The organism is Streptomyces sp. NPDC053426, assembly GCF_055585405.1.
Window position 1 is genome coordinate 115343 of record NZ_JBVJKE010000008.1, and the last position, 229993, is coordinate 345335.

General features: G+C 71.8%; 198 protein-coding genes and 7 pseudogenes (2 of these 205 cut by a window edge). 100 read left to right on the forward strand and 105 right to left on the reverse strand.

Going from position 1 to position 229993, the window contains the following annotated elements:
* The 3 genes in view from ACZ62B_RS18150 to ACZ62B_RS18160 are tightly spaced (at most 11 nt apart) and all read left to right on the forward strand, a layout consistent with a single transcriptional unit that may run on beyond the window.
* Nucleotides 1-1693: the 3' portion of an ankyrin repeat domain-containing protein gene (locus ACZ62B_RS18150; protein ID WP_469691072.1), read on the forward strand. The gene continues 134 nt to the left of window position 1, outside the view; only the last 1693 of its 1827 coding nucleotides appear in the window; the start codon falls outside the window, past its left edge; its stop codon occupies nt 1691-1693.
* Nucleotides 1690-2895, forward strand: coding sequence for an AAA family ATPase (locus ACZ62B_RS18155; RefSeq protein ID WP_344566987.1), 1206 nt, complete (start codon nt 1690-1692; stop codon nt 2893-2895). Before ACZ62B_RS18150 ends, ACZ62B_RS18155 begins: the two co-directional genes overlap by 4 nt.
* 11 nt (nt 2896-2906) lie before the next feature.
* Complete coding sequence (locus ACZ62B_RS18160; RefSeq protein ID WP_469691074.1) at nt 2907-4091, forward strand: vWA domain-containing protein; 1185 nt, start codon at nt 2907-2909, stop codon at nt 4089-4091.
* A gap of 8 nt (nt 4092-4099) precedes the next feature.
* Here ACZ62B_RS18160 and ACZ62B_RS18165 read toward each other — a convergent pair whose 3' ends face one another.
* From ACZ62B_RS18165 to ACZ62B_RS18175, 3 genes are all read right to left on the reverse strand, one after another.
* Nucleotides 4100-4678 (reverse strand): hypothetical protein, encoded by a 579-nt coding sequence (locus ACZ62B_RS18165; RefSeq protein ID WP_344566983.1) that lies wholly within the window; start codon nt 4676-4678, stop codon nt 4100-4102.
* 87 nt (nt 4679-4765) lie between these two features.
* Nucleotides 4766-5401, reverse strand: coding sequence for a ribonuclease H family protein (locus tag ACZ62B_RS18170; RefSeq protein ID WP_344566981.1), 636 nt, complete (start codon nt 5399-5401; stop codon nt 4766-4768).
* A 158-nt stretch (nt 5402-5559) separates the two neighbouring features.
* Nucleotides 5560-6183 (reverse strand): hypothetical protein, encoded by a 624-nt coding sequence (locus ACZ62B_RS18175; RefSeq protein WP_344566979.1) that lies wholly within the window; start codon nt 6181-6183, stop codon nt 5560-5562.
* A 220-nt stretch (nt 6184-6403) separates the two neighbouring features.
* Here ACZ62B_RS18175 and ACZ62B_RS18180 point away from each other — a divergent pair, with 220 nt between their 5' ends.
* From ACZ62B_RS18180 to ACZ62B_RS18200, 5 genes are all read left to right on the forward strand, one after another.
* Nucleotides 6404-8545 carry a hypothetical protein gene (locus ACZ62B_RS18180; protein ID WP_468723152.1) on the forward strand — a complete coding sequence of 714 codons (2142 nt, stop codon included), beginning with the start codon at nt 6404-6406 and terminating at the stop codon, nt 8543-8545.
* Nucleotides 8546-8562: 17 nt separating this feature from the next.
* Nucleotides 8563-10182, forward strand: coding sequence for a class I SAM-dependent DNA methyltransferase (locus ACZ62B_RS18185; RefSeq protein WP_468723154.1), 1620 nt, complete (start codon nt 8563-8565; stop codon nt 10180-10182).
* Complete coding sequence (locus tag ACZ62B_RS18190) at nt 10179-11384, forward strand: restriction endonuclease subunit S (RefSeq protein WP_344566973.1); 1206 nt, start codon at nt 10179-10181, stop codon at nt 11382-11384. The genes ACZ62B_RS18185 and ACZ62B_RS18190 overlap by 4 nt, the downstream gene beginning before the upstream one ends.
* Entirely contained in the window at nt 11381-14656 is a 3276-nt protein-coding gene (locus ACZ62B_RS18195) for a type I restriction endonuclease subunit R (protein WP_344566971.1), read from the forward strand. The genes ACZ62B_RS18190 and ACZ62B_RS18195 overlap by 4 nt, the downstream gene beginning before the upstream one ends.
* Before the next feature lie 75 nt (nt 14657-14731).
* The gene (locus ACZ62B_RS18200; RefSeq protein WP_468886712.1) at nt 14732-15571 is read left to right on the forward strand and encodes a hypothetical protein; all 840 of its coding nucleotides are present in this window, start codon (nt 14732-14734) and stop codon (nt 15569-15571) included.
* Nucleotides 15572-15668: 97 nt separating this feature from the next.
* On the opposite strand, the gene ACZ62B_RS18205 is transcribed toward ACZ62B_RS18200, so the two are convergent.
* Nucleotides 15669-16643 carry an RICIN domain-containing protein gene (locus ACZ62B_RS18205; RefSeq protein ID WP_469691078.1) on the reverse strand — a complete coding sequence of 325 codons (975 nt, stop codon included), beginning with the start codon at nt 16641-16643 and terminating at the stop codon, nt 15669-15671.
* Between the two features lie 248 nt (nt 16644-16891).
* Here ACZ62B_RS18205 and ACZ62B_RS18210 point away from each other — a divergent pair, with 248 nt between their 5' ends.
* Nucleotides 16892-17482 carry a L,D-transpeptidase family protein gene (locus ACZ62B_RS18210; RefSeq protein ID WP_469691080.1) on the forward strand — a complete coding sequence of 197 codons (591 nt, stop codon included), beginning with the start codon at nt 16892-16894 and terminating at the stop codon, nt 17480-17482.
* Between the two features lie 44 nt (nt 17483-17526).
* On the opposite strand, the gene ACZ62B_RS18215 is transcribed toward ACZ62B_RS18210, so the two are convergent.
* Nucleotides 17527-18330, reverse strand: a complete 804-nt coding sequence (locus ACZ62B_RS18215; RefSeq protein ID WP_344566957.1) for a VOC family protein — start codon at nt 18328-18330, stop codon at nt 17527-17529.
* A 182-nt stretch (nt 18331-18512) separates the two neighbouring features.
* Here ACZ62B_RS18215 and ACZ62B_RS18220 point away from each other — a divergent pair, with 182 nt between their 5' ends.
* Nucleotides 18513-19364, forward strand: a complete 852-nt coding sequence (locus ACZ62B_RS18220) for a sulfurtransferase (protein WP_344566955.1) — start codon at nt 18513-18515, stop codon at nt 19362-19364.
* A 230-nt stretch (nt 19365-19594) separates the two neighbouring features.
* On the opposite strand, the gene sepH is transcribed toward ACZ62B_RS18220, so the two are convergent.
* The 3 genes from sepH to ACZ62B_RS18235 all read right to left on the reverse strand — a co-directional run bounded on the left by sepH (nt 19595) and on the right by ACZ62B_RS18235 (nt 23479).
* Nucleotides 19595-20644: a septation protein SepH gene (sepH, locus tag ACZ62B_RS18225; RefSeq protein ID WP_344556664.1), complete on the reverse strand. Its 1050-nt coding sequence runs from the start codon at nt 20642-20644 to the stop codon at nt 19595-19597.
* Between the two features lie 314 nt (nt 20645-20958).
* Complete coding sequence (locus ACZ62B_RS18230) at nt 20959-22278, reverse strand: D-arabinono-1,4-lactone oxidase (RefSeq protein ID WP_468721688.1); 1320 nt, start codon at nt 22276-22278, stop codon at nt 20959-20961.
* Entirely contained in the window at nt 22238-23479 is a 1242-nt protein-coding gene (locus tag ACZ62B_RS18235; protein WP_344556668.1) for an MFS transporter, read from the reverse strand. The genes ACZ62B_RS18230 and ACZ62B_RS18235 overlap by 41 nt, the downstream gene beginning before the upstream one ends.
* Before the next feature lie 149 nt (nt 23480-23628).
* Here ACZ62B_RS18235 and ACZ62B_RS18240 point away from each other — a divergent pair, with 149 nt between their 5' ends.
* Together ACZ62B_RS18240 and ACZ62B_RS18245 are read left to right on the forward strand one after the other, a co-directional pair.
* Nucleotides 23629-24756 carry a ferrochelatase gene (locus tag ACZ62B_RS18240; RefSeq protein WP_344556670.1) on the forward strand — a complete coding sequence of 376 codons (1128 nt, stop codon included), beginning with the start codon at nt 23629-23631 and terminating at the stop codon, nt 24754-24756.
* Between the two features lie 8 nt (nt 24757-24764).
* Nucleotides 24765-25580 carry an inositol monophosphatase family protein gene (locus ACZ62B_RS18245; protein WP_073930690.1) on the forward strand — a complete coding sequence of 272 codons (816 nt, stop codon included), beginning with the start codon at nt 24765-24767 and terminating at the stop codon, nt 25578-25580.
* Between the two features lie 106 nt (nt 25581-25686).
* Here ACZ62B_RS18245 and ACZ62B_RS18250 read toward each other — a convergent pair whose 3' ends face one another.
* Nucleotides 25687-25860, reverse strand: coding sequence for a hypothetical protein (locus ACZ62B_RS18250; RefSeq protein WP_344556676.1), 174 nt, complete (start codon nt 25858-25860; stop codon nt 25687-25689).
* 446 nt (nt 25861-26306) lie between these two features.
* Here ACZ62B_RS18250 and ACZ62B_RS18255 point away from each other — a divergent pair, with 446 nt between their 5' ends.
* The 4 genes from ACZ62B_RS18255 to ACZ62B_RS18270 all read left to right on the forward strand — a co-directional run bounded on the left by ACZ62B_RS18255 (nt 26307) and on the right by ACZ62B_RS18270 (nt 29860).
* Nucleotides 26307-26960: a response regulator transcription factor gene (locus ACZ62B_RS18255; RefSeq protein ID WP_003993508.1), complete on the forward strand. Its 654-nt coding sequence runs from the start codon at nt 26307-26309 to the stop codon at nt 26958-26960.
* A gap of 6 nt (nt 26961-26966) precedes the next feature.
* A complete protein-coding gene (locus tag ACZ62B_RS18260) occupies nt 26967-28211 on the forward strand; it encodes a sensor histidine kinase (RefSeq protein ID WP_344556678.1) in 1245 nt (414 codons plus the stop codon).
* A 394-nt stretch (nt 28212-28605) separates the two neighbouring features.
* On the forward strand, nt 28606-28902 hold the full coding sequence (locus ACZ62B_RS18265) for a DUF4193 domain-containing protein (RefSeq protein WP_003993510.1): 297 nt from the start codon (nt 28606-28608) through the stop codon (nt 28900-28902).
* 13 nt (nt 28903-28915) lie between these two features.
* Nucleotides 28916-29860 (forward strand): hypothetical protein, encoded by a 945-nt coding sequence (locus ACZ62B_RS18270; protein WP_344556680.1) that lies wholly within the window; start codon nt 28916-28918, stop codon nt 29858-29860.
* Nucleotides 29861-30162: 302 nt separating this feature from the next.
* On the opposite strand, the gene ACZ62B_RS18275 is transcribed toward ACZ62B_RS18270, so the two are convergent.
* Nucleotides 30163-30621, reverse strand: coding sequence for a DUF3093 domain-containing protein (locus ACZ62B_RS18275; protein WP_344556682.1), 459 nt, complete (start codon nt 30619-30621; stop codon nt 30163-30165).
* Between the two features lie 58 nt (nt 30622-30679).
* Between ACZ62B_RS18275 and ACZ62B_RS18280 the strand changes: the two genes are divergently transcribed.
* From ACZ62B_RS18280 to ACZ62B_RS18315, 8 genes are all read left to right on the forward strand, one after another.
* The gene (locus ACZ62B_RS18280; RefSeq protein ID WP_344556693.1) at nt 30680-31264 is read left to right on the forward strand and encodes a PaaI family thioesterase; all 585 of its coding nucleotides are present in this window, start codon (nt 30680-30682) and stop codon (nt 31262-31264) included.
* Nucleotides 31261-31806 (forward strand): dUTP diphosphatase, encoded by a 546-nt coding sequence (gene dut, locus ACZ62B_RS18285; protein ID WP_344556695.1) that lies wholly within the window; start codon nt 31261-31263, stop codon nt 31804-31806. The genes ACZ62B_RS18280 and dut overlap by 4 nt, the downstream gene beginning before the upstream one ends.
* A 1-nt stretch (nt 31807) precedes the next feature.
* Complete coding sequence (locus ACZ62B_RS18290; protein WP_344556697.1) at nt 31808-32563, forward strand: DUF3710 domain-containing protein; 756 nt, start codon at nt 31808-31810, stop codon at nt 32561-32563.
* 554 nt (nt 32564-33117) lie between these two features.
* The gene (locus tag ACZ62B_RS18295; protein WP_344556704.1) at nt 33118-33810 is read left to right on the forward strand and encodes an ABC transporter ATP-binding protein; all 693 of its coding nucleotides are present in this window, start codon (nt 33118-33120) and stop codon (nt 33808-33810) included.
* Nucleotides 33811-33864: 54 nt separating this feature from the next.
* Nucleotides 33865-36408, forward strand: a complete 2544-nt coding sequence (locus ACZ62B_RS18300; protein WP_469691086.1) for a sensor histidine kinase — start codon at nt 33865-33867, stop codon at nt 36406-36408.
* Nucleotides 36405-37085 carry a response regulator gene (locus ACZ62B_RS18305; protein ID WP_344556707.1) on the forward strand — a complete coding sequence of 227 codons (681 nt, stop codon included), beginning with the start codon at nt 36405-36407 and terminating at the stop codon, nt 37083-37085. Before ACZ62B_RS18300 ends, ACZ62B_RS18305 begins: the two co-directional genes overlap by 4 nt.
* 90 nt (nt 37086-37175) lie before the next feature.
* Nucleotides 37176-37574: an OB-fold nucleic acid binding domain-containing protein gene (locus ACZ62B_RS18310; RefSeq protein WP_073930701.1), complete on the forward strand. Its 399-nt coding sequence runs from the start codon at nt 37176-37178 to the stop codon at nt 37572-37574.
* Between the two features lie 3 nt (nt 37575-37577).
* On the forward strand, nt 37578-38342 hold the full coding sequence (locus ACZ62B_RS18315) for a DUF3159 domain-containing protein (RefSeq protein WP_344556710.1): 765 nt from the start codon (nt 37578-37580) through the stop codon (nt 38340-38342).
* Nucleotides 38343-38389: 47 nt separating this feature from the next.
* On the opposite strand, the gene ACZ62B_RS18320 is transcribed toward ACZ62B_RS18315, so the two are convergent.
* Nucleotides 38390-39058 (reverse strand): potassium channel family protein, encoded by a 669-nt coding sequence (locus tag ACZ62B_RS18320; protein WP_344556712.1) that lies wholly within the window; start codon nt 39056-39058, stop codon nt 38390-38392.
* Entirely contained in the window at nt 39058-39729 is a 672-nt protein-coding gene (locus ACZ62B_RS18325; RefSeq protein WP_073930703.1) for a potassium channel family protein, read from the reverse strand. The genes ACZ62B_RS18320 and ACZ62B_RS18325 overlap by 1 nt, the downstream gene beginning before the upstream one ends.
* A 230-nt stretch (nt 39730-39959) precedes the next feature.
* On the opposite strand from ACZ62B_RS18325, the gene ACZ62B_RS18330 reads away from it, so the two are divergent.
* The 3 genes from ACZ62B_RS18330 (at nt 39960) to ACZ62B_RS18340 (ending at nt 44597) form a co-directional block, all read left to right on the forward strand.
* Nucleotides 39960-40886, forward strand: coding sequence for an adenosine kinase (locus tag ACZ62B_RS18330; protein WP_469691091.1), 927 nt, complete (start codon nt 39960-39962; stop codon nt 40884-40886).
* 270 nt (nt 40887-41156) lie between these two features.
* Complete coding sequence (locus ACZ62B_RS18335) at nt 41157-43202, forward strand: APC family permease (protein WP_469691093.1); 2046 nt, start codon at nt 41157-41159, stop codon at nt 43200-43202.
* 66 nt (nt 43203-43268) lie between these two features.
* A complete protein-coding gene (locus ACZ62B_RS18340) occupies nt 43269-44597 on the forward strand; it encodes a class I SAM-dependent RNA methyltransferase (RefSeq protein WP_469691095.1) in 1329 nt (442 codons plus the stop codon).
* Nucleotides 44598-45271: 674 nt separating this feature from the next.
* Here ACZ62B_RS18340 and ACZ62B_RS18345 read toward each other — a convergent pair.
* A complete protein-coding gene (locus ACZ62B_RS18345) occupies nt 45272-45424 on the reverse strand; it encodes a hypothetical protein (protein WP_468880852.1) in 153 nt (50 codons plus the stop codon).
* Nucleotides 45425-45593: 169 nt separating this feature from the next.
* Between ACZ62B_RS18345 and ACZ62B_RS18350 the strand changes: the two genes are divergently transcribed.
* From ACZ62B_RS18350 to ACZ62B_RS18360, 3 genes and pseudogenes are all read left to right on the forward strand, one after another.
* On the forward strand, nt 45594-46037 hold the full coding sequence (locus tag ACZ62B_RS18350) for an Rrf2 family transcriptional regulator (RefSeq protein ID WP_115744660.1): 444 nt from the start codon (nt 45594-45596) through the stop codon (nt 46035-46037).
* A 182-nt stretch (nt 46038-46219) separates the two neighbouring features.
* Nucleotides 46220-47461, forward strand: a complete 1242-nt coding sequence (locus tag ACZ62B_RS18355; protein ID WP_468886690.1) for an amidohydrolase family protein — start codon at nt 46220-46222, stop codon at nt 47459-47461.
* Nucleotides 47462-47529: 68 nt separating this feature from the next.
* Nucleotides 47530-47806: pseudogene (locus ACZ62B_RS18360) on the forward strand (transposase); the annotation flags it as partial.
* A gap of 70 nt (nt 47807-47876) precedes the next feature.
* On the opposite strand, the gene ACZ62B_RS18365 reads toward ACZ62B_RS18360, so the two are convergent.
* The 3 genes from ACZ62B_RS18365 to ACZ62B_RS18375 form a co-directional block, all read right to left on the reverse strand.
* Nucleotides 47877-48371 (reverse strand): hypothetical protein, encoded by a 495-nt coding sequence (locus ACZ62B_RS18365; protein ID WP_469691098.1) that lies wholly within the window; start codon nt 48369-48371, stop codon nt 47877-47879.
* Nucleotides 48372-48558: 187 nt separating this feature from the next.
* Nucleotides 48559-50394 (reverse strand): sensor histidine kinase, encoded by a 1836-nt coding sequence (locus ACZ62B_RS18370; protein ID WP_469691100.1) that lies wholly within the window; start codon nt 50392-50394, stop codon nt 48559-48561.
* The gene (locus ACZ62B_RS18375; protein ID WP_468886686.1) at nt 50387-51139 is read right to left on the reverse strand and encodes a response regulator transcription factor; all 753 of its coding nucleotides are present in this window, start codon (nt 51137-51139) and stop codon (nt 50387-50389) included. The genes ACZ62B_RS18370 and ACZ62B_RS18375 overlap by 8 nt, the downstream gene beginning before the upstream one ends.
* A 112-nt stretch (nt 51140-51251) precedes the next feature.
* On the opposite strand from ACZ62B_RS18375, the gene ACZ62B_RS18380 reads away from it, so the two are divergent.
* The 4 genes from ACZ62B_RS18380 to ACZ62B_RS18395 all read left to right on the forward strand — a co-directional run bounded on the left by ACZ62B_RS18380 (nt 51252) and on the right by ACZ62B_RS18395 (nt 55132).
* Nucleotides 51252-51959: a hypothetical protein gene (locus ACZ62B_RS18380; RefSeq protein WP_468880837.1), complete on the forward strand. Its 708-nt coding sequence runs from the start codon at nt 51252-51254 to the stop codon at nt 51957-51959.
* A 70-nt stretch (nt 51960-52029) separates the two neighbouring features.
* Complete coding sequence (locus ACZ62B_RS18385) at nt 52030-53118, forward strand: efflux RND transporter periplasmic adaptor subunit (protein ID WP_468880834.1); 1089 nt, start codon at nt 52030-52032, stop codon at nt 53116-53118.
* Entirely contained in the window at nt 53115-53840 is a 726-nt protein-coding gene (locus tag ACZ62B_RS18390; protein WP_469691102.1) for an ABC transporter ATP-binding protein, read from the forward strand. The genes ACZ62B_RS18385 and ACZ62B_RS18390 overlap by 4 nt, the downstream gene beginning before the upstream one ends.
* Nucleotides 53841-54007: 167 nt before the next feature.
* Nucleotides 54008-55132: an ABC transporter permease gene (locus ACZ62B_RS18395; RefSeq protein WP_469691104.1), complete on the forward strand. Its 1125-nt coding sequence runs from the start codon at nt 54008-54010 to the stop codon at nt 55130-55132.
* 520 nt (nt 55133-55652) lie between these two features.
* Here ACZ62B_RS18395 and ACZ62B_RS18400 read toward each other — a convergent pair.
* The 3 genes and pseudogenes from ACZ62B_RS18400 to ACZ62B_RS18410 form a co-directional block, all read right to left on the reverse strand.
* Nucleotides 55653-55772: pseudogene (locus tag ACZ62B_RS18400) on the reverse strand (IS630 family transposase); the annotation flags it as partial.
* A gap of 58 nt (nt 55773-55830) precedes the next feature.
* Nucleotides 55831-56241: pseudogene (locus ACZ62B_RS18405) on the reverse strand (helix-turn-helix domain-containing protein); the annotation flags it as partial.
* A gap of 550 nt (nt 56242-56791) precedes the next feature.
* Nucleotides 56792-57316 carry a hypothetical protein gene (locus ACZ62B_RS18410; RefSeq protein WP_469691107.1) on the reverse strand — a complete coding sequence of 175 codons (525 nt, stop codon included), beginning with the start codon at nt 57314-57316 and terminating at the stop codon, nt 56792-56794.
* A 247-nt stretch (nt 57317-57563) separates the two neighbouring features.
* Between ACZ62B_RS18410 and ACZ62B_RS18415 the strand changes: the two genes are divergently transcribed.
* The 4 genes from ACZ62B_RS18415 (at nt 57564) to ACZ62B_RS18430 (ending at nt 60516) form a co-directional block, all read left to right on the forward strand.
* Complete coding sequence (locus tag ACZ62B_RS18415) at nt 57564-57929, forward strand: hypothetical protein (protein WP_469691109.1); 366 nt, start codon at nt 57564-57566, stop codon at nt 57927-57929.
* Nucleotides 57815-58258, forward strand: a complete 444-nt coding sequence (locus ACZ62B_RS18420) for an alpha-hydroxy-acid oxidizing protein (protein ID WP_469691111.1) — start codon at nt 57815-57817, stop codon at nt 58256-58258. Before ACZ62B_RS18415 ends, ACZ62B_RS18420 begins: the two co-directional genes overlap by 115 nt.
* Nucleotides 58259-59253: 995 nt before the next feature.
* Nucleotides 59254-59490: a hypothetical protein gene (locus tag ACZ62B_RS18425; protein ID WP_469691114.1), complete on the forward strand. Its 237-nt coding sequence runs from the start codon at nt 59254-59256 to the stop codon at nt 59488-59490.
* A 270-nt stretch (nt 59491-59760) separates the two neighbouring features.
* On the forward strand, nt 59761-60516 hold the full coding sequence (locus ACZ62B_RS18430; protein ID WP_344569276.1) for a response regulator transcription factor: 756 nt from the start codon (nt 59761-59763) through the stop codon (nt 60514-60516).
* On the opposite strand, the gene ACZ62B_RS18435 is transcribed toward ACZ62B_RS18430, so the two are convergent.
* Both ACZ62B_RS18435 and ACZ62B_RS18440 read right to left on the reverse strand, forming a co-directional pair.
* The gene (locus ACZ62B_RS18435) at nt 60464-61198 is read right to left on the reverse strand and encodes a response regulator transcription factor (RefSeq protein WP_344569278.1); all 735 of its coding nucleotides are present in this window, start codon (nt 61196-61198) and stop codon (nt 60464-60466) included. The genes ACZ62B_RS18430 and ACZ62B_RS18435 overlap by 53 nt on opposite strands.
* Nucleotides 61199-61218: 20 nt before the next feature.
* The gene (locus ACZ62B_RS18440; protein WP_468721618.1) at nt 61219-62430 is read right to left on the reverse strand and encodes a sensor histidine kinase; all 1212 of its coding nucleotides are present in this window, start codon (nt 62428-62430) and stop codon (nt 61219-61221) included.
* 166 nt (nt 62431-62596) lie between these two features.
* Here ACZ62B_RS18440 and ACZ62B_RS18445 point away from each other — a divergent pair, with 166 nt between their 5' ends.
* The 9 genes from ACZ62B_RS18445 (at nt 62597) to ACZ62B_RS18485 (ending at nt 69947) form a co-directional block, all read left to right on the forward strand.
* Complete coding sequence (locus ACZ62B_RS18445; RefSeq protein ID WP_382051644.1) at nt 62597-63544, forward strand: ATP-binding cassette domain-containing protein; 948 nt, start codon at nt 62597-62599, stop codon at nt 63542-63544.
* Nucleotides 63541-64314: an ABC transporter permease gene (locus ACZ62B_RS18450; RefSeq protein ID WP_468721614.1), complete on the forward strand. Its 774-nt coding sequence runs from the start codon at nt 63541-63543 to the stop codon at nt 64312-64314. Before ACZ62B_RS18445 ends, ACZ62B_RS18450 begins: the two co-directional genes overlap by 4 nt.
* A gap of 177 nt (nt 64315-64491) precedes the next feature.
* On the forward strand, nt 64492-64620 hold the full coding sequence (locus ACZ62B_RS18455; protein ID WP_344569286.1) for a lasso RiPP family leader peptide-containing protein: 129 nt from the start codon (nt 64492-64494) through the stop codon (nt 64618-64620).
* Between the two features lie 83 nt (nt 64621-64703).
* Entirely contained in the window at nt 64704-66536 is a 1833-nt protein-coding gene (locus ACZ62B_RS18460) for an asparagine synthase-related protein (protein WP_468721610.1), read from the forward strand.
* Nucleotides 66533-66793, forward strand: coding sequence for a lasso peptide biosynthesis PqqD family chaperone (locus ACZ62B_RS18465; protein WP_344569290.1), 261 nt, complete (start codon nt 66533-66535; stop codon nt 66791-66793). Before ACZ62B_RS18460 ends, ACZ62B_RS18465 begins: the two co-directional genes overlap by 4 nt.
* Nucleotides 66790-67221 (forward strand): lasso peptide biosynthesis B2 protein, encoded by a 432-nt coding sequence (locus ACZ62B_RS18470; protein ID WP_344569292.1) that lies wholly within the window; start codon nt 66790-66792, stop codon nt 67219-67221. The genes ACZ62B_RS18465 and ACZ62B_RS18470 overlap by 4 nt, the downstream gene beginning before the upstream one ends.
* Complete coding sequence (locus tag ACZ62B_RS18475) at nt 67218-68195, forward strand: ABC transporter ATP-binding protein (RefSeq protein ID WP_468721606.1); 978 nt, start codon at nt 67218-67220, stop codon at nt 68193-68195. The genes ACZ62B_RS18470 and ACZ62B_RS18475 overlap by 4 nt, the downstream gene beginning before the upstream one ends.
* 7 nt (nt 68196-68202) lie before the next feature.
* Nucleotides 68203-69096: an ABC transporter permease gene (locus tag ACZ62B_RS18480; RefSeq protein ID WP_344569296.1), complete on the forward strand. Its 894-nt coding sequence runs from the start codon at nt 68203-68205 to the stop codon at nt 69094-69096.
* Nucleotides 69097-69158: 62 nt separating this feature from the next.
* On the forward strand, nt 69159-69947 hold the full coding sequence (locus ACZ62B_RS18485) for an AfsR/SARP family transcriptional regulator (RefSeq protein WP_344569298.1): 789 nt from the start codon (nt 69159-69161) through the stop codon (nt 69945-69947).
* Here the strand turns inward: ACZ62B_RS18485 and ACZ62B_RS18490 are convergent.
* The 10 genes and pseudogenes from ACZ62B_RS18490 to ACZ62B_RS18535 form a co-directional block, all read right to left on the reverse strand.
* The gene (locus ACZ62B_RS18490; protein WP_344569299.1) at nt 69874-71283 is read right to left on the reverse strand and encodes an alkaline phosphatase family protein; all 1410 of its coding nucleotides are present in this window, start codon (nt 71281-71283) and stop codon (nt 69874-69876) included. The genes ACZ62B_RS18485 and ACZ62B_RS18490 overlap by 74 nt on opposite strands.
* 14 nt (nt 71284-71297) lie before the next feature.
* Nucleotides 71298-72458, reverse strand: a complete 1161-nt coding sequence (eboE, locus tag ACZ62B_RS18495; protein ID WP_468721602.1) for a metabolite traffic protein EboE — start codon at nt 72456-72458, stop codon at nt 71298-71300.
* Nucleotides 72455-73321 carry a TatD family hydrolase gene (locus tag ACZ62B_RS18500; protein ID WP_468721600.1) on the reverse strand — a complete coding sequence of 289 codons (867 nt, stop codon included), beginning with the start codon at nt 73319-73321 and terminating at the stop codon, nt 72455-72457. Before ACZ62B_RS18500 ends, eboE begins: the two co-directional genes overlap by 4 nt.
* Before the next feature lie 11 nt (nt 73322-73332).
* Nucleotides 73333-73911, reverse strand: a complete 579-nt coding sequence (locus ACZ62B_RS18505) for an EboA domain-containing protein (protein ID WP_468721700.1) — start codon at nt 73909-73911, stop codon at nt 73333-73335.
* 75 nt (nt 73912-73986) lie between these two features.
* Nucleotides 73987-74850: pseudogene (locus ACZ62B_RS18510) on the reverse strand (sugar phosphate isomerase/epimerase family protein); the annotation flags it as partial.
* Between the two features lie 5 nt (nt 74851-74855).
* Nucleotides 74856-75710: an SCO3242 family prenyltransferase gene (locus tag ACZ62B_RS18515; protein WP_468721598.1), complete on the reverse strand. Its 855-nt coding sequence runs from the start codon at nt 75708-75710 to the stop codon at nt 74856-74858.
* Nucleotides 75707-76876, reverse strand: coding sequence for an inositol-3-phosphate synthase (locus ACZ62B_RS18520; RefSeq protein ID WP_468721596.1), 1170 nt, complete (start codon nt 76874-76876; stop codon nt 75707-75709). Before ACZ62B_RS18520 ends, ACZ62B_RS18515 begins: the two co-directional genes overlap by 4 nt.
* A gap of 40 nt (nt 76877-76916) precedes the next feature.
* Nucleotides 76917-77501, reverse strand: a complete 585-nt coding sequence (locus tag ACZ62B_RS18525; protein WP_468721594.1) for a hypothetical protein — start codon at nt 77499-77501, stop codon at nt 76917-76919.
* Between the two features lie 277 nt (nt 77502-77778).
* Nucleotides 77779-79023 carry an FAD-dependent monooxygenase gene (locus tag ACZ62B_RS18530; RefSeq protein ID WP_469691127.1) on the reverse strand — a complete coding sequence of 415 codons (1245 nt, stop codon included), beginning with the start codon at nt 79021-79023 and terminating at the stop codon, nt 77779-77781.
* Nucleotides 79024-79335: 312 nt separating this feature from the next.
* Nucleotides 79336-79791: a MarR family winged helix-turn-helix transcriptional regulator gene (locus ACZ62B_RS18535; RefSeq protein ID WP_344569313.1), complete on the reverse strand. Its 456-nt coding sequence runs from the start codon at nt 79789-79791 to the stop codon at nt 79336-79338.
* Nucleotides 79792-79895: 104 nt separating this feature from the next.
* Between ACZ62B_RS18535 and ACZ62B_RS18540 the strand changes: the two genes are divergently transcribed.
* Nucleotides 79896-80975, forward strand: a complete 1080-nt coding sequence (locus tag ACZ62B_RS18540; RefSeq protein ID WP_468721591.1) for an aldo/keto reductase — start codon at nt 79896-79898, stop codon at nt 80973-80975.
* A 160-nt stretch (nt 80976-81135) separates the two neighbouring features.
* Complete coding sequence (locus ACZ62B_RS18545; protein ID WP_344569319.1) at nt 81136-82257, forward strand: Gfo/Idh/MocA family protein; 1122 nt, start codon at nt 81136-81138, stop codon at nt 82255-82257.
* Nucleotides 82258-82354: 97 nt separating this feature from the next.
* Here the strand turns inward: ACZ62B_RS18545 and ACZ62B_RS18550 are convergent, their stop codons facing one another.
* Both ACZ62B_RS18550 and ACZ62B_RS18555 read right to left on the reverse strand, forming a co-directional pair.
* Nucleotides 82355-84118: a lysyl oxidase family protein gene (locus ACZ62B_RS18550; protein ID WP_468721588.1), complete on the reverse strand. Its 1764-nt coding sequence runs from the start codon at nt 84116-84118 to the stop codon at nt 82355-82357.
* Between the two features lie 357 nt (nt 84119-84475).
* Nucleotides 84476-85909, reverse strand: a complete 1434-nt coding sequence (locus tag ACZ62B_RS18555) for an endo-1,4-beta-xylanase (protein WP_469691131.1) — start codon at nt 85907-85909, stop codon at nt 84476-84478.
* A 726-nt stretch (nt 85910-86635) separates the two neighbouring features.
* On the opposite strand from ACZ62B_RS18555, the gene ACZ62B_RS18560 reads away from it, so the two are divergent.
* Nucleotides 86636-88063 (forward strand): non-reducing end alpha-L-arabinofuranosidase family hydrolase, encoded by a 1428-nt coding sequence (locus ACZ62B_RS18560; protein WP_344569325.1) that lies wholly within the window; start codon nt 86636-86638, stop codon nt 88061-88063.
* Between the two features lie 10 nt (nt 88064-88073).
* On the opposite strand, the gene ACZ62B_RS18565 is transcribed toward ACZ62B_RS18560, so the two are convergent.
* Together ACZ62B_RS18565 and ACZ62B_RS18570 are read right to left on the reverse strand one after the other, a co-directional pair.
* Nucleotides 88074-88331: a hypothetical protein gene (locus ACZ62B_RS18565; RefSeq protein WP_468880790.1), complete on the reverse strand. Its 258-nt coding sequence runs from the start codon at nt 88329-88331 to the stop codon at nt 88074-88076.
* Nucleotides 88332-88641: 310 nt separating this feature from the next.
* Nucleotides 88642-91635: an AfsR/SARP family transcriptional regulator gene (locus tag ACZ62B_RS18570; RefSeq protein ID WP_344569329.1), complete on the reverse strand. Its 2994-nt coding sequence runs from the start codon at nt 91633-91635 to the stop codon at nt 88642-88644.
* Between the two features lie 174 nt (nt 91636-91809).
* On the opposite strand from ACZ62B_RS18570, the gene ACZ62B_RS18575 reads away from it, so the two are divergent.
* The 4 genes from ACZ62B_RS18575 (at nt 91810) to ACZ62B_RS18590 (ending at nt 96840) form a co-directional block, all read left to right on the forward strand.
* Nucleotides 91810-92292: a hypothetical protein gene (locus ACZ62B_RS18575; protein WP_344569331.1), complete on the forward strand. Its 483-nt coding sequence runs from the start codon at nt 91810-91812 to the stop codon at nt 92290-92292.
* A gap of 102 nt (nt 92293-92394) precedes the next feature.
* Nucleotides 92395-92781 carry a hypothetical protein gene (locus ACZ62B_RS18580; protein ID WP_469691134.1) on the forward strand — a complete coding sequence of 129 codons (387 nt, stop codon included), beginning with the start codon at nt 92395-92397 and terminating at the stop codon, nt 92779-92781.
* A 397-nt stretch (nt 92782-93178) separates the two neighbouring features.
* Nucleotides 93179-95026 (forward strand): PhoX family protein, encoded by a 1848-nt coding sequence (locus tag ACZ62B_RS18585; RefSeq protein WP_469691136.1) that lies wholly within the window; start codon nt 93179-93181, stop codon nt 95024-95026.
* 38 nt (nt 95027-95064) lie between these two features.
* The gene (locus ACZ62B_RS18590; protein ID WP_469691138.1) at nt 95065-96840 is read left to right on the forward strand and encodes a peptidoglycan recognition protein family protein; all 1776 of its coding nucleotides are present in this window, start codon (nt 95065-95067) and stop codon (nt 96838-96840) included.
* 48 nt (nt 96841-96888) lie between these two features.
* Here ACZ62B_RS18590 and ACZ62B_RS18595 read toward each other — a convergent pair whose 3' ends face one another.
* On the reverse strand, nt 96889-97077 hold the full coding sequence (locus tag ACZ62B_RS18595; protein WP_468886666.1) for a DUF397 domain-containing protein: 189 nt from the start codon (nt 97075-97077) through the stop codon (nt 96889-96891).
* On the reverse strand, nt 97074-97928 hold the full coding sequence (locus ACZ62B_RS18600) for a helix-turn-helix domain-containing protein (protein WP_468886665.1): 855 nt from the start codon (nt 97926-97928) through the stop codon (nt 97074-97076). The genes ACZ62B_RS18595 and ACZ62B_RS18600 overlap by 4 nt, the downstream gene beginning before the upstream one ends.
* 341 nt (nt 97929-98269) lie before the next feature.
* On the opposite strand from ACZ62B_RS18600, the gene ACZ62B_RS18605 reads away from it, so the two are divergent.
* The 3 genes from ACZ62B_RS18605 to ACZ62B_RS18615 all read left to right on the forward strand — a co-directional run bounded on the left by ACZ62B_RS18605 (nt 98270) and on the right by ACZ62B_RS18615 (nt 102081).
* Nucleotides 98270-99823 carry a Re/Si-specific NAD(P)(+) transhydrogenase subunit alpha gene (locus ACZ62B_RS18605; RefSeq protein ID WP_344566336.1) on the forward strand — a complete coding sequence of 518 codons (1554 nt, stop codon included), beginning with the start codon at nt 98270-98272 and terminating at the stop codon, nt 99821-99823.
* Between the two features lie 7 nt (nt 99824-99830).
* Nucleotides 99831-101222: a Re/Si-specific NAD(P)(+) transhydrogenase subunit beta gene (pntB, locus tag ACZ62B_RS18610; protein ID WP_344566334.1), complete on the forward strand. Its 1392-nt coding sequence runs from the start codon at nt 99831-99833 to the stop codon at nt 101220-101222.
* Nucleotides 101223-101406: 184 nt separating this feature from the next.
* Complete coding sequence (locus ACZ62B_RS18615) at nt 101407-102081, forward strand: phosphatase PAP2 family protein (protein ID WP_344566332.1); 675 nt, start codon at nt 101407-101409, stop codon at nt 102079-102081.
* Between the two features lie 2 nt (nt 102082-102083).
* Here ACZ62B_RS18615 and ACZ62B_RS18620 read toward each other — a convergent pair whose 3' ends face one another.
* The 22 genes from ACZ62B_RS18620 to ACZ62B_RS18725 form a co-directional block, all read right to left on the reverse strand.
* Nucleotides 102084-103409 (reverse strand): glutamate-1-semialdehyde 2,1-aminomutase, encoded by a 1326-nt coding sequence (locus ACZ62B_RS18620; RefSeq protein WP_469691142.1) that lies wholly within the window; start codon nt 103407-103409, stop codon nt 102084-102086.
* Nucleotides 103410-103416: 7 nt separating this feature from the next.
* The gene (locus ACZ62B_RS18625) at nt 103417-103968 is read right to left on the reverse strand and encodes a dTDP-4-dehydrorhamnose 3,5-epimerase family protein (RefSeq protein WP_468880771.1); all 552 of its coding nucleotides are present in this window, start codon (nt 103966-103968) and stop codon (nt 103417-103419) included.
* The gene (locus tag ACZ62B_RS18630; RefSeq protein WP_344566326.1) at nt 103965-105182 is read right to left on the reverse strand and encodes a polysaccharide pyruvyl transferase family protein; all 1218 of its coding nucleotides are present in this window, start codon (nt 105180-105182) and stop codon (nt 103965-103967) included. Before ACZ62B_RS18630 ends, ACZ62B_RS18625 begins: the two co-directional genes overlap by 4 nt.
* A complete protein-coding gene (locus ACZ62B_RS18635; RefSeq protein WP_344566324.1) occupies nt 105179-106126 on the reverse strand; it encodes a glycosyltransferase family 2 protein in 948 nt (315 codons plus the stop codon). The genes ACZ62B_RS18630 and ACZ62B_RS18635 overlap by 4 nt, the downstream gene beginning before the upstream one ends.
* A gap of 187 nt (nt 106127-106313) precedes the next feature.
* A complete protein-coding gene (locus ACZ62B_RS18640; protein ID WP_468886664.1) occupies nt 106314-107582 on the reverse strand; it encodes a hypothetical protein in 1269 nt (422 codons plus the stop codon).
* Between the two features lie 5 nt (nt 107583-107587).
* The gene (locus ACZ62B_RS18645) at nt 107588-108871 is read right to left on the reverse strand and encodes a DUF4910 domain-containing protein (protein WP_344566320.1); all 1284 of its coding nucleotides are present in this window, start codon (nt 108869-108871) and stop codon (nt 107588-107590) included.
* Nucleotides 108859-109884: an NAD-dependent epimerase/dehydratase family protein gene (locus ACZ62B_RS18650; protein ID WP_344566318.1), complete on the reverse strand. Its 1026-nt coding sequence runs from the start codon at nt 109882-109884 to the stop codon at nt 108859-108861. Before ACZ62B_RS18650 ends, ACZ62B_RS18645 begins: the two co-directional genes overlap by 13 nt.
* A 3-nt stretch (nt 109885-109887) precedes the next feature.
* On the reverse strand, nt 109888-110535 hold the full coding sequence (locus ACZ62B_RS18655; protein ID WP_344566316.1) for a PIG-L deacetylase family protein: 648 nt from the start codon (nt 110533-110535) through the stop codon (nt 109888-109890).
* Nucleotides 110532-111326, reverse strand: coding sequence for a glycosyltransferase family protein (locus ACZ62B_RS18660; protein ID WP_344566314.1), 795 nt, complete (start codon nt 111324-111326; stop codon nt 110532-110534). The genes ACZ62B_RS18655 and ACZ62B_RS18660 overlap by 4 nt, the downstream gene beginning before the upstream one ends.
* Nucleotides 111323-112573: a class I SAM-dependent methyltransferase gene (locus ACZ62B_RS18665; RefSeq protein WP_344566312.1), complete on the reverse strand. Its 1251-nt coding sequence runs from the start codon at nt 112571-112573 to the stop codon at nt 111323-111325. The genes ACZ62B_RS18660 and ACZ62B_RS18665 overlap by 4 nt, the downstream gene beginning before the upstream one ends.
* Nucleotides 112570-113811, reverse strand: a complete 1242-nt coding sequence (locus ACZ62B_RS18670; RefSeq protein ID WP_469691148.1) for a glycosyltransferase — start codon at nt 113809-113811, stop codon at nt 112570-112572. Before ACZ62B_RS18670 ends, ACZ62B_RS18665 begins: the two co-directional genes overlap by 4 nt.
* Nucleotides 113812-113813: 2 nt before the next feature.
* Nucleotides 113814-115046, reverse strand: coding sequence for an O-antigen ligase domain-containing protein (locus ACZ62B_RS18675; protein WP_469691150.1), 1233 nt, complete (start codon nt 115044-115046; stop codon nt 113814-113816).
* Nucleotide 115047: 1 nt separating this feature from the next.
* Nucleotides 115048-116574: a right-handed parallel beta-helix repeat-containing protein gene (locus tag ACZ62B_RS18680; RefSeq protein ID WP_468886661.1), complete on the reverse strand. Its 1527-nt coding sequence runs from the start codon at nt 116572-116574 to the stop codon at nt 115048-115050.
* Nucleotides 116575-116577: 3 nt separating this feature from the next.
* Complete coding sequence (locus tag ACZ62B_RS18685) at nt 116578-118689, reverse strand: alginate lyase family protein (RefSeq protein ID WP_469691152.1); 2112 nt, start codon at nt 118687-118689, stop codon at nt 116578-116580.
* A complete protein-coding gene (locus ACZ62B_RS18690; RefSeq protein ID WP_469691154.1) occupies nt 118686-120857 on the reverse strand; it encodes a bi-domain-containing oxidoreductase in 2172 nt (723 codons plus the stop codon). Before ACZ62B_RS18690 ends, ACZ62B_RS18685 begins: the two co-directional genes overlap by 4 nt.
* An 18-nt stretch (nt 120858-120875) precedes the next feature.
* On the reverse strand, nt 120876-122810 hold the full coding sequence (gene asnB / locus ACZ62B_RS18695) for an asparagine synthase (glutamine-hydrolyzing) (RefSeq protein WP_468880753.1): 1935 nt from the start codon (nt 122808-122810) through the stop codon (nt 120876-120878).
* A gap of 3 nt (nt 122811-122813) precedes the next feature.
* Nucleotides 122814-124346, reverse strand: a complete 1533-nt coding sequence (locus ACZ62B_RS18700) for a Wzz/FepE/Etk N-terminal domain-containing protein (RefSeq protein ID WP_469691156.1) — start codon at nt 124344-124346, stop codon at nt 122814-122816.
* On the reverse strand, nt 124343-125710 hold the full coding sequence (locus ACZ62B_RS18705; protein WP_469691157.1) for a polysaccharide biosynthesis protein: 1368 nt from the start codon (nt 125708-125710) through the stop codon (nt 124343-124345). The genes ACZ62B_RS18700 and ACZ62B_RS18705 overlap by 4 nt, the downstream gene beginning before the upstream one ends.
* The gene (locus tag ACZ62B_RS18710; RefSeq protein ID WP_344566293.1) at nt 125707-126987 is read right to left on the reverse strand and encodes a glycosyltransferase family 4 protein; all 1281 of its coding nucleotides are present in this window, start codon (nt 126985-126987) and stop codon (nt 125707-125709) included. The genes ACZ62B_RS18705 and ACZ62B_RS18710 overlap by 4 nt, the downstream gene beginning before the upstream one ends.
* The gene (locus ACZ62B_RS18715) at nt 126977-128293 is read right to left on the reverse strand and encodes a nucleotide sugar dehydrogenase (protein WP_468886656.1); all 1317 of its coding nucleotides are present in this window, start codon (nt 128291-128293) and stop codon (nt 126977-126979) included. The genes ACZ62B_RS18710 and ACZ62B_RS18715 overlap by 11 nt, the downstream gene beginning before the upstream one ends.
* 79 nt (nt 128294-128372) lie before the next feature.
* A complete protein-coding gene (locus ACZ62B_RS18720) occupies nt 128373-129851 on the reverse strand; it encodes a sugar transferase (protein ID WP_344566283.1) in 1479 nt (492 codons plus the stop codon).
* Between the two features lie 455 nt (nt 129852-130306).
* Nucleotides 130307-130723 (reverse strand): hypothetical protein, encoded by a 417-nt coding sequence (locus ACZ62B_RS18725; protein WP_468880743.1) that lies wholly within the window; start codon nt 130721-130723, stop codon nt 130307-130309.
* A 472-nt stretch (nt 130724-131195) separates the two neighbouring features.
* On the opposite strand from ACZ62B_RS18725, the gene ACZ62B_RS18730 reads away from it, so the two are divergent.
* On the forward strand, nt 131196-132587 hold the full coding sequence (locus ACZ62B_RS18730; RefSeq protein ID WP_469691161.1) for a Cys-Gln thioester bond-forming surface protein: 1392 nt from the start codon (nt 131196-131198) through the stop codon (nt 132585-132587).
* Nucleotides 132588-132751: 164 nt separating this feature from the next.
* Here ACZ62B_RS18730 and ACZ62B_RS18735 read toward each other — a convergent pair whose 3' ends face one another.
* Nucleotides 132752-134029, reverse strand: a complete 1278-nt coding sequence (locus ACZ62B_RS18735; protein ID WP_469691163.1) for a DUF4241 domain-containing protein — start codon at nt 134027-134029, stop codon at nt 132752-132754.
* 134 nt (nt 134030-134163) lie between these two features.
* Here ACZ62B_RS18735 and ACZ62B_RS18740 point away from each other — a divergent pair, with 134 nt between their 5' ends.
* The 3 genes from ACZ62B_RS18740 (at nt 134164) to ACZ62B_RS18750 (ending at nt 137395) form a co-directional block, all read left to right on the forward strand.
* Nucleotides 134164-134739 (forward strand): hypothetical protein, encoded by a 576-nt coding sequence (locus ACZ62B_RS18740; protein WP_469691165.1) that lies wholly within the window; start codon nt 134164-134166, stop codon nt 134737-134739.
* 231 nt (nt 134740-134970) lie between these two features.
* Nucleotides 134971-135210, forward strand: coding sequence for a hypothetical protein (locus ACZ62B_RS18745; RefSeq protein ID WP_344566271.1), 240 nt, complete (start codon nt 134971-134973; stop codon nt 135208-135210).
* A 433-nt stretch (nt 135211-135643) separates the two neighbouring features.
* On the forward strand, nt 135644-137395 hold the full coding sequence (locus ACZ62B_RS18750; RefSeq protein ID WP_344566269.1) for a hypothetical protein: 1752 nt from the start codon (nt 135644-135646) through the stop codon (nt 137393-137395).
* Between the two features lie 17 nt (nt 137396-137412).
* Here ACZ62B_RS18750 and ACZ62B_RS18755 read toward each other — a convergent pair whose 3' ends face one another.
* Nucleotides 137413-137508 (reverse strand): DUF397 domain-containing protein, encoded by a 96-nt coding sequence (locus tag ACZ62B_RS18755; RefSeq protein WP_382051799.1) that lies wholly within the window; start codon nt 137506-137508, stop codon nt 137413-137415.
* Here ACZ62B_RS18755 and ACZ62B_RS18760 point away from each other — a divergent pair.
* The 10 genes from ACZ62B_RS18760 to ACZ62B_RS18805 all read left to right on the forward strand — a co-directional run bounded on the left by ACZ62B_RS18760 (nt 137489) and on the right by ACZ62B_RS18805 (nt 147168).
* Complete coding sequence (locus tag ACZ62B_RS18760; RefSeq protein ID WP_344566264.1) at nt 137489-138223, forward strand: ABC-three component system protein; 735 nt, start codon at nt 137489-137491, stop codon at nt 138221-138223. The two genes, ACZ62B_RS18755 and ACZ62B_RS18760, sit on opposite strands and share 20 nt — an antisense overlap.
* Entirely contained in the window at nt 138136-138522 is a 387-nt protein-coding gene (locus tag ACZ62B_RS18765; protein ID WP_344566260.1) for a hypothetical protein, read from the forward strand. The genes ACZ62B_RS18760 and ACZ62B_RS18765 overlap by 88 nt, the downstream gene beginning before the upstream one ends.
* 140 nt (nt 138523-138662) lie before the next feature.
* The gene (locus ACZ62B_RS18770) at nt 138663-139829 is read left to right on the forward strand and encodes a DUF262 domain-containing protein (protein ID WP_344566256.1); all 1167 of its coding nucleotides are present in this window, start codon (nt 138663-138665) and stop codon (nt 139827-139829) included.
* A complete protein-coding gene (locus ACZ62B_RS18775) occupies nt 139826-140944 on the forward strand; it encodes a DUF3696 domain-containing protein (RefSeq protein ID WP_344566254.1) in 1119 nt (372 codons plus the stop codon). The genes ACZ62B_RS18770 and ACZ62B_RS18775 overlap by 4 nt, the downstream gene beginning before the upstream one ends.
* A gap of 16 nt (nt 140945-140960) precedes the next feature.
* Nucleotides 140961-141887: a hypothetical protein gene (locus tag ACZ62B_RS18780; protein WP_469691172.1), complete on the forward strand. Its 927-nt coding sequence runs from the start codon at nt 140961-140963 to the stop codon at nt 141885-141887.
* A gap of 460 nt (nt 141888-142347) precedes the next feature.
* Nucleotides 142348-143010, forward strand: coding sequence for an urease subunit gamma (locus tag ACZ62B_RS18785; protein ID WP_468721529.1), 663 nt, complete (start codon nt 142348-142350; stop codon nt 143008-143010).
* Entirely contained in the window at nt 142994-144841 is a 1848-nt protein-coding gene (locus tag ACZ62B_RS18790; RefSeq protein ID WP_469691175.1) for an urease subunit alpha, read from the forward strand. The genes ACZ62B_RS18785 and ACZ62B_RS18790 overlap by 17 nt, the downstream gene beginning before the upstream one ends.
* A gap of 38 nt (nt 144842-144879) precedes the next feature.
* A complete protein-coding gene (locus tag ACZ62B_RS18795; RefSeq protein WP_469691178.1) occupies nt 144880-145554 on the forward strand; it encodes an urease accessory protein UreF in 675 nt (224 codons plus the stop codon).
* A gap of 31 nt (nt 145555-145585) precedes the next feature.
* Complete coding sequence (ureG, locus tag ACZ62B_RS18800) at nt 145586-146281, forward strand: urease accessory protein UreG (RefSeq protein ID WP_469691180.1); 696 nt, start codon at nt 145586-145588, stop codon at nt 146279-146281.
* The gene (locus ACZ62B_RS18805; protein WP_469691183.1) at nt 146278-147168 is read left to right on the forward strand and encodes an urease accessory protein UreD; all 891 of its coding nucleotides are present in this window, start codon (nt 146278-146280) and stop codon (nt 147166-147168) included. The genes ureG and ACZ62B_RS18805 overlap by 4 nt, the downstream gene beginning before the upstream one ends.
* On the opposite strand, the gene ACZ62B_RS18810 is transcribed toward ACZ62B_RS18805, so the two are convergent.
* Both ACZ62B_RS18810 and ACZ62B_RS18815 read right to left on the reverse strand, forming a co-directional pair.
* Nucleotides 147157-147348, reverse strand: coding sequence for a DUF397 domain-containing protein (locus ACZ62B_RS18810; protein WP_344566244.1), 192 nt, complete (start codon nt 147346-147348; stop codon nt 147157-147159). The two genes, ACZ62B_RS18805 and ACZ62B_RS18810, sit on opposite strands and share 12 nt — an antisense overlap.
* Nucleotides 147345-148196, reverse strand: coding sequence for a helix-turn-helix domain-containing protein (locus ACZ62B_RS18815; RefSeq protein ID WP_344566242.1), 852 nt, complete (start codon nt 148194-148196; stop codon nt 147345-147347). Before ACZ62B_RS18815 ends, ACZ62B_RS18810 begins: the two co-directional genes overlap by 4 nt.
* Nucleotides 148197-148379: 183 nt before the next feature.
* Here ACZ62B_RS18815 and ACZ62B_RS18820 point away from each other — a divergent pair, with 183 nt between their 5' ends.
* Nucleotides 148380-148832 carry an ATP-binding protein gene (locus ACZ62B_RS18820; RefSeq protein ID WP_469691189.1) on the forward strand — a complete coding sequence of 151 codons (453 nt, stop codon included), beginning with the start codon at nt 148380-148382 and terminating at the stop codon, nt 148830-148832.
* A gap of 231 nt (nt 148833-149063) precedes the next feature.
* On the opposite strand, the gene ACZ62B_RS18825 is transcribed toward ACZ62B_RS18820, so the two are convergent.
* The 4 genes from ACZ62B_RS18825 to ACZ62B_RS18840 all read right to left on the reverse strand — a co-directional run bounded on the left by ACZ62B_RS18825 (nt 149064) and on the right by ACZ62B_RS18840 (nt 153345).
* A complete protein-coding gene (locus ACZ62B_RS18825; RefSeq protein WP_344566238.1) occupies nt 149064-149648 on the reverse strand; it encodes a hypothetical protein in 585 nt (194 codons plus the stop codon).
* A gap of 63 nt (nt 149649-149711) precedes the next feature.
* Nucleotides 149712-150377, reverse strand: a complete 666-nt coding sequence (locus ACZ62B_RS18830) for a hypothetical protein (protein WP_344566236.1) — start codon at nt 150375-150377, stop codon at nt 149712-149714.
* Nucleotides 150374-150751, reverse strand: coding sequence for a hypothetical protein (locus ACZ62B_RS18835; RefSeq protein WP_344566234.1), 378 nt, complete (start codon nt 150749-150751; stop codon nt 150374-150376). The genes ACZ62B_RS18830 and ACZ62B_RS18835 overlap by 4 nt, the downstream gene beginning before the upstream one ends.
* Nucleotides 150748-153345, reverse strand: coding sequence for a tetratricopeptide repeat protein (locus tag ACZ62B_RS18840; protein ID WP_468886642.1), 2598 nt, complete (start codon nt 153343-153345; stop codon nt 150748-150750). The genes ACZ62B_RS18835 and ACZ62B_RS18840 overlap by 4 nt, the downstream gene beginning before the upstream one ends.
* Nucleotides 153346-153552: 207 nt before the next feature.
* Here ACZ62B_RS18840 and ACZ62B_RS18845 point away from each other — a divergent pair, with 207 nt between their 5' ends.
* Nucleotides 153553-155631, forward strand: coding sequence for a HEAT repeat domain-containing protein (locus ACZ62B_RS18845; protein ID WP_469691194.1), 2079 nt, complete (start codon nt 153553-153555; stop codon nt 155629-155631).
* An 88-nt stretch (nt 155632-155719) separates the two neighbouring features.
* Nucleotides 155720-155920, forward strand: a pseudogene (locus ACZ62B_RS18850) (urease accessory protein UreD); the annotation flags it as partial.
* Between the two features lie 119 nt (nt 155921-156039).
* Here the strand turns inward: ACZ62B_RS18850 and ACZ62B_RS18855 are convergent.
* From ACZ62B_RS18855 to ACZ62B_RS18870, 4 genes are all read right to left on the reverse strand, one after another.
* A complete protein-coding gene (locus tag ACZ62B_RS18855) occupies nt 156040-156699 on the reverse strand; it encodes a DUF5701 family protein (protein WP_344565612.1) in 660 nt (219 codons plus the stop codon).
* A 95-nt stretch (nt 156700-156794) separates the two neighbouring features.
* Entirely contained in the window at nt 156795-157685 is an 891-nt protein-coding gene (locus ACZ62B_RS18860; RefSeq protein ID WP_344565610.1) for a Vgb family protein, read from the reverse strand.
* Nucleotides 157682-158335, reverse strand: a complete 654-nt coding sequence (locus ACZ62B_RS18865; protein ID WP_344565608.1) for a CatB-related O-acetyltransferase — start codon at nt 158333-158335, stop codon at nt 157682-157684. Before ACZ62B_RS18865 ends, ACZ62B_RS18860 begins: the two co-directional genes overlap by 4 nt.
* Nucleotides 158332-158718, reverse strand: coding sequence for a nuclear transport factor 2 family protein (locus tag ACZ62B_RS18870; protein WP_344565606.1), 387 nt, complete (start codon nt 158716-158718; stop codon nt 158332-158334). Before ACZ62B_RS18870 ends, ACZ62B_RS18865 begins: the two co-directional genes overlap by 4 nt.
* A gap of 123 nt (nt 158719-158841) precedes the next feature.
* Here ACZ62B_RS18870 and ACZ62B_RS18875 point away from each other — a divergent pair, with 123 nt between their 5' ends.
* Nucleotides 158842-161583, forward strand: a complete 2742-nt coding sequence (locus ACZ62B_RS18875; RefSeq protein ID WP_469691198.1) for an AAA family ATPase — start codon at nt 158842-158844, stop codon at nt 161581-161583.
* Nucleotides 161584-161655: 72 nt separating this feature from the next.
* Here ACZ62B_RS18875 and ACZ62B_RS18880 read toward each other — a convergent pair whose 3' ends face one another.
* The 11 genes and pseudogenes from ACZ62B_RS18880 to ACZ62B_RS18930 all read right to left on the reverse strand — a co-directional run bounded on the left by ACZ62B_RS18880 (nt 161656) and on the right by ACZ62B_RS18930 (nt 173622).
* A complete protein-coding gene (locus ACZ62B_RS18880; protein ID WP_469691200.1) occupies nt 161656-161853 on the reverse strand; it encodes an SbtR family transcriptional regulator in 198 nt (65 codons plus the stop codon).
* Nucleotides 161850-163634: an ABC transporter ATP-binding protein gene (locus ACZ62B_RS18885; RefSeq protein ID WP_468886796.1), complete on the reverse strand. Its 1785-nt coding sequence runs from the start codon at nt 163632-163634 to the stop codon at nt 161850-161852. The genes ACZ62B_RS18880 and ACZ62B_RS18885 overlap by 4 nt, the downstream gene beginning before the upstream one ends.
* 62 nt (nt 163635-163696) lie before the next feature.
* Nucleotides 163697-164515 carry an ABC transporter permease gene (locus ACZ62B_RS18890; protein WP_469691202.1) on the reverse strand — a complete coding sequence of 273 codons (819 nt, stop codon included), beginning with the start codon at nt 164513-164515 and terminating at the stop codon, nt 163697-163699.
* Entirely contained in the window at nt 164512-165465 is a 954-nt protein-coding gene (locus tag ACZ62B_RS18895) for an ABC transporter permease (protein ID WP_469691203.1), read from the reverse strand. Before ACZ62B_RS18895 ends, ACZ62B_RS18890 begins: the two co-directional genes overlap by 4 nt.
* Entirely contained in the window at nt 165462-167045 is a 1584-nt protein-coding gene (locus tag ACZ62B_RS18900) for an ABC transporter substrate-binding protein (protein WP_469691206.1), read from the reverse strand. The genes ACZ62B_RS18895 and ACZ62B_RS18900 overlap by 4 nt, the downstream gene beginning before the upstream one ends.
* 10 nt (nt 167046-167055) lie before the next feature.
* Nucleotides 167056-167850 (reverse strand): class I SAM-dependent methyltransferase, encoded by a 795-nt coding sequence (locus ACZ62B_RS18905; RefSeq protein WP_344565594.1) that lies wholly within the window; start codon nt 167848-167850, stop codon nt 167056-167058.
* Nucleotides 167847-169130 carry an MFS transporter gene (locus ACZ62B_RS18910; RefSeq protein ID WP_468721505.1) on the reverse strand — a complete coding sequence of 428 codons (1284 nt, stop codon included), beginning with the start codon at nt 169128-169130 and terminating at the stop codon, nt 167847-167849. The genes ACZ62B_RS18905 and ACZ62B_RS18910 overlap by 4 nt, the downstream gene beginning before the upstream one ends.
* A 283-nt stretch (nt 169131-169413) precedes the next feature.
* Nucleotides 169414-170445: pseudogene (locus tag ACZ62B_RS18915) on the reverse strand (dipeptide epimerase); the annotation flags it as partial.
* Entirely contained in the window at nt 170442-171521 is a 1080-nt protein-coding gene (locus tag ACZ62B_RS18920; protein ID WP_344565590.1) for a PLP-dependent cysteine synthase family protein, read from the reverse strand. The gene ACZ62B_RS18920 and the pseudogene ACZ62B_RS18915, both read right to left, overlap by 4 nt.
* Entirely contained in the window at nt 171518-172369 is an 852-nt protein-coding gene (locus ACZ62B_RS18925; RefSeq protein ID WP_469691209.1) for a hypothetical protein, read from the reverse strand. Before ACZ62B_RS18925 ends, ACZ62B_RS18920 begins: the two co-directional genes overlap by 4 nt.
* Nucleotides 172366-173622: an ATP-grasp domain-containing protein gene (locus ACZ62B_RS18930; RefSeq protein ID WP_469691211.1), complete on the reverse strand. Its 1257-nt coding sequence runs from the start codon at nt 173620-173622 to the stop codon at nt 172366-172368. The genes ACZ62B_RS18925 and ACZ62B_RS18930 overlap by 4 nt, the downstream gene beginning before the upstream one ends.
* 126 nt (nt 173623-173748) lie before the next feature.
* On the opposite strand from ACZ62B_RS18930, the gene ACZ62B_RS18935 reads away from it, so the two are divergent.
* Complete coding sequence (locus ACZ62B_RS18935) at nt 173749-174294, forward strand: GNAT family N-acetyltransferase (protein ID WP_344565584.1); 546 nt, start codon at nt 173749-173751, stop codon at nt 174292-174294.
* Nucleotides 174295-174357: 63 nt separating this feature from the next.
* On the opposite strand, the gene ACZ62B_RS18940 is transcribed toward ACZ62B_RS18935, so the two are convergent.
* From ACZ62B_RS18940 to ACZ62B_RS18950, 3 genes are all read right to left on the reverse strand, one after another.
* Nucleotides 174358-175221, reverse strand: coding sequence for a carbohydrate ABC transporter permease (locus ACZ62B_RS18940; RefSeq protein ID WP_344565582.1), 864 nt, complete (start codon nt 175219-175221; stop codon nt 174358-174360).
* Nucleotides 175218-176192, reverse strand: a complete 975-nt coding sequence (locus ACZ62B_RS18945; RefSeq protein ID WP_344565580.1) for a carbohydrate ABC transporter permease — start codon at nt 176190-176192, stop codon at nt 175218-175220. Before ACZ62B_RS18945 ends, ACZ62B_RS18940 begins: the two co-directional genes overlap by 4 nt.
* 93 nt (nt 176193-176285) lie before the next feature.
* Complete coding sequence (locus ACZ62B_RS18950) at nt 176286-177611, reverse strand: ABC transporter substrate-binding protein (RefSeq protein WP_468880709.1); 1326 nt, start codon at nt 177609-177611, stop codon at nt 176286-176288.
* A gap of 263 nt (nt 177612-177874) precedes the next feature.
* On the opposite strand from ACZ62B_RS18950, the gene ACZ62B_RS18955 reads away from it, so the two are divergent.
* Together ACZ62B_RS18955 and ACZ62B_RS18960 are read left to right on the forward strand one after the other, a co-directional pair.
* Entirely contained in the window at nt 177875-180313 is a 2439-nt protein-coding gene (locus ACZ62B_RS18955) for a glycoside hydrolase family 2 protein (protein WP_344565576.1), read from the forward strand.
* On the forward strand, nt 180310-181338 hold the full coding sequence (locus ACZ62B_RS18960) for a LacI family DNA-binding transcriptional regulator (RefSeq protein WP_344565574.1): 1029 nt from the start codon (nt 180310-180312) through the stop codon (nt 181336-181338). The genes ACZ62B_RS18955 and ACZ62B_RS18960 overlap by 4 nt, the downstream gene beginning before the upstream one ends.
* 442 nt (nt 181339-181780) lie before the next feature.
* Here the strand turns inward: ACZ62B_RS18960 and ACZ62B_RS18965 are convergent, their stop codons facing one another.
* Together ACZ62B_RS18965 and manA are read right to left on the reverse strand one after the other, a co-directional pair.
* A complete protein-coding gene (locus ACZ62B_RS18965) occupies nt 181781-182779 on the reverse strand; it encodes an ROK family protein (RefSeq protein WP_469691265.1) in 999 nt (332 codons plus the stop codon).
* A gap of 123 nt (nt 182780-182902) precedes the next feature.
* Nucleotides 182903-184105 (reverse strand): mannose-6-phosphate isomerase, class I, encoded by a 1203-nt coding sequence (manA, locus tag ACZ62B_RS18970; protein ID WP_468880704.1) that lies wholly within the window; start codon nt 184103-184105, stop codon nt 182903-182905.
* 392 nt (nt 184106-184497) lie between these two features.
* Between manA and ACZ62B_RS18975 the strand changes: the two genes are divergently transcribed.
* Nucleotides 184498-185790, forward strand: coding sequence for a cellulase family glycosylhydrolase (locus ACZ62B_RS18975; RefSeq protein ID WP_468880701.1), 1293 nt, complete (start codon nt 184498-184500; stop codon nt 185788-185790).
* 29 nt (nt 185791-185819) lie between these two features.
* On the opposite strand, the gene ACZ62B_RS18980 is transcribed toward ACZ62B_RS18975, so the two are convergent.
* Nucleotides 185820-187259, reverse strand: coding sequence for an MFS transporter (locus ACZ62B_RS18980; RefSeq protein WP_468721494.1), 1440 nt, complete (start codon nt 187257-187259; stop codon nt 185820-185822).
* 129 nt (nt 187260-187388) lie between these two features.
* Here ACZ62B_RS18980 and ACZ62B_RS18985 point away from each other — a divergent pair, with 129 nt between their 5' ends.
* Nucleotides 187389-188066, forward strand: coding sequence for a MerR family transcriptional regulator (locus ACZ62B_RS18985; protein WP_344565564.1), 678 nt, complete (start codon nt 187389-187391; stop codon nt 188064-188066).
* A gap of 227 nt (nt 188067-188293) precedes the next feature.
* On the opposite strand, the gene ACZ62B_RS18990 is transcribed toward ACZ62B_RS18985, so the two are convergent.
* Genes ACZ62B_RS18990 through ACZ62B_RS19000 form a run of 3 tightly spaced genes read right to left on the reverse strand, consistent with a single transcriptional unit; the run spans nt 188294 to nt 191662 of the window.
* Complete coding sequence (locus ACZ62B_RS18990) at nt 188294-189097, reverse strand: DeoR/GlpR family DNA-binding transcription regulator (RefSeq protein ID WP_468880689.1); 804 nt, start codon at nt 189095-189097, stop codon at nt 188294-188296.
* A gap of 25 nt (nt 189098-189122) precedes the next feature.
* Entirely contained in the window at nt 189123-190127 is a 1005-nt protein-coding gene (pdxA, locus tag ACZ62B_RS18995; RefSeq protein ID WP_344565560.1) for a 4-hydroxythreonine-4-phosphate dehydrogenase PdxA, read from the reverse strand.
* Nucleotides 190124-191662: a four-carbon acid sugar kinase family protein gene (locus tag ACZ62B_RS19000; protein ID WP_468880686.1), complete on the reverse strand. Its 1539-nt coding sequence runs from the start codon at nt 191660-191662 to the stop codon at nt 190124-190126. Before ACZ62B_RS19000 ends, pdxA begins: the two co-directional genes overlap by 4 nt.
* A gap of 154 nt (nt 191663-191816) precedes the next feature.
* Here ACZ62B_RS19000 and ACZ62B_RS19005 point away from each other — a divergent pair, with 154 nt between their 5' ends.
* From ACZ62B_RS19005 to ACZ62B_RS19020, 4 genes are all read left to right on the forward strand, one after another.
* Nucleotides 191817-192854, forward strand: a complete 1038-nt coding sequence (locus ACZ62B_RS19005; RefSeq protein WP_344565554.1) for an aldo/keto reductase — start codon at nt 191817-191819, stop codon at nt 192852-192854.
* Nucleotides 192855-192889: 35 nt separating this feature from the next.
* Complete coding sequence (locus ACZ62B_RS19010) at nt 192890-193669, forward strand: HpcH/HpaI aldolase family protein (RefSeq protein ID WP_073930784.1); 780 nt, start codon at nt 192890-192892, stop codon at nt 193667-193669.
* Complete coding sequence (locus ACZ62B_RS19015; protein WP_468880682.1) at nt 193666-194625, forward strand: phosphoglycerate dehydrogenase; 960 nt, start codon at nt 193666-193668, stop codon at nt 194623-194625. The genes ACZ62B_RS19010 and ACZ62B_RS19015 overlap by 4 nt, the downstream gene beginning before the upstream one ends.
* A 98-nt stretch (nt 194626-194723) precedes the next feature.
* Nucleotides 194724-196142: an Nramp family divalent metal transporter gene (locus ACZ62B_RS19020; protein WP_344565548.1), complete on the forward strand. Its 1419-nt coding sequence runs from the start codon at nt 194724-194726 to the stop codon at nt 196140-196142.
* A 115-nt stretch (nt 196143-196257) separates the two neighbouring features.
* Here ACZ62B_RS19020 and ACZ62B_RS19025 read toward each other — a convergent pair whose 3' ends face one another.
* Entirely contained in the window at nt 196258-196881 is a 624-nt protein-coding gene (locus ACZ62B_RS19025) for a DUF6461 domain-containing protein (RefSeq protein WP_344565546.1), read from the reverse strand.
* Nucleotides 196882-197061: 180 nt separating this feature from the next.
* Here ACZ62B_RS19025 and ACZ62B_RS19030 point away from each other — a divergent pair, with 180 nt between their 5' ends.
* The 6 genes from ACZ62B_RS19030 (at nt 197062) to ACZ62B_RS19055 (ending at nt 202279) form a co-directional block, all read left to right on the forward strand.
* Nucleotides 197062-197778 carry a response regulator transcription factor gene (locus ACZ62B_RS19030; protein WP_344565544.1) on the forward strand — a complete coding sequence of 239 codons (717 nt, stop codon included), beginning with the start codon at nt 197062-197064 and terminating at the stop codon, nt 197776-197778.
* Nucleotides 197775-199256, forward strand: coding sequence for a sensor histidine kinase (locus ACZ62B_RS19035; protein ID WP_468880677.1), 1482 nt, complete (start codon nt 197775-197777; stop codon nt 199254-199256). Before ACZ62B_RS19030 ends, ACZ62B_RS19035 begins: the two co-directional genes overlap by 4 nt.
* Before the next feature lie 101 nt (nt 199257-199357).
* Nucleotides 199358-200503 (forward strand): ROK family protein, encoded by a 1146-nt coding sequence (locus ACZ62B_RS19040; protein WP_468886627.1) that lies wholly within the window; start codon nt 199358-199360, stop codon nt 200501-200503.
* Between the two features lie 95 nt (nt 200504-200598).
* Nucleotides 200599-201015: a cysteine/serine endopeptidase inhibitor gene (locus tag ACZ62B_RS19045; RefSeq protein ID WP_468721483.1), complete on the forward strand. Its 417-nt coding sequence runs from the start codon at nt 200599-200601 to the stop codon at nt 201013-201015.
* Between the two features lie 16 nt (nt 201016-201031).
* A complete protein-coding gene (locus ACZ62B_RS19050) occupies nt 201032-201766 on the forward strand; it encodes a chitinase (protein WP_344565536.1) in 735 nt (244 codons plus the stop codon).
* Between the two features lie 12 nt (nt 201767-201778).
* Entirely contained in the window at nt 201779-202279 is a 501-nt protein-coding gene (locus tag ACZ62B_RS19055; RefSeq protein ID WP_344565534.1) for a CAP domain-containing protein, read from the forward strand.
* 83 nt (nt 202280-202362) lie between these two features.
* On the opposite strand, the gene ACZ62B_RS19060 is transcribed toward ACZ62B_RS19055, so the two are convergent.
* The 8 genes and pseudogenes from ACZ62B_RS19060 to ACZ62B_RS19095 all read right to left on the reverse strand — a co-directional run bounded on the left by ACZ62B_RS19060 (nt 202363) and on the right by ACZ62B_RS19095 (nt 211508).
* On the reverse strand, nt 202363-203538 hold the full coding sequence (locus tag ACZ62B_RS19060) for a beta-1,3-glucanase family protein (RefSeq protein WP_469691221.1): 1176 nt from the start codon (nt 203536-203538) through the stop codon (nt 202363-202365).
* 132 nt (nt 203539-203670) lie between these two features.
* The gene (locus tag ACZ62B_RS19065; RefSeq protein WP_344565531.1) at nt 203671-204897 is read right to left on the reverse strand and encodes an MFS transporter; all 1227 of its coding nucleotides are present in this window, start codon (nt 204895-204897) and stop codon (nt 203671-203673) included.
* A gap of 5 nt (nt 204898-204902) precedes the next feature.
* Nucleotides 204903-205442 carry a GNAT family N-acetyltransferase gene (locus ACZ62B_RS19070; RefSeq protein ID WP_469691267.1) on the reverse strand — a complete coding sequence of 180 codons (540 nt, stop codon included), beginning with the start codon at nt 205440-205442 and terminating at the stop codon, nt 204903-204905.
* Nucleotides 205437-206609: pseudogene (locus tag ACZ62B_RS19075) on the reverse strand (type III PLP-dependent enzyme); the annotation flags it as partial. The pseudogene ACZ62B_RS19075 and the gene ACZ62B_RS19070, both read right to left, overlap by 6 nt.
* Nucleotides 206606-207904: a DUF6271 family protein gene (locus ACZ62B_RS19080; protein WP_469691269.1), complete on the reverse strand. Its 1299-nt coding sequence runs from the start codon at nt 207902-207904 to the stop codon at nt 206606-206608. The gene ACZ62B_RS19080 and the pseudogene ACZ62B_RS19075, both read right to left, overlap by 4 nt.
* A gap of 14 nt (nt 207905-207918) precedes the next feature.
* Nucleotides 207919-208944, reverse strand: coding sequence for a phytanoyl-CoA dioxygenase family protein (locus tag ACZ62B_RS19085; RefSeq protein WP_469691223.1), 1026 nt, complete (start codon nt 208942-208944; stop codon nt 207919-207921).
* A 105-nt stretch (nt 208945-209049) separates the two neighbouring features.
* A complete protein-coding gene (locus ACZ62B_RS19090; protein ID WP_344565528.1) occupies nt 209050-210573 on the reverse strand; it encodes a glycoside hydrolase family 3 protein in 1524 nt (507 codons plus the stop codon).
* A 170-nt stretch (nt 210574-210743) separates the two neighbouring features.
* Complete coding sequence (locus ACZ62B_RS19095; protein ID WP_344565526.1) at nt 210744-211508, reverse strand: GntR family transcriptional regulator; 765 nt, start codon at nt 211506-211508, stop codon at nt 210744-210746.
* A 371-nt stretch (nt 211509-211879) separates the two neighbouring features.
* Here ACZ62B_RS19095 and ACZ62B_RS19100 point away from each other — a divergent pair, with 371 nt between their 5' ends.
* The 4 genes from ACZ62B_RS19100 to ACZ62B_RS19115 all read left to right on the forward strand — a co-directional run bounded on the left by ACZ62B_RS19100 (nt 211880) and on the right by ACZ62B_RS19115 (nt 216559).
* Complete coding sequence (locus ACZ62B_RS19100) at nt 211880-213157, forward strand: extracellular solute-binding protein (protein ID WP_344565525.1); 1278 nt, start codon at nt 211880-211882, stop codon at nt 213155-213157.
* A gap of 88 nt (nt 213158-213245) precedes the next feature.
* A complete protein-coding gene (locus ACZ62B_RS19105; protein WP_344565523.1) occupies nt 213246-214232 on the forward strand; it encodes a carbohydrate ABC transporter permease in 987 nt (328 codons plus the stop codon).
* On the forward strand, nt 214229-215059 hold the full coding sequence (locus tag ACZ62B_RS19110) for a carbohydrate ABC transporter permease (protein WP_344565521.1): 831 nt from the start codon (nt 214229-214231) through the stop codon (nt 215057-215059). Before ACZ62B_RS19105 ends, ACZ62B_RS19110 begins: the two co-directional genes overlap by 4 nt.
* Nucleotides 215060-215068: 9 nt before the next feature.
* Entirely contained in the window at nt 215069-216559 is a 1491-nt protein-coding gene (locus tag ACZ62B_RS19115; protein ID WP_469691229.1) for a glycoside hydrolase family 3 protein, read from the forward strand.
* A gap of 43 nt (nt 216560-216602) precedes the next feature.
* Here the strand turns inward: ACZ62B_RS19115 and ACZ62B_RS19120 are convergent, their stop codons facing one another.
* Nucleotides 216603-217181, reverse strand: coding sequence for a YdeI/OmpD-associated family protein (locus ACZ62B_RS19120; protein WP_344565517.1), 579 nt, complete (start codon nt 217179-217181; stop codon nt 216603-216605).
* A gap of 158 nt (nt 217182-217339) precedes the next feature.
* Nucleotides 217340-220456: an FAD-binding and (Fe-S)-binding domain-containing protein gene (locus ACZ62B_RS19125; protein WP_469691231.1), complete on the reverse strand. Its 3117-nt coding sequence runs from the start codon at nt 220454-220456 to the stop codon at nt 217340-217342.
* Nucleotides 220457-220636: 180 nt separating this feature from the next.
* On the opposite strand from ACZ62B_RS19125, the gene ACZ62B_RS19130 reads away from it, so the two are divergent.
* The 5 genes from ACZ62B_RS19130 (at nt 220637) to ACZ62B_RS19150 (ending at nt 224737) form a co-directional block, all read left to right on the forward strand.
* Nucleotides 220637-221032, forward strand: a complete 396-nt coding sequence (locus tag ACZ62B_RS19130; protein ID WP_469691233.1) for a cell division protein SepF — start codon at nt 220637-220639, stop codon at nt 221030-221032.
* Nucleotides 221033-221389: 357 nt separating this feature from the next.
* The gene (locus tag ACZ62B_RS19135; RefSeq protein ID WP_469691235.1) at nt 221390-222661 is read left to right on the forward strand and encodes an ATP-binding protein; all 1272 of its coding nucleotides are present in this window, start codon (nt 221390-221392) and stop codon (nt 222659-222661) included.
* Nucleotides 222654-223001, forward strand: a complete 348-nt coding sequence (locus ACZ62B_RS19140) for a nucleotide pyrophosphohydrolase (protein WP_344565509.1) — start codon at nt 222654-222656, stop codon at nt 222999-223001. Before ACZ62B_RS19135 ends, ACZ62B_RS19140 begins: the two co-directional genes overlap by 8 nt.
* A gap of 149 nt (nt 223002-223150) precedes the next feature.
* Nucleotides 223151-223621, forward strand: coding sequence for a DUF6099 family protein (locus ACZ62B_RS19145; RefSeq protein ID WP_344565507.1), 471 nt, complete (start codon nt 223151-223153; stop codon nt 223619-223621).
* 192 nt (nt 223622-223813) lie between these two features.
* Complete coding sequence (locus ACZ62B_RS19150; RefSeq protein ID WP_344565505.1) at nt 223814-224737, forward strand: LLM class F420-dependent oxidoreductase; 924 nt, start codon at nt 223814-223816, stop codon at nt 224735-224737.
* A 390-nt stretch (nt 224738-225127) separates the two neighbouring features.
* Here the strand turns inward: ACZ62B_RS19150 and ACZ62B_RS19155 are convergent, their stop codons facing one another.
* The 3 genes from ACZ62B_RS19155 to ACZ62B_RS19165 are packed head-to-tail and all read right to left on the reverse strand — an operon-like array spanning nt 225128 to nt 228724.
* On the reverse strand, nt 225128-225997 hold the full coding sequence (locus tag ACZ62B_RS19155; protein ID WP_469691239.1) for a geranyl diphosphate 2-C-methyltransferase: 870 nt from the start codon (nt 225995-225997) through the stop codon (nt 225128-225130).
* Between the two features lie 16 nt (nt 225998-226013).
* On the reverse strand, nt 226014-227252 hold the full coding sequence (locus ACZ62B_RS19160; protein WP_468879488.1) for a family 2 encapsulin nanocompartment cargo protein terpene cyclase: 1239 nt from the start codon (nt 227250-227252) through the stop codon (nt 226014-226016).
* A 44-nt stretch (nt 227253-227296) separates the two neighbouring features.
* Nucleotides 227297-228724, reverse strand: coding sequence for a family 2B encapsulin nanocompartment shell protein (locus tag ACZ62B_RS19165; RefSeq protein WP_468879453.1), 1428 nt, complete (start codon nt 228722-228724; stop codon nt 227297-227299).
* Between the two features lie 314 nt (nt 228725-229038).
* On the opposite strand from ACZ62B_RS19165, the gene ACZ62B_RS19170 reads away from it, so the two are divergent.
* A protein-coding gene (locus ACZ62B_RS19170) for a 3' terminal RNA ribose 2'-O-methyltransferase Hen1 (protein WP_469691240.1) crosses the window boundary here: on the forward strand, nt 229039-229993 show its 5' portion. Its footprint extends 509 nt past the window's final position; 955 of the gene's 1464 nt are visible here — the first part of the coding sequence; the start codon lies at nt 229039-229041; its stop codon lies beyond the right edge, outside the window.

Here is a 229993-nt window from a genome sequence, read left to right on the forward strand (position 1 = left end):
CGCGTGCGCGGCGGCCGGCGTGGACGTCGACATCGACCTGCCGGAGGTCGCCGAGCACTGCGGCGACGACGTCGCCGCGGCGCTGGAGGACGACCTGCGCCACCTGGTCCCGGACCTGGTGCGCTGGCACCTGCCCCGGGTGCTGGGCGGCTGGACCACCCTCGACACCGACCGGACCGTGGTCCTCGCCCGCTACCGGCCGGTGCGGGCGGGCGAAGGCCCCCGCACCACGCCGTACCTGCACCTCACCACACCCGCGATGCTGGAGGGCCCGCAGCGGATCACCCTGCGGTTCCGGACGATCACGGACGAGAAGACCGCCGGCGTCTTCGGACGCCCGACCGAGGACTGGCGGTACGCCCGGCACCTGTGGGACGCGCGCCGCACCGCCGGACTGCGCGAGCGGGGCGGCGGCGGTACCGAGCGGCCCGCCTTCTTCCACCCCGACGGCCGGCCGCGCCGTACGGACGAACTGCCCACGGCCGACCCCGGCCCCGCCGACGCGGCGGCCCGGGCCGAGTGGGTCACCCTGCTGCACCAGAAGGGCGAGATCGAGGCGGCCTTCGCCGCCGCCGGGACCGAGCTCGACCTGACACCCCCGACCGGCCCCGGCTGGTACCGGGCCGATCCGGCGGTGCTCATCGGCAGGATCGCGTTCGACCACACCCGCCTGGAGCGGGAGGTCCGCCGGCTGACGGACGAGGGTGTCGGGGACCGCTTCCTCGTCGCCGGCGACTGGCGCACCTGCGTCCTGCTGGAGCCGACGGCCACCGGTCTCGGGGCGAGGGCCGTCGGCCGCGAGGAGGCCAAGGGCGTGCCCTTCCTGGCCGAAGCGCTCTGGCGCAGGCTCCCCGACCTCGACCTGCTGCGCGTCGGCGGGGTCGAACCGGAACATCTGCATCCGCTGGTCCGTGAGGCGCTGTTCCCCGACCTCCGGGTCGCCGACGGGCCCGGCGGCCCGCCGGGCCCCACCGATCCCGCCCCCGTCCGGGTGCGATGCCGGGGCGAATGGCACGAGGTGGGCTTCCGTCCGGGCGGTCCGCTCCGCATGCCGCACAGCGACGAGGAGCAGCAGCGCGAGCGGGCCCTGCGCGCGTTCGGCGGCGCCGTCGCCGGATGCTTCGCCGTCGAGCAGACCTGGGCGTCGGGCAGCGGCCGGCTGCCGAAGGCACTGCGCGCCCAGCGGCAGGACCTGTTCCTGCGCGCCCAGCACGGCGACACCCACGGTGTGCTCCACCTCCTGGACGCCGGTGTGGACCCCCGGGTCCGCGACGCCTCCGGACGCTCACTGCTCCACGTACTGCACCTCCTCGACCACGAACCGCTCCTGCCCCGGCTGCTCGCGGCGGGACTCGACCTGGAGGCCCGGGACCAGCGGGACCGTACTCCGCTGTTCGTGGCGGTCAACGACGGCGGTTCCAGGGCCCTGGTGGAGGCACTCCTCGCCGCCGGCGCCCGGATCGACGTGGAAGACCGGATGGAGCTGTCGCTGGCCCAGGTCATCCGCCGCTACAAGCGGTCCGACCTGGCCTTCCTCCGGAAGCGCGTCCGGGAGGAGCACCCGGGCCTCGGGGCCGACTGGTGGGACGAGTACATGGACCGCAACGAGGAGGAAGCGGACGATCACGAGCCTGTCGAGCCCGAGCCCGAGCCCGACGAGCCCGTCGAGTACAGCAAGGAACCGCCGTTTTGAGCACCGACCCCGCCCCCCGCACCGGACCGGCCCCGCTGGCCGCCGCGGACGACCTCGTCGCCAGGCTGCGCACGCACCGCACCGAACCCGCCGCCAACCCCCAACTGGAGGCACTGGCCCTGGCCGTGACGGCCAACCAGCCCGTCCTCCTGTGGGGCGAACCCGGCATCGGCAAGTCCGCCGGTCTGGAGCAGCTCGCCGCCGGACTCGGCCTCCCGCTGGAGACGGTCATCGCCAGCGTGCACGAGCCGTCGGACTTCGCGGGGCTGCCGATCGTCGGGGACGACCCGGCCACCACCGGCGTGCCGATGGCCCCGCCCGACTGGGCGGTCCGGCTCACCCGCGCCGGACAGGGCCTGCTCTTCTTCGACGAACTGTCCTCCGCGCCCCCGGCCGTGCAGGCGGCGCTGCTGCGGGTCGTCCTCGAACGCCGGGTCGGCAGCCTCGTCCTGCCCGACGCGGTGCGCATCGTCGCCGCCGCCAACCCGCCCTCCAGCGCCGCCGACGGCTGGCACCTCAGCCCGCCGCTCGCCAACCGCTTCGTCCACCTCGACTGGACCCACGACCCGGCCACGGTCGCGCGCGGCATGGCCGGCACCTGGCCGGAGGTGGCCGTCCCCGCGGTCGATCCGGCCAAGGCGCCCGGTGCCGTCGCGCGGGCCCGCGGCGCCGTCTCCGGTTTCCTCACGGCCCGCCCGGGACTGGTCCACCACATCCCCGCCGACGCCGAGAGCCGGGGCCGCTCCTGGCCGTCCCCGCGCACCTGGGAGATGGCGCTGCGGCTGCTCGCCACGGGATACGCGACCGGCGCCGGCCGCGAGGCCACGGCCGCCGCGCTCACCGGCGCCGTCGGGGACGGCGCGGGCATCGAACTGCTGTCGTACCTGGAGCACCTCGACCTGCCCGACCCCGAGCGGGTCCTCGCCGACCCCGACGCGTTCGCCCTGCCCGAGCGCGGCGACCGCCAACTCGCCTTCCTCATCGCGGTCGTCGCCGCCATCCAGAGCGACCTCACCCGGCCCCGCTGGGAGGCCGGCTGGACGGTCCTGGCCAAGGCCGTGGACGCGGGCGTACCGGACGTGGCCGCCCGTGCCGCCACCGACCTCGCGTCGATGCGCCGGCTCGACTGGCCCGTACCCCCCGGCATCGACGGGTTCCTGGACCTGTTGCAGATGTCCGGGGCCCTGCCCGGCGGCCGCTGAGGCACGCGGGCATGACGGACCCCCGCGGCCGCCTGGACACGACCAAACTGCTCGCCGCCCGCTACCGCGCGGCGAGCGACCGCCCCTACCTGGCGTCGGCCCTGTACGCCCTCACCGTCGTGCCGAGCCCCGACGTGCCGACGATGGGCGTGGACCGCCACTGGCGCTGCTACGTGTCACCCGCCTTCGTCGACGCGACCCCCGTGGAGGAACTCGCGGGCGTCTGGATCCACGAGGCGGCGCACCTGCTGCGCGACCACCACGGCCGCGCCGGCCGGCTCCCCGCCGCCGACCAGCGCGACCGGTACCGCGTCAACGTCGCCCAGGACTGCGAGATCAACGACGACCTCCTCACCGACGGCCTGCGCCTGCCCGCCGGACGCGTCGAGCCCCGTCTCTTCGGCCTGCCCGGCGGACAGCTGTTCGAGGTGTATCTGCCGCAACTGCCCGAGCACGTACGGGAACACGACTGCGGATCGGGCGCCCACGGCCGCCCCGTGCCCTGGGAACTCCCCGGATCCGCAGGCCCCGCCGCGCTCGGTGACGTCGAGGCCCAGGCGCTGCGCCGGCACACCGCCCAGGCGATGCGCGCCCACCAGCGTTCCCGGGGCACCCTGCCCGAAGGCTGGCAGCGCTGGGCCGAGGAACTCCTGGAACCCACGGTGGACTGGCGGCAGGCGCTGTCCGGCGCGGTGCGGGAAGCCGCCGCGTGGGCCGGCGGGGCCATCGACTACACCTACCGCCGCCCGTCGCGCCGCACCCCGGCGCTGCGCGGCGTCGTCCTGCCCAGCCTGCGCCGCCCGCTGCCCCGGGTGGCCGTCGTCGTCGACACCTCGGGCTCGATGGGCGACGCGGAACTCGCGGCCGCCCTGGGCGAGGTCACGGGCGTCCTGCGCGAGGTCGGCGTGCGCGGCAACCGCGTCACCGTCCTCGCCTGCGACGCCGACGTGCACGCCGTGTCCCGGGTGACGGCCACCGAACAGATCACCCTCGGCGGCGGGGGCGGCACGGACATGCGCGTCGGCATCGAAGCGGCCCTCGCGGCCCGCGACCGCCCGACCATCGTCATCGTCCTCACCGACGGCTTCACACCGTGGCCCGCCGAAACCCCGTCCTGCCGCCTGATCGCGGCCCTGATCGGCGACGGTGCGCCGCAGCCCCCGGGCTGGGTGGAGACGGTACGGGTCACTGCCTGACGGCGTGGTCAGTCGCCGAGGGTGAACGCGAGGCCGCCCGAACGCAGTTCGTCCTCGGTCTGGGTGAGGCCGCCGCGGTGGGAGACCTCGACCGTGTAGAACTTCGAGCCCGGTGTGATGTCGTCGACCGTGAAGGGGAACTCGCAGCCCAGCTCCGTCTTCCGGCCGAGGCCCAGACCGCCCTTGGCGACGAGGGTCCCGGCGGCGTCGGTGACGCTGACCTGGGCGCCGAAGTCGATGTCGGAGTAGCCGTCCGTTCCGGTACACGGGTCGCCGGAGGCGAGGCCCGCGCCGATCCCGGTGACGGTGAGCGTCCCGTCGGTGCTGAACGACCCTTCCGAGCCGTCGGCCAGCGACACCCCCGCCCAGCACGCCCCCACCACGGCGGCCCCGAGGCCGGCGCCGATCGCGAGGGCGGCGCCGCGCGACAGCCGCGACCAGCGGGAGGCGGACGCGGCCGGCGGGTGGTCGGGCGGGGCGGGGAGCGGCTCGGCGGACGCGGGGGCCGGCTCCTCGGCCGTTCCCCGGCTCGTTCCGGGGGCCGTGGCCGGGGGTGGGGTGTGCGGCTGCTGCTCGGGGGAGGACATCGCGGAACTTCCTTTCGGCACGAGGGCGCGGAGGCGTGAGGGGACGGAGGCGTGGCGGGAGGAGGGCGTGGCGAGCGGATACGGGGCTCAGCCCCGGCCGCGCCGGTACTCGGCCAGCGCCCCGCTCGCCCAGAGCGGCACCAGCCGGGGTATCTCGGCCGCCGAAACCCTGCCGTGCAGGGAGCGCAGGCCGAGCTTGGCCAGGGAGTCGGCGGCCTCGTTGAGCGGGTTGCCGACGTGGGCCTTCTCGTGGACGAAGGTCAGGCCGGGCGTGTACTCGGCGTACATCTGCAGCTTGACGAGGCTGGGCCGGCGGCCCTGCGAACGCAGCCGGGTCTCGTACCCGTCCGGCATCCGGCAGCCGCCGCCTCGCCACTCGTGCAGGAGCTCCAGGGCGTCGAGGCTGTCGACGCGCACCTCGACGGGCCGTCCGGGGTGCGCGGCGAAGATCCGCCGCAGTCCCCAGTACACGGCCCGGAGTTCGGTGACGACGACACGGACGCGGGGTGCGGTGAGGTACCGCGGGTAGGCGTGGGCGCGCAGCCCGGTCTCGCCGGTGGTGGCGAGGTAGCCGGTGCCGACCTTGTCGCCGGTGACGGAGGCGTCCGTGGCGAGGACGATCGGCGTCCGGGAGACGGCCTTGACCACGCCGTCGAAGTGCACTTGCGGACGGCCCTTGAGGGTGGGGCGGGGTGCGTGGGCGAGCGGGGAACGGCGGCCCATCGACGGACCCTCCTGTTCACGTCGGGCGGGTGGCGGGTGGCGGGTGGCGGGTGGCGGGTGGCGGAAGGGGGAAGGGCGGGGCGGGCGGTCCGGTCCCGGCCGCCCGCCCCGTGTCCGCCGCGTCCCCCCACGAGCGCGGCGGCGTGTGCGGCGGCCGGTCAGCCGACCTTGGTCCACTCCTGGCAGCCGTTGGTCTCGAAGTACTCGCCCTTCTTGACCGTCACCCGGCCCTGCCCCTGGAGGTTCGCGTTGGCGATGATCGCGCCGAACTCCCCGGAGGCGTCCTTGGTGCGCGCCCAGTAGCAGTTCTCGATGATGCTGCCCTTGTCGGGCCCGGCGGTCTTGTAGGTGCCGGCCTTCATGTCCTCGCCGACGAGGTACTGGCCGTCGCCCTCGACCGTGGTGGCCGCTCCGGGCTTCTCGGCCGGCTTCGGCGTGACCGTGACCTCTTCGGTGACCGTGACGGCCGGCTCCGGTTCGCCGGCCTCGGCGGGCGCGGTCTCGGTGACGGTGACGGCCGGGGCGGGAGCGGCGGAGTCGTCCTTGCCGCCGGACTCCCCGCCGCCGACGCCCGCGCCGATCACGAGGGCGACGAGCGCGGTCGCGCCGTGGGTGAGCCAGGTCTTGCGGCGCGACGGCTTCGGCCCGGCGGGCACGCCCGCCGGGGGCTGCCCGGCACCGGCCGGCGGAGCGGGCATCGGCGGTACGGCGCCCCAGCTCGGCGCGTTCCCGGAACCGGAGGGGCCAGGGGTGCCGGGCGGTGTCGAGGGCGGGTGGCTCATCGCGGTGGTCCTCCGGTCGGCGTCGTGGCACGTGGTGGTCACAAGGTGCCCGTCGTTCCGGAGGAGCAGGGAGGAGATCACTGATAACCCGTATTATCAGCGGGGTTTCTTCCTGTCTTTCGGTCCAGCTGTAGATTGCCGACGCCTGCCCCGTCGAGAGGGGTGGGCGGCGAGGCGGGGGAACCGGCCTCGGTGACCCAGGGGGAGGGGGACACGTCCGATGACGACGCGCACGGCCGCGAAGACGCCCTCCGCCATCCTGTCCGAAACCCCGGCCTGGCGGATCACGTACGCCGAGATCGCCGCCCTCGCCCAGGTCAAGCGCCCGGTCCCCACCACCTGGGCCCGCCGCCACCCCGACTTCCCCGCGCCCGTCGCCCACGAGGACGGACGTCCGCTCTTCGACGCCCGTGCCGTCGTCGACTGGCTCGCCTCCACCGGCCGGGGCAACACCGACGCCCGCCGGCTCCGCGCGGAGCTCGCCCTGCACACCCTGGCCGCCTGGCGCACCCCGGCCCTGCCCGCGCCCGTCCTGATCGGCGCGCTGACCTCCCTGGTCTGCCTGCACCAGCAGCTCGACGCCCGCGTCGCGGACGGCCACTCCTGGAGCGCCCTCCTGGAACGGGCCGCCGACCTCGACCCCGACGACCGCTTCCTCCTCTCCGAGCTGCGGGCCCTGCCCGACCCGGAGCACACCGGCCCGGCCCTCGCCGTGCTCGCCGACGAGCTGATCGACGCCGCCTACAACCCCACCGAGGCCTTCGACTGGATCCTCCAGGCCCGCCACCGCCTCGGCTCCCACGATCCGGCAGCCGACGGGCCCACTCCGGCCGTGGTCCGCGCCCTCGCCGCGCTCTCCGGGGTCGACACCCTCGACGAGGGTTCGGTGATCGCCGTCCCGCACGCCTGCTCCGGCGACCTCCCGGCCGCCCTCCACGACCGTGCCGCCGAGGACTCCGGCCACGTCTACCTCGCCGCCGACCCCGACCCGGCCCGGGTGCGCCTGGTCCGCCGCCGGATGCTGGTCCGCGGGGTGTACGAGTTCCGGCTCGACGTCGTCGAGGGCGAGGAACTGACCGCCGACGAGTGGGGCGACCCGAACCTCCTCGTCTGCGCCCTGCCCTACGAGGCCGCCGAGACCCGCGAGGCGAAGGCGGTCCTGGAGCAGGTCGCCGCCCTCACCGACTACCTCGACACCGGAGCCACCGCCGTCGTCCTCGGTCCCGCGGACGTCCTCACCGGCCCGCTCGCCCGGCACGGCGACGCCGACCGCCTGCGCCGTTCCTTTCTGAAGCCCGGTTTGCTCAAGGCGGCGATCAGCCTTCCCGACGGCGCGTACGCCTACCGCCCCGGCTACCGCACGGCGGTCTGGGTCCTCGCCCGCGTCCCCGAGGAGCAGCGCACGGGTCTCGTCCTCCTCGCGGACTACTCCGCCCGGCCGCTGACCGATCCCGTCCTGGACACGCTCGCCGAGGACGTCTCCATCTGGCGTGCCTCGGGATGGACCTCCGACCGGCGCCACGAGCCACGTCATGCCGCGATCGTCCACGGCACCGACCTCGACGGCCGCCCCGGCACCGCGTTCGCTCCGCGGCACCGGACGCTCGCGTCCCGCCATACGCGGACGGTGGTGGAACGCCCGGCGGTCATCGCGGACCTGGAACGTCGGCTGAGTGAGCTCCACGAGCGTTCACGTACCGGCGAACTCCGGCTGAACGCCCGGGCGGAACCGCGCCCCGAGAACCAGCCGGCACGCCGTACCTCCGTCGGCCGCCTCCTGCGCGCCCGCCGCCTGCGCCGCCGCCCCGGCCACCGCTTCGACCCCGAACACCTCACCCCCGCGGGCCACTACACGGTCCTCACCCCCGAGGAGATCCTCGGCACCGCCCGCATCGGCGGCCGGCGCATCGACCGGGGCATCCTCCTCACGGCCTACGAGCACGCCCAGTTCACCGAACCCGGGGACCTTGTGGTCACCGCTCACCCGCGGTTCGGCGTGTACGTCGACACGGAGGGCATCTCGCTGGTCGCGGCGCCCGCTCGCATCCTGCGCGTCCACCCCGACGCCGACCCGCCTGTACGCCCCCGGGTGCTGGCGGCGCTGCTGCGCGCGGCGGCGGGGGAACACGCCCGCACCAGTGGTGCCGTGCGCGCGTCCCGCAGCATCGAGGACCTGGTGATCCCCGACCTGAGCAGTGCCGAGGCCGACCTGTACGAGGCCGTCCTCGCCGAGACGGAGAGACATGCGGCCCTGCTGCGCGAGCAGACGGCCGCGCTCGACGACCTGACCCGCCTGATGGCGGCAGGCATGGCCGACGGCACGCTCACCATCCAGCATCTCCCGCACACCGACGTCCACTGAAGGAGACGGTCCACCCGATGCCTCCCCGCACGAAGAAGCCCGCCGATCAGGCGGAGCTGTTCAGCGCCTCCACCGCCAAGGAGATCCAGGACATCCTCTGGAAGGCGGCCGACAAGCTCCGCGGCTCCATCGACGCCGCCCAGTACAAGGAGTTCGTCCTCGGCCTGATCTTCCTGAAGTACGTCTCGGACGCCTTCGACGAGCGCCGTACCGAGCTGGCCAAGGAGCTCATGGAGGAGGGCATCGCCGAGGACCGCCTCGACGACTTCCTGGAAGACCGCGACGAGTACACCGGCGCGCACGTCTTCTGGGTCCCGGAGACCGCCCGCTGGTCCTGGATCGCCACCCACGCCAAGGCCCAGGGCGTGGGCAAGCTCCTCGACGAGGCGATGGACGCCATCATGCGGGAGAACGCCCCCCTCACCGGCGTCCTCCCCAAGATCTTCAACCAGGACCGCGTCGACCAGAAGCGCCTGGGCGAACTCGTCGATCTCATCAGTGACGCACGGTTCGGCGGCAGCGGGGGGCGGCCGGCGCAGGATCTGCTGGGCGAGGTGTACGAGTACTTCCTGGGCAACTTCGCGCGGGCGGAGGGCAAACGGGGCGGGGAGTTCTACACGCCCAGCTCGGTCGTCCGGCTCATCGTGGAGATCCTGGAGCCGTACGAGGGGCGTGTGTACGACCCGGCGTGCGGGTCGGGCGGCATGTTCGTACAGGCCGCCAAGTTCATCGAGGCGCATCGGGGGCGCGGTCACAAGGCCGACATCTCCGTCTACGGCCAGGAGCTCAACGAGCGCACCTGGCGCCTGGCCAAGATGAACCTCGCCATCCACGGCATCGACGGCAACCTCGCCTCCCGCTGGGGCGACACCTTCGCCGACGACAAGCACCCGGATCTCAAGGCCGACTTCGTGATGGCCAACCCGCCTTTCAACATCAAGGACTGGGCGAGGGACGAGACCGATCCGCGCTGGAAGTACGGGGTCCCTCCGAAGAACAACGCCAACTACGCCTGGCTTCAGCACATGATTTCCAAGCTGGGGGAGAAGGGCACGGCCGGCATCGTATTGGCCAACGGGTCGATGAGCTCTCAGTCCAGCGGGGAGGGCGAGATCAGACAGGCCCTGATCGAGGCCGACCTGGTGGCGTGCATGGTGGCGCTGCCGCCCCAGCTGTTCCGCACCACCCCCATTCCGGCCTGCCTGTGGTTCCTGTCCAAGGACAAGTCCCCGCAGGGCGCGAAGCGCCTGGAGGACCGGCGGGGGAACATCCTCTTCATCGACGCGCGAGACACGGGCGAGATGGTCGACAAGACCGAGCGCATCCTGACGGACGCCGACCTCGCGAAGATCGCCGGCACCTACCACGCCTGGCGGGGCACGGCCTCGGCACGTGCGGAAGGTCTCACGTACGCGGATGAGCCGGGCTTCTGCTTCTCGGCCGACCTCGGGACGGTCCGTGAACAGGGCTACGCGCTGACACCGGGGCGGTACGTGGGGGCCGTCGAGACGGCGGAAGAGGACGCCGACGCGGTGGCGGAGCGAATCGCCGCACTGACGGACGAGCTGTACGAACTCTTCGGGAAGTCCGCGGAGCTGGAGAGAAGAGTTCGTGACGCAATGGGGGAAATCGCATGACGGTGTGGAAGAGCGCGACCATCGGTCAGGTGTCACTCGTGGTCACCAAGGGGACGACTCCCACCAGCGTCGGTCGCGGTTTCAAGCTGTCGGGAATTCCCTTCGTCAAGGTCGAGTCGATCAAGGGCAATGGTTTCATCGACCCGCGCAAGACGGCGTACATCGATGAGGAGACCCACGGTCAACTGAGTCGTTCCGCCCTCCAGGTCGACGACATCCTGTTCACCATCGCAGGCACCATCGGGCGGGTGGCGCAGGTGACCTCGCCCCTCGTGCCCGGTAACACGAACCAGGCCGTGGCGGTCATCAGGCCCGACCGCCGGGTGGTGGAACCGCGTTTCGCTCTCTACTGCCTTCGCGATGAGCGGCGGATCCAGCGGGCGCACTCGCGGGTCGTGCAGTCCGTTCAGGCCAACTTGAGCCTGAGTGAACTGAGATCGGTCGAGATCCCGTTGCCGCCGCTCCACGAGCAGAAGGCGATCTGCTCCGTTCTCGGCGCGCTGGACGACAAGATCGCCGTCAATGAGGGCATCGCCACCACGGCGGACGCTTTGAGTCGTGCTTTTCATCAGAGGGCGCTGATCGATTCGGTCGAAAAGCGTGTACGCATCGGAAAGATCGCCCAGATCGTGGTGGGTGGGACGCCCAGCAGGTCGAAGCCCGAGTACTGGACCGGTGGGACCGTCAACTGGATCAATTCCGGAAAGGCCAACGAGTTCCGTGTCATCGAGCCCAGCGAGACGATCACCGAAGAAGCCCTGGCCGCAAGCTCTGTGAAGATGATGCCGCCCGGAGCGACTCTGATCGGTATCACAGGTGCCACGATGGGAAAGATCTCCCGACTCGAGATCCCTGCCGGCGGAAGTCAGAACGTTGCCGGTGTCTGGTCCGACGACACCGCGCTCAATGACTGGCTGTTCCATGAAATCAGGGCGCGCGTCGCCGATTTGACGAAGCACGCCTCGGGCGGGGCCCAGCAGCACATCAACAAGCGCATCATCATGGAACTCGAGTGCGCCGTGCCCCGTCCCGAACGCCTCGCCGAATGGTCGGCCAGGACATCGCCGCTCGTGAAGCTGACTGCGGAGAGACTGGTGGAGAACCGTGTTCTCGGCACGCTCCGCGACACCCTCCTCCCTCAGCTCGTGTCCGGCCGCCTCCGGGTCAAGGACGCCGAGAAGATCGTCGAGGACGCCACGTGACGACGCACCACGACGCGAACGAGCCCTGCGACAGAACCCACCGCCGTCCCACCGAGGCCGACTGGGAGATCCTCGCCCTCGACGAACTGGCCGAGCTGGCCTGGCAGCCGGCCTCCGGCAACGCGTTCGCGCCCGGTTCCGATCACCGGAAGTCCTGGGACGACCTGATCCTCTACCCGGACCTCCGAGAGGCGATCGAGCGCCTGAACCCGAACCTGCCCCCGGACGCCGTCCGCGAGGCCGTGGCGACCGCCGCCACCCCCGGCTCCCAGGACACCTACGAGGAGAACCGGGCCGCCCACCGCCACCTCACCACCGGCATACGCTCGGTCACCTACACCGACTCCTTCGGCGCCGAGCACAACCCCACCATCCGCCTCCTCGACCTGGCCGACCCGGACGCGAATACCTACCGCGCCCTCAACCAGGTCACGGTGATCGACGGCGACAGGAACCGCCGCTTCGACGTCATCCTGTACGTCAACGGCCTGCCCCTCGCCGCCATCGAGCTGAAGCGCGCCGGCGACGAGGACGCGACGCTCCAGACGGCCCACGCCCAGGTGGCCCGGTACGTCCAGGAGTTCCCGACCGCCTTCCGCCACAACACCGTCGTCCTGCTCTCCGACGGCATCACCGCCAAGTACGGCACCCCGTTCACCCCGTACGAGCACTTCGCCCCGTGGAACACGGACGAGTTCGGCGCCCGCGTCGACCCGCTGACCGCCGACGGCTTCTCGGAGTCGGGGCAGAACCTGGCGCTGCACGGCCTGTTCACCCGGTCCCGCTTCCTCGAACTGATCCAGTCCTTCATCAACTTCGTCCCGTCGAAGCGGATGAAGCGCATCGCGAAGCCGCACCAGTACCACGCGGTCACCCGCGCCGCCGACGCCGTCCGCACGGCCTCGGCGAGCGACGGCAAGGCCGGCGTCGTCTGGCACACCCAGGGGTCCGGCAAGTCGGAGGAGATGGTCCTCACCACGGCCCTGGTGATGCGGGACCCGGCCCTGCTGAACCCCACCGTCGTGGTCGTCACCGACCGCACGGACCTCGACGACCAGCTCTGCTCGACGTTCCAGGAGAGCGAGATCCTCCCGGAGTCACCGAAGCAGGTCGTCACCCGCGCCGAACTCCGGGAGGAGCTCGCGGCGAAGAGGACGGGAGGGATCCTCTTCACCACGCTCCAGAAGTTCGGCAAGACCAAGGAGGAGCGGGAGGCGGGCACCGACCACCCGATGCTCTCCGACCGCCGGAACGTCGTCGTGATCGTCGACGAGGCGCACCGCAGCCACTACGACGACCTCAAGGGCTTCGCCCGCCACCTGCGCGACGCGCTCCCGCACGCCACGCTGCTCGCCTTCACCGGCACGCCGATCTCGGAGGCCGACCGCGACACCCGCGAGGTGTTCGGCGACTACATCGACGTCTACGACCTCAAGCGGGCCGCCGACGACGGCGCGACCGTGAAGGTCTACCACGAGAGTCGCGTGATCCAGCTCGTCCTGGACCGCGACGTCGACCCGACCACCATCGACGCGGAGGCCGACCGGATCACCGAGGGCCTCGACGACACCGAGCGCCGTCTCGTCGAGAAGGCCGTGGCGACGATGAACGCCATGTACGGCGCGCCGGCCCGCATACGCGACCTCGCGGCCGACCTGGTGGAGCACTGGGAGGCCCGCCGGGAGCGGATGGAGCCGTTCGTCGGCGCCTCCGGGTCGGGCGGGGCGCCCGGCAAGGCGATGGTGGTGTGCGCGACCCGCGAGATCTGCGTACGCGTCTACGACGCGCTGCGCGAGCTGCGGGAAGAGTGGCACAGCGACGAGTTCGACAAGGGCGTCATGAAGATCGTCTTCTCCTCGAACTCCCGCAAGGACTCGGACGGACTGCTCGCCCACGCGCTGACCGACAGCCGCCGCAAGGCCGTCATCAACCGGGCCAAGGACCCCGACGACGAGCTGGAACTGCTCATCGTCAACAACATGCTGCTGACCGGCTTCGACGCTCCGCCGATCCACACCATGTACCTGGACCGGCCGCTCAAGGGCGCCAACCTGATGCAGGCCCTGGCCCGCGTCAACCGCCGTTTCCGCGGCAAGGAGGACGGCCTCCTCGTCGGCTACGCCCCGCTGACGGAGAACCTCCAGCGGGCCATCGCCGAGTACACCGAGGCCGACCGGCGCGACCGCACCCTCGGCCAGGACGTCGAGCGCGCGCTGGACGAACTGCGCAACGAGTACGACATCCTCACCGGCATCCTCCGCGGCTTCGAGTGGGAACCCCTGCTCGACCGCCCCGGCCCCCGTGCCTTCGTCGACGCGGCCCTGAAGACCGCGAACCACCTGCGCGACCCCCGCACCAAGGGCAACGACCCCGACCTGCTCGACGACCCGCGCCAGACCCCGGGCCGCCGCTTCCGCGACCACGCCTACCGGCTGGAGCGCTTCTGGGCGCTGGCGGGCAGCTCGAAGGAGGTGGGGGACCGGTTCGCGGACACGCCGGCCTGGAAGCGGCACATCCAGTTCTTCGTCGAGGTCCGCGCCTACATGGCCAAGCTGGACGCCATGGAGCGCGAGGCACGCGGCCTCCCCGTGGCCCGCGACGTCGAGCTGTACCTCTCCCAGCTGACGTCGTCCGTCGTGGAGACGGGCGGAGTGACGGACCTGTTCGCCGAGGCCGGCCTGGAGACCGCCGACCTCACCCACCTCACCGACGCACTCGTCGCCCAGCTCCAGCAGAGCGACACCCCGCACCTGGCGGCCGAGGCGCTGCGACGGCTCGTCGAGCGGAAGATGCGCGAGGTCACCCGGCACAACATCGTCCGGCAGACGACGTTCTCCGAGCGCCTCCAGGACCTGATGGTGCGCTACATGCGCCAGCAGTACACCAGCGCCGAACTCATCGCCAAGCTGGTCGAGATGGCCAAGGACGTCATGGCCGACGCCAACCGGGGCGAGAAGTTCGACCCGCCCCTGAACTGGCGGGAGCTCGCCTTCTACGACGCCGTCGCCGACCACGGCACGGCCCGCTCCCTGATGGGCGACGAGGTCCTGGCGGGCATCGCCCGCGAACTGGTCGCCGAGGTCCGCCGCCGGCTCAAGCCCGACTGGATCGCCCGCGAGTCCGTCCGCGCCCGCCTGCGCAGCACCATCAAGCGCCTCCTGGCCCGCAACAACTACCCGCCGGACCAGCAGAAGGAGGCCATCGACCTGGTCCTCCGCCAGATGGAGCACTTCGCCAACGAGTGGTCCACCAACGGAGAGACCGACAGCTGAGCTGTCCTCACCGACTCACCGAAACTCTGGAGACATACGGGGAGGTAGTTCCTCCCGGAAGGTCAGGTTTATTTCATGGCGGGTAAAGAGATGGAAGACCCGGGGTCGCATTTCTCCACAGTGCTGGTCGCTGCGGCGAAACTTCCGGGCGTGCGTATCGACAGGGAGACGTACCTTCGGAAGGCGCTGTCCCGCCACTGCTCCGAAGAACAGATCAAAGAAGCGATCGATGAGACGCCGGCGGCGGCGGGTATCCCCCTCGACATTCTGGAGAAGGCTGCCAACGACTCCATCAAGTACGAGACCGCCAAGGTCAGCGCGGCTTCCGCGGCTGCCGGACTGCCTGGCCTGATTTTCCTTCCCGCCACGGTTCCCGCCGACTTGGCGCAGTACATGGGCCACATGCTGCGCATCGCGCAGAAGCTCGCCTACCTCTACAGCTGGCCCGACCTGTTCTCCGGAGACGGCGACGACATGGACGACGCGACCGAGGGAGTGCTCACACTCTTCGTCGGCGTGATGTTCGGCGCCCATTCGGCGAACACCGCTGTCGGGAAGGTCGCGGAGGCGATGTCGAAGCAGGTCGCCAAGAAGCTTCCCCAGAAGGCACTCACGAAGGGCTTCGTCTATCCCCTCGTGAAGAAGGTCGCGGGTCACCTGGGTAAGGAGATGACGAAGCAGACCTTCGCAAGGGCCGTCTCCAAGGCAGTTCCCGTCGTCGGCGCCGTCGTTTCCGGCGGGCTCACGTTCGCGACCTTCCGCCCCATGGCGAAGAAGTTGAAGAACCACCTCTCCGGACTGGACATGACGAAACCCGCCCTGCGGGTCGAGGACGTCGAGGTCGTGCGAGACCACGAGCCCTCCGCCACGGACTACGTCGAACAGTCCGACGGGGACGACGCCGCATCCGGGTAGAGAGCCCTCGGCTGACGCATCCGGGTTCCTCGTGAGCCCGGATGCGTCAGCTGCGGCCCGGCCTCAGACGCGCCGTCCGGGGGCAACCGGGTCCTCGTCACTCCCGCGCGATCAGGAACACCTGGTCGTCACCGTCGTGTTCCGCGCAGCGCTCCGCCATCACCGCCGCGCCCGCCTCCTTTGCACCCCCGCGGACGCCCACGCACAGCCCGTCGTCCCGCGCCGAGCGCAGCCGCCACCGGTCGGCACCGTCCGCCCGTTCGAGGCGGAACCACTGGGAGTCGCCGCCCGCCCGGCAGTCCTCCCAGGGTTCGAGCGTGTTCCGGAACGCGCCGTCGCCCAGGACGGTGAGGCAGCCGGTGCCGTGCTCCGGGTGGCGGAACTGGATCTGGTAGCGGCCGTCATCCGCCCGCTGGAGGTACACGCGCGGAGGAACGGCCTCCGTGCAGGGCCGCTGCACCGCGAGGAGTTTGGACTCGCCGTTCACGCGGACGTCCCCGTCGGTCAGGCACAACTCGGGTGCGCGCGCCGGGCGGATGCGCGAGTAGCTCGAAGTCGTGGGGGTGGCGGTCGACTTCGTGTTCTCGTTCCCTTCGTCCTGCGGCAGCAGCACCACCGCGCCGACGGCGAGCAGGACGACCGTGCCGAGTGAGGCCAGCGCGGCGGTCATGGCGGTCCTGCCGCGGCGGGGGTCCGACGGCTCCGGTGGCCCGGCCGGGGGCTCCGGCTCCTGATCCGCCGGTCCGTCCAGGGGTTTCGACTCCTGATCCGTACCGTCGGTCACAGGGTCCTCCCCGGCCGCGAGCCGCTCCCTGGCCGTGAGCCACTCCGGTACGTCCTCCCCGGCACCGCACGCCCGGACCAGCGCCGCGACCACCTCCGCGCGTGGCAGCGCGTCCCGCCGCAGGGCGTCCGCCAGGGTGCTGCGGGCCAGTACCTCGCCGCGTTCCGCGGCCCGCTGCTCCAGTTGACGGAAGGTCAGACCGCTGTGCTCCTTGAGCTTCCGCAGCAGGGAGACGTACTCGCGCGCCGTCCGCGCCTCTGCGGGGTCCACGCCCCCCGAGACCATCATGCGGTCATTCTCGCCACACCCGCCACAGCGGGCAACCGGTGTCCGGCGGTTGTCGGACAGCCCGGCCGCACCGTCCGCGCACGCCGTTGACCAGGCCGGACAGGCTCCGTCTGTCCCGGACACCGCAAACCGTTGCCGGACAAGATCCTTCCGTCAAGACTCCGGTGCTGCCGCCGCGTTCCGGACCCACGGGGGTGGACCGGACGCGGCGCGGTCACCGCCCCCCCACTGCAGAAGGAGCCGTCCCCATGCCCACGCGCGGTCTGCGCACCCGTATCGCCCCGCTCGCCGTCGTCACCGCTCTCGTCGGCGGCCTGGTCGCCACCACGACCGCGGCCGCCCCGGACGCCCGTGCGGCGGGCGGCGGTTACTACCTGTACTTCAAGAAGAACACGTCCGACCCGATCAACTCCAAGCTCTACCTGATGAAGAGCGTGGCCGGCGCCAAGGACGAGGTCGTCGCCAAGTACCGCGCCGGCTCCGGCAACGGCAGCCAGAACGAGTGCGCCACCAACAAGGGATGGCTCCCCGGGACCAACACGAAGAACGGCAAGTACAAGATCGAGTTCCACCGTACGAACTTCGACGGCATCATCAACGGCCACGTCATCAAGCTGTCCGACAAGAAGTGCGCCAAGGGCACCAAGCGCACCGAGCTGTTCGTGCACAGCGAGATGAAGCCGAACGGCAAGCAGGGCACCATCGAGTCCGAGCGCTGGGACGGCACGCGCGACTACTACTCCAACGGCTGCGTCAAGCTGAAGCCGTCCGACATCAAGGACCTCTTCGCCAAGGCCGGGCGCTACGGCTGGCCGAAGACGCTGTACGTCGTCAAGTAGGCCGCGCGGGAGCCCCCCACCGGTGGCAGGCGGGAGTCCGCGCGTCAGCGCGGGCTCTCCACCACCGCGAACCGTGCCCCCTCCGGGTCCGTCACCGTGGCGACGCGGCCGTGGGGGCCGTCGTGGGGCGGGGTGAGGAGCCGGCCGCCCAGGCGGAGGACCCGCTCCACCGCGTCGTCGGCGCCGGCGACGGTGAAGTACGTCGTCCAGTGCGGGCCCCGGTCCCGGAGAGGGGCCCTGCCCACGCCGCGGACGCCGGCCACCGGGCGGCCGTTCAGGCGCAGGGTGACATGGTCGGGGTCGGCGGGGAGCGCCGGCTCCTCGTCGTAGCCGAACACGGTCTCGTAGAACTTGGCGGTACGGGCCGACTCGAAGGTCGTCAGTTCGTTCCAGGCGGGGGTGCCGGGCACCCCGGAGACGGCGGTGCCCGGGCTCGCGGCCGCCTGCCAGACGCCGAAGACGGCACCGCCGGGGTCGGAGCCGATCGCCAGCCGGCCGGCGTCGGCGGCGTCCAGCGGGCCCACCCCGACGGTGCCGCCGCACGACCGCACCACGTCCGCCGTCAGGTCCACGTCGTCCGAGGCGAAGTACGGCGTCCAGGCGACCGGCAGCTCACGGTCCGGCGGCAGCACCCCCATGCCGGCCACCTCACGGCCGTCGAGCAGGGCCCGCACATACGGGCCGAGCTGCTGGGGGCCGGGGTGGAACTCCCAGCCGAACAGCGCCCCGTAGAACTCCTCGGTCGCCTCCAGGCCGTGCACCGTCAGGCTCACCCAGCAGGGTGTGCCGGGTGTGTGCCGAGCGGGCGCCCCGCCGTTCGGGCGGGCGTTCCCCCGTGCGTCGGTCATCGTCACTCTCTTCTCGGCCGCGTGTGCCGGCCGTTGTCCTCTCGGGTCCCGGCGGATCGTTCCCGCGCCGCTGTCGACACAGTACGTGCCCGATCCGGTACGCCTCGTGACCGGTCCTGTCCGGCCGAGCAGAGTAGCCGGACGCGGGCGGCTCGGCCACCCCGTGCGCGAGGATGGTGGCCATGAACGCCATCATCTCCGCATCCGACCTCGCGGGCGCGCTCGCGGGCGCCAACCCGCCGGTGCTGCTCGACGTCCGCTGGCAGCTCAGCTTGGCCACGGCGGCCGGTGAGCCGCCGTTCGACGGACGGGCCGCGTACGGGGCCGGGCACATCCCCGGCGCCGTCTTCGTCGACCTGGACCGGGAACTGGCTTCCGCTCCGGGCGGGCACGGCCGCCATCCGCTGCCGGACCTCGCGGTGTTCGGCGCCGCGATGCGGCGGGCGGGCGTGTCGTCCGGGACGCCGGTGGTCGTGTACGACGGGGGCCTGGGCTGGGGCGCCGCCCGCGCGTGGTGGCTGCTGCGCTGGACGGGTCACCCGGACGTGCGAGTCCTCGACGGCGGGTTGCCCTCCTGGGAGGGGCCGTTGGAGACGTCGGTGCCGCAGCCGGCCGAGGGGGACTTCGTGCCGGTGCCGGGGGCGGACGGGCTGCTCGACGCCGACGGCGCGGCGGCGCTGGCGCGTTCGGGGGTGCTGCTGGACGCCCGCGCGGGGGAGCGGTACCGCGGTGAGGTGGAGCCGATCGACCGGGTGGGCGGGCACATTCCCGGCGCGGTCTCGGCGCCCACGACGGAGAACGTCGGCGCCGACGGCCGTTTCCTGCCCGCCGGGGAACTGGGCGCCCGCTTCGAGGAACTGGGCGTGTCCCAGGGGGCACCGGTCGGCGTGTACTGCGGCTCGGGTGTCTCCGGCGCGCACGAGGTGCTGGCGCTGGCGGTCGCGGGCATCCCGGCGGCGCTGTACGTCGGTTCCTGGTCGGAGTGGTCGTCCGACCCGGAGCGGCCGGTCGCGGTGGGTCCGGACCCGCAGTAGAGCGGTAGAGCAATGGACCGGAGTCGGAGTCCGGAGTCCGGACGACGCGGGTCTTCGGCCCCGGGCTGTGAGGGGGGCGGGCTGTGATGGGGGCGGGTCTCCCGGCGGAACGACCCGCCGACGGCGGGTCGTTCCGCCGGGAGACCCGCCCCCATCGGCGTCTTGCCGCTGGGGGCGGCCAACGGTGTCCGTGCCGTCAACCGGCCGCGGACACGGACCGCCCGAACGAGCTACTCCTGCTTCTTCCGCCGCGTCCCGAACACGATCTCGTCCCAGCTCGGCACCGCCGCGCGGCGCCCCGGACGGACGCCGTCCGCCTCGGCCTGACGGTCGGTCGAGCCGATGAGCCGGTCCCGGTGGCTGCTGACGGAACGCGGCATGAGGACGTCCGCGTACGCGGCCCCGGCCGAGGCCGCGGGGGCCGGCGGCTCCTCCGCCTCGGGCTCGGGGTCCGGCTCCTCGACAGGGGTCTCGGGCGCGCGCTCCGGCACGACCAGGTCGCCCCGGAAGCTCGGGACCGCCTCCAGCAGGCTGGTCAGCGAGTCCCGTTCGCCCGAGGCCGTGGCCGTCAGGGACTCCTCGTCGGGCTCGGACGCCTGCGCGGGCAGGCTCGGGCGCTCGCGGTCGCCGGGACGGTCGAGCGGGCGGTCCCGCGGCAGCCGGGCGATGCGCGGCACGAAGGGGAAGCTGGGCTCGGGCGCGGCGAGGTCGTCGGACTCGCCGATCAGCGAGCGCGCCTCGTCGTCGACGGCCTGGACGAGCCGCCGGGGCGGGTCGTACGTCCAGCTCGCCGAGTGCGGCTCGCCCGCGACCCGGTAGACCAGCAGCACCTCCCAGGTGCCGTCGTCGCGGCGCCAGGAGTCCCACTGGACGGTGTCCTTCTCGGCGCCGCGCAGCAGCAGCCGCTCCTGTACCGCCTCGCCCAGCGGGGGACCGGAGTTCTCACCGGGGCGGCGGACGGGGGTCTTGCGGGCGCGCTCGGCCATGAACGCGCGCTCGGCGAGGACGGGGCCCTCGAAGCGGCGTACGCGGTCCACGGGGATGCCGGCCATCTGCGCGACCTCTTCCGCGGTCGCGCCCGCTCTTATGCGCGCCTGGATGTCGCGGGGGCGGAGATGGCTCTCCACCTCGATCTCGATCTGGCCGAGGCGGGGACGGTCGCCGCGCACGGCGGCCCGGAGCCGTTCGTCGATCGGAAGGGTGTACTCCGTGCTGTCCGCAGCCTTCAGCACCAGCCGTGTGCCGTCATTCGAGACGGCCACGACACGCAGTTCGGGCATGGGGACCTCCCGGGTGGTGCCTGCCGACGTCACGTGCGTCGCTGCTTCCGCTAGTCGAGTGTGGCCTGCCCGGGTGCAGCCTGCCACAACCTTGCCTATTTGCCCGGCGTGTCGGGCGCGGGCCCTGGATCGCCGTTATGGCACGGTTACCTATTCGCAACGCTAAGTGACCAACTGCGTCACCCTGTGCAACTAGCCCCCTCCCGGCGGTCCTTCGCGGTTCCGGGCACCCTGACGGGCGACCGGGCCCAAGGCTGGCAAGAGTACTCCATTTGGGCCACGTGCGTGGATTGGCACGCCGCGCAACGAATCCTCTATGACCCCAGGACCCTCCGCAAGTAGTCGTTCCGGAACCGGCGTTCCGGGTCGAGCCGGTCCCGCAGCGCCGTGAATTCCTCGAAGCGCGGATACACCCGTGAGAGGTAATCGGCGTCGCGTGTGTGGATCTTCCCCCAGTGGGGCCGCCCCTCGTGGGCGGTGAAGATGCGCTCGGCCGCGGTGAAATACCCCTGATAGGGGGTGCCCTTGAACATGTGGACGGCGATGTAGGCGCTGTCCCGGCCGGACGCGGTGGACAGCGTGATGTCGTCGGCCGGCGCGGTGCGCACCTCGACGGGGAAGCTGACCCGCAGCCGAGAGCGGTCGACCATCGCCTTCAGTTCCCGCAGCGTCTCCACCAGGGCCGCGCGCGGAACGGCGTACTCCATCTCCACGAAGCGCACCCGGCGAGGCGAGGTGAAGACCTTGTACGGGATGTCGGTGTAGGTCCGCGCGGAGAGCGCCCTGCTGGAGATCCGCGCGATGGCCGGAATGGTCGCGGGCGCCGCGCGGCCGACCCAGTTGGCCGCCTGGAAGACCCCGTTGGAGAGGAACTCGTCCTCGAACCAGCCCTTGAGCCGCGGTACCGGACGTTCCGGACCCGCGCTGCGGTTGTTGCGTTTGGTGTTGGTGTTGCCGGTATGCGGGAACCAGTAGAACTCGAAGTGCTCGTTCTCGGCGTGCAACTGGTCGAACTCGGCGCAGACCCGGTCGAAGGGCATCGGTTCCTCGCGGGCCGTGAGCAGGAAGACCGGCTCCACGGCGAAGGTGATCGCGGTGACGATGCCGAGGGCGCCGAGTCCGATCCGGGCGGCGGCGAAGACGTCCGGGTTCTCCTTCTCGGAGCAGGTGAGCACCGAACCGTCGGCGGTGACCAGCTCGAGACCCCGGATCTGGGCGGCGATGGAGGCGGAGTCGCGGCCCGTGCCGTGGGTGCCCGTACCGGTGGCCCCGGAGACCGTCTGCTCCATGATGTCGCCCATGTTGGTCAGCGACAGGCCCTCCCGCGCGAGGGCCGTGTTCAGCCGCTTGAGCGGGGTGCCGGCCTCCACCGTGACCGTGCCGGCCGCGCGGTCGATGTGACGTATGCCCGTCAGCAGATGAGGGCGGATCAGCAGGCCGTCGGTGGCGGCTATGGAGGTGAACGAGTGGCCGGTGCCGACCGCCTTCACCGGCATGCCGTCCTCGGCGGCCCGGTGCACGGCGGCGACCAGCTCCTCGACGGAGGCGGGCGAGGTCTCCCGCGCGGGGCGGACGGAGACGTTGCCGCCCCAGTTACGCCATGTGCCGTTCCCCGTGCTCGCTGTGCTGCCCAACGGAGCCTCCCCGACCCGGAGCCGGCCGCTTGAGCCGGCGGTACCCGAGGAAACCGACCGCGACCGCGACGGCCCCGGCCACGGCCGGAACCCCGTACCCGGCACGCGCCCCGGCCGCGTCGATCACCCAGCCGGCCACGGAGGAGCCGAGCGCGACCCCGACCGCGAGCCCGGTGCTCACCCAGGTCATGCCCTCGGTGAGCTGCGCGCGTGGTACGTGCTCTTCGATGAGGGACATCGTCGTGATCATCGTCGGAGCGATGGACAGACCCGCAACGAACAGCGCCACGGCCAGAAACGGCAGGTTCCCGACCAGTAGGAGTGGGATCATACTCACGGCCATGGCGCAGACGCCCAGCAGCCAGCGACGTTCCGGCGCCCCCGCGAAGTGCAGCAGCCCGAACACGGCGCCCGCCACGCAGGAGCCCAGCGCGTACACGGCGAGCACCACGCTCGCGGCGGCCTTGTGCCCCTCCTCCTCGGCGAAGGCCACGGTGACCACGTCCACGGCACCGAAGATCGCCCCCGTCGCCACGAACGTCGCCACCAGGACCTGGAGGCCCGGGGCGCGCAGCGCCGTGCCGCCGCCGTCCTCGTGCTCGCGCGGGTGCGGCTCGGGCTCGGTGGCGCGCTGCGCGGTCAGCCAGAAGACGCCGGCCGCCAGGAAGCAGGCCGCGAGCAGCGGGCCGGCCTCCGGGAACCAGGCCGTGGACAGTCCGATGGAGATGATCGGCCCGAAGACGAAGCACATCTCGTCCACCACGGACTCGAACGAGTACGCGGTGTGCAGCTTCGGGGTGCCCCGGTACAGGGCGGCCCAGCGGGCCCGGATCATCGAGCCGACGCTCGGCACGCAGCCGATGCCGACGCACGCGGCGAACAGCACCCACTCCGGCCAGCCGTAGTGCGCGGCGAACAGCAGCACGGCCGCCGCGGTGAGCGAGACCAGCGTCGCGGGGCGCAGCACCCGCCGCTGCCCGTACTGGTCCACCAGGCGCGAGACCTGCGGGCCCGCCACGGCGGCGGCCAGCGCGATGGTCGCCGACAGCGCGCCGGCCAGTCCGTACCGGCCGGTGAGCTGGGAGACCATCGTCACCACGCCGATGCCCATCATGGACAGCGGCATCCGGCCGAGGAACCCCGCGGCGGAGAAGGCCTTGCTGCCGGGGGCGGCGAACAGGGCGCGATAGGGGCTGGGCACGGGATCTCCGGAGGGGCTCGGTAAGGTGCGACCGCAGTCGATACAGCTTACGGGTCAGGTCACCCTCATACACACCGGAATTCCGCGTCGTGGCCGGTGACACCCCCCGCCCCGTCCCGGCTGTCGGTGCCGGGTGGCAGGATCGAGACATGCCTGACGTGCTCGATGCCAGCCCCTATGACGCCCTGCTCCTGCTCTCTTTCGGTGGTCCCGAAGGCCCGGACGACGTGGTCCCGTTCCTGGAGAACGTGACGCGCGGGCGCGGCATCCCCAAGGAACGCCTCAAGGAGGTCGGGCAGCACTACTTCCTCTTCGGCGGGGTCAGCCCCATCAACGACCAGAACCGCGCCCTGCTGGACGCGCTGCGGGGGGACTTCGCCGACCACGGCCTGGACCTGCCGGTCTACTGGGGCAACCGCAACTGGGCGCCCTACCTCACCGACACCCTGCGCGAGATGGTCCGCGACGGACGCCGCCGGATCCTCGTCCTGGCCACCAGCGCCTACGCCTCGTACTCGGGCTGCCGCCAGTACCGCGAGAACCTCGCCGACGCCCTCGCGACCCTGGAGCAGGAGGGGCTGGAGCTGCCGAAGATCGACAAGCTGCGGCACTACTTCAACCACCCCGGCTTCATCGAGCCCATGGTCGACGGGGTGGTGCGGTCCCTCGCCGACCTCCCCGAGGACGTCCGGGACGGCGCGCACATCGCTTTCTGCACCCACTCGATCCCCACCTCCGCCGCCGACACCTCCGGCCCCGTCGAGGAGCACGGCGACGGCGGCGCGTACGTCCGGCAGCACCTGGACGTGGCCCAGGTGATCGCCGACGCCGTCCGCGAGCGCACCGGCGTCGACCGCCCCTGGCAGCTCGTCTACCAGTCCCGCTCCGGAGCCCCGCACATCCCCTGGCTGGAGCCCGACATCTGCGACCACCTCGAGGAGCGGCACGCGGCCGGGGTCCCGGCCGTGGTCATGGCCCCCATCGGCTTCGTCTCCGACCACATGGAGGTCATCTACGACCTCGACACCGAGGCCACCGCCAAGGCGGGGGAGCTGGGCCTGCCGGTGCGCCGCTCGGCGACCGTCGGCGCCGACCCGCGGTTCGCCGCCGCGGTCCGCGAGCTGATCGTGGAGCGCGCGGTCGCCGAACGCGGGCAGGACGTCACGCCGTGCGCCCTGGGCGCGCTCGGCGCGAGCCACGACCTCTGCCCGGTGGGCTGCTGCCCGGCCCGTGCCCCGCGCCCCGCCGCCGCGGGCGCCGACAGCCCCTACGCATGAGGAGCGCCGTGACCGACCCCCTGCACGCGGAACTGCTGGAGCTCGCCCGGGAGGCCGCCCGCCGCGCGGGCGAGCTGCTGCGGGACGGCCGTCCGGCCGACCTCGCGGTCGCCGCGACCAAGTCCAGCCCGATCGACGTCGTCACCGAGATGGACATCGCGGCCGAGAAGCTGATCACCACGCTGATCGCCGAGCGCCGCCCGGAGGACGGCTTCCTCGGCGAGGAGGGCGCCTCCACCGAGGGCAGCAGCGGCATCCGCTGGGTGATCGACCCGCTCGACGGCACGGTCAACTATCTGTACGGCCTGCCCACCTGGGCCGTCTCCATCGCCGCCGAGCAGGACGGCGAGACCGTGGCCGGGGCGGTCGCGGCCCCCATGCGCGGTGAGGCGTACCACGCGGTACGCGGCGGCGGAGCCTGGGCCACCGGCGCCTGGGAGGGCGAGCGGCGGCTGACCTGCCGTCCCTCGCCGCCCCTGGACCAGGCCCTGGTGTCGACCGGCTTCAACTACGTCACCGAGGTCCGCACCCACCAGGCCGACGTGGCACAGCGGCTGATCCCCCGGCTTCGGGACATCCGGCGCGGCGGCTCGGCCGCGATCGACCTGTGCGACCTCGCCGCGGGGCGCCTCGACGGCTACTACGAGCGCGGGCTGCACCCCTGGGACCTGGCGGCCGGTGACCTGATCGCCCGCGAGGCGGGCGCCCTGACCGGCGGCCGGCCCGGAGACCGCCCGTCCTGGGACCTCACGGTCGCGGCCACCCCGGGCGTCTTCGAGCCGCTCCAGCACATCCTGGAGGACCTGGGGGCCTGGCACGACTGACTGGACGGTTCGTTCGCCCACGGGGCGCCTCAGCCGGTGTGGGCGGGGACGGACACGAACGGGCCCCGGCGCTGGATTCGCCGGGGCCCGTTTCGGTGCGAGCCGATCAGACGCTGTGCGCGCCGACCTCCACGCCGTGTTCGGCGGCGAGGCGGCGCAGGTCGTCGAGTTCGCCCTGTTCCACGTCGACGAGGAAGTCGTCGCCGTCGTCGCGGGCCCGCGACAGGTCGGACTCGGTCGCCTTTATGCGCTGCAGAAGTCCTGCGGTGAATGCGTCCATGCTGCGCCCCCTCGTCCTGGGTCGGTGGGTCGGTGGCACGGGGGTGTGCCGTTCGGAAGGGACGATCACGTCCGAAGCGGATGCCCAGCGCCGCTCGGCCGGGCGGCGACGGTGCCGGACATCCACGCCCGCTCTGCGGAAGCGGACTGTTACGTACCGCATGGTGGCGCGGTACGTGCAGAGCGTGATCGCGGGATGTAAAACCCGTCCTCCCCAAGCTCCCTTCCGGGGAAACCTAACCGCGCGAGAAATTCTCGTATTCCCGCCCCGTTCGTCCGGACGTTCCCCTGTCCCGCACCCGTCCGCCACCGCCCGTTCCCCTGCCTTACAGCCGACTTACGGCCGAAAAGGGCAGGATGGAGGCAACACACCCACCCGTACCCCTGCCCGAGTGCGCCCTGCGGCGCTGTCCGACCAAGGGCGGGACATGAGGAAGGACAAGCGACGTGCGCGTACTCGTCGTCGAGGACGAGCAGCTGCTCGCCGATGCGGTGGCCACCGGACTGCGCCGGGAGGCCATGGCCGTCGACGTCGTGTACGACGGTGCGGCCGCCCTGGAGCGCATCGGCGTCAACGACTACGACGTGGTCGTCCTCGACCGCGACCTCCCGCTCGTGCACGGCGACGACGTCTGCCGCAAGATCGTCGAGCTCGGCATGCCCACGCGCGTGCTGATGCTCACGGCCTCCGGCGACGTCAGCGACCGTGTCGAGGGCCTGGAGATCGGCGCCGACGACTATCTGCCCAAGCCCTTCGCGTTCAGCGAGCTCATCGCCCGCGTGCGCGCCCTGGGGCGGCGTACGAGCGTGCCGCTGCCGCCCGTCCTGGAGCGTGCCGGGATCAAGCTCGACCCCAACCGCCGCGAGGTCTTCCGCGACGGCAAGGAGGTGCAGCTCGCGCCGAAGGAGTTCGCCGTCCTGGAGGTGCTCATGCGCAGCGAGGGCGCTGTCGTCTCCGCGGAGCAGCTCCTGGAGAAGGCCTGGGACGAGAACACGGACCCGTTCACCAACGTGGTGCGGGTGACCGTGATGACCCTGCGCCGCAAGCTGGGGGAGCCGCCGGTCATCGTGACCGTGCCCGGCTCCGGATACCGGATCTGATGACCGATGGCCGCCACACCCGCGCCCCCCACGGCGCCCCCCAAGCCCACCTGGGACCCGAGGAAGGGCGACCCGCCCTTCCCGTGGCTGCGTCCCACCATCCGCATACGCCTCACGCTGCTGTACGGCGGCATGTTCCTGATCGCCGGGATCCTGCTGCTGTCGATCATCTACCTGCTGGCCGCCCAGGCGCTCAATGACGGCGGCAGCGGCCAGTCCTTCCAGGTGACCGGCAGCAACATCGACATCACCAGCGAGACCTGTCCGCAGCTGAACGGCGCGACCACCAACGGCCAGCTCAACGACATGCTCAAGCGGTGCAACACCATCCAGCGGCAGCACGCGCTGGACGACCTGCTCAGCCGCTCCCTGGGGGCCCTGCTCGGTCTCGCGATCATCGCCTTCGCCTTCGGCTACGCCATGGCCGGCCGGGTCCTGTCGCCGCTGGGCCGGATCACCCGCACCGCCCGCGCGGTGGCCGGTTCGGACCTGTCCCGCCGGATCGAGCTGGACGGCCCGGACGACGAGCTGAAGGAGCTGGCCGACACCTTCGACGACATGCTGGAGCGGCTCCAGCGGGCGTTCACCGCCCAGCAGCGCTTCGTGGGCAACGCCTCGCACGAGCTGCGCACCCCGCTGGCGATCAACCGCACGCTCCTGGAGGTGCACCTCTCCGATCCCGGAGCGCCGGTGGAGCTCCAGCAGCTCGGCAGGACGCTGCTGTCCACCAACGAGCGCAGCGAGCAGCTCGTGGAGGGCCTGCTGCTGCTCGCCCGCAGCGACAACCAGATCGTCGAGCGCAAGCCCGTGGACCTCGCGGAGGTCGCCACCCAGGCGATCGACCAGGTGCACGGCGAGGCGGAGGCCAAGGGCGTGGAGATCCGCGGCGCACGCCGGCCGGCGGTCGTCCAGGGCAACGGCGTGCTGCTGGAGCGGATCGCGCTGAACCTGGTGCAGAACGCCGTGCGGTACAACGTGCCCGAGGAGGGCTGGGTCGAGGTCACCACCGACGTGGAGCACGGCCAGGCGGTCCTGGTGGTGTCGAACACGGGCCCGGTGGTACCGGCGTACGAGATCGACAACCTCTTCGAGCCGTTCCGGCGGCTGCGCACCGAGCGCACGGGCAGCGACAAGGGCGTCGGACTCGGTCTGTCCATCGTGCGGTCGGTCGCCCGGGCGCACGGCGGCCACATTTACGCACAGCCGCGCGAAGGGGGCGGGCTCGTGATGCGTGTCACCCTGCCGATCTGAGATGATGCCGCCGACACAACGGGGTGTTCGCTTTGGGCGGAATTTTCGGGGCGCCTCTCCTGTATCCCCGTGTGTGATCGATCACAGGAGCGATTCCCCGGTCGCCCACTCTCCGTGATCATGCATCCCTGGGAAAGTCGGGAAAGTCCCGGTTTTCAAGGGGCTTGATCACGGGAAGTACACGGTGAGGCGCCTTTGGAGTGCGGCATCCGGACCGTGTACGGTCCCCATCGCCATCCAAGCCGATCACTCATGAGGAGTTCGGTTGGGTGTCGATTGAGTAACAGACCTTGATGTGAGGCAAAATCTCCGCCTCAGGTCGGGCACAAGTCCGGCCTCTCACGCGTTACGTGCGCTGGAGACACCGCATACACCCAGAGGGGGAGAGCGACAAATGGCAACCGACTACGACACTCCACGCAAGACCGACGACGACGTCGACTCGGACAGCCTGGAAGAGCTGAAGGCCCGGCGGAACGACAAGTCGGCCTCGGCCGTGGACGTCGACGAGTTCGAGGCCGCCGAGGGCCTGGAACTGCCCGGAGCGGACCTCTCGAACGAGGAGCTGGCCGTCCGGGTCCTGCCCAAGCAGCAGGACGAGTTCACCTGCATGAGCTGCTTCCTGGTCCACCACCGCAGCCAGCTGGCCCGCGAGAAGAACGGCCAGCCGATCTGCCGCGACTGCGACTGAGGCGGGGTCGGCCGTGACTGGCTCGACCCCTCCGCGGAAGCGCCGCTTCTTCACGAGGGGAGCGGACCAAGGGCCCCAGGAGGGCCCGGAGCACGACACGCGTGACCAAGAGCGGGGCTCAACCGGTACCGGGGCGGCCTCGCTCGAAGCGGCAGCCCGCCGGGGTGACCTCCCGGCCCCCCTGGAGGTCACCGCGCCCGTGGCGCACCGGCGGGCCGCCGTGATCCGCGAGAAGGCCCTGGAAGGCGCCCGCAAGGGCGGTGCCCGCGCCCGCGCGGGACTGGCGCATCTCGCGGACCGGATCATCGAGATCGCCCCGCGTGTGCCCGTACGCGACCTCGGGACGCTGCGCCGGCAGTTCCCCGGCCTCGGCCCCGAGGAGCTCGCGGACAAGCTCGTGGCGGGCGCCGCGAAGGCCACGGCGACGGTCGGGGCCGGAGTCGGCGCGGCGGCCATGATGCCCGTGCCGCCGGCGATGCCGACGGAGCTGGCCGCCGAGATCACCGGCGTCGCCGCGATCGAGCTGAAGCTGATCGCCGAACTCCACGAGGTCTACGGCGTACGGCCGGCCGGCACCCTCGCCCAGCGCAGCACCGTGTACCTCAACTCCTGGTCGGAGGAGCGCGGCGTCGAGGCCACCAAGCCCTCGACCGTGAGCGCGGCGCTGAACAGCCACATGAAGCGCGAACTGCGCCAGCGGATCATGAAGCGCACGGTCCGCAACCTGCCGAACCTGATGCCGTTCCTGGTGGGGGCCGCCGTGGGCGCCGTCATGAACCGCAGGGACACCAGAAAGCTCGCCGCGCGCATCCGGGGCGACCTGCGCAAGATCCAGGTGCCCTGGGACGCGCTGCCGGCCCTCCCCGCCCTGGAGCGTCCCGAGGACGCCCTTCCCGAGGACGTCCTCAAGGAACTCGGCGGCCATCCGGACAAGAGCGACGGGCGCCAGGCTCCCTGAAGGCCGCCTCCCGGGCCGTGACGGCCGCAGCCACGCCCTCGGTCCCTGCACGGGCCCTTCCCGGGGCGAGGGACCAGACGTCCGGTCGCCCCCGCCGCCCCTTCCCGTCCCGTCCCTGGGGGCTGCGCCCCCAGACCCCCCTTCGGCCCTGAACGGGCCTCGTCCTCAAACGCCGGACGGGCCGTGTCAGCCCGGCGCCCCGTGCGAACGCGGGCCAGAGGCCGGCTTGCCCAGGGGTGCGGGGGACCACGCGGCAGTGGTGCAGCCCCCGGTCGTCCCCGCCGTGCCCCGCCGGACCGGCGCTACGCGTCCTTCGCCGCCCTCAGCGCCTGTGCCAGCCGCTGGGGCTCGCGGGTCGACAGGAAGACGTAGGGGGTCGGGTCCGCCGGGTCGGTGATGTCCACGCGCAGCGCGCCGGGGATGTACGCCCGCAGGAGCATGAAGCAGCGCGGGTCGGCCTTGTAGGAGCGCCAGGCGCGGGCCTCCTCGGCGTCCAGGACCTCCGCCTCGCCCAGCGCCGACACCGGGATCTTCGCCTCGCCCGCGATCAGGTGGCCGCCCACGACCCGGATGCGCACCGAGCCGTACGAACTCGCCGCGACCGCCGCGGCGGCGGTGCCGCCGGCCAGACCGCCGAGCATCGGCAGCGTGCCGAACGGCAGCAGGATCAGCGCCAAGGAGACCCCCACCAGGAAGGAGATCAGCCACCAGGAGCGGGGGGCGGTGAGGCGTTCTTCGTACGGGGAGGCGGAGAGCTGCATGAATCCAAGCTTGGCACGGTGTCGGACCGGGACTCACGCGCGGGTAAGGTCTGCGCCTGTGAGTGGTACTTCCGCAGCTCTTCAGCCCCCGGCCGACGCCGCGAAACCGGTGCGCCACCCCGAGGCCCCCGCACCCGGCGAGCTCCTCGGCGCCCACTACGGCCAGTGTTTCGGCTGTGGCGGCGAACAGCCCCACGGGCTGCACCTGGCGGCCCGCGCCGGCGAAGGCGTGTCGATCACCGCCGAGTTCACCGTGCGGCCCGCCCACCAGGGCGCCCCGGGACTCGCGCACGGCGGGGTCCTCGCCACCGCCCTGGACGAGGCGCTCGGCTCGCTCAACTGGCTGCTGCGCACGATCGCGGTGACCGGCAGGCTGGAGACCGACTTCGTCCGGCCCGTGCCGGTCGGCACCGTGCTGCACCTCCAGGCCGAGGTGACGGCGGTGGCCGGCCGGAAGATCTACTGCACCGCCACCGGACGCGTCGGCGGCCCCGACGGGCCGGTCGCGGTCCGCGCCGACGCCCTGTTCATCGAGGTCAAGGTCGACCACTTCGTCGACCACGGCCGCCAGGAGGAGATCCAGGCCGCCATGAGCGACCCCGACACGGTCCGCCGTGCCCGCGCCTTCGAGGTGAACCCGTGAGCGCGCTCGAGGTGCTGATCCGGCGCGTCGATCCGGACGTACCGCTTCCGGCGTACGAGCACCCGGGGGACGCGGGAGCCGATCTGCGGACCACCGAGGCCCGCGAACTGGCTCCCGGTGAGCGGGCCGTTCTGCCCACGGGGGTGTCTGTGGCGCTGCCCGAGGGGTACGCGGCCTTCGTGCACCCGCGATCCGGACTCGCCGCCCGCTGCGGCGTCGCCCTGGTGAATGCCCCGGGGACGGTTGATGCCGGGTACCGTGGGGAGATCAAGGTGATCGTGGTGAATCTCGATCCGCGCGAGACCGTGCGGTTCGAGCGCTTCGACCGGATTGCCCAACTGGTCGTCCAGCAGGTCGAGAGGGTCCGCTTCGTGTCGGTCGCGGAGCTTCCCCCCTCGGCCAGGGCCGAGGGGGGCTTCGGGTCCACCGGCGGCCATGCCGCGGTGGAAGGTAAGAGCGGCACAAGCGTTCAGGCCGCCGAAGGCGGTACAGCGGGTGGGAATCGATACGCTTCGGTCGTATCCGACCGGGAAGGACAGTGACGTGTTCGGACGTCGCAAGAAGAAGGATGCCGCCGACGGTGCGGCCGGCGAGGCCGAGCAGGTCGTCGACGGTGTCGACGCTGAGGCGGGCGAGGAGGCCGAGCGGCTGAGGCTCGAGCCGGCGCCGAGGCCCGACGGTCCCTGGGACAGCAGCGAGGTCAGTGAGCCCGGCGAGGGCCGGGTCGACCTGGGCGGCCTGTTCGTGCCCGGCGTCGACGGCATGGAGCTGCGGGTGGAGGTCGCGGGCGACGCGATCGTCGCGGCCACCGTCGTGCTGCGGGACAGCGCCATCCAGCTCCAGGGCTTCGCCGCGCCCAAGCGCGAGGGCATCTGGGGCGAGGTGCGCGAGGAGATCGCGTCCGGCATCACCCAGCAGGGCGGCATCATCGACGAGGTCGAGGGCCCGCTGGGCTGGGAGCTGCGGGCCCAGGTGCCGGTGCAGCTGCCGGACGGCACCAGCGGCTTCCAGGTCGTGCGGTTCGTCGGCGTGGACGGCCCCCGCTGGTTCCTGCGCGGGGTGATCTCGGGCCAGGGCGCGGTGCAGCCGGGGGCCGCCGGGCTCCTCGAGCAGATCTTCCGGGACACGGTCGTGGTGCGCGGTGAGGGCCCGATGGCCCCGCGCGACCCGATCGTCCTGAAGCTGCCGAACGACGCGCAGATGGTCCCGGAGAACGTGCAGCAGGAGGAGGGCGGCTCCCGCTTCGCCGGCGGCATGGGCCAGCTCCAGCGCGGACCGGAGATCACCGAGGTCCGCTAGTCGGCCGGGTGGAGGGCCGCATCCCTGGCGGGGTGCGGCCCTTTTCGTGTGCGTGAGCCGGTGCGGGGCCCTTTTCTTCGTGCGCGCGAGCCGGTGCGCGGTGCGTGAGCCGGTGCGCGGTGCGCGGTGCGGGGCGGACCGGGGCGCCGGGCGTTGATGCCGGCCGGGGGTGGGTCGCGCTGCCCGGCGCTTGCGGGGTGCCTCCCCCACTCTCGGCTCCTCCCCCACTCTCGGCTTCGCTCGAGCGGGAGGGACCCCCATGAGCGGGAGGTACCCCCACCGCCCACCCTCCCCCACTCTCGGCTTCGCTCGAGCGGGGGGACCCCCATCGCCCTGGGGGTACCTCCCAGGCCCTTGAGGCACTGGGGGAGGCACGACTGCCCGCGGTTGCGGCGGCTGTCCGCGGTTGCGGTAGCGGCGGCTGTTCGTGGTTGTGGCGGTACTCGCGGTGGTTGTGTGCTTGTGCGTGTGGGGGGACGAGTCGGTCTGACCGTTGATCGCACGGGTGTCGGCCGGGGATACTGGCGCCCGGTCCACGGGGGAGGGCGGTCGGGATGGGTCAGGTGGTCACCGAGACCATGGTGCGCGTCGAGGACGTGCACAAGTCGTACGGCGCCGGAGCCGCCGCCGTCCACGCGCTGCGCGGTGTCTCCTTCGACGTCCCGCGCGGCGAACTGGTCGCCCTCAAGGGCCGCTCCGGATCCGGCAAGACCACGCTCCTGAACATCGTCGGCGGCCTCGACACCCCCGACCGGGGGCGGGTCCACGTCGACGGACGCGACCTCGCCGGCCTCGACGAGAACGGGCTGCTCGCCCTGCGCCGGGACCGCGTCGGCTTCGTCTTCCAGTCCTTCGGCCTCATCCCCATCCTCACCGCCGCCGAGAACGTCGGCGTCCCGCTGCGGCTGCGCCGCGCCGACCCGCGCGAGCGCGAGGAGCGCGTCGCACTGCTGCTGTCCCTGGTCGGCCTCGCCGACCACGCCGCCCAGCGGCCCGGCGAACTCTCCGGCGGCCAGCAGCAGCGGGTCGCCATCGCCCGCGCCCTCGCCAACAGTCCCGCCCTCCTCATCGCCGACGAGCCGACCGGCCAGCTCGACGCGGAGACCGGGCACGCCGTGATGGAGCTGCTGCGCGCGGTCGTCCGCAGCGAGCACGTCACCGTGCTCGTCGCCACCCACGACACCACCCTCCTCGACCTCGCCGACCGCGTCCTGGAGCTGAGCGACGGCGAGATCACCGAGCACTGACCCCCGCCGGGACCCCGAGCCCGGCCGGGCGTCACGGGGGAAGACAATGAGTCCATGGGACGCGGCAACCTCCGGATCCACCTCGGCGCGGCACCGGGCGTCGGCAAGACGTACGCGATGCTCTCCGAGGCGCACCGCCGTGCCGGACGCGGCACCGACTGCGTGGTGGCCTTCGCCGAACCGCACGGCAGGCCCCGCACCGAGGCGCTGCTGCGCGGACTGGAGCGGATCCCGCGCCGGGACGTCGAGCACCGCGGGGCCGTCCTGACGGAGATGGACCTCGACGCCGTCCTCGCCCGCCGCCCCCGGGTGGCCCTCGTCGACGAACTCGCCCACACCAACGTCCCCGGCTCGCGCAACGCCAAGCGCTGGCAGGACGTGGAGGAGCTGCTCGCGGCCGGGATCGACGTCCTGGCCACGGTCAACATCCAGCACCTGGAGTCGCTGGGCGACGTCGTGGAGTCGATCACCGGCGTACGGGAGCGGGAGACCGTGCCGGACGAGGTGGTGCGGCGGGCGGACCAGATCGAGCTGGTCGACATGACGCCCGAGGCGCTGCGCCGCCGCATGGCGCACGGCAACATCTACCAGCCGGACAAGGTCGACGCCGCCCTGTCCAACTACTTCCGCCCCGGTAACCTCACCGCGCTGAGGGAGCTGGCGCTGCTGTGGGTGGCCGACCGGGTCGACGCCCACCTCCAGCGCTACCGCAGCGAGCACGAGGTCTCGGCGATATGGGGCTCCCGCGAGCGGATCGTCGTCGGCCTGACCGGCGGTCCCGAGGGCCGCACCCTGCTCCGGCGGGCCGCGCGGCTGGCGGAGAAGGGCGCCGGCGGCGAGCTGCTCGCCGTCTACATCTCCCGCAGCGACGGGCTCACCGCGGCCTCACCCGGGGAGCTGGTCGAGCAGCGCACCCTGGTGGAGGACCTCGGCGGCACCTTCCACCACGTCGTCGGCGACGACATCCCGGCCGCCCTGCTCGCCTTCGCCCGCGGGGCCAACGCCACCCAGATCGTGCTCGGCTCCTCGCGCCGCCCGGCCTGGCAGTACGTCCTCGGACCCGGCGTCGGCGCGACCGTCGCCCGGGACTCGGGACCCGACCTGGACGTGCACATCGTCACCCACGAGGAGGTCGCCAAGGGCCGCGGACTGCCCGGCGCCCGCGGCGCGCGGCTCGGGCGCTCCCGGCTGGTCTGGGGCTGGGCGGTCGGTGTGGCGGGACCGGCGGTGGTGGCGCTGCTGCTCAGCGCGGTCGACCTGGGACTCGCCAACGACATGCTGCTGTTCCTGGCCCTGACGGTGGCGGCGGCCCTGCTCGGCGGGCTCTGGCCGGCCCTGGCCTCCGCGGCGGTCGGCTCGCTGCTGCTGAACTACTTCTACACCCCGCCCCTGCACACCTGGACCGTCGCCGACCCGAAGAACATCGTCGCCATCGTGATATTCGTCGCGGTCGGCGCGGCGGTGGCGTCCGTGGTCGACCTCGCGGCCCGGCGCACCCACCAGGCGGCCCGGCTGCGCGCCGAGTCGGAGATCCTGTCCTTCCTCGCCGGCAACGTGCTGCGCGGCGAGACCGGCCTGGAGGACCTGCTGGAGCGGGTCCGGGAGACCTTCGGCATGGAGTCCGCCGCCCTCCTCGAACGCGCGGGCGACGTCGAGCCGTGGACCTGCGCCGGCCGGGCGGGGCGCGGAGGCCCGGTCGAGCGGCCCGAGGACGCGGACGTGGAGGTGCCGGTCGGCGACCACATGGCGCTGGCGCTGACCGGCCGGGTACCGCCCGCCGAGGACCGCAGGGTGCTGGCCGCCTTCGCCGCGCAGGCCGCCGTCGTCCTGGACCGCCGCCGGCTGCGCGAGCAGGCCGGCCGGGCCCACGCCCTCGCCGAGGGCAACCGCATCCGCACCGCCCTGCTGGCCGCCGTCAGCCACGACCTGCGCACCCCGCTGGCCGGGATCAAGGCCGCCGTCTCCTCGCTGCGCTCCGAGGACGTCGAGTGGTCCCCCGAGGACCGGGCCGAGCTGCTGGAGGGCATCGAGGACGGCGCCGACCGCCTGGACCACCTGGTGGGCAACCTGCTGGACATGTCCCGGCTGCACACCGGCACCGTCACCCCCCTGATCCGTGAGATCGACCTGGACGAGGTGGTGCCGATGGCGCTCGGCGGGGTGCCCGAGGGCAGCGTCGCCCTAGACGTCCCCGAGGCCCTGCCCATGGTCGCCGTGGACCCGGGACTGCTGGAGCGGGCGCTGGCCAACGTGATCGAGAACGCCGTCAAGTACAGTCCTTCCGGCGTGCCCGTCCTGGTCGCCGCCAGCGCTCTCGCCGACCGGGTCGAGGTGCGGGTGGTGGACCGCGGCCCCGGCGTCCCCGACGAGGCCAAGGACCACATCTTCGAACCCTTCCAGCGGCACGGCGACGCCCCGCGCGGGGCCGGGGTCGGTCTCGGCCTGGCCGTCGCCCGGGGCTTCGCCGAGGCCATGGGCGGCACTCTGAACGCCGAGGACACCCCCGGCGGCGGCCTCACCATGGCGCTCATCCTGCGCGCCGCGGGAGCACACGCAGTCGCGGAGGAAACCGTGGAACCCGAAAGGCAGCCCTCATGACCCGTGTCCTGGTGGTCGACGACGACCCGGCCATCGTGCGCGCCCTCGTGATCAACCTCAGAGCACGCTCGTACGAGGTCGACTCCGCCCACGACGGCGCCGGCGCCCTCCGTACGGCCGCGGCCCGCCATCCCGACGTCGTCGTCCTCGACCTCGGCCTGCCCGACATGGACGGCGTCGACGTGCTCAGGGAACTGCGGAGCTGGAGCCGGGTGCCGGTCCTGGTGCTGTCCGCCCGGCACGCCTCCGGCGAGAAGGTCCAGGCGCTGGACGCCGGCGCCGACGACTACGTCACCAAGCCCTTCGGCATGGACGAACTGCTGGCCCGGCTGCGGGCCGCCGTACGCCGCGCGGAGCCCGCCGGCGACGGGGGGGACGTGGTGGTGGAGACCACCGGGTTCACCGTCGACCTGGCCGCGAAGAAGGTCAACCGCGACGGCAAGGACGTACGGCTGACCCCCACCGAATGGCATCTGCTGGAGGTGCTGGTGCGGGCCGGCGGCCGGCTGGTGGCGCAGAAGCAGTTGCTGAAGGAGGTGTGGGGGCCGTCGTACGGCACGGAGACGAACTACCTGCGCGTGTACATGGCGCAGCTGCGGCGGAAGCTGGAGGCGGATCCGTCACACCCGAAGCACCTGATCACGGAGCCGGGCATGGGGTACCGCTTCGAGAAGTGAAGGCCGGGGGCGTCCCCGCGCGGAGGGGCCCGTTCGGAGCGGGGCGGCAGGGGGTACGTAACCGTCAGGGCACCCCGGTACGCTTCAGATATGAGTGCTGTTCCTCGATCCGAGAAGCCGGCAGGCCGGTTCCGGCGCATGCTCGACCGGCTCTCCTCGTCTCAGGAGGACCTGGAGTCCGAGGAGCTGCGTGAGGACGCCGAGACGGCCGGCTGTACGCGGATAGGCGACTGCCGCGACCGGCAGATCGTCACGGTTACTGGTACCTTGCGCACGGTCACGCTGCGGCCGCGCGCGGGGGTTCCGGCCCTGGAGGCCGAGCTGTTCGACGGCTCCGCCGCGCTCGACGTGGTGTGGCTCGGCAGGCGCTCCATCGTGGGGATAGAGCCGGGGCGCAAGCTGATCGCATCGGGCCGGATCTCGATGAGCCGGGGCCGCCGGGTGCTGTTCAATCCGAAATACGAACTGAGACCCCTCGGACGGGAGTAGCCGGTGACGTCACTCGACAAGCCGACAACCGAAGACACATCCGCGGACGACGCCCGGGCGGTGACCGAAGCCGCCCTCTTCGAGGCGTTCGGCGGGGTGCGGGGCATGGTCGAGACGGTGCTCCCCGGGCTGCTCTTCGTCAGCATCTACACGGTCAACAAGGACCTGCACATGTCGGCGATCGCGGCGCTCGCCGTGTCGCTGGTGATGGTCGTGGTCCGGCTGGCGATGAAGGACACCGCCAAGCACGCCTTCAGCGGCGTCTTCGGCGTGGCCTTCGGTGTGGTCTTCGCGATGATGACCGGCAACGCCAAGGACTTCTACCTGCCGGGCATGCTGTACACGCTGGGTCTTGCCCTGGCGTACATCGTCACGGCGATGGCGGGCGTCCCGCTGATCGGTCTGATGCTGGGCCCCGTCTTCAAGGAGAACCTCTCCTGGCGCACCCGCAACCCCGGCCGTAAGAAGGCGTACACCAAGGCGAGCTGGGCGTGGGGGCTGATCCTGCTCGGCAAGAGCGCGATCCTGTTCCCGCTGTACTGGTGGGCGGACACGACCCAGTTGGGCTGGGTCCTGATCGCGCTGAAGATTCCGCCGTTCCTGCTGGCCGTGTACCTGACGTGGGTCTTCCTGGCGAAGGCCCCGCCGCCGATCGACGTCTTCGCCGAGATGGAGGCGGAGGAACGCGCGGAGGAGGAACGCAAGGCCGCCGCCGCGCAGGAGAACGGCGAGACCACGACGGCCGGCCGTCACCGCCGCGAGTCCTAGTCCGTACGGAAGAGGGGGCGCCCGGAATTTTCCGGGCGCCCCCTCTTCTACGACTCCTTGCGGACCGAGAGCAGGTCCTCCAACTGCTCCTCGCGCGCCTGGGCGGCCACGAAGAGGAGTTCGTCGCCGGCCTCCAGAGAGTCCTCCCCGGTCGGCGTCAGGACGCGGGTGCCGCGGATGATGGTGACCAGCGAGGTGTCCTGCGGCCACTCCACGTCCCCGACCTGCGTGCCGGCCAGCGCCGACTCCTCCGGCAGGGTCAGCTCGACCAGGTTGGCGTCGCCGTGGCTGAAGCGCAGCAGCCGGACCAGGTCGCCGACGCTCACCGCCTCCTCCACCAGGGCCGACATCAGGCGTGGGGTGGAGACCGCGACGTCCACGCCCCAGGACTCGTTGAACAGCCACTCGTTCTTCGGGTTGTTCACCCGGGCGACGACGCGCGGGACGCCGTACTCGGTCTTGGCGAGCAGCGAGACGACCAGGTTGACCTTGTCGTCGCCGGTCGCGGCGATGACGACGTTGCAGCGCTGGAGCGCCGCCTCGTCCAGGGAGGTGATCTCGCAGGCGTCGGCGAGCAGCCACTCCGCCTGCGGCACGCGCTCCACCGAGATGGCGGTCGGCGCCTTGTCGATCAGCAGGACCTCGTGGCCGTTCTCCAGCAGCTCGCCCGCGATCGAGCGGCCGACGGCGCCGGCTCCGGCAATGGCGACCCTCATCAGTGACCGCCCTCCTGTTCGGGACCCTTGGCGAACGCCGCCTCGACCCGGTCGATCTCATCGGTGCGCATCATCACATGCACCAGGTCCCCCTCCTGCAGCACCGTCTGCGAGCTGGGCAGGATCGCCTCGCCGAGCCGGGTCAGGAAGGCCACGCGCACGCCGGTCTCGTCCTGCAGCCTGCTGATCCTGTGCCCCACCCAGGCCGTGGAGGTGTGCACCTCGGCGAGCTGGACCCCGCCGGTGGGGTCGCGCCACAGCGGCTCGGCGCCCGAGGGGAGCAGCCGGCGCAGCATCTGGTCGGCCGTCCAGCGCACGGTCGCCACCGTGGGGATGCCCAGGCGCTGGTAGACCTCCGCGCGGCGGGGGTCGTAGATGCGGGCGGCGACGTTCTCGATGCCGAACATCTCGCGGGCCACCCGCGCGGCGATGATGTTGGAGTTGTCGCCGCTGGAGACGGCGGCGAAGGCGCCCGCCTCCTCGATACCCGCCTCGCGCAGGGTGTCCTGGTCGAAGCCGACCCCGGTGACCCTCCGGCCCCCGAACCCGGAGCCCAGACGGCGGAAGGCGGTGGGGTCCTGGTCGATCACGGCGACCGTGTGCCCCTGTTCCTCCAGGGTCTGGGCCAGGGCGGAACCCACCCTTCCGCAGCCCATGATGACAATATGCATCGCGTCACACCGCGCTTCCTGCAGGCCGTTCGACCTTCATGACCTTCGTGCTCATGTCTCTCTTTCGGCTCGCCAGGCAAACATCGCGGCCTGAGTGCGGGCCGCCAGGCAACATCATGCCGGGGGATCGCGGTCCCGACGCCCTCCGGGGCCCGGTCGTCGCGTGCCGGGTCCGACGTATCCGCACCACCCGGGCGCGACCGGTGCCCGGAGCAAGGAGAGAGCCGGCCATGACCGCCGAGATCGACGTCCTCGTCCTGGGCGGCGCGGGCGTGGACACGATCGTGCACGTGCCCGAGCTGCCCGTACCGCTCGCCGACAGCCACATGATCCGGCCGGGCATCGTCACCCGCGCGGGACAGAGCGGCGACTTCGTCGCCCTCGGCACCAGCGCCCTCGGCCTGCGCACCCACCACCTCGACCTGATCGGCGACGACCACGAGGGCGACCTCGTCCGCGCCCTGCACCGGGACCACGGCATCGCGCTCACCGCCGTACCGCAGCCGTGCGGCACCAAGCGCGCGGTCAACCTGGTCGGCCCCGACGGCCGCAGGCTCTCCCTGTACGACGCGACCCGCGGGTCCGAGACGGACCGGCTGCCCGAGGAGACGGTGCGCGGGCTGGCCGCCGTCAGCCGGCACGCCCACGTCGTCATCACCCAGCCGTGCGCCGACGCCCTGCCCCTGCTGCGCGAGGCGGGCGTGACGATCTCGACCGACCTGCACGACTGGGACGGCGTCAACCCGTACCACGAGACGTTCGCCCTCGCCGCGGACCTCGTCTTCCTGTCCGCCGCCGCCCTGACCGACCCGGAGGCCGTCATGCGCCGGATCGCCGCGCGGGGCCGGGCCGAGGCCGTCGTCGCCACCGCGGGCGCCGAGGGCGCGTACCTGCTGGCCGACGGTGAGCTGACCCACGTCCCCGCGGCCGAGCCCCCGGCACCGGTCGTCGACTCCAACGGGGCCGGCGACGCCTTCGCGGCCGCCTTCCTGTACGGCCGGCTCAGCGGCGAAGGCGCCCTCCACTGCGCCCGGCTCGGGGCGGTGGCGGGGGCGTACGCCTGCACGGTGCCGTCGACGCGGGTGGCCGCCGTCGGACCGGAGGCCCTGCTCGCCGGAGTCGCCGGGCACGTCCCCGGGACGCTCAGCGGCGCGTGATGCTGCGCACGCTCGCCAGCGTGAGGATCCCGAGGCCGACGAGGGCGGCCGCGGCGCCGATCAGTTCTGCGGTCGGGTGCATGGGAACCTCCACGGGGCGTGGCGACTACGGCCGGACTGGTCATATAGGCATGGAACTGCCCCGACCTGCCGAATCCCCGGTCCGGTCACCCGGTGATTTCACCCGGAGAGCAGAGGCCGTATGGAAGCCGTATGGATGTGGGGTGGTGGTTGGGTCGCCCCCTGGCCGAAGGCTTACGATCCACTGCTGTGTCCAAATTGACCGACGTGCCCAAACGGATTCTGATCGGGCGCGCACTGCGCAGTGACCGACTGGGTGAAACGCTCCTGCCGAAGCGTGTCGCCCTGCCCGTCTTCGCCTCCGACCCGCTCTCCTCCGTGGCGTACGCCCCCGGCGAGGTGCTGCTGGTCCTGTCGATCGCGGGTCTGTCGGCGTACCACTTCAGCCCCTGGATCGCCGTCGCGGTCGTCGTGCTGATGTTCACCGTGGTCGCCTCCTACCGCCAGAACGTCCGCGAGTACCCGAGCGGCGGCGGCGACTACGAGGTGGCCACCACCAACCTCGGCCCCAAGGCCGGACTGACCGTCGCCAGCGCCCTGCTGGTCGACTACGTCCTCACCGTCGCCGTGTCGATCTCCTCCGGCATCGAGAACCTGGGCTCGGCGATCCCGTTCGTCGTCGAGAACAAGGTGGCCTGCGCGATCGGTGTGATCGTGCTGCTGACGCTGATGAACCTGCGGGGGGTCAGGGAGTCGGGCACGCTCTTCGCGATCCCCACGTACGTCTTCGTCGCGGGCGTCTTCACCATGATCGGGTGGGGGGCCTTCCGCGCGGTCGTGCTCGGTGACGAGATGCGGGCGCCGACCGCGGACTTCGAGATCAAACCCGAACACCCCGGACTCGCCGGCTTCGCCCTGGTCTTCCTCCTCCTGCGCGCCTTCTCCTCCGGCTGCGCCGCGCTCACCGGTGTCGAGGCGATCTCCAACGGCGTACCGGCCTTCCGCAAGCCCAAGTCGCGCAACGCCGCGACCACGCTCGCCATGATGGGCCTGCTCGCCGTCACCATGTTCTGCGGCATCATCGCGCTGGCCTCCGCCACCGACGTCCGCATGGCCGAGAACCCCGCCAAGGACCTGATCCACGACGGCGCCCCGCTCGGCGCGGACTACGTCCAGGACCCGGTGATCTCCCAGGTCGCCGAGGCCGTCTTCGGCCACGGCAGTCTCCTGTTCATGATCCTCGCCGCCGCCACCGCGCTGGTGCTGTTCCTCGCCGCGAACACCGCCTACAACGGCTTCCCGCTGCTCGGCTCGATCCTCGCCCAGGACCGCTACCTCCCCCGTCAGCTGCACACGCGCGGCGACCGGCTCGCCTTCTCCAACGGCATCGTGCTGCTCGCCGGCGCCGCCGGGCTGCTGGTGTGGATCTACGGCGCCGACTCCACGCGGCTGATCCAGCTCTACATCGTCGGCGTGTTCGTGTCCTTCACGCTCAGCCAGACCGGCATGGTCCGCCACTGGAACCGGCTGCTGGCCACCGAGCGGGACCAGGCCAAGCGCCGCCGCATGATCCGCTCCCGCGCCATCAACACCTTCGGCGCCTTCTTCACCGGCCTGGTCCTGGTCGTCGTCCTCGTCACCAAGTTCACCCACGGCGCCTGGGTCGCGCTGCTCGGCATGTGCATCTTCTACGCGACGATGACGGCGATCCGTAAGCACTACGACCGTGTCGCCGAGGAGATCGCCGCCCCCGAGACCCCGAACGACGACATGGTGCGGCCCTCCCGCGTCCACTCGGTCGTCCTGATCTCCAAGATCCACCGCCCCACGCTGCGCGCGCTCGCCTACGCCAGGCTGATGCGCTCCGACACCCTCGAGGCGCTCAGCGTCAACGTGGAACCGACCGAGACCAAGGCACTGCGCGAGGAGTGGGAACGGCGCGGCATCGACGTACCCCTCAAGGTGCTCGACTCCCCGTACCGCGAGGTCACCCGTCCGGTGATCGAGTACGTCAAGAGCCTGCGCAAGGAGTCCCCGCGCGATGTCGTCTCGGTGATCATCCCCGAGTACGTGGTCGGCCACTGGTACGAGCACGTGCTGCACAACCAGAGCGCGCTGCGGCTCAAGGGCCGGCTGCTGTTCACGCCGGGTGTGATGGTGACCTCGGTGCCGTATCAGCTGGAATCCTCCGAAGCGGCCAAGAAGCGGGCCCGGAAGCGGCAGGACTGGGCCGCCCCCGGCTCGGTGCGCCGCGGTCCGGCGGAGCGGGCGAAGGACTCCTCCTCGCACACGTAGACTGGTGGGCTGTCGTCCCGGCCCGCACGGGCCTTTCCGCTCTCGATGTTGTGGAGTCACCCCGCCATGCAGGCAGAACCGAGGAAATCACTGGTGGGGGAGGAGTACGAGGTCGAGGTCGGCCCCGTCGCCCACGGCGGCCACTGCATCGCCCGTACGTCCGAGGGCCAGGTCCTCTTCGTCCGGCACGCGCTGCCCGGTGAACGGGTCGTCGCGCGGGTCACGGAGGGCGAGGAGGGGGCCCGCTTCCTCCGCGCGGACGCGGTGCGGGTGCTGGACGCCTCCAAGGACCGCATCGACGCCCCCTGCCCCTTCGCCGGCCCCGGCCGCTGCGGCGGCTGCGACTGGCAGCACGCCAAGCCGGGCGCCCAGCGGCGCCTGAAGGGCGAGGTCGTCACCGAGCAGCTCCGGCGCCTCGCCGGGCTCACCCCGGAGGAAGCCGGCTGGGACGGCACCGTGATGCCCGCCGAGGGCGACAAGGTCCCCGCCGGCCAGGTCCCGGCGTGGCGCACGCGCGTGCAGTACGCCGTCACCGCCGACGGCCGCGCGGGACTGCGCCGGCACCGTTCGCACGAGGTCGAGCCGATCGACCACTGCATGATCGCCGCCGAGGGCGTCAGCGAGCTGGGCATCGAGAAGCGGGACTGGACGGGCATGGACTCCGTCGAGGCGATCGCCGCGACGGGCTCCCAGGACCGCCAGGTCGTCCTCACCCCCAAGCCCGGCGCCCGCCTCCCCCTGGTCGAACTCGACCGCCCGGTCTCCGTCATGCGCGTCGACGAGCGCTCGGGCCAGCTCCACCGCGTCCACGGCCGCCCCTTCGTCCGCGAACGCGCCGACGGCCGCACCCACCGCGTCGCCGGCGGCGGCTTCTGGCAGGTCCACCCGAAGGCCGCCGACACCCTCGTCACCGCCGTCATGCAGGGCCTGCTGCCCCGCAAGGGCGACATGGCCCTCGACCTCTACTGCGGCGTCGGCCTGTTCGCGGGCGCCCTGGCCGACCGGATCGGCGAGGCGGGCGCGGTGCTCGGCATCGAGTCCGGCAAGCGCGCGGTGGAGGACGCCCGCCACAACCTCGCGGACTTCCCCCGCGTCCGCATCGAACAGGGCAAGGTCGAGACGGTCCTGCCCCGCACGGGCATCACCGAGGTCGACCTGGTCGTCCTCGACCCCCCGCGCGCCGGCGCCGGCCGCAAGACGGTGGAACACCTGTCGTCCCTGGGCGCGCGTCGCATCGCGTACGTCGCCTGCGACCCGGCGGCGCTGGCACGGGACCTGGCGTACTTCCGGGACGGGGGGTACCGGGTGCGGACGCTGCGGGTGTTCGATCTGTTCCCGATGACCTCGCACGTGGAGTGTGTGGCAATTCTTGAGCCCGCAGTAAAGAGCCGCTGACCTGCTGATTCTCTGATTCCCCAGGTTGCGGGCGGATTGTGCCGACATGTTTCCGTAGGTTCACCGCGTGGAGCATGCTGTAGGTTCCCGCCACGCGTCTCACCTGCGGTTTCGCAGCAGGTGTGAGTCGAGAACGCTCGGCCTCAACTCCGTAAGGGACGGGTTCGGGAAATGTTCTTGACGCTCGTTCGACGCTGTTTCTGACGGGGCGTGAGGTGGTCGTCCTGGATCAGATGGCGCGGGTCAATCGATGTGTCGGGCTGTTGCGGAACCTTCCGTTTTCACCAACCTGCGGGGCCTCGATGACGGTGACGCGTCTGCCGTACCGAGGGCGGGCGTCACCGGTACCGACTGACCCGACTCATGGACTGGTTCCTGCTCCGGCGCGGAGACGAGGAGCGAACCGTCTTCGCCGTCGAGTCTGAGGATATCGGCCTGCATGCGCTGCACCCGGTTTTCGAACCACACTTGCCTGCGGCACGAGGTCCACCGTGTTCGCCGTCCGGTGTCAAGGTTGTCATCGCCGCGTAGTGTGGACTGTTGCTTGTCAAAGCCGTCAGTCCTTGAATTCCTCTCGCGTCCACTCTCGGGCGAAATACTCCAGCTGCTTGGTGATGAGCTCGACCGCGTCCAAGACCTCGGCGGGTGGGTATCCGTGCCGGGCGAGTAGCCGGTCACTCGTCGAGGCGTCGCGGGATCCGTGCGAACTCGCCGCTCTCGAGCGGATCGGTGGCCCCCAGGGTCGTGTTGCTGATGCCGCCGTCACGGACGATGGGCCCGCCCGAGCGCCCGAGTCGGAGGAGTCCCTGGTGGAGATCGGCGCGCATCTCGTAGTGGATGCGGCAAGATCCCGGAGGTGTCGGGCCGTGAAGGCGATGAGCCGACCAGGGCGCATCCGGCCTGCTTCGGGTCCGAGGCCCCCGGACGACTCGGTTGACCATCGAATCATCTGCAACTAGGTTGGTGGCAGTTTGTCGGCGGCGGCAGGAGTCGGAGATGGCGGGGCTCAGCAGTAGGAGCGCGGTCGCGATCCACGCGCTTGCGATGCTGGCGCACCGGCGTGGAGGCTCGTTGACTTCCGCGGAGATCGCGGACAGCCTGGAAAGCAATCCGGTTCTCGTGCGGCGCATTCTCGGCCGCTTGCGAGACGCTCATCTGGTGCGGTCCACCGAGGGGCGGGGAGGTGGCTGGTCCCTTGCTCGCACCCCGCGGGACATCACGCTCTATGACGCGTACGCCGCCGTGGAGGGGGAGCAGGTCTTCTCGAGGCACCCTCATCCGCCCAGCGGGGCGTGCGTGGTCGGCCGCAACATCGGCGATCTGCTTGACGTCGAGTTCCAGAACGCAGAGCGAGCTCTGGAGGAGCGGCTCGGCCGGACGACGATCGCCGCCCTGCTGCAACAGATACTGGCCTCCGACGGCGAAGCGAAGGACCGCTGATTCAGCGGTGACGCACACATGTCCCACGTCACGACGCACGCCCAAACTGTAACTCGTTTGGTTTCAGTTTGTTCCGGGGCGCGGTACTCCAGGGTCTCCCGGCTCCCGGTGTCAGCCCGCACGGTCCATCTACGCGAACCCGAACCTGAGCACCTGCTCAGAACGTGCCAGGAGTGAGAGCGATGAACCAGGAAGACGAAGCGATCGCGAGCGCCGAGGCTCGCGGTCCTGTGACCTACGACCTCGTGATCAGTCGCGCACGTGTCTTCGACGGCCGCCAGGTGCTCACCGGTCTGTATGACGTCGCCGTCGACGGCGCACGGATCGCTTCCGTATCGGCCGAGCCGCTCAGGGGCGGACAGGAGGTGGATGCGGCCGGAGGATGGGTCATGCCGGGACTGATCGACACTCATGTCCACTTCTACGACGTGCGCGCGGTCTCCGATCCCGATTCGATGCGGGCCTTCGAGGAGAACGAGCTTCCTGAACGGCTCGGGCTGTTCCTCGACCACGGGATCACCACCATCAAGTCGGTGGGTGATCCGACGGACGGAATCCTGGACACACGGGCCAGAATCGCCGCAGGCACGCTGCGGGGCCCGCGCCTGCTGGCGACCGGTTGCGGCATCACCGGACGCGACGGGCACCCCGCCGCCACTGTCTTCCGCGACAACCCCTGGGCGCGCGAACGCTTCACGGGAGAGGCCGGCAGCGTGCAGGAGATCCGCGACCTGGTGCACCACCTGGCTGACCACAAGGTGGACGCGATCAAACTCCTGTCAGAGGGCGCGTGCGCACACTCCGGCGGGCCGAGATACCTCTGGCAGAACCCCGCCTTTCCGGATGGTGTCGCGTTGGAACGGCTTCCCCCAGATCTCCTTCGGGCGGGCATCGAGGCCGGGCATGAGCGGGGCCTTCGGGTTACCGTCCACACCACCCAGCAAGCCGCGGCACGCGAGGCGATCGAGGCCGGGGCGGACGGCCTGGAGCACGGTGTCACCGTCGAGCCCCTCACCGACCACTCGCTCATCGACCTGATGCTCGAACGCGGCATCACCTACACACCCACGCTCTGGATCGACGACGCCCACCCGGACGCCCGCGACAATCTCCGGAAGGTCGCTGAGGCCGGCGTGCACATCGCGCTGGGCAGTGACACCTTCAGCGGTCGGGGCCTGTTCGGAGCCAACACCCTGGAAGAGGCCGAACTCATGAGGGCGGCCGGGATGACGCCCACCCAGGTACTGGCCGCAGGCACCAGCGGTGCGTCGAGGCAGTGTGTCCGCCCCGACCTCGGCACGGTGACCCCCGGCAAGCGCGCCGACCTGCTCGTGCTGAACGCCGATCCCACCACGGACATCCGCAACGTACGCGACCTCCGCATGGTGATCCTGAACGGCGAACTCGCCGTCGACAAACGCTAGAAGACTCATGAAGATCTTGGGTTCTGGCCCTGCCGCGTCAGCGGCAGGGCCAGACTCGTTGTGTGGCGATGGGTGAGTGGGTCGGTGAGACGGTCGGGCCGGATGTGTGGCAGACCTGCCGGGAGCTGATCCCTGCCGGGAGTGTGTTCGCGTTCCTGGCCCAGCACCGCGGCGAGCTGTTCCCGGCGGAGATGTTCGCGGACATGTATCCCTCGGCGAACGGACGGCCGAGCATGCCGCCACAGATCCTGGCCGCCGCGGTCACCTTGCAGGCCCTGCACGGGCTGTCGGACTTCGAGACGGTCCAGGAACTGCGGTGCGACCTGCGGGTGGAAGGCGCCCTGCTGCGTTGACGCACCCCGCCCCGGGACTGCGCGAGTGCCGATGGAACACGCGCGGGATGCTCCTATGCTTGTCAAGCGGCAGGAGCGAGATCGGTTTGAGTGATTCGTTCCGTTGGTGTGGTGGTCAGGGCGCGGTAGACCTCGCGGGCGACGAATCGCTTGCGGCAGCGCATGATGTCTTCTTGTTTCAGCCCTTCCTCGGTGCGTCGTTCGACGTAGGCGCGGGTGCGTTCGTCGAAGCGCATGCGTTCGGGGTTGTCCCCGGCCGAGGCCAGGAGCTGACCGGCGGTCTCGGGGCCGACGCCGAACAGGTTCAGCAGTGCCGGGGCCGCCTGCTTCACCAGCGGGACGATCTCCGCGTTGAGCTCGGTGATCTCCTCGTCCAGGGCCTGGTGGCGGCGGACGAGCCGCCGCAGGGCGGCCCGGGCCGCGGCGAGTGGGCGGGACAGGTCCACGCCGGGCCGCAGCCGGGCCAGGGTCCGTAGCAACGCGGCCCGGTCCAGACCGGTGGTCTGCTCCCGCAGCATTGCCGGGGCGGAGACGAGCAGGCCACGAATCTGGTTCATGGCCTGGGTCACGAACGCTCGTCCGGCCGAGTGCGTGGTGACACCCGGCGGGCCGACAAATCCCCAACAGGACAGTCGAGACGTCAGTCGGCCGAGGGGTCAGACCCACCGGGAGTGTCACCACGTCGCATCCTCACTGCAGCCGACTTGGCTCGACCCGCCCCGGCGCTGATCCACTTCTCGCACTTCATGAGTGGTGCGGCAGGCGAAGTGTGAAAGTCGAGCCGACGTTCGGCGTGCTGGCCGCGGTCACCGTTCCCTGGTGTGCTTCGGCCAGGCGGCGCACGATGGCCAGTCCGAGGCCGCTGCCGCCACTTTGTCTGCTGCGGGACTTCTCCGCGCGCCAGAACCGGTCGAAGATGTGCGGCAACTCGTCGGCCGAGATCCCGGTCCCGGTGTCCGCCACGTCGATCACGACGGTGTCGAGGTCGACGTGGGCACTCAGAGTGACCGACCCGCCCGCGGGTGTGTAGCGGATCGCATTTGACACGAGGTTGCCGATCATCTGGCGTATCCGTACGGGATCAGCGATGACGGGGACGCGTCCTGTGTCCACGACCGTGATGGTCACGCCTGCTGCCGTCGCCGTGGCCCGGTTGGCCACGGCGACGGCAGCCAGCAGCTCCATGAGCTCGACGGGCGCCGGAACCAGACGGAGCTCGCCGGCCTCGGCCGCGGAAAGGTCCCGAAGGTCGTCGACAATGTGCTGGAGCTGGAGTGCTTGTCCCAGCAGGCTGGTCACCAGATCGGCGTCGGGCTGTGCGATGCCGTCCTCCACCGCCTCCAGCCAGCCCCGGATGTTGCTCACCGGGGTGCGCAGTTCATGAGCGATGTCGTTGGTCATGTCCCGGCGTGCTGATTCCAGCTGTTCGCGGCGTTGCGACATCGCGTTGAAGGCGGCCGACAGTTTCGCGATCTCATCGCCTCCCCGGACCAGCACGCTCGGGGACGCCTCCCCGCCCTCCATGCGCATGGCCGCATTGGTGAGCGTCCTGAGCGGCTTCACCAGGCGGATGCCGGTCAGCGTGGTCACGGTGACCGTCATCACCAGCACGGCGGCGGCCCAGCCTGCGATGCGGAGCCGGTTCGCGGAGGAGAGGTCGAAGAACGTCGTCGCCGTACGTCCGGGACTGCTGACGTACAGCAGCGCGGCGGGTGCCACATACGGTGCCAACTGCTGGCTGCGGCTGGTCGTCAGACACGACAGGACTGTCGAGGCCGGGGGCGCGTGACGGGTCCGGGGTTCCCAACTGCCGTCAATCGCGAGCCTCACCCCGTCCACCTCCCGACGGGCCAGGCACGCGTTGACGAGGCTCGTGAGTCCCTCCAGGGCCTTCTCTTCCGACGGTGTCGGATCAGTGAACCCGGGGGAGCAGCGCTGCTCACCGAGGGTGGGTGTACCGCCGGGGTTCGTCACCACCACCTTCGGGCGTCCGGCGGGCGACATCTGAACGTGGGCCTGGGTGCCGTAGAACTCGCGCAGGCACAGGACCACTCGCTTCGCAGTGCGCGTCAGCCTTTCGCTGTCTTCCTCGGACAGCTTGAACGGTCCCACTGCCCGGGGGTCGATCCGCTCCGTGCCTGACCGGCCGTCGTCCGTGTTCTTGTTCAACTCGGGGTCGACGGCCAGGGGGTCGATGACCGCGGATGCCTGCTGCGGAGGCTGGAAGGGGCGATTCCGGTCGGCGTTCGAGTCCGCCAGGAGGTGCCCGTCTTCACCGAGCAGAACGATGCGGTGACCGGCGGACTGTGCCAGGTGGTCGACGGTCGGCTGGACGCCGTTCCAACTCGGGTGCGTCGCGGCGTATCCCAGGAGGGTGTCGTAGATCCGGGCGTCGTCGGCCAGTGCTTGCCCTCGCTCGCGGCTGAGTACGACAGCGGTGGTCTGCAGGACCACCCATGCGGTGGCGGTGATCGAGCAGACCGACACGAGTGCCGACACCGCCAGCAGGCGCAGCAGCAGACTGCGCCGCAGCGGCACGGCCGAGATCCGGACCCTTCTTCCCTTGCGGAACCTATCCATACGGGTGCGCCTGCTGGTCGTGCGGAGTGTCCGTGAGCTTGTAGCCCACTCCGTACACGGTCACCAGAGGCATGACGTCCTGCGGGCCCGGTCGAACGTCCTTGATCTTGCGGCGCAGATTCATGACGTGGACATCGACCGTCCTGAGGGTGATGAAGGGGTCGGAGCCGTGCAGACGCTCAAGGATCTGGGTCCGGGACAGCACCTGACCCGCGTGCTCGACGAGCATGTCGAGGAGGCGGAATTCTCCCGGCGTGCAGCGGATCACACGGCCGTACGCCCACACTTCGTGACGGACACGGTCGACGGTGACCGGCCCGGCCCGCAGGACGGCGTTGCGTGCTTCCCGGTCGGCCTCGGCGTCCGGGCCTCTGTCGCTGCGGCGCAGCAGCGACCGGATGCGCGCCATGAGTTCGCGGGGGCTGAACGGTTTCGTCATGTAGTCGTCCGCGCCCAGATCCAGACCGAGCAGTAGATCGTCCTCGGACGACCTGGCCGTGAGCATGAGCACGGGAAGGTTCGCGAGACGGGGCTCCGCACGTATGACACGACACACGTCCAGTCCGTCGACCCGGGGCATCATCACGTCGAGGACCAGCAGATCCGGGCGTCGGCCGCGCAATAGGTCAAGGGCGGAGCGGCCGTCGTGAACCAGGGTCACCTCGTGGCCCTCGTGCTCCAGGTAGCGACGGACCAGTTCGGCCTGATCGGCGTCGTCTTCGGCCACCATCACATGTGCACGCATGGCGTCAGTTTAGGAACGACAACGGCAGTGTTCTGCCCGTGCCGTGGGAAGCAGACCGCATCGCCATGAGTTCCTGACAATCACCTGACAATGCTGGTGAACGCTGATCGGCATGAACAGGCATGCACAGCACTCGCCGATACTCCGCGGCCCCGTCGACGCCCCGGAGCACCCCCGTAATCCGCCAGTGCGCCGCCCGCGGCTGCGCGCTCTCGCCGCCGGTCTGGCCGTGGTCGCCGGAATGTCGCTCGCCGCATGCGGCAGCGGTGAGGACGCCGAGGCCGGCTCCGGCAAGAGCGTGGACACCTTGGCGTCCGGCTCACCGACGGGCAAGGAGCCGGCGTCGAAGGACGAGGCCCAGGACTCGGCCGTCGACGCCAAGCGCCCTCAGCTGCGCCTGGACACCTCCGAGGAGGAGAAGCAGCGGCTCACGGACGCCTACAACGCATGCCTGCAGGCGCACGGCGTACCGATGAACACCAAGCGGGCGGCCCTCGCGGGCGCCAAGCAGGCAGCCCCGGAGCAGGGCAGGGCGGACGCCCCCAAGTACCGTCCCGCCTACGAGGCCTGCCTGGTCAAGCTGCCGCTTCAGCCTCCCGAGACCACGCCCGAGGGCAACCCGCACTTCGCGGACGACTTCCGCGCGTACGTCAAGTGCCTCCAGCGCAAGGGCATGAAGATCCACCTCGTCGCCGACACGAGTGTCAGCGCCGACGGCCTGAGCTGGACCTATGACAAGGACACCACGGGCACCCTGCCGGAATCCGGAGTCCCCGAGGCTGAGCAGTCGTGTTCGCTGGAGGCGTTCGGTGACAAGTAGCGGCTCGCCCCGTGGTAACTCGGCCCGAAAACGGCCGCGTAGGGCTTTCCGCACCGTGCGCAAGGGGACAGTGGCAGTGGCGGTCCTCGTGGTGGCCGCGGGCGGGGTCTACGGGGCGAGAGCGCTGTCGGACCACGGTGAGCGCCGGCAACCCGGCCCCGCGGCAGCTCCGTCCGCTCAGACCACCCGGGTGAAGCGCGCCGACCTGTCCGACTCCCGGACGCTGCCGGGAGTTCTGGGCTTCGGGGGGCAGGTCACGGTGAAGGGGTCCGGGAAGGGCGTCATCAGCCGGCTGCCCGCCCCGGGCTCGGTCGTCTCACGGGGGAAGCCCCTGTACTGGGTGAACGACGAGCCGGTCACGGCGTTCTTCGGCGACACTCCCTTCTTCCGTGAGCTGGACAAGGCGGGGACGACCGGGCGGGACGTGACCGTTCTCGTCGAGAACCTGGAAGCCCTGGGCTATGACATCGGCCCTCGGCCGCAGCGGTCCGCGGCATCGCGCGAGGGCAGCGAGGCGGGCGAGGCCGGCACCGAACTGACCACCGGAGTGTTGGCAGCGCTCAAGCGCTGGCAGCACGACACCGGCCAGGAGGCCACCGGGACTCTGGCCCCGGACCGGGCCGTGGTCCTGTCCGGCCCCTCACGCGTCGACGCCGTCAAGGCGCAGTTGGGTGACCCGGCCACCGAAGAAGTCCTCACCCTCACCTCGCAGGACAAGACGGTCACGGTGGAGGCCGACGCGGGCAGTGCCGGGTCCATGCACCAAGGCGACGCGGTCTCCATCATCCTTCCCGACACCAAGAGTGTTCCTGGCACGGTCGGGTCCATCGGTACCACCGTGCAGGGCGGCGACGCCGCCGAAGCGGGTGCCGGCACCGACACGACGCCCACCCTGGAGGTGAGGGTCCAGCCGTCGGACGCCGACGATGTCGCCAAGCTCGACGCGGCGTCCGTACAGGTCGTCTTCACGGCCCGGACCAGGGAGAACGTCTTGGTGGTCCCCGTAGGCGCCCTCCTCGCCCTGAGCGAAGGCGGTTACGCGCTGCAGCGTCCCGGCGGGAAGCTGGTCGGGGTCACGACCGGCCTCTTCGCCAAGGGGCTCGTGGAGGTCAGCGGAGCCGGCATCGAGGAAGGCGACGTGGTGGTGACGGCATCATGACAAGCCCGCCGGGAACGGGCTCGGCCGTGCTCACCGTGCGAAACGTCAGCAAGGTGTACGCGGGAGGGGTCACCGCCCTCGATGACGTATCCCTGACCATCCGGGCGGGCGAGCTGCTGGCCATCGTCGGCCGTTCGGGGTCCGGAAAATCCACCTTGCTGAACATCATGGGCACCCTCGACAGACCGTCGGGCGGCACGGTGTGGATCGGCGACCAGGACGCCGCACAGCTGTCCGACCGGACACTGTCCGCGCTGCGTGGACGTTGGCTGGGCTTCGTATTCCAGCACTTCCACCTCACGGACGGCCTCACCGCCGAGGAGAACGTCGCCACCGGACTGCTCTACTCGGGCGTGCCCCGCCGCCGTCGGCAGCCGATGGCCGTCACCGCCCTGGACCGTGTCGGTCTCGCCCATCGCACACGCCACTTGCCGCACCAACTCTCGGGAGGCGAACGCCAGCGAGTGGCCATCGCCCGAGCACTGGTCAACGAACCGGCGCTGGTACTCGCCGACGAGCCGACCGGCGCTCTCGACACTGCGAACGGACAGTCCGTGCTCCATCTGCTGACCCAGCTGAACAGCGAAGGCACCACCATCGCCGTCATCACCCATGACCGGGACATCGCAGCGCGCCTGCCACGCAGGATCGAGATGTGTGACGGGCGCGTCGTCACCGACTCACACCCTGAGGCGTCTCTGACCCCCGGGGGCGACGCGTGACCTGTGGGACAACTCGCCATCGGGACGACCCGGATCAGAGGAAGGCCCGGGGGCGCCACGTCCCGAACCCCTCCGCCGCCGACGAGCGCGGCGATCCGGCCCGACCTGTGCGACTGGCACCGTCGGACATCCTGCGTCTCGGCCTTCTCGGCATCCGCGTTCGCCCCATGAGGGCGGCGCTTTCCGCCCTCGGTATTTCGATCGGCACCCTCACCCTCGTCCTCGTCACCGGGATTCCGGCGTCGAGCCACGGTGCGCTCGACCGGCAGCTCGCGGCGCTGGGCACGAACCTGCTCCGAGCGCAGCCGCAGCCCAACCAGAAGCCCCCGGTGCTGTTGCCGCGGGAAGCGGCGGCAATGGCCGCCAGGATCGGGCCGGTGAGCCGCACGAGTGCCGTGGCCAACACGCATGCGATCGTCCGGCGCTCCGACCGGACAGACCCCAACGACGGACTCGGGCTCAACGTTCTCGCCGGCCAGGACGACCTGCTTCCCGCCGTGAACGGCCGGGTGAGGTCGGGCCGTTTCCTGAACCCCTCCACCAACCGGCTACCCACCGCCGTGCTCGGCCACCAAGCCGCTGCCCGGCTGGGAATCCCTCGCATCGTCCCGGGGCAGGAGGCCCCCCAAGTCGTCATCGATCAGACGTGGTTCACGGTCATCGGCGTCCTCGATCCGATCCCTCTCGCCGAGGACCTCGACCGCTCCGTACTGGTGGGCTGGCAGGCGGCGGAGCAGGAGCTCGGCTTCGACGGACACCCCACGGTCATCTATGTGCGAGCCGACGAGGACGCCATGGAAGCTGTGGCCGACGTCCTTCCCGCCACCGTGTACCCGAAGCTCCCCGGGCTGGTGCAGGTGAGCCGGCCATCGGATGCCTTGGCCGCCAAACGCGCCGTGAACAGCACGTTCTCGGTGCTCTTCCTGGGACTGGCGGGGGTGGCCCTGCTGGTCGGCGGTATCGGAGTCGCCAACACCATGTACATCTCCGTGCTCGAACGACGCAGCGAGATCGGCCTCCGGCGTGCGCTGGGCGCCAACCGGGGACAGATCCGAGGCCAGTTCATGACCGAGTCCCTGGTGCTCTCCCTGCTCGGTGGAGTATCAGGAACGGTGATCGGCGTTCTCGCCACCGTCGCCTACGTGACGTACCAGGGCTGGCCACCGGTGATCCCGCTGTCCGCCATCGCCATGGGCACGGGCGGAGCGATGGCCATCGGCGTCCTTGCAGGGATGTACCCGTCCGTGCGCGCTGCCCGCCTGGCACCGACCGAGGCGCTGAGCACGGGGTGATCCCGCTCTCCGGTGTCGGGAGCCGCCGGTTGCGACGTGAGCCGACCGATGGGCGTCCTCCTCCATCACGGCAGTCGGCGAGAGGGAGCAAGAGACGGTGGACGCGGTCTACCAGCGGGCCGTGCTCAGTCTTCCCCAGGGCTGAAGGTCTACGCCCCCGGGAGAAACGGCTGGGTCGTCATGACGCTCGTTTGACGCTCTGGGGGGCCGTGCGCAGGACAGCGAGCCGAGAAGAAGGCTTTGACCTGGCCTTTCCCGAGACTTGCTCAGGCCGACATCTTTCCGATGACGCATCACGTGGAGTGCGTAGCCGTTCTTGAGCCCGCGGCAAAGAGCGCCTGACCTTCTGTTCTCCTGATTCCCCAGGTATCGGGCCGGTGTGACGCGCCTGAAATCGCAGGCTCGGGTCTTCATCTGGTTCTTGGTGGATGGCGGAGCGACCTTGGTGAGATGGTCGGCGAGGGACGTGAGGGTCTCGTCGGCGGTCCAGGAGAGCCAGCCGGGGTGAGGCGGACATGGAAATCGGCGGCACCGGCTGCGAGCGGTCCAGCGCCTGAATCCGGCTCTTCTCGTCCAGGCACGACACCACGGCCTTCTCCGGCGGGTTGTGGTACGGGCCGACGACGTCGACGATCTTCGCGACGACCACGTCCTCGACCTGGTCGAGCGGGACGGACGGCGGCCGGACCGTCCGGCCGCCGCTTGACGGACCGGGCCCGTCGGCGGTTCACCGACTGCTCGCTCACACCGAGTTCGGCCGCCACCTGCTTGTTCGTCCCGCCCTCCGCGCACCGCAGCACGATCCTCGCGCGCAGAGCCGGCTCGCGCCGCACGAGGACCGAGCCGCTGAAGCCGTCGGACGTCGCGCGGCGGCCACGCGGATACCGGTGGTGAGTCTCCTCGGACACCTTGAGCGAGGCGAGCGCAAGCACCCGGCCGTCCTCCGGGGACAGCGACCGGTGGTGAAGCGCTGCGCGAGCCGCGTCCCGGTCCGGACGGAAGCCGGAGCGAGCTGCCGGTCCGGAGAAGCGGAAATGATCGTTCCTTCGCGGTCGCCGCCGGTGTGCCGGGTTCCGTGACGCAAAGGAGCCGGAAACGGTCCCGGACATTCACGGTGAATACATGGGAAAGGGATGCGGGGCCCACGCGTGATCGCGGGCGGCACGGCAGCCTGCGGGGATTCCATTCCCCGACCTGCCCCGGCGATTAAGCCCCCGTTGTCCCCGAGCGTGCTCAAGGGTCTTGGCGACAATACACGACCCCTCTCGGCGTGCCAGACGATTTCTTGCCATCTTTCACAGCCGTACGGGCGGTTAGCCGTATCGAAAACCGCAGGTGGTAGGTGCTGTTCTTGATCGATCGCCGTCCGGCCGGAGGGAAACTTCTTGACACTCGTTAAGTGATCAAGGTAGCGTCGCCGATGTTCCGTCGTCGTTGGATTGTAGAACTGCTGGACGGGCGTATCGGGGGATACTTCAGTAGAGAGATCCCTTTTCGCGCGACCATCAGTGGCGCCTGTCCTGTGCGCGCTTTCATGGGGGAATTCAATTGACTGACTCATCCGTGCTGACACGTCTGCCGTTCGACAAACGTATCGACGAGTTCTTCAGCTGTCCGGTCGGCGGGCGCGCGACCGAGGCGGTCGGCGAGGGCCGGGAGTCAGAGGTCCGGGAAGTCCTCCGGCACGGGAAAGCGGTACGGGTTCCGGGTGACCACCGGACCTTCTCCGATGACGTGAACCACTTCGTCCCCGAGGACCAGCGCCGGCCCGCACGCGCGGCCCGAGGCGACTTCGTCGGGATCGACCCGCCGGACCACACCCGGCCGCGCGGGCTCGTCGGCCAGGCCTTCTCGCCACGGGTCACAGCGGCGCTGGAGCCCCGCATCGAGCAGCTCGCCGAGCAGCTCCATGGCGACGTCGTCGAGGAGCGCGGCCACGCGGCCCCCCTCGACCCGGTCGGCGAGCACCTGGTCCACCACATCCGCGAGCGGCGCGCCCGGCCCCAGGACGACCTCACGAGCCGGCTCGCGACGACGGAGGCCGACGGCCGGTCCCTGGACGGCGAGGACCCGGCCGCGCGGGACGCGGAACTCGGCGGACGCGCCGTTCCAGCCGGTTCCCTGGTCTGTGCCCGGCCGGCCTCGGCGCATCGTGACCCGCTGCGTCACGAAGACCCCGATCATTTTGACATCCACCGTCCCCGTGACGTCGCCTCGCATTCGGCAGGGGAATCCACTACTGCCTGGGTGTGCCACTGTCCCGGCTCGGGTCTCGTATCGCCGTGGAGATTTCCCGCGACGATTCCGCCGAATTCCATGAATCCATCGGAGTGCTGGGCCCCGTAAGGCTTCCCGGAACTCTTTTTACCCGCCGCTGAATCAGCGAGCCGGACGGCAGCGCAAGCATCGCATCGCGACGAGGATCTGAAGAATGCGGCTTGACCAGAGCAAGAGCGTCCATCCCGGCAATCCCGCTTATGTCATCTGCGCGTCCGGATCGATGGGGGCGCCCAAGGGCACCGTCGGCACCGGAGAAAACCTCGCCGACCTGGAACCGCTGCTGCCGCTCATCGGCGGCGGGTGGGTCGTGCTCGCGTCGAAGGAGCCCAGCCAGGACCCGTACGCCCTGGGCAAGCTCATGTCGGCGTCGCGTGCCACCGTCATGCAGGCGACCCCCGCCCTGTGGGAGAGCCCGCTCGCCTCCGGACACCCCGTGGACGGTGCGACGCTGAGAGCCCTCGTGGGCGGCGAGGCGCCGCCCGGGCGGCACGCGCGGCCGACGTCCCCTTCGCCGTGAGCACCCTCGGCAGCCACCGGGTGGAGGACGTCGCCGCCACCGGGGCAACCGCCCGGTTCCAGCCCTCCTGCCCGCGCGACCGCGCGAAGAACCACGAACCGGTCGCCCGCGCCGAGGCGCACCGCAGGTCCGGTGGCGACTCTGCGCTCGCCGTGCACACCGGCGCCGCCTTCACGCCGGGACTGTCCTGGACGAGCGGGACGCCCGTGCGGCGGTGGACCCGGGCGCCGACGCGGTGGCCGAGGCGGTCTCCGCCGACCGGTGTCGTGGGGTCCGGCGGCATACGGAGAGCGGGGCGTGAAGCGCGTACTGCCCCTGCTACGGGGTGAGTCGGTCCAGGACGTGACGTCGGCCGGCTGCGCCGACGTGAGGGCGGCAGCCGCACTGCGTACGGAGAGGATGAGGGCCCGTGCCCGACGTGGAGCCCGCGGACCCGGTCACCGCCGATCCGCACGGATCGCTGGAGGACCCGTCGCTCACCTCGATGAACCTCCTCGACGAGATCACGGGGCGGTCTCCGGGCGCGCTGTCCTTCGTGATCCGCGCCAGGTCGTGGTCGGGCGGGAAGCCGGGTTCGGCGCCTGCCCGGACGTCTCCTGGAACACCCCGGCCGGCGGGTTCTTCGTCCGCGTCACCGTGCCCTTCTCGCGGATCAGGGCTGTGCTTCCGCCATGGGTACGAGGCTTGTGCAAAGCGGAGGATCGGCGCCGTGAGCTGCGGGTACGCAGGGATCGCGATACCGGACGAAGGAGTTCACTTGTTACGACTTCAAGCAGTGAGCAGGCGCTATGGCCGTGGCGATTGGATTCTGAGAGACGTCGACGTCGAGGCCCCGGCCGGAGGGGTCGTGGCATTCGCCGGCGGGAACGGTTCCGGGGAATCGATCCTGCTGCGGACCGCGGTGGGGCTGTCACGCCCGACCGCCGGCAGGGCGGCCGCCCGGCCGCCCGTCGTGGGCCACGTCCCCGACCGCTTCTCCCCCGACGAACGCATGTCGGCCGTGGCGCACCTGACGCACATGGGCCGCGTGCGTGGATCGACCGCCTCGGCCGCCTCGTCGCGGGCCCACCGCGTACCGGTCCTCGTGCGACGTCGTGCCGACCCGGTCTCCGAGGGGCCCGGTGCCCGGCGACCTGGCCTGGGAGGAACCGGACGGTGTACTGGCGGTGAGCCGGGATGTGCCGGGGGTGAGGCCGAGGGGGACACGCGAGACCACCGACGCCCCGCTGTACACCGCACCGCGGCAAGGCCGGTCCGTCGAGCGGGTGACGGGGACGGCGCCGCACCAGCGTACGCCGGACGCCGCGACCTACGGAGACCTGCGGTGATCGCTCCCATCGACTCCGGGTTCGCGATCGTGGTCGTCACGTCCGGCGGCTGGCCGCTTCGGGTCCTGCCGGTGGCGATCGGGACGGCTCCGCCGAGCTGTCCGGCCCTGACGGTCTTCGGCGTGCTGTGCTCCCGGCTCGTCCTCAAGCGGCAGGGATACGCACTGGTCTCCGCCGTGACCCTGGCCGTCCTCACGGCCCTCCCGCGGTTCGTCGCCGCGCGCAGAGAGTAGGCCGCCGCGGGAGGTCCGAGGCGGGGCGGGCGCGGCTGGACACCAGGGCTGCTCTCTTCCCGTGTGCCCCCTTCGATCGCGCGCCCCTCGACACGGTGATACGGACGCACGCGGTGCCCGGCCACGCCCCGGCGTCTCGCGTGCACCGCCGCAGTCGCCGGGACCGTTCTCGGCGCGCCCTCCGAGACCGAACCGAAAGTACCCAAAGAGCGATGGGAGAGAACGTTGTCAGCACCAACGTCATCAGCATCCAGCGGGAGGAATTCGGAGATGGTGCGGCGGTCGGTACGGGAGGCCGCCGTGGCGCGCGGCCTGGACACCGAGGTCGGCCCGGCGGGCACGGACGGATCGGGTGGTGAGGCGGGGATACGCATCGTGCTGGTCGGCGATCACCCGCTTTTCCGGGACGGGGTGCGCCTGGCGTTACAGGGAGCCGACGGCCTGCGCGTGATCGCGGAGGCGTCGAGCAGAGACGAAGCCGTCGAGCTGCTGTTCCAGCGGCGCGTCGGGGCCGACGTCGTTCTGGTCGACCTGCAGATGGCGGACACGTCGAGCGGCGACATCACGAGAACGGTCAGCGAATGCTCCGTCAGCGGCCGGTCTCCCGAGACGCCCCACGTCATCGCGATCGGTGCCGAACCGGACGACGACGCGGTCGTGGCGGTCCTGCGTGCCGGAGCCCGTGGCTATCTGCTCAAGAACGTGGCGGCGCGGGAGCTGGTGTGGGCGATCCGCATCGTCGCGGACGGGGGAGCGGTCTTCAGCCCGCCCGTGGCGGAGCGGCTGGGCGCGTACTTCTCCGCCGTGCACGGCATTCCGGCCCAGGCGGCTTTCCCCGAACTGACCAACAGAGAGCGGGAGATACTCGATCTGATCGCCCGGGGCATGGACAACCGACGCATCGCCAGCACTCTGGTGCTGTCGAACAAGACAGTGCGCAACCACATCACCAGTCTGTTCGCCAAGCTGCGGGTCACCGACCGGGTGGCGGCAGCCGTCCGGGCCCGTGACGCCGGTCTGGGGTGAGGGACGGTCCCTCGGCCGCGACCAGAGCCGACTCGTAGGCGATGATGACGAGTTGCGCCCGGTCCCGTGCGTCGAGCTTGGCCAGGAGCCGGCCCACATGGGACTTCACGGTGGCCAGGCTCACGCACATCTGCTGGGCGATCTCGGAGTTGGACAGACCGCGAGCGATCAGCAGGAGGACCTCCCGCTCGCGTTCGGTCACGCCCGCCAGCTCGGTCGCGCGCACCCTCGCCGGTTCGGGCCGGGAGGCGAACTCGGCGATCAGGCGGCGGGTCACCGAGGGCGCCAGCAGCCCCTCACCGGCCGCCACCACCCGGATGGCCCGCAGCAGTTCGTCGGGCTGTGTGTCCTTCAGCAGGAAGCCGCTGGCCCCGGCGCGCAACGCGGCGTACACGTACTCGTTGAGGTCGAACATGGTCAGGATGAGGATCCGGGTGTCGGCGCCCTCGGGTGAGTTCCGGATGAGCCGGGTCGCCTCGATGCCGTCCATCTGCGGCATGCGCACGTCCATCAGCAGGACGTCGGGACGCCTGCTCAGGGCGAGTTCCACCGCCTCCGCCCCGGTCTCCGCCTCACCGACCACCCGGAGGCCGGGCTCGCTGTCCACCAGGACGCGGAAGCTGCCCCGCAGCAGAGCCTGGTCGTCCGCCACCACGACGCGAATGTCGTCCTCCTGGCTCATGGCAGCACCATCCCGGGAATTCACAGGCCTCCCTCGGCGACACGCAGGACACGTTCGAAGGGGATACGGGCCGCCACCCGGAACCCCCCTTCCGGCATGGTGCCAGAGAAGAACGTGCCGCCGTACGCCTCCACGCGCTCTCGCATGCCCACCAGTCCCTGTCCGCCCGGCCGCGGCCGTGCGCTCGCGCCCGGCCGTCCGTCGTCGGTCACCTCGATGCTCACCTCGCCGACGGCCGCCTCGACCATGACCCTGCACCGAGCGGGCGCCGCGTGCTTGACGACATTGGTCAGGGCTTCCTGCACGATCCGGAAGACCGAGAGCCCCACACCCTCCGGCAGTCGGTCCGCGTGGGTGACCCGCAGATCCACCTCGACGCCCGCGCTGCGCGCCCGCTCGGCCAGCTCCGGCAGAGCCGACACGCCCAGCGTCGGGGCTGTCTCGGCGGCCACCGGGCCCTCGCCGGGGATCCCCGAGCGCAGCACCCCCAGCAGGACCCGCACATCGCTCAGCGCGCTGCGGCTGATCGACTCGATGACCCGCAGCGCGTCGTACGCCTCCTGGGGCCTGGAGCGTGCGACGTGGTTGGCGATCGAAGCCTTGACCACGATCAGGCCCATGCTGTGCGACACGATGTCGTGCACCTCGCGCGCGATGTGCAGGCGTTCCTCGGCCACCGCCCGCTGCGCCGACTGCTTGGCGAGGCCGGCCGCGTAGGCCCGCCGCTCGGCCACCGCCCGGCCGACCACCCAGGCGCCGCCCATCGTCGCCCAGCCGAACAGGATCAGGCCCGGCCCGTTCATCCACCAGTACGGAACGGAGGCGAGGGGCCGGGCGAAGACGCCGGCGAGGCCCACCAGGCCCGCCGACGCGGTGAAGACGCGCAGCCCGCCGCGGCCTTCGAGCGCGACCGAGTAGAGGGCGCAGGCGCTCGCGACGAACGGATCCCGCATCGTGTCGAGGACGATGGATGCCGTGGTCATCACCAGCACCACGCCCAGGACGGGCAGCGGCCACAGACGCCGTACCGCGACGGGCAGCGCGGTCGCGGCGACGACCAGGCACTCGGCCCACACCGGCAGCAGGGCCCCCCGCGCCGCCGGCTGATGCTCGGTGATCCTCACGATCACCAGCAGCGCCGTGTACGCCCCCGCCGCCAGACAGTCGAGGGCGATCAGCCGGCCGCGGCTGAGGCCGCGGGTGAACAGGGGGAGGGGGGAGCGGAGTTCCACTCTCCGACCGTACCCGGCCGTCGAGCCGTCCCGCCTCCACCCTGAGGCGGCCCTACCCAGGTCTGACGACGACCGGCGGGTGCCCCGTCCGTGCGCCCCTGGGCCATGCCCGGGTTCACCCCTCGGAGCGATGCCGCGCGGGGCGGCGTACGGAACCGTGGGAAGCGTGATCCATGCGAGAGAACTGACGAAGCGCTATGGGCAGACCACGGTCGTCGACCGTCTCTCCTTCGAGGTGCGCCCCGGGCGGGTGACGGGTTTCCTCGGCCCCAACGGGGCGGGGAAGTCCACCACCATGCGGATGATGCTGGGCCTGAGCCGGCCCACGGCGGGAGAGGTCCTCGTCGACGGCCGCCCCTATCAGCGACTGAAGGAGCCTTTGCGCACGATCGGGGCGCTGCTGGACGCCAAGTCCTTCCACGGCGGACGAACGGCCCGGGGTCACCTGCTGTACCTGGCCCAGAGCAACCGGATCCCCGAGTCGCGGGTGCGCGAGGTGCTCGGGCTCACCGGTCTGGAGAGCGTGGCCGACCAGCGCGCCGGGACCTTCTCGCTGGGTATGGGCGGGCGGCTCGGCATCGCCGCGGCACTGCTGGGGGACCCCGGGATCGTGCTGCTCGACGAGCCGGTCAACGGTCTGGATCCGGAGGGTGTCCTGTGGATCCGCAACCTGATGAAGGACCTGGCGGCCGAAGGGCGCACGGTGTTCGTCTCCAGCCATCTGATGAGCGAGCTGGCCCTGACGGCGGAGCACTTGATCGTCATCGGCCGTGGACGGCTGCTCGCGGACACCTCCGTGACCGAGTTCATCGACGCCAACTCGCGCAGCTTCGTGCGGATCAGGACGCCCGAGCCGGAACGTATGCGAGAAGCCCTGTCCACGGCCGGCGTCCGCGTACTGACGGGCGAGGACGGAGCGTTGGAAGCGGTCGGGGCACAGGCCTCGGCCATCGGCGAACTGATCTCGGCCCACGGGATCACCGTGCACGAGGTCAGCACCCAGTCGGCCTCCCTGGAAGAGGCGTTCATGCGATTCACGGCGGGGGCCGTCGAATACCGCGGTCTCGAGAACGGCGCCCTGGCCCATCGGCGGAAGACGGAGGACGGCGCATGAGCCCGACACTCTCCGGGGCGGTGCTGCGTTCCGAGTGGACCAAGGCCCGTACGCTGCGGTCGACGCCCTGGCTGCTGCTGACGACGTTCGTCATCACCGTCGGCTCCAACGTGGCGTTCGCCTTCGCCATCCGCAACAGCTTCGACCGGATGCCGTTCGAGGACCAGCAGAACTTCGACCCGGTCTACTCGGGCTTCATCGGCCTGAGCTTCGGACAGATCGTTCTGCTCGCCTACGGCGTGCTGCTGGTCACCAGCGAGTACGCCTCGGGCACGATCCTCCCCTCGCTGGCGGCGGTACCCGGGCGCGGTGCCTTCTACCTCGCCAAGTGGCTCTCGGGCACGCTGGCGGCCCTGGCGGTATCGGTGGTCACCGTGTACCTCAGTTTCTTCCTGGGGCAGTGGGCGCTCGGTCCGCACGGCACCACGTTCACGGACGGCGGGGTGCTGCGCGCGACGGTCGGGGGCTGCCTCTACATGACGCTGGTCTGCTCGTTCGCCATGGGTGTCGCGGCGATGCTGCGCAGTTCGGTGACGTCGCTGGTCATCCTGATCCCGCTCTTCTTCTTCGTCTCCCCCATGCTCAACAACATCTCCGCGCTGCAGCCCGTGGCGCAGTTCCTGCCCGATCAGGCGGCCATGCGCATGATCGAGGTGGTGCCCAACGACGAGTCGGTGCTGGGACCCGGCACCGGACTCCTGGTGATGCTCGCCTGGAACGTGGCGACCCTGCTGGGCGGCTATCTGGTGCTCCGGCGCCGCGACGCGTGACCCCGCCGTCCCCGTACGCCTGCGGCGGGCGGGGTGCTTGGGGCTGGAATGGGCTTCCGGTCCCATGAACCCAGGCACCCGGGAAACCTAGTGTGAAGCCGTCCGAGAGATCGCGGGAAGCCCGCCACCGCGGCTTTCCCCGCTCTCATTTCTTCACCCTGAGGATGGTGGCTTCACATGGAGCAGCAGGACACCTACGAGATCCCCACCCTGGTCGAGGTCGGCGAGTTCTCCGAGCTCACGCTGGGTCTTCCGTGGGGTGGTAACGCGGACCTGTTCAACAACAACACCCCGATCTGGGGCTGATCCAACGGCCGCGGGGACCTTCGGGTCCCCGCGGCCTCCGCGTTCGTACCGCCGGTCGTGGCAGCCACAACGGGGAAGGCGACATGGGCTTTGTAGTCCTGGAGGACAACGAGGACGGCGCCGCGCTCGCCGACAGGGTGCTCGGCCCCATGGGGTCCCGGATCATCCCGTACGACTCAGGACGCCCCTGGCTGGTCGGGAACTGGTCCGAGGACGAACTGACGCTCGTCGACGCCGGCCCGCGCCGGATCGCGCTCGTCGGACACTCGCGCATGGACCCGGCGCTCGCCCGGCGCGTACTGGCCCGCGCGTCCTCGCTGCGCGACATGGACCAGCTCGTCCGCACGCTGCCGGGCAGTTTCCATTTCCTCGCCGTGCTGGACGGCCGTGTCCGCGCGCAGGGTTCGCTCTCCACGGCTCGGCAGATCTCGTACGCCAGGATCGGCGCCCGGGTCGTGGCGTGCGACAGTCCCCGCCCGCTCGCGGAACTCGCGGGCGCGGGCCTCGACGAGGACGCCCTGGCGCTGCGGATGCTGACGCCCGCGGCCCCCTGGCCGCTGCGGAACCGGTCCGTGTGGTCCGGTGTCGAGCAACTGCCGGTCGGGTCGTGGCTGGAGATGGGCCAGGGACACAGCCGGCCGGTGCGCTGGTGGGATCCGCCGGCGGCCGACAAGCCACTTGCCGAGGCCGCGCGCGCGGTACGCGAGGCGTTGCGCGATTCCGTCGCCGTGCGCGCACGGGCCACGGGCACGATCAGCGCCGACCTGTCCGGCGGAATGGACTCCACCAGTCTCTGTTTCCTCGCCGCCGACGCGGGCGGTGAGCTGCTCACCCATCACTGGCAGCCGCTGGACGACGGCAACGACGACGGCTTCTGGGCGGAGCGGGCCGCGCGGCACCTACCGGACGCACGGCACCTCTCCACGCCGCGGGGCTCTCCCTGGTTCGTGGCCGCGACCGGACGGCAGGAGTCCGCGCTCGGCCGGGCGGAGGCGCCGCTCACCTGGTTCCGCAACCACACCCAGATGGCCTCACTGGCGGGGAGAGTGGCGGCCGAGGGCTCGACGGTGCACCTCATCGGGGTGGGTGGTGACGAGCTGTTCAGCACCCTGCCGACGCAGTTGTGGACGCTTTTCCACCGCCGTCCCCTGACCAGCCTTCCTCTTCTGCACCGCATCCGGGTCGGCAACCGCTGGCGTCTGCCGTCGATGGTGCGCGGGCTCACCGACCGGACCACCTTCGCGCAGTGGCTGGACTCGGCGGCCCGTTCGATCGACGGCCCGCCAGACCGGTCGTCCGAGATACCGCTCGGCTGGAACGCGGGCGTACGCATGCCCCCCTGGGCGACGCAGGAGGCCGTCGGCATCGTGCGGCGCCTGCTGCGCGAAACGGCTTCGGCCGATCCGCAGCCCCTTGATCCGGTACGGGACCGCCACCAGCTGCTCGAGGTCGTCGCCCTGGCCGGCTGCGCCGTGCGGGAGCTGAACTCGTTGCCGTCCGAAACCGGAGTCAGGTGGGAGGCGCCATTCCTCGACGACCGGGTTCTGGAGGCCGCGCTCAGTCTCCGGATCGAGGACCGTGTGCTGCGCGGCCGCTACAAGCCCCTGCTGGCCACGGCCATGCGCGGTGTGGTTCCCTCCGACATCCTGGAACGCCGCAGCAAGGGCGAGTTCAGCGCGGAGATCTACGACGGGCTGCGGCAGAACCGCGGCGGACTGCTCGAACTGTGCGAGAGTTCCCGCCTCGCCCGGCGCGGCCTGGTCGACCCGGCGGTGCTGCGCACACGGCTGCTGACCCCGGGCCCCCTGGCACGGCAACTCGGCGTCTTCGAGCCGACCCTCGCCGTGGAGGCATGGCTCCGGGCCCTGGGCGCCCACCACGAACAGCACCCACTCCCCGCAGGAGAACCGCAGTGACACTGACCCTGCCCCCCGATGTGACCACCGCCGACACCGACGACGGGCTGGTCCTGCTCGACCAGCGCAACGGCCGTTACTGGCAGCTCAACCGGACCGGGGCGGCCACGCTGCGGCTGCTGCTGGAGGGCTTGTCACCCGAGCAGGCCGCGGTCCGCCTCGCCGCGAGCGCTCCGGTGGCCGAGGACGTCGCCCTCGCCGATGTCCGGGCCCTGATCGACGCGCTGACCTCGGCGCACCTGGTGGTGACATCATGAGCATGTCAGTCGCGTCCACGGACTCCGCCGCCCTGACCTGGCACCGGCATCTCACCGCGCGTGCCGCGGCGGGCGCCGCCCGGCTGCTGATCAAACTGCCGCCGCGCAGGCTTCGCCGGTTCCTGGAGGTGACCGGGGCCGGAACCCGCCCCGCCACGGAGGAACAGGCTCTGGCGGCGCGCAGGGCCGTCGTCACGGTCAGCTCCCGCTGCGCCGGGCAGGGATGCCTCCAGCGCTCGGTGGCGACGGTACTGCTGTGCCAGCTGCGCGGGGTGCGGCCGGACTGGTGCACGGGAGTGCGCACCCAGCCGTTCGTCGCGCACGCCTGGGTGGAAGTGGACGGGAAACCGGTGGGCGAGAGCGACGATGTCCGGTTGTACCACACGCTGATGAGCGTGCGACGTCCCGTGCGCGGGCCCCGCCGATGACGTCCTCCGGCACGAAGGCCGTCATCAGGACCGAGGGGCTGCGCAAGGCGTACGGGGACATCGAGGCCGTGGCGGGGCTCGACCTCGCCGTTCCGGCCGGGGAGATCTTCGGCTTCCTGGGCCCCAACGGGGCGGGGAAGAGCACCACGATCAACATGCTGTGCACCCTGCTGCGGCCGACGTCGGGCCGGGCCAGCGTGGCCGGGCACGACACCGTCGAGGAAGCCGACGAGGTGCGGCGCAGCATCGGCCTGGTCTTCCAGCAGACCACCCTCGACAAGGAGCTGACCGTCGAGGAGAACCTGAGGTTCCAGGCGGATCTCTTCGACGTGCCGCGCCGGCGTGCCCAGGAGAGGATCGGCCACCTGCTCGAACTGACGGATCTGGCCGACCGCAGGGATGCCGCGGTCCGTACCCTCTCCGGGGGCATGCAGCGGCGGCTGGAGATCGCCCGCGGGCTGCTGCACTCCCCGCGGGTGCTGTTCCTGGACGAGCCGACCACCGGTCTCGACCCGCAGACACGCGGGGTGATCTGGGAGTATCTGCGCCGGCTGCCCCGTGAGCACGGCGTCACCATCTTCCTGACCACCCATCACCTCGCGGAGGCGGAGTACTGCGGGCGGCTGGCCATCATGGACGGCGGAAAGCTGCTCGTGGAGGACACCCCCGCCCTCCTCAAGGCGGTGATCGCCTCCGACCTGGTCGAGATCCGCACCGGCGACGACCGAGCGGCGGCGGAGGCGATCCGTACCCGGTTCGGCATCGAGGCGGCCGAGAGCGCGGCAGGCCTGAACTTCAGGGTGGCGGACGGTGCCGCGTTCGTCCCGCGACTGTGCTCCGAACTGACCGTGCCGATCCACTCGGTGACGGTCACGCCGCCGACCCTGGACGACGTCTTCCTGCACTACACCGGGCGCACCATCCGGGATCCCGGCGGCCCCGACCCGACTCTCACGGCCGGTCCCAGGAGGTAGTCAGCCCATGTCCCACACCGATGCGTTGCACAAAGCGGACCCCTGGGCCGCGGCGGCGGTGCCGGCTCCGCCGCGCCGCGCGGGGTTGCTCAGGGATCTGCACACCGTTCATGTGCTGTGGCGCCGGGAGATGATCCGGTTCGTACGCAACCGGCTCCGGATCGCCACCAGCCTCGTCATGCCGCTGCTGTTCCTGCTGATCCTCGGTTCGGGGCTGAACTCCGTGCTGAGCTCACCCGGTACGGGCTCGGGTTCCGGCCCGGGCGCCGGCGACTTCCGTACGTATCTCTTCCCGGGCGTGCTGCTGATGGTGGTGCAGGGGCCCGCGATGACCGTCGGTGCCCTGATCGTCTGGGACCGTCAGGCGGGCTTTCTGCGCCAGATGCTGGTCGCCCCGGTACGGCGCGGGGCGCTGCTGGGCGGGATATGTCTGGGCGGGGCGACGACCGGCGCCGCTTACGCCCTGCCGATGCTTCTCATGGCGGGTGTGGTGGGCGTGCCGTACGGCCTCCCCCTCCTGCTCGCGCTGGGCGTCCTGGGGCTCGTGGCGTTCTCCTTCACCGTGCTGGGCGTCCTGGGCGCCGTCTGCATCAGAAGGCCGGAGACGTTCGACATCGTGATGGGCCTGTGCGCGATGCCGCTGCTGTTCCTGTCGGGCGCCCTGTTCCCCGTCCACGAGCTGCCCGGATGGCTGAACGCCGCGGTTCTGGTCAACCCCCTCACCTACGGGGTGGACGCCCTGCGGCGGACCCTGCCCGGTGGCACGGGGCTGGCCGGTGCGGACGCGGGACCCCAGTGGTGGGGGTGGACGCCGCCTGTGGCCCTGGAGCTGTCGCTGATCGCGCTGCTCGCCCTCGGGGCACTGGCCGTGGCCGCGCGCCGCTTCGCGCGTACCGACTGACACGGCCGTACCCGCTTTCGTACGACCGGCGAGACCGCTTCACCGAACGTCTGGGGGAGACCATGCGATTCCGCGTTCTCGGCCCGGTGCGCATGTGCGCCGAGGGCCAGGAGACTGCACTGGAAGGAACCAAGCCGCGGGCGTTGCTGGCCGCGCTGGTGCTGGCCCGCGGCACCGTCGTACCCGACAGCCGGCTCATCGCGCTGCTGTGGGGCGACGACGCCCCCGCGACCGTCGCCGCGCAGGTGTACACCTATGTGTCCCGGCTGCGCAGGCAGCTCGGCCCCGGGGTCGAGCTGGTGCGCCGGCGCCCCGGCTATGCGCTGCACACCGGGCAGAGCTCCGTGGACCTGTACGAGTTCGAACGGCTGGCCCGGCTCGGCCAGGACGATCTCAGGGCGGGGCGGTACGCACCGGCGGCTGAGCGGTTGCGCTCCGCCCTCGCCCTGTGGAGCGGGTCGGCGCTCGCCGACACCACCAGGTTCCTGCGCGAGGCCGCGGAGGCCGGGCTGCACGAGGCGCGGATGGCGGCCCTGGAGTGCCGCATCGACGCGGACCTGGCGCTGGGCGAGCACCTGGGCGTCGTGGCGGAACTGACCGATCTGGTGGCCCATTACCCTCTGCGGGAACGGTTCCGCGCTCAGTTGATGACCGCGCTGTACCGCAGTGAGCGGCAGGCCGACGCGCTGGCCGTCTTCCACAGCGGCCGTCGGCTCCTCGACGAGGAACTCGGGGTCCCGCCCGGCCGCGCGCTCACCCTCACCCACCAGGCGGTGCTCAGTGGCGAGCTCGCGTTCCGGGGCGCGTTGTCGCCCCTCGCACCCCGGCCAGTTCCAGCAACAGGTCCTTGACCTCGGTCGCCGCGACGGCCCGGCGCGCCGGGGCCGGGTCGTCGCACAGCAGCATCGGTCCGTCCCGGGGGTCGTCGGGCAGCCTTCCGTGGCTGCCCCGCACCCGGGACGGGTCGAGCGGGACCACCTTCATGGCGTAGCGCAGTCCGGCCCTCTTGCGGACCAAGGCGGCGGCCGCGCGAAGTCTGACCAGCCGGTCCGTGTGGTCGAAGAGCAGTTCCGCCGGGTCGTAGCCGGGCTTGCGGTGGATGTCGACCAGCCGCGCGAAGTCAGGGGCCCGTGCGTCGTCGAGCCAGTAGTAGTACGTGAACCACGCGCCGGCCTCGGCGACGGCGACCAGTTCCCCCGAGCGTTCGTGGTCGAGGCCGTGCGCCTTCTTCCCGTCGGCGTCCAGCACGGCGGCGACACCGTCCAGTTCCGACAGCAGGGCCGTCACCCGGGGAACGTCGGCGGGATCCCGCACGTACACGTGCGCCAGCTGGTGGTCGGCGACCGCGAAGGCCCGGGAGGTCCAGGGGTCCAGGTACTCCATGCCGTCCTGCGTGTAGACGTGCAGAAGTCCTTCCCCGCGCAGCGCCCGGTTGATGTCCACCGGCCGGCTGACCTCGGTGATGCCGTATTCGCTCAGCGCCACCACGGTGGTTCCGGCCGCCCTGGCGTCCGCCAGGAGGGGGCCGATCGCGTGGTCGAGCTCGCGGGCGGCGCGGACTGCCTGCGGACCGTTCGGGCCGTGGCGTTGCAGGTCGTAGTCGAGGTGCGGCAGATAGACGAGAGCGAGGTCCGGCCGGTACCTCCGCGCGATGTAACGGGCGGCTCCGGCGATCCACCGTGAGGACGTGAGCGAGGCGCCCGGTCCCCAGAAGGAGAACAGCGGGAAGTCGCCGCCCCTGCCGGTGAGTTCGTCGTGCAGGGAGGGCGGGTAGGTGTAGCAGTCCGGCTCCTTGCGGCCGTCCGCGTAGTAGATCGGGCGGGGCGTCACCGTCCAGTCGACGTCCGCTCCCATCGCGTACCACCAGCAGATGTTCGCCACGGTGAAACCGGGGCTCGCCCTGCGGGCGGTGTCCCAGATCTTCTCGCCGCCGACCAGCCGGTTGTGCTGTCGCCAGAGCAGGACGTCTCCCAGCTCGCGGAAGTACCAGCCGTTGCCGACCGCTCCGTGGACCGCGGGCGGTTCGCCGGTGAGGAAGGTGGACTGCACGGTCGCGGTCACCGCGGGCAGGACGGTGTCGAGCCTGGCGGCGAAGCCCCGGTCCTTCACCGCCGTCAGGTTCGGCATGTGGGGAAGCAGCCGGGGGGTGAGCCCCACGACGTTCAGGACGAGCAGCGGGTTGGGCATGAGGAGCGCTCCTGTCACATCGGTTGCAGTCCGAGCGCGGTCAACGCCCGGCACGACCAATCCAGTTCGGCGGCGATGCCGTCGACGAGCCCGAGGTCCCCTTCGCGCGCGCCGGGCAGGACGGACCACGTGTACGTCTCGACCTCGATGTGGTCGGTGACGGCGTGCGGGCCGCCCAGCAGAGCACGCAGTGAGTCGAGCAGCACCGGCCGGGTGGTCCCCAGCGGAGGCTCCGGCCGCTCGTGCACGGGAATGTGGAAATGGACGCGCCAGGGACCCCGGCCCGGGAGGTCTCCGGCCAGGGCCTGCGGCAGGTCGTCGACCGCCGCCAGTCGGCCGTCCGCGGCCCGTTCCCTGGTCTGGTGGAGGAATCGCCGCTCGGCGAAACGGCCCAGCGCGGCACGGGCGGCGGCATCCGACGGGTCGGCCGCCTCGAGGGCGCAGGACGCCTGCGTCTTGACGACGTCCAGGCCCGCCGCGGACAGCCGCCGCAGTGCCTCGGCCGGCTGCTCGAAGCCGACGGCGAGATGGCAGGTGTCGAGGCAGACCCCGATCCGCTCCCCGTCCAGCTCCGCCATCAGCTCCGCGGCCTGGGCGGTCGACTCGATCAGGCAGCCCGGCTCGGGCTCCAGGCCGACCCTGATGGTGCGCCCCGTCCGCCGGGCGAGGTCACCGAGGCCGTCGGCGAGCGAGGTCAAGTACCGTCCGGCGATGAGCGGCGTCTGCGCCGAGGCGGGTTCCCGCCAGGCCATCGGCAGTGTGGAAACGCTTCCGCGCCGCGCGTCGTCGGGGAGCAGCGCTGCCAGGACGCGGGCGCAGTCGAGCGTGTAGGAGAGCCGTTCCGGGGTGGTCCAGTCGGGTCGGTACACCTCCTTCTTGACGGAGGGCGCGTGAAACCCGGCATACGGAAAGGCGTTGAGGCTGACCACTTCGAGGCCCCGCAGACCGAGCTCGCGGCGCAGGGTGCGAAGGGCCGACCGATCGGCGAGAAGCCGCGTGGCGACCGGACGGGCGAGCCACAGCCCCAGTCCGAGACGGTCGGTGCCGAGCCGTTCGCGTACCGGTTCCGCGTAGCGGGACAGCTGGGACAGGACGCCGTCGAGGTCTTCGGCGGCGTGGACGTTGGTGCAGTAGGAGAGGTGGATCACCGAACCGTCCGGATGCCGGAATCTCACGAGGGCAGCGCCTCGCCGCGACGGATGGAGTTTCCGGCGAAGTCCCGGGCGGCAGGGGCCACCGGCGCGGCCTGCGACGTGAGCCGCCCGCTCTGCCCGTAGAACTCCAGGGGGTTGCGCCAGAACACGGTGTCGACCGCCTCCGCGTCGAAACCCGCCGCGCGCATCGCGTCCGCGGTTCTGCGGGTGCTCAGCGGATCGCTGCGCCCCCAGTCGGCCGCGGAGTTGACGAGCATCCGAGTGGTTCCGTGCTCACGGAGGATCCGGACCATCCTGTCCTCGCTCATCTTGGTCCCGGGATAGATCGAGAAGCCCATCCAGCAGCCGCTGTCGGCGACGAGCGGCACCGTCACCTCGTTCAGGTGGTCCACCAGGACGAAGGCGGGGTCGAGGCCGGACTCCCTGATCACGTCGAGGGTCCTGCGGGTGCCCGCGGCCTTGTCGCGGTGCGGTGTGTGCACGAGGACGGGCAGGTCGTAGGCGTCGGCGTACTGCAACTGCCGGCGGAACGCCTCGTCCTCCTCCGGGGTGATCGAGTCGTAGCCGATCTCGCCGACGGCGACCACCCCGTCCTTGAGCAGGTACCGGGGCAGGAGGTCGAGCACGCCCGTCAGACGGGGGTCGTTGGCCTCCTTGGGGTTGAGCGCGATCGTGCAGTGGTGCTGGATGCCGAACTGGGAGGCGCGGTGCGGCTCCCAGCCCAGCAGGCTGTCGAAGTAGTCCACGAAGCTGGCGACCGAGGTGCGTGGCTGGCCCAGCCAGAAGGCCGGCTCGACCAGGGCGCGTACGCCCGCCGCCGCCATCGCCTCGTAGTCGTCGGTGGTCCGCGAGGTCATGTGGACATGGGGATCGAAAATGCGCATGGCGGTCGTCCCTACGATGCGTCGGCGGTACGGAGCAGGTCGCCCGGCAGCCCGGCGGCGGCTGCGGCTTCGGGGTGGGAGCGCAGGAGCGGCCGGATGTCGTCGGGGACGTCACGGCCCGCTGCCAGCCGCTCCTGAGCGAAGTCGGCGAGCATCCTGACGAGTTCCCGGTCGGTCCGTTCCGCGAGACCTTCGACGCGGGCCAGCGGGATGCCGGTGAAGACGCACTTGAGGACGGCCTGCCGGTAGCCGTCGTCGTCGAGGCGGCGGGCCGCGTACCCGCCCAGTGCCGCCTCGACGAGGGTCGGGTCGTTGGCGCGCAGCGCCTCACGCACGAGCGGGAGGGCGAGGTCGCCGACGCGGTTCCCGCGATCGAGCAGCGGCAGGGACCGCAGGACGGCACGGCGTTCGGCGGTGTCTCCCTCCTGGTAGACGCGGTAGATCGCCTCGTACAGCGATGGTCCGCTCAGCGGCAGCGCCTCGAGCAGCAAGGCCCTGACCGCGTCATCGACCGTCCACTCGACCGGTGACGGGCCCGTGCCGGGCAGCCGGCCACGGCCGCAACTGCGGCTCACCGTGGGAAAGAGCATCGTCACCACGCCGGGGTCCGCACGGACGTCCTCGCGGGCGTCGGCCAGCCACTGGGCCGCGGGGGCGGGCAGCCCGGCGGCGAGACCGGAGGCCGGTGGTGCCGCGGCCCGCAGGAAGTCCAACGAGCGGCGGGCGCTGTAGGGGGCGGCGTGGCTGTGGCGTGGCAACTCGACGCAGACCAGGCCCCGGTATCCGACGTCGTGCAGTTCGGACAGGACGGGCGGGAAGTCGATCTCGCCCTCGCCGAACTCCAGGTGCTCGTGGGCGCCCCGTCGCATGTCCTCGATCTGCACGTTCACCAGCCGCGGGGCCGCCCGTCGCACGCACTCGGGCACCGACTGCGGCTCCAGACACCGGCAGTGCCCGATGTCGAGGGTGAGGCCGAGCCGTTCGGGTGCACCGAGTCCGGCGTGCAACTCGTCGAAGCGGTCGAGGGTGTCGATGAACATGCCCGGTTCCGGTTCGAGGCCCAGCGTGATCCCGTGGCGCTCGGCCTCCACGAGGACACGGTCACAGCCGGTCCTCAGCCGGTCCCACAGGACTGCCTCCCGTTCCCCTTCCGGAGCGGTACCGCTCCAGAACGAGACCACCGGCGCACCGAGTTCGGCGGCCACCCGCACGGCCCGGGACAGCAGATCGACCCGGCGCCCCGCTCCCTCGGCGGACAGCAGCGTCGGGTGGTGTTTGCGCCAGGGGTCGAGCAGATACCGGCCACCCGTCTCGATGACGACCTCCAGACCCAGCCCGTCCAACCGCTTCGCGATCTGCGGCAGGCGACGGGCCAGGTCGTCGGCGTACGGATCCAGATGGCGCCGGTCGAGGGTCAGCCCCACGCCCTCGTAACCCAGATCGGCGATCACCCCGAGCGCCTCGTCCAGCGAGTGGTCGCCGAAGCCGTTCGTGCCGTACCCGAACTTCAGTCCTGCCCCGGGGCCCATGCCGCTCATGTCACCGCCGCCTTCCGAGTCAGCAGCCTGGCCGGCGGACAGGCGGCGGCCACCGTCAGAGCCGTCTTCCGGAACCCGGACCCGGCGATGAGAGCGCTCTGCAGGGGCAGCAGCGCGTGGATGCCCGCGCCGACGGCACGCCGTACCGCGGACGCCGTGGGGGTTCGCACCGCGCCGAGCTGGGCCGGTGCACAGCAGCAGACGTAGGCCAGCGCGAGCAGTTCCCGGTCCGCGGGCCCGTCCCGGCGGCCGGTCAGTGCCGTGCCGACGCCGATCAGGCCGCTCACGGCGAGCGCGGCGGCGGGCGCGGACCGCGGGCCGCCGTCGACCTCGTGGCGACTGAGCCGCGTCACCGCGTAGGTGTGCAGTCCGATGACCGCCGCGGCGGGCAGCGCGTGGAGCGCCTTCCCGCGCGCGGCTCCGCGGAGCACGTTCAGCATGCGGGCGGCGGCCATGCCCCCGGGACCCCATGCGGTGTTCTTCAGCACCAGGTCGTACAGCCAGACGACACCGGTCAGCGGCAGCGCCGTCGTCAGGCCGCGCCGACCCTGCGCCAGCGCGGCGAGCGAGAGCCCCGCGCCCGTGAGCCCGCAGGCGACGGTGAGGGCGGCCTGGGGGGTGACCCGCCCGGACGGGATGGGACGCTCGGGTCTCTCCCCGGCGTCGAGGTCCCGGTCCGCCCAGTCGTTGAGCGCCATGCCCGCCCAGTACAGGCAGACCGAGGAAGCGGCGGTCACCAGGGTCGCCGGGTGGGGTGGCCGGCCCGAAGCGGCGGCCCCGGCCAGTACGTCTCCCGGAACGGTGAGCGCGGCGGGGGCCCTGACCAGGCGGGCCAGATCACCGGATCTCATCGGGCGGCCCCGAGGCCGCGCGCCCAGTCCACGAGCGCACGGAACTGCCTCTCCAAGGCGTGTTCCTCCGTGCCCAGCGGGTCCTTGAAGAAGAACGCCAGCTCCGCCACGGGCCCGTGCACCCCCTCGGCATGGGCCAGGGCCATGAGCCTGGCGAGGTCCAGTACCAGCGGGGCCGCCAGCGCGGAGTCGCAGCCCTGCCAGGTGAACTGCATGGTCATCCGGGTACCGAGGAAGCCGTCGAACGTGATGTGGTCCCAGGCGGTCTTCCACTCGCCCAGCTGCGGCACATGGTGGATGTGCACCCCACCGTCCACCGCGTGGCCGAGGGCCTCCTGCAGCACCCGCGCCTTGCTGTCGGACTTGCTGGCGGCACGCTGCGGGTTCGCTAGCGCGGCCCCGTCTCCGCCACCGAGGAGATTGGTCCCCGTCCAGCTGCTCACCCGCAGGGCCCGGTGGGCGAACATCGGGGCCAGGGCCGACTTGACGAGTGTCTCGCCCGTCTTGCCGTCGCTGCCCGCGTACGGCAGCCGCTGCCGCACGGCCAGTTCCTCCAGAGCCGGGACACGGATGCCCGCCGACGGAGTGAAGTCCACGTAGGGGCACCCCGCCAGCAGCGCGGCGCACGCGTACAGCGAGCTGCTGGGCAGCGGTTCCTCGCCCGGGGGTGCCTCGCGCCACAACTGCCGGCGCAGTTCCCGCCATGAGGCCCGGGCCGGGTGGGCTTGGGGGCGGGCCTCGGTGGTGGCGACGTTGACCACCACGACGCGGTCCAGGCCGTTGCGCTCGCGGAAGTCCGCCAGGTCGGCCGCCAGCGCCTCGACGGCGTCACCCGGTACCCGGCAGTCGGCGGCCTCCGCACCGGGCCGGATCTGCGCGTCGGCCGCGAGCAGGTCCGCCCGCAGCGACTCGGGCAGACCGCCCGGGACGACGCCTGCCTGAACCAGTTGCTCCGCCCGCTTCGGCAGATCCGTCTCCGCCACGTCGTGGCCGCCGAACACCAGCTCGTCGAAGCGCGGGAGCGGCAGTCCTTCGAAGGACGGCAGAGCGGTCACACAGCCCGTCGGGGGGAGCAGACCGGCGCGCAGCGCCGCTGCCCCCACCACGGTGGTGGTGGCCACCGAGCCGCGCGCGCCGACCAGCCACACACCGGTTCGCGGAGTCATGCTCCCCGCCTCCCGTTCATCATGTCCACGGACGGTCCGGTCACCAGCGCTGCTCGGGATAGGGGAACGACTGGAAGTCCACGTCGAGTCGCCGCGCGTCGCGCGGGAGCCAGGCGGCCGACAGCCGTGCCACCGTGGCCTTCGGCAGCGGGGGATTGACCTGGCGCAGGTTCGGCTTCGCCACCGTCTGGACGGCCCAGGCGAGGGCGTTGTACCTGGCGATGACCGCCCAGCGCTCCGCGTCCACACCCAGCAGCATCATGGCGCGCATGTAGGCGTGCCAGGTGTGATAGCCCCTGGGAGGGTTGCCGTTCATCGAGTGCACCTCGGACTGGACGTCCGCCCTGCGCGGATCGAAGAGCACGCCCTGGCCGAAGTCGATGAACGCCGAGGCGAGTCCGAAGCCCCGCTTTCGGTAGTACGCGTCGAAGACGTCGAGCTGCGCCCGGGACAGGACCGCGAAGGCGTCTTTCACCGGGGCGACGAACCGAGCGTAATTCTCCGGGTATTCCGGGGACTTGCTGAGCGTCTGCCACTTCGCCAGGACGTTGCGCTCGATGTCTCCCTCGAAGAGTGTCCCGATGGCTATGTAGGCATCGGTGAGCTCCCGGCTGGATTTGTACATGGTCACTTCGTCGAACTGATACCAAAGTTCGTTGGCGCGCCGGTCGCCATGCATTCCCGGGACATCCGGGAAATCGGTGACGATCTGTCGGCCAGTGGCTGCCGCAGGGGTCGCGGCCACCATTCCGGAGGACGATATCCCCACGCCGGCGGCCAAACCCAAGGACGAGCGGAGTGCGTTCCTTCTGCTGATTTCCAGTGGCGACATGCAACGGTTCCCCTCTTCGACCGGCAACTGAGCTGCGAAAGGAACGTACAATCGCCTTCTTGAGGAAGTCCTACACGCTTTCTATAGGTGAGTCCTCGACCGGTGACTCCAGGGCGGACGCCACGTCGTAGCGGTGGATCCAGGCCACGTCACCGAGGAGACCGGACATCGCCCGGCCGCCGTCCTTCCGTGCCTGCCGCCCCGAGGACGCCCGGGACATCCGCAAGGAGCCACCGCCGCGCGAGCCGAGTTGCACACGCGTGGTGTGCGCCCTGCGGACGGCCTCGTACCGCGCCAGGCCCCGCGGCCCGTGACGCAGGGCGTGGGCCAGGGCGACCGCGTCCTCCAGTGCCTGGCTGGCGCCCTGGCCGTGGTGGGGCAGCATCGGGTGAGCCGCGTCACCGAGCAGGGTCACCGGGCCCCGGGTCCACCGCCGCAGTGGCTCACGGTCGTACAGGGCCCAGCGGTTGACCTCGGTCACCGCCGAGACGACCTCCTTGACCTGCGGATTCCAATCTCCGAACAGCTTCTGCAGGTCCTCGGGGTCGCCGGGCGAACTCCAGGACTCGGCCTGCTGTCCGACGCCTTCGAAGCCCTCGAAGACCCCGACGAACGTCCACTCCCGCCCCCCGCTGTCGGGGGACAGCAGCAGGCGTGCCGTCGGCCCGGGCCAGACGAGCAGAGTGCGGGGCGGCAGGCTCGGCACGGCCGCGGCCGGGACGGTGCCGCGCAGGGCGTGGTTCCCGGAGAACACCGGGGCGTCATGACCGGCCACCGTCCTGCGGACCACCGAGTGGATCCCGTCGGCGCCGACCAGCACATCGGCTTCGGCCGTGGTCCCGTCGGCGAACTCCAGCAGCACCGTACCGCCGTGCTCCTCGTAGCGGACAAGCCGGCGGTTCAGGTGCAGATGTCGCCCCGGAACCCTGCCGACGAGCATCCGGTGCAGATCGGCACGGCGAATCGTGTAATACGGAGCTCCGAACTCCTCTTCCCAGCAGGCGCCCATGGGCTGCCGCACCAGTGTGCCTCCGTCCGAGAAGTCGCGTATTTCGAGGCTGTCCGGGCGGACGCCTTCCCGGTCCAGTTGTCCGGCCAGTCCCATCCGGTGCAGGATGCGGCTTCCATTCGGCCCCAGATGAAGACCGACACCGACCTCGCGCAACTCCGGCGCTTGTTCGTACACATCCACCTGGAATCCCGCACGCGACAACTCGGCTGCTGCGGCCAGCCCGCCGATCCCTGCTCCCACAATGGCTATTCGGGGCACGATCCACCTTTCTGAAGGCGTGACGAGATCCTCTCGTCGGCGCACTCTTATCAGAGTGACCTGTCCCGTCGGAACGGCGCGAATCCTTTTCGGCGGTATTCCTTCTTCGCCGTGGCCGGTTCCTGACCGAACGGGGTGCCGGGGCCCGGCAGCCGCTGGGGCCGATGCTCGTACCGACGCGTGAGCCGGCACGGCGGGTCACCGACGCGCTCACCCCGTACGCCCGCTCCGTCAGGCTGCGGCTGGCCACGGTGGTGGGTTGTGCGGTCGGCGGGAAGGGCAACGGCCTGGTCGTCGAGGCAGTCGGTCCCGACGGCCATCGTGCCCGTGCGGTTCGCCGGCTTCGTGGTCCGGCGGCTACAGCCGGCGGAGAACGGAGCTCAGTGTTTCGATCTCCTGCGCGGAGAGCTTGTCGGTGAAGTGGCGGCGCACCGCGGCGTCGAGGCCGGGGTGCACGGCGGTGACGGCCTGGCGTCCGGTGTCGGTGAGGGCGACGATGACGCCGGCGGCGCGTTCGCGGGTGACGAGCTGACGCTTGCTCATGCGGGTGAGCTGGTGGGAGACGCGGGTGCGGTCCCAGCCGAGCGACGCGGCGAGCTCGCTCTGGCGCAGGGACCCCCCGCCCTTGTTCAGGGCGGCGAGGATCGTCAGGTCCGGCTCGGAGAGGCCCGCCGCCTCGGCGGCGTCCGCGATCACACGGGTTCGGACGATCTCGTGGGCGCGCTTGAAGGCGGACCAGAGGGCGACGGGATCCAGTGCGTCCTCGGTCGGTGCCTCGCCCGGCCCGGGAGTCCCGGCGTCCGACGTTGACATATCAACACACCCTTTCTAGTGTTGAGATGTCAACGCTAGCAGGCGCCTGCCGCTGCGTCGGCCCCTGACGGCCGCGCTCGCCACTCCACCCCGCAGAAGGATTCATGCGAACCCGAACCCTTGGAACCGGCGGCTTACGAGTCGCCCCTCTCGCGTTGGGCTGCGCCGGTATGTCCGACCACACCGCACCCGCTGACGAGGCCGATGCCGTCGCCACGATCCACGCGGCCCTCGCGGCCGGCGTCACCCTCCTCGACACCGCCGACTTCTACGGCATGGGACACAACGAGGACCTCATCCGCCGCGCCCTCCGCGACAGCGATCGCGAAAAGGCGCTCCTGAGCGTCAAGTTCGGCGGCCTGCGCGGCCCCGACGGAGACTTCGTCGGCATCGAGGGCCGTCCCGCCCACGTGAAGAACGCGCTCGCCTACTCGCTGCGCCGCCTCGACACCGACCACATCGACATCTACCGCCCCTCCCGGCTCGCCCCCGACACCCCGATCGAGGACACGATCGGCGCGATCTCCGAACTGGTCCAGGCCGGATACGTACGCCACATCGGACTCTCCGAGGTGGGGCCGGAGACCATCCGCCGTGCCCACGCCGTGCACCCGATCTGCGACGTACAGATCGAATACTCCCTGTTCAGCCGTGACCCCGAGACCAACGGCATCCTGGACACCTGCCGCGAGCTGGGGATCGGCGTCACCGCTTACGGGGTCCTCGCACACGGTCTGCTCACCGGCACCTACCGACAACCCGCCGGAGGCGACCCACGCACCCACTGGCTGCCCCGCTTCCACCCCGACAACCTCGCCACGAACCTCACCCTGGTCGACCGGCTGCGACCGCTCGCCGACGCGCACGGCATCAGCGTCGCGCAGCTCGCCACCGCCTGGGTCATCGCACGGGGCCGTGAGCGCGGCACCGTCGTGGCCGTCCTGGGCGCCCGCCGACCGCACCGTGTCGAGGAGGCCCTGGCGGCGGCCGAGGTCACCCTGACCGAGGCCGACCTCGGCGGGATGGACGAGGCCGTCCCGGCCGGCGCGGTGGCCGGAACCCGTTACGCCGCAACCCTCATGGCTCTGCTGGACAGCGAGCGCGGCCCGAAGCCGAACCGGAAGTTCCACGACACCCGCGACAGCACCGTGTCCTGCACGTCCGTCCACGGCATCACCCGCTGACCCCCGCACCCACCGGGTGCGGATCTCCCGCGCGGGCGCCTGCTCGACACGCGACCCCGCCTCTCATGAACCGGGCACGTGGAGGGGCACTTCCGTATCCGCTCCATGGCCACCGCGAGTGACGTCCGTGCCCTTCACGCGAAGAAACAGGTGACGAACCATGAACACGTCCGAGTCACTGCTTGCCGAGTCGGCCCGGTCCGGGAAGCCGATCGGAGTGGGGATCATAGGGCTCGGGGCGCACGGCGGCTGGGCGGAGCGCTCCCACCTGCCCGCCCTGCGCGCCGTCCCGGGTTATGAGCTGAGGGCCCTGAGCGCGAGTTCGAAGCAATCGGCGGAGCGCTCCGGACAGAAACACGGTGTGCCCAGTGCCTTCGGGACGGCTGCCGAACTGGTGGCCTGCGACGAGGTGGACCTGGTGGTCGTGGCGGTGAAGGTGCCGCACCACCGGGAACTGGTGCGGACGGCGCTGAGCGCCGGCAAGAGCGTGCTGTGCGAGTGGCCGCTGGGCAACGGGCTCGCGGAGGCCGAGGAGATGGCGCGGTTGGCGCGTGGTCGCGCCGTGCCGACCGTCGTCGGACTCCAGGCACGGTCGCACCCGGCGCTCGCCCACGCACGGCATCTCGTGGCCGACGGCTATGTGGGGGAGGTGCTGTCCACGACGGTGGTCGGCTCCGGCGGCGCTTGGGGCGCCACGGTCGGCCCCGGCGACCACTACGTGCTCGACGCCGCGAACGGCGCGACTCTGCTGACGATTCCCTTCAGCCACGCTCTCGACGGACTCGCGTCGGTCCTGGGCGAGCCCGAGGAACTGCGGATCCAACTGGTGTCGAGGCGTACGTCGGCCGTGGACACCGAGAGCGGACGGCCCGTGCCGATGACCGCCGCGGACCAGGTGGTGGCCTCGGGACGGCTGCCGGGCGGAGCGGTGGCCACCTTCCACTACCGCGGAGGCGTGTCCCGAGGGACCAACTTCCGCTGGGAGATCAACGGCACCGAGGGCGACCTCGTCCTCACCGCCCCGATCGGCCACCCACAGCTCAGCCCGCTCACCCTGGAGGGCGGCCGCGGAACGTCCACCGCACTCACTCCCATGACGGTGCCGGAATCGTATGTCCGCGTCCCGCGGCTGGAGCCCCGAGCCGACGCGTCGGCCTACGCGGTCGCCCACGCCTACCGGCAGTTCCTGGAGGACCTGCGGGAGGGCACGTCACGCGTACCCGATTTCGCGCACGGCGTCGCCCGGCACCGCAGCATCGCATCCGCCATCGCGGCAGCGTGACCGGACGTGTGGGCCTCGGGCGCCGGTGGTCCCGTGTGCGCCGGAGCGGCTCCGGTCCGTTTCGAGGGCCGGAGCCGCCCCTGCCGTCACGGGCGGGTCAGTTGGCGTCCACCAGGTGGTGCGGGGGGACCGTCACCGTACGGGCGCCCTTCTCGCCTCCCAGGACGACTTCCCGCAGCGCGCTGTTGTTGCTGTGGTCGGTCTCCTTGAGCCGGTTCTCCGGGTTGGCGAGGACCTGGATGTAGTACGTGCCGTTCGGCAGGTCCGTGATGTCGAAGGACTGGCCGGGCAGGTCCTGGGTGTAGGTGTCGCCGGAGCCGACGTCGAGCACCTCACGGACGGAGATGGAGTTCTCGTAGCCGCACGCGGTGGACAGGTCCGTGTTTCCCGGGTGCCAGTCGGCGTTCTTCACGGTGTAGTCGACGGCGTCGGTGTTGGCCAGGCAGAACGCCTCCTTGCCGCTGCGCACCGTCTCCTTCCGGTCGGCCGTCAGCAGCCGGTAACTGGCGAAGTCCAGGAAGTGCCAGTGCTCGTGGCCGGGACGCGGATCCCACTCCATGCCGCCGGTCGGGGTGTACCCGACCTGCTTGCCGTCGGCGTCGTAGAAGTACTGGTAGGCGTCCATCACCTCCTTGCCCGGGGAACGGAAGCCGTCCACCACCAGCTTGGCCGGGCCCGCGTTCCACACGTTGGCGCTGAAGGCGAGGTAGTCCTTGCCGGGCACCTCCTCGTAGCCGTCGCTGACGGTGATGCCGAACGCGGGCAGCGAGCGCAGGTCGGGCTTCGGGACGTCGGGCACGGACGCCTTGCCGGCGGGCCGCTCCGCGGCGGGCCGGGCGCCCGGCGCCTGCCGCGAACCGTCGGTCTGCCCGGAACCGTCACCGGTCTCGGCGGCCGCGACGGCCTGCTTCCCCAGGGACTTCCGCTTCAGTGCCCACGGCAGGGCGGGCGGAGCCGACGGGTAGGGGCCGTGGCCGGCGTTGTACGAGGGGCCGGCGCCGCTCGTCGCGGCGCCGGGGGCCGGGGTGTCCGCGCCGGCCCCGTGCCCCGCGTGCGTGCTGTGCCCCGCGTGGGCCCCGTGCTGCGCGTGCGCACCGTGCCCGGAGGCGGTGGTCTTCGCCGAGCCGCCGGAGGCGGAGCCCGCGGACTCCTCCCAGCTGCGTTCGCGTACGACCACCTTGACGGTCTGCGGCTCGTCGGCGATGCCGAAGAGGTCGCGGTACTTCTCGGTCACGTTGATCTCGGCGGTGTAGGTGCCGGGCTTCAGCTGGACCGGCGCGGTGTAGTACGCGGAGTAGGTGTTGGACGCCCAGCCGTTCTCGACACCCCACACCGAACCGAGGGTGAAGGGGTTCGTCGGGCAGCTCTCCGGATACTTCGAGTTGGCGGGGGCGTCCGGCCGGATCCGCCCGGAGGCGTTGTTGGGGCAGAACGTCTCGGTCCTCTCCAGCACCGTCGAGCCGGCCGCGTCGGTGAGGGTGATCCGGGTGAAGTCCGGCAGCCCGGCGAAGTCGTTCACGAGTCCGGCGGGGAGTGCCTTGGTCCGGGTCTTCTTCCCGTTCCGGAGGACCTGCTGGGCGACGACCGGGTCCTTGTACGACTTGCGGGTCACCTTGAGTTCGAAGGCGCCGTTCTCGGAGGTGAGGTACGTCCCGAGGTCGAGGTAGACCCCCGGGTCCTCCGTCCACGAGTCGAGTGTGACCGAGGTGGATGCGGCGATCAGGCTGAGTTTCGGCGTCGGCTCCGCGGTCTTCGCGTCGGGCGCGGCGGCGACGACGCCCGCGGTCACGGCGATGGCCGCGGCGACGGCGAAGGAGGGGCGGGTCAGGCGGCTGGTGCGGCCCTGCGGGAGTCTGGTCATCGGTCCTCGTGCTTCCGGCTGTGGAGTGCGTCATGGGATCTGGATGAACACTGCGACCCCAACTGACTTACGGGGCCGCTGTGTTCGGACCATGAGAGGGAGCCGGACACCCTCCGGGTTGGCTCCGCTCACCCTGCCGCTCCCAGTTGTCCGAAAAGCGTCCACCAGGAGCCGTACTTGTCTCACGTCCGTAGGGGATCCGCCGGACACCGGCGAGGCTCCGGCGCTGACGGAGGCCGGTGCACCGGGCGGGCGCTCGCACCCGTGCCGCGCCGGCGGCGTGACCGGCCGCGAGGGCCGCCGCCATCACGGCGGCGACCCTCGCGGGCATCGGCGATCCCTGCTTGGCAGGCCTTGTCAGGCGCGGGTCCAGCGCTGGTTGCTGCCGTTCGAGCAGGAGTAGAGCTGGATCAGGGTGCCGTTGGCGGTGCCGGCCCCGACGGCGTCGAGGCAGAGGCCGGACTGGACGCCGACGATGGATCCGTCGGAGTTCAGGCGCCACTTCTGGTTGTCGCCGCCCCAGCAGCTGTAGATCTGGACCTTGGCGCCGTTGCCGGTGCCGGCGGCGTCCAGGCACTTGTCGCCGTAGACCCGGAGCTCACCGGCGTCGGTGTACGTCCACTGCTGGTTGCTGTTGCCGTGGCAGTCCCACAGCTGGACCTGGGTGCCGTCGCTCGTGCCGGCGTTGGGCACGTCCAGACAGCGGCCCGAGCCGACGCCCTTGATCGTGTTGCCGTCCGTGGGGGGCTCCGAGGTGTCGCCGCCGTTGAGCGCGTTGAGGACGGCGGTGTACGCGGGCTTCTTGCTGCCGTCGTTGTTGAACAGCAGCGGCGTGTCCCCCGATCGCCAGGAGTCCATGTCGCGCACACCCCAGACGGTGACGCCGAGGCAGCGGGAGACGGCCAGGCAGTCGTTGACCACGTTGGCGTAGGTCGTGGGCGAGGCGCCCTGGATGTCGAGTTCGGTGACGGCCACGTCGACGCCGAGGGCGGCAAAGTTCTGCAGGGTGGTGCGGAAGTTGCTGTTGTAGGGGCTGCCGCTGTTGAAGTGCGACTGGAAGCCGACGCAGTCGATCGGCACACCGCGCTGCTTGAAGTCCCGCACCATGTTGTACATGGCCTGGGTCTTGGCCCAGGTCCAGTTCTCGACGTTGTAGTCGTTGTAGCAGAGCTTGGCGGACGGGTCGGCGGCGCGCGCGGTGCGGAAGGCGACCTCGATCCAGTCGTTGCCGGTGCGCTGCAGGTTGGAGTCCCGCCGGGCTCCCGAACTGCCGTCGGCGAAGGCCTCGTTCACGACGTCCCACTGCGCGATCTTGCCCTTGTAGTGGGCCATCACGCCGTTGATGTGGTCGATCATCGCCTGGCGCAGCTGGCTGCCGCTGAGGCTCTGCATCCAGCCGGGCTGCTGGGAGTGCCAGGCCAGGGTGTGACCGCGCACCTCCTTGCCGTTCTGCACCGCCCAGTTGTAGACGCGGTCGGCGGCGCTGAAGTTGAACTGGCCCCGCTGCGGTTCGGTGGCGTCGATCTTCATCTCGTTCTCGGCCGTCACCGAGTTGAACTCGCGGTTCGCGATCGACGTGTAGGCCGAGTCGCCCAGTCTGCCCGAGGCGATGGCGACACCGAAGTAGCGGCCGCTCTGCGCCGCCGCCGCGCCGAGCGTGCTCTCGGCGGCGTGTGCGGCCGGCGGCGCGACCAGTGCGGTGGCCGCGCCGAGGACGCCGACGACCAGCGCCAGCAGCAGGCCGCGGATCTTCCGGCGGGCAACGGATCTGGGAAGGGCGTAGGAGCCCATGACTGTGCCTCCAAGGTAGACATCATGGAAGGACCGAAGCGCAGGGGATTGCGTCGTCCGCTCCCCTTCGGCGGACGGACGGGGCGGGCCGGAGCCCGCGCAGCACGGATGGTCCGAGGCCGGGACTGTTCGACATATCGAGCTGTAGCCGGTTTCTCAGACAGGAATGATTGAGGTGTTGACGATGCATCGTCAATGCTTCCGCAGGAAAAGTTTCTGTTGATCATTCGAAACTTTCGGAATTCCGGTGGGGGCGGACGGCGAGCCTTCGCGCCCTGGCCCCGAAGGGTGATGGATCCCGCCAACCCTGTGCGGCGCGGCCGGCGGGTCGACGGGTCGCGTGGCGGACGTCGATCGGCGGCTCGGTCGTTTGTCGGCGTGACGTGCGATGTCCCGGGTCCGGATTCCCATGAACGTTTCGGCGCCGATGGCGATACATGCGAGAGCTATTGACGCCACTCACCGGCTCTCTATCATTCAGGTTGCTCGATCCTTCGACCTGTGTTCGATATCACGAACGCATCGAATCGCTTCATCGCACGGCAGGCCGACTCCCCGTCGCGCCGCCCGAGCGCGGACCGCAAGGGGCCGTGACGCATATATGTGTCATGACCCCGCCAATCATGTGTCGTCGCCCTCCGCGGCCGGCACCGCTCCACACCGACAGTCCGGACACCCTCTGACGAGGCCGGCCGGAACCGCCTACTCAAGGTTGAGGAAGTCCCCATGCACAGAGGAAGTTTGAGCCGCAGGCATCCGTCCGCGGCGCTCGCCGCCGTGGTCGCGGCCCTGGCCGCGTTGGCGGCGCTGCTCGTCGCCACCACCCCGGCTCAGGCGGCCACCAGTGGCGCCTTGCGCGGTGTCGCTTCGAACCGGTGTCTCGATGTGCTGGGCGCCGACCAGACCGACGGCACCTACCTGCAGATCTACGACTGCTGGGGCGGGACCAACCAGCAGTGGACGCTGACGGACGCCAACCAGTTGACCGTGTACGGCGACAAGTGCCTGGACGTTCCGGGCCACGCCACCACGGCCGGCACCCGGGTGCAGATCTGGAGCTGCAGCGGCGGTGCGAACCAGCAGTGGCGGGTCAACTCCGACGGCACAATCGTCGGCGTGGAGTCCGGGCTGTGCCTCGACGTGAAGGACAACGGCACGGCCAACGGCACGGCGGTACAGCTGTGGACGTGCAACGGCGGCGGCAACCAGAAGTGGACCGGCCTGTCCGGGACGACGCCGCCCGACGACACGTGCGCCCTTCCGTCGACGTACCGCTGGTCGTCCACGGGTGTCCTGGCGCAGCCGGCGAACGGGTGGGCCGCGGTGAAGGACTTCACCACCGTGACGCACAACGGCAAGCACCTGGTCTACGCATCCAACTTCTCGGGATCGTCGTACGGCTCGATGATGTTCAGCCCCTTCACGAACTGGTCGGACATGGCGTCGGCCGGCCAGACCGGGATGAACCAGGCCGCGGTGGCGCCCACGCTGTTCTACTTCGCGCCCAAGAACATCTGGGTGCTGGCGTACCAGTGGGGTTCGTGGCCCTTCATCTACCGCACGTCGAGCGACCCCACCAACCCCAACGGCTGGTCCTCCCCGCAGCCGCTGTTCACCGGCAGCATCTCCGGCTCCGACACCGGCCCGATCGACCAGACCCTGATCGCCGACGGCCAGAACATGTACCTGTTCTTCGCCGGTGACAACGGCAAGATCTACCGGGCGAGCATGCCGATCGGGAACTTCCCGGGCAACTTCGGCTCGTCGTACACGACGATCATGAGCGACACGAAGGCCAACCTCTTCGAGGGCGTACAGGTCTACAAGGTCAAGGGCCAGAACCAGTACCTCATGATCGTCGAGGCGATGGGCGCGAACGGACGCTACTTCCGCTCCTTCACGGCCTCCAGCCTGAACGGCTCGTGGACCCCGCAGGCCGCCACCGAGAGCAACCCCTTCGCGGGCAAGGCCAACAGCGGCGCCACCTGGACCAACGACATCAGCCACGGTGACCTGGTCCGCAACAACCCCGACCAGACCATGACCATCGACCCCTGCAACCTGCAGTTCCTCTACCAGGGCAAGGACCCGAACGCGGGCGGCGAGTACAACCGGCTGCCGTGGCGGCCGGGCGTCCTCACCCTGCGGCGCTGACCTTCCCGGTTCACGGCAGGGGCGTGGAGCCCGGGTTCGAGCTCCGCTGACCACGGCCGACCCGGCGGCGGCCCGCGGAGTGCGCCACCAGAAGAAGACGCTTGACGTGGACCGCCGTCAGCGCGTCGGCGTCCTCGCCGACGCGCTGGAGGAAACGCTGGACGAGGAGGAGCGGCGCGCTCCGGCGCATGCCCTCGACCTCGTCGAGCGGATCAGCGGCACCGTCCGAGGGCGGCCGTTCCTTCGCCGGCGAGCGCGCGTTCAACACCGGATCACGGTGACGGGGCCCAAGCGGCCTGCGCCCTCAGGTCGCGCCTGGGAGCCGAGCGGGTCGGGCAGCCCCTCCGCCCGGGCCCTGGCCCTTCCCGGCTCCCTGCACGCCGACGACAGGCGGGCCCCGTCCCGTCCCGCCGGGCAGCGAGTCCCGTGGTACGCCCCCGAGCGGGGGAGGTGCCCTGTGCTCGTGGGTGTCCTCGGACCGGATCACCCGCTCGGCGGCCCCGCGGCTCGGGCCGATGCGAAACCGGCTGTCGGCCAGGCCGACAGCCGGCCGGGCGCGTCCTCCTGCGGACGCGTGTTCAAGCCGTCCGGACCTTCTCGGCCTCGGCGCGGGTGAGAGCCGCGGCCGTGTGGTCGCCGGCCAGGGTGTGTGCCTCGGCCAGGGTGTCGAGGCCGGTGGCCAGCCATCTGCTGGAGCCGATCTGCCTCCAGAGCCTGACGGCGGCTTCGGCGCGTCTGCGGGCGGGTGCCGGACGGCCCACCGCGAGCTGGGCCTCGGCGAGCGCGTACAGAGTCGCCGCCTCGCCCCAGAGGTTGCCGAACTCCCTGTAGGTCCACAGGCTCCGGGCCAGCAGGCGGCGCCCTTCCCGATGCGCGCCGTGCCGGACCAGGACGTCCCCGAGCCAGCAGGTGGCGTGTGTGGCGCTGAGGCGGTCGCCGAGCTCCTCACTGATCGTGACGGCCTGCCGGTAGGCGTCGGCGGCGGCCGGGTAGGCGCCGAGCGCGCGGTGGCTCTGGCCCAGACATCGCAAGGCCTGGGCCTCCCCCGGCCGGTAGCCCGCGGCCCGGCTGACCCGCAGGCACTCCGTGAACCGTGTGACGGCGGCCTCGACACGCCCCTGCTCGAGGTCGATGACGCCGAGGCCGTTGGTCGCGTAGACGAGACAGTTGACGTTGCCTGCCGATTCGGCGAGTTCGGCGGCCTCTTCGAAGTGGAGCACGGCGGAGGAGTACTGGCCGAGGAGCCGGTGCACATAGGCCAGTCCGGCCGTGGCACCGGCCCGGTACGCGGGTCCCTGGCCCTCGGAGTGCAGCAGGGCCTGCTCGAAGTGGTCCAGTGCTTCCGGATAGCGGTCGAGGATGGTGGTGAGTTCGCCGAGGCAACGGTGGACCTTCGCGGCGCTGTGCCGGTCGCCGCTGCTCAGGGCCGCCTTGAGCGCCCGGTTCTGGAGCCTCTCCCAGTCGTCGAAGTGGCTGCCGACCTGGAAGAGGGCCGTGAGGGCGGTGGCCAGCCCGGCGGCGGGTGCGACGCCCTCCGCCCCGTCCAGCGCCTGCTCCGCCACGTCGATGAGGAACTGGCGTTCGTCGTTGAACCAGGCCAGCGGATCGGTGAGCAGATGACCGGCCTCGGCCTCGGTCAGCCGCCAGGAGGCCAGGTCCCGCTGGGGGATGCCCTGGAAGTCGACCTTGAGGGTGTCCGCGGCGAGGTCGGCGAGGTGCAGGCTCGCCCCGAGCAACCGGGTGAGCGCGGCCGCGCGCTCCCGTTCCGGGACGTCCCGCTCCGCGCGTTCCCTGGCGAACAGCATCACCAGGTCGTGCAGTTGGTAACGGATTCCGGTGGTGTTCGCCGAACCGACCTGCACCAGGTGTACCTCGACCAGGTCGTCGAGGACCGCCTCCGCCTCGGACAGGTCCGCGTCCAGCAGCGCGGCCAACGCCCAGGCGGCGAAGCCCGTTCCGGGCAGCAGGGCGATCATGCGCAGGGCGTGCCGCGTCGCCGCGGCCATCTGCTGGTAGGTCAGTTCGAGGCTGGCCCGTACGGCGATGTGGCCGACGGCCAGCTCGTCGAGCTTGCGCTGCTCGTCGGTGAGGGCGCGCGCCACCTTGGCCAGGGTCCAGTGCGGCCGGGCGGCCAGCCGCGCGCCGGCGACCCATACCGCCAGGGGAAGGCCGCCGCAGGTTTCCACGATGGAGCGGGCCGATCCGGACTCCGCGTCCGTCCGGTCCCGGCCCAGCATCCCGCGCAGCAGGTCGAGCCCCGTGGCGGGGTCCAGGACGCCCAGGGGGAGCCGGCGGCCGGCCAGTTCCGCCAGGGTGGTCCGGCTGGTGATGACGGTGGCGCAGCGCACGCCGCTGGGCAGGAGGTCACTCACCTGCCGGGCACTGGCGGCGTTGTCCAGGACGACGAGCGTCCGTCGTCCCGCCAGCAGGGTGCGGTAGAGATGGACGCGGCCGGTCAGCTCCGCGGGCACGGTACCGCCGGGGACGCCGAGCGCGCGGAGGAAGGTGCCGAGGACCGTGAAGGGCTCGGCCGGCTCGTCGTCGAAACCCCGTAGGTCCGCATGGAGTTGACCGTCCGGGAAGCGGGAGGCGAGCAGGTGCCCCGTGCGTACGGCCAAGGCGGTCTTGCCCACTCCGGCGGGTCCGGTGATCAGCAGCGTCACCGGACCGGGCCGCTCCTCCCCGAGCAGCCGGCGGGCCTCGTCCACCTCCTCCTCCCGGCCGACGAAGAGCGACTGGTCCGCCGGGAGGAGCCGGGGGACGAGCTGGCGTGCCATCGGCGGGTTCACCGCCGTGCCGCTCTTGTCGGCCGGTGCGGCGGAGCGGGGCGCGACCGGCTCCGCCGCACCGGTGAGGATCCGTTGGTACAGCCGCCGCAACGCCGGGCCGGGGTCGACGCCCAGCTCGTCGGCGAGTCGCCGCCGGGCGCGCTCGTACACCCCCAGCGCCTCGGCCTGCCGTCCGCACCGGTACAGGGCCAGGATCAGTTGCCCGGTCACCCGTTCGTCGAGCGGATGCTCCTCGGCCCGGGCGGCCAGTTCGCCCACCATCCCCTCGTGCTGCGCCAGGCGCAGCCGCACATCGGCCAGTTCCAGCTGGGCGGCCAGCCGCTCGCCGTCGAGGAGGTGGCGCCGCGCGTTGAACCAGGGGGTGTCCACCCCGGCGAACGCGCTGCCCCGCCACAGCGCCAGGGCCTCCCGCCACAGCGCCTCCGCCTGTTCGTCACCGCCCGCCTTCCGGGCCCGTCCCGACAGATCGCGGAAGCGGTGCGCGTCCACCGCCGAGGGCTCGACCGCCAGCCGGTAGCCGCCGCCCCGCTCCCGTGTGAGGGCTGTGCCGTCGGCCGCGAGTGCGTGCCGCAGCCGGGAGATGTACCCGTACAACTTCCGGCGACCGTACGCCGGTTCGGCGTCCCCCCACACCCGGTCCACCAGCGCGTCGGCCGACACCGCCCGGCCCGCGTCGACGAGCAACGCCCCCAGCACGCGCCGCTGCATCCCATGCCCCACATCGACCGCGACCCCGTCCCGCCACACCTCGATGGTCCCCAGGATCCCGAAACACGTGGCCATCACACCCCCTGCGTCCCCCGCCTGTCCCTACGCCCCACTCTGGACGCCACCGACCTGCGGTTCCAGGCGGATTCAAGCTTTTCCGAAGGTTTGCCGACGGCGGCCCCGGCACCGTGAACAGCACGTCCCGGGACAGGGAAGCGGGCCCGTACCGAATGGGAGGCTGAGGAGAGCATGCGTGATCGAGGAGCACCACACCGCTCCAAGGTTCTGGCCGTCGCCGCCGCCGGACTCCTGGCACTGATGAGTTCCGGCACGGCACACGCCGCCGACGGAAAACAACGGGCGACCGACCCCACCGGCCCGAGCGGATCCGTCTCGTGGACCTGCACGTACGGGAGCGCGAACGCCCAGGCGTGCTTCGCTCCGCTGGGCGAGTGGTTCAGGATCAGGGACACCTGGGCCGACGGCCTTCCCGTCGTCGTCCAGTGGGACTTCTACGACGACGCCGTGAGCCTCGCGTACCCCGCGCGCGAGGGGACGATCTGGAACACGTCCGGAGAGGCGGCCGGTTGGCTTCACATGAACAAGTCCTTCCCGGAGGACCAGCCGGGCGTACTGCGGAGGACGCTCCACTTCAGGGCCTGCTCCGGGTCGTACCCGTCCAACGTGATATCCCCGGAGACCTGTTCCGAGTGGACCGTCGTGCGGACTTGACCGGGCGTGGAGGGCGGCGAGGAGAGGACGTCGGGCGCCGTGGGGGAGGGCGCCCGGCACAGCGGTACGACAGCGGAAACCGTTGACCAGAGGGAGAAACCGATGAGGAAACTCGCGATACGCCGGCGGACGAGCGTGGCGGCGTCCGCCGCAGTGCTGATGGCCGGCGCTTCTCTGATGCTGACGGCACCACAGGCCAGCGCCAGGACGATCTGCTACGACGAGGTCGACTACGTGCAGAACTCCTCGGGCGCGAACGGCGCGTCCGGGCGGGCCAGCTTCTGCTACGACGACACCTCCGGCTACTTCGAGACCAACACGGGACAGAACTGGGTCAAGGACCTGGTCAACGGCGACGGCGTGGCCGCCCGGCTGTGGGTGGTCTACCGGTACCAGGATGAGAGCTCTTACCGTCAGAGCCTGCGTGCCACGGACACGGTCAGCACCTCCGGGGCCACCTCGTGGGCGTGGTCCGGCTATGTCGACTAAGCCGGCGCCTATGTGTGCCTGGGCACCACCGCGCCCCTGACCAGCCTGGGCCGCTGCAACCTGTTGTACGACACCACTGGCTTCTCCGGCTAGGACCGACGAAACGCCGCGGACAGACGGGCGGAACCGTTCCAGCCGACTGTCCTGGTGATCCTGACGGTGGCCGTGGGATCCCGGTCGGGCGCGCGAACGCCCCGCCGCGCCACCGACGCCCGCCGGGTCGCCCCGTCCCTGCCCCGGCGGCCGTCCGCCCGCTGTCCCGGTGGCTCCGGCCCCGCGGTTCCCCACGGCCGGACCGTACGGCGGAGCGGTGACCGCACCCTCCCCGTCCGGCCTCGGCGAAGCTCCCGGACGGCCCGCCCTCGGGCGGGCCGTCCGCCGATCACGAGGTGACCCCATGCCCGCACGACCCGGTCCACAGCCCCTGTCCGAACCGAGCCGCCGCGGCGTCGTCGCCGGCGCCGTCGTGTCGGCGGTGGCCCTGTACACCACCGCGACCCCGGCGGCGGCACGGCCGCTGCGGGACACGCCGGTCCCGGTGGGCACGACCGACACCTTCGGGACCGGCCGCCCCCACACCGCCGATGTGCTGGCCCCGTGGGGCAGCCCGCTGGAGAGCGGTGTGCCCGACTGGGACGGCACGGCCTCCGCCGGAGCGGAGCAGCAGGCGCGGCAGACCGGCACGCACCACAGCGGACTGCAGTACCGGCCGCTCACCCCCGTCGGCCGCCGCGCCGAGCGGGGACTGCTGGTGATCGGCCATGAGTACCCGGACGAGACGCTGCTCTTCGCGGACGGCGGCCGCACGAGCACCACGCCCTCGGGCCACGCCAAGGCACTCGCGGCGGTGGGCGTCACCGTCGTCGAGGTCCGGCGCACCGGCGACGGCTGGCGCACGGTCCTGTCGCGCCACAACCGGCGGGTGACCGGTGCCACCCCCGTCGTGTTCTCCGGGCCGGTCACCGCCGGCCATCCGCGGCTGCGGACCCCGCACCCGCCGCGCGGCGTTCTGGCGGCCGGCTTCGGCGGAACGACGCCGTGGGGAACCCACCTGGTGGGTGAGGAGAACTTCCACCGCTTCTTCGGCACCGACCACCCCGGCTGGGCGCCCGACGAGGCCCAGCGACGCTACGGCTTGAACGCCTTCGGCCACGGCCACCAATGGCACCGGGCGGACGAACGGTTCGACCTGGCGGCCCATCCCGGCGAGGCGAACCGGTGCGGCTGGGTCGCCGAGATCGACCCGATGGACCCCGCGGCGCCACCGGTCAAGCGAACGGCTCTCGGCCGGTTCAGACACACCGGCGCCACCGTCACCGAGTCGCGCGGAAGGGCCGTCGTCTACAGCGGAGACGACGAGGACGGCGGCTACCTGTACAAGTTCGTCGGCGCCGCCGCCTGGCGGAGCCTGCTCGGCCGGGGACACAGCCCGCTGGACCACGGAACGCTGTACGTGGCGCGCTTCGGGGACGACGGCTTCGGCCGCTGGCTTCCACTCGTCCACGGCGACGGTCCGCTGACAGCCCGGAACGGCTGGCGCGACCAGGCCGACGTACTGCTGCGCGCCCGGCAGGCCGCCGACGCCCTGCGGGCCACCCCGCTGGACCGGCCCCAGCAGACCGCCGTCCACCCCCGGACCGGGCACCGCTACATCGCCCTGGCCAACGGCACCGGAGCCGGGGCCGTCGCGGCGGGCTGCACGCCGGATCCGCCGGGCCCACGCCCGGCCAGCCCGTGGGCGGGCAACCGGTGCGGGCACATCCTGCGCTGGCGGGAGACCGGGGACGACGCGCGGTCCGGCACGTTCAGATGGAGCTTCTTCGCATGGGGCGGGTACACGCCCCACCGGGTGGCCGGCTCCTCGTCCACCGCGTTCGGCTCGCCCAAGGGCCTGTGCTTCGACCGTGGCGGACGGCTGTGGATCACCACCGGCCACACCGGGGAGGACCGCACGGCGCTGGGCAACAACGCGCTGCTGCTCGCCGACCCGGCGACCGGCGAGGTGACCCGGGTGGCCACCGGGCCGTACGGTGCCGAACTCACCGGCGTCGCGGGCACTCCGGACGGCCGGACCCTGTTCGTCAACGTCCAGCACCCCGGAGAGCGCACCCCGGGGTGGGGCGCGCCGACCCCCGACGACCCGAGAGCCGTCGGCAACTGGCCCGACCACGACCCGTCCGGGCGGCCGCGCTCGGCCACCGTCGCCCTCCGGCGGCGCGACGGCGGCCGCGTCACGACGTCCTGAGACCGGCACGACCGGGTTTCCGCAGCGGAGGAGCAGCAATGGTCTACATCGTCCCGCGTTCGGCCTGGAACGCCCGGGCACCCAGACAGCACACCGATGAGCCCTGGACCCCCTGGAACGGCGGTGTCATCGTCCACCACAAGGGGCCGGGCAGCGGTTATCCCTATCAGGACCACCAGGGGTGCTACGAGCAGGTGCGGGTGATCCAGCTCGACCACATAGAGCGCAGGGTGTGGAACGACATCGCCTACAACTACCTGGTGTGCACCCACGGCTGGGTCTTCGAGGGCCGGGGCGGGAAAATACGCTCGGCCGCCAACGGCGTGGAGACGACGGGAGCCAACCAGAACTGGTTCGCCGTCATGGGGATGATCGAGGTGGGCGACGAACCCTCATCGGAGATGCTTCAGGGCATTCGCGAGATCATCGCGCACGTCAGATGGTACGAGAAGGCGGGCCTCGGCATCGCAGGACACATGGACGTGGCCACCACCGAGTGTCCTGGACGGCTCTACCGCTATGTCAACGACGGCTCGCTCGACCCCGGTAGTTCGGCGCCGTCGCCGCTCCCTCCTCCGATCGACATCGTTCCCCGCGTCCAATGGGGCGCGCGTCCCGCCCGGGCGGTTTCCCGTGTGGAGCCGAGCGCCAGGACCGGCTTCACGGTCCACTACTCCGCCGGGCCACCCACCCAGACGCCGCGGCAGATCCAGAACTACCACATGGATTCCAACGGCTGGGACGACATCGGCTACAACTTCCTCGTCGACAGGGCCGGCCGCGTCTACGAGGGACGCGGCTGGTACGTGCAGGGCGCCCACGCCACCGGCCACAACGTCACGCACATCGGAGCGTGCTTCATCGGACGCGACGGCGAGGCCACCCCCGACGCCCTGCGGGCCATCCGCGCGCTCTACCTGCACGCCAACAAGCTGACGGACAAAACCCTGGCCAAGACCTGGCACGGGGGCCTGTCCGGCCAGGCGACCCCGTGCCCGGGATCCTCACTGCGCGCCTGGGTACAGGGCGGCATGGCCGGCGACGACGTTCCCGTCGCCGACGGCACCGGCGGCGGGTCGGGCGGTGGGGGGATGACGTCGGTGCGGTCGGTGGCCGCCCAGCAGCGCGCGGTCAACGACCTCGGTCACTCCCCGGCGCTGGAGGAGGACGGTATCTGGGGGCCGAAGACGGACGCGGGGGTGCGCTGGCTGCAGCAGAAGGTCGGTGTCACCGCCGACGGGCTGTGGGGCCCGGACACGGAGGCCGCGTACCGGACCGCCACGGGAGACACCGGCGGCGGGTCGGGTGGCGGCGGGATGACGTCGGTGCGGTCGGTGGCCGCCCAGCAGCGCGCGGTCAACGACCTCGGTCACTCCCCGGCGCTGGAGGAGGACGGTATCTGGGGGCCGAAGACGGACGCGGGGGTGCGCTGGCTGCAGCAGAAGGTCGGTGTCACCGCCGACGGGCTGTGGGGCCCGGACACGGAGGCCGCCTACCACGCCTACCTGGGCGAGGGGGCCCGCCTCGACGTCGACGGCGTCTTCGGTCCGGCGACCGTCGCGGCCACTCAGCGCGCCATCGGCGCCACGGCGGACGGCCAGTGGGGACCTGCTTCCGTCCGTGCCCTCCAGCAGCACTTGAACAACTGGGGTTCCGCCGGACTCACCGTCGACGGTGACATGGGACCGGCCTCGGTCAGTGCCCTGCAGCGGCACCTCAACAAGATGACGAAGGCCGGGCTGGAGGCCGACGGCCTGTGGGGACCCGCGACGGTCCGGGCCCTCCAGAAAGCCCTGAACCTCGGCAAGCTGTGACAGTGCCCCACGCCGGACCCGTCCGGCACGGGGCGCTGTGTGACAGGGTCAGTGCTGGGCGGCGTAGCCGATGAAGTCGGTCCACGCGGTGGGGGAGAGGGCGAGTTCGGGGCCGCGCCGGTCCTTGGAGTCCCGGACGTGGACCGCCCGCGTGTCCCGCGCCACCTCGACGCAGGCGTCGCCGTCGGAACCGCTGTAGCTGCTCTTGAACCAAGCCCGTTCGTCGATGCTGCTCATAGCGCTCCTCGCAGTCGCTTCAGCAGGCTCCTGGAGTCGTCGGAGGTGAGAGCCTGTGAGCGCAGTCTCGCATACCGCTGGAGCATGATGCTGACCTCTTTCGGGGCCGTGATCAGCATCCCGCCGCGCTGGCCCTCCGCGTAGCCGAACCACTTGTTGTCCGGGGACTCCAGGAGCATCAACGGGCCGTCGAAACCCGCGTGGTCCGGCTGGTGGCGCGGCATGATCTGCAGCTCGACGTTGAACTGCGACGACCTCTCCAGAAGGCTGTCGAGCAACTCCCGCGTCACGTCCGGGCCTCCGGTGCCGCGCTCCAGCAGTGCCTGCTCGACGATGAAGCTGAACGTGATCGCCGGCCTGCGGTCGAACAGTCGCTGACGCTCCAGACGGGCCGTGACCTGCTGGGCCACCTGGTCCTCGTCCTTCACCGGCGGGACGCTCTCCGTCACCGCCCGTGCGTAGCGTTCCGTCTGCAACAGGCCGGGAACCACCCGGCAGTCGTAGGTCCACAGCGTCACCGACTGCGTCTCGAGGCGCGCCCACTGCCGGAACCAACTCGCCAGCCCCACCTGCCGCGACAGATGCGGCGCGGCCCTGCGCAGCGCGCCGGTGTTGCCGGTCGCCTCCTCCGCCCGCTCCACGAAGCCCCGGTCGGGCATCCGGCGGCCCAGCTCCACCGAGGCCACCGTGTGCTTCGAGAAGTGGACCAGAGCGGCGAACTCCTCCCGGCTGAGGCCCGCGTGTTCCCGTAAGGCCTGGACGAACGCGCCGAAGGTGCGCATGCTGTCCGAGGCCCCGGGTTCACCGCAACTCCCCGCGCCCGCCCCGCCGTCCGTGTTCTCGTGGGCCACCGTCGGCCACCTCCCGCGCACGTGCCACGCCGTACCGCTTCTGACTGGGCTCCATCGTCACCCGGAGCGAGGCGTACCGTCCACGGAATGTGTGCGTACGCTGACTCTGCGTACGCGGAGCGCCGTCGGCGCGATCGGTGCGGTGCGACGTGCTTCATGCCGCCGCCACGTCGACTGCGGAGAGAAGTGGACCTACCGTACTGCCACGGCCGCTGATCGATCGCCGGGTACCGCCGCGGAGCCGGAAGCCGGGGCCCTTCCCGGAACGAGCGGCCGGGGCACTTCGGACCATCGCGTCCTCGCAGACCGTCATGGCTGACCACGAGACGAAAGAGCCGAGCATGCTGATTGGAGTGACCCGGGAGACAAGACCCGGGGAGACCAGGGTCGCGGCCACGCCCGCGACCGTCAGGCAACTGACCGGACTGGGCTACGACGTGGTGATCGAGTCCGGGGCGGGGGCGGGCTCGAACATCACCGACGAGGCGTACACCCGGGCCGGTGCCGCGATCGGCACCGCCGAGGAGGCGTGGCGTGCCGACCTGGTCTTCCGGGTGAACGCCCCCGAACTCGTGGAGGTGGAGCGGCTCAAGGAGGGCGCGACGCTGGTCGCCCCGCTCGCGCCGGCGGCCAACGGCAGCCTGCTCACGGCGTTGGCCGCGCACAAGGTCGACGCCTTCGCGATGGACGCCGTCCCGCGCATCTCCCGGGCCCAGTCGCTGGACATCCTCTCCAGCCAGGCCAATATCGCGGGGTACCGTGCGGTGATCGAGGCGGCGCACCACTTCGGCCGGTTCTTCACCGGTCAGGTGACCGCGGCGGGCAAGGTGCCCCCGGCCAAGGTGCTCGTCGCCGGCGCCGGCGTGGCGGGTCTGGCGGCGATCGGCGCGGCCGCCTCCCTGGGCGCCGTCGTCCGTGCCACCGATCCACGGCCGGAGGTCGCCGACCAGGTGAAGTCGCTCGGCGGCGCGTACCTGCCGGTGGACGTCGAGGTGGAGCAGTCGGCCGACGGGTACGCGCGGGCGACCTCCGAGGCGTACGACCGGCGGGCCGCCGAGATCTACTCCGAGCAGGCCGCGGACGTGGACATCATCATCACCACGGCCCTGATCCCCGGGCGTCCGGCGCCGAGGCTGATCACGGCCGCCGACATCGCCTCCATGAAGCCCGGCAGCGTCGTCGTCGACATGGCGGCCGCCCAGGGCGGGAACGTCGAGGGAACGGTCGAGGACCAGGTCGTCACGACCGGCAACGGTGTGACGATCATCGGCTACACCGACCTGCCCGCGCGGCTGCCGGCGCAGTCGTCACAGCTGTACGGCACCAACCTGGTCAACCTGATGAAGCTGGTGACCCCCGCCAAGGACGGGCGGATCGTCGTCGACCTCGAGGACGCCGTGCAGCGCGGGCTGACCGTGGTCCACCAGGGCGACGTGCTCTGGCCGCCACCCCCGGTGCAGGTGTCCGCAGCCCCCGCCGCGGACACCGAGGCGAAGGAGCCGGGGAAGACGGAAGGGAAGGCGGCAGGGGCGGAGAAGAAGAAGCTCTCCGCGACCGCTGCCAAAGCGGCCCTCGTCGGCACCGGTTCGCTGGCGCTGTTCCTCCTCAACGCCTTCGCCCCCTCGGAGATCACCCAGCACTTCACCGTGCTGACACTGGCGGTCGTGGTCGGCTTCTACGTCATCGGGCACGTGCACCACGCGCTGCACACGCCGCTGATGTCGGTCACCAACGCCATCTCGGGAATCGTCGTGGTGGGGGCGCTGCTCCAGCTGACCGGCACCGACAACGTGGTGCTGGTGCTGGCCGGCGTCGCCACGCTGCTCGCCTCGATCAACATCTTCGGAGGCTTCGCCGTCACCCGCCGCATGCTCTCGATGTTCCGGAAGGCGTGAGGTGACCATGGACGTCCTCTCGGTCTCCGGCGCGGCGTACCTGGTCGCCGCCCTCCTGTTCATCCTGTCGCTCGCCGGGCTCTCCCGGCACGAAACCGCGTCCCAGGGCTGGACCTACGGCGTCGCGGGCATGACCCTCGCGCTCGCGGCCACGGTCCTGCGGGTCACCGACGCCGGTTCACTCACCTCTCTCGTCGTCCTCGGGTCCGCGGTCGCGGCCGGCGCGGTCGTCGGACTCTGGTGCGCGAGGCGCGTGCAGATGACCGGCATGCCCGAACTGATCGCGCTGCTGCACTCCTTCGTCGGTCTCGCCGCGGTGCTGATCGGCTGGAACGGTCATCTGGAGGGGGGTTCGCACGCCGACGGCATCCACCACGCCGAGGTCTTCATCGGTGTCTTCATCGGCGCGGTCACCTTCACCGGCTCCGTCGTCGCCTTCCTGAAGCTCTCGGCACGGATGAAGTCCGCGCCGCTGATGCTGCCGGGCAGGAACGCCGTCAACATCGGGGCCCTGGCCGGCTTCGTGATCCTCACGGTGCTCTACGTCATCACGCCGTCACTCGGGCTGCTGACAGCGGTCACCGCGCTGGCGCTGGCCCTCGGCTGGCACCTGGTCGCCTCCATCGGCGGCGGCGACATGCCCGTGGTCGTCTCCATGCTCAACAGTTACTCCGGCTGGGCGGCCGCCGCTTCGGGATTCCTGCTGGGCAACGACCTCCTGATCGTCACGGGCGCGCTGGTCGGCTCCTCCGGCGCGTATCTCTCGTACATCATGTGCAAGGCGATGAACCGCTCCTTCGTCTCCGTCATCGCGGGCGGCTTCGGGCTGGAGACGGGCCCGTCGGGTGACCAGGAGCACGGCGAGCACCGTGAGATCTCCGCGGAGGACACCGCGGAACTCCTCCTGTCCGCCTCGTCCGTCGTCATCACCCCCGGTTACGGCATGGCGGTGGCGCAGGCGCAGTACCCGGTCGCGGAGATGACCCGGCTGCTGCGCGAGAAGGGCGTCGACGTGCGCTTCGCCATCCACCCGGTCGCCGGGCGGCTGCCCGGACACATGAACGTCCTGCTGGCCGAGGCGAAGGTGCCGTACGACATCGTCCTGGAGATGGACGAGATCAACGACGAACTCGCCGGTACGGACGTCGTGCTGGTCATCGGCGCCAACGACACCGTCAACCCGTCGGCGGCCGAGGACCCGGACTCGCCGATCGCGGGGATGCCGGTGCTGCGGGTGTGGGAGGCGGGGAACGTGGTGGTCTTCAAGCGGTCGATGGCCGCCGGCTACGCCGGCGTGCAGAACCCGCTGTTCTTCCGGGAGAACTCCCAGATGCTCTTCGGCGATGCCAAGACCCGCGTCGACGAGATCGTGGGCGCGCTGTCGCGGGTGCCGGTCTGAGAGGGACGGCGGGCCGCCGGCGCGGTGACGGACCGCACCGGCGCCCCGCCCTGCCGGCCCCGGGCTTCGGGACCGCCGGTGACGCCCCGTCGGTTAGGGTGGCGAGCGGAGAGTGACGGACCGACGGCTCCCGCGTGGGCCGGGTCGGACACGACGGGGGGCTCGTTCGTGGGGAGGCTGACGCGTGGTCACCCACCGGTCGGATGAGAGGCCGGCGCGCGCGGTGCTGCCGTCGGCGTCGAGCGCTTCGCTCGGGCCGGTCGCGGCCCTCGCCGCGCTGATCGTCGTCGTACTCGGGGTCCTGTACGCCGGTGACGGCGGGCCCGGCGCGGTGGACGCGCGGATCCAATCGGTGGTGGACGGTGCGGGGCCGCCGTGGCGGCACATCGCCCTGGCCACGGACTTCCTGGGGGAGCCGGTGGGAGCGGCGGTGCTGGTCGGGGCCGCCGTGACGGGCTGTCTGCTGGTCCGGTGGTCTCGCGCGGCGGTGCTCGTCGTGGTCGCGACCGGCCTGGCCGTGGGGGTGACGAAGCTGCTCAAGCCCCTGGTGGGGCGCACCATCCACGGCGACGACAACCTGTCCTACCCGAGCGGGCACACCGCCTTCCTCACCGCGTTCGTCCTCGTGGTGGCGCTGCTCGTGACCGGCCGGCGCGGCCTCGGCGGGACGGCCGGCACGTCACTCGTGCTCACCGCGGCGCCGGCCGCCGGTGCCGCCATGGGCTGGGCGCAGGTCGCCCTGGGCGCGCACTACCCGACCGACGCCCTCGGCGGCTGGTGCACCGCGCTGGCGGTGACACCGGCGGCCGCGTGGCTGGTCGACCGGGTGGCCGACGCCGGTCGGCCGGAGCGCCGCTGACGTCACGCCAGGCGGCGGAACACCGGCTTCACCGGTCGTCCGCCCAGCCAGGGGGTGGGGTCACCGGCGTCCAGCGCCTTCCGGTACACCGCGCACGCCTGGGCCACCACGTCGACGGTGTGCTCGATGTCGGCGTCGTCGAGCGCGCCGCTCACCACGAACGACGGGGCCAGCACCCCGCCCGCGAGGAGCCGGCGCAGGAACAGCGTGCGGTACTCCTGAGAGGGCCGGCGCTGCTCGTCGAGGGTGGCGAAGACCAGGTTGCTGGCCCGGCCCCGGACGACGACGTGGTCGCCGACGCCCATGCCGGCCGCGGCCTCGCGGACACCGGCGGCCAGCTTCTCGCCGAGGGCGTGCAGCCGCGCGGTGACGCCCTCCTCGGTGTAGACGGTCTGCACGGCCATCGCGGCGGCGAGCGCGTGCGTTTCCGCGCCGTGCGTGGTGGACAGCAGGAACACCCGCTCGTCGGAGTGGCGCAGCCCGCCCCGCTCCATCAGCTCGCGCCGCCCGGCCAGCGCCGAGACGGCGAACCCGTTGCCCAGCGCCTTGCCGAACGTGGAGAGGTCGGGGACGACGCCGTACAGGCCCTGGGCGCCCGCCTCGGACCAGCGGAAGCCGGTGATCATCTCGTCGAAGACCAGCACGCAGCCGTGCCGGTCGGCCAGTTCGCGGAGGCCGGCGAGGTATCCGGGCGGCGGCTCGGTGTGGCCGGCGGGTTCGAGGATCAGGCAGGCGATCTCGTCCCGGTACCGGGTGAGCAGTTCCTCCGTGGCGGCCAGGTCGCCGTAGGGGAACGCCACGGTGAGTTCGGTGGTCGCCGCCGGGATGCCGGCCGACATCGGCGTGGTGCCGATGAACCAGTCGTCGACGGAGAAGAACGGGTGGTCGGCGCAGACGGCCACCCGCGGGCGCCCGGTGGCGGCGCGGGCGAGGCGCACCGCGGCGGTGGTGGCGTCGGAGCCGTTCTTCGCGAACTTCACCATCTCGGCGGTCGGCACCGTGGCCAGGAAGCGTTCCGCGGCCTCGGCCTCCAGGACGGACGGCCGTACGAAGTTGCTGCCGCGGTCGAGTTCCCGCCGCACCGCCTCGGTCACGCGCGGGTGGGCGTGACCGAGACTGACCGACCGCAGGCCGGAGCCGTACTCGACGTAGCGGTTGCCGTCGACGTCCCACACATGGGCGCCGCGGCCGTGGCTGATGACCGGGGCCAGGTTCTCGGGGTACTGGTCGTCGCCCTTGGCGTAGGTGTGCGCGCCGCCGGGGACCAGGGCGTGCAGCCGTTCGTTGAGCGCCCGTGAGCGGGGCAGTGCGAACTCTTCGGTGTCCACGGCGATCTCAGCTCTCCTTGTGCTTCAGGACCTCGGCGAGGCTCGGCGCCTCCCGGTCCCGCTGGGACATCGAGGTGACCGGCAGCGGCCAGGGGATGGCGAGCTCCGGGTCGTCGAAGGCGATCGTCACGTCCTCGGCCGGGTCGTGCGGGCGGTCGATCCGGTACGAGGTGTCCGCGGTCCCGGTCAGCGCCTGGAAGCCGTGCGCGCATCCCGCCGGGACGTACAGGGTCGTCTGCGTCTCGCCGGACAGCTCGAAGGAGGCCCGGCCCAGGTAGGTCGGCGAGTCGGGCCGCAGGTCCACGACGACGTCGAAGATCCTCCCGTACGAGCACCGCACCAGCTTGGCCTCGCCGGCGCCGGAGCGCAGGTGCAGGCCGCGCAGCACGCCCCGGACCGACCGGGACAGGCTGTCCTGGACGAAGGCGTCCGGGTCGAGGCCCACCGAGCGGACCACGTCGGCGTCGAAGGTGCGGCAGAAGAAGCCGCGCTCGTCGGCGTACGGCGTCGGCTCGAACAGGTACGCCCCGGTGATCTCCGGGACTTCGGTCGCCTTCATGGAGCCTCTCTCAGGGGGTGGGCGTGGTCGGTCGCGGGGAACAGGGCCGCGGTCAGGGCGGCGAACTGCCGCTCGACGCGCCGGGTGGCGTCCAGGTTCCGTTCGGCGAGGGTCCGCCGCAGCTCCGCCGACCGCCGCTCCAGCTCGTGGAACTGTTCGAGCAGCCGGTCGGCGTCGGTCTCGCGGGCCGGGTGGCAGTACGCGCCGAGCCCCATCCGGGCCATGAGCGTGTCGCTCTTCGCCGAGTAGCTGAGCGCGAGGGTCGGCGTTCCGGTCTTCAGCGCGCAGACCAGGTTGTGGTACCGGGTCGCCACCACGGTGTCGGCGGCCGACATCTCCTTCATCAGGTCGGCCAGCGAGGCCGTCTCGGCGACGGTGACCAGCGGCGAGTCCACCGCGTCGAGGATCGCGTCGGCCACCGGCCGGTCGAGCTCGTCACCGGTGACCAGCCGGACCGGCCTGCCGTCCTCGACCAGCGCGCGGACGAAACGGGTCGTCCCGTCGAGATAGCGCCGGTGGATCTCCTCGGCCCGGTCGCGCTCGTCGTTGCTCCCGTGGAAGTCCATGACGCCGACGCAGACCGGGCCCGGCGGCCCCGGGGGCGCGCTCGCCGGCGGCGCCGGCAGGGCGAACACGAGGTCCTCGTAGACCTCGTCGCGCGCGGTGTCCACGCCCATCGCCCGCATCGCGTCGCGGGACATGGTGTCCCGGTACGACCGGTACGCGGCCAGCCGTGTCGACCAGCGGGTCAGGGTCCGGGTCGGCCGGTTGCCGATCGTGCCGGCGCCGACGCTGACCAGCGCGACCCGGGTGCCGACCAGCCGGCCGGTCGCGCAGAGCAGGAACAGCGAGTACGGGAAGCCCCACGGCCGCAGCGGCAGCGTGGTCTCCAGGACGCCCGTGCCCGGCACGATCACCACGTCGTGCCGGCGCGCCCAGGCGGCGGTGCGGACGACGTCGACGAGTTTGCCCAGCCCCTTGGCCGCGACCGCGCCCGCACGGGACGCGGTCCGGTACTCCCCGCGGTACCAGTGCAGCCGCGTCGCGGGGATCCCGTACCGGGCCGTGACGGCCTCGGGCCCGCCGCACAGCGCGTCCACGACCGCCTCCGGGTGCTCGGCGCGGAGGTACCCGAGCACGGCCTCGAGCGACCCGTCGTTGCCGACGTTGCCGGCGCCGAGCAGGCCGAACACCCCTACCCGCGGGGACCTCACGCGCTCCTCCCCTCACGGCCGGCGACCAGGGCGTCGACGGAGACGGTGAGCCGGCCCGGGTCGACCGGGGCGCGGTCCTCGACCCGCTCGCCGGCGCCCGGCCGGACCCGGCTGGTCATCCACGCGGCCAGGTGGCGGTGGCAGGCGCGCCGGTCGGCCGAGGACAGCGGCGCCCGCCCGATCGCGGAGACGAAGCCCCAGACGTACTCGGCGAGCAGCCGGGGCGTCGGGTGCAGCGGACCCGCCCGGCGCGGGTCCAGGTTGACGCACCGGGAGCGCTTGGAGGGGTTCGCCCGCTCGGCGCGGGTGGGATGGTCGCGGCGGAAGTACAGCAGCTCCGGCACCTGGTGGAACGGCCCGTGCAGGGTGATCTCGGCGACGAACGTGCGGTCCGCGTGGTGGTAGCTGTCGTGCGGCTTCACCCGGCGCAGCATGTCCGCCCGCATCACCCCGTAGAAGTCGTCGCCGCCGGGCTCGAACAGCAGGCTGCGGAAGCGCTCCGGCGCGTGCGGCGAGTCGGTGGCGAGCGAGTACGCGTAGGGGACCTTCACCCGGCCGTCGCCGTCGATGACCGCCTGGCCGCTGTGCGCGAGGACGACGTCCGGCCGTTCGTCCAGCGCCTCGACGCAAGAACGCAGCAGGTCACGGGCGTACAGGTCGTCGTGCGAGGCCCACTTGAACAACTCGCCGCGGCACTCGGTGAACACGTAGTTGTGGTTCGGCGCGGCACCGATGTTCCGGGGCAGCCGGATGTAGCGGATGCGGGAGTCCCGCGCGGCGTACTTCCGGCAGATGTCCTCGGTCCCGTCCGTCGAGGCGTTGTCGGAGACGACCAGCTCGAAGTCCTCGTAGGTCTGGCCGAGCAGGGCGTCGAACGCCTCGGCGAGGTACTCCTCGCCGTTGTACACGGGCAGGCCGATGCTCAGCCGGGGATGGGGGGTCACGGTGTCCTCACTTCGCGGATGCTTCGGGGATGGGGATGGGGGTGCCTGATGGATCTCCGCGGGGAAGGAGCGGCGTCCGGTGCGTGCTCTCGGCGTGCCGGCCGGAAGCCCTCGTACTGGGCGTACTTGGGCTTTCGGCCGGTGCGGCGAGAGTGCGTGCCGGGCGTCGCGACGCCGCGGAGATCCATCAGGCACCCCCACGGTGGTGCTCGCGCAGGGCGGACCGGAGCTGGAGCCACCACACGGCCGAGCCGCAGGCGGCCGCGGCGGCGACGCCCCAGGCCGAGCCGATCGTGCCGGCCACGACCGCCCCGCCGATCCCGCCGACGACGTAGCAGGCGGAGGCGAACATCTGGCAGCGCAGGCTGCGCCGGGCCGCGGCGAGCGCGCGGAGCCCGGCCGCCGCGCCGGTGCCGAGGCCGGCGCCCGCGACGCCGAGCGTGACCGGAACGATGAGCTCCGAGGCGGCGGGCCAGACGTCACCGAGGACGAACTCGCCGAGCCGGTCCGGCACCAGCAGCAGCGCCGCGCCCCACAGCAGCGCGCCGACGGCCTGCCCGCCGCCGAGGACCAGGCAGAACGTTCCGAGCCGCCGCGGGGCCTGCCGCAGCACCCGCGCCGCCTCGGCGACGGTGACCAGCGACAGTCCCATCAGCACGGCGAGGAACGGGCCGAGCAGCAGCTCGGCGCCCCGGATCACCCCCACCGCGCCGACCCCGACGATCGCGCCGAGCCCGTACGCCCGCAACTGGCTCGAGCCGCTGACGCCGACGTTCTCGACCAGGTACCGGTAGCCGAGGTCACGGTGGTCGCGGTGCCACTCGCGCGCCCCGGCCGGCCGGGGCCGGATGCCGGACTGGAAGCAGCCGTACCCCGCGGCGACCGCGGCGGAACCGCCCCAGGCGAGCAGGAAGGCGGTCACGGTGCCGACCTGGGCCGCCACCACCATGGCCGGGACGAGCGCGACGCCCCACACGACGTCGTTGACGAACGCCTTCCGGCCGGTGCCGGCGGCGAAGAACGCGTACCGCCAGGCGTCCTGCAGCAGCAGCCCCGGCAGTACGAGGCCGAGACCGGCGAACGCGGCCCCCACCTGGCCGCCGATGCTCAGCCCGGCGACCAGGCACACCGTGCCGATGCCGGCACCGACCCAGAGCGCGGTACCCGACGACCGGGCCACCGCCTGGCGCCAGGACGCCTCCGGCACGCCGCTGAAGCGCACCACGAGCGGGTCGGTGGCCAGCCCGCGGGAGACGTTGAGCACCACGCCGTAGGTCACCCAGGCCAGGCTGAACACACCGAACGCGGTCAGCCCCAGCGAGCGCGCCACGTAGACGCCCACCGCGAAGTTGGACAGGCTGGAGGCCGCCTGGTCGGCCAGTCCCCAGGACAGCCGCCCGGCGACGGCCCGCCGGGCGGACCGGGCCGCGGTCGTCGTCTCCTTCTCGGTGGACATCGGCGTCACGCCTTGAGCAGCCCGGCGCCGTGCAGGGCGTCGGCCGCGACGGCGACGGTGTCGAACGGCAGCCCGGAGCGCTCGGCGACGTCCAGCAGACTGTGCTCGCCGTCGGAGAGGTTGAGCACCCAGAGCATGGCCATCTGGGCCTGCTTGGCGTCGCTGCGACCGCCGAGCGAGTCGTACAACCCCCGCCGTCCGAGCTGTGGTTCGCCGTAGGGACTGAGGTTGAGGTACCGCCGGTTGCGGTCCAGGACGCCGAACGCCTCGCGGCAGACGGCGAGCGTGTCCGCCATCGCCTGGGGGGAGACGAAGTCCAGGTCGTCCGCCGAGGTGTGGTACTCGGGGTAACCGGCGTACGGGGTCCGGGTGAGCGAGCCCACGCCGAGGTCGAACCCGGGCGAGCAGAACTGCCGCTCGTCGTAGCCGTACGGCGTGAACCCGACGACGCGGTGCGGCCGTTCGGAGGCGGCCAGGACGTGCCGCAGCACCCGGTCGATCTCCGCGTCGCCGCGCCTGCTCCGCTTGTACGTCAACTGCCCCGGATCGCCGGCGCAGGCCAGCACCAGCCCGTGCTTGACCCGTTCCACCCGTTCCGCGTTGAGGGCCAGCCAGGTGATCGCCCCGATGGTGCCGGGCGCGAACAGGAACCGGTAGGTGTAGTACGGCCTTTGCTCCGCCAGCGTCCGGGCCAGGAACGTCGCCACCGCGATGCCGGCCAGGTTGTCGTTGGCCAGCGACGGGTGGCAGACGTGACAGGAGACGATCACCTCGTCGGCGACCTGACCGGGGACCACGTGCTCGGCGTAGGTGAGGTGGCCGTCGGCGAGCGTGGAGTCGATCCGCACCTCGTACTCGCCGTCCGGCAGCGCGTCCAGGGTCTCCTGCGCCAGGCAGAACCCCCACTCCGGCCGGTAGTAGCTGGTGCGGTACGGCACCCAGGACGGGTGGTCCGGCAGGGTGTGCAGGTGCTCGCGCAGCTCGGCCAGCGGCATGGTCGCCGACACCGGCACGCTGTAGCCGAGCACGTGCAGACTGGACGCACGGAAGTCGACGACCCGGCGGCCGGCGGCGTCGGCGACGTACGCGTCCCGGATGTTCCACTCCTGCGGCACCGTCCAGTCGAGCACCTGCGTCCCGGTCGGCACCTCGTGCACGTGCAGCGGGATGTACTCGCCGACGATCTCCAGGGTGGCGCGCACACCGTCGCCGGTGATGCTCCGGCAGAGCGGGTACAGCCGCTCCACCAGCTCGTACATCTCCTCGCCGAACGCGGTCACCGGCGCCACCGCAGGGTGTCGTCGACGGTGCCGGCGTCGGAGGCCGCGCGCAGCACGGCGAGGCGGGTGAAGCGCCGCTCGAAGTCCTCCCGGGTCAGCCCGTGCTTCCGGTAGGCGTCGGCGAGTTCGAGCGCGCCCCGCTTCACCGTCCACTCGCAGTCGAAGCCGGGGATCGCGGCGCGGAACCGGGAGAAGTCCACCCGGTACGACCGCGGATCGGCGCCGGTCTCCCCGGTGATCACCACCTTCGAGCCGGGCACCGCCTCGGCGACCTGCCCGGCGATCTCGGCGACCGTGACGTTGTTGACCTCGCTGCCGATGTTGAACGCCCGGTCGTGCACCGCCTCCCGCGGCGCGGTCAGCGCCGCCGTGAAGGCCCGTGCGATGTCGGCGGCGTGCACCAGCGGACGCCAGGGGGTGCCGTCGGAGAGCACCAACACCTCGCCGGACAGGAGCGCGTGGCCCACCAGGTTGTTCAGCACGATGTCGGCGCGCAGCCGGGGCGAGTACCCGAAGGCGGTGGCGTTGCGCATGTACACCGGGCTGAAGTCGCCGTCACAGAGCGCGTGCAGGTCGTCCTCCACCCGCACCTTGGACTCCGCGTACGGCGTCACCGGGCGCAGCGGGGCGTCCTCGGTCACCAGCTCGCCGCCGCCGGCGGCGCCGTAGACCGAGCAGGTCGACGCGTACAGGAAACGCTGCACCCCGGCGTCGCGGGCCAGCCGGGCCAGCCGTACGGAGGCGTGGTGGTTGATGTCGTAGGTGAGCTCCGGCGCCAGCGAGCCCAGCGGGTCGTTGGACAGGGCGGCCAGGTGGATCACGGCGTCCACCCCGGCCAGGTGGTCGGCCGTGACGTCGCGCAGGTCCACCCGCCGGCCGGGAGGGTCGGCGGGCGCCGGGCCCAGCAGGCAGTCGGCGAACAGGCCGGCGTCGAGGCCGACGACCTCGTGTCCGGCGGCCGTGAGGACCGGGGCCATCACGGTGCCCAGGTAGCCCTGGTGTCCGGTGAGCAGTACGCGCAAGGTTCAATCCCCCAGGTCGAGAGTGAGTTTGGTGACGGCGAACGCCTCGGCGTAGCGCGCGTGGCATTCGATGCCGCGGATCCGGGCGAGGCCGAGGAAGGCCTCCCGGTCGTACCAGGGCCGGTGCCGCTGCGAGGGGTAGTGCTCCTGCAGCAGCCGCACCTTCTGCTCGGCGATCTCGGCCGACAGCGGCTGGTACGCCGCCATACGGCCCAGATCGCCGTCCCACTTGACGATCTCGTAGCCGAGCACGAGGTGGTCGCGGAACGCGGTGGTCATCAGTCGCGCCAGGCCGCGGTGGTCCTGGTGCGCGTCATCGGTACGCGGGGCGAGGACCAGCTCCGGATCGGTCCGCGTCCGCAGCTCCTCGACCGCGGCCTTGGCCTCCTCCCAGTGCGCCGGCATCCGGCCGTCCGGCAGCTTGAGCACGGTCAGCCGCAGGTCGGCGCCCGGGCAGAAGGCGGCGAGCGCGGCCCACTCCTCCCGCTCCCGCTCACCGCCACCGCCGGAGAGCACCAGCGCGTCGACGCGGAGACCCGGCCGCGCCAGGCACATCGTGAGCAGGGTGCCGCCGGCGCCGATGGCGATGTCGTCGCAGTGCGCGCCCACCGCGACGACCCGGTCCAGGCGCCCGGCACCGAGCCGGATCACGCGCCCACCCCCGCGCCGTCCCGCTCCCACACGGCCCACGGGCGGTCGCCCCTGGCGTAGGCGGCGTCGAGCGCGGCCCGCTCCTTGACGGTGTCGGTCGGCTTCCAGAAGCCGCGGTGCCGGTGCGCCACCAGCCGCCCCTGCTTGGCCAGCCCCGCGCATCCGTCGGCGACCAGGTCCCCGTCCTCGGGGATGTGGTCGAAGACCTCCTGACGGAGCACGAAGTAGCCGCCGTTCTCCCACAGCGGCAGTTCGCTCACCGCGGTGATGCCCCCCACCAGGCCGTCCTCGCCCAACTCCACGCAGTGGAACGAGGACTGCGGCGGCACCACCATCATCGACGCGCCGGCGTCGCGCCGGGCGAACTTCTCGATCATCTCCGGCAGCGGGGCGTCGGTGAGCACGTCGGCGTAGTTGGCGAGGAACATCTCGTCGCCGTCCAGGTGGTGCCGCACCCGGCGCAGCCGCTCCCCGATCGGCGACTCGATGCCGGTCTGCGCGAACGTGATCGTCCAGTCGGAGATGTCGGTGGACAGCAGCTCGGTGCGTCCGCCGCGCAGCACGAAGTCGTTGGACGTCGTCTCCTCGTAGTTGAGGAAGAAGTCCTTGATGTGGTGGGCCCCGTAGCCCAGGCACAGGATGAACTCGGTGTGCCCGAAGTGCGCGTAGTAGCGCATGACGTGCCAGATCAGCGGCCGGGGGCCGACCATCGCCATCGGCTTGGGCACGTCGTCCGCGGCGCCGCTGCGCATCCGCATCCCGTAACCGCCGCAGAACAGTACGACCTTCATGCTGTGACCTCTCGGGACGCGGCCTCGACGATGCTCAGTTCCGGTATGGGGAAGACCAGCCGGCCGCCCCACTCGTGCACGAAGGACAGCTGCTCGACCAGCTCGGCCCGCAGGTTCCACGGCAGGACGAGGACGTAGTCCGGCCGGTCGGCGGCGATCCGCTCGGGCGCCAGGACCGGGATGCGGGTGCCCGGGGTGAACCTGCCGTGCTTGTAGGGGTTGCGGTCGACCGTGTACGGGAGCAGGTCGGGCCGGATGCCGCAGTGGTTGAGCAGGGTGTTGCCCTTGCCCGGGGCGCCGTAGCCGACGACCGTCTCGCCGCGCTCGGCCGCCTCGATGAGGAACCGCAGCAGGTCCCGGCGCACCTTGGCCACCCGGGCGGAGAACTCGGCGTACCCGGTCGGCTCCTGGAGCCCGGCGGCCTTCTCCCGGTCCAGCACCTCGGCCACCCGCCCGCTCGGCTCGCCGGCCGCCTCGGCCGGCCGGGCCCACAGCCGGACGGAGCCGCCGTGCGTGGGCAGCGACTCGACGTCCACCAGCGTGAGTCCGCCGCTCGCCAGCGCCCGGGCCGCGGACGCGACCGTGTAGTACTGGAAGTGCTCGTGGTAGATCGTGTCGTACTGGTTCTCCTCGATCAGCGTCAGCAGGTGCTGCACCTCGACGGAGACCCAGCCGTCGTCGGCGACCAGGGCGCGCAGCCCCTGGGTGAACCCGACCACGTCGGGGATGTGCGCGTACACGTTGTTGGCCACGACCAGGTCCGCCGGGCCGTGCTCGGCGCGGACGGCCGAACCGGTGTCCGGGCTCAGGAACTCCGTGAGCGTGGGCACACCCGCCTCGCGCGCCGCGGCGCCGACGTTCACCGACGGCTCGATGCCCAGGCAGCGGATGCCCCGGTCCACCACGTGCCGCAGCAGGTATCCGTCGTTGCTCGCGACCTCGACCACGAAGGCGTCGGGTCCGAGCCCCACCCGCTCCACGGCGTCCGCGACGAACGTGCGCGCGTGCTCCACCCAGGAGGTGGAGTAGGAGGAGAAGTACGCGTACTCCTTGAACGTCTCCTCCGGTGTGATCAGCGGCGGGATCTGCGCCAGCCAGCAGTCGGTGCAGACCCGCAGGTGCAGCGGGTACGCCGGTTCCGGCAGGTCCAGTTGGTCCGCGGCGAGGAAGCTCTCGCACGGTGGTGTCGCCCCGAGGTCGACGACGCTCGCCATCGCCTCCGAGCCGCAGAGTCGGCATCGTGTCATCTGCTGTCCCCATCCCCCCTGCCCGCGCGGGTGTCCCCGCCGCGAGCCAGTGCCGACCGCCCCGCGATCGCGGCGCGGTACCCGTCCACCAGGCGCTCCAGGCCGACGGCCGGGCTGAACCCCTGCTCGTATCGGCGCCGGGCCGCCCGGCCCATCTCCCGGTTGCGGCCCTGGTCGGCCGCGATCCGGCGTATGCGGGACGCGAGCGAGGCGGCCTCACCCGGCCGGTGCAGCAGCCCGGTCACCCCGTCCTCGACGAGTTCGGTGAAGGCGCCGTGACCGGCGGCGACGACCGGCACTCCGGCCGCCATCGCCTCCACGACCACCAGGCCGAACGCCTCCAGCCACGTCGAGGGAGCCACCACGGCCACCGAGCGCGCGATCGCCCGCCGGCATTCCTCGGTGTCGTACAGGCCGACGTACCGCACGTCGTCCCGGCCCGCCGCCCAGGCGGTCACCTCCGGCTCCAGCGGTCCCGTACCGGCGATCACGAGCGGTACGCCCACACCGCCGCCGGCGGCGATCTCGTCCCACGCGGTCATGAGCAGCCGTACGCCCTTGGCCTCGGCGAGCCGGCCGAGGTAGAGCAGGTACTCGCCGTCGCCCGAGCGGCGGGCGTCCGGGTCGGGCACGAAGTTGTGCTTCACCGCCAGCCGCCGGGCGGGCATGCCGGCCCGCACCAGGACGTCGCGCTGCGCCGCGGAGATGCAGAAGAACCGCTCCACGCCGGACCACCACCGCCGCCGGTTGACCGACAGGCTGACCGCGAGCGGCACCGTCGCGAGGCGGGAGCCCCGGTAGCAGCCGTGCCGGACGGCGGGCAGCGGCGTCGACCCGACGCACTCGGTGCACGGCCGGCCGTCCCGCTGGAGCGTGCCGGGCGGGCAGACCTGGGTGTAGTTGTGCAGCGTGGCGACGGCCGGCACATCCGCGTCGGCGCAGGCGGCCAGCACCGCCGGCGACAGCAGCGGGAAGACGTTGTGGACGTGCACCACGTCCGGCCGTTCGGCGCGCAGCCGGGCGGCGAGCTCCGTGCGGACCGCCGGGTTCCACGGCACGAGCAGCGGCAGGGCGGCCTTGCGCGGCAGGGACATGGCGGCGATGTCGTCGCTGCGCCGCTCGAACACCTCGACCCGGTGGCCGGCCCCGCGCAGCAGCGCCACCTCCTGGTCGACGACCTTGTTCTCCCCGCTCGGCTGCGCCGAGGCGTAACGGTTGTGCACCACGAGGACGTGCATGCTCAGATCGCCTCCGATCTCTGGGCCCAGCGCGGAACGCGTCGTCGGGGGACGTCGGGCTCCGGAAGGGGCGCGGCCGGGGCGGGTGCCGCGAGGAGCGAGGCGGCCACGGCCAGATGCAGCAGATACGGCGAGGCGTCGCCCAGCCCGGCCTCGGTGTACGACGCGATCGCGCAGTAGCTGATCAGGAAGATCGCGCAGGCCCTCGACAGCGACGGCGGCCGCAGCAACGCGACACCGCCCAGCACGACGACGAACGCCGCCACCAGGACGACACCGGCCATGCCCTGTTCGTGGTAGACGGCCAGCCAGCTGTTGTCGATCGGCAGCCCGCCGAACGACTTGTCGCCCAGGCCCGCGCCGAGCAGGTGCTCCGAGGTCGTCCGGGGTGCCGCCAGCAGGGCGTCCCAGACCTTGGCCCGGCCGGTGAGGCTGGTGAAGTTCTCCTGGCTCTGCCCGCGCAGGAACCACGCCTGCAGCGCGGAGCCGAGCACCACCGCGGCGACGGCGGCGCACAGCACCGTCCAGGTGAAGAACCGGCGGGCGGCGGCGCTGGTCAGGACGAGCGAGCCGATCGCCAGCGCCAGCCCGACGAGCAGGCCGACCGTGGCCGTCCGGGTATGGGTCAGCGCGAGCAGGACGAGTGACGGCACGACGACCACCGCCGCGCTGCGCCGGTCGGTCCGGCGGCCCAGCAGGAGCAGCACGGTGAGCCCGATGATCACCGCGGCGTACTGTCCGATCTGCGGCGGGGTGAGCGGCCACAGCGCGCCGACCAGCCGCCCGCCGTAGAGGTCGGGCAGGGCGGCGCCCGGTGAGATCGCCAGGCCGGCGGCCACCGACCCGAGGACGGCGAAGTACATCCGGATGTGGTGCCGTACGAACGTCGTGCCACCGTCCCACCAGCGGCTGAGCAGCCACAGCGTGGCGACGAAGAGCGCCAGCCGGGCGCAGCGGAACAACGCGCCGAACCCGGACTCCGGGTCCGCGCTGGAGATCACGCTCGGCACCAGCAGCAGGGTGAGCAGGAACAGGTAGGCGCTCGGCCGGACGCGCGGCCGGAGATTGACCGCGAGCGCCAGCGTGAACGCGACGGCCAGCGCGCCCATGGTGACCATCTGGATGAGGGAACGGGGCAGCGGGACGATGGTCTTCGCCCCGGCGGAGCCGAGCGTGTTGAGGACCAGCAGCCCCCAGGCCGTCCCGACGAGCTTCGGCGTGTGGTCCGTGGTCATCTCAACCACCGCCCTGTGCGCGGAAGGTGCTGCCCGCGTCCTGCCGGTACGGAGGCCCCTGCCACTGCACGGCGTCGAGCACCCGGCTCGGGTCGTGGGCGGTGAACCTCCACGGTCCGACGTAGGTGTTGTCGTGCCAGCGGTTGTGCTGCTCGCGGGTGATCGCCTCGGACACCCGCTCGCCCTGGTAGGGCGACCAGTCCGGGTAGGTGCCGTAGTTGGCCAGCACCGCCATCCGGTCGCACATCACCGTGCAGTCGACGACGGACTTGTCCAGCAGGAAGCGGTTGTCGTGGATGTCCACCCGCTGGGTCCTCCACCGGCAGTCGGCGTAGAGCGGCGCGGTGGCGATCGCCGGCTGTGCGCAACGGTCCTTGTCCTTCACCAGCAGCGTGCAGTCACCGGACGAGGTGTTGGCGGGGCTGTTGCAGAACCGGTCGGCGTTCTCCCACAGGGTGATCCCGGACCAGTTGTCCTCCAGCACGTTCCGGTGGATCTCGATCTTGTCGGTGCGGGCCCGGACCCGTGGTTCGCCGCCGGACTCGGAGATGTAGACGGTCGCGAACGGGAAGGTGTCGCCGCGGTCGGCGTACCTGCGGCCCTCGACCCAGTTGTTCCGCCGGATCGTGTTGTCCCGGACGACCGCGTTGTAGCTGGTCTCGTAGATCAGCGCGGCACCGTCGTTCTCCTCCAGCACGTTGCCCTCGATGCGGAAGTCGTTGTTGTTGGTGTCCGCCCACAGCCCGGTCCCGCGGTTGTCGTGCACCCAGTTGCCGCGTACGTCGGCGCCGTCGACGGCCCAGAACTTGACGCCTCCGGTGCAGCCGCAGCCCGGCCGCCGCCGCTCCCAGTCACCGGTGTTGTTGCCCGTGATCTCGTTGCCCTCGACCACCAGGCCGGTGAGGGGGCCGTCGGCCTTGTAGGCGTTCATGCCGTACTGGCCGTTGTCGCGCAGGCAGTTGGCGCGCACCTGCTGGCGGGCGCCAGCCATCAGCCCGGCGCCGGAGTTGTCCCGGATCGTCGAGTGCTCGATCACCCACCCGTCGGCCGAGTCGTGGTTGACCACGCCCTCGTCGTGCGGCGCGACGAACCCCCGCACGGTCAGGTGGCGGAGGGTGACGTCGCGGGCGGTGCCGCCGAACGCGTACTGGTTGGTCCCGCGGCCGTCGAGCACCGCGCCCGGCGCGCCGAGGTAGGTGTTCCCCTCCTTGGGGACGACCTGGGCGTAGCGGTCGGAGTCGAGCCGGTGCTTGCCCGGCCGGAGCCAGAACGTGGTGCCCGGGGGGCTGCTCCTGGTCTTCGCGGCCAGGTCACCGGTGACCGCGGGGTCGACCGTCACCGCGCCCGCCGGTGCCTTCGCCGGCCCGGCGGCGGGCTTGTCGCACACCCGGGCCACGGACGCGGACGGCGTGGCGGTCGGCTCCGGCCGCGCGTCCGGCGTGCCGCTGTCACAGCCGGTCGCCGCCGCCAGCAGGACCAGCGCCAGCGGTGCCGCCGGTAACGCCCGGTGCCGCCACTTCATCCCCACGGATCAGGCCCCCTGACCGCGGAACCCGAGGACGGTGGTGAACTTCTCCGTGCCGTCGGCGGAGCCGGTGCCGGTGCCGGTGCCGACCAGCGTGGTGGCGGGTTCCTTGCGCCCGAAGCCGGCGGAGTACCAGCCCAGCGGCGGCTCCGTCTCGCCGCGGTGCGCCCGCCAGGACAACCGTCCGGGCAGGTCGAGCACCGCGGAGCGGTCCTCGCCGTCCCGGGTCCAGGTGAGCACGGACCGGTTCCCCACCAGGTCCGCGGTGATCTCCGGGCCGAGGTGGAACGCCAGGCGCACGGACCGGTACGGGCCGCGCACCTCGTCGACCACCCTCAACTCCTGTGTCGCGGAAGTCAGTTCCACCCGGCGGCGGTGCACGGAGCGCTGGTAGCCGTCGTGCTCGGCGCACCAGCGGGCCACCCCGTCATCGGACGTGTCCACGGCCAGGACGCGGCTGCCGGCGTGCCGGGTCCACAGGAACGGGCCACCGGAGACGGACTGGTCACCGCCGTCCAGTTCCAGGGTGTTGTGGCCGAGGGTCGACCGGAAGTACCGCCGCCACTCGGGCTGCCCGTGGTAGCAGTACGTCCCCGGGTCGGCGAGCACGTCGACCCCGTCGTGCCGGACCTCCACGGACAGCGCGTCCGCGTGGGCGTGCGCGGCGATGGACAGGAACCCGTGCGGGCCACCGTCGCAGCGGCACCAGATCTCGCCCGGACCGCGCAGGATCGTCATCCCCGCGTCGGCGAAGTGGCCCGGCCGGCGCGCCGGCCGGGCCACGGCCGGGGTGCGGTCCGTCCGGAGCGTCCCGTCGCCCGGTACCCGCTCCCGGCCCGCGGTGTCGCCGGTCACACGGCGCGACCACCCGCCCAGGGGCACCGCGCGGCGAGTGCGCGGGCCGGGCGCCGGGGCGCGGACGGAAAGCCCCGGACCGGTCCCGGGCCGGATGAGCGCGGCCAGCAGCGGGGTGCGCACATCGGTGCCGGTCACCTTCGGCCACCAGTCGAGAGACCCGAACACGGCGTCCCCGGTGGCCAGCAGCGAGCCCCAGCGGTCGGTGCCCGCGCCGTCCACGACCAGACCGTGCCCGTCGTCCGCGTCCCCCTGGCGCGGCGGCCGCAACCGGTTGTCCACGACGGCCGCGAGCGCGTCGGTCATCCGCAGCAGCACCAGCCGTACCGTCGCGGGCACCGGCACACCGGCGGCGTCCGCCTCCGCCACCGCGGCCAGGCCGAGTTCCAGCACGAGCCCGTGGTACTCGGTGGCCAGCTCGCGGTTGAGTCCGGAGAGGAACGTGTTGCCGCGCAGATGCCGGTCCAGCGACCGCAGCGCGTCGGCCCGCCAGCGCGCCGAGGTGGGGAACCACCCGAACGCGCAGGCCGCGGCGAACTGTCCGGCGGCCTCGGCGATGACGTGGTTGTTCGCCGAGGAGCCCCGGCTGGGGAAGGCGGCCAGCCAGCGCTGGTGGTGCCAGATCTGGTTCACCGCCACCGGGTTGCCCTCGAACAGGGCGGCCGCGCCCGGCCAGCCGTCGAGCAGCCGGCGGACCCACACCCAGGACAGCAGCCGGATCCCCAGCTCGATGCCGCTGACCCAGTGCACCCCGAGCAGCGGCGGGTTGGCCGCCCACCACGACCGCAGGTGCCCGGCCACCCGCTCGGCGTACCGCTCGTCCCCGGTGAGCGCGTGGGCGGCGGCGAGCCGGGTGAGGTACTGGTGCCGGGACGGCTCCCAGATCTGCTTGATGTCCCCGACCGCGTCCTCGTCGCGGTACGGCACGTCGAAGGCGTAACCCGACGGAGCCCGGCGTCCGGTCTTCGGGTCGAACCACCAGTCCGGGTCGGTCAGATCGTCGCGGTCCACCCCGAAGTATTCGGCGTGCCCGGCCATCAGCCGGTCCGCCTCGGCGACGAGACGTTTCGCGGCGTCCGGCGGCACCGCGGCGATCGTCCCCGCGGGCAGGACCGCGGTGAAACGGGCGCCGGTCACACGCGGGCAGTCCGGCGGCGCCGACCGCCACCGCCGTCTGCGCACCGTGTCGCCCACCCGGCCGCCGATCTCCCGCGGCCCCATCCGGGACAGCCGCCGCAGGTACCAGCCCGCGCTCATGGTCATCGCGCCCCCGCCAGCGTCACCGGTGCGCCCCCGGCCAGGCCGGCCCGTACGGCGAGGGTGGCCGCCGTGGTGGCGACCAGCGACTGGAGCGGAACCGGCATCGGACCGCCGGTCCGCACGGCCTTGACGAACGCGGCCAGTTCGGCGTTCTGGCCCTTGTCCCGGGCCTTGGGCAGCCGCGAACTGACCCACCGCTTGCGGCCGTACACCGACGCCCGGACGAAGTCGTCGAGCCGCAGCACCTTGCCGTCCGCGATGAGGTCCAGCGTCTCCTTGGGGAACCCGGACGACCCGGTGGTGACGTAGCTGATCGTGGCGGTGGACCCGTCCGGGTAGCGCAGGACGGCCTGAAGGTCCTCGTTGCCGGACGGGGCGACCGCGTACACCGAGACCGGGTCGGCCTCCAGCAGCCAGCTCGCCGTGTCGATGAAGTGCCCGCCCTCACCGGCGAACCGGGAGCCCTCGGTGTCCTGCCGCAGGTACCAGCTGCCGTGGTCGAGGCGGCCCGCGTTGACGAGGTAGCGCAGGCTCGCCGGACCGGTCCGGGTACCGAACCGCTTCCTGGCCTCCTGGAGCAGCGGAGCGAACCGGCGGTTGAAGCCCACCTGCAGCCGGTCGTTGCCGGACTCCTCCACCGCCGAGAGCACACCGGCCAGTTCGTCCTCGGTGAGCGCCAGCGGCTTCTCCACGAACACCGCCTTGCCGGCCAGCAGCGCCTTCCGGGTCAGCTCGGCGTGCGAGCTGTGCCGGGTGACCACGAACACCGCGTCGACCGACTCGTCGCCGAGCACGGCGTCGAGGTCGGTGGTCGCCCCGGTGAAGCCGAACTTGCGCTGCGCGTTGGCCCCGGACAGCGCCGTCGTGGTGACGACCGTCGACAACTCGACGCCGTCGCGCTGCGCCAGGTGCGGCAGCAGCATCGACGACGCGTAGTTGCCCGCGCCGACGAACGCGAGGCGCACCGGCGTCCTCACGGCCCTCACCGGACTCCGCTTCACGTTCACGGAAGGCACGGCCACCACCGGCGCCTCCGCTTCGACCTCCTGCCCGGGGTACCGGAACAGCACGGCCACGGCCTTCAGTTCGCCGTCCTTCAGGCTCCGGTACGTCTCGACGGCGTCGTCGAAGTCGGCGACGTGGGAGACCAGGGGCTCCACGTCGACGCCGCCGCGGGCCATGAGGTCGAGGAAGCACGCCAGGTTGCGGCGCTCGGTCCAGCGCACATAGCCGATCGGGTAGTCCCGTCCCTGGAGCTCGTACTCCGGGTCGTAGCGCCCGGGACCGTACGAACGGGAGAACCGGACGTCGAGCTCCTTCTCGTAGTACGCGTTCCACGGCAGGTCGAGGCGGCACTTGCCGATGTCGACGACCCGGCCGCGGTCCCGGCAGAGCCGGGCGGCCAGCTCGACGGGCTGGTTGCTGCCGCCGCCGGCGGCCAGGTACACCTGGTCCACGCCGTGGCCGTCGGTGAGTTCGGCGACGGCCGTCTCCACGGCCGCGGACGCGGGATCGCCGCAGGCCGCCGCGCCCAGGCGCTCGGCGAGCTCGCAGCGCGCCGGGTCGGGGTCGGCCCCGACGACCCGTACCCCCGAGGCGGCGAGGAGCTGCACCACCAACTGCCCGATCAGCCCGAGCCCGATGACCAGCGCCACCTCGCCGAGCCGCGACTCGCCCTGGCGGACACCCTGCAACGCGATCGACCCGACGGTCCCGAAGGCCGCGTGCCGCGGCGCGAGACCGTCCGGCACCCGGGCGTAGAGGTTCTTCGGCACCCAGTTCAGCTCGGCGTGCAGCGCGTGCTCGTTGCCGGCGCAGGCCACCAGGTCGCCGACCTTCACGTCGTCGATCCCGGCGCCGACCTGCTCGACCACCCCGCACAGCGAGTAGCCCAGCGGCGTGTAGGAGTCCAGCTTGCCCATCACCTTGCGGTAGGTGGCGGGAACCCCGTTGGCGGCCACGCTCTGCACGACCTTCGCCACCTGGTCCGGCCGGGAACGCGCCTTGCCCACCATCGACATGCCGGCCTCGGAGACCTTCATCAGCTCGGTCCCGGTGGAGATCAGCGAGTACGCGCTCCGCACCAGCACACCGCCCGGCTTGCAGCCCGGCACCGGCACGTCGAGCAGCGCCAGCTCGCCGCTCTTGTAGTTCTGCACAACCTGTTTCACCGGAAGTCCTCTTGTTCTCTACGCCGTCAAGGAAGGGGTCTGGCCGGCCTTGGAGGTCGCGCCGCGGTACCAGTACTCGAGGGTCAGCACATGCCACAGATGCTTGGAGAAGTCCCGCTGCCCGGCGGCGTCCTCGGCGACGAGCCGCCGCAGCGCGTCGCGGCGCAGGATCCCGGAACGGACGAGCTCGCCGTCATTGACCACCTCGCGCACCAGCGGTGCCAGATCCCGGCTCATCCAGGCCCGCAGCGGGGCGCTGAACAGGCCCTTGGGCCGGTACACGATCTCCCGGGGCAGGACCGACGTGGCCGCCTCCTTGAGGACGGCCTTGCCCTGCCGCCGGACGATCTTGCGGTCGCCGGGGAAGGCGAACGCCGCCTTCACCACCTCGACGTCCACGTACGGCACCCGCACCTCGGTCGACGCGGCCATGCTGGAGCGGTCCGTGTACGCGAGGTTCAGGCCCGGCAGGAACATCCGCGCGTCGCCCAGGCACATGCGGTTGACGAAGTCGTCGAGGTCGTTGTCGTGGTAGACGTCCGCGTGCTCGGTCAGTACGTCATCGACCGTTCCGGCCAGGTCCGGATCGATCAGGGCGAGCAGCTCGTCCCGGTCGTACATGGTGTAGCTGCGCCGGAACGCGGTCTCCTCCGGCAGATCGGCGAAGGAGAGGAACCGCTTCGCGAAGCGCACCGACCGGTACCCCCGGCGGCTCGTCGCGACCGGCAGCCGGTCCACCACCGCGGACACCCCGCGCCGCAGGGGCCGCGGGACGCGCTGGTAGCGCAGCGCGATCAGGTTGGCCAGGTGCTTGCGGTACCCGGCGAACAGCTCGTCGGCGCCCATCCCCGACAGCATCACCTTGACCCCGGCCTCCCGGGCCGCCGAGCAGATCAGGAAGGTGTTGATGGCGGCGGGGTCGCCGATCGGCTCGTCCAGGTGGTACGTCATCCGCGGCAGCAGGTCGAGCACGTCCGGGGCGATCTCGATCTCGTGCAGGTCGACACCGAACCGCCCGGCCACCTGCCGGGCGTAGCGCAGGTCGTCCGGCATCGCCTCGAACCGGGCGTCCTCGGCGCGGAACCCGATCGTGTAGGCGGAGATCCCGGGCTGGTGGCGGGCGGCCAGCGCGGTCAGGTAGCTGGAGTCGAGACCGCCGGAGAGGAAGGTCGCCACGGGCACGTCGGAGAGCAGGTGCCGCCGGGTCGACTCCTCGACGACGGCGGCCAGGTCCGGCCGCTCGCCGGCCAGGGCCCGCTCCCGGCCCTCGGCGGCGACGTCCCTCAGGTTCCAGAACCGGCCGCGCTCCACCCGGCCGTCGGGCCGGCACCTCAGCCAGCTGCCCGGCGGCAGCTTCTCCGCCTCGCGGAACGCGCACCGTGAGTCCGGCACCCAGTAGTACAGCAGCGAGGCCACGAGGGCCGCGTGGTCCACTTCCAGCGTTCGGCCGGTCACCGCGGCGAGCGCCTTGAGCTCGGAGGCGAACACCAGGCCCGCGCCGCGCCGCAGCAGGAACAGCGGCTTGATGCCCAACTGGTCGCGAGCCAGCACCAGTTCACCGGTCCGCTCGTCGAAGACCCCGAACGCGAACATGCCGCGCAGCCGGGGCAGGCACTCCGTGCCCCAGCGCCGCCAGGCCTCGAGGACCACCTCGGTGTCGGAGGTGCCGCGGAAGCGCACCCCGGCGGCCGTCAGCTCCGTACGCAGCTCGGGCGCGTTGTACAGCTCGCCGTTGTACGTCAGGACGAGACCGTCGGAGACCATCGGCTGGGCGCCGGTCTCCGACAGGTCGACGATGGCCAGCCTGCGGTGCCCGAGGTGCACTTCGCCGTCACCGACGGGATGGCTGTACCGGCCCGCCCCGTCCGGACCGCGATGCGCGAGGGTCTCGGTGAGCCGGTCGGTCACGGCCTTCCCGTCCGGCCACCGGTACGTGCCTGCGATGCCACACATGTCCTACCGCGCCTCCTGGTCGCTGTCCACGGCCCGTGCCGCCGGCATCGGCAGCCGCTCCGTCCCCCGCCGGCCGGTCCCGTTCTGCCGGGCCGGCCGCTCGCCGCGGTCGCGCGGCGCGGTGTGCGGTCCGTCGGCGCGCGGCCCGTCCCACAGCGTGCCGTCGGTCCGGTCACGCGGGTCGGGGTCGATCAGCACCACGCCGATCACCGTGATGCGCTGGTCCGCGAGCTGCCGCGCCACGGTGTGCAGCCATGCGGCGCTGCCGTGCCCGGCCCGCACGACGAGCACGGTCCGGGTGCCGAGGTACCGGAGGTCGGTCCACGCGGTGCCGGGCGCCACCGAGCCGACACCGACCCGGCGTTCCTCGGGCGACCCGGCCGCGGCCTCCGCACCGCCGACCACGGCGGGACCTCCCGGCTCCGGGCGGCGCTTGGCGAGCTGCGGGCCGGGCAGACCGTCGACGACGGCCACCGGACCGTCCGCCCCCAGCGCCCCGGCGAGGTCCAGGGCGATCGTGCTCGCACCGCGCGCACAGCCCAGTTCCAGCAGCGACACCGGTTCCGCGGAGCTCCGTACGGTACGGGCCAGAAAGACCGTGAGCCGTTCCCGTGCCGCCCGGATCCGCCGGCGCCGCCACGGCCCGGCCGGCCGGCCGGGCAGCTCCGCGATGACGGAGGCGCCCAGGTTCGCCGCGATCTCCCGGCGCAGCACGGGACGGTCCGCCACCACCGCGCCGACGGCGGCCAGTGCGAGGCCGAGCGCGAGCCCGAGGACGAGCCCGATCCCGGCGTCGGTGGCGGCGGTCCTGGGCAGGGAGTGGTCCACCACGCGCGCGGCGTCCACGATCTGCGTGCCCGCGACGAGCCGGGGCGTGCCCAGGACCGCCTCCTCGGCGCGCTGGTCGAAGTCGGTGATCCGCGAGGTGAGTTCGGCCCGGCGGGCGAAGAGCGACTCCAGGTTCGCCGACGCCTCCGGGTCGCTCTGCGACGGTCCCTCCCCGATCTCCTCGTTGACCCGCGCGAGTTCGTCCCGCATGTCGTCGCGCCGGCCGAGCAGGGCCTTGGACTCGGCGTCCGCGGCTTCCTTGATCCGCTTCACGTGGTCCGCGACGAACGCCTCGGCCAGCGCCTCGGCGCGGGCCACCGCTTCCGCGTCGCTGTCACCCGTCACGGTGATCCGCAGCAGGTTGTTGGTCAGGCCGGTGCCCTGGTAGTCCCGCATGAAGTCTTCCGGGCGTTCCCGGGAACCGAGGGACCGCAGGGCCTGGCCGGCGATCCGCGTGGTCCCCAGCAGTGCGGCATCGGTGCGGATCAGCGTTCCGGGGTCGTTCGGCTGGTCCGCCTCGTGCGCGACCAGCACCGTGGTCACCGCGGTCGGCGGCGCCGGCAGCAGGACCGCCACCGCCGCGCCGGCCAGCAGTCCCAGCAGCGCCAGGGAACACCACAGACGGCGGCGCCTGCGCACCGCGACCACCAGCGCCTGCAGGTCCAGCAGCGGAGCGGCCGACGACTCCGTGTTCGTACGCGCCGTCATCCCGCGCCTCCCGTCGCGTCGTCGCCGACCGCGAGCGCCGGTGCGGCGTCCCGGGGGCGGCCGGCGGACCGTGTCGTACGGTTCCGGACCGGGCCGGCGACGACGGTGCCGACGATCTCGTGCCCCGCGTCCGCGCACGCCTCGGCGATGCCGGTGAGCTCCCCGGCGGTCCAGTTGCCCGCGCTGAGCACGATCAGGGCACCGGACTCGTCGCCGCGGTCCGGCACCGTCGGCCGGGACGCCGAAACCTCTGTCACCCGCAGCAGCGGATCGCCCCCGGCCTCGGTGACGAGCCGCTCGGCGGCCCGGTGGGCGACCTCGTCGCCGTCCGGGACGACGACCAGCAGCCGCCGCCCGGAGCGCGGCAGCCTCTCCCGGAGGCGGGCGCACACCCGCCGGTAGCGGATCCGCCGGCCGGCCTCGTCGCCGGACGTCTGCGGGGCCGGTACGTCCCACCGGACGTCGACACCGAGGAACCGGCGGATCCGGGCCCGCAGGTCACGGCCTCCCGGCGGGTGCGCGGACCGTTCGGCGGGTACGTCGACGGTGCCGAGCGGCACCGCGCCCAGCGCCGCGACGATCTCCGGTTCGGTGCGCAGCCGGCGGCTCATCCGCGCCGCGGCGAGATGGCCGACGACCGCGAGCAGGAAGAACAGCAGCGCCCCGCCGCCGATGAGTTGCGCCCTGGTCGGCGGTGCCTCGCCGTCCGGCCGGGCCGCCGGCCCCATGACGACCATGTTGGCCTCGCCGGCGGCCGGGTCGGCCCGCTCCAGCTCGTTGACGGCCTCCTGCAGCGCGGTGCGCAGCTTCGCGAGCTCGGTGCGGGTCTGCACGCTCTCCACGGTCCGGCCGGGATCGGCCGCGTCGGCCAGCTCGGTGATGCGGCGGCTGGTCCGCGCCACCAGCTTCCGCAGTTCCTCGGGCCGGGCCGCCGCCTCGGAGTCGGTGTCGTCGCCCGCGATCCGCGCGGCGAAGGTGACGAACTCCTGGGCCACCTGGTCGGAGAGCCGCTGCGCGCGCTCCGGGGTGTCGGCCGTGCCCGAGATCTTGATGATGTTCCCGTCGGCGGCCGCGGCGCTCACCCGCTCCCGCAGCTCGCCGCCGTCGGCCCCGGCCCAGTCGAGCGCGGCGGCCGCCCGGTCGACCACCACCGAACTGGTCGCGATCTCCGTCTGGGTCAGCAGCTCGCGCTCCTCCCACGCCCCCGGCAGCAGGACCGACGCCGACGTCGTGTAACGCGGCGGGAACAGCACGGAGGCGCCGTAGCCGACGAGCGCGCCCAGCGCGGCGAGGACGGCGAGGAGCCGCCACCGCCGATGGATCATCCGCCCGACCGTGGCCAGGCGTATCGTGTCATCGCTCAACGACGCGGCCTCTTCCCTGCCCGGCCCCGGCCGCCCGCCGGCACCGGAGCCCGGTCACGGCAGGCGGCGGTGTAGGCGGCGAGCAGCGACGTCTGGGAGTTCCGCCAGGAGAGCTCCCCGCCGATCCGCTCCTGGCCGGTCTTGCCCATCCGGGCCCGCAGTTCCGGATCGTCCAGCAGCAGCGCGATGGACTTCGCGAACTCGGACTCGTCGTTCGCGGGCGCGTAGACGGCGGCGTCACCGGCGGAGACCCGCGCCTCCTTCAGGTCGAACGAGACGATCGGCCGGCCCATCGCCATGTACTCCAGGACCTTGTTCATGGTCGACACGTCGTTGAGCGGATTGCGCGGGTCGGGGGAGAGGCACACGTCCGCGGTGGACAGGTAGCGCACCAGGTCGGCGTCCGGGATGCGCCCGGTGAACTGCACCTGCTCGTCGAGCCCGAGCGTCCGGGACAGCTCCACCATCGCGTCGAAGGCGTCACCGGAGCCGACGAACACCGCGTGCCAGTCGGTCCGTCCGACCTCGTCGCGCAGCTTCGCCAGGGCCCGCAAGGCGTAGTCGACGCCGTCCTGCGGGCCCATGACGCCGAGGTAGCACAGCAGATGGGGCTTGCCGCGCTTCAGCTCCGGTTCGGGCGGCACCGGCCGGAACCGGTCGGTCTGGGGTGCGCTGCGCACCACGAAGACGTCCGACGGCCGCCGGCCGCCACGGCGCACCGCGACGTCCCGGTAGCTCTCGTTCGTGGCGAGCACGATGTCCGCGGCCCGGTAGGTCATCCGTTCCAGCGCGCACACGCCGCGGTAGAGCAGGTCCTTGCCGCGGCCGAACCGGGAGAGGTACAGCTCGGGCACCAGGTCGTGCTGGTCGAAGACGAACCGCGCGCCGCGCCGCTTCAGCCACAGGGCCGGCAGGAACAGCAGGTCGGGCGGGTTGCAGGCGTGCACCACGTGGACCGGGCCGACCTTCCGGGCCAGCCGGAGCGTGTGCCACAGCGCCGATCCGTACTCCCGCAGATAGCCGGCCGGCCCTCCGGTGGCCGCGCGCAACGGGTAGCGGTGGATCCGCACCCCGTCGATCACCGCCTCGGGTTCCGTGTCCCGTTTGCTTCCCCGGGGGCAGATGACGTGCACCGTCCAGCCCGCGTCGCGCAGTGTCGTGCACTCCTGCCACACCCGCCGGTCGAACGGCACCGACAGGTTCTCCACCAGGATCAGCGCACGCCGCCCGTGCCGGTCGCCACCGGCCGTGTCGTCGAACGACAGGTCACCAAGCAAGGCCCATGTACCCCGGTTCGGCCCGGCGCGCGTCGGCGTCGGGAAGGCGGACGAGATCGACGATCACCGGACCGTCGCCGTGGGGCAGCTTCGCCAGCACGTCCGGGTCCCTGGTCCCGACCAGGCACACCTCGGCGTGTTCGAGCACCTCGTCGACGGAGTCCGCGAGGAGCTGCGCGAGGTGCGGCAGCCGGGTCTCGACGTACTCGCGGTTCGCGCCGAGCAGCCGGGAGAGGCTCACGTTGGCGTCGTGGATCCTCAGGTCGTACCCCTTGCCGAAGAGCCGCTCCGCCAGCTCGACGAGCGGGCTCTCGCGCAGGTCGTCGGTGCCGGGTTTGAAGGACAGCCCGAACATGCCCACCCGGCGCTTGCCGGTGCGCTCCACCAGCTCCACCGCGCGCTGCAGATGGTCGGCGTTGGAGGGCAGCACGTGGGCGAGGATGGGCACCGAGACGTCGGCCCGCTGTGCCGCGTGGACCAGGCTGCGCAGGTCCTTGGGCAGGCAGGAGCCGCCGAAGGCGAAGCCGGGCCGCAGATAGGCGGGGCTGATGTTCAGCTTGCGGTCGGCCAGGAACACGTCCATCACCTGGTGCGAGTCCACCCCGAGCGCCTGGCACACCGCGCCCAGCTCGTTCGCGAAGCCGATCTTGAGGCCGTGGAACGCGTTGTCCGCGTACTTGATCGCCTCGGCCGTCGGGACCGGCACCCGGAACACCTCGCCGGGCAGGCCCTCGTACAGCGCCAGGACCGCGTCGCCGCTCGCCGGGTCGAGCTCGCCGATGACGGTCTTGGGCGGGTCGAAGAAGTCCCGCACGCTCGTGCCCTCGCGCAGGAACTCCGGGTTGACCGCGACCCCGACGTCCACCCCGGCCGTGCCGCCGACGTACTTCTCCAGGATCGGCACCAGCAGGTTCAGGCAGGTGCCCGGGAGCATGGTGCTGCGGAACACGACGGTGTGCCGCCCGCCCCGCTCGGCCAGCGCGGCGCCGATCTGCTCGGTGACCCGCTCCAAGTAGGTGGTGCACAGGCTGCCGTTGGGCTCCGACGGCGTGCCCACGCAGATCAGCGATATCTCGCTGTCCATGATCGCCTCGCGGACGTCGCCGGTGGCGCGTAACGCCCCGGACCCCACGACCTCGGCGACGAGCTCGCCGATCCGCTCCTCGACCACCGGGGCCTTGCCGTCGTTGACCAGGTCGACCTTCACCTGGTTGACGTCCACCCCGATGACCTCGTGGCCCATGTCGGCCAGGCACGCGGCCGACACGCAGCCCACGTAGCCGAGCCCGAAAACACTGACTCTCACGTTCCGTTCCTCCCCCCGGGCAGGCCCTCGCGGCCTGCGGTCCGTACGCCGTCCGTACGACGACGCCGCCCCTCGCGCATCAGTAGGCCCCCTGCCCGTAGAGCACCGCACGCAGCGTCTTCCACAAGATCACCGTGTCCAGGGCGAGCGACCAGTCCTCCACGTACCGCAGGTCCAGCCGGACCGCCTCCTCCCACGACAGGTCGCTGCGTCCGCTGATCTGCCACAGGCCGGTCAGGCCGGGCTTGACCAGCAGCCGCCGCCGGATGTCCGGGCCGTAGGCGGCGGACTCCTCCGGTAACGGAGGCCGCGGCCCGACGAGCGACATCGATCCGGTGAGTACGTTGAAGAGCTGCGGGAGTTCGTCGATCGAGTACCGGCGCAGCACCGCTCCCACCCGGGTCACCCGCGGATCCCGGTGGAGCTTGAACAGCGGGCCGGCGCCCTCGTTCAGGTCGGCCAGTTCGGCACGGGCCCGGTCGGCCCCGACGACCATGGTGCGGAACTTGAGGATGGTGAACTCGCGGCCGTCCTTGCCGACCCTGCGCTGGCGGTAGAACGCCCCGCCCCGGCTGGTCGTCAGCACGAGCAGGGCGACGCCCACCATCAGCGGCGCGAACAGCAGCAGCAGGACCGCCGCGCCCAGCCGGTCGACGACCCCTTTGACCACCCGGCGGCCCCCGGTGAAGGCCGGCATGCTGACCCGCAGCAGCGGGATCCCGAGCACCGCGTCGATGTGCAGCCGCGGGCCGGCCACCTCCATCAGCACGGGGGCGACGACCATCTCGGCGTCGCTGCCCTCGAGGTTCCAGGCCAGCCGCTGCAGCCGGTGCGGTGACCAGTGCGGGTCCGGGGTGACCGCGACGACCCGGTAGCCGTCGCGGCGGACGTGGTCGGCGACGTCCGTCAGCCGGCCGACGACCGGCACTCCGGCCACCCGGTCACCGTCGGGTCCGAGACCGTCCGTCGTGCACACCGCGTCCACCCGCCAGCCGAGGTGCGGGAACCTCCGGGTCCGGGTGATCAGGTCGTGCACGGTGGCCGGGCTCCCGGCGGCGAGCACCGGTCTCAGGCACCGGCCCTCCTTCCGCTCCCTGTGCAGCCACAGACGCAGCAGATACCGCGCGATCATGGTGACGACCGCGATCGCGGGGACCGCCACGAAGATCCAGAGTTTGATGTTGCGCGAGGTGAGGGCTATCCCGCCGAGCGCCAGGACGACGGTCGCCATGAACAGCGAGCGTCCGAGCCGGCGGAATTCCTCGGCGCCCTGGCCGAGAACGGACGGGGACCACGCCCGGCCCACCGCGAGCGCCCCCAGCACCAGCAGCCAGGTGCCGAAGGCGAGGATCCCCCACTTCTCATGCCAGTCGGCCGCGTCCCGGACCCCGAAGAAGTTGCCTATCGCCGCCACCACGAAGGCGGTGGTCACCGTATCGCCGGTGATCACGGTACGGCGGTACCGCTGCTCCCAGTCGGTCGCGGGTCTGCTGATGGCCCCGTTCGCCGGACGATCGTGCGCCGACGGAAACGGGCCGACTAATTCCCCCTGCCGCACAGAACCCCCCAGGTCCCCAGTGGTTCGACGTGTTCCCCTGACACCGTTTCTCCACCCGGGAGGCCCCCGCCCCCCGCGCCGCGCCGTTCCTCCCCACGGGAGGCCCCCGCCTCCCGCACATGCCGTTCCGGATGTTTCAGAACTGGTTGAACAACCCACCCCGGCGACCTCGGGTGCTCCCCGCACCCGGGGTCATCAATGGTCACCTTGTGCCCGAACGGCTGAAGCAAGGTCAATCTAGACCATCGGGGCCAGTATGTAGAGGGGATGTGTGTGATTCGTGCGCAAGCTTTGAGACGGGATCGGCCGGCCGGTGACCGGCCCATGGAAACGGTGACGTCAGCGCACGTTTCAGCGGCTCGCCCGGCCCACGACGACGGGGCGTCCTGAAGCCGCGCGGTGCTCCTCGGACCGGCCGCGAAGGGCTCCTGACCTGCTTCGGCCGGTCGACCGGGTCACGGCCCGGGGCGCGGCGGGGCGTCGGGCCGCCACAGCGAGGGATATCCGGGGTGGTCGCGGTGGCGGTCGACGATGGCGCGTACGCGTCCCTCCGCCTCGTGGACGGAGAGGCCGCCGGGGCACAGCGGGACGTTGGCGCGCAACGTGTGTACGGCTTCTCCCAGTTGCCGGCGGAGTTCTTCCGTTTCGGCTCGCGTGCCGCCGGGTCCTGACTCCTCGTCGAGGCGTGCGCGGCAGAAGGAGTGGATCCGGGGGAGGGCTACCAGGAACACGTACCCGTCGTGGGCGGGCCCGGTGGCGACACCCTCCGGTGGCGGCGGGGGGAGTGCGGGGGCGGGCGGGCCCGTGTCGCCCCGCGCCGAGGGGGCGGCGCGGCCGAGCAGGGCCTTGACGCGTGCGAGCAGGGAGGACATGGCGTCATCGCCCCCTCGGGCATGGGCGGGTGTCGCGGCCGGAACGGCGCCGGCACCGCGGGTTCTCGGCGTGCTCCCGGCGGCGGCCCAACCACGGTACCCGGCACGGCACATGGGTACGGAAACCCGTTCCGGGCGCATACCGGTGACCGCCCCCGACCGGCCGGCAGGTGTGCGGAGGTGCTGTTCGGGTTGTGAAGATTGGATGGATGAGGACACTCCGGTCGCAGGAAGTAACGGTTCCGATTCGGAATGGCCGCGCGACGTCGGGAACGAAGATCCGGAACGCTTCCATCCATAAGATCGCCGTGTGCTTGTCCAGCACTTGAGACAACTGGCGTGACTCTTCCATGCACGCATCACGTGTGAACACATCTCGCGTGTCCCGTTGCGGGTCCCGCCGGAGGGGAAATCTGTGTTTGCTCTTCATTCCGCGTCCGCCACGACCGGGCGGCGCACCACAGGGCGGCGTATGGCCGCAGGGGCGGCCACGGCCGGACTGCTCACCATGGGCCTGCTCGCCGGCGCGGGCAGCGCCGCCGCCGACGGGGACGACGTCCATCACCAGGGGGGTGCGGTCGCCACTCTCGACGGGCTGAAGACGTACGACTCGGCCCGTCTGGACCTCGGCGACGGCAAGACCAAGAACATCGCCGCCGGCCTGTTCGAGATGAGCGTCGAGGGCAGTGGCCGTCTGCAGTCGTACTGCATCGACATCCACAACCCGACCCAGAACAAGGCGAAGTACCTGGAGACCCCCTGGGCCCAGACCTCGCTCGGCGCCAACGAGAACGCCGGAAAGATCCTCTGGATCCTCCAGAACTCGTACCCGCAGGTCGACGACCTGACGGCGCTGTCCCAGAAGTCGGGCGCCCAGGGGCTGACGGCCAAGACCGCCGCGGCCGGCACCCAGGTGGCCATCTGGCGCTTCTCGGACGGGGCGAAGGTCGAGGCCCGCGACGCGCAGGCCGAGAAGCTCGCCGACTGGCTCGAGGCCCGGGCGCAGAACCTCCAGGAGCCGAAGACCTCCCTCACGCTGGAGCCCAACGCGGTCTCCGGCAAGGCGGGCGGCAGGCTCGGCCCGGTGACCGTGCGCACCGACGCCGGTCAGGTCTCCGTCGCCGCCTCCGCCGACGCCGCCGGCGCCGGCGTCAAGGTGATCGACAAGGACGGCAAGGCCCTCACGTCCGCCGGCGACGGCACCGAGCTGTACTTCGACGTCCCCGAGGGCACGGCCGACGGTTCGGCCTCGCTGACGGTCCGGGCGACCACCGAGATCCCGGTCGGCCGCGCGTTCGCGAGCCCCAGCAAGAGCCAGACGCAGATCCTCGCCGGCTCCAGCGAGTCCACGGTCACGGCCGACGCGACCGCGAACTGGGCCACCAAGGGCGCCATCCCCTCGGTCACGGCGGAGAAGAACTGCGCCAAGGGCGGCGTCGACGTCACGGCGAGCAACGAGGGCGACACCCCGTTCACCTTCGAACTCGCGGGCACCGAGCACACGATCGAGGCGGGCGGCAGCAAGACGGTGACCGTCCCGGTCGACGAGGACGCGGCGTACGACTTCACCGTCGAGGGCCCGAACGGCTTCTCGGAGCGTTTCCAGGGCGTCCTGGACTGCAAGACCCAGGGCACCCCGGCCCCGGGAACCGAGACGCCGGGCACGGACGGTGACACCCCGTCCTCCGCCCCCAGCCCGGCCGGCGGCTCCGCCGACGACACGGCCGGCGGCGAGGGCGACCTCGCGAACACCGGCGGCTCCAGCGCGACGCCGGTGATCGCGGGCATAGCGGTGGCCCTGGTGGCCGCGGGCGGCGCGGCGATGTTCTTCCTGCGCAAGAAGAAGGCGGCCGCCGGGGAGTGACCGGAGGCTGACCCGGCGGACGGGCCCGGCACACGCGACGCGTGCGCCGGGCCCGTCCGTCATGGAGGCCCGTCCCGACCGGACCCGACCCCTCCACGCCACCGGCCGGCGCCCTGCGGAGGCAGGGCGCGGAGCACAGGGCGCAGGCGTTGCGCGACGCACCGCTAGAGGTACGACGTGATCACCACGACCGAGACGAGTTCGCCGGCGGCGGAGCGGCCGAGCCATACCGGCCACGTCCCGTCGCCTTCGGTGTAGAACGACACCAGGTCGCTTCCCGTCGCCTCGTCGACGGCGTGTACGTGGCCGTCGCCGACGGACACGCACGCGTCGCCGTCCCGCTCCTCGTAGTAGCGCCTGACCTTCCCCGACAGCGGCTCCCAGGCCGCGGCGTCCGCGAAGCAGCCGGCGGCCCCGTCGGTGCCGAAGCCGTAGGCGTGGCCGTCGAGGAGCAGACGGGGATCCTCGCCCTCGCTCAGCGCCAACTCCCAGGTGACGGCGGGCTCGTCCCGGATCAGCAGGCGCACGACGGGCTCCTCGGTGACCGGGAACCGCTCCTCGCCGTACGTGCCCTCGCCGACGATCACGGCCGTCTCCAGCGCGTACTCGCCGGGGGGTACGCGCTCGGTGAGTTCCCGGGGCTCCTTGTCGAGGGGGTCCGAGACGACCAGGCGCCCGGTCGGGATCCGCACCATGGCGATGTGCCGGGGTTCGGCCGTCTCCGTGTTCTCCCAGGACTCCATGGGGAAGGAGTTCCCCGGCCGGAAGAGGTCGGCGACCGCCAGCTCCATGCGCCGGGGCTTCGGCGGACGCCACAACGACGCGTCGCCCGCGAAAGCCGCCTTTGGCGCGGTGACGTCATGGGGGCCGGGCTCGTCCGACGGCCGGGACGCGTCGGCCGCCCGCACTCCGAACTCCGACCGGTCGTGCCACCGCCGCTCCTCCGGCACATCGGCCAGGGTGTGGAACGACCCGCCCTTGTCGCCCCGTTCCTCCAGGATCTTCCTGCCCCTGTGACCGGGGTAGAGCTCCACCGTGAGCCGCCAGGCGTCGGGCGCCAGGTCCGGCTGCTCCGGTGCGGCGTACCGTCGTTCCACGTACCGCCGCAGGAACAGACGGTCGTCCTCCAGCAGCCGGAGGTCGACGTCGTGGGTCCGTCGTCCCAGCTCGTCGTAGGTCCACCGCCCGACGAAGTGGTCACGCCAGGCGATGAGATGCACCTCCGCGGGGACCGCGCGCCCCGGGACCCGGTGCAGCACCACATAGGGCCCCCCGGCCCCGTCCCGTTCCTCCGCCTGCGCCCGCGTCAGCGGCCTGAACGCGCGCCGGGCCACGGCGTCCCAGCCCTCGGCGTAGGAAACCGCCACCGTGTCCTTGCCCATGCCCCGCCCCTCCGGCCCGGTTCCGGCCGCCCGCGGTGTGAACCGCAGCCTGTTGATCATTTTTGTGCAGCGTAATCCCCGCCTACGACAGTGGCTCCCGATCGCGGTGACCCACCGATCACAAGCTGTGGTGATCACCGGCCACCGGGGCGGCCGCACAGGTGATGTCAGTGCGGGCAGGCATAGTCCCGCACATGTTCGACGGACTTCACGACATCGACTGGTCCTCCATGGGGCATGCCTACGGCACCGCCGAGGAGTTGCCGGTCCTGCTCACGGCTCTTTGCTCCCCGGACGCCGACGAACGGGGCAAGGCCCTCGACCGGTACTACGGCGCTGTCCACCACCAGGGAGACGTGTACGGGGCCACAACGGCCAGTCTGCCGTTCCTCCTGGAGCTGGCGGGCGACGACACCACCCCCGACCGGGCGGAGGTCGTCCGACTTCTGGTGAGCATCGCCGGCACGAGCGTCGAGCGCTGCGGCGACGAGTACGTCGGCGATGTCGACTACGCCGGTGCGGCCGCGGTGCTGCGCGCGCGAGCGGAGGCCTTCGACGAACAACTCCAGGGGCCGTCCGGGCACTGTTGGCCCGGCTCGCCTGAGCGCGACGGCGTACCGCGAATCCGATGGCCCGGCGGGCCCGTTGAGGGGACCGTGATGGCGTCGAATGCCGTCTGTTCGTGGACAGGGGCACGCCAGTACCGTGTGCCACCTTCGCGTTCCAGGGACTCGTGGACGGTCTTCGTGTGGTCATTGTCTGCCTTGTGATCGCTTGTGCCATGTGCGTGTCGCCGGCCGCGGTCGCGAAGCCGAACTGGTCGGCGCCGGCGGCGGTTCCACAGGCGACCGTGCCCGATCTCGCCGCCTGCGGGCCGGGCGAGGCGTGAGTGACCGGGTACGAGCATGCCGCCGGTGAAAGGCGGCCGATGCCGTACCGGCGGGACGTGCAGTCGGGACGCTCCCTTTTACCCACCACTGAACGACACCTACACCGAGGCCATGGTGCGTGGTCCGGACGGCGCACTGTGGCTGCCGGTGGTCAGCGACCGGGTGTTCCAGTCGAAGTACGTCTGGACGGACAGCTGTCGCACCACCTTCTCCTGTGGCCCGGAGCGCATGAACGCGATCGACGTCGAACCGAGAGCCATGGCGACCGCCGGGTTCTCCCTGCCGTCCTTCGGGAACGTCGGGATCTACGGTTCGAAACCGAACCCGATGAGCGAGCGGCTGGGAGGCTGACCACGGCACGCGGACTTCTCGTCGCGCCGGCTACGGCTCGATCAGCTCCCCGGCACCCACCCCGTCCGGCGCGCCGGTCTCCATGGCGAGTTCAGTGGTGAACTCGCCATCGGCCATTGGCGACAAAGTCGTGCCGGACCCACCAAAGCGTACAGGCCGTCCTCGTGTACAGCGGCCGGCCGGACGGTGACAGGCGACGCTGACGTCGCTCTGTCCGGCAAAGCGGTCCATGGCGGAGTATTCGCCTCTGGGGCAGCCCTGGCACACTCCTGTGATGGCGCCGTTCAACAGCGGTACCACAGCGCCCAACAGAGAAACCCACCCGTCGTCGGATCGGGAGCCACCGTCCATGGTTTCGTTCTCGCAGGACACGCGGCTCGTTCAGACCGCTGTGATAGGTCACAAGAACTCCGAGCAGCCGATCATCCTCCCGATGGATCCCGACGATCTCGCCGTCCACCGTCGCCGGCACCCCCGGTACAGCTACTGGTGCGGCATCCACCTCGGCGGATGCGGACGCCAACTCGCCGACCGGCTCTGTCGTGACGGCCGCGTCTGTCACTTCGCCCACCATCCCGATCCCGACGGCTCCCGTCCCGTCTGCCTTCGCACACACAACGGAGAGGACAGCGCCGACCACCTCTTCATCAAGCGGGGCGTCACCCGCTGGCTCGACAAGCAGAAACTGCCCGCCCGCGCCCAGCTCCGCAACCTCGGTGGCGGTCCCGGCGATGCCCTGGACATCCACGTGCCCGGCACCCGTCAGCGCATCCGCTTCCACCTGTCCCGTGGACTCGACTTCCAGGCCTGGCAGAAGGCCGACAAAGAGCTCGGTGAGGACGTCGACACCGTCGACTGGGTCTTCACCCACGATGGTCCCCTCACACGCGAGATGCTGGGTCGTCACGGCTACTGCCTGCGGGTGCGCTGCGAGACCGATGGTGCCGAGCGGCGAGTCCACATCGGCGCGGAAGGCATGGACCGTCGCATCGACTGGACTCCGCTGGACGAGTGCACCCTTACTCCCGGCGGCCTGCTGACTCCCGCGGTCGAGACCATCAGGCTCAGCCGTCCCAAGCCCAAGCCGGCGGGATTCCTGCTCGTCGGTGGGCCGACGTTCGCCGTGTCGTCACAAGAGCCGGTAACCGACGCCCCGGACCACCTCTCCCAAGACGGCCGTTACTGTGTCCTCGCCGATGTGAAGCCGTCCGAGAGCCGCATCGTCAAGGCCTTGCTCTCACTGCCCGACGACATACCGCCTCCCGCTCCCGGCAACGTCTTCCGACTGACCGGCCCGGTACGTCTGCTCGTCACCGAGCCGGACACGGGCACGGGCGCCCAATGGGCACTCCAGGGAGACAAGTTCGTACGTCTCGACGCGCATGAGGCCCAGCGAACCGGGCTGTGGTCGCCCGCACCTGCGGTGGTGGAGGTGCCCAAGCCGTCCGAGGCGCCTGCTGTACCGGCGCCGGAACCCACCGCGCCGGATCCGGAACCGGTCACCACGGCGCCGCTCGTGGCGGCGACGGAGCTTCGGGACGCGGCGACCCGGATCCGCGAGGCACTTCTGCTGGACGCGAGCCGTAGTGCGACGACCACCTGGGAGAGGCTGGCGCGGGCGGCCGGGCTCGACCTCGACCGACTGTCCACCGCCGACCGCATCGAGCTGCTGGTGAAGGCCGACCTGATTCCGGGCAGAGGGCATCCGTACCTGTCGGTCCTCGTCCGGCAGCCCGGCGGTGGACCGTTGCCGTATCTCCCCGAGGTCCTGGAGGAACTCGGTCTCGGCCGGGCCGAGCACGGCGAGGCGCTCAGGCGTTGGTGCGCTCAGGAGAGGACCCGCGCCTTCGCGCGGTACGGATCACCACCGTGCGGGGTGCCTCCCCGTCTGCCCTTCCCAGCGAGGGCCGCGAAAGTCCGCGAGGCCACCGGCACGGCCACGGTCGCCCACGTCCGCGCACTTCTGATCCACGCGAAGCAGGTCCTTCCCGAGGTGGAGGGGGCGAAGGGGCGAGGCCTGCGCCGCATTGTCGCTCAGGCGGAGGAGTGGGACCGCAAGGTGAGAGTGGGCGGCAGCCGAGCAGGGCGCGTGAACGGGGCACCGGACAGCCGGCCGGCCCAGTACTACGCCGACGCACTGATCCGCCACATCACTTGGGCGAAGGAGCGCAGCGGGAAGGGATGACGTTGTCCCTCCCCTGCCTACTGGTCGACCGCGAACCCGACGAACGCAGTCCACTGCTCCGCACCCACGCTGATCGAGGGCGGGGCGCGGTTCTTGGAGCCCCGGACGTGCACGGTCGCGGAGGCCCTCCGCAAGCAGCTGCGGGACGTCTTCTTCGGCCTGGAGCTTGACTGGCCCGGGACCGTGTTGCCGGACCGGCGGCCCGAGCCGGACACCGACGCCGTCTTCTCCGCCGACGGGCCGGTCGAGATCGCCACCGTCGAGGAGGAGGCACGTCACCTGGAGGAACAGGTCAAGGCCTTCCGTGTCGTACCGCAGTACGAGGAGCTCAAGCACCGGGCCGACGACATCGACCGCGGCATCCGCTCGTCCAACGCCCAGGACGCCGTCGACCGCCGCAGCCTGTCCGGCCCCGAGGCCGCCGTGACGGAGGCGACCGACCACAACGTGCGCTGTCTCGAACCGGTCCACCACGGGCTGGGGATTCTCCTCGGCGACCAGGTCAAGCGGCGGTTCACCGACGTCAAGGGCTTCCACGAGTCGATCGTCCGCAACCGCAGGCGCTACCTCGCGGAGGAGATCCGGACGATCGAGGCACGGCTCGCACAGCGGGCGGCCGAGCGGGAGGCACTGGGAACCGAACTGGAAAGGGTGCCGCACACCCTCGACGAGGGCGGAACCCTGGAGGGCCGACCGCGTTGCAGCAGACCCTCACGCAGGAACAGGCGTTCGCCGAAGCGGTGCGGCACCGCTACGGGGCGGCGCGGACACTGGAGGCGGGCGCACTGGAGATCGAGGCCGAGCGTCCCCAGCTCCGGACCGCGCTGAAGGGCGACCCGGACGAGCGCGCCCGGCAGACCGACGAGGCCGCCGTGCTCTTCTCCGAGTTCGCGCAACGGCTCTACGAAACCGGCCGTCCGGCCCACCTGGAGTTCGACGCGGGCCCCAGCAGTCTGAAGATCGTCCCGCATGTGGACGGCGACGACAGCCGCGGCACCGGCAACATGGTGATCTCCTGGTTCGACCTCACCACCGCGGCCCCGACTTCCTGGTACGCCACAGCCATCTCTTCGACGGCGCCGACGCCCGCCGGGTACGCAGAGCCCTGGAGCCGGCCGCCGGGGTGACGGAACACCTGGGCTTCGACGCCTCGCCGCACCTGTCGAGCGTGCGGCTCATCGACAGGTACGACGACGGTGGCCTCTTCGGCTTCCGCTTCTGAGCGGGACTCTCACAAGGGTGCGCCCCGCCGGTTACGATCACTTCCATGACGAGCCCGGAGACCACAGACCTGTCGCAGATCAAGGAGGAGTACTCCGTCGAAGGCGGCCTGGACGTCGAGGAGGAGAGCGAGAGTGACACCTCGCCGCCCGAGATCGACCGGCCCTGGAAGCCGGAGCAGATCAGGGTCAACAGCAAGCAGTTCTCGCTGCGCAACGCCCTCGACATGATCGACGACGGGACCCTGGAGCTCGCCCCCGACTTCCAGCGTGGCCGGGTGTGGAAGCTGGGTCAGAAGTCACGCCTGATCGAGTCGGTGCTGCTTCAGATCCCGCTGCCCGCCTTCTACTTCGCCGAGGACACCGACGGCGCCATGCGCGTCGTCGACGGGCTCCAGCGGCTGTCGACCATCCACGACTTCGTGCGCGGCGGCGAGAAGTCCGGCTTTGCCCTCAAGGGCGTGGAGTACCTCAAGACCGTGGTCGAGGGGGCTCGCTTCGAGGACCTGCCCGCCCCGTGGAAGCGACGGATCAACAACGCCCAGATCATGGCGCACGTCATCGACCCGACCACGCCGCCGGACGTCATGTACGACATCTTCAAGCGGATCAACACCGGTGGCACGCCGCTGAACGCGCAGGAGATCCGCCACTGCATGAGCAACAAGCGCAGCCGGAACATCCTCAAGCGCATGACGTCGACCGACGAGTTCAACCGGGCGACGAAGTGGCGCAACCACATCCGGATGAACGACCGCGAGATGGCGCTGCGGTTCGCCGGTTTCTGGCTGCTCGGAGTCGACGGGTACGCGAAGTACTCCGCCATGGACCCCTTCCTCCAGCACACGACGACCCTGCTGGACGACGAGCGGGCCGTACCCACCGACCGCGCGGAGCAGCTGATGGCCGACTTCGACCGCGCGATGAAGAACGCCCGGCTGCTGTTCGGCGAGCACGCGTTCCGCAAGTGGCCGCTGGGGGGCAACGGCAAGAACCCCATCAACCGCGCGCTGTTCGAGACGTGGTCGATCGTTCTCGCCGGCTACGCGCCGGAGGACCTGACGCGGCGGCGCGACGCGATCGTCGAAGCCGCCCGCAGGCTTATGACCAGTGACTACACCTACCTGGAAGCGATCACCGCGTCCACGGGCGGGCTGCGTCGCGTGAAATACCGGTTCGAGGAAGCGGCCAAGGCCGCAGAGGCAGGCAAGTGATCACCTCATTACGCGTCCGCAACTTCAAGCGCTTCACCGACGCGTCGTTCGCACTGCGTCCCATGACGGTTCTCACCGGCCTCAACGGAACCGGTAAGAGCACCACCATCCAGGCGCTGTTGCTCGCCCGTCAGCTCGCCGAGGCGCCCGGCGGGGGCGGCGGTGTCGTTCAGCTCAACGGGCCGTACGGACTCGCGCTCGGCGAGGCGTCCGAGGTTCTGCATCCCGACGCCCCCGACTCGTGCATCGAGATCGGGCTCGACACCGACACGGCAGGCCGAGCGGTCACCTACCGCCTTCACGTACCGGACGAGCAGGCCCTGTACCTGCGGGTCCCGAAGGGCACGCCCGACGGCCCGCCCGAGCTGTCCCTGCGTGGCTGCGGATTCACCTACCTGTGCGCCGAGCGTCTCGGACCGCGCGACCAGCTCGGGGTCTCCGCCGAGCACCCCGACCTCATCGGCGTGGGTGTCCAGGGTGAGTACACGGCCCAGGTGCTGGCCCTCAACGAGACCCGATCCGTGCGCGAGGAGCTCCAGCATCCGAGCACGGAGGCCACCCACGGCGTGACCACGCTGCGGACCCAGGTGGAGACGTGGGCGTCCGACATCATCCGCCCTATAAAGATCAACGCCCAGTGGCCGCCGGGCATCACCGCGAGCACCATCCGGTTCCAGGAACCGGGCCTGCTCAGCGAGGCGATCCGGCCGGCCAACATGGGCTTCGGATTCTCGTACGCCCTTCCGGTCATCGTCGCGGGGCTGTTGACCCGCCCCGGCGATCTGCTGATCGTCGAGAACCCGGAAGCTCACCTGCATCCCGGCGGACAGTCCAAGCTCGGCCGCTTCCTGGCCCGTGTCGCGGGCAGTGGTGTCCAGGTCGTCGTGGAGACCCACAGCGACCACGTCCTCAACGGTGCCCGCCTCGCGGTGGCGGACGACCGGGTGCTCGATCCCGGGGCGGGCGTCATCCACTACTTCGGCGACGAAGAGGTCGGCACCGTCCCGATCGACTTCCAAGCGAGCGGTGAGTTGACCGAGTGGCCCAAGGGCTTCTTCGACCAGATCGAGCACGACCTCGGGAGGCTGGCCCGTGCCAGGCGCAGGGGGAGGTGAACCGTACCGGTTCGTCGTGGACGAGTCGTCCTTCGACTTCCGGGGGCTCACGGAGGAGCAGCTGACCGACGCGCTCGACGACTTCAGCGACGCGCTCGCCGAGTTAGGCGCGAGCCGTCCGGTCGCGGTGTCGCCCTGGTGGGCCGAAACCGAGTGCGCGGACGGACAACAGCTGTACCAGGTGCTGTACGAGGGCGCACCACCGAAGGCCGGCCGGGACGCCCGGCTGCGGATGCAGAGCCTCATGGACCGTTGCCCGATCTGGGACACGGATCTTCCCGGGCTGCCCGACGAGGTGGAGCTGGACGGTACGGCCAGGGAAATGGCCTGGTCGCTCGGCTACGCGCTGGTGCGGACAGGCGAGGGCAGCACCGTCGGATGCCTGGTGTTCCCGCGGAGCGAGGCCCCGAGTGGCTGGCGGAAGGTGTCGGCGGCCACGGTGGAGGCCTCCGTGTACTTCTTCGGTGATCCGTCCGCGCTGTCGGACTTCTGGAGAGAGCTGTTCCGCCGGGAGAACGTGGCGGAGCACGACTTCTTCGCACGCGCCCGTGAGGCCTTCCCCGAACTGGTCTTCGCGGACTCCCTGACCTTCAACAAGTTCGACGGCTCCTACCTCGTCATGCGTGACTGGGTCGTCGCCGTCCTCGGCGTGGTGCACGACCACTTCGCGGACGCCTACACGGCCAACCCGGGCAACACCCGAGCCGTGCAGGCCGCGCTCGGTAATCACGGGCTCAACCTGTCGCCCGAGAGTCCCAACACCAAGTCCAAGCCGAAGATCATGAAGCAGCGTGACGTCGAGTACCAGAACGAGACGTACCGCTGCGAATGGCACGGCAAGGAGAAGCCCGACCGCAACAGGATCCACTTCAGCCTGCCCGACCAGCGTCTCGGTGGCCGCATCCTCATCGGCATCTTCACCGATCACCTCGACCTTGAGTGACCGGTCGCCAGGAACATGATCAACACCGTCCGGAGTGACCACGGGATCGCGTAGGGCGGCTCCCGGGTGCCGCGGCTGACGTCGGTGCCGGGCACGGCGACGGGGCGGGCGGTCGGCCACGCCGACGGTCCCGAGGGCGTTTTCGCCCCGCGCGTCCTGCGGTCCGGCCGACACCAGTGGCGTGAGAGCCCTGGTGCCCGGCAGCGGTGCCACGCCGCGCAACGCGTACCCGTTCCGCCACCGTGCGTGCGACGTGCCGCGTCTGCGCGTCACCGGGAGGCACGCGATCGGGACGAGGGGCGGGCGGTGTGTCCGTCGCCGCGCCCCTGCGCGACCCGTGCTTCCGGTTCATTCCATCAGGCATGACGGGGCCGTTCTCCGTACGCCGTGGTCTTCGCTCCCCGAGGATCGCCCTGCGGCGGACGCAGTCGTGAAGCGACGGAACAGGAGAGGGGACGGCATGCATCTGACCCCGCACGAGCAGGAGCGCCTGCTGGTCCATGTGGCGGCGGACGTCGCCCGGCGGCGCCGTGAGCGCGGGCTGCCGCTGAACTATCCCGAGGCGATGGCGCTGTTGACGGCGCACGTCTACGAGGAGGCGCGGGCCGGGGAGACGGTCGACTCGGTGATGGAGTCCGGGCGCCATGTGCTGCGGCGCGACGAGGTCATGGACGGCGTACCGGAGATGATCACCAACGTCCAGGTCGAGGCGACGTTCCCGGACGGGACGAAGCTGGTGACCATCCACGACCCGTTCGACGAGGCGGACACCGAGGTGGACGTCCACCCGGGGAAGCGGGAGCTGCTGCCGGACGAGGACGAGTACCGGGTGGCGTTCAACGTGGGCGCCACACCCGTGCCGTTGGAGGTGGCCAATCCCGAGGACCGTCCGGTCCAGGTGGGCTCCCACTTCCACTTCGCGGAGGTCAACGAGGGTCTGCGCTTCACCCGTGAGGACGCCCACGGGATGCGGCTGCACATCGCCTCCGGCACCTCCGAACGGTTCGAGCCCGGCGACGCGCGCACCGTGATGCTGGTGCCCATCGCGGGGGAGCGGACCGTCCAGGGACTCCAGGCCGACAAGAGCGAAGAGGAGAAGCACCTCGATGCCAGACAGGACTGAGAACGAGAACGCGAAGCCCTGGGAGCCGCTGACGCGTTCCCGCTACGCCGACCTGTACGGGCCCACCACCGGGGACCGCGTCCGGCTCGCCGACACCAACCTCCGGCTGAGGATCGACGCGGACTGGTGCGGCGGGCCCGGCCGCAGCGGCGACGAGATGGTCTTCGGCGGCGGCAAGGTGATCCGCGAGTCCATGGGGCAGTCGCACATCCCGCGCGACCACGAGCGCAAGCCGGTGGACACGGTGATCACCGGGGCGCTGATCCTTGACCACTGGGGCGTGGTCAAGGCCGACGTCGGACTGCGCGACGGCCGGATCCAGGCGATCGGCAAGGCGTACAACCCGGAGACCATGACGCCGCCCGGCAACACCGACCCGCGCGCGTCGGCCTTCGTCGTGGGACCCGAGACGGAGGTGATCTCCGGCCAGGGGCGCATCCTGACCGCTGGCGGCATCGACACGCACGTGCACTTCCTGTGCCCCGGCCAGATCCACGAGGCCCTCGCGTCGGGCGTGACCACCCTGATCGGCGGCGGCACCGGCCCCGCCGAGGGCAGTACGGCCACCACCGTGACGCCCGGAAAGTGGCACATCCAGCGGACGTTCGAGGCGCTCGACGCCTTCCCGGTCAACATCGGCCTGCTCGCCAAGGGCAGCACCGTCTCCGAGAAGGCGCTGCACGACCAGGTCAAGGCCGGCGCCCTCGGCTTCAAGATCCACGAGGACTGGGGCGCGACCCCGGCCGTGATCGACGCGGCCCTGACGGTGTGCGAGGAGACCGGGGTCCAGGTCGCCCTGCACGCCGACTCCCTCAACGAGTCCGGCTTCGTGCACCACACCTTCGCCGCGACCAAGAAGAACCGCCGGACCAAGGACAACGCCGACTACCGCGGCCTGCACATCTTCCACATCGAGGGCGCCGGCGGCGGCCACGCCCCCGACATGATCAGCCTCGCGAGCAAGCCGAACGTACTGCCCGCGTCGACCAACCCCACCCGGCCCTTCACGGTCAACACCGTGAAGGAACACGTCGACATGATGATCGTCTGCCACCACCTCAACCCGGAGGTCGAGGCGGACATGGCGTTCGCCGACTCCCGGATCCGGCCCTCCACCATGGCCGCCGAGGACCTGCTGCACGACATGGGCGCCATCTCGATGATGTCCTCCGACGCCCAGGCCATGGGCCGCATCGGCGAGATGATCCTGCGGACCTGGCAGACCGCGCACGTCATGAAGTCCCGTTACGGCCATCTGCGCGAGGACGACGCCGACGCGGACAACTTCCGGGCCCGGCGCTACATCGCCAAGTACACCATCAACCCCGCCGTCACCCACGGCATCGACCACGAGGTCGGTTCCGTCGAGGACGGCAAACTCGCCGACCTGGTCCTGTGGGAGCCGAAGTTCTTCGGCGTGAAACCCCACATGGTCATCAAGGGCGGCCAGATCGCCTACGCGCAGATCGGCGACGCCAACGCCTCCATCCCCACCCCGCAGCCCTATCTGCCGCGCCCGGTCTGGGGCTTCCAGGGCCGCGCCCCGGCGGCGAACTCCTTCAACTTCGTCGCCGAGGCCGCCCTCGACGGCGAACTCTCCCGGACCGGACTGCTCAAACCGCTGCGCGCGATCCGCTCCACCCGGGGCGTCACCAAGGCCGACATGGTGCACAACAACGGGCTGCCGGAGATCGACGTCGACCCCGACACCTTCGACGTCACCATCGGCGGCGCCACCACCTCCGACGTCCGCACCAGTGTCGACGGACACGAGGTCGGACGGAACTACGCGACGGAACTCCCCCTGGCCCAGCGGTACTTCCTCTTCTGACCGCTCCGACCCCCTCTGAAAGGCGGGCCCGTCACCCCATGAGCCGCACCGCCCTGCTCCTCCTGGCCGACGGCCGCTTCCCCGCCGGCGGGCACGCCCACTCCGGCGGGATGGAGGCCGCCGTCGCCTCCGGAAGCGTGCACGACGCGGCCGGCCTGGAGGCGTTCTGCCGCGGACGGCTGCACACCGCCGGACTGACCGCCGCCGGTCTCGCCGCCGCGGCCGCCACCGGACACGACGCCCTCGCCCTGGACGAGGCCGCCGACGCCCGCACCCCCGCACCGGCCCTGCGCCGCGTCGCCCGCCGCCTCGGCCGGCAGCTGATGCGCGCCGCCCGCGCCACCTGGCCCAGTGCCGAACTCGACCACCTCGCCCACCACCGCCCCCAGGGCGCCCACCAGCCGGTCGTCCTCGGCGTCACGGCCCGCGCCGCCGGACTCACCCCGCTCGACGCCGCCCGCACCGCCGCCTACGAGAGCGTCGGCGGCCCGGCGACCGCGGCGGTACGCCTGCTGAGCCTCGACCCGTTCGAGGCCACCGCGGTCCTGGCGCGGCTCGCCGACGAGTGCGACACCGTCGCCGGTGCCGCGGCCGGCGCGGCGGAGCGCGTGGCCGCCGAGGGCGTCACCGTCCTGCCCGCCGCGTCCGCCCCGCTGCTGGACATCACCGGCGAGCAGCACGCCGCCCGGCCCGTCCGCCTCTTCGCCTCCTGACCCGCCTCCACCGCACCGACCTGGAGCCCCCGTGCATCTGGACCACCCCGTGACCCTGCCGCACCGCCACACCCACAGCGCCGCCCCCCGGCGCCCGGACGGCGGCCGCCGCGCCCTGCGGATCGGCTTCGGCGGGCCGGTCGGCTCGGGCAAGACCGCGACCGTCGCCGCGCTGTGCCGCACCCTGCGGGACCGGCTGTCCCTCGCCGTGGTCACCAACGACATCTACACCCAGGAGGACGCCGCCTTCCTGCGCCGCGAGGCCGTACTGCCACCGGAGCGCATCACCGCCGTGGAGACCGGCGCCTGCCCGCACACCGCCATCCGTGACGACATCTCCGCCAACCTCGAAGCGGTCGAACAGCTCGAACAGGACCTGGGCCCGCTCGACCTGATCCTCATCGAATCCGGCGGGGACAACCTCACCGCGACCTTCTCCCGCGGACTCGTCGACACCCAGGTCTTCGTCATCGACGTGGCCAGCGGCGACGACATCCCCCGCAAGGGCGGCCCCGGCATCACCACCGCCGACCTCCTCGTGGTCAACAAGACCGACCTGGCGCCGTACGTGGGAGCCGACCTGGACACCATGAGGGCCGACACCCGCAGGCAGCGGGGGGACCTGCCGTACGCCTTCACCAGCCTGACCACGGCCGACGGCATCCGCCCGGTCACCGACTGGGTCACCGAGCGCCTCGCCGCCTGGCACGCCGGAGTCACCGGGTGACGGCCGCCGCCGCCCAGGCACCCGCCGGGCACCCTCCGAAGCCCCGCGCCCACCCCACCGGCGTCCACGCCACCGCCCGGCTGAGGGCCACCCACAACGGCCGCGCCACGACGCTCCCCCTCCTGCACAGCGACGGCCCCTTCCACCTGCGCCGGCTGCGGCCCCGCGGGGAGCGGGCACGGGTCTGTGTGCTCGGCGCGATGAGCGCGCCGCTCGGCGGGGACAGACTCGCGCTCGACATCACCGCCGAGGCGCACACCCGGCTGGAGGTGACCACGTCCGCCGCCACCATCGCCCTGCGCGGCTCCACCACGGACCCCGCCACCTACGACGTACGGCTCACCGTCGGCGAACACGCGTCACTGAACTGGCTGCCCCAGCCGCTGATCAGCGCGCGGGGCAGCACCCTGCACCAGACGTACGAGGTGGACCTCGCCGGAACCTCCCGGCTCCTGCTGCGCGAGGAGCAACTCCTCGGCCGCACCGCCGAACCCTCGGGCCACCTGTCCACCCGCCTGACCGTACGACGCGACGGCCGCCCGGTCCTCGACCAGCGCACCGTCTACGGGGCCCCGGCCCCGGCGTGGGACGGACCCGCCGTACTGGGCGGCCACCGGGCGACCGGCCAGCTCCTCCTCGTCGACCCCGAGCCGGTGCCGCTCCCGGAGCCCGTCCTCCTCGGCGACCCGGAACGGGGCCACTGCGTACTGGCGCCCCTCGCCGACGGCACGGCACTCCTCGCCACCGCCGTCGCCCCGACCCCGACCCGGCTCCGCGACCTCCTCGACACCGCGCTCGCACACGTGACCGGCGCGGCGGCGTCGCCCACGAGAACCAGCTCCGCAAGCACCGGGCCGGTGTGGAGGACCGGAAGTTCAGACGAGTGAGTCGGCCGCCAGCTCCGTGAACGCCGACCAGGCATCGCGGGACACGGCCAGCGTCTGACTGTGCGTGTCCTTCGAGTCCCGGACGAGAACGGCCTCCGCGCGCACGGCGACCTCGACACAGTTGCCGCCCCCACCGCCGCTGTAGCTGCTTTTGAACCAAGCCAGTTCGGTGGTGCTCATAGCGCTCCTCGCATCTGCTCCAGCAGGCTCGCGGTGGCATGGTGACTCAGAGCCTGCGAGCGCATCTTGCCATAGCGCTGAAGCATGGCGCTTGCGGCTTTTGCGTCGGTGACGAGCATGCTGCAGTCATGCGCTTCGACGTAGCCCACCCATCGATTCTCCGCCGTCTCAGCGAGGTAGAGGGGGCCCTCGAAACCGGAGTGATCCTCTTGGACGCGAGGCATGATCTGAATCTCCACATTCCGGAGACGGCCCACATCGATGAGACTGCTGAGCAGCGCGTGTGTGACGCCCTCACCGGCCAAGCGGCGATCCACCAGAGCCTGCTCGATGATGAAACAGAACGTGCTGTTCGGCCGCTCCGTCAGCAGGCGTTGGCGTTCGAGTCGAGCCGTGACCTGTTGCTCGAACTGCTCCTCCGACAGAGGCGGAAGGCGCCGCTCGAAGAGTGCGCGAATGTAAGGCTCGGGCTGGAGCAAGCCTGGAATCACAGCGCACTCATAGGCGTAAAGCGAGATCGCCTCCTCCTCGATCCCCGCCCACTGCCGAAACCACGACGCCAGCCCCGCCTTCCGCGTCAGGCTCCGCGCAGCCGCCCCCAGGACCCGCGCGGCAGTCGCCCCCAGAACCTCTTCCGACCGCTCCAGCAGGTCCCGTGGAGGGAACCGCTTGCCCTGTTCGATCTTGGCGATGTACGCGACGGAGTACCGCACCAGCGGCGCGAACTGCTCCTGCGTCAGGCGGGCTTCCTCACGCAGGGCCTTGAGCACCGCCCCGAACGTCTTCAAGCTGTCCGAGAGCTCCGGCTCGCAGTTTCCGCCCGCCCCACCGCCGTTGTCCGTCGCCATCGCAGCCGCCTTCCCCTGAACCCACGTGCTTTCGTACCGTGTGCCGAGCGCGCTGCGCCACGCTCGGCACACTCATGCTCACGTACAGCGACCACCCCGGTCCAGTGAGTGAACCGATACAGCGTGATCTGTACCGGCGCCGGGCCTGCTGACGGCTCGTCATCTCTCGGCAGGGTGATCGGCATGTCAGCTCCACGTACGCAAAGCACCGCCCCGACCGCGACGTTCGCGCAGCGTTTCTCCGCCACCCGCCGTGGTGCGCGCCTCGCCCGACTGCTCGCCGCCCACCAACTGGCCGAGTGGGGCCACCCGCACGGCACCGAGGCGCACGACACCGTCGTCCTCGTCGTCGCCGAACTCGCCGCGAACGCGGTCCTCCACGGCCGGGTCCCGGGCCGGGACTTCGCCCTGTCGCTGTCCTACGACGCGGCCCGAGGCACAGTCCGGATCGAGGTCACCGACACCCACCCCGCCCAGCCGGCGCGCAAGGCTCCCGACGCGGACGAGGACGGCGGTCGCGGCCTGGTCCTCGTCGACGCGCTCGCCGCCGACTGGGGCGTACGCGACTGTCCCGGTCCCGGCAAGACGGTCTGGGCCGAGTGCCGCCCGGCTCGTCATACGCGGCCTGGGCTGTGACGTCGAGCCGAGCACGCCACGCCGACGACACTTCTCGACCTTCTGCCACGTGGCGGCGCGGCGGGAGCCGGCCGAAGCCATGCCGAGCCACGTGTGGAAATTGCCCTCCCAGGCGTCGTTGGGCATGGCACCGCAGAACTCCTCTCCACGCTCGATATCGTCCTCCGCCGGCTTCGGGCGCTTCGGACGGCGATGTCGCTCCCGCCGAACGCGCACCGGGCGGAGACACGCTCAGCTCTGGTGCAGGCGCTTCAGGGCCAGGGAGAGCCCGACGCCCTTCGCGTGGTGCTTGAGCCGTTTGCGGTCGGGGTCACGGTCGGTCTGGATGGTGAACCTTCCTTCCTCCCGGTAGTACTTCTCGGCCTCGAAGTCGAAGAGCATCACGTCGTCGGCGGTCATCGGCTGCTCGGACGTCGTCGTGTCCGAGAACGTCAGCGCTCCTTCGAAGAACACATCCGTGTGCGAGGTCACCCTGACCACCAGGCCGCCCTTCACGGTGAGGCAGTAGTCGTACAGCGCGCTCTGATCCTCGTCCGGCTGATTCCTCTGTCCGCGCTCCTTCTTGTGCCAGGACCGGGTCCGCAGTACCCAGAACGCGTCGGTCTCGGTCCGCGGCACGTCGACGGTGTAGGTCTCCTGCCGCGTGAACAAGCCGAACAGTCCGCCCTTGACCTGGCGGACACGCTCCGACCGTTCGACGACCTGCCGGGTCCTGCGTGGCGTCCGGGTCTCCCGAGCCACTTTCTCCGCGTAGCGTCGCAGCCGGTTCCAGTCCAGCTCGCTCTGTTCGTAGGCGGCTCTGCTCGGTCTGCTCACGGGGTTCCTTTCCCTTCTGTCCTCAGGAGCCGAGGCGACCGGCCACGCCGGAGTGGCGTGTGGTCACGGCGGACAGGAGTCGACGACCGTCAGGGACACGACCTCGGCGGCCGGCACCCGGCGAGGGGCGGACTTGTCGGCGAGGACGGTGAAGGTCTTCGCCCCGACGCTCAGTTCGCCGCAGAGGACGGCTCCAGGCGTCACGACGAGCACCCGGGGCCGCGGGTCCTGGCCCGCGGGAGAGGTGTCCCGGGGGAGCCACCAGGACGTCAGCGCCATGGCGGCGATCACGGGCAGGGAGACCAGCAGCGCGATCCTCGCCCTGCGGACGCCCGACCAGCTCTCCTTCGCGGCAGCCGCCTTGTACCGTGCCAGGGAGCCGTGACGGCTGCGCAGCCGGTCCCGGTCGACCGGCCCCGAACCACCCACCGCGGCAGCGCGCGACGCGGCCCACAGGCCGTAGAGCGCGACGGTGAAACCACATCCCAGGACCGCGGTCACGACACCGCGCCATACGGGGCTCAGTTCGGCCGTCCTGCCGGGGCCTCCGAGCATGAGCCCGGCGGTCATGGCGGTGACCAGCAGTCCCAGCCCGGTACGCCACTGCTCCGCGCTGGCGCGGGCCCGGGCGAGCGAGTCCCCCGCGTACTCACGCCACTCCGCGTCCTCCGCGAGCCGGCGCTCGCTCGGCGGAGCGGACGGTTTCCGGTACCGGGCCGGGGGGCTCACGTTTCTTCCCGGAGCACTTCGAGGGCGAACGTGATGCCGCAGCCGGTGCTGACGCCCGCGGGCCTGTCGCCGTGGGTGAGCTCGCAGTTGCAGGTGACGTGGACGCGCGTGTAGGGGTCCGGGGTCCCCGTGGCGTCGTCACCGAGCACCCCCGATTCACCGGCGGCGGTCAGGATCTCCTCGCCCGAGATGTTCCCCCGGCAGCGGGGGCAGGCGCCGCTGACGAGGACCCGGGTGACTCCGCCCGAGCTCTCGACGACCGCGCTCAGCGCCGGCTCCTCCGCGACGCACATGTCGTAGGCGACTTCCGTCCACTCGTATGCCAGTGGATTGTCGAGTTCGTACCTCAGGTCACGGTGTCCGTCGGCTGTCACTGTGGTCCTCCGCGCTGCTGGTGCGTGCCGATGGGAATGAGAGGGGCCCAGTCGTGGACGGGGCGCGACCGGACGCCTCGTCCGGCGAGGAGCCGGCGGGTGGACCGGTGCACGGCCGTCGCCATGGTGTTCTCCGGCAGGGCGTGCAGCACCATCTCCACGTACCGGCCGGCGAGTGTGGAGTCTCCGAGTTCTCCGACCGTGGCCAGTACTTCGTCGGAGCCTCCCGCCAGCGCGAGTGTGGCGACGCTGATCGGGTCGCTGGGCGCGCGGCCGGGGTAGGCACTGCCCCAGCAGGCGATCAGTGCGAGCCGCCGGGGCGGGCGTTGGCCCAGGAGGTCCGCGGGCAGGAGCCACTCGTTCTCGTCGAGTTCGAGATAGTGGCCCGCCCCGGGGAGCGGACGGCCGTGTCCGGCCAGCACCATCAGTTCCCGCCCGTCACAGATGGCACCGCGGGCTTCGGCCGCCGAGGACAGCCGACGGGGATTCCAACGGCGGTCCCGCTCGAACAGGTCCATCCGATGGTGCCGTACGAGCGGGCTGCGCCACACGTCGACCTCCAGGGCCGATCGGGGCGACGGCGTGCGCAGCGCCTCGGCGTACCGTGTGGTCAGTTGCCGCTGGATGGTCAGCGACGGGCAGATCACGAAGCGTGCGGCCTCGCCCAGGACGAGACCGCCCTCCAGCGGAAGCGCGCCCCACGGCACCACCCACAGCTCACCGGCCGGGACGATCAGCAGATCCTGCGGGCCCCCGGCCGAGAGCGCCGTGATCAGACCCGGTGGGAGCAGCGCGGAAAGCGGCCGCAGGTCGTCGACCGTCAGTGCCAGCCGCTCCGTGGCCCGCTCACCGCTCCTGAGCACGGACAGCAGGTCCAGCGCGGTGGGTGACAGCCGAAGGCTGCCCATGGAGGAGCGGGCCCCCGGAGCGCTCCAGGACCAGCGCACCAGGTCCTCGTCGGCGGGATCGAGGAGGACCTGGAGCGTGTGGCATCCGTCGGGCAGTGCCTCCAGGAGCGCCCCGCCCTCGTCGGCCGGTGGGAGGTACACGGCCGCCAGCAGGTCGTCCAGCGATTTGTCCGCCCGGGGCTCGTCCTGCCGCCGGAACTCGAACGCGCCCAGGCGGCGTATCCGGTTCTCCCGGCGCTCGTCGTCGGAGCGGTCCTTGTCGGGTCGGGAGCTTCTCCGGTGCGCGAGCAGCCTGCGGTCCGCCCCGGCCAGCAGTTCCTGGAGCCGGTCCGGTTCGTCGCCGGCCAGGGCGGCGCTGTTCGCCTCGAGCAGCCCCGCGAGCCGGCGACCGGCCAGGAAGTCGGCCACCACGGCGAAGGTTTCGGGCGAGTGGTGCTTCTCCGCCGCCGACAGCGCTTCCTTGTACACGTCCCGGAAGCGTCCCCGGTACTCGTTCTGGAAGCGCTCCTCCCGGTGGTCGGCACGGTAGGACTCGACCTCCACGACCGCCTCGCGCCAAGTCCGCAGCGCGTCCTCCGGCGAGCCGTGCTGTTCCTGTGCCTCCGCCAGTTTGCTCATCGCGTTGGACATGCCCAGCAGATCGCCGAGTTCGCGGTACTGCTCCAGCGAGCGGGTGAACAGTTCCACCGCTTCCGCCCAGTTTCCCCGGCTTCGTGCGGTTCTGGCCAGGTCCTGCGCCGCGTGCGCCCGTGCACGCGGCAGGCCGGCGGCCGTGGCGAGCTCCAGGGCTTTGTCGTACTCGCCCGCCGCGTCGTCGAACCGGCGGTCGTCCAGGTAGAGGTCACCGCGTAACGAGTGCACATTGACCAGACCCGTCGGGTTGCCGTCCTGCTGGAAGGCCGTCATCGCGGGGCCGAGCCATTCCCAGGCTTCGGCGTGCCGCCCCCACCGGTGCATCCAGCCCGCCAGCCTCTGGGCCGCGTTTCCCTGACCCAGGGCGGACCGGACTGCCGAGAACGTGGCGTAGGCGTCCTTGCCGTGCTGTTCCGCCTGGGCCCGGTCGCCGAGCCACTGCGCGCATTCGGCGGCACCGAGCAGCGCGTTCCCCCGGTACACGGGGTCGTCGAGAGCGGTGGCGATCCCCGCCGCCTCCCGGAACTGGTCCAGGGCGAGCTCCGCGGAGTGGTTCCACAGCGTCATGTACGCCCAGGGGACCAGTGCCCGTAGCCGGCCGAAGCGGTAGGCCGAGGCGTCGGCCACCACCGTCGCCTTCTCGAAGTGTTCGGCGGCGGCCTCGATGCGGTCCTGCTCCATGGCGATGTTGCCGAGCCCGATGTGCGCGTGCACCGCGGGCAGTTGTGGCCTGCTTCCCGTCTCCTCCTCGAGGAGGGCCCGGAAGGCGGCCAGTGCCGCTGTGTGCGCCCCCGACCGCACCGCGTTGTCGCCCTCGGTCTCCAGGCGTAACTGCCGCACCCAGGCTTCGGGCGTCATACCCGGATTCCACGTTCCCGGCGGGGCCGCGTCGTCCAGCAGCATCCGGTAGCGGCTGCGCAAGGCGATCGGCCCGGGCACCTCGATGTCCCGCACCAGCGCCCGTCTCCGTCCGGCGTCCGGGCTCTGCCACGCGGCCAGGAGCACCTCGCACGCCGGATGCCCGGCGATGTCCGTGACGTAGGAATCCCCCACTGGCTCCCCTCTCCCCCCGGGGGGCCGAAGATATCCAGCCAGGACCGGCCTGGCCACAGCGAAGACGGGAGCCACTCTTTCGGATGTATTTTTGTCAGAATATTCGTGCATTTTGCGACGATGTGATCGTCAAGGAGTGCCGCCGACGGGAAGGCGGATCATGGGGCCGCACAGGCGATGTCAGTCCGGGCAGGCATAGTCCCGCACATGTTCGACGGACTTCACGACATCGACTGGTCCTCCATGGGGCATGCCTACGGCACCGCCGAGGAGTTGCCGGTCCTGCTCACGGCCCTTTGCTCCCCGGACGCCGACGAACGGGCCAAGGCCCTCGACCGGTACTACGGCGCTGTCCACCACCAGGGAGACGTGTACGGGGCCACAACGGCCAGTCTGCCGTTCCTCCTGGAGCTGGCGGGCGACGACACCACCCCCGACCGGGCGGAGGTCGTCCGACTTCTGGTGAGCATCGCCGGCACGAGCGTCGAGCGCTGCGGCGACGAGTACGTCGGCGATGTCGACTACGCCGGTGCGGCCGCGGCGCTGCGCGCGCGAGCGGAGGCCTTCGTCGAGTGGGCGTCGGACGACGACCCTCGCGTGCGCCGGGCCGCCGTTCCGGCGCTGGGACTGCTCCTCGATGACACCCGGTGGGCCATGGCCGTACTGAGGGAACGGCTTGCGTCCGAATCAGGCGTCGTCGAGCGGCTGCTGGTCCTGGACGCGACGGCCGAACTGGTGCTGCGCCGACCGGAGGTGAAGGACGAGGCGACGGCGTGGTTCGCCACGCTGGCCGCCGACGAGGAGGCCGGTTCCGTGACCCGGCTCGCGGCCGTCGTCCAACGGGCCCGCTGTGCTCCCCAGGACATCGACGGCGAGGTCGTCCCGACCGCCGTCGCGCTGTTGCGCGAGTCGGCGGGCGAGGCCGTGCCGGAGGAGACATGGGCGGACCCGCCCCGGCCGGAAACCCCCACCGCCCCGGCGGAGGGTGTGCCCCCGCAGGTCGTCGCGGCTTTCGAGGAGCTCGACCGTCAGGGGCACGTCCACGCGCCGACCACGGGGCTCCTGCGCACCTTCCACGACGCGCTGGCGGGCCGGGTGCCCGAGCGCACGGCCCTGATCGAGGAGCAGCTGCGCGGTCCGGAGCTCGGCTCCCGCCTGGACGCGGTCCGCATGAGCGCCGACCTGATGAAGGGGTGGCGCGGCGACCACACGCGGCTGGTCCTGCTGGTCGCCGAGCAGTTGGACGCACCTCATCCGGACGTCGTCGCCGAGGCGGCCGCCGTTCTCGGCGCCTGTCATGTGATCGCCGAACCCGCCCGCGAGGCTCTGGCCGCGCTCGTCGACTCCCAGCGCGCGGCGCACGGTCCGGACGTGTGGACCACCGAGCGGCACAGGCTCCGCAGGGCCCACCAGGAGGCGGTCCGGGCACTCGCGAGACTCGGCGACCTCCGGGCCGTGCCCAGTCTGCTGGTGGCCCTCGACAGCGGGGTCGACGCCTGGCGGGCGGTGGAAGTCGCCGGCGCCGTTCCGCGGGCCGCGGGCCGGCTGGTGCCGCGGTTGTGCGAGCTGTTGCGCGGCATCGACCCGCGGCAGGAGTGGGCCGACATGAGCGCCGGTGCGCTGGTGACCGCCTTGGTCCGGCTCGGCGACCCGGCGGCCGTCCCCACCCTCGCCGACACGTTGGCCCGAGCCACGCGGCACGGACAGGGGAGCGCCATCGCCCGCTCCGTCCTCAAGGCACTCGGCGCGTTCGGCACCACGGCGGCGTCCGCCCTGGAGACGATCCGCCCGCTGACCGGTTCCTCCGACGGCCACCTCAGGACGGCGGCTGTCGCCGCGCTGTGGGAGATCGGCCGGGACCCCGAGGAGGTGCTGCCCCTGCTGCGCGAACTCCTCGCCGACGGCGTGTGGTACTCGGCCACCGAAGCCGCCGATGTGCTGGGCCGGGTCGGCCGGCCCGCCGCACCGGCCCTCCCCCGCCTCCGGGAACTGCTCGACCACGACTACGAGTGGGTGCGCGTCCATTGCGCCGCCGCGATCTGGGACATCCGCGGCGAGACGGAGGCGGACACGGTGCTCGAGGTGTTGCTCGGGGCTTGGCGGCAGAACCGGGCGACGGCCGGTTTCGTGGTGGCCTGCCTGGACCGGATGGGACTCGCGGCGAGGCCCGCCCTGTCGTCGCTCCGCTCGGAACTGGCGCGTCCGGCTCGCGACCGGCTCCTGGGCATCGAGAAGGACGAACAGCTCCAAGGGGCCGTCCGGGCGCTGCTGGCCCGGCTCGCCTGAGCGACGGCGTACCGCGAAGGCATGCGGTACATCGCCACCCTCGGCTTCCCTCCTGCCCGGCGACGGCCCCTTCCACCTGCCCCGGCCGCTGACCAGCGGCCGGGGCAGCACCCTGCACCAGACGCACGAGGCGGACCTCGCCGCAACCTCCCGGTTCCTCCTGCGCGAGGAGCAACTCCGCGGCCGTACCGCCGAACCGTCGGGTTATCTGTCCACCCGCCTGACCGTACGACGCGACGGCCGCCCGGTCCTCGACCAGCACACCGTCTACGGGCCCCGACCCCGACCCGGCTCCGCGACCTCCTCGACACCGCGCTCGCACACGTCTCCGACGCGGCGGCGTCGCCCACGAGGTGAGAACGTCACACCGGGCACGCCGATCTCATCGACGAACTTCCAGTCGTCCTGCTACGCGGCGGCGCGGCGGGAGCCGGCCGAAGCCATGCCGAGCCACGTGTGGGGGTTGCCCTCCCAGCACCAGCCGAGTTTGGGAGCGTGCCGGCTGATCCAGATCGCCGGGACGCGGCGGTCGCCGGAGCGTGAACCGCCGAGGGAGAAGCACTTGTTCTTGACCAGGATCCCGGGGAAGTGGGTGATCAACGCGATCCCCTCCTCGATGGTGAGCGGGGTGCGTCCCCTGGCGGCGATGGTGTCCATGGCGTCGTGGGGCACGGCACCGCAGAACTCCTCTCCGCGCTCGATGTCGAACAGCAGGTAGGCGCGCCGGTCGGGGAGGCAGGTTTCCTTGACGGCGACGAACCGTTCGAGGGCGCCGGGCTCGAAGGACCGGTCCACGAAGCCGGGCTCGGCCTTTCCGCGGAGGGTGGTGCGCGCCATCGTCCGCTCGATCGGGACGACTTCCCGGGTGACCACGAGCAGGAAGGGCACGCGCCCGGTGTCCGGCTCCCATGTGCCGTCTCCGATGCCGGTGACGAGGTCGCGCAGGGGCGCGACCAGGGCGGTGAACTGTTCCGGGGTCAGGCGGGCCGACGCCGGACAGTCCCGTTCGACGAGGTTGCGGACCTGCCGGTCGAACTCGGTGCCGGGGTCGATGGCGGTGTGTGTCATGGTGTCCTTCCGGGCGGTCCGGGTTGCCGGGCCCTCGCGGTTCCCGGCGGGGACGATCGTGTGGTCGAACGTCGGGGGAGAGGGCTTCTTCGAGGTCAGGGCAGCGGTTTCGGGGTGACGCGGGCGAGGGCGCCGGTCTCCAGTGCCGTCCACACGGCGCCGTCGGGGCCGAGGGCGATGCCGTGCGGCTCCGAGCCGGACGTGGGCAGGTCGTGCACCTCGATCACGCCCTCGGTGGTGATGGAGCCGACACGGTTGCCGCCCCACTCCGTGAACCACAGGGCGCCGCCGGTGCCCGCGGTGATGGCGTGCGGCCGGCCGGCGCGGTCGGGCAGCGGGAACTCCCTGGTCTCGCCCCCGGTGGTGATGCGGCCGATGTGGCCGGCGGCGATCGCGACGTACCAGAGGGCGTCATCGGGACCGAGGGTGATGCCGACCGGTGCGGAGGCCGCGGTGGGCAGCGGGTGGACGGTGACCGTGCCGTCGGTGCCGATCCGGCCGATCGCGTCGGCCTGGTTCATGGTGAACCACATCCCGCCGTCCGGTCCCGCGGTGATCGCGGACGGGAACGTGCCGGTGGCCGGGAGCGGGAACTCGGTGACCTCACCGCCGGTGGTGATGCGGCCGATGCGGTCGGCGGCGGTCTCGGTGAACCACAGCGCCCCGTCGGGCCCCGCCGCGATGCCGAACGGCCCGCACTCCGCGGTGGGCAACGGGAACTCCGCGACGGCGCCGTCGGTGGTGATCCGGCCGATGCGGTGGGCCCGGTACTCGGTGAACCACAGGGCACCGTCCGGTCCGGTGGTGATGACCGTCGGCCCGCAGTCGGGGTCGAGCCGGTGGCTCTCCGGTGCGGCGCCGGGTACGAGCCGGCCGATCCGGCCACTGTGGACCAGGGTGTACCACAGCGCGCCGTCCGGGCCGGTGGTGACCGCGTACGGCCCGCCGCCGCCCACGGGGTGTTCCTCGATCGACACGTGTGTCATACGGTCTCCGGTCCGTGGTCGGCGGCGATGCGGGCGATGTCGGCCGGGGTGCCGGCCATGATGGTGCGGGCGTGTTCGGTGACCAGCTCCGCCGGCCAGTCCCACCAGGCGGCACGCAGGAGCCGGTCGATGCCGGCGTCGTCGAACCGCCGCCGGATCGGGCGGGCCGGATTGCCGCCGACGATCGTGTACGGCGGTACGTCCGCGGTGACGACCGCGCCGGCGGCGATGATGGCGCCGTCGCCGATGCGTACGCCGGGCATGACGGTGGACCGGTGTCCGAACCAGACGTCGTTGCCGACCACGGTGTCGCCCCGGCTGGGCATGCCGGTGACGATGTCGAGGGTCCGCTCGGCCCACTCGCCGCCGAACATGGTGAACGGGAAGGTGGACACACCCATCGTCGGATGGTCGGCGCCCGCCATCAGGAACCGGGTGCCCGTGGCGATGGCACAGTACTTGCCGATGATCAGCCGTTCCGGGCCGTAGGCGTAGAGCACGTTGTGGTGCTCGAAGCCGGTGGCGCCTTCGGGGTCGTCGTAGTAGGTGTACTCACCCACGACGATCTTCGGTGAGCCGACCAGCGGTTTGAGGAACACCACCCGCTCATGTGCCGGCAGCGGGTGGAGGGTCGTCGGATCAGGTGTCAACTTCCAGCTCCTGGTGAGGGCGTGACTGCGGGGACGGGGTCGAGGAAGCCGTGGACGCGGCGCAGCCGGGACCGCTCGGTGACCATGACGGCGAGTCCGACGATCACGGCGGGGCCGCCGGCCGGCGCCAGTTCCCAGGCGAGGCGGGCCACGTCGTGGTGGCCGTCGACCTTCCCGGCCGGCCGGTACACCAGGCCGGGGAACCGCCGCTGGGCCGTGGCCACCACGTCCTCGATGGCGTCGCGGCCCTCGGCCGCCACGATCGGATCGACGTAGCCGGCGTCGTCGGTCCACAGGCCGTCGACGAGCGCCCGGCGCCTGGCCGGGTCGCGCTCGTTCCAGCTCGCCAGGTACCGCCTGGCCAGCTCGTCGAAGCCGGACATGGTCGATCTCCCTCCGCCGCCGTGCTCCGTTCCACCACGCTAGGGCCGGGGGCCGGGAGCGGAATCCGTCACGCCCCGGCAATCCGGCCCGGGATCGCCGGCCGGCTTAAGTACTCTCGCCACGTGTTGTACGGACGGAGTGACGAGATATCGGTCATCGACCGCTTGCTGGCGGACTGCCGGACCGGTCGCAGCGGTTGCCTGCTCATCACCGGGGAGCCGGGCATGGGCAAGACCGCGCTGATGGAGCACGCGGCGTCGGCGGCCGAGGGCTTACGGGTCATGCGCGGCACCGCGATCGAGTCCGAGGCCCACCTGCCGTTCGCCGGCCTGCACCTGCTGCTGCGGCCCGCCCTCGACCGGGCCGACGCCCTCCCCGCCCCGCAGGCGCGTGCGCTGCGCGGGGCCTTCGGTCTCGCCCCGGCCGAACCGGGCGACCGCATGCTCGTCGGCCTCGCCGTCCTCTCCCTCCTCGCCGAATTCGCCGACGGCGGGCCCGTCCTGTGCCTCGTCGACGACGCGCAGTGGCTGGACCGGGCGTCGGCCGAGGCCCTGCTGTTCGCCGCGCGGCGGCTCGACGCCGAGGGCACGGCACTGATCATCACCGCCCGGACCGGCTTCGACGCCCCCGGACTCGCCCACCTGCCGCTGAAAGGGCTCGACGCGCCCGCCGCCGCCGGCCTGCTGGCCGAGCACGCCGCCACGCTGTCCCCCGCCAACCGGTACCGGGTACTGGCCGAAGCACAGGGCAACCCGCTCGCCCTCCTCGAACTGCCCCTCGCTCTCGCCGCCGGCCGGCCGGTGGCCACCGGCCAGGCCCTGCCCATGACCGACACGGTCCAGGCGGCGTTCCTCGACCGGGTACGGCGGCTGCCCGAGCCGAGCAGGCACCTGCTGCTCGTCGCGGCCGCCGAGGACACCGGTGACCGCGACGTCGTCCTGCGCGCGGCCGCCCCTCTCGGCTGCCGCCCCACGGATCTGGTGCCCGCGGAAACGGCGGGGCTGCTCCGGGTGGACAACCGCACCGTGCGCTTCCGACACCCCCTCGTGCGGTCGGCCGTCTACCAGGCGGCGCCGGTCAGCCTCCGCCTCGTGGTGCACACGGCCCTCGCCGAGGCCCTCCACCGGCCGGAGGACGCCGACCGGCGCGCCTGGCACCACGCCGTGGTGGCCACCGGCCCCGACGAGCAGGTGGCCGCGGAACTGGAGAGCACCGCCCGACGGGCCATCGAGCGCAGCGGATACGCCGCCGCGGCGGCGGCGTACGAACGGGCCGCGCAGCTCACGGAGTCCGGCACGGACCGGGCCCGCCGGCTCGTGCTGGCCGCGGAGGCGATCGCCGAGGAAGGCGACATCGACCGCATGGTGGAGCTGGCCCGGCACGGCGCGGCGAGCACCGACGACCCGGCCCTGACCGTGCGCGCCATCCGGGTCCGCGCCGCCGCGGCGTTCCACCACGGCCTGCTCCGCACGGCCCGCCGGTTGCTGACCGAGGCGGCCGAGCTGACCCGGGACGACGATCCGGCACTGGCCGCCCACATGATGCTCGACGCGGTGCACGCCGCCTGGTACCTCGGGAAGGATGAGATCGCGGACACCGCGGACCGGCTGGCCGCCCTGCCGCTGCCGCCCGAAGAGCCGCTCGCCCACGTGGCCCGCCTGCTGACCTGGACGGTGCGGTCCGCGATCGGCCAGGGGGACCGGGACCACGGGACCCTCACACGACGCATCGCGGCCGCCGAACGGACCGGATTCGGCGGCCCGCACGACACGATCCTGGTCGGAGCCACCAGCCTCCAGGCCGCCGGCCAGGACACCGAGGCACACCGGGTGGCCGGCGAGCTCCTCGCCCGGTGCCGCGACCGCGGATGGATCGGCCGGACCCCGCCCGCGCTGGCGTGTGTCGCCCGCACGTCGACCTTCCTCGGCCGGCACACCGACGCCTGGGACGAGGCGACCGAAGCGCTGAACATCGCCCAGGAGCTCGGACACCGGCAGTGGATCGCCGAGATCAGCGGCGTACTGGCCTACCTGGCCGCGGTGACGGGCGACGAGCGACGCTGTCACGCCTTCGCCGACGACGCGCTCGCCGCGCCGGAGCCCGACGCGGCCCCGCCCGGCATGTCCTGGGCGCACTGGGCACTGGCCCTGCTCGACCTCGGCCACGCCCGGTGGGAGTCCGCCCGCACCCGCCTGGCCGCCCTGCACACCGGACCGGTGAGCCATCAGCTTCCCGGCCTGCGCAGCATTCCCGACCTGGTCGAGGCGGCGGTGCGGCTCGGCCGGCCGGCCGACGCCCGTGAGCCGCTCGCACGGCTCACGGCCTGGGCGCACGATGCCGCGCAGCCGTGGATCGACGCGCACGTCCAACGCTGCCGCGCGCTGCTCGCGCCGGAAGCGGACGCGGCGGAGCTGTACCGGGCCGCATTGCGGCTGCACCCCGACGACCGGCGGTTCGAACGCGCGCGAACCGCTCTCCTCTACGGCGAGTGGCTGCGCCGTGTGCGCCGCAAGTCCGAGGCCAGGAACCAACTCCGCGACGCGTTCGAGACCTTCCGGAGACTCGGTGCCACGCCCTGGGCGGAGCGGGCCCGCGCCGAGCTCGACGCGACCGGTGAAGCCGTACCCGGAGCCGGAGCCGGAGCCGGGGCCGCGGACGGAACGGGAGCGCTGTCCGTGCTCACCTCGCAGGAACGGAAGATCATCCGGCTGGCCGCACGCGGCCTGTCCAACCGGGACATCGCCGCGCAGTTGTTCCTCAGTCCGCGCACGGTCGGGTACCACCTCTACAAGGCGTTCCCCAAACTCGGCGTCACCGCGCGAACCGAACTCGCCGCCCTCGCACCCACGGATGCCGCACCATGACGCCGCTTCACGGCCCGGCCCGGTGACCGGCCGAGCGCGGCGCCCGGTGTGCCGCCTTTGGGTCGTTCGCGTTCACTCGTGGGCTTTGATGCCGTCCAAGGCCATGGCGAGCACCCGATCCCGCTGGGCCTCCTGGACGAAGTTCGCCCCGCTGACGCCGTTGACCAGGAAGAGCACGTCGTCGAAGGTCACGTCGGCCCGGGCCTCGCCGGCGTCCTGGGCGTGTTCGAGAAGTGGCCGGCCGGTCCCGGCCAGGGGCGCGTGGGTCACGTCCCCGCCGTCAGGCGTGCCGTCGTCTCCATGAGGGAGACGGTGAACGGGTGGCTCGGCGCGGTCAGCACCTGCCGGGCCGGGCCCTGTTCGACGAGTTCGCCGGCGTCCAGTACGGCGACGCGGTGGGTCAGGGCGGCCGTGTCCAGGTCGTGGGTGATCAGGACCAGGGACAGGTCGCCACGGCCTCGGACCAGCGTGGTGAGCACGTCGAGGATGCCCCGGCGGGTGATCGTGTCGAGGCCGGAGGTGATCTCGTCGCAGACCAGGACGCGGGGGCGGGCGAGCAGGGCACGGGCGAGGGCGGCGCGCTGGAGTTCGCCGCCGGAGAGCCGGCCGGGGTGCCGGTGGGCCAGCTCCTCCGGGAGCCCGAGGCCGGCCAGGGTGGTCAGCGCCTCCCGGGTCGCGGTGTCCGGGTCGGTGCCGCGCAGGCGGACCGCGGTGCGGGCGACCTGCCGTACTACGGGGCGGTGCTCGTCGAAGGCGGCGTGCGCGTCCTGGAAGACGTACTGCACGGCGGCGAGTTGGGCGCGAGTACGGTCGCGCAGGCTTCGCGGCAGCGGTGTGCCGTCCAGGAGGATCTCGCCGTCGTGGTCCCGGTGGAGGCCGGCGACGCAGCGGGCCAGGGTGGTCTTGCCGCTGCCGGACCGGCCGACGACGGCGAGCGACCGGCCCGGATACAGGTCGAGTGCGGGGGCGCGCAGGACGACGGCCGTGCCGCGGGCGCCGTCGCGGTGGCGGGCGGTCAGCCCGCGCACCCGCAGGACGGGCTGCCCGGTGCGGGCGGTGCGGCCGTCCGGGTCCCGCGACTCCGTATGCCGGTCGAGCGGCCCACGCGCCCGCGCCCCCGGCCGTCCGGCCGGCTCGTCCGGGCCCGGTACCTCTGTACGCGCGTGGGGCAGCCCGTGTGTGCGCGGTCCTGGTTGCCCGGCCGGCTCGTCCGGGTCCAAGTCCGGGTCCGGCGACTCCGTACGGGTACCGAGCGGTCCGCGTGCCGGCGCCCCCGGCCGTCCGGCCGGCTCGTCCGGGTGCGGTGACTCCACCTGTTCGCCGAACAGTTCGCGGGTCCATTCGTGCCGGGGCGAGGACCGGACCCGCCGGGCCGGGCCCGACTCGACGACCCGGCCCGCCCGCAGGACCACCACCTCGTCGGCCAGTGCGCGCACCACGTCCAGGTCGTGGCTGAGCAGCACCACCGCGATGCCGCGGGAGGCGACGGCCCTGAACCGCTCGACGATACGGCTCTTGGTCAGGGCGTCCTGGCCCGTGGTGGGCTCGTCGGCCACGACGACCCGCGCCCCGAGCAGCAACGCCTGGGCGAGGACGACGCGTTGCTGCTGCCCTCCGGAGAGCTGGTGCGGATAGCGCCGCGACAGGGTCTCGGCGTCGGGCAGTTGTGCCTCGGTCAGCGCCCGCAGAACACGTTCGCGGGCCGCCGCCCGCCGTCGCCGCACCGGCAGGTGACGCACCTGGGCGCGAGCGATGTCGGTCAGCAGCGCGGAGATCCGGCGGGCGGGGTTGAGCGCCGCCGCCGGATGCTGGGGTACGTAGGCGACGAGGCCGTCGGCCTCCACCCGTACGTCGCCGGTGACCTGGGCGCCCGCCGGGTACTCGCCGAGCAGGGCGAGGCCGGTGGTGGTCTTGCCGCTGCCGGACGCGCCGATCAGCGCCGTGACCCTGCCGGGCAGCACCCGCAGGTCCACTCCGTCGACGATCGCCCGGCCGTCGACGACGACGCGCAGGTCGCGGATCTCGGCCACGGGATCCCCACCGGTGTCCACGTCGGCATGCGTGCCGACGCCCACCTCGGTGTCTCCGCCGGTGCCGTTCTCGTACTCGTGCTTCACGGGCGTGCTTCCTTCCCTGCCCGGTTTCCGCCCTTGTCCAGCGCGGCGTCGAAGAGGAGGTTCGTCCCCGTCGTCAGCGCGACGATCAGTACGGCGGGGACGACCACGGCCCACGGCTGGACGAACAGGCCGGTGCGGTTGCGGTCGACCATGACCGCCCAGTTGGCGGCGTCGGGTGCCACGCCGACACCGAGGAACGCGGCCGTGGCGACCAGGTAGAGCACGCCGGTCAGCCGGGTGCCGGCGTCGGCGGCCAGGGTGCGCAGCATGGAGCGGCCGACATAGCCGACGGCCATCCGCCACCACGTCTCGCCCTGCATGCGCAGCGCCTCGACCGCGGGCCGGGCGGCGGCCTCGGCGGCGGCGGCGCGCACCAGCCGGGCCGCGTCGGGCACGTTGGCCAGGGCGACCAGCAGGGCGAGACCGACGGGGCCCGGCGAGAACACCGTGGCGGCCAGCAGGATCAGCAGCAGCGACGGCACGGCGAGCAGCACGTCCAGGGGCCGCATCAGCAGCTCCTCCAGCCAGCGGAGCCGGGTGAGCGCACTGATCAGACCGACCGGGAGGGCGACCAGATAGGCCAGGGCGGTCGCGGCGAGCGCGGTCAGCACCACCGGCCGCCCGCCGTGCAGCACCTGCCGCCAGACATCGCGCCCCACGAAGTCGGTGCCGAGCCAGTGCCCCTCGCCCAGCGTGAAGGACGCGGCCCGCGGACCCGGTTCACCCGCGAACACCGGCCCGAGCAGGGCGAGTACGAGCGGTACGGCGACGACGGCGAGGCCGAGCGCGAAGCGGCCCGTACGCGGACTCCTCACGCGGCCACCCCCGCCCGGGGCGCGAGCCGGTGGGCGATCAGGTCGGCGCCCAGGTTCAGTACGACGGTCAGGACGCCGAACACCACCGCCAGCCCCTGGACGACGGGCACGTCGCGTTCGGCGACGGCGCCCAGCAGAACCGTGCCGAGTCCGGGGATCACGTACAGGGCCTCCACGACGATGACCCCGCACAGCAGCCAGTCGATGGTGCGGGCGAGTTGCTGAGCGGCGGGAGCCAGGGCGTTGGGCAGCGCGTGGGCGTACCGGACGCGGGCGCCGGACACGCCGTAGCGGCGGGCCTGCGCCACGTACGGGGAGGCGAGCGCGTCGATCATGCCCGCGCGCACCAGCCGCACCAGTGAGCACACGGGCCGCGACAGCAGCACCAGTACGGGCAGGACCAGTGCGGCCGGGTGGGCGAGCAGGTCGGTGCCGTAGCCGACGGCGGTCGGCGGCAGCCAGCCGAGCCGCAGGGCGAACACGGTCACCAGCAGCACACCGAGGGCGAACTCGGGGACGGCGTACACGGCGAGCGTCACGGAGCTGATCAGCCGGTCCACCGGCCGGCCCGCGTGACGGGCGGCCAGCACCCCGAGCCCGAACCCGGCCGGTACGAGCAGTGCCACGGTGAGCGTGGCCAGCAGCAGGGTGGGGCCGAAGCCGTCGGCGAGGTACTGGCGCACCGGGCGGCCGGAGACCAGGGAGGTGCCGAGGTCGCCGTGGAGCAGCCCCGCCGCCCAGTCGGCCAGCCGCTCCCAGGCCGGCCGGTCGAGCTCCATCGCCTCCCGGATGGCCGCGATGCGGGCCGGGTCGGGCTGGTCCCCGGCGAGGGCCACCGCGGCGTCGCCCGGCAGCGCCTCGGTGAGCGCGAAGACCAGCAGCACCACGGCCACGGTCTGCACGCCGCCGAGGAGCAGCCGCCGGGCGACGAAGGAGCGCAGTCCGCTCACGCGAGCCACACCGTGTCGAAGCGGGCCCAGTCGAGCGTGTTGGCGGGCGCCTTCGTGTCAACGCCCTTCACGGTGCGGGCGGTTCCGATGATCCAGTCGGCGAACCCCCAGATGAGGAAGCCGCCCTCGGCGTACAGGCGGCGCTGCATGCGCTCGTACACGGCGGCGCGTTCCGCCTTGTCGCGGGTGGACTGGGCCTGCTGGTACAGCGCGTCGAAGTCCTTGTGCCGCCACTTGGTGGCGTTGGTGGTGGAGTCGGTGAGCAGCCGCTGGGAGATGTGCGCCTCGATGGGCATGGCGCCGGAGCGGTAGCAGCACAGGGCGCCGTTGTCGAGGATGTCGCTCCAGTAGGAGTCCTTGCTGCCCATCCTCACCTCGACGGTGACCCCGGCCTTCTTCGCCTGGTCGCGGAAGATGCTCGCGGCCTCGGTGAACCCGGCGGCGACGGCCGAGGTGTCCAGGGTCACCTTCAGGTCCTCGGCGCCCGCCTGCTTCAGCAGCGCGCGGGCCTTGTCGAGGTCCTGCCCGCGCTGGGGCAGACCGCCGGCGTAGTACTCGTAGCCCTTGCCGAACAGGTCGTTGCCGACCTCGCCCGCGCCGGACAGCGCGCCGTCGACGAGTTCCTGGCGGTCGGTGATGAGGAAGAACGCCTGGCGCACCCGCTTGTCGTCGAAGGGCGGCCGGTCGGTCTTCATGCAGAACGCCTGCATGGCGCTGCCCCGCAGCCGCACGATCTCGATCTGCCCCTTGTCCTCGTGGGCGCGGGCGGTGGTGGGGTTGAGCTCGTGGGCGTACTCGATCTGCCCGCCGAGCAGCGCGTTGACCCGGGCCGACTCCTCGTTCGCCACGACGAACTCGATCTCGTCGAGGTGCGGGGCACCCTCCCAGTAGTCGTCGTAGCGGCGGAAGACCGCCGAGCGGCCGGGCGTGAACGACACGAAGCGGAACGGACCGGAGCCGACCGGCTCCTTGTCGAACCCGGTGGCGTTCTCGGGCACGATGTACGCGCCGAACGCGGCCAGCACGTTGGGGAATTCGGCGGTGGGCCGCTTGAGCACGAACTCGATCGCGCGTTCGCCGGTGGCTCGGCTGGCGTCGAGGTCGATGGGCTCCAGGGACGCCTTGGCACGGAACGCCTGCTTCGGGTCGGCGATACGGCGGTAGCTGTAGAGGACGTCCTTCGCGGTGACCGGGCTGCCGTCGTGGAAGGTGGCCTCGCGCAGGGTGACCTGCCAGCGGTCCAGCGCCTTGTTCGACTCCCACTTCTCGGCGAGGCGGGGCTGTGCGGACAGGTCGGCGCCGTAGTCGGCGAGCTTGTCGAACAGGGCCTTGGCGCGGGCGACGTCGGCGAACAGGTTGGCGAGGTGCGGGTCGAGGGTCTCGCTCGCGCCGCCGCCCGCGAACGCGGCGCGCAGCCGTCCGCCCTTCTTCGGCGAGCCGTCGCCCGCGCCGTCGTCGGAGTCGGAACCGGAACCGCCGCCGCAGCCGGCCACGGTGAGCGCACCGAGCCCGGTCGCGGCGAGGAAGCCGCGGCGGCGCAGGGCCGGGAAGGGGAGGGAGCGGGTCGAATCGTCGTGCATGTGAGGTTCCTCAGTGTGTGGTCGTGCCGGTGAGACGGGCCACCACGTGCAGCCGGTCGGCGTCGGTGGTACGGCCGGGGAGCAGGCCCTCCTGCCAGGGCGGCTCGGTGCGCGGGCCCGGTCCGTCGTGGAGTTCCAGGACCTCGTAGCCGTGCGCGGCCAGCAGGTGGCGCAGTTCCTGCGGGAACAGCAGCCGCCACGCGGACCGCTGCTCGACGGGTGCCGACCCGTCGTCCGCGGTCCATACGCGCCTGCGGCGCAGCAGCTGGTCCGTACGGTCCACCGTGAGGGTGGTGACGGACCGGTGGACGGTGCCCTGCCAGGTGAACTCGTTGACTCTGGGCGTGTCGAGCAGGTCGGTGCGGCCGAGGAAGTACGCGCCGTTGCGCATCTCCGCGACGAGCAGGCCGCCCGGTGCCAGGGCGCGGCGGCAGGAGGACAGGAAGCCGTCGAGCTGGTCGTTGGTGTGGCAGTACAGCAGGGCGCTGTCCAGACACACCACGGCGTCGAACTCCCCGTGCCCCAGGTCGAATCCGTACAGGTCGGCACGGACGTACCCGGGCCCGGGGTGGTGGTCGCGGGCGTGCGCGAGCATCGCCTCGGAAAGGTCCGCGCCGGTCACCTCACGGCCGGCGCCGTGCAGCCACGCGGCGTCGCGCCCGGTGCCGCAGCCCATGTCCAGCACCCGCTTCCCCGCCCCGTGCCGGCGCAGGCAGTCCTCCGCCCAGCGTCCGGCCAGCCGGCCGGGGTCGGGGAAACGGGCCTCGTAGAGCGCGGGGTTGTCGGTGAGCAGGTTGTCCGTCATGCCGGGGTCCTTCCTCGGGCGGGCGCGGGTACGGCGGGCTGTTCCGGCGGCGCGGGCAGCGATCCCAGCCGGCGCAGCCGTACGACACCGAGCGCGGAGGCGAGCCCGGCCAGCGCGCAGCACGCCCACGGCAGCCACGCGGCGTCGCCGTCCCGCCCGGTGTCCATGGCCCAGCCGACGACGGTGTTGCCGATCGCGGCGGCGACGCCCGAGACGACGTAGAAGATCCCGAAGTAGGTGCCGGTCAGTCCGGGGCGGCCGAAGGCGGGGACCATGTCCATCACGAACGGCTGGGCGACCATCACCCCGAGGTACAGCAGCAGGGCGCCCGCCAGCACGGGCAGCACCCGCAGCACCGCGTCGGCCACACCGTCCGGGCCGCCGGACACGCCCGTGACCAGGGCGGGCGGTAGGAAGGCCAGCGCCATGAGGCCGAGCCCCACCGCGACCCAGCGGGCCCGGTCCCCGCGCCGCTTGAGCGCGCGGGTCAGCCGCAACTGGAGCAGGAGACCGGCGAGGGCGCCGACGACGAAGACGAGACCGGCGGCCCCGTCCCAGCCGGTGGCCCGCCGCGCCCCGTCGGGCAGCAGCAGGTACAGCTGGCTCTCCAGGGTGAACAGGCCGGCCATGGCGAGCGCGAACGCCAGGAAGGCACGGTTGCCGAGCACCTCCCGCCAGTCGGCGAGCACCCCGCCCCCGCTCGGCTCGATCCGCCGGGCGGGCAGCACCAGGGCCTGCGCGGCGGTCAGGACCGCGAAGATCCCGGCGGCGGTCAGCGCCGACGTGCGGAAGTCCACGAGCAGCAGCGCGCTGCCCAGCAGCGGCCCGATCAGCGCGCCGGTGGTGGCGAACACGTTGAACAGGGCGAACGCCTCGGCCCTGCGCTCCTCGGCCTCCTGCGCGAGGTAGGCGCGGACGGCGGGGTTGAACAGCGCCCCCGCGAACCCGCTGAGGACGGACGCGGCGAGCAGGACGGCCAGGTGGTCGCCGAGCGCGAACAGCGCGAAGCCCGCGGTGCGCAGGGCGCAGCCGGCGATGATGACGCCGCGTGCGCCGAGCCGGTCGGAGGCGGAGCCGCCGATGACGAACAGGCCCTGCTGGCTGAGGTTCCTGACCCCGAGGACGACGCCGACGACGGCGGCCGACAGGCCCAGGTTCTCCGTGAGGTGCGTGGCCAGGTAGGGGATGAGGAGGTAGAAGCCGGTGTTGACGCCGAGCTGGTTGACCAGCAGGAGCTGAACGGCGAGCGGGAACCGGCGTATCTCATACCAGGTCCGCACGGCGCCCCTCCTGGTCCGCACGGCGCCCCTCCTGGTCCGCACGGCGCCCCTCCTGGTCCGCACGGCGCCCCTCCTGGTCCGCACGGCGCCCCTCCAGGTCCGCACGGTGTCCGTCCGAGGCCGCACGGTGTCCGTCCAGGTCCGCACGGTGTCCGTCCGGGGCGCGGCTCTCGTTCAGGTCCGTATGACGCCCGTCCGGGGCCGCACGGCGTCCCTCCAGGTCCGTACGGGGCCCCTCCCGGTTCGCGCGGCTCTCGTCCGGGGCCGTGCGGCGTCCCTCCCGTGGTTCGACGCCCAGGCCGGGCAGGTCGCTCGCCCGTACCCGGCCGTCCTCGCCGCCGATGCCGGTCCACGGGTCGTGTGCGAGGAGCAGATGTCCGTCCAGGTCGGCCCAGCGGGCCCGGCCGGCGAGGTGTACGGCCGGTGCGAGTCCGAGGCTGCTCGCGGTCAGGCAGCCCAGCATCAGCTCCGTGCCGCTGCCGTCGATCGACTCGGCGATGCGCAGGGCCGCGTGCACCCCGCCGCACTTGGCGAGCTTGACGTTGACGCCGTGGACGCGCCCGGCCAGCCGGCGTACGTCCTCCAGGTCCACCGCGTCCTCGTCGGCGACGACCGGCAGCGGTGAGCGCTCGGCCAGCGCCGCCAGGGTCTCCGGGTCACCGGGGGCGAGGGGCTGTTCGACGGCCTCGACGCCGAGTGCGGCGAACCGGGGCAGCAACGCCTCCGCCTGCCCCGTGGTCCAGGCGCCGTTGGGGTCGAGCAGCAGCCGCGCGCCCGGCGCGGCGTCCCGGACGGCCCGCACGCGCTCGACGTCCTCCTCGGGATCGGCCGCCCCCGCCTTGACCTTGAGCACCTCGAAGCCGCTCGCCACGAGGGAGCGGGCCTGCGCCGCCGCGTGCGCGGGGGACGTGATGCCGAGGGTGCGGGCGGTGGCCGCGACCGGGGTGTCCGCGGCGCCCAGCAGCCGGTGGACGGGCCTGCCCGCACGCTTGCCGACGAGGTCCAGCAGGGCCGCGTCGACGGCGGCGGTCACGGCCGGGGGAGTGCTCCCGGCGGCCAACTCCCTTGTCCGCAGGGCCTCCAGGGCGGTCTCCGGGTCGGGAAAGCGGGCCAGGTCCGCGCCCACGGCGGTGAAGTGGCGTCCGAGGCTCTCGGCGTCGAGCCGGTAGTAGACGCTGCTGACGGCCTCGCCGTGACCGGTCACGCCCTCGTGCTCGACGCTCAGCCACACGGCGTCACGGGCGGACATCGTCGAGCGGGATATCCGCAGCGGCTCGGTGAGTTCGAGGCGCACGGTGCGCAGGCCGGTCCTCACCGGTTCCCCTCCGGGCGTGCGAGCGGGTCGGTGACGCGGGTGCACCGCGTCCAGCCGGTGGCCTCGGCCGCGTACGGGTGCGGGATCTCCACGGGGCGGGTTGCCGCCGCGTCCGGGTCGACGCCGTGGGCGGTGGTGAAGTCGTCGTCGTAGACGGTGGAGAGGTAGCGGTGCGGCCCGTCGGGGAAGACGGTGGCGACGACCGCGCCGGGGTGGACACGGGCCGCCCACGCGGCGACGCGGGCGACCGCGCCGGTGCTCCAGCCGCCGCTGACGAAACTGCCCCGCGCCAGCCGGCGACAACTGTCCACGGCCTCGGCGGGGCCCACCCAGTGCACCTCGTCGAAGGCGTCGTAGGCGACGTTGCGCGGATGGATGCTGCTGCCGAGGCCGCGCATCAGCCGGGGCCGGGCGGGCTGGCCGAAGATGGTGGAGCCGGTGGAGTCCACGCCGATCAGTCGCAGCGCGGGCCAGTGCCGGCGCAGCGGCCCGATGATGCCGGCGCTGTGCCCGCCCGTGCCCACACTGCACACCAGGACGTCCAAGTGGTCCAGCCCCGCCGCCAGTTCGGCGGCCAACGAGGCGTAACCGGCCGTGTTGTCGGGGTTGTTGTACTGGTCGGGCCAGTAGGCGTCGGGCAGTACGGTGAGCAGTTCGCGCAGCCGGGCGAGACGCGCGGCCTGCCAGCCGCCCTGGGGCGCGGGCCGGTCCACGATCTCCAGCCGCACCCCGTACGAGCGCAGTAACTGCCGCATGGACGGCTCGAGTTCGCTGTCACCGACCAGTACGACGGGATGCCCGAGGGCCTGCCCGGCGAAGGCGAGCCCGATGCCGAGGGTGCCGGAGGTGGACTCCACCACCGGCGCGCCGGGCCGCAGTTCACCGCGCTCACGGGCGCCCATCAGCATCGAGACGGCGGCCCGCGCCTTCATCCCGCCCGCGGCGAGCCCTTCGAGCTTGGCCCAGAAACCGGGGTGCGGTCCGGGCAGGCCGGCGGTGATGCGGACGAGCGGGGTGTGGCCGAGCAGGGAGAGCAGTTCCGGGCGGGCGGCGGACCGTACGGCGGCGGTGGTCACCGGGCGCCTCCCGGACGGCCGGCGCGGTAGCGGTGGATGGTGCCGGGACCGCCGTCCAGCCAGAAGAAGGGGTACGGCTCCGCGCACACCGCGCTCACCCCGTGCCCCAGGAAGCGGGGGAGCACGGCGCTGCCGGTCTGGGCGAACATCACCAACTGCTTGTCCTGCCGCAGCGCGTGCTCCCGCAGCGCGTCGAAGGTCCCGTTGCCCAGCGTCATCCCGGACACGAGCAGCGCGTCGCACCGGCCGGCCGCGCCGAGGGCGTCGGTGACGACCGGCTCGCCCCACTCGGTGACCCCGCCCTTGAGGTCGCACGGGACATAACCCAGGTCTCGCGAACGCAGCGCCTCCAGCAGGGAGTTGACGACACCGACCACGAGCACCGTCGCCCCGGGTGGCAGGGTGAGCAGCCCGGCGACGGCCTCGGCCCGGACCCGGGACTTCTCCAGCGACGTCCCGGCCGGCAGGGCGACGGGCCGTGCCCCGTTCTCGGGGGTGTGCGGGGTGACGTGCATCAGGTACGCGTCGAGCGCGGCGACCCGCACCGGTGGCGTCGGATGCTCCAGCAGGCGGGCCACGTCCGCGCCGACGCAGTCCTCCAGCGCGCCGTCGGGCAGCGCGCCGGGCTCGACCGCGCAACTGCCGACGGACTCGGCGAGGCGCAGACTGAGCACCTCGTTGCGGTAACCGGTGCCGCGCCCCTCGTGCCGTACCGCCTGCCGGGTGGTGAAGGCCACGGAGATGCGAAACCCGGCCGGATCCGGACCGAGTTCACCGGCGCGGGCGAGCGCCAGGAGTTCGTCGTACGTCGTCGCCGCGCGGGCGGACGCCGGGGCGGCGGGGCTCATCGGATCACCAGCCCGGACCGCACCTCGTCGAGCAGGGCCTCGACCCGGGCGCGGGCGCCGGTGCCGGCCGGGTCACCCGCCATCACATGCCCCAGGTACTCGTTGTTGCTGCCCGCCGCCTTCACCTGCCGCCCCGGCTCGGCGAGTTGCACCTCGAGCACGTCCGGCGCGCTCCGCACCCGGCCGGCGTCCAGCGCTTCGAGCGTGCCCGTGGCCCCCGGCACGAGGAAGCCGATGGCGGCACTGCGCAGTCCGGTGTCCGTCCGCCGCAGATCGGGCGCCCGGCCCAGGGACACGTCCACGAAGGCCGCGGCGAGGTCGAGGCCGGTGACGTGCCGGATCAGCTCGGTGATGCGGTTCCCGGCGGGCCGCGGGTTGACCTCGACCACGCGCGGCCCGGCGGAGGTCAGCTTGATCTCGGTGTGCGCCACCACACCGTCCGTCAGTCCGAGCGCCTTGAGCGCGCCGAGCGCGGTCTGCTCGGCCGCCCCGGCGTCCGCGGACGGCAGGGCGGCGGGGAACATGTGGCCGGTCTCGATGAACGCGGGCGCCCCGCCGACGCTCTTGTCGGTCACGCCGACGACATGGACCGCGCCCGCGTGCGACACGGTCTCGACGCTCACCTCCGGACCGTCCAGGAGCTCTTCGAGCAGCACGACGGGCGCCCGCCGCTGTCCGCGCGCGTTGACCGGGAACTCGCCCAGTGCCTTCACGGCGGCGGCGAGTTGCTCCTCGTCGTCCACCCGCCGTACGTACATGCCGGCGCACAGGTCGACGGGCTTGACCACCAGCGGGTAGCCGATCTCCCGTGCCGACCGGGCGAGTTCGGCCCACTCCTCGTGCACCGCGAACCGCGGTCCGGGCACCCCGGCGTCGGCCAGGACCCGGCGGGTGGCGTCCTTGCGGCAGGCGTTCCCGACCGCCTCGGGAGCCGGTCCGGGCAGCCCGAGCCGGGCGGCCGTCCGCGCCACCACCGGCAGGTAGTAGTCACACGAGGTGATCACCCCGTCGAAGCCCAGCACGGAGTGCAGCCGCTCCACTCGGGGCAGCAGGGTCTCGGTGTCGTTGGTGTCCGCGGTGATCACGTTGCGCGCCCCGAGCAGCGGGTGCGCGACGCCCTCGGGTGCCGAGCGCAGGTAGTGGTGCAGGTCGCGGGTGAGGAACGTGAACTCGTGTCCGCCCTCCCGGATCGCCCGTGGCAGCAGCCTGCTCATCGACCCGACCCAGCTCTCGACCACCAGCAGATGAGCCACGGCTCCCCTTTTCGTGTCGTCGCGTACGGCGCGGCCCTGACGCCAGGGCCGCGACCGACGACACGATATCGGTAATCATTTTCATTGTCAGGTACTGTGAGGACCCCGATACGGAAGGATCTCGCGATGAGTCGGACCGCGCCCGCCGGTTACACCGTGCGCCCCGCGACACCCGCGGACACCGACGGTGCCCGCGCCGTCATGCTCGACACGTTCTACAAGGAGTTCGGATACGGCTACGTGCCCCGCTGGCACCGGGACGTGACGGACCTCAAGGGCACCTACCTCGACGACCCCCGGCACGTCCTGCTCGTGGCCGTCCACGACGGCGAGGTGGTCGCCACCACCGGCGTGCACTCGACGGGCCCGGCCCACCCGCCCCACCCCCGCTGGCTGGCCGAACGCTACCCGTCCGGCACCACCGCCCAACTGGCCCGCGTCTACGTCCGCCCGGAGCACCGGCGCCGGGGCCTCGCCCGCACCCTGGTCGACGCGGCCTGCGACTTCGTCGCGAACACCCCCGGCTACGACTCCCTCTACCTGCACACCAACACGCGGGTGGAGGGCGCGGAGGCCTTCTGGCGCAGCACGGCCAAGGAGATCTTCGACGCCCGCACCACCGGCGAACACGGCCCGGGGGTGGCCACGGTCCACTTCGAGATCCCGTTCTGACCGTGTACGCCGAGGGGGAGAACCGGTGTCACCGGTTCTCCCCCTCGGCATCCGCGGCCGTGACTACTTCGTCGCCCCCTGCGCGAACCCGTTGTAGATGTAGCGCTGCAGGAACAGGAAGACCACCAGGGTCGGGACGATCACCATGATCGCTCCGGCCGAGATGTTCTCCCAGTGGGCGCCGAACGGGCCCTTGAAGCGGAACAGGGCCGTGGACATGGTGCCGAGTTCCTCCGAGGGCATGTAGAGGAACGGGATGTAGAAGTCGTTGTACGTGGTGATGCCCTTGATGATGACCACGGTCGCGATCGCCGGCTTCAGCAGCGGAAAGATGATCTTCCGGTAGATGGTGAAGGCGTTGGCGCCGTCGAGCCGTGCCGCCTCGTCCAGGGAAGTGGGAATGCCCCGGATGAACTGCAGGAAGATGTAGATCGACACGATGTCTGTGCCCATGTAGAGCAGGATCGGCGCCCAGCGGGTGTCGAACAGGCCGAAGCTGTTGACGACCTGGAAGGTCGCGACCTGGGTGGTGACACCGGGCACCAGGGTGGCGATCAGGAACAGGGCCATGATCGGCTTCTTGAAGCGGAAGTCGAAGCGGTCGATGGCGTACGCCGTCATGGAGCCGATGATCACGGTGCCCGTGATGGAGAACAGCAGGATGAAGGCCGTGTTGCCGAAGGCGGTCAGCAGGTGGCCGTCGTTGAAGGCCGTGGCGTAGTTGGCGAAGTTGAACCAGTCGTCCGGCAGGGCCAGCGCTCCCTGGCCGTCCTGGATCTCTCCGTAGGACTTCAGCGAGGTCAGGAAGACCACGGCGAGCGGGAGCAGCACCACGAGCGAGGCCACGACCAGCGACAGATAGGTCAGCGTGGTGGCGACGCGGGGCCGCCGGCGCGAGCGTCCCTGGGCGGGGGCGGTGAGGGTCATACGAGGTCAACCTTCTCGTCGGGCACGAGGCGGCGCTGGATCCAGGTGATCAGCAGGATGATCGCCAGCAGCACCACGGCACAGGCCGAGGCCAGTCCGGTCTTGTTGAACTGGAAGGCGAACTTGACCGTCTGGATGACGAAGGTCGAGGTCCCGGTCGCGCCGTCGGTCATGATGTACGGGATCTCGAACACGGAGAGTGAGCCGGAGATCGCCAGGATGACGCTGAGGCTCAGCACCGGCCGGATGCTCGGCGCGATGATGTGCTTGAACTGCTCCCAGCGGCTGGCGCCGTCGAGCTGGGCGGCCTCGTAGAGCTCGCCGGGGATCGACTGGATCGCGCCGAGGAACAGGACGAAGTTCAGACCGGTGAAGCGCCACACCGACACCCCGGCGAGCGAGGTGTTGGCCGACTCCGGGCTGCCCAGCCAGGCGTGGTCGTTCTCCACCCCGAACCAGGACAGCACCGAGTCGAGGGTGCCGCCGTCCTGGAAGAAGTAGAGGAAGACGAAGCCGATCGCCACCCCGTTGATCAGGTACGGGAAGAACAGGATCCCCTTGAACAGGTTCCGGAAGCGCAGGTCGAAGCTGAGCACCGTGGCGAAGTACAGGGCGATCACGATCTGGACCACCGAGGCGGCCAGATAGTAGAGGCTCACCGCGAAGACCCGGAACATCTCCGGCCGGGTGAACACCTCGGTGTAGTTGTCGGCACCGATGAAGTTCCGCTCGGGGCTGACACCGTCCCAGTCGGTGAAGCTGTAGTACAGCATGTTGCCCACGGGCACGTACGTGAACGTGACCAGCAGGGCCAACGGGGCCAGCAGGAACAGCCAGGGGGTGAGCCGGCGCAGCGGCTGCTCCCGCCAGGAACCCCGGCCCGGGCCGCGGTGCCGGGAACGGCGGCCGGGGGTCCGGTCCCGCTTGGCGACCGGAGTGGGCGGTGATGCTGTGGAAACGGTTCGGGTCATTGGGGGCGAAGGCCTTTCGTCATCCGCTGGACGCTGGTGCGCCGGGTCCCGGCCGGGGAGGCCGGGGTCGGCCGGGACCCGGTGTGCGCCGGGTCAGGAACCGGCGGTCTTCCTGGCCTCGGACCAGCGCTTGTTCAGCTCGTCGAAGTAGCCCTGGAGTGAGCCGTCCTGGGCGCCGCGGGCGATGTCGATGAGCTTGCGGCGGTAGTCCTGCTTGCCGAGGCCGATCTCGGCGGCGTCGTCGATCGCGTTGACCTCGACCGTCTGGTTCTCGGAGCGCTCCACCATCTTGACATCGTTGTCTACGTATTCCTGGAGGTTGTCCGGCAGGGGCTCCTTCAGGAGCGCGGAGACGACGCCGTCCTTCGCCGAGTAGCCGGACTTCTCGGTGAACCAGTCGATCCAGGCCCGGGCCGCGCTCTTGTTGTCCGAGTGGATGTTGACGGCCTGCTGGTAGTCGGAGACCAGGGTGGCGCAGAACTGACCGTTCTGCTGGAACGGGGCCGGCATGAAGCCGATGTCGTCGGGGTTCTCACCGGCCTTCTCGGCGGCGTCCCGCATCTGGGCGATCGCCCAGTTGCCGAGCATCATGCTGCCGATCTCGCCCTTGGCCAGGAGGGTCTTGGAGCTCTCCCAGTTGGTGGTGCTCGGGTCCTTCTCGGAGAGCTTCCGGTGGACGATGTCGTGGAGGAGGGTGTCCAGGGCGTTGAGATCGGTGCCCTCGCCCCAGGGCTCGTCCATCGAGGCGAGCTTGTCGGAGGCCTGGGTGTCGCAGCTCACCGAGCCGACGCTGTTGGTCCACTGGCCGGCCAGCGGCCAGCCGTCCTTGAAGTTGGTGTAGTACGGCGTGGCGCCGGTCTTGTCCTTGACCGCCTTCAGATCATCGAGGAACTGCTCCGGGGTGGTCGGCCACTCGGTGATGCCGGCCTTCTTCCACAGGGCCTTGTTGTAGACGAAACCGTTGGCCGTGCCGTAGGCGGCGATGCCGTAGACCTTGCCGTCGACATTGGTCTTGTCCGTGAAGCGGTAGGTGTCCTTCATCGATCCGGCGTTGCCCAGCGGCGCGAAGAAGTTGGGGTAGTCGCCCTTGGAGATGGCCGAGGGGATCAGCAGGACGTCACCGTAGTTCTCCGTGTTCATACGGATCTTCACCTCCCCCTCGTAGTCGGTGATGCCCTCGAACTTGACCTTCACCTTGGGGTAGATCTTGTTGAACTCCGCGGCGTACTTCTCCATGGTCTTGTCCTGCACCAGGTCGGTGCGGTTGGTCAGAACCGTGATGTCGCCCGAAACGCTGTCCGGGTTGATCGGTGCGACGGCCGTCTCGTTCGGGTCGGCACTTCCGCTCGCTCCGCTGCATCCTGCAACGGTCAGCATCGTGATGGCCAGCAGTGCGGCGCTCAGCGCTTTCTTCCCCATGGGCCCAACTCCTCCATTGGATTGCGGCTCGGGCTGCGGTGGTGGCGACTATGTCAGCCGGAGATGAACCGGTAAAGCGCAGAAGCGTGTCGCGATGCTCAATCGTTATGTGCTGTAGAGGTGTAGATCGGGTTTGAGCGCTTCTAGCTGGGGTTTTGCGTAGAACCTTGTTGAGGGTTGGGGGACTAGACCGGTTTACTGTCGTGGCGTTAGGTTGACCTGTGCCGTACACGAAACCGGCCGTCCCGCCGAAGGAGCCGCACATGAAGGAAGCCGTTCAGCTCACCGAGGGCTGGAGTCTCGACCACGACGGCAGCTCGCTGTCCGCCCAGGTCCCGGGCTGCGTCCACACCGATCTGCTCACGGCCGGCCTGATCCCGGACCCCTACCTCGGCCTGAACGAGTCCGAGGTGGCCTGGGTGGGCCGCCGCGCCTGGACCTACAGCCGGAACCTGGAGCCCGCCCAGACGGCGGCGGAGCGCCACGAACGCACCGACCTGGTCTTCGACGGCCTGGACACCGCCGCCGTGATCACGCTCGACGGGCACGAGCTCGGCCGCACCCGGAACATGCACCGCCGGTACCGCTTCGACGTCACCGACCGTCACGGTCCGCTCCACGTCGAGTTCGCCTCCGCCTACGAGGAGGCCGAGGCGGTGCGGGCGCTGACCGGGGAGCGGCCCAACGTCTACCCCGAGCCGTTCCAGTACATCCGCAAGATGGCGTGCAGCTTCGGCTGGGACTGGGGGCCGACGCTGGTCACCGCCGGAATGTGGCGCCCGGTCCGGCTGGAGCGCTGGTCGACGGCCCGCCTGGCAGAGGTGCGTCCCCTGGTCACGGTCCACGACGGCGCCGGCCGGGTGGAACTCCGCATCGACATCGAGCGCACCGGGCAGGGCGCGGACCGGCACCTCGAGGTGAGCGCGCAGGTCGGCGGCGTACAGGCCCATGGCACGGTGGTGGGGGACAGCGCCCTGCTGATCCTCGACGTACCCGACCCCGACCTGTGGTGGCCGCGCGGATACGGCGAGCAGCCGCTGTACGACCTGGAGGTGACCCTCGTCTCCCGGGGCACCGAAGGTACGGAATCCCGGCACCTCGACTCCTGGTCGCGCCGGATCGGATTCCGCGACGTGGTGCTGGACCGCTCCGCCGACGAACACGGCACCGGCTTCATCTTCGTCGTCAACGGCGTACCGGTCTTCGCCCGCGGCGTGAACTGGATCCCCGACGACGTCTTCCCCTCCCGCATCACCCCCGACCGCTACCGCACACGGCTGCGCCAGGCCGCCGAGGCGGGCATCGACCTGGTACGGATCTGGGGCGGCGGCATCTACGAGGACGACGCCTTCTACGACGTCTGCGACGAGCTGGGCCTCATGGTCTGGCAGGACTTCCTCTTCGCCTGCGCCGCCTACCCGGAGGAGCAGCCGCTGCGCGGCGAGGTCGAGGCCGAGGCACGGGACAACGTTGTCCGGCTGATGCCGCACCCCAGTCTCGTGCTGTGGAACGGCAACAACGAGAACCTGTGGGGCTTCCGCGACTGGGACTGGGAGCCCGCCCTGGCCGGCGACTCCTGGGGCGGTGGCTACTACCTCGACCTGCTGCCGCGCCTCGTCGCCGAACTCGACCCCACCCGCTCCTACACCGCCGGCAGCCCTTGGTCCGGCTCCTGGGACCACCACCCCAACGACCCCGCGCACGGCACCCACCACTCCTGGGAGGTGTGGAACCGCCGCGACTACGCCGAGTACCGCGACTCGGTGCCCCGCTTCGTCGCGGAGTTCGGCTGGCAGGCGCCGCCCGCGCTGGCCACCCTCCGGCGGGCACTGCCCGGGGAACGCCTCGCCCCGGACTCGCCCGGCATGCTGCACCACCAGAAGGCCGAGGACGGCAACGGAAAGCTGAACCGGGGCGTCGCCCGCCACTTCCGGCTCCCCGAGGACGACTTCGACCGCTGGCACTACCTCACCCAGGTCGTGCAGGCGCGCGCGGTCGCCGCCGGGATCGAGCACTGGCGCTCGCACTGGCCGGTGTGCGCGGGCACCGTGGTCTGGCAGCTCAACGACTGCTGGCCGGTGAGCTCCTGGGCCGCCGTGGACGGCGACGGACGCCTCAAGCCGCTCTACCACGAGCTGCGCCGGGTCTACGCCGACCGCCTGCTGACCCTCCAGCCCGGCGCCGACTGCCCGGTGCTCGCCGTGGTCAACCAGTCCGCCGAGCCGTGGCACGCCACCGTGACCCTGCGGCGCATGCGGGCGGACGGCACCGTGGTGGCGGAGCGGCAGCTCGACCTGACCGTCCCCGCCCGCCAGGTGTACCGGCAGACCGTGCCCGGCGAGCTCGCCCCGGACGCGCTCGCCACGAAGGAGTTCCTCGTCGCGGACGCCGACGCCGACGGCCTGCGTGCCGTGCACTTCCCCGTCGCCGACAAGGACTTCGCCTACCCCGCCCCCCACTACGACGTCGCGGTGGGGACCCCGGTCGGCTCCGGTGGCGGTAGTGTCGAGATCGTGGTCACCGCACACACCCTGGTACGCGATCTCCTCCTGCAGGCCGACCGGCTCGGACCGGACGCGGTCTGCGACTCCGGACTGCACACCCTGCTCCCCGGGGAGCAGGTCCGGCTGCGGGTGAACAACGCCGCGGAGACCGGCGCCAACGCGGTACGCGCGGCCCTGTTCTGCGTGGAACCCGCGTGAGCACACCGCCGGAACGCGTCACCATCAAGGACGTCGCCGCGGCCGCCGGCGTCTCCAAGGGCGCGGTGTCACTGGCGTTCAACCACAAACCGGGAGTCTCCGAGGCCACCCGGGACCGCATCTTCGAGGCGGCCCGGCAGCTCGGCTGGGCTCCGAACTCCTCCGCCCGCAGTCTGTCGCGCAACTCCGTCGACGCGATCGGACTGGCCGTCTGCCGGCCGGCCCGGCTGCTGGGCCTGGAGCCCTTCTACATGGAGTTCATCTCCGGCATCGAGAGCGTGCTCGTCGAACGCGACTGCTCCCTGCTGCTGCGCCTGGTGGGTTCCCTGGAGGAGGAGATCCAGCTCCAGCAGAGCTGGTGGCGGGAGCGCCAGATAGGCGGTTCGATCCTGGTCGACTTCCACCGGCGGGACCCGCGGGTCGCGCCGCTGCGCAAGCTCGGGCTGCCGGCCGTGGGCGTGGGGCATCCGGATCTCACCGGCGGCTTCCCGTCGTTGTGGACCGACGACGCCACCGCCGTGGCCGAGGCCGTGCGCTATCTGGCGGCCCTGGGCCACCGGCGCATCACCCGCGTGGGCGGACCCGCGGGGCTGGGCCACAGCGCCATCCGCGCGGACGCGTTCGAGCGGACGATGCGGGAACTCGGCCTGAACGGCGGCCGGCACGTCGAGACGGGTTTCTCCGGGGAGGAGGGCGCCCGGGCGACCCGCATGCTGCTCCTGTCGTCCGACCGTCCCACGGCGATCGTCTACGACAACGACATCATGGCCGTCGCCGGACTGGGCGTGGCCGCCGAGATGGGCGTCTCGGTACCGGACGACCTGTCCCTGCTGGCCTGGGACGACTCCCAGCTGTGCCGCCTGACACACCCGACCCTGACGGCGATGAGCCACGACGTGCACGGATTCGGCGCCGAGGCGGCCCGGGTCCTCTTCGACGTGATCGCCGGCAAGGAAGTCACCTCCCGACCGGTGTCGACCCCCTCGCTGGTACCGAGGGGGTCGACGGCACCTCCACGCCGGTAGGCGGAGACGGGGAAGGGGCGCGGCTCGCTTTCGAGCCGCGCCCCTTTCGTCGTTCACCCGCGCGGCACGACGGAACACGCCTGTCGCTTCCGCGCGGGCCGGCCCGGGACCGGTGGTCCTCCGTGGGGGACGACGGCGCTCCGGCGTGGATACCGTCGTGCCGCGTGGGCATACGGCACTGCCGTGGGTGTGCGCGTATGCCGAGCCGACGGCAGCCGTTCGAATCCCGCCGGGGTCACGGGCGCCGGCAGGCGCTTCGTCACGCGCGGGGACGCCCGCGAGCGGGGCCCGTCGTCCCCGCTCGGCTCAGCCGCAAGGCGCTGTTTCCTGGAGTCGGCCCGGACCGGACGAGACCCACTCCAGCCGCCTCTTCCCGGGCGAAGGCATCACTTCCGTGCGAAGCGATCACCGCAGCCGGAGATACCGGAGCCCCTGTTCCTCCTCAGCGGGTGACGGTCGGGGTACCGGACGCGCGGGCCTGACGGCGTGCCGCGGCGGCGGCTCCGACGAGCCCGGCGTCCCGTGCCAGTGCGGCGGGCCGGACCTCCAGCCCGCGGGTGAAGCCGAGGACCGCGAAGGCCCTCAGATGACGGCGCAGCGGAGTGAACAGGACGTCACCGGCCTGAGCGACACCCCCGCCGATCACTGCCACCTCGACCTCCAGCAGCGTCGCACTGCCGGCGATCGCGGCGGCCAGCGCCTTGGCCGACCGGTCGTAGGCGGCCAGAGCGCGTTCGTCCCCCGCACGCGCCGCGACGGCCACGGCGGCGGCCGTCGCCTCCGCGCCGGCCGGCGGCGTCCAGCCCGCCCGCACGGCGTGGCGGGCGATCGCCGTGCCGCTGGCGTACCCCTCGACACAACCCCGCCCCCCACACGCACAGGGCGGCCCGTCCAGGTCGACGGAGATGTGACCGATGTGCCCGGCGTTGCCGGACGGGCCGGGGTGGAGGCGGCCGTTCAGGACGAACCCCCCGCCCACCCCGGTCGAGACGACCATGCACAGGGCGTTGTCCACCCCCCTCGCGGCGCCCCGCCAGTGCTCGGCGGCCGCCACCGCCACGGCGTCGCCCAGCAGCACCGGCTCGATGCCGTCGAACAGCATCGGATGCGCGCGTACGCTGTCCACCAGCGGAAACGCCCGCCAACTCGGTATGTTCACGGGACTGACGGTGCCCGCCGCCGTGTCGACGGGCCCGGCGCTGGCGATGCCCAGACCGGACACCGTGCCCCAGGCCGGGTCTGCGGCCAACTCGTCGATGACCGCGTCGACCGTCCTCGCCATCCGGGAGGTCGACTCGCGTGCGGGTGTGGGCAGTTCGGCGCGCCGGACGACGGATCCCTCCTCGTCGATCAGGGCTCCCGCGATCTTCGTGCCTCCGATGTCCAGCGCGGCGTACACCTGTGAGCTCTTCCTTCCGGTCGATGTCGGGGCGCGGCCCACCTGAGGTGCGGCCCGGTCGGGAGTGATGATGGACAACGTTGTCTTCCTTTGTTTCCAAGTGAGTCCGCGCCGTGCTTCCCCTCCTGCGGGCCCGTCCGTGCAGGCCGTGGCGCGAGAAGCCGGCTACCGGTGGCCGGCACCGGCTCCGGTGCCGGCCACGAACAGCGTTCCGTCGCCCTGTGCCGTGACGTCCCGATCGGAGTCGGACAGGAAGCACGACTCGCCCGGTCCCAGTGACAGCTCGTCACCTCCCGGCCCGCGCAGCAGCGCCGAACCGTCCACGCACAGCGCGACGCGGGGACCCGACGACGGCACGACGGGCTCCGGTGGGCCGCCCAGTTCGGACCGGTACAGGGCGAACTCCTCCACCGGGCAGGCGTACGCCCGCGTGCGCGAGCCGGGAACACCGCTCGGCCGCACCACCGGCACACGCACCGAGGGATCGGTGACGCGCAGCAGTTCGGGGATGTTCACCTCCTTCGTGGTGAGCCCCGCGCGCAGCACGTTGTCGGAGGCGGCCATGAGTTCCACGCCGACGCCCTTCAGGTAGGCGTGCAGTCCGCCGGCCGGCATGAACAGCGCGGTCCCCGGCTCCAGCACCCGGTGCCGCATGAGCAGGGAGGCGACGAGGCCGGGATCGCCTGGATGGTGCCCGGCCATCCGGACCACCGCGTCGTACGCGGCCGCGTACGGGCCGGGGACCAGCGCCCGCCGTTCGCACGCCGTCACGACGGCCGCCACCAGCCCGGAGTCGCCGTGCCCGGTCTCGAGCACGGTCCGCAGGGCCTCGGTCGGCGCCGTGGCGCCGTCACCGGTGCGCAGAACGTCGGTGACCGGGCGTACGTCCGCCAGGCCGAGCCCGTCGAACACGGCCACCGCCTCGTCGCGTTCACGGAAACCGGCGAGGACCTCGAAGCGGGTCAGCGCGTAGAGCAGTTCCGGCTTCGGCCAGTCGTCCGCGTACGTCCCGGGCCCGGTGCCGGCGGCGAGTTGCGCGGCGAACGCCGTCCGGGCCTGCTCACGGTCGGGGTGCACCTGGATGGACAGCGGCTGTTCGGCGGCCAGCACCTTCAGCAGGAAGGGCAGCCGTCCGCCGAACCGGCGGGCGCACTCGCCGCCGAGTTCGCGTTCCGGGGCTGCCGCGACCACCTCGTGCAGGGTCGTCGCGCGGCCGTCCCGGGTCAGTCCCGCGGGCCCGGCGGGATGGGCACCCATCCACAGCTCCGCCTCGGGCCCGGCCGAGGGAACGCTCCGTCCTTGGAGCCTGGCCAGCGCCTCGCGCGAGCCCCAGGCATACGGCTTGATGATCGGTCGGATGAGATCCACGGGCCGAACGATATCCGTAAGTAAACCGGTATAGCAAAAGTTGTGAGCCTTCGATCCGCGGATTCAGTCCGGCAGGAACATAGGGGGCGGGAACCTGCTGTGCAATAGCCGTCGCGAAAGTATCCAAAGTTTAGTGACCGGTTTAGTAAATCGCGCCATCGTGGCGCGTATCGGCACCGAAAACGTTGACGCCTCTATTGACATGACCGAAACATTGGGTGCTCTCATAGGGAACGGCGGCCGGTCAGTGGCCCGCACCACGACGCCGGTGCCGCCGTCACCCCCGTCAACTGCCGTACGGGACCGACTCCTTGACCAGACAACGTTGTCAGAGAGTCGGGCGGCTTCAGACGGAAGGTGTCGTCGTGTCCCAACCCCACTTGAGGAGCAACATGGCAAAGCAACCCAGACGCCTGCTGCGCACCGTCGCGGGTACGGCGTTCGCCGCCGCCGTCGGCCTGCTGGTCTCGGTCCTGGGCCCCTCCGTCGGCGACGCGCAGGCCGCACCCACCGGCCTCCGCGTCGACAACGGACGCGTGTACGAGTCGAACGGCAACGAGTTCGTGATGCGCGGCGTCAACCACGCCTACACCTGGTACCCGGAGCAGACCACCTCCATCGCCGACATCGCGGACAAGGGTGCCAACACCGTCCGCGTCGTTCTCGGCAGCGGCGACCGCTGGACCGAGACGACCGCGTCCCAGGTCTCCACGATCATCGACCAGTGCAAGGCGAACGAGGTCATCTGCGTCCTGGAGGTGCACGACACCACCGGCTACGGCGAGGACGGCGCCGCGGCGACCCTGGACCAGGCGGCCGACTACTGGATCGGCGTGAAGAGCGCGCTGCAGGGCCAGGAGGACTACGTCGTCGTCAACATCGGCAACGAGCCGTTCGGCAACACCGGTTACACCGCCTGGACCGACGCCACCAAGGCGGCCATCGGCAAGCTCCGCGGCGCCGGCATCGACCACGCCCTGATGGTCGACGCCCCCAACTGGGGCCAGGACTGGTCCCACACCATGCGGGACAACGCGGCCTCGGTCTTCGCCTCCGACCCCGACCGCAACACCATCTTCTCGATCCACATGTACGGCGTCTACGACACCGCCGCCGAGGTCCAGGGCTACCTGAACCACTTCGTCGACAACGGACTGCCCATCGTCGTGGGCGAGTTCGGCGACCAGCACAGCGACGGCAACCCGGACGAGGACGCGATCATGGCGACCGCGGAGTCCCTGGGCGTCGGCTACATGGGCTGGTCCTGGAGCGGCAACGGCAGCGGCGTCGAGTACCTCGACATGGTCAACGGCTTCGACGCCGACTCCCTCACCAACTGGGGCAACCGCTTCTTCAACGGCAGCAACGGCATCGCGGCCACCTCCGAGCGGGCCACCATTTACGGCGGCGGGGACGACGGGGGCAGCGACGGGGGTACGGCTCCGAACGGCTACCCGTACTGCGTGAACGGCGGCTCCTCCGACCCGGACGGCGACGGCTGGGGCTGGGAGAACAGCCAGTCCTGCGTCGTCCGCGGCAGCGCGGCGGACACCGGCTCCGCGGGCACGGCTCCGAACGGCTACCCGTACTGCGTGAACGGCGGCTCCTCCGACCCCGATGGCGACGGCTGGGGCTGGGAGAACAGCCGCTCCTGCGTCGTCCGCGGCAGCTCCGCCGACTACTGAGAGACGGCTACTGAGATCCGTGGCGGCATTCAGCGGGTCGCCGGGCTGGAGGCCCGGTCGGGTTCTTCGTGGTCCTCGGACGCGGGAGCCGCCGGGGCGGTGGCGTCGGGGCGGGGGATGGCGAGGGCGCACAGGGCGCCCGCCAGGACCACGGCGACGCCGATCCAGATGCCGGGGCGCATGCCGTCCACGAAACCCTGCGCGGTGCGGTCGTCGCCGTAGCGCATGAAGACGCTGCTCAGGATGGCGGTGCCGAGGGCGCCGCCGATCTCGCGGACGGTGCTGTTGGCGCCGGACGCCTTCCCGCGGTGCCGCGGCCCGACCGCGCCCAGCACCACCGCCGCCGTCGGCGCGAAGACGAGGCCCATGCCGACGCCCGCGACGACCATGGCGCCGGCCATGCGCGCGTACGGGGTGTCCGACGTGGCCACCAGGTTGATCCAGGCCAGTCCGGCCGCCTGGAGGAAGAGGCCGAGGGCCATCAGCCGTCCGCCGCCCACCCGGTCGGTCAGGGCACCGGCGACCGGCGCGACGAACATCGGCATCAGGGTCCAGGCCAGCGTGAGCACACCGGCCTCCAGCGGGGTGCGGACGGGCGCGACCTGGAAGAACTGCGCCAGCAGGAAGATCGACCCGAAGACACCGAAGTACATGCTCGCGGAGACCAGGTTGGAGAGGACGAAGGCCCGCTCGCGGTAGAAGGAGAGCGGAAGCAGCGGCTGGGCCGCCCGGCGCTCCCACAGCGCGAACAGGGTCAGCAGGACGGCTCCGCCGGTGAACGCCGACAGGACGAGGCCCGAACTCCAGCCCTCCTCCTCGCCGTTCACGATCGCCCAGACGGTCGCGAGGAGTCCCGCCGTGGCGAGGAGCATGCCGGGCAGGTCGAGCCGGGTGCCGGTCAGGGAGCTCTCCCGGAGCACGGACAGCACCAGCGGGACCGCCACCAGGCACACCGGGACGTTGATCCAGAAGATCCACTGCCAGTCCAGGCCGTCGACCACCGCACCGCCCACCACGGGCCCGAACGCCACGGCCGTACCGCTGACCGCGGACCACAGCCCGAGGGCCAGGCCGCGCTTCTTCTCCGGCACCTCCTCCGCGAGCAGCGTCAGCGACAGCGGCATCACGGCCGAGGCGCCGATACCCTGCAGTGCCCGCATGAGGATGAGCTGCCCGCTGCTGTCCGCGAGGCCGCAGCCGATCGAGGCCAGGGTGAACAGCGCGATGCCGGTCACGAAGACCCGGCGCCGGCCGAACCGGTCACCCAGCGCCGCCCCGGTCAGCAACAGGCAGGCGAAGCTGAGGACATAGGCGTTGACGAACCACTGCAGGTCCTCGGTGGACGCGTCGAGGTCGACGGCCATGGTCCGCAGCGCGGTCGTCACCACCAGGTTGTCGAGCGCGACCATGAACATCGGCAGACTGCATGCGAGGATGACCGACCATAACGGCTTTTTGAGAGTGCTCATGACAATGCCCCCATCGTGCGGGAAGGGCGCGCCGGCCGGCCCGCCTCGTGATGGATAGTAGCGCGATCCGTTATCCGTTATCTGTTGTCCCATGAATAAGAGCGAGTGAGAATGAGTAAGTGAGGCCCTGTGAAGATCTCTGAACTCAGCCGCCGCAGCGGCGTGTCCATCCCCACGATCAAGTACTACCTACGGGACGGTCTGCTGCCCCCGGGCCGGGCGACGGCCGCCAACCAGGCCGACTACGGCGAGGAACACCTGCGCCGCCTCCGTCTCGTCCGCACACTGGTCGGCGTACGGCGGCTGCCGGTGGGGGCGGTGAAGGAGATCCTGGGTGCCATCACGGAGCAGGACGGCGATCTGCACCAGATCTTCGGCATCGTGACCGACGCCCGCCCCGTCACCCAGCAGCAGAAACAGGCGCGGGAGCGGGAGAGGCAGGAGGCGGGCGAGGAGACGGGCGGCGTCACCGACGCGCGCGAACTGGTCGCCGCGATGGGCTGGGAGGTGCACTCCGGCACCGCCGCCCTACGGAGCCTCGGTGAGGTCCTGGACGCCCTGTCGGACATGGACTCGGGCATCGACTGGCGGTCCCTGCTGCCCTACGCGCGGCTGGCGGACCGTATCTCGGAGCTGGACGTCCAGCAGATGAACGGCGTGTCCGGCGTGCTGGAGCTGGCCGAACGCGCGGTGCTGGTCTCGGTCCTCCTGGAACCGGCCCTGCTGGCCATGCGCCGCCTCGCCCAGGAGGACAAGTCGGCCCGCCTGTTCGGCGGGGGCCCGGAGGAGGAGGGGGAGGAGGAGTGACGGAGGCCGGGCGGGACCGTGGCCGGCGCCTGGCCTCCGCCGGCTGAGGAGCCCCGCCGGGCCGCCGCCCGCCGAGTCCACCGCGGGCAGTCGTGCCTCCCCCAGTGCCTCAAGTGCCTGGGAGGTGCGCCCAGGGCGGCACGGGTGGGCGCGACGGAACCCCGCGAACGCCGGGCCGAGCGAACTCCCCCCGCCCCACACCGGCACAGAGCGCCCGGTACGGCCGCTCAGCCCTCTTGCGGAGGTGCCGGCTCCTCCAGCACCTCCGCCAGCACCACCCGCGTACCGCGCTCCGTGAACGCCGCGACGTCGGCGTCCGTCGCCGACGTGTCCGTGACCAGCGTCCAGCCGGCCGGCAACGTGGCCCACGCGTGGAACGGCGCCCGCCCCAACTTCGCCGCGTGCGCCAGCACATACGTCCGGGCGGCCCGCCGGGCCATCAGCTCCTTCAGCCGCGTCTGTCGCAGATCCGCCTCGCAGATCCCCCCGTCCGCCGTCACCCCGTCCGCGGACAGGAAGACCCGGTCGAACGTCATCCGCTCCAGCGCCGCCTCCGTCAGCGGCCCGACGAACGCCTGGCTGAGCGGCCGCAACGTCCCGCCCAGACACTCCACATGAACGGACTCGACGTCCGCCAGCTCGTGCAGCGCCGTCAGACCGGTCGTGGCGACCGTGAGATCCTGCGCCGTACGCAGCTCGTGCGCCAGCGCCCCGACCGTCGACCCGGCGTCCAGCAGCACGGTCTCGCCGGGCTGGATCTGGGCCGCCGCCCACCGGGCGATGGCCCGCTTCTGCGCGTACGCCTCCGTGGTGCGCTGGCGCAGTGACGCCTCCGGGTGCGCGTTCAGCGCCATCGCCCCGCCGTACGTGCGGGCCAGCCGGCCGTCGGCGGTGAGCCGGGCGAGGTCGCGGCGGATGGTGGAGGCGGTCACGCCGAAGTGCCGGGACAGCTCCTCGACACTGGCCAGGCCGGTGGTGGTGGCGAGTCGCAGGATCTCCTCGCGCCGAGCCTGGGATCCGTTGGGCGGCATCAAGTGTCCTTCGTGATACGTGGGTTCAGCGGGCGGTGGACATCTCGGCGGCCTGCCGCAGCGCCTCGATCATGCTACCGGCCTCGGCCTTCCCCGAACCGGCGATGTCGAAGGCCGTGCCGTGGTCGACGGAGGTGCGGATCACCGGGAGACCGACGGTGAGGTTGACGCCCGCCTCGATGCCGAGCACCTTGACCGGGCCGTGACCCTGGTCGTGGTACATCGCCACGATGAGGTCGTAGTCGCCCCGCGAGGCCAGGAAGAACGCGGTGTCGGCGGGCAGCGGGCCGCGCGCGTCGATGCCGTCGCGGCGCACCTTCTCCAGCGCGGGGACGATCTTCTCCTCCTCCTCGCCGTAGCCGAACAGGCCGTTCTCGCCGGCGTGCGGGTTGATGCCGCAGACGCCGATGACGGGCGCGGCCACCCCCGCCCGGACCATGGCCTCGTGGCCGCGGCGCACGGTCCGTTCGACCAGGCCGGGCTCGATCCGGTTGACGGCGTCGATGAGGCCGATGTGGGTGGTGACGTGGATGACCTTCACCTTCTCGGTGGAGAGCATCATCGACACCTCCTCCACCCCGGTGAAGTGGGCGAGCAGTTCGGTGTGTCCGGGGTAGACGTGCCCGGCGGCGTGCAGCGCCTCCTTGTTGAGGGGGGCGGTGCAGATGCCGTCGATCTCGCCGGTGAGGGCCAGTTCCGCGGCCCGCTTGACGTACTCGTACGCGGCGTGGCCGGCCTCGGCGGAGAGGGCGCCCCAGGGCAGGTCGGCGGGGAGCAGCCCCAGGTCCACGACGTTGATCCGGCCCGGTGCGGACTCGGCCGCCGCCGGCGTCGGTACGGTCACGATCTCGCACTCGGTGCCGAGGATCCGGGCCGCTTCCCGCAGCCGGGCGGCGTCCCCGATCACCACCGGCCGGCACCGGCCCAGCGTCGCGGCGTCCAGCACCGCGGGCACGATCACCTCGGGCCCGATACCGGCTCCGTCGCCCATGGTGACACCGATGAGAGGGAGGGGCTGCTGCGCGTTCACTGGGTGACTCCTTGCTGAGAGGGGCGGAGTGCCGCCGCGATACGGACGAACGAGTCCGGGCCGCCGAAGCTCCCGGGGCGGGTGACGACCGACCGGCCGTCGATGGTCCTGCAGTGCACGGCACCGTGGTGGATCTCGCCGACGGGCCGGAGCGTCGTGATGCCGAGCGAGTCGAGCACCCGTCGGGCCGTCTCGCCGCCGGTCAGGACGAGGTCCGGACGTCCCGGCACCGTGGAGACGGCCCGCGCCAGTCCGGCCACGACCGCGCGTGCCGCACCGGGCCGGACACCGCCGGACCCGTCGACGGACAGTACGGTCACCGTGCCGGTGGCGAGTTCGGGCAGCACGACGCCCTCCACCCCGGCCAACTCCCCGGGCGACAGCGGCAGATGCCGGGCCCCGGCTGCGACCAGCCGCCCGATCTGCTCGGCCACCACGGGCTCCGCGCTCCCGGCGACGACGAGCAGGGGCCGCGCGACGCCCTCGGCTCCCGCCGACCCCCCGCCCTCGACAGCCACCCGGACGGAAGCCTCGGCCGGGACCGTCGGGGTGGCCGCCGTTGACGGCGTCACGGATCGGGCCGGCGCAGCCCCTGCCGTCGACGGGCGTGACACCGGCTCGGCGTCCCCCGACGGCGCTGCCGACACCGAAGCCGCCGTCGGTCCGGTCGGCCGCGCCGCGAACGGTTCGGTCGCCCTCGGCCGAGCGGCCGTGGGTCCGGCTCCCGCCGACGACCCGTGCGCGCGCCGCGCGGCGAGCCGGCGGCCGAGGGCCGCCGCCAGGCCGCCGCTGCCCAGGAGCCGGGCGCCCGGGCCGAGGAGTGCCGCCGCGGTGGCGATCACCGTCAGGTCGGTGTCGGTCTCCGCGTCGCAGACCGGGTGCCGTCCATGGGCCGCCAGCTCCCGGAAGCGGCCGGCCAGCGCGATGGGGCCCTGCCGTACGGTCTCCAGCGGTACGTCCGCGGTCGGCAGCGGCGCCAGCGCCTCGGCGGAGGACCGCGGCGCGGCACGCTCCTCCGCGCGCCAGGCGGCGCACTCGTGCAGCGGTACCCCGTCGACCAGCACCACGCCGCCGCGCACCACGCGCCGTGCGGCGGGCAGGGCCGTCGCGATCACCAGGACCTCGGCCCCTTCCGCGAAGGCGGCGGCCTCCGCGCCGACCGGCCCGCGCAGCAGCGAGTCGCACTTCTTGAACCAGAGCGGACTGCCGTACGGCTTGCGGGAATTGGTTGCGCGAAACGCGCGTGACGCCGTGTCGTCCGCGTCCGTGTCCGCGCGGACACCGGCCGGTGCCCGCCCCGCCGCCGCCGTCCCCACCGCGCCCACCGCGGCCCGTACGGCATCGGCCGCCGCCTCGTCGTCCAGGTACCGCGAGTCGAGGTCCACCACCACGACCTCCCCGTCGGCACCGGATACTCCCAGGTCGTCGGCGTGCAGCACGAGCCGCGCAGGCAGCCGCAGCAGCGCGGCGGCCTCCGCCGCCCCCGACAGGTCGTCGGCGAGCGCGACGACCGCGGTGTCGTCCCCACGGCACACGCGGACCTCCTCCAAGAACTCGGTGACTCGGTGTCGCAGTGCCCTGATGATGGCATAGCTTGCGCGATTCGCGCGAGACTCTTGCGCATAACGCGCAGTCATGCGAGCGTTCACCCACCGAGAAGCCACCGTCCCGCACCGGAAGGAACCGCTCGTGAGCACCGGCACCCGCCCCGGCCCGCACGGAAGCCCACAGGGAAGCGCGCAGGAAGGCCCACGGGGAATCGAGCTCCCGCCCGTCCCCGTACCGCTCTCCCGCCTGGTCCTGGGCACCATGACGTTCGGCGACACCGTCGACCGCGCGGGCGCCGCCGCCATGCTGGACACCGCGCTCGACGCCGGCCTCACCGGCGTGGACACGGCCAACGGCTACGCGGGCGGCGAGAGCGAGCGGATCCTCGCCGGCCTGCTGCCCGGACGCCGGGACCGGATCGTGCTCGCCACCAAGGCCGGCATCCCGCACCCCGACCAGGGAGAGCACGCCCCGCTCTCCCCGGCCGGCCTGCGGGCCGCCCTCGACGGCAGCCTCGAGAGGCTCGGCACCGACCACGTCGACCTCTTCTACCTGCACCAGCCGGACCGCCGTACGCCACTCGCGGAGACCCTCGCGACCGTGGCCGAGTTCGTCGCGGAGGGGAAGATCCGCGCGCTCGGCGTGTCCAACTTCGCCGCCTGGCAGATCGCCGAGCTGACCCGCACCGCCGACGAGGTCGGCGCCCCGCGCCCGGTCGTCGCGCAGCAGCTGCACAACCTCCTCGCCCGCCGGATCGAGGAGGAGTACGTCGAGTACGCGGCGGTGAGCGGTCTGCGCACCATGGTCTACAACCCGCTCGGCGGCGGCCTCCTCACCGGCCGGCACCGCTTCGAGGCCGACCCCGCCACCGGCCGCTTCGGCGACTCCAAACTCGCCGCGATGTACCGGGAGCGCTACTGGAACGAGGACCTCTTCGCCGCCGTCGCACAGCTCACCGCGATCGCCGACGGGGCCGGCCTCCCGCTCACCGAACTCGCCCTGCGCTGGCTGCTGGACCGCCCCTCCACCGACGCCCTCCTGCTCGGCGGCTCCCGGCCGGAACACCTGCGGGCCAACATCGCCGCCGCCCAGGCCGGCCCGCTGCCCGAGGACGTGACCGCCGCCTGCGACGCCGTCGGCTCCGCGCTGCGCGGCCCGATGCCCGCCTACAACCGCTGACCACCGCCGCCGCCCCACCAGCCCGGAGACCTCCCATGACCACCGCCGCGCACTTCACCGCCGCCCTGCGCGACCGCCGCCCCCTCATCGGCTACTGGTCGCTGCTCGACTCGCCCGTCGCCGCCGAGCGTCTCGCCCGGCTCGGTTACGACTACCTGGCCTTCGACGCCCAGCACGGCCTCTTCGGTTACCAGGGCCTGCTGAACAACCTCATCGCCACCGACACCCGCGGCTCCACCGCCGTCGGCATGGTCCGCGTCGAGGCCAACGACCCGACGTACATCGGCCGCGCGCTCGACGCGGGCGCCGCCGCCGTCATCGTGCCGCTCGTCGACACCGCGCGGGACGCCGCCGACGCGGTCGCCGCCGTGCGCTACCCGCCGCACGGCCGCCGCTCCTACGGCCCCATGCGCGCCCAGCTGCGCATCGGCCCCGACCCGGCCGACACCCACGAGCAGACCGCCGTCCTCGCCATGATCGAGACCGCCGACGGACTCGCCAACGTCGAGGAGATCTGCGCCACCCCCGGACTCGACGGCATCTACGTCGGCCCCTCCGACCTGCGCCTGGCCATCGGCGGCCGGACCTCCACGGACCCCGGCGTCGCCGACGGGTTCGAGCAGGCCCTCACCCGGATCCGCAAGGCCGCCGAGGCCGCCGGCATCGCCGCCGGCATCCACAACGGCGACGGCGCGAGCGCCGCCCGCCGGCTCGACGAGGGCTTCACCTTCGCGTCCGTCGCCGCCGACGTGGTCCACCTCCAGCAGATCGCCGCCACCCACCTGGACGCGGCGCGGAAGGGCAGCCGGGCATGAGCACATCCACCCGCACCACCCTCATCACCACGCCCACCTTCGCCCGCCACTCGCCCGACCCCTGGACCCTCCTCGCCGACGGCGGCGCGGGCCCGGTCCGCCCGTACGACGACCGCGCCCTGCCGTACGACGAACTGCTCGCCCGGATATCCGGCGCCGACGCGCTCGTCGCCGGCATGGACCCGGTCACCGCCGAGGTCATGGACGCCGCCCCGCGGCTGAGGGTCATCGCCAAGCACGGCGTCGGCACCGACACCATCGACGTCGCCGCCGCCCGCGACCGCGGCATCCCCGTCGTCTGCGCGCCCGGCTCCAACTCCCGGGCCGTCGCCGAGTACACCTTCGGCCTCGTCCTCGACGCCGCCCGCCGGATCAGCGCCTCCCACACCGCCGTCACCGAGGGCGGCTGGCCCAAGCTCTTCGGCCCGGAACTGCACGGCAGGACCATCGGCGTCGTCGGCTTCGGACGCATCGGGCGGCTCGTCGCCGGTTACGCGCGCGCCTTCGGGATGAGCGTCCTCGCCCACGACCCGTACGTCCCCGACGACGCGGTGACCGCGGCGGACGCCGAACCCGTCACCCTCGACGCGCTCCTCGCCCGCGCCGACGTCGTCACCCTGCACCTCCCGCCCGCCGGAGCGCCGCTCCTGGACACCGCCCGGCTGGCCGCCATGAAACCCGGCGCGATCCTCGTCAACGCCGCCCGCGGCGGCCTCGTCGACGACACCGCGCTCGCCGCCGCCCTGCACTCCGGGCACCTGGCCGCCGCCGCGCTCGACGCCTTCGCCGTCGAACCCCTCCCGGCCGGCCACGTCCTGCGCACGGCGCCCCGGCTCACCCTCACCTCCCACATGGCCGCCTGCACCCCGGAGGCCAACCGCGCGATGGGCCTGATGGTCGCCGAGGACGTACTCCGTGTCCTCGCCGGCGAACCCCCGCGCCACGCGGCCGGCTGACCCCGCCGCCGACCCGCCACGTCACCCCCCATGCCCTTACCCGCCCTGTTTGCCTTCCGCTCCGGCGACGGCGCCGGAAACAGCAAAGGAACACCGCCATGCCGACCACCGCCACCGCCCCAGCGGCGGAGCACGCGCAGGCCGATCCGTACGCCCTGCGCCCCGAGGACGCCCGCCCGGCACCCACCGCCTTCCGTGACCGGATCCGCCATCTCGGCCCCGGCTTCGTGCTGTCGGCCGCCGTGGTCGGCTCCGGAGAGCTGATCACCACCACCGCGCTCGGCGCCGAGGCCGGATTCGCGCTGCTGTGGCTGGTGATCGTCTCGACCGCGGTCAAGGTCTGGGTCCAGATGGAACTGGCCCAGTGGACCATCCTCAACGGGCGTACCGCACTGGAGGGTTACCGCGAGGTCGGCCCCCGCGTCGGCCGGCTGAGCTGGATCAACTGGCTCTGGATCGGCATGGACTTCGCCAAGATGTTCCAGCGCGGAGGCATCATCGGCGGTACGGCGGCCGCCTGTTCGGTGCTGTGGCCGGTCATCGGCGAACCACTGAGCTGGGGCTCCCTGGCGCTCTGGGCCGTCGTCGTCACGGTCGCCGCCGTCCTGCTGCTGCAGTCCGGCAAGTACAGCCTCGTCGAACGCGCCTGTCTCGTCTCCGTCGTCGTCTTCACCCTGGTCACCGTCAGCCTCGCGGTCGGCCTGCCCGGCACCGAGTTCGGCTACGGCACGAGCGAACTGGGCAGCGGCTTCGGCTTCGAGATCCCGGCCGGCACCGTCGGCATCGCGCTCGCCGTCTTCGGCATCACCGGCGTCGGCGCCGACGAGATGACCACGTACACCTACTGGTGCCTGGAGAAGGGCTACGCCCGCTGGACCGGGCCCGACGACGGCAGCGAGGAGCGCGCCCGCCGCGCCGAGGGCTGGATCAAGGTGATGCGCCTGGACGCCCTCACCGGCCTCGCCGTCTGCGTGCTGTGCACCCTGTCCTTCTACGTCATCGGCGCGGCCGTGCTCCACCCGCAGGGCCTGGTGCCCGAGGGCAACGAGATGATCACCACGCTCTCGCGGATCTACACCGACACCATGGGTCCCTGGGCCGAGTACCTGTTCCTCGTCGGCGCGTTCGCCGTCCTCTTCTCCACCCTCATCGGCTCCACCGCCTCCGTGCCCCGGCTGTGGACCAACACGCTCGGCCTGCTCGGCGTCGTCGACTGGAGCGACGTCCGCGCCCGCACCCGCACCATCCGCGTCCTCACCTGGTGCCTGCCGCTGCTGTGGACCTGCTTCTTCCTCTGGATGCAGTCGCCGGTGCTGATGGTGCAGATCGGCGGCATCGGCGGCGGGATCTTCCTGCTCGCCGTGGTCGTCGCCGTCTGGCGCCTGCGCCACACCGGAGTGCCGAAGCGCTTCCGCGGCAACCCCTGGCTCACCGCCGCCCTCGTCCTCAGCAGCGCCGCGATCCTCTGCGTCGGCGTCTACGGAGTCCTGAAGACGCTCGGAGCCGTGCCGGAGTGACCGCCGAACCCCCTGCCGTCAGGCGCGGTTGCGCATGAGCGGCAATGACACCGGAGGGCTCCCGCACGAGCGTCACGTGCGGGAGCCCTCCCGTGTCAGGGCGCGAGGGTCCCCCCTAGGGCCAGGGATTCGCCCTGAGGCCGCACACGTACGGCGCGGAGGTGAGCAGCTCCGGGGTCACGCGGATGCCCGTGATCCGCTCGGCGAGGGCGAAGGAGGGATCGATGGTGTCGTGCCAACCAGGGACGCCGCGCTCGTCCTCGTCGGAGAGGTCGAAGCCGCATTCCGCCATGTCGGCGAGGAGGGCGTCCGGGTGACTGCCCTCGCGGCAGTCGGCGAAGAGCGCGTCGAAGTCCAGCCGGAGCGTGCCGTCGACCCACCAGCAGAAGCGGTGCGCCCCGTTCTCGTTGCTGTAGTGCGAGACCACCGTGCGGCCCCGGGACAGGGGTGTCACGATCTTGTCGGTGACCCCGACGAAGCCGTTGTACTCCACCATCACGGACCAGTCGCCGAGCGAGGTGGCCCCGACGAAGCACCGTGCGTCGTCCGGGTCGTGCGCCCTCGTCAGCGCACGCAGCCGGCCCACGCCGGTGAACCGCTCCGTCGCGTCGGCGCCCAGGGTCCGCAGGAGTTCCCCGGGAGTGATTCCCCGGACGTACGTGGCGCAGTACGCGACCGCCCAGTCCTCGTACTGTTCGCCGATCCACCGGTAGTCGTCGGCGGTGGGTTTGCCGGTCATGCGGGCATCCTGTCATCCGGCGGAGCCACCACGGCCCTCCCCGACCCGGAAGAACGGGCTCGGAATCCGGATTAATTCGGCTGTGTACGGTGCGGTGATGTGAACGTCCGTGGCCACACCCCCTCCACGCGTAACATCGCGCCCGGGGGCGAGTGTCGGACCGTTGAGGGGGAGTGCCGCATGGCCGGCAGGGCCGGACGGGTTCTCGTGGCCGACGACGACGTGAGCACACGGCGTTCGCTGGAACGGGGGCTGCGGCTGGGGGGTTTCGAGGTCACGCTGGCCGACGACGGACACACCGCGCTGGAGGCGCTGCGGAGGCAGCGGCCGGACATCGTTGTCCTCGACGTCCGCATGCCGGGGCTGAGCGGCATCGAGGTGTGCCGGGCCCTGCGCGACAGCGGCGACGACGTGCCGGTGCTCATGCTCTCCGGGCTGGACGAAGTGGCGGACAGGATCGCCGGGTTGCAGGCCGGCGGCGACGACTACCTGGTCAAGCCGTTCGCCCTCCAGGAACTCAAGCTGCGCCTGCGTGCCCTGCTGCGCCGGCGCCCGCCCGCCGCCACGGACCGCGTCGAGGTGGGCGGCCTGGTCCTGGAACCGTCCACCCGCGAGGTGTCGCTGGACGGACGGCCCCTGCGTCTGACGCCCCGCGAGTTCCACCTGCTGGAGACACTGGCCCGGAACTCCGGCATCGTCCTGACCCGCGACCGGTTGCTGGAGCACGTCTGGGGGTACGACGCCGACGTCCGCACGGACGCGGTGGACACCTTCGTCAGCTATCTGCGGCGCAAGACGGAGGCGCACGGACACCCCCGCATCCTGCACACCGTGCGCGGCGTCGGTTTCGTCCTGCGCGTGGACAAGGGCGTCCGAGAGGCCACCACCACACCGTGAGGCTCTCCACCCGTATCGCCCTGTCCGCCGCCGTGATCGTGCCCCTGCTGGTCCTCGCCACCAACTACCTGCTGCTCGCCTGGTTCGCCGACGACCTGCGCGCCGAGCAGGAGACACAACTCCGCTCCCGGGCCACCACCCTCACGCACAACGCCCAGGTGTACCTGGGGGCCGTCGCGGCCGGCCGTCCCGTCGTCGCCAAGCACGCCCGGCGCCGGCTCGTCGCCTCGTCGGCGGACGTCGGCTTCCGGCTGTACGGGCCGAAAGGCGTCATCGAGGCCGGCCCGCGGCACGACCCGGCGCTGTCCCTGCCCGCAGAGGCCAGACAGCCGGTCGCCCTGGACGGCGAGGGCGCGGGCGGCACCACCTGGCTCGTGATGTCCCGGCGGGTGGTCACCCCGCCGGACGGCACGCCCCCGGACCGGCCCAACCTGTGGATGTTCTCCCCGGACACCGCCTACCGGGCACAACTGTCGCGAATACGGCACCGGACCCTGACCGTCGCCCTGCTCTCCGCCCCCGTGACCGGGGCCGTCGCCTGGCTCATCGCGAGCCGCGCCACCCTGCCGCTGCGCCGCCTCCAGCACCGCGCGAGCGGACTCGACCCCCGGATCACCGTGCTCCGCCTGGAGCACACGCCGAGCGGTGTCACCGAGGTCGACGACCTCGCCGGCACGCTCAGGACCGTACTGGCCCGGTACGACGAACAGGCGGCGCGCGCCGGGGAGGCGCTGGAGACGGCACGGTCCTTCGCCGCGGCGGCCTCCCACGAGATGCGCAACCCCCTGACGAGCATGCGCACCAACCTCGACGTCCTCACCGAGTACCCGGACCTGGACGGGGCCGACCGCGAGGAGGTGCTCGCCGACCTGGCGCGCGAGCAGGCCCGGCTGCTCGGACTGCTGGGGATGCTGCGCACGCTCGCCCAGGGCGATCTGGTCGAGGTGGACGCCTTCACCCCGCTGGACCTGGGGGAAGTGGTGCGGACCTCGGTCGCGGACCTGCGCCGGACCCGCCCCGGCGCACACCTGACCGTACGGGCCGACGGCGGTCTGCTGGTCCACGCCTGGCCCGAAGGGCTGCGCTCGGCCGTGGACAACCTGCTGGTCAACGCCTGGATCCACGGCCGTACGCAGGACGGGCACGCCCACGTGGAGGTGAGCCTGCGCGCCGAGCGGGAGGCCGGCGCACCGGCGGCGGTCCTCACCGTCGACGACCACGGCCCCGGCGTGCCGGCGGCGCTCCGCGAGGAGGTGTTCCGGCGCTTCCACCGCAGCCCGGACAGCCCCGGTTCGGGCCTCGGCCTCACCCTGGTCGCCCAGCAGATCGCACTCCACCAGGGCGCGGTCACGGTGACGGACCGCCCGGACGGAGCACCCGGGGCGCGCTTCGAGGTGCGGCTGCCGGTCACCGGCGTCCAGGACGTCACGCACACCCTGCCGCTGCTCCGCCGCGACTGGCTGACCGCCGCCGACTGACCCCGGCGGGCCCGCCGGACCGGTCACAAGGTTTCCACAAGATCGGTCCCTACCTTCCTCCTCGCAACAGGCACGGACTGCTACGGGGAGGGATGCCGGAAGTGCCGGATGTGCACACGCACTCGGACCAGGTGCTGCGGTCGTTGCGCCAGTCGGGCCCCCTGACCAGGGGCGAACTGGGGGAGCTGTGCGGACTGTCACGCACCACGCTGTACGAGGTCGTCAGCAGGCTCGTGGACCGCGGCCTGGTGGTCGCCACGGTGCCGGACACCGGCCCGCGCGGGCGCGGGCGCCCGGCGGAGCGGCTGGCGCTGAACCCGGATGCCGGGCGCGTCCTCGGCATCGACTTCGGCCCGCGGACCGTCCGCGTGGCCGCGATGGCGGTGCCGCACGACGACATCGGCACCGCCGGTGAGCCGTGTCCCCCCGACGCCCCATGGCCGGAGCGCGTCGCCCTCGCACGCCGGCTGGCCGGCACCCTGACCGGCGGACGGCTGCGCCCCGGCGTGCTCGACGGGGTCGGGGTCTCGGTGACCGACCCGGCCGCCGCGTCGTCCGCCCCGGCCGGCCGGCGGACCCTGACGGCGCTGATCGGCCGCGCCTTCGGCACCCGGGTACGGCTGGACGGCGCCGCGCGGCTGGCGGCGCTGGCCGAGACGGTGTGGGGCGCGGCCAAGGGACACCGGGACGTGCTCTACCTGGAGCTGTCCGACCGGGTCGGCGGCGGGCTGGTCGGCGCCGGCGCGCTGCACCACGGCGCGCACGGCCGGTCGGGGGAGTTCGGGCACATCACCGTGGAGCCCGGGGGCGCCCCCTGCTCCTGCGGCGGCCGGGGCTGTCTGCAGACGGTGGCCTCCACCACGGCCGTACTGAACGCCTACCGGGCCACGGCGGACGTACCGGACCTGGTGGCCGCGCTGCGCGCCGGTGAACCGGCCGCCCACGCGGCGGTACGGCGGGCCGGCACGTACGCCGGCCGGGTGCTGGCCGGTCTGGCGAACGCGCTCGGACCCGGCGCCGTCGTCGTGGGCGGTGAACTCGCCACCGCCGTACCGGCACTCATGGAGCCGGTACGGCGGGAACTGCGGACGAACGTCGTGCGGTACGGCTCACAGCCGCCGTTGCTCGTCCGCCGCGCCGAACTGGGCGACTTCGCCGCCGCCCTCGGCGCCGTCTTCCTGCTGCGGCGGCCCACCGACGCCGCCTCAAGTAAATCCGGCCGCACGGCATTTAATCCGGCTCCGTAATTCTGACGGTCCTCGACGACAAAATCGGCGGCTTCCTAAACTTCCGGTGTCCGGGTGTGTGCATTCCGCCCGCCCTCAGAGAGGAACGACTCAGCATGCTCATGAATCGGCGTGTCAGAGGTGTCGTCACCATAGGCCTGGCCGCCGCCCTCCTGGGTGTCATGGAGGCAAGTCCCGCCTCCGCGGCCCCCATCGGAAAGGTGCGGCAGGGAAAAGCCACGTTCTACACGGACCGTGGAACCGGCGCCTGCGGTAAGCCGGTCGACGCGGCGAACCAGCGGATCGTCGCCGTCTCCCCGAAATGGTGGACGGCCGCCAATCCGAACAAGGACCCGCTGTGCCGTCTCAAGGTGCGCGTCACCTACAAGGGAAAGTCCATCACCGTACCGGTCCGGGACAAGTGCGCCGGCTGCGGTCCCCACCACATCGACCTCGGGCGGCCCGCTTTCGCGGAGCTGGCAGCTCCCTCCAAGGGCGTCATCAAGGGCGTCAAGTGGAAGTTCGTCCGATAACAAAGGAGTTCGACCGATGTCCAAGTCCCGCATATTCACCGGGCTGCTCGCGGCACTGACGCTGACGACCCTGGCCGGACCGCTGGCCACCACGGCGTCCGCCGCCCCGTCCGCCGCACCTGCCGCACAGGCCGGATTCGTGGTCAGCCAGGCCGAGTTCAACCGCATGTTCCCGAACCACAACAAGTTCTACACCTACGCCTCGCTGACGAAGGCGATGAAGTCGTTCCCGGCCTTCGCCCACACCGGCAGCACCGCCGTCCGCAACCGCGAGGCCGCCGCCTTCCTCGCCAACGTCTCCCACGAGACCGGTGGGCTGAAGCACATCGTCGAGCAGGACAAGGCCAACTGGGACCACTACTGCGACACGCAGCAGCCCTACGGCTGCCCGGCCGGCAAGGCCAAGTACTACGGCCGCGGCCCGATCCAGCTGAGCTGGAACTTCAACTACAAGGCCGCGGGCGACGCCCTCGGCATCGACCTGCTGCGCAACCCGGGGCTGGTCCAGAAGAACCCGGTCGTCGCCTGGAAGACGGCCCTGTGGTTCTGGATGCGGAACCCCGGCGCCGGCCCCATGACCGGCCACCACGCCATGGTCAGCGGGGCCGGCTTCGGCCAGAGCATCCGCAGCATCAACGGTGCCGTCGAGTGCGACGGCGAGAGGCCGGACCAGGTGCGCCACCGGGTGGCCCTGTACGACAGGTTCGCCAGGATCCTCCGCGTCGCGCCCGGCACGAACAAGAGCTGCTGAAGGAACACGGACATGGCCATATCCCGGTACCTCGCCACGGTCCTGACCGTCGCCTCGGCGGCGACCGCGCTGTCCGCCGCCTCCGCCGCGCCGGCGTCGGCGGCGGCACCGTCGCCCAAGGCGCTGAAGGCCAACGTGCTCAAGCTGACGAACGCCGAGCGGGCCAAGGCAGGCTGTCCCGCGCTGAAGTTCGACGCCGCGCTCGCCAAGGCGGCACAGCGGCACTCCGTGGACATGGCGGGCCACGACTTCGTCGGCCACGTCGGATCGGGCGGCAGCACCATGGTGACCAGGGCCAGGGCCGCCGGTTACACCGGCTGGAACTCCCTCGCGGAGAACGTCGCCGCCGGCCAGAAGACCGCCGCGGGCGTGGTCAAGAGCTGGATGAAGTCCCCGGGCCACCGGGCCAACATCCTCAACTGCTCGCTCGAGCACCTGGGCGTCGGCCATGTGAAGAAGCCCGGCACCCGCTACGGGACGTACTGGACCCAGGACTTCGGCGCGAAGTTCTGATCCGCGGGCTCTGACGCCGACCGCCGCGTGCGGTGTGCCGCCGTATCGGCACACCGCACGCGGCGGTGGTGTGTCCGGGGAGATCAGAAGGGCGTGATCGTCAGGCGCAGGCGCCGGGGCGCGTTGTCCTGGATGTACGTGGCGAAGTCACCGACGTCGTCGAAGGCGAAGCCGTACGCCTTGCCGTTGTTCACCACCGAGTGGATCGCCTTCGCGTAGTGGTTGGTGACGGGGGTCCGGTAGAAGGCCGCCGCGCCGGTCGTGGGCTGGGCGCCGGCGCGCAGGAGCACGGAGCGGTTGAAGCCGGCGCCGAGGGCCGCGGCCACGGGGCCGCGCAGACCGTCGTTGGGGGCGAAGAGGCTGCCGTCGCAGAAGAGGATGTCGCGGGTGGTGGGCCGGTCGAAGGTGAGCGTGGCCGGACCGTGGAAGGTCAGCTTCCCGTCGCGTACCCGGCCGGTGAAGGTGCCCGCATCGGTGCGGACGGTGAGGTTCTGCCGCGTGTAGCGCTGCCACACCTGGTCGATGTACGGGCCGTAGTAGTCCCCCGGGAAGCGGCCCGCGTCGAGGCCGTGTCCGGGGGCGACGGCCCGCAGGTCGTTCACCACCAGACGGTCGAACGCCTCGCGCCGCCGCAGGGCGGCGAAGACGGCCTTCCGGCCTCCCTCGCGCACCGCGCCGGTGGTGTGCCGGCCGCGCCCGGTCAGTCGCAGGCTCATCGGGACGCTGAACATGTCGACCATGGTCGTGTTGCAGAACATCCCGTCGGCGTTGTACGTGAACTCCGCGCAGTCGTGCAGCACCGGGTAGTTGGGGTCCGACGCGACCCAGCCGGCCGGGGTCTGCAGCGCGGGCCGTCCGTCGCCGTCCCGGACCACCCTGAGCTTCAGCCTCCCGCCCAGGGAGACGTAGATCCGGCCCGACATGCGGGGGAGGGAGAGACGGGTCTCCCCCTTCGCCGCGAGCGGGATCGCGTAGTCGGTGAAACCGCCCGCCCTGTTGTCCGCGAGGGCCAGCGGGACGGCCTTTCCGGCCCGGTCCACCCTGACCTGCCGGCCGTTCCGGGTCCCCACGATGTACACGTGGACCGAAGAATTCTTAAAATCCCCGCTGTTGTTCACGATCGTCAGCGGAAGCCCTCCGGCCGCCGCGTGAGCCGTCGGCGTGGCGGCGGAAAGCAGAGGGCCGGCCAGGGCGGCCCCTCCCGCCGCCACGAGAAGGGAACGGCGCGCTATTTCGCGCGGCCGGTCGTGTGTCGTCATACCGTGCTGCTCCTTGGATCGGTGAATGCTTTCCGGCGATGGCGACCGTACATCGATTCAAGGAGCACTTCGATTTGTCCCGCATTTTTTCCCGCACGATTCCGTGGCTCCCGTCCGTGCGGGCGTGTTCTTCTAAACGCTTCCTTCCCTTTCCGGACTTGCGGCCGGCATTGTCTTTTCCGATTTCTCCGTCCAGTCGACCCAGCGTGAGCACACCGCCACCAGTACGGCGGACGCCGCGACCACCGCCATGCCGGTCGTCAGATCCGAGTGGCCGGCGACGAAACCGATCAGGGCCGGGCCCGCCAGGAGACCGGTGGTGCCCATGGCGGCGACCAGGGCGAGGGCGCCCGGTCCCTCCGTGGCGGCGGCGACGTAGAGGCAGGGGGTCACCGTCGCCATGCCCAGGCCGACGCAGGCGAAGCCGACGAGCGCGGGCCAGGTGCCGCCGGCCAGCAGCGCGAGGGCGAGACCGGTGCCGGCCATCGTGCTGCCCACCCGCACCATGCGCGCGTCGCCCCACCGGTTGCGCCAGCCGTCGCCCAGGAGACGGGCCGCCACCATCATCACCGAGACGACGGCGATGCCCAGCGGCGCCAGCCGCCCCGACGCGCCGGTCTCCTCCGTCAGGTAGAGCGCCGACCAGTCGTTCATGGCGCCCTCGACGACCGTGCCGAACACCATGGCGCAGCCCAGTACGAGAGCCGTGCGCGAGGCGCCCGTCAGGCTCCGCAGACCCTTCTTCCCGCCCTCGGCCGGCTGTTCTTCGGCCGGGGGAGCCGGGGGAGCGGGCGCGTCGGTGAGCACCCGGGGCCTGGAACCCGCCAGCAGCAGCACCCCCAGCACCGCCGCCACGGCGAAGTGCGCGGTCACCGAGTGCGTCACGGTGTTCACCCCGGAGGCCAGCAGCGCGCCCCCGAGCGAGCCCCCGCTGAACGTCGCGTGCAACTGGGCCATCGCGGCCCGCCCGTAGTGGGATTCGAGGGCGGCGCCCTGCGCGTTCATGGCGACGTTCAGACCGCCGACGGCCATGCCGTCGAGGAGGATCACCAGCAGGGCGAGCGGATAACTGCCGACCGCGGCCAGCACGGGCAGCACCGCCACCAGGGCCAGCGCGGACCAGAGCGCCAGCCGCCGGGCGCCCAGCCGCCGCATCAGCGGGGCGACCAGCGGGAAGGACACCGCCGCCCCGACCCCGGCGGCCATCAGCAGCAGACCCACCTCCGTCCCGCTCAGGTCGAAGCGGTCCTTGAGGGCGGGCAGCCGGGAGGCCCAGGTGGCGTACTGGAAGCCGAGGAAGGAGAACAGGGCGGCGATCGCCAGTTGGTCGCGGCGGAAATCGCCGAGGGTGGGCAGCATGGGCGTCAGGACCCCTCTTCCGGGCCGCCGGAGCGGCCGCAGTGGACCGGGCAGGACATGTAGACGGCGCCGTCGCCGTAACCCCCGGGGAGCTCGGCCCCCGGCTCGGGCCGGTAGCCGTGACCGGCCCAGAAGCCCGCCGTCCCGCCGACGGCGACCAGCGAGATCCGTTCGTACGACGACCGCCGCGCGACCGCCGTGAGATGCCGCAGCAGTCTGCCGCCCAGCCCCCTGCCGCGCAGATCGTCCGCGATCACGAGGTCGTGCAGATGCAGATTGCGGGAGTCGTACGCCCGCTCCTCCGGCCGGGTCAGGTCCGGGTACCGCAGCCGCGGATAGGGCAGGGCGAGCACGTAGCCGGCGACACGGCCGCCGGTCTCCAGGACGAAGCAGGTCTCCGGGGAGGCCAGGCCCCGGGAGCGGAGCGCCTCGACGCCCTCGGACAGCGAGGCCGGCGCGTACGCCTCGGCCTCCAGCGCGGCGATCCGCGGCCAGTCGTCCTCGGCGATCGCGCGTACGCGCACCTCCGGGGTGTCACCGCCCACGCAGACGCGGGGGAGCGGGCCGAAACCGTTGAAGCCCTCGGTCGTGTAACTGGCGGCGTACGCGCCCGCCGACAGCACCCACACCGGGTCGCCCGACGCGACCGCCCTCGGCACCCGCACCCTCCGGTGCTCGTGGGCGTAGGCGTCGTCACTGTCGCAGGTGGGACCCGCGACCACGACCGGCACCAGGTCGGCGTCGGCCCCGTCCGGGTGGGACGGGTGGGACGGGAAGACGAGCGGGTACCGCACCTGGTCCATCTCGTACAGGCCGTTGAACTTCCCGCAGCTCAGGTACAGCCAGTGCTCCCGCTCCCCGTCCGGCCCGCGGCGGGACGTCAGCCGGGAGACATGGGCCCGGACCGCTCCGTGGTCGGCCACCAGATGGCGTCCCGGCTCGATGACGAAGTCCAGGGGGCGGGGGGAGAGGGACGTCAGCCGTTCCATGCCCTCGCGGAGCACGGCGAAGATCTTGTCCAGCGGGGGGTCGAGCCGTTCGCCCCGGCGGTCGGCGTAGCCGAGCGCCGGCAGACCGCCGCCGAGGTTGACGTGGTCCGGCACGATCCCGCGGCCGTGCAGCGCCGTGAGCACCTCGGCGAGGGCCGCGAACGCCTGCTGCCACGCCTCGGCGGTCATCTGCTGCGACCCGACGTGCACCGAAAGACCGGCGGGGACCAGACCCGCGTCCCGCGCCGCCGCCAGCACCCGTACGGCGTCGTCCGCCGAGCACCCGAACTTCCGGCTCAGCCCCCACAGCGCGCCCTCGCCGCTGGTCGCCAGCCGGCAGAACACCCGGGCACCCGGAGCGTGTTCGGCCAGCGCCGCCACGTCCTCCACGCTGTCCGTGGCGAAGTCCCGCACACCGAGCCGGTACGCCTGAGCGATGTCCCGGTCGGACTTGACGGTGTTGCCGTGGTGCACCCGGTGCGCGGGCACGCCCGTCGCCAGCGCCCGGACGATCTCCCGGGGGCTCGCCGCGTCGAACCCGGCGCCCCGGCCGGCCAGATGGGCCAGGACCTCCTCCACGGGACACGCCTTCATCGCGAACCGCACGTCCACGCCGGGCAGTTCCGCGGTCAGCGCGTCGTAGCGGGCGGCGATCCCGTCCAGGTCGTAGACGAGCGCGTCCTCGGTGGCGGCCGCGAGGGCGGCGCGCAGGGCCGCGGTCACCGGAGCGCGCCCCGGCTCGCGTGCACGAGGGCCTCCCAGGCGCCGATCAGCACCACGAAGTCCTCGGTGTCCAGCGCGGCCTCGTCCAGCAGCCGCTCCCGGTCGGCCGTCATGCCGCGCGCGAACTCGGCGTACTTCCCGCCCAGTCGCCCGTACGCCGCCGCGACCGTGTCCAGCCGCCGCTCGTTCTCCGTACGGTCCAGCCGCACGCTCTCGGTGAGGAACGCGGCGAACGGCGCCGGGTCGAGCCGCCCGCCGTCGTCCAGCAGCGCGGCCCCCGCGTCGGCCATCCGCTCGTAGACGTGGTGCAGGTACAGCATGGACAGCAGGAACTTCACGAACCGTGTCTGGTACGCCAGGAAGCCGGCGTGGGTGCGGCGCTCCCCGGTGTAGTAGTTCTCGATGTGCCGGTTGTGCAGGACACCGGGCAGCGCGGCGTCGTACACGGCGTGGATGAGGAAGTAGTCGCTGCCGATGGTCGCGGTGGCGGGCGGCAGCGGCAGCCGCTCGTACACGTCCCGGTCGAAGGCGATGTTGGACATGTCGACGCGCATCGGGTCGACCAGCGTCAGCGTCGAGCGGTCGCCCGTGAAGGGCAGCGTCCCGGCGCCCTTGAAGGACTCCTCGACCAGCTCCCGCTTCTGCTCGGCGGACCAGTGGCCGGGCGCCCACAGGCCGACGACCTCGTCGTACACCTCCTTGTCGAGCTCCCGGATCCCGCCGATGTCGACGGAGAGCTCCCCGATGAAGGAGGCGCCTACCATGGAGACGGGCCGGTCGGCGAGCGCGGGGTCGAGCGTCACCTCCGACACGCCGGCGAAGGCGTCACGGGCGCGCTTGCCCAGGGAGGTCAGCTCGTGGTGGATCGGATGGACGGGCTTGCCGTCGAAGACCTGGTAATCGCAGTCGGAGTCGCGCCGGTGCAGCGACCGGCAGCCCAGTGCCGCCGCGATCAGGAACGCCCGGTTGGTGCAGGCGCCGTACGAGAGCGCGTCCGGGAGCATGAGGCCGAGGATCCGCTCCGGCTCCGGGAGCGCGGCCCGGTCGATGGCGCCCCGCAGGAAGTCCCGCTGGGCGGACTCGTCGAGGTGGTGCACGACGACGCCCGCGGTCTCGGGGAGCGCGGCGATCGTACGGGCATGGGCTTCGCGGGTCTGCGCGTCGGAGGAGTCGAGGACCAGCAGGTGCACCTCGACGTCGAAGTGCCGGGCGGCGTACGAGGCTTCCCCGCCCATGGCGGTGATGGTCGCGGAGCACTCCCGGTCGGTGGGGAGGCTCAGGCATATCCGGTGCATGTCGGCTTCCTCGCTCATCGCGTCGACTCGTGCCAGGAGTCCAGCCCCAGCAACTTCCGCCCCAGGTCGTTGAGTTCGGCGGGTCCGTAGCGCAGGGACTCGTGCTTCACGGCGTCGCCGAGCAGGGTCGCGTTCCACTCCGGGGTGCTGAGCGTGCGCCAGGACTCCACCCGTGAGCGGCGCAGCTCCTCGTGCTCCTCCAGGGCGGGCATCATCGACAGGTACTGCACCGCGCGCACCCCGCCGGCCGAGGTGTTGGGTGCCACGCCGTGCGCCAGCATCCCGTTGAAGATCAGCAGATCACCGGCCTTGAGCTGGGGCCGTACGACGGGGAACTCGGTGCGGTCGGCGCCCGGACGGATCGGGTCCCGGTCGGCGGGCTGTGCGACCTTCCACTCGTCGAACCGGCGGAAGAGCTCCGGGGAGCACTGGAAGCCGCCCTGGTCCGGTTCCGTGTCGGTGAGCGCGATGATGCCCTGCACCCGCTGCGGCGGCACGCTCGCGGTGGTGTCCACGTCCCAGTGCAGTTCGATGTCGAACCCCTCGTCCGTGGGGTCGATGAGGGAACGCGAACGGTTCCGCACATTGGGCGGGTTGAGGTTGAGCCGGTCCAGGGTGACCCACAGCTCCTCGCAGTCCCACACGTCCACGAACGCGTCGTACACCCGCCGGGCCTGCCGGCTGTCCCAGATGAGCTGGTGCTGGTACGCCTCGACGAAGCCGTAGACGAACAGGTCACGGTCGAGGTCCGAGCGGAAGGCGCGCTCCTCGTACCAGGTCTCGGGGCGCTGCGGGTCCAGACCCTGGAACTCCCAGGCGAACTCCAGCAGCAGCTTGGCGGCGTCGGGGGAGATCGCCTCCGGCACCACCACGTGACCGTGGTTCTGCCAGGACGCGAACTGTTCCTCCGAGAGCACCCGCAGCGGCAGGTCCTTGGTCAGGTGCCGCAGTTGCGTCCCGGCGAGGTAGGTCTCACCGTCGGCGCTGAAGTAGGGGCGCTCGGAGGGGGCCCGGTGTAAGAAACGGTGGTGCGTCGTCATGCGGTACTCCGGAGATCGGGATCACTCACGGCATGCGGACAGAAGGAGAGAAGGAGAAAAGGAGAGAAGGGGAGGAAGGAGGGGTCGGTGGTCGGTCGGCCGTCGCTACGACGACCCGGTGCGGCCCGTGAGGACCTCGGCCGCGGCGATGCCCGACACGCGCGTCGCGCCGTGCGTCGCCAGGTACACCGCCCCGGGGCGCTCACCCGCGGGGACGCCCATCTCGACGACGAGGGCGTCGGGCCGCCGGCGTACCAGGCCGGCGAGCGCGCGGGTCATCCAGCCGTAGCGGGCGGCGTCCCGGACGACCACGACCAGCGGCCGGCCGGCCGCCGGCCGCAGGGCCAGCCGGTCCAGCACCTCGTCACCGTCCTGGAGCTGGTCCTCGCCGAGCCGGACGGACGTGGTGCCCGGACACAGCGTCCTCAGCGGTTCCGCCACGCCCCACGGGGTTCCGGGGTCGATGGCGGGGGTGGTGGCGGGGGAGAGCTCCACCACGTGGGGGATGCCCACGAGCGGGAACCCGGTGTCGCGGTCGGGCTTGTGATGGACGCGGACGGCCCGCCGGGCCGCCGCCAGCCCGATGCCGGGGGTGCCGGTGGAGACGAAGGCGCCGCGCCGCAGCGTGCCCGTCCACTCGGCGAACTCCCGGACCCGGCCCGCCGCCTCGGCGAGCCGGCGCTCCGGCAGACGGCCGTCCAGTACGGCGTTCACCAGGGCGTCGGCCAGCCGCGTGGTGGTCTCCTCGGCGGCGGGACCGCCGCCGACGCAGACCGCGTCCGCGCCGGCGGCGACGGCCCGGACGGCGGCGCCCGGCACGCCGTAGCGGTCGGCCACGGCGCCCATCTCGACGGCGTCGGTCACGACCAGACCCGTGAAGCCGAGTTCGCCGCGCAGCAGGTCGCCGACGACGGGGCGGCTCAGGGTCGCCGGCCACCGGTCGTCGTAGGCGGGCACCAGCAGGTGCGCGGTCATCACGGCCCGTACGCCCGCGTCCATCGCGGCGATGAACGGCGGCAGCGCGGTCAGCGCGAGGGTCCCGGCGTCGGCCGAGACCTGCGGCAGCCCGAGATGGGAGTCGACCACGGTGTCGCCGTGGCCCGGGAAGTGCTTGGCGCACGCGGCGACCCCCGCCGACTGCAGCCCCCGCACCCACGCGGCGGCGTGCCGGGAGACGACGTCGGGGCGCGCCCCGAAGGAGCGCACCCCGATGACCGGATTCAGCGGATTGGTGTTCACGTCGGCGCTCGGCGCGTAGTTCAGGGTGATGCCGAGGCCGTGCAGTTCCCGGCCGACGTCCCGGGCCACCTGTTCGGTGACATCGATGTCGTCGAGCGTGCCGAGCGCCAGGTTGCCCGGCCGGGACGCCCCGGTGCGGGCTTCGAGCCGGGTGACGTCGCCCGCCTCCTCGTCGACGGCGACGACGAGGCCGGGGTTCTCGGCGTACAGGGCGGTGGTGAGCCCCGCCACCTGTTCGGGGCCGTGGATGTTCCGGCCGAACAGGACGACCGAGGCGAGCCCCTCGGAGATCCGGCGGCGCACCCAGTCCGGCACCGTCGTCCCCTCGAAGCCCGGCTGGAGCACGGAGTGCGCCCACCGCAGCAGTCGCGGGTGGCTGCTCTCGGCCATGCGGACCTCCGTGCAAGGTTGTGCACGCGGCGGTTGCGGGAGAACGCGCCACGACTGGTTCAGACCACTGGGATGTTGGACTGGACCATTGGGCCCTGTCAAGGAATGCCCTTTCGGTGCGGCGCCCGAACACCCTTGCAATCAGGCCGTGTTGGAGGTGAACCGCCCGGTCAGGGCCCCGGGCGCGTCAGCGTCGCCGTGAACTTGTAGCGCGAGCCCCGGTACACCGAGCGGACCCACTCGACCGGCGTTCCCGTCTCGTCCCGCGAGTGGCGGGACAGCAGCAGCATCGGCAGGCCCACGTCCGTGGCGAGCAGCCCCGCCTCCCGAGGTGTCGCCGGGGAGGTCTCGATGGTCTCGTCGGCCTCCGCCGGCCGCACCCCGTACACCTCGGCGAGGGTGGTGTAGAGCGAGGTGTAGCGGGACAGGTTGCGGCGCAGACGGGGGAAGCGCCGGTCGGACAGGTGGGTCGCCTCGATCGCCATGGGCTCCCCGCCGGCCAGCCGCAGCCGCTCGATACGCAGCACCCTGTCCCCCGGATCCACCTCCAGCAGGGCCGCCAGCTCCGCGTCGGCGGCGATGTACCCGATGTCCAGCACCTGCGAGGTGGGGCTGAGCCCCTGCGCCCGCATGTCCTCGGTGTACGAGGTGAGCTGGAGCGTCCGGTAGACCTTCGGGCGGGCGACGAACGTGCCCTTGCCCTGGATCCGGTCGAGCCGGCCCTCGCTGACCAGCTCCAGCAGGGCCTTGCGGACCGTGGTGCGGGAGGTGCGGAACTCGACGGCGAGCAGGCGCTCGGCCGGCATCGGGGCGCCCGGGGCGCGCTCGTCGGTCATCTGCAGTAACCGCTGCTTGATGCGGTAGTACTTCGGTACGCGCCCGATACGGCCCGGCGCCCCCGTGTCGGCCTGGGCGCTGCTGACGTCCGTGCTCATGACCTGCCTTCCGGCTGCGGTTTCCGGCGCGCGGACGGCAGGTGCCGGCCGCGGTGCACGTCGGCGGACGGCCGGGTTCGGCGCCGCACGCTCGGCGACCCCGTTATAACCGTGCGTTCTCACTTTGGTCTAGTCCAAGCTTCAACCCGTCCCTCTTTGGGTGGAGTTCTACGCCCCCACCAGGGGCGCGGGAGCCGTTATCCAGGCGTGATTCACGACCCTTGACAGAGCCATAGGTCTAGGCCAAGCTCCCCTTGCTGGTCTAAACCATTTAGAGGAAGCCGGGTCCCAGCCCGCCGAGCTGTTGCGCCACTGTGGGGGTCACCGCCGAGGGCGTGGGTGAGTAAGGCATTCCTGAGGAGGGGTGGCGCGTGAAGCGCAAGCTGATAGCCGCGATCGGGGTCGCGGGCATGCTGTTCTCCGTCGCGGCGTGCGGCGGCGACGACGGTGGCAGCGACGAGAAGGCCGGCGCGGACGGTTACGCCGGCGAGACGCTCACCGTGTGGGTGATGGACGGCTCCTCGCCCGACGAATGGCAGGCGGACCTCGCCAAGGAGTTCGAGGCGAAGACCAAGGCCAAGGTCAAGTTCGAGAACCAGCAGTGGAACGGCATCCAGCAGAAGCTGACCACCGCCCTGTCCGAGGAGAACCCGCCGGACGTCTTCGAGATCGGCAACACCCAGACCCCGGCCTACGCCAAGACCGGCGGCCTCGCCGACCTGGGCGACCTCAAGGCCGAGATCGGCGCCGACTGGTCCGAGTCCCTCAACGAGTCGTCCGTCTTCGAGGGCAAGCAGTACGCCGCGCCGTGGTACGTCGTCAACCGCGTCGTCGTCTACAACAAGAAGGTCTGGGCCGACGCGGGACTGAAGGACACCCCGAAGACCCGCGACGAGTTCTACGACGCCCTCAAGACGATCGGCGAGAAGACCGACGCCGAGCCCATCTACCTGCCGGGCCAGAACTGGTACCACTTCGTCGGCCTGGTGATCGGCGAGGGCGGCGAGCTGGTCAAGAAGGACGGCGACAAGTGGGTCTCCAACCTCGGTGACCCGAAGGTCGCCGCCGCCACGGAGACCTACAAGAAGTTCCAGGCCCTGTCCAAGGCGCCCAAGGACAAGGACGAGGCCACCCCGCAGCAGGGTGAGGTCTTCGCCAAGGGCAAGACCGGCGCGCTCATCGGCATGGGCTGGGAGGCCGCCACCGCGATCAAGGCCAACCCGAAGATCGAGCAGGACATCGGCTACTTCACCATCCCCGGTGCCACGGCCGACAAGCCCGAGGGCGTCTTCCTCGGCGGCTCCAACCTCGCCGTCGCCGCGGGCAGCAAGAAGCAGGAGCTCGCCAAGGAGTTCCTGAAGATCGCGCTGTCCGACAAGTTCGAGGGCGCGCTCGCCAAGGCCAACGGCGTCATCCCCAACAAGGAGTCGCTGCTGAGCAACCTCGAGGGCAACGCCCCCGCCGAGGCCGCAGCGCCGGCCGCCGCCTTCGGTGGCACCACGCCGCTGATCCCCGAGTGGGCCGCCGTCGAGAACGACCCCAACCCGATCAAGACGTACCTGACCGCCGTCCTGAACGGAAAGTCCCCGGCCGAGGCCGCCAAGCAGGTCGAGGGCGAGTTCAACAAGCGCCTGGCGCAGCAGCAGTAGGCGCGCGAGCGCACGGATGGGGGCGGGGGCCGGCCACTCGCCGGCCCCCGCCCCGGCGTCGAGTACGTCGAGAAGAGAGATCGCGAGCATGACCGTGCAGACCGAACGGCCGCCCTCCGGCCCGGCGGACGTCCGCAAGGCGGACGACACAGGGCCCGGCAGGCAGAAACCGAGAGCCGCGTCGCGCGCCGGCGCGCTCGCCCCGTACCTGTTGCTGCTGCCCGCCGTCGCGGCCACCGTGCTGCTGCTCGGCTGGCCGCTGCTGAAGGACGTGCTGCTGTCGTTCCAGAACCTCAACATGGCGCAGCTGATCCAGCACGTCACCGAGTGGAACGGCGTCGACAACTACAAGGAGACCCTCACCAGCGAGGACTTCTGGCGGGTCACCCTCCGCTCGATCGTGTTCACGGCGGTCAACGTCGTCCTGATCATGGTCCTGGGAACGCTGATCGGCCTGCTGCTCGCGCGCCTCGGCCCGCGGATGCGGTTCACCCTGATGATCGGCCTGGTGCTGGCCTGGGCGATGCCCCCGGTGGCGGCGACCACGGTGTACCAGTGGCTGTTCGCCCAGCGCTTCGGTGTCGTCAACTGGGTGCTGGACAAACTCGGTTGGCACTCCATGGCCGACTACAGCTGGACCAGCAGCCAGATGTCGACGTTCTTCGTCGTCATCCTGCTGATCGTGTGGATGTCCATCCCGTTCGTCGCGATCAGCCTCTACGCGGCGACCACCACCATCCCGAAGGAACTCTACGAGGCCGCGTCCCTCGACGGCGCGGGTGTCTGGCGGAGCTTCACCACGGTCACCCTGCCGTTCCTGCGGCCGTTCCTGTACGCCACGACGTTCCTGGAGGTCATCTGGGTCTTCAAGGCGTTCGTGCAGGTCTACACCTTCAACCAGGGCGGCCCCAACCGGCTCACCGAGATCCTGCCGGTCTACGCCTACGTCGAGGGCGTCGGCAACCAGCACTACGGCATGGGCGCGGCGATCGCCGTCCTGACCATCCTGATCCTGCTCGGCCTGACCGCCTACTACCTCCGGATCGTGCTCAAGCAAGAGGAGGACGAGCTGTGAAGCGCTCGCTCATCAGCCGCCTGTGGCCCAACCTCACGGCCCTCGTCCTGTTCATCGGTTTCGTCTTCCCCGTGTACTGGATGTTCGCCACGGCCTTCAAGCCGACCGGCGACATCGTCTCCGAGAGCCCGGTCTGGTTCCCGACCGACGTCACCTTCGAGCACTTCGAAACAGCGGTCGACGTCGACCACTTCTGGGCGTACGTCACCAACTCGCTGACCGTCACCATCCTGGCCGTCGTCTTCTCGCTGATCATCGCGCTGGCCGGCTCCTTCGCCCTGGCCCGGATGCGGTTCAAGGGGCGGCGCGGCTTCATCATCGTCTTCATGCTGGCCCAGATGGCGCCCTGGGAAGTCATGATCATCGCGATGTACATGATCGTGCGGGACGCGTCGATGCTGAACAGCCTCGTGCCGCTGACGCTCTTCTACACGATGATGATCCTCCCCTTCACCATCCTGACGCTGCGCGGCTTCGTCGCCGCCGTGCCGAAGGAGCTGGAGGAGTCGGCGATGGTCGACGGCTGCACCCGCCGCCAGGCGTTCCGCAGGGTCATCCTGCCGCTGCTCGCGCCGGGCCTGATGTCCACCTCGCTGTTCGGCTTCATCACCGCCTGGAACGAGTTCGCCCTGGTCCTGGTGCTCAACAAGGACGCCGAGGCACAGACCCTGCCGCTGTGGCTCTCCCGGTTCCAGAGCCAGTTCGGTGACGACTGGGGTGCGACCATGGCCGCGTCGTCGCTCGTCTCCGTCCCGATCCTGATCCTCTTCGTCTTCCTGCAGCGCAAGGCCGTCAGCGGCCTCACCGCGGGCGCCGTGAAGGGATAACGCCACCCGATGACGACAACCACCACCGGCACCGACACCCTCACCCGGGACGCGCTCGCCGTACTGCAGCCGGGCTTCGCCGGCACCACCGCGCCCGACTGGGTGCGCCGGCGGCTGGCCCAGGGCCTCGCCTCCGTCGCCCTCTTCGGCCGCAACGTCACCACCGCCGAGCAGGTCACCGCCCTCACCGCGCAACTGCGCGCCGAACGGGACGACCTGCTGGTCGCCATCGACGAGGAGAGCGGCGACGTCACCCGCCTGGAGGTCCGCACCGGCTCCTCCTTCCCCGGCAACCACGCACTCGGCGCGGTCGACGACACCGACCTGACCCGGGGCGTCGCCCGCGAACTGGGCCGACGGCTCGCAGAGTGCGGGGTCAACTTCAACTGGGCGCCGTCCGCCGACGTCAACGCCAACCCCGACAACCCGGTGATCGGCGTGCGCTCCTTCGGCGGGGACACCGCCCTGGTCGCCCGGCACACCGCCGCCTACGTCGAGGGCCTGCAGTCCACCGGCGTCGCCGCCTGCACCAAGCACTTCCCCGGCCACGGCGACACCAGCGTCGACTCCCACCACGCGATCCCGCACATCGACCTCGACGCCACCACGCTGCACGAACGGGAACTCCAGCCGTTCCGGGCGGCCATCGCGGCCGGCACCCGCGCCGTCATGAGCGCCCACATCCGGGTGCCGGTCCTCGACCCCGACCGCCCGGCCACGCTCTCCCGCCGCATCCTCACCGACCTGCTGCGCGGCGAGCTCGGCTACGACGGCCTGATCGTCACCGACGGCATGGAGATGCGCGCCATCTCCGGCACGTACGGCCTGGAGCACGGCGTCATCCTCGCCATCGCCGCCGGCGCCGACGCGATCTGCGTGGGCGGCGGGCTGTGCGACGAGGGCACCGTACAGAGCCTCCAGGACGCGCTGGTGAACGCCGTGCGCTCCGGTGAACTCCCCGAGGAGCGGCTCGCCGACGCCGCCGCCCGGGTGCGCGCCCTGGCCGACTGGACCGCGGGCGTACGGCGCTCCCCGGCCGCGGCCGTCGGACCCGAGCCGGAGATCGGCCTCACGGCGGCCCGCCGCGCGGTCACCGTCACCCGCGCGGGCGGCTCCGCGCCGGTCACCGGGCCGGTGTACGTGGCCACCTTCAACCCGGTCCCGAACATCGCCGTGGGCGACGAGACGCCGTGGGGCGTCGGCGCGGAGCTGGAACGGCTGCTGCCGGGCACCACCACCGGCGGCTTCACCGGCCCCGACGCCGGCGAGCAGGCGCTGAAGGCGGCGGCCGGCCGGCGCGTCGTCGCCGTGGTCCGCGACGAGCACCGGCACCCGTGGATGCGCACGGCCCTGGACACCCTGCTCGCCGCCGACCCGTCCACCGTGGTCGTGGAGATGGGCGTACCGCAGTCCGCGCCACGCGGAGCCCTGCACATCGCCACACACGGCGCGGCCCGCGTCTGCGGCGTGGCGGCGGCGGAGGCGGTGACGGCGGGCTGACCCGCCGTCACGGGTGGATCCACGGGCGTATCTACGGGCGTATCTACGGGTATATCTTCCGCCCCTCGGCGAGCATGGCGACGAACTTCTCGATCCGGGCCGCCCGGGTCTGGGGCCGCTTGGCCTCCTGGATCCGGTGGAGGATCGCGTACCGGTTGCGGCCGTCGAGGGTGCCGAAGAAGTCACCGGCCCCGGGGGCCGCGTCCAGCGCGGCCCGCAGGTCGTCGGGGACGGTCGCCGTGCTCTGGCTCGCGTACGCGGCCTCCCAGCGGCCGTCCGCCCGCGCCCGCTCCACCTCGCGCAGCCCGGACGGCCGCATGCGCCCCTGCTCGATGAGATCGAGGGCCTTCTGCCGGTTGACCGCCGACCACCGGCTGCGCGCCCGCCGCGGGGTGAACCGCTGGAGCCAGTGGGTGTCGTCCAGCCCCTTCTTGTGCCCGTCGATCCAGCCGTAGCACAGCGCCGACTCCAGGGCGGTCGCGTAGTCGACCCCGGTGATCCCGGACCCCTTCCTCGGAATCCTCAGCCACACCCCGTCGACGTCCCCCTGATGCTCCTCCAGCCACGCCTCCCAGTCCTCTCGCGTCTCGAAGCCACGCACAGGTTCCACATCGCCAGCCATACGCCCATGCAACCGGCCCGAGCGGCACAGGTCAACGAGAGTTCGCCCCCGCCGCCCCTTCCCGTCCCCTGAGTTTCAGCCTCTCCGGCGTTTGAGGAGCGGGGCCTGGGGCGGAGCCCCAGTTTCGGGACGGGAAGGGGCGGCGGGGGCGAGAAAAGTCAGTGGCGACGCAGCCCACGCAGCAGAACCATGGCGGCTGCCGCTGCCGTCAGGCCCGTGCCCGCCAGGGCAAGGGCGCGGGCGGCGCGGCCCGGGGGCACAGGACGAGCACCCGCGGCGGTGCCGTACGCGCTGCCCGAACCACCGGGCAGAGCCGAGGCCAGCAGCTCGGCGAGATGAACCGCCTCATGACCACCGCTGTCGAACTCGTGGATCTGGGTCCGGCAGCTGAACCCGTCCGCCAGCACCACCGTCGACCCGTCCTCGCCCCGCAGCCGAGGCAGCAGCACCCGTTCCGCACACGCCTCGCTGACCTCCAGATGCCCCCGCTCGAACCCGAAGTTCCCGGCCAGCCCGCAGCACCCCGACTCCAGCCGCTCGGCATCCACCCCGGCACGCCTCAGCAGCTCCCGGTCGGCGTCCCAGCCGATCACCGCGTGCTGGTGACAGTGCACCTGCGCCAGCGCCCGCGCCGACCGGTCCGGCACCCGCGGCGGCTCGTAGCCGGGGCTGTGCTCGGTGAGCAGCTCGGCCAGCGTGACCGTGTGGTCGCGCAGCCGCCGTACGTCCCGGTCGCCGGGGAACAGCTCCGCCGCGTCCGAACGGAAGACGGCCGCGCAGCTCGGCTCCAGCGCGACCACGAGACCGCCCTCCCGCACATGCGCGGCCAGCCGGTGCACCGTACGGGCCAGCACCCGCTCGGCCACGCCCAGTTGCCCGGTGGAGATCCAGGTCAGCCCGCAGCACAGCGGCTCGGTGGGCAACTCGACCCGCCAGCCCGCGTGTTCGAGGACCTGGACCGCCGACCGCCCGATGTGCGGATGGAAGTGATTGGTGAACGTGTCCGGCCACAGCAGCACCGTCCCGCGCGCCCCGTCACCGGACGGCCCCCGCCGCTCGAACCACTGCTCGAACGTCTCGTCCGCGAACAGCGGCACCTCCCGGTCCGCCACCCCGGCGACCGCCCTCGCCGCCCGCGACACCAGCGGGCCGTGCGTGAGCGCGTTGACCACCGGGCCGAGCCGCGAGTGCCCCACCACCCGCGCGACCGCGGGCAGCCACCCCATCGACCAGTCCGAACGCGGCCTGCGCCACGGCCGCCCCGCGTAGTGGTGGGACAGGAACTCCGCCTTGTACGTCGCCATGTCCACATCCGCCGGGCAGTCCTTCTTGCAGCCCTTGCACGCCAGGCACAGATCCAGCGCGTCCCGCACCGCCTCCGAACGCCAGCCGTCGCGGATCGCGCCGTCGCCGTGCCCGTCGAGCATCTCGAACAGCAGCCGCGCCCGCCCGCGCGTGGAGTGCTCCTCCTCCCGCGTCACCTGGTACGACGGACACATCACCGCGCCGCCGTCGTTGGTGTGCTGCCGGCACCTGCCGACCCCCACGCACCGGTTGGCGGCCTGAGCGAACGACCCGCCGTCGTCCGGGAACCGGAAGTGCGGGTCGCGCGGATCGCGCGGCGCCCAGTCGCCGCCCAGCCGCAGATTCTCGTCCAGCCCGTACGGAGCCACCACCTTCCCCGGATTCATCCGGTTCAACGGGTCGAAGACCGCCTTGAGCCGCCCGAACGCCTCCACCACCCGCTCCCCGAACATCCGGGGCAGCAACTCGCCCCGGCTCTGTCCGTCCCCGTGCTCCCCGGAGAACGAACCGCCGAACTCCGCGACCAGATCGGCCGCCCGCTCCATGAACCTCCGGTACGCCGCCACCCCTTCCGCGCTGTACAGGTCGAACGGGATCCGCGTGTGCACACAGCCGTGCCCGAAGTGCCCGTACAGACTGGGACCGGTGTCACTGAGGTAGCCGAACTCGTCGTACAGGGCCCGCAGCCGGCGCAGATAGTCGCCGAGCCGCTCCGGCGCCACCGCCGAGTCCTCCCATCCCTCGAACGTGTCCGGCCGGTGCGGCACATGCGCGGTGGCCCCCAGGCCCGCCTCGCGCACCGCCCACAACTCCTGCTCCCGCGCCGGGTCGTCGAGGAACGCCACCTTCGGATCGTGCTCCGTCTCGCGCAGCGCGCGCAGCATCCGGTCGGCCCGGTCGTCCGCCTCGTCGACGGTGTCGGCGCCGAACTGCGCCATCAAGAAGGCACGCCCCTCGGGCAGTTCGGCGAGCGCCTCGGGGTTCAGGTGCTTGAGCCGCTCGTCGTGGATCAGCCGGGCGTCGACGCCCTCCAGCGCGATCGGCTCGTGCGGCAGGATGTCCGGCACCGCGTCCGCCGCCCGGTCGACGCTCTCGAACCCGAGCACCACCAGCGTGCGCTCCTTCACCACGGGCACCAGTTCCAGCTCCGCGCGCAACACGGTCACCAGCGTCGACTCGCTGCCCACCAGCAGCCCGGCGACGTCGAAACCGTGCTCGGGGAGCAGGGAGTCCAGGTTGTAGCCGGAGACCCGGCGCGGGATGTCCGGGAAGCGCCGCCGCACCTCGTCGCCGTACGCGTCCCGCAGTGCCCGCAGCCGCCGGTACACCGCCGCCCGCGGATCGCCCCGCGCCTCGATCCCGGCGTACTCCTCGTCATCGGTCTCGCCGCACCAGAAGCGGGTGCCGTCGTAGAGCAGCACCTCCAGGCGGGCGATGTTGTCGACGACCTTGCCGGTGCGCTGGGCGGTGGCGCCGCAGGAGTTGTTGCCGATCATCCCGCCGATCGTGCAGTTCGCGTGGGTGGCCGGCTCCGGCCCGAAGCGCAGCCCCGTCGGCGCGAGCCGGCCGTTCAGCTCGTCCAGCACGATGCCGGGCTGCACGACGCACGTACGGGCGTCCTCGTCCACCGACTCCAGTTCATCGCAGTACTTCGACCAGTCGAGCACCACGGCCGTGTTGACGCACTGCCCCGCCAGACTCGTCCCGCCGCCCCGCGACAGCACGGGCGCGCCGTGCTCCCGAGCCACCGCCACCGCCTCCACGGCCGCGTCCACGGTACGCGGGACGACCACGCCGATCGGCGTCTGCCGGAAGTTGGACGCGTCCGTCGAGTACGCCGCCCGGCTCCCCGCGTCGAACCGGACCTCCCCGTCGACCCGCTCCGCGAGCGCCGCGGCGAGCGCCTCCGCGTCGACCGGAGGACCGGCGTCGTGGCGGACGACGGGGTCGGGCAGATCCAGCCCACTCATGAGGGCCTCCTTCACGAACGGTACGGTCCTCGGCGGCGCGCCGAGTACCCCCTGGGCGCCCGGGGCAAGCGTCACCGTGCGCACGCCCCGCGATGGCGGACCGTGTCGTTATTGGGCCGAACGGGTGACCATGAGTAAGAATTGCCCGATGCAGACAGCCAGCGCGACAGGGGACGGAGCATGCCGGTGAACAGCCACGATGTCACCGACGAACAGTGGGAGGGGCTCGCCCAGGTCGTTCCGCTGCGGGGCCGCGACGCGTGGCCGTCCGCGGTGGGCCACCGCACCTTGCCCGAGGCCCCGACGGAGGCGCGCCGCCGCTTCGTCGTCCTGCGCGTGAACGTGTTCGCGGACGCCCGCGACGTCGCCGAGACACTGATGTCCGGGATACCGGTCCTGCTCGACCTGACCGGAGCGGAGACCGAGACCGCCAAACGGGTCCTGGACTTCAGCACGGGCGTCGTCTTCGGCCTGGCCAGCGGCATGCACCGGGTCGACCGCAACGTCTTCCTCCTGACCCCGGCCGGCACGGAGGTCACGGGACTGATGGAAGGCGTGGGAGTCCCGGGGAGCTGAGCGGCGCGGTCCCCCCGCTCCCCGCGGGCAGTCGTGTCGCTGGGGCGGCACGGGTGGGCGGACCTTCCCCCGCTCTCCGCGGGCAGTCGTGTCGCTGGGGCGGCACGGGTGGGCGTGACCTTCCCCCGCTCTCCGCGGGCAGTCGTGTCGCTGGGGCGGCACGGGTGGGCGTGACCTTCCCCCGCTCCCCGCGGGCAGTCGTGCCGCAGGGCGGCACGGGTGGGCGCGACGGCACCCCGTAAGCGCCGGGCCGCGCGACCACCCCCCGGCCGGCACCGGGACGCGCGTCGCCCGATCGTGGGAAGGCCCACCGAGCGGAACGGTTCACCACGCACCGGCCCCCTTAGCGTCCCGCCCATGACCCCACCTCCCCCGCCCCGCCCGGACACGAGCACGTCGCCCACGCCCTCGGACCCGGCCGCACCGGCCGCACCGACCGCGCAGCCCACCGGCGTCGACGGCCGCCCGCGGCCCCTGACGGAGGGACGGACCGGCGGCACCGTGGGCCACCCCGACCGGCCGCGCGTCACCGAGCTGCTGCTGTCCGCCTTCGCCGGGCACCGCGGCGTGGCGCTCCCGCTCGGGGCGCTCACCCTGCTCACCGGACCCAGCGGAAGCGGCAAGACCAGCGCGCTGCGGGCGTACGAGGCGCTCGCCCGGCTCGGCGGCGGGGCCGAGCTGGGGGAGACGTTCCCGGAGCCCGGCGCCTGCGTGCCGGAGCGGTCCCGCGCCGACGCCCAGCGCCGCCGCGGCTTCCGCATCGGCTGCACGGCCGACGGCCCCGAGGGGCCGGTCCGGCTGGAGGTCGCCGTACAGGCCGAACCCGGGCTGCGGATCGTGGGGGAGCGGCTGACGGCGAACGGGGTGGTCCTCCTGGAGACCGCCCTGCGCGACCCCGGCCGGCGCACCGTACAGGCCGCCTGGCACACGGCCGGGGCGACCCCGGTGACCCGCGCCCCGCTGCCGGACGACCGGCTCGGCACCGCACTGCTGCCGCTGCGCGTCGCCGGCAAGACCTACGGACAGCGCAGGGTGCTCGCCGCCGCCGAGCAGATGGTGGTCGCCCTGCGGTCCGTCTTCCCCTGCGACCCCCGCCCCGAACGGATGCGGGACCCCGTCCCGACCGGCACCGGGCGGCTGCTCGGCGGCTGCGACAACCTCGCCGACGTCCTGTGGCGCACCCGCGCCGAGTGCGGACGCCGGCACGCCCTCCTGGTGGAGGCGGTGCGCGCCGGATGCGCCGGGCCGGTCACCGACCTGCTCGCCGAGCCGTACGACACCGGCCACCTGGTCCGCGCCCTCCTCGACCGGGGCGACGGCACCCGTACGGACCTGCGCCGCCTCGGCGACGGCGAGCTGCGGTACGCCGCCCTCGCCCTGGTGCTGCTCACCGGCCCCGGTGTCCTGGAGGTCGACGCGCCCGGCGAGGTCCCGGCCGCGCTCCAGACCCTCACGGTCCTCGCCGACGGGCTGGACCGGGCGCTCGATCCGGGGCAGCGGGGCGAACTGCTGCGCCTGGCGGCGCGGATGTGCGAGCGCGGGCACATCCGGCTGGTCGGCACGGTGAGCGACGCCTCCTGGGCGGTGGGGGTGAGCGGGGTGACGGTGGTACACCTGGACCGTGACTGATCCGTACGACCTCGCGGGGCTCCGGCACCGGCTCGCCCGGTTCGCCGCCGCGCGGAACTGGCAGCCGTACCACACCCCGAAGAACCTCGCCGCCGCGCTCAGCGTGGAGGCCTCCGAACTCCTCGAGATCTTCCAGTGGCTGACGCCCGAGGAGTCCGCCCGCGTCATGGACGACCCGGACACCGCGCACCGCGTGAACGACGAGGTCGCCGATGTCCTCGCGTATCTGCTCCAGTTCTGCGAGGTGCTGGGTGTCGATCCGCTGGCCGCGCTGGCCGCGAAGATCGACCGCAACGAGCACAGGTTCCCGACGGGAGGGCCGTCTGGTAACTCTACGTAACTGAAAAATGGTCTCTGTTCGATTAATTGTCCACAGATTTCGGTCTTCCTCTGGCTTTTTGTCTCACGTGCCCTCACTCTGGGTAGTGAACAAGGGAGTTCAACGGATGCGGACGCGTGGGCAGCGCGTCGGACAGACGGGGGCAGCGCATGGACGCTGTGCGGCTCATCGTGACAAGCAGGCGCGCCCTGGCCGCGAGCGGCGGCGTGCGGGAGTTGCTGACCGAGGTGTGGCAGGCGCAGGCCCTGGCGCAGGCGACAGGGAGCCGCCTCGCCGTCGTCGGCCCGCCCGAGCTTCGCGAAGAGGCACTGGGGTTGGCCGAGCTGGCGGGCCGCGGCTGCGGAGTGCTGGGCACGCCGGAACTCGGCCCGGGCGGACCGCGTGCGGATCGGCTCACCGAACTGGGCGAGCCCCGCCCGGTCCTGATGCACCTCGGCGGCCTGCTCGGCGAGGTCGGCATCGCCCTGGTGGGCCTCGCCTGCTCCGCGGACGACGAGGCGACGTACTGGCAGTGCATGGAGGCCATCGACGCGGCGGACGAGTCCCGCGACCGAGTGCAGGAGATGCTCCGCAAACTGTCAGACCGAGAGGATTCTCTACCGGAACGGGAAGCCGGCTGACACGCGCCCCCCGCTCTCCGCGGGCAGTCGTGCCTCCCCCAGTGCCTTAAGGGCCTGGGAGGTACCCCCAGCGGCACGGGTGGGCGCGACGGCACCCCGTGAGCGCCGGGCTGCGCGAACACCCCCGGCCCGCACCACCGCCGGGGCACCCCGCGAGCACAGGCCCCGCCCGCAAGCGTGCAGGATGAACCCATGGATCTTCGCATCTTCACCGAACCCCAGCAGGGCGCCACCTACGACACCCTCCTCACCGTCGCCAAGGCCACGGAAGACCTCGGCTTCGACGCCTTCTTCCGCTCGGACCACTACCTCAGCATGGGTTCCGCGGACGGCCTGCCCGGCCCCACCGACGCCTGGATCACCCTCGCCGGCCTCGCCCGCGAGACCAACCGCATCCGGCTCGGCACCCTGATGACCGCCGGCACCTTCCGCCTCCCCGGCGTGCTCGCCATCCAGGTCGCCCAGGTCGACCAGATGTCCGGCGGCCGTGTCGAACTCGGCCTGGGCGCGGGCTGGTTCGAGGAGGAGCACAAGGCGTACGGCATCCCCTTCCCGAAGGAGAAGATCGCCCGCCTCGAAGAGCAGCTGGAGATCGTCACCGGTCTGTGGGCCACCGAGACCGGCCAGACCTTCGACTACCACGGCACCTATTACGACCTCACCAAGTCCCCCGCGCTCCCCAAGCCGACCCAGCCCAAGGTGCCGGTCCTCATCGGCGGCCACGGCGCGACCCGCACCCCGCGCCTGGCGGCCCGGTTCGCGGACGAGTTCAACATGCCCTTCGGTTCCATCGAGGACACCGTGCGCCAGTTCGACCGGGTCCGCGACGCCGCCCGGGAGGCCGGCCGTGACCCCGGCGACCTCGTCTACTCCAACGCCCTCGTCGTCTGCGTCGGCAAGGACGACCAGGAGGTCGCCCGCCGCGCCGCCGCGATCGGCCGTGAGGTCGACGAACTCAAGACCAACGGCCTGGCGGGCTCTCCGGCCGAGGTCGTCGACAAGATCGGCCGTTACGCCGAGACCGGATCCAGCCGCATCTACCTCCAGGTCCTCGACCTGCACGACCTCGACCACCTGGAACTGATCTCCGCCCAGGTCCAGTCCCAGCTGTCGTAGACACGAACGCCGCACCACCCGGGGCCGTCCGCACGAAGCGGACGGCCTCGCCGCGTCCGCGTAGGACACGGTCTAAGCCGATGCGCCCATTCCTGATGGACCCGGAGAAGGCCCGCGGTCATCGGGGGCTTCTCGCCGATCGTCCTCGGCCTGCTCCTGATGAGGCGCCCGACCACGGTCCGTGACGTCGTCCGCGCTGTTCGGGGCGGAGTCCGAACGGCCGGACCTCCTGTGGGGAGGGCTTGGTCTTCTCTTGCGGAGCAGGTCCGGCACCCATTCCGTCAGTGCGGGATCCATCGGCGGGCGGCCCCTCTGTCCGGATCTTTCACCGAAGTGTCGCGGGACATCTGCCGGTGTGCTCGAACCGTGTCCCGCAAGCGGTCGGCGGGATCAAATTCGGTCGGCGGCGATGAGCAGGTACTGGAAGCTGCCGTTCTTGTAGGCGGTCAGGAACGCGTCCTCGATGCCGGTGGCCAGGGAGGACTTGGCGCGCAACTCCCAGTACGGGATGGTCGCCGCGGTGAGGTCCACGACGCTGATCGGCACGAGCCGGTTGTTGGCCATCTCCATGAAATAGGTGGAGCGGGGGTGGATGTCGCAGATGTAGTGGGCATTGATCGTCGACACCTCGCGAGAGGGCAGCCCGTAGGTGTCGTTGTAGCAGCCGGTGATGGTGACGTACCGGCCGCCGCGTGCGAGGAGACGGGAGTATTCGGCGAACAGTGTCGACAGGTCGACGTACATGGTCGACTCGTTGTTCCAGATGGCGCGGAACGAGCCGGTCTCGAAGCCGGTGTCGAGCATGTTCTTGAGGTGGAAGCGCACCCGGTCGTCCACACCGCGCTTCTCGGCCTGCGCGTTGGCGAAGGCCACCTGGGTCTCGGAGATGGAGATCCCGTCGACGCGGCAGCCGAAGCGCTCGTTGGCGACCATGCTGCCGCCGCCGCGTCCGCAGCCGGAGTCCAGTACGCGGTCGTCGGGGGTGACGGCGCCGAGCCGGTCGGCGAGGAAGTCGGCCTGGGCACATTCCAGGCGGTGCAGTTCGGCGATGATGCGCTGGTCGCGGGTCTCCTCGGGGCCCTCCAGGACCGACCAGTCGACGTCGCCGATGCCGTAATGGTGGTGGTAGAAACCGTCGACCTCGCCCAGTCTGAGGTTGACGGGGTTCTTCTCGCGGTTCCAGTAGTCGGCCACCGACTCCTGGTAGGGACTGAAGGCCGGGAATGCTGCCGCGTCGGCGCGCTGCGCTGTGGTGGTCATGGGGTTGCCTTCTCTCTTACCAGTAGTTGGGCAGGGAGTAGCGGTAGGTGTTGGTGTGGTGCCATTCGTGGTTGCCGGCGACCCAGGCGGTGAGGCCGGTGGTGTAACGGGCCAGGACCGGGTTCTCGGCGGCCAGGACGGAGGCTTCGTCCTCGAAGGCGTGCATGATCTCGTTGTGGATGTCGACGGCCTTCAGATAGGCGTCCTTGAGGCCGCTGTGCTCCTCGGCGGCGATCACCACCGGGAGGTTCAGATGGTGCTCGTCGAGTGCCATTTCCTTCGTGAAGGAGTACAGGTCGTTGACGAGCGTGGTGGCGTTGCAGGCCAGCGCGGTGACGCGCTGGACTTCGGGGCGGGAGTAGAGCGGCTCGGGCAGCTCGTAGCCGTCCACGGCGTCCACGATGGACAGACAGGGGCGGAAGTTGTTGAACTGCCGCATCACCAGGTACTGCCACACCGGCGGGGTGGTGCGGGTCTGCGCCCAGGCTCCCTCGGCGAGGTACCCCAGGTGCAGGCGCGCCACGTCATGGATGAACCGGGTGGCCTGACTGGGGGTGGCGATGTCCCGGAAGGCGCGCATCGCACCGGCGTAGGAGCGCAGCGGGGCGTCCGCGCCCAGCCCTTCCTGCCACTGCTGCTGGTAGCCGTCCGCGGTGTGCAAGGGGTCCAGGGCGCTCTGCGCGATGACGAGCCTGCCGCCCAGGCCGATGGGAGACCCGCCGTAGTCCTCGCAGTAGCAGTCGTCGACGACGTTCTCCGCGACCAGCAGTTTGCCCGCAACGACGAGGCGTTCGAGGTCGGCCGCCCCGGGGTGCTGCAGGACGACCGCGCGGCCGACCTGGAATCCGGCGAAGTCCCCCGCCCATTGAGGGGGAACCAGGGCGAGCTCATGGGCCCAGGCCTCGAGCCGCCGGTCCACCTCGGCGACCTTGACCGGGTCGGCCGGCACGGCGGGCGGGCAGTACAGGCCCGGAATCGGATCACCGGGGCGGGGCTGAGCCGTGGGTGCGGGATCGGACCGGCCGTGATCCGCGTGCGGCGGAAGCAGGGCCCTGGCCGCCGAGGTGCCCAGACCGGTCGGGCCCGCGGGAAGCCGTGCCGCCGTCTGCTTCGCCGGGGACGCGGTCTGCGAGGCTGCCGACTCCGGCCGCGGGGCGAACGGATCCTGTCCTCCGGGAGGTGCCGGGTCGGGCAGCGAAGCGTTCACCGGGCCCGCCACCTCGTGGGTGGCGGGGACGGTGAACCCCCGGGACAGTGATGACACCGTCTCAGCCCTCCTTCACTCGTCGGACCGGGTGCTCAGTCACGCGCGCGTACCTCGACGTTCTCGAGAATGCCGAGCGCGTCCGGGACGAGGACCGCGGCGGAGTAGTAGGTGCTGACGAGGTAGGAGATGATCGCCTTCTCGTCGATCCCCATGAAGCGCACATTGAGTCCGGGCTCGACCTCGTCGGGCAGACCGGTCTGGTAGAGGCCGATGACGCCCTGGTCGTCCTCGCCGGTGCGCATGGCGATGATGGACGAGGTCTGGTGCCGCGTGATCGGGATCTTGCCGCACGGCAGGATCGGCACTCCGCGCCAGGCGGGAATGTGATGCCCGTCGACGTCGACGCTGCCGAAGTAGATGCCCCGCTTGTTGCACTCCTTGCCGAACGCGGCGATGGCGCGGGGGTGGGCGAAGAGGTACCTGGTGCCGCGGCGCATGCTCAGCAGGTCGTCCAGGTCGTCCGGGGTGGGCGGGCCGGAGTGGGTCGGGATGCGCTGGTTGAAGTCGGCGTTGTGAAGCAGCCCGAATTCGGGGTTGTTGACCAGTTCGTTCTCCTGGCGCTCGCGCAGTGCCTCGATGGTGAGCCGCAACTGTTGCTGCGTCTGGTTCATCGGCTGGTTGTAGAGGTCGGCGACCCGGGTGTGCACCTTCAGCACCGTCTGCGCCACGCTCAACTCGTACTCGCGCGGCTGGAGTTCGTAGTCGACGAACGTGGTGGGCAGGGTCGGCTCGCCCTTGTGGCTGGAGAGGAAGTCGATCGCGGCCTCACCGGCCTTGTTCGTCGACCTCTGCGCGTCGGCGCTGCGCTGCTGGACGTGCGACCGCAGTGCCTCGTGCTGGTCGGCGATCGTCCTGTACGCGGAGACCGGCAGCGCCAGGACCGTGACCGCCGTCGCCGCGCGGGCCGTGGACGGCCACTTGCCGTCTCCTCCCGCCAGTGCCATGCCGCCGAAGCTGTCCCCGTCCGACAGCCGGCCCACGACGGCCTCGCCCTCGTACGGCGCGGCCGTGACCTGCTGTACCTTGCCGTGCGCGATCAGGAACACGTGGTCGGCCTTCTGGCCTTCCTTCGCGATGACCTGGCCGGGGCCGTACTCCTTCTGCACGAACTTGCCGGCCAGGGCCTCCAGCGCCGGGCCGTCGGCGAACCCCCGCAGCAACGGAAGTTCGGCCAGTTCCTCGGGGACGACACGGATCTTGGACCCGTTCTTGTCGAAGGTCACCTTCCCGTCCCCGACCGTGAACGACAGACGCCGGTTCACCCGGTAGGAACCGCCCGGGACGTTGGTCCACGGCAGCTTCCGCAGCAGCCACCGCGAGCTGATCCCCTGCATCTGGGGTTCGGACTTGGTGGTCGTGGCCAGATTGCGTGCTGCCGCGGTACCGAGGCTGAGCTGTTCCTCCTCCTGCCGCCCCTCCTGAGCCTTTGCTGCCGGTGCCTGACGTGTCTCGACTGCCATCGACTGCCCCTCTTCCGGTTCGCGTGATGATCTGCATGGCTTCCATCGGGCCGACGGAGCAGCCAGCGGCGATTACCCTCTGTGCATATTGGTAGCATATTGTGACATTTCGGTACGGCAGGCTCGCTTGCCATGACACCGAGCGATCGACCTGACGCCCTTCGGCGGGCCGAGTCCTCGCCGCTCCGGGGAGTCGGTCACGACGGTGCGGCGCGAGACGGAGGCCGGAGCGCGGCGCGGACGCCCACGGGGCCTCTGCCGTCCCCAGGTAATCCAGTACCGCCGCGGGCCCGCCGACGCCCATACTCGGACGTGTGTTCCTGACGATCTCGACTACTGGCGACGAGCAGCACCCGGCTACCGACCTGGGGTTCCTCCTCCACAAGCACCCTGACAACCCGTTCTCGGCCAAGCTGTCCTACGGCACGGCCCACGTCCTCTACCCCGAGGCGGACGCCGAGCGCTGCACGGCGGCGCTGCTGCTGGAGGTGGACGCGGTGGCACTGGTCCGGCGCGGCAAGGGCAAGGGCCGTGGCGGCGCCCCCGACGCGGCACTCGCGCAGCACGTCAACGACCGCCCGTACGCGGCGTCCTCCCTGCTCGCCGTCGCGCTGAGCGGTGTCCTCTCCAGCGCCATGCGCGGTGTGTGCGCCGCCCGCCCGGAACTGCCGGGGCAGCCGCGTCCGCTGCGCATCGAGGTGCCCGCGCTGCCCGCCCGCGGCGGCCCCGAACTCGTCCGCCGGCTCTTCGAGCCGCTCGGCTGGACGGTCACCGCCGAGCCCGTGGCCCTGGACGCCGAGTTCCCCGAGTGGGGCGACTCGCGGTACGTGCGCCTGGTCCTGGAGGCGGACACGCTCACCCTCGCCGAGGCCCTGCGCCACCTCTACGTCCTGCTCCCCGTCCTCGACGACGCCAAGCACTACTGGGTCGCCTCCGACGAGGTCGACAAGCTGCTGCGGGCCGGTGAGGGCTGGCTACCCGCGCACCCGGAGCAGAAGCTGATCACCAGCCGCTACCTGTCCCGCCGCTGGTCGCTGACCCGGCAGGCCATGGAGCGCCTCGAACTGGTCCGGCTGGCCGAGGCGGACGACAGCGACGTCGAGGAGATCGACAACGCCGTGGCGGCGGAGACCGAGTCCGAGGAGAGGCCGACCCCGCTCGCCGTGCAGCGGCGGGAGGCGATCCTCGCCGCGCTCCGCGCCTGTGGCGCCGCCCGGGTGCTCGACCTCGGCTGCGGTCAGGGCCAGCTCGTACAGGCACTGCTCAAGG

Bases quoted from the DNA above. Each gene is read 5' to 3' on its own strand.
- ACZ62B_RS18675 (WP_469691150.1), bottom strand. From the start codon at position 115,046: ATGACCACGGACCACACGCCGAAGCTCGTCGGGACGGCCTGGGGGCTG.
- ACZ62B_RS18190 (WP_344566973.1), top strand. From the start codon at position 10,179: ATGACGGTGTGGAAGAGCGCGACCATCGGTCAGGTGTCACTCGTGGTC.
- ACZ62B_RS18585 (WP_469691136.1), top strand. From the start codon at position 93,179: ATGCCCGCACGACCCGGTCCACAGCCCCTGTCCGAACCGAGCCGCCGC.
- ACZ62B_RS18580 (WP_469691134.1), top strand. From the start codon at position 92,395: ATGAGGAAACTCGCGATACGCCGGCGGACGAGCGTGGCGGCGTCCGCC.
- ACZ62B_RS19120 (WP_344565517.1), bottom strand. From the start codon at position 217,181: ATGGCTGGCGATGTGGAACCTGTGCGTGGCTTCGAGACGCGAGAGGAC.
- ACZ62B_RS19090 (WP_344565528.1), bottom strand. From the start codon at position 210,573: ATGGCCGAGAGCAGCCACCCGCGACTGCTGCGGTGGGCGCACTCCGTG.
- ACZ62B_RS19095 (WP_344565526.1), bottom strand. From the start codon at position 211,508: ATGAGCACGGACGTCAGCAGCGCCCAGGCCGACACGGGGGCGCCGGGC.
- ACZ62B_RS19015 (WP_468880682.1), top strand. From the start codon at position 193,666: ATGAGCACATCCACCCGCACCACCCTCATCACCACGCCCACCTTCGCC.
- ACZ62B_RS18820 (WP_469691189.1), top strand. From the start codon at position 148,380: ATGTCAGCTCCACGTACGCAAAGCACCGCCCCGACCGCGACGTTCGCG.
- ACZ62B_RS18365 (WP_469691098.1), bottom strand. From the start codon at position 48,371: ATGAACCAGATTCGTGGCCTGCTCGTCTCCGCCCCGGCAATGCTGCGG.
- ACZ62B_RS18520 (WP_468721596.1), bottom strand. From the start codon at position 76,876: ATGACTCCGCGAACCGGTGTGTGGCTGGTCGGCGCGCGCGGCTCGGTG.
- ACZ62B_RS18490 (WP_344569299.1), bottom strand. From the start codon at position 71,283: ATGCCCAACCCGCTGCTCGTCCTGAACGTCGTGGGGCTCACCCCCCGG.
- ACZ62B_RS18730 (WP_469691161.1), top strand. From the start codon at position 131,196: ATGGCCGCAGGGGCGGCCACGGCCGGACTGCTCACCATGGGCCTGCTC.
- ACZ62B_RS18345 (WP_468880852.1), bottom strand. From the start codon at position 45,424: ATGCGCGCCGATCTCCACCAGGGACTCCTCCGACTCGGGCGCTCGGGC.
- ACZ62B_RS18990 (WP_468880689.1), bottom strand. From the start codon at position 189,097: ATGCCGCCCAACGGATCCCAGGCTCGGCGCGAGGAGATCCTGCGACTC.
- ACZ62B_RS18535 (WP_344569313.1), bottom strand. From the start codon at position 79,791: ATGTCAACGTCGGACGCCGGGACTCCCGGGCCGGGCGAGGCACCGACC.
- ACZ62B_RS18390 (WP_469691102.1), top strand. From the start codon at position 53,115: ATGACAAGCCCGCCGGGAACGGGCTCGGCCGTGCTCACCGTGCGAAAC.
- ACZ62B_RS19010 (WP_073930784.1), top strand. From the start codon at position 192,890: ATGACCACCGCCGCGCACTTCACCGCCGCCCTGCGCGACCGCCGCCCC.
- ACZ62B_RS18790 (WP_469691175.1), top strand. From the start codon at position 142,994: ATGCCAGACAGGACTGAGAACGAGAACGCGAAGCCCTGGGAGCCGCTG.
- ACZ62B_RS18860 (WP_344565610.1), bottom strand. From the start codon at position 157,685: ATGACACACGTGTCGATCGAGGAACACCCCGTGGGCGGCGGCGGGCCG.
- ACZ62B_RS19150 (WP_344565505.1), top strand. From the start codon at position 223,814: ATGGATCTTCGCATCTTCACCGAACCCCAGCAGGGCGCCACCTACGAC.
- ACZ62B_RS19055 (WP_344565534.1), top strand. From the start codon at position 201,779: ATGGCCATATCCCGGTACCTCGCCACGGTCCTGACCGTCGCCTCGGCG.
- ACZ62B_RS18550 (WP_468721588.1), bottom strand. From the start codon at position 84,118: ATGACCAGACTCCCGCAGGGCCGCACCAGCCGCCTGACCCGCCCCTCC.
- ACZ62B_RS18940 (WP_344565582.1), bottom strand. From the start codon at position 175,221: ATGACCCTCACCGCCCCCGCCCAGGGACGCTCGCGCCGGCGGCCCCGC.
- ACZ62B_RS19155 (WP_469691239.1), bottom strand. From the start codon at position 225,997: ATGACCACCACAGCGCAGCGCGCCGACGCGGCAGCATTCCCGGCCTTC.
- ACZ62B_RS18325 (WP_073930703.1), bottom strand. From the start codon at position 39,729: ATGCATATTGTCATCATGGGCTGCGGAAGGGTGGGTTCCGCCCTGGCC.
- ACZ62B_RS18900 (WP_469691206.1), bottom strand. From the start codon at position 167,045: ATGCACGACGATTCGACCCGCTCCCTCCCCTTCCCGGCCCTGCGCCGC.
- ACZ62B_RS18980 (WP_468721494.1), bottom strand. From the start codon at position 187,259: ATGAGCACTCTCAAAAAGCCGTTATGGTCGGTCATCCTCGCATGCAGT.
- ACZ62B_RS18305 (WP_344556707.1), top strand. From the start codon at position 36,405: ATGACCCGTGTCCTGGTGGTCGACGACGACCCGGCCATCGTGCGCGCC.
- ACZ62B_RS19125 (WP_469691231.1), bottom strand. From the start codon at position 220,456: ATGAGTGGGCTGGATCTGCCCGACCCCGTCGTCCGCCACGACGCCGGT.
- ACZ62B_RS18925 (WP_469691209.1), bottom strand. From the start codon at position 172,369: ATGAGCCCCGCCGCCCCGGCGTCCGCCCGCGCGGCGACGACGTACGAC.
- ACZ62B_RS19165 (WP_468879453.1), bottom strand. From the start codon at position 228,724: ATGGCAGTCGAGACACGTCAGGCACCGGCAGCAAAGGCTCAGGAGGGG.
- ACZ62B_RS18320 (WP_344556712.1), bottom strand. From the start codon at position 39,058: ATGAGGGTCGCCATTGCCGGAGCCGGCGCCGTCGGCCGCTCGATCGCG.
- ACZ62B_RS18665 (WP_344566312.1), bottom strand. From the start codon at position 112,573: ATGACACGATGCCGACTCTGCGGCTCGGAGGCGATGGCGAGCGTCGTC.
- ACZ62B_RS18515 (WP_468721598.1), bottom strand. From the start codon at position 75,710: ATGAGATCCGGTGATCTGGCCCGCCTGGTCAGGGCCCCCGCCGCGCTC.
- ACZ62B_RS18660 (WP_344566314.1), bottom strand. From the start codon at position 111,326: ATGAAGGTCGTACTGTTCTGCGGCGGTTACGGGATGCGGATGCGCAGC.
- ACZ62B_RS19050 (WP_344565536.1), top strand. From the start codon at position 201,032: ATGTCCAAGTCCCGCATATTCACCGGGCTGCTCGCGGCACTGACGCTG.
- ACZ62B_RS18525 (WP_468721594.1), bottom strand. From the start codon at position 77,501: ATGTACAAATCCAGCCGGGAGCTCACCGATGCCTACATAGCCATCGGG.
- ACZ62B_RS18215 (WP_344566957.1), bottom strand. From the start codon at position 18,330: ATGACCGACGCACGGGGGAACGCCCGCCCGAACGGCGGGGCGCCCGCT.
- ACZ62B_RS18435 (WP_344569278.1), bottom strand. From the start codon at position 61,198: ATGAGCCAGGAGGACGACATTCGCGTCGTGGTGGCGGACGACCAGGCT.
- ACZ62B_RS19065 (WP_344565531.1), bottom strand. From the start codon at position 204,897: ATGCTGCCCACCCTCGGCGATTTCCGCCGCGACCAACTGGCGATCGCC.
- ACZ62B_RS18480 (WP_344569296.1), top strand. From the start codon at position 68,203: ATGTCCCACACCGATGCGTTGCACAAAGCGGACCCCTGGGCCGCGGCG.
- ACZ62B_RS18240 (WP_344556670.1), top strand. From the start codon at position 23,629: ATGCCTGACGTGCTCGATGCCAGCCCCTATGACGCCCTGCTCCTGCTC.
- ACZ62B_RS18815 (WP_344566242.1), bottom strand. From the start codon at position 148,196: ATGGCGACGGACAACGGCGGTGGGGCGGGCGGAAACTGCGAGCCGGAG.
- ACZ62B_RS18200 (WP_468886712.1), top strand. From the start codon at position 14,732: ATGGCGGGTAAAGAGATGGAAGACCCGGGGTCGCATTTCTCCACAGTG.
- ACZ62B_RS19145 (WP_344565507.1), top strand. From the start codon at position 223,151: ATGGACGCTGTGCGGCTCATCGTGACAAGCAGGCGCGCCCTGGCCGCG.
- ACZ62B_RS19115 (WP_469691229.1), top strand. From the start codon at position 215,069: ATGACGACAACCACCACCGGCACCGACACCCTCACCCGGGACGCGCTC.
- ACZ62B_RS18250 (WP_344556676.1), bottom strand. From the start codon at position 25,860: ATGGACGCATTCACCGCAGGACTTCTGCAGCGCATAAAGGCGACCGAG.
- ACZ62B_RS18795 (WP_469691178.1), top strand. From the start codon at position 144,880: ATGAGCCGCACCGCCCTGCTCCTCCTGGCCGACGGCCGCTTCCCCGCC.
- ACZ62B_RS19085 (WP_469691223.1), bottom strand. From the start codon at position 208,944: ATGACGACGCACCACCGTTTCTTACACCGGGCCCCCTCCGAGCGCCCC.
- ACZ62B_RS18485 (WP_344569298.1), top strand. From the start codon at position 69,159: ATGCGATTCCGCGTTCTCGGCCCGGTGCGCATGTGCGCCGAGGGCCAG.
- ACZ62B_RS18590 (WP_469691138.1), top strand. From the start codon at position 95,065: ATGGTCTACATCGTCCCGCGTTCGGCCTGGAACGCCCGGGCACCCAGA.
- sepH (WP_344556664.1), bottom strand. From the start codon at position 20,644: ATGCCCGAACTGCGTGTCGTGGCCGTCTCGAATGACGGCACACGGCTG.
- ACZ62B_RS18380 (WP_468880837.1), top strand. From the start codon at position 51,252: ATGAACAGGCATGCACAGCACTCGCCGATACTCCGCGGCCCCGTCGAC.
- ACZ62B_RS18685 (WP_469691152.1), bottom strand. From the start codon at position 118,689: ATGACCATGAGCGCGGGCTGGTACCTGCGGCGGCTGTCCCGGATGGGG.
- ACZ62B_RS18375 (WP_468886686.1), bottom strand. From the start codon at position 51,139: ATGCGTGCACATGTGATGGTGGCCGAAGACGACGCCGATCAGGCCGAA.
- ACZ62B_RS18735 (WP_469691163.1), bottom strand. From the start codon at position 134,029: ATGATCAACAGGCTGCGGTTCACACCGCGGGCGGCCGGAACCGGGCCG.
- ACZ62B_RS18625 (WP_468880771.1), bottom strand. From the start codon at position 103,968: ATGAAGGCGACCGAAGTCCCGGAGATCACCGGGGCGTACCTGTTCGAG.
- ACZ62B_RS18210 (WP_469691080.1), top strand. From the start codon at position 16,892: ATGCCCACGCGCGGTCTGCGCACCCGTATCGCCCCGCTCGCCGTCGTC.
- pntB (WP_344566334.1), top strand. From the start codon at position 99,831: ATGGACGTCCTCTCGGTCTCCGGCGCGGCGTACCTGGTCGCCGCCCTC.
- ACZ62B_RS18750 (WP_344566269.1), top strand. From the start codon at position 135,644: ATGGATCCCGACGATCTCGCCGTCCACCGTCGCCGGCACCCCCGGTAC.
- ACZ62B_RS18725 (WP_468880743.1), bottom strand. From the start codon at position 130,723: ATGTCCTCCCTGCTCGCACGCGTCAAGGCCCTGCTCGGCCGCGCCGCC.
- ACZ62B_RS18595 (WP_468886666.1), bottom strand. From the start codon at position 97,077: ATGAGCAGCATCGACGAACGGGCTTGGTTCAAGAGCAGCTACAGCGGT.
- ACZ62B_RS18310 (WP_073930701.1), top strand. From the start codon at position 37,176: ATGAGTGCTGTTCCTCGATCCGAGAAGCCGGCAGGCCGGTTCCGGCGC.
- ACZ62B_RS18950 (WP_468880709.1), bottom strand. From the start codon at position 177,611: ATGGGGAAGAAAGCGCTGAGCGCCGCACTGCTGGCCATCACGATGCTG.
- ACZ62B_RS19080 (WP_469691269.1), bottom strand. From the start codon at position 207,904: ATGCACCGGATATGCCTGAGCCTCCCCACCGACCGGGAGTGCTCCGCG.
- ACZ62B_RS18605 (WP_344566336.1), top strand. From the start codon at position 98,270: ATGCTGATTGGAGTGACCCGGGAGACAAGACCCGGGGAGACCAGGGTC.
- ACZ62B_RS18165 (WP_344566983.1), bottom strand. From the start codon at position 4,678: ATGTCCTCCCCCGAGCAGCAGCCGCACACCCCACCCCCGGCCACGGCC.
- ACZ62B_RS18350 (WP_115744660.1), top strand. From the start codon at position 45,594: ATGGCGGGGCTCAGCAGTAGGAGCGCGGTCGCGATCCACGCGCTTGCG.
- ACZ62B_RS18700 (WP_469691156.1), bottom strand. From the start codon at position 124,346: ATGACGGCGCGTACGAACACGGAGTCGTCGGCCGCTCCGCTGCTGGAC.
- ACZ62B_RS18740 (WP_469691165.1), top strand. From the start codon at position 134,164: ATGTTCGACGGACTTCACGACATCGACTGGTCCTCCATGGGGCATGCC.
- ACZ62B_RS18340 (WP_469691095.1), top strand. From the start codon at position 43,269: ATGCAGGCAGAACCGAGGAAATCACTGGTGGGGGAGGAGTACGAGGTC.
- ACZ62B_RS18460 (WP_468721610.1), top strand. From the start codon at position 64,704: ATGGGCTTTGTAGTCCTGGAGGACAACGAGGACGGCGCCGCGCTCGCC.
- ACZ62B_RS18670 (WP_469691148.1), bottom strand. From the start codon at position 113,811: ATGCACGTCCTCGTGGTGCACAACCGTTACGCCTCGGCGCAGCCGAGC.
- ACZ62B_RS18555 (WP_469691131.1), bottom strand. From the start codon at position 85,909: ATGGGCTCCTACGCCCTTCCCAGATCCGTTGCCCGCCGGAAGATCCGC.
- ACZ62B_RS18945 (WP_344565580.1), bottom strand. From the start codon at position 176,192: ATGACCCGAACCGTTTCCACAGCATCACCGCCCACTCCGGTCGCCAAG.
- ACZ62B_RS18410 (WP_469691107.1), bottom strand. From the start codon at position 57,316: ATGATCGGGGTCTTCGTGACGCAGCGGGTCACGATGCGCCGAGGCCGG.
- ACZ62B_RS18180 (WP_468723152.1), top strand. From the start codon at position 6,404: ATGACGACGCGCACGGCCGCGAAGACGCCCTCCGCCATCCTGTCCGAA.
- ACZ62B_RS18560 (WP_344569325.1), top strand. From the start codon at position 86,636: ATGCACAGAGGAAGTTTGAGCCGCAGGCATCCGTCCGCGGCGCTCGCC.
- ACZ62B_RS18975 (WP_468880701.1), top strand. From the start codon at position 184,498: ATGGCAAAGCAACCCAGACGCCTGCTGCGCACCGTCGCGGGTACGGCG.
- ACZ62B_RS18175 (WP_344566979.1), bottom strand. From the start codon at position 6,183: ATGAGCCACCCGCCCTCGACACCGCCCGGCACCCCTGGCCCCTCCGGT.
- ACZ62B_RS18260 (WP_344556678.1), top strand. From the start codon at position 26,967: ATGGCCGCCACACCCGCGCCCCCCACGGCGCCCCCCAAGCCCACCTGG.
- ACZ62B_RS18505 (WP_468721700.1), bottom strand. From the start codon at position 73,911: ATGCTCTTTCCCACGGTGAGCCGCAGTTGCGGCCGTGGCCGGCTGCCC.
- ACZ62B_RS18500 (WP_468721600.1), bottom strand. From the start codon at position 73,321: ATGCGCATTTTCGATCCCCATGTCCACATGACCTCGCGGACCACCGAC.
- ACZ62B_RS18640 (WP_468886664.1), bottom strand. From the start codon at position 107,582: ATGTCCACCGAGAAGGAGACGACGACCGCGGCCCGGTCCGCCCGGCGG.
- ACZ62B_RS18470 (WP_344569292.1), top strand. From the start codon at position 66,790: ATGAGCATGTCAGTCGCGTCCACGGACTCCGCCGCCCTGACCTGGCAC.
- ACZ62B_RS18785 (WP_468721529.1), top strand. From the start codon at position 142,348: ATGCATCTGACCCCGCACGAGCAGGAGCGCCTGCTGGTCCATGTGGCG.
- ACZ62B_RS18545 (WP_344569319.1), top strand. From the start codon at position 81,136: ATGAACACGTCCGAGTCACTGCTTGCCGAGTCGGCCCGGTCCGGGAAG.
- ACZ62B_RS18370 (WP_469691100.1), bottom strand. From the start codon at position 50,394: ATGGATAGGTTCCGCAAGGGAAGAAGGGTCCGGATCTCGGCCGTGCCG.
- ACZ62B_RS19045 (WP_468721483.1), top strand. From the start codon at position 200,599: ATGCTCATGAATCGGCGTGTCAGAGGTGTCGTCACCATAGGCCTGGCC.
- ACZ62B_RS18475 (WP_468721606.1), top strand. From the start codon at position 67,218: ATGACGTCCTCCGGCACGAAGGCCGTCATCAGGACCGAGGGGCTGCGC.
- ACZ62B_RS18905 (WP_344565594.1), bottom strand. From the start codon at position 167,850: ATGACGGACAACCTGCTCACCGACAACCCCGCGCTCTACGAGGCCCGT.
- ACZ62B_RS18415 (WP_469691109.1), top strand. From the start codon at position 57,564: ATGCGGCTTGACCAGAGCAAGAGCGTCCATCCCGGCAATCCCGCTTAT.
- ACZ62B_RS18570 (WP_344569329.1), bottom strand. From the start codon at position 91,635: ATGGCCACGTGTTTCGGGATCCTGGGGACCATCGAGGTGTGGCGGGAC.
- ACZ62B_RS18955 (WP_344565576.1), top strand. From the start codon at position 177,875: ATGAAGGAAGCCGTTCAGCTCACCGAGGGCTGGAGTCTCGACCACGAC.
- ACZ62B_RS18770 (WP_344566256.1), top strand. From the start codon at position 138,663: ATGACGAGCCCGGAGACCACAGACCTGTCGCAGATCAAGGAGGAGTAC.
- ACZ62B_RS18220 (WP_344566955.1), top strand. From the start codon at position 18,513: ATGAACGCCATCATCTCCGCATCCGACCTCGCGGGCGCGCTCGCGGGC.
- ACZ62B_RS18455 (WP_344569286.1), top strand. From the start codon at position 64,492: ATGGAGCAGCAGGACACCTACGAGATCCCCACCCTGGTCGAGGTCGGC.
- ACZ62B_RS18330 (WP_469691091.1), top strand. From the start codon at position 39,960: ATGACCGCCGAGATCGACGTCCTCGTCCTGGGCGGCGCGGGCGTGGAC.
- ACZ62B_RS18745 (WP_344566271.1), top strand. From the start codon at position 134,971: ATGGTGCGTGGTCCGGACGGCGCACTGTGGCTGCCGGTGGTCAGCGAC.
- ACZ62B_RS19020 (WP_344565548.1), top strand. From the start codon at position 194,724: ATGCCGACCACCGCCACCGCCCCAGCGGCGGAGCACGCGCAGGCCGAT.
- ACZ62B_RS19030 (WP_344565544.1), top strand. From the start codon at position 197,062: ATGGCCGGCAGGGCCGGACGGGTTCTCGTGGCCGACGACGACGTGAGC.
- ACZ62B_RS18275 (WP_344556682.1), bottom strand. From the start codon at position 30,621: ATGCAGCTCTCCGCCTCCCCGTACGAAGAACGCCTCACCGCCCCCCGC.
- ACZ62B_RS19105 (WP_344565523.1), top strand. From the start codon at position 213,246: ATGACCGTGCAGACCGAACGGCCGCCCTCCGGCCCGGCGGACGTCCGC.
- ACZ62B_RS18575 (WP_344569331.1), top strand. From the start codon at position 91,810: ATGCGTGATCGAGGAGCACCACACCGCTCCAAGGTTCTGGCCGTCGCC.
- asnB (WP_468880753.1), bottom strand. From the start codon at position 122,810: ATGTGTGGCATCGCAGGCACGTACCGGTGGCCGGACGGGAAGGCCGTG.
- ACZ62B_RS18300 (WP_469691086.1), top strand. From the start codon at position 33,865: ATGGGACGCGGCAACCTCCGGATCCACCTCGGCGCGGCACCGGGCGTC.
- ACZ62B_RS18160 (WP_469691074.1), top strand. From the start codon at position 2,907: ATGACGGACCCCCGCGGCCGCCTGGACACGACCAAACTGCTCGCCGCC.
- ACZ62B_RS18935 (WP_344565584.1), top strand. From the start codon at position 173,749: ATGAGTCGGACCGCGCCCGCCGGTTACACCGTGCGCCCCGCGACACCC.
- ACZ62B_RS18845 (WP_469691194.1), top strand. From the start codon at position 153,553: ATGTTCGACGGACTTCACGACATCGACTGGTCCTCCATGGGGCATGCC.
- ACZ62B_RS18855 (WP_344565612.1), bottom strand. From the start codon at position 156,699: ATGACACACACCGCCATCGACCCCGGCACCGAGTTCGACCGGCAGGTC.
- ACZ62B_RS18870 (WP_344565606.1), bottom strand. From the start codon at position 158,718: ATGTCCGGCTTCGACGAGCTGGCCAGGCGGTACCTGGCGAGCTGGAAC.
- ACZ62B_RS18450 (WP_468721614.1), top strand. From the start codon at position 63,541: ATGAGCCCGACACTCTCCGGGGCGGTGCTGCGTTCCGAGTGGACCAAG.
- ACZ62B_RS19025 (WP_344565546.1), bottom strand. From the start codon at position 196,881: ATGACCGGCAAACCCACCGCCGACGACTACCGGTGGATCGGCGAACAG.
- ACZ62B_RS18540 (WP_468721591.1), top strand. From the start codon at position 79,896: ATGCGAACCCGAACCCTTGGAACCGGCGGCTTACGAGTCGCCCCTCTC.
- ACZ62B_RS18265 (WP_003993510.1), top strand. From the start codon at position 28,606: ATGGCAACCGACTACGACACTCCACGCAAGACCGACGACGACGTCGAC.
- ACZ62B_RS19135 (WP_469691235.1), top strand. From the start codon at position 221,390: ATGACCCCACCTCCCCCGCCCCGCCCGGACACGAGCACGTCGCCCACG.
- ACZ62B_RS18810 (WP_344566244.1), bottom strand. From the start codon at position 147,348: ATGAGCACCACCGAACTGGCTTGGTTCAAAAGCAGCTACAGCGGCGGT.
- ACZ62B_RS18430 (WP_344569276.1), top strand. From the start codon at position 59,761: ATGGTGCGGCGGTCGGTACGGGAGGCCGCCGTGGCGCGCGGCCTGGAC.
- ACZ62B_RS18355 (WP_468886690.1), top strand. From the start codon at position 46,220: ATGAACCAGGAAGACGAAGCGATCGCGAGCGCCGAGGCTCGCGGTCCT.
- ACZ62B_RS19060 (WP_469691221.1), bottom strand. From the start codon at position 203,538: ATGACGACACACGACCGGCCGCGCGAAATAGCGCGCCGTTCCCTTCTC.
- ACZ62B_RS18295 (WP_344556704.1), top strand. From the start codon at position 33,118: ATGGGTCAGGTGGTCACCGAGACCATGGTGCGCGTCGAGGACGTGCAC.
- ACZ62B_RS18395 (WP_469691104.1), top strand. From the start codon at position 54,008: ATGAGGGCGGCGCTTTCCGCCCTCGGTATTTCGATCGGCACCCTCACC.
- ACZ62B_RS18185 (WP_468723154.1), top strand. From the start codon at position 8,563: ATGCCTCCCCGCACGAAGAAGCCCGCCGATCAGGCGGAGCTGTTCAGC.
- ACZ62B_RS18170 (WP_344566981.1), bottom strand. From the start codon at position 5,401: ATGGGCCGCCGTTCCCCGCTCGCCCACGCACCCCGCCCCACCCTCAAG.
- ACZ62B_RS18205 (WP_469691078.1), bottom strand. From the start codon at position 16,643: ATGATGGTCTCGGGGGGCGTGGACCCCGCAGAGGCGCGGACGGCGCGC.
- ACZ62B_RS19130 (WP_469691233.1), top strand. From the start codon at position 220,637: ATGCCGGTGAACAGCCACGATGTCACCGACGAACAGTGGGAGGGGCTC.